The organism is Brevundimonas fontaquae (genome assembly GCF_017086445.1).
In the GTDB taxonomy this organism is placed as follows: Bacteria; Pseudomonadota; Alphaproteobacteria; order Caulobacterales; family Caulobacteraceae; genus Brevundimonas; species Brevundimonas fontaquae.
The window spans coordinates 1404064-1625944 of record NZ_CP070968.1; the positions used below are offsets into that span (position 1 = coordinate 1404064).

Here is a 221881-nt window from a genome sequence, read left to right on the forward strand (position 1 = left end):
GGCCGCCTATTACCACGCTGCCCGGGCGACATCGGACGACGCTAATGCGGCCGTGATCGCCGAGGCGACGCGTCGCGCGCTGAAGGTCTTGGGCCGTGGCTGATGCGCCGATCCTGATGAAGGACGGCATGGCGCGCCCGACGGGCCGCGACGTGATCGGCTGGCTGAACCGCGGCGAAGTGCTGATGGCGGTCGGCGTGATCGGCGTGATCATGCTGCTGATCCTGCCGGTGCCCAAGTTCCTTCTGGATCTGCTGCTGGCCTTCTCGCTGGTGTCCAGCGTGCTGATCCTGATGACCGCCGTGATGATGAAGCGGCCGCTGGATTTCGCCATCTTCCCGACGGTGTTGCTGGTCTCGACCCTGTTCCGGCTGGGCCTGAACCTGGCCTCCACGCGCCTGATCCTGACCCACGGCCAGGAAGGTCACGATGCGGCGGGTCAGGTCATCAACGCCTTCGGTCAGTTGATGATGGGCGGCAATTTCATCATCGGGGTGATCATCTTTGCGATCATTCTGGTGGTGAACTTCGTCGTCATCACCAAGGGCTCGACCCGGATCGCGGAAGTGTCCGCCCGCTTCACCCTGGACTCCATGCCGGGCAAGCAGATGGCCATCGACGCCGATCTGTCCTCGGGCCTGATCACCGAGGACCAGGCCAAGCTGCGCCGCAAGGAGCTGGAGCAGGAATCGACCTTCTTCGGCGCCATGGACGGCGCCTCCAAGTTCGTGCGGGGCGACGCCGTCGCGGGTCTGATCATCACCTTCATCAACGCCATCGGCGGCATACTGATCGGTACGCTGCAACACGGCATGCCAGCGATGGAGGCCGCCAACACCTATGTCCAGCTGACCATCGGCGACGGTCTGGTGACGCAGGTGCCAGCCATCATCATCTCGATCGCCGCCGGCTTCCTGGTGTCCAAGGCGGGCGTCGAAGGCACGGCGGACAAGGCGATGGTCACCCAGCTGGCGACCAATCCGGTGTCGCTGGGCGTGGTCTCGGGCGCCGCCGGTCTGATCGGCCTGATCCCCGGCATGCCGCTGATCCCGTTCGCGGCCCTGGCCATCGGCTCGGGCTTTATGGCCTGGCGGCTGGGCCGCAATCGCCTGAAGCCTCAGCCGACAGAGGCGGAGATCGCGGCGGCGGCCGCGGCCGCAAAACCCAAGGAAGACGTCGAAGAGCCCATCTCGAACATCTTGACCATCGACGAGGTGAAGATCGAGCTGGGCTATTCGCTGCTCAGCCTGATCAACGATCTGGAAGGCCGCCGGCTGACCGATCAGATCCGCGCGCTGCGGCGGTCGCTGGCCCAGGAATACGGCTTCGTCATTCCCCAGGTGCGCATCCTCGACAATATGCGCCTGCCGACCCAGGGCTATGCCATCCGCATCAAGGAGATGGAGACGGGCGCGGGCGAGGTGCGGCTGGGCCATCTGATGGCGATGGATCCGGCGGGCCGCCAGGTCGAGCTTCCGGGTGAGCATATGCGCGAGCCCGCCTTTGGCCTCCCGGCGACCTGGATCGAGGAAGGCCTGCGCGAAGAGGCGACGTTCCGGGGCTATACGCTTGTCGACCCGTCAACGGTCCTGACGACCCATCTGACCGAGATCCTGAAGGACAATATGGCCGATCTGCTGTCCTATGCGGAGGTGCAGAAGCTGTTGAAGGAACTGGGTCCCGAGGAGAAGAAGCTGGTCGAGGAACTGGTGCCCAGCGTGGTCACCGTTACGACGCTGCAGCGGGTGTTGCAGTCGCTTTTGCGCGAGAAGGTGTCCATTCGCGATCTGCCGGCGATCCTGGAAGGCCTGGCCGAGGCCGCGCCGCACAGTTCCAGCGTCACGACCCTGGTCGAACACGTCCGCGCGCGCCTGGGCCGCCAACTGTGCTGGCAGAACAAGGACGGCGATGGGGCCCTGCCGATCGTCACCCTGTCGCCGGAATGGGAAAACGCCTTCGCCGAAAGCCTGATCGGCAATGGCGAGGACAAACAGCTGGCGATGGCGCCGTCGCGCCTTCAGGACTTCATCCGCGCCGTGCGCGACACCTTCGAGCGGATCGCCATGACGGGCGAGAATCCGGTGCTGCTGACCGGCCCGATGACGCGGCCCTATGTGCGATCGATCATCGAACGCTTCCGCGGCCAAACCGTCGTGATGAGCCAGAACGAGATCCATCCCAAGGCCCGGTTGCGGACCCTGGGCCAGGTCTGATCCCGCCGACTTGGCAGTTTGACGTTTGACGCGGCGACGCACCCCGCTAAAGCTCCGCCGTCATGAGTCCGAACCCCCGATCCCAATGGTCGCGCCTGCGCGACTTTATGCGTACGCCGTCGTTGGCCCGGTCGATCTCGGCCATGCTGATCCTGGCGTTCGGGCTGCTGATCGTGGTCAATGCGACGACCTTCGTAATGATCCAGCGCACCTTCGCGTTGAACGAAACCATCGAGCATGCTCAGCAAATGCGGCGCGCCGCGCGTACGGTTCTGATTGCGAGCCTGAACGCCGAAACATCGCAACGCGGCTTTCTGCTGACGGGACGAAGCGATTTTCTCCAGCCCTACCGCGACGCCAGGGCCGACATGGAGCCCGCGCTGGCGTTTCTGGATGAGGGCGCGGCCCTCGATCCGACGCTGAAAGCCACCGTCGAACCCATCCACCGTCTAGGCGACAAGAAATGGGACGAGATGGAAAACACCGTCGCCTTGGCGCGCCAAGGTCGGATCGGACAGGCGATCCAGGCTGTACGGTCGGGCGAGGGCAAGCAATATATGGACGAGCTCCGAGCCGCCATCGAGAAGTTCGACAAGCTGAAGTCCGATCGGATCGACAGCCGACGCCGGGCGTCGGAAGTGTTCGGCCTCCTGACCGTCACGATGAACGCCATCGCGGGTCTGCTGGTCATCGTCCTTGCGCTGCTGTCAGCTTGGCTGGTTCGGCGTTACGTGTCCGAAATTCAATCCGCCCGTGCGACCCTCGACGCCGCCAACGCCAGCCTCGAAGACAAGGTCCGCGAGCGCACCGGCGACCTGATGCGCGCCAACGAGGAGATTCAACGCTTCGCCTATATCGTCAGTCACGACCTGCGTGCACCGCTGGTCAACGTGATGGGCTACACCTCCGAACTGGAGCAGGCGGGCAAGATCGTCGACAAGGCGATCTATGAGGCTGAAAAGACGCGCGTGGTCGATCCCGAGATCGTCACCGCCGTGCGAGAGGAGATGCCCGAAGCCATCGGCTTCATCCGCGCCTCGACCGAGAAGATGGACCGGCTGATCAACGCCATCCTGAAGCTGTCGCGCGAAGGTCGTCGCAACCTGCTTCCAGAGCCGCTGGACATGACGGCGATGGCGCAGAACATCGCCAACAGCGTCCATCACCAGACCGAAGCCTCGGGGGCGCGCATCGAGGTGCAGTCGCTGCCCGAGATCGAGAGCGACCGCATTTCGATGGAGCAGATCGTCGGCAATCTGATCGACAACGCCGTCAAATATCTGGATCACGACCGGCCGGGCGAAATCGTCGTGTCGGGAGAAGACGTGCCGGGCGGCTGGGTCGTCTACCGGGTCGCCGACAATGGGCGAGGCATCGCCCCACGCGACCATGAGCGGATCTTCGAACTGTTCCGGCGCTCCGGAAGACAGGATCGTTCTGGCGAGGGGTTGGGCCTGGCATTTGTGCGCAACAGCGTGCGTCGACTAGGCGGCACGATCGACGTTGAGTCCGAGCTGGGCAAAGGCTCGACTTTTCTGCTGAAATTCCCCAAACGACTGATCCTGTCTGAACCCGGAGGCGCGCTGTGACGCAACCCGTCAAAATCATCATGGTCGAAGACGACCACGGCCACGCCAAGCTGATCGAAAAGAACATCCGTCGGGCCAACATCAACAACGAGATCAAGCATTTCGACGAAGGCGGCGCGGCGCTGGACTATCTGTTCAGTGACGAAATCCTCGCCAATGGTCCGCTGCTGATCCTGCTCGACCTCAACCTGCCCGATATGTCGGGCACGGACATTCTGGAAAAGGTGAAGGCCAACGAGCGCCTCCGCCGCGCGCCGGTCGTGGTGCTGACGACGACCGACGACAAGGTCGAGATCCAGCGCTGCTACGATCTGGGCTGCAACGTCTACATCACCAAGCCAGTGGATTATGAATCCTTCGCCGGCGCGATCCGCCAGCTGGGTCTGTTCCTCTCGGTGATCCAGGCGCCGGAGATCTGACGATCGACGCGCCAAAGCCTATTCGCCTGCTCTACATCGACGACGACCGGGGTCTGTCCCGGCTGGTCGAAAAAGAGCTGGGGCGTCACGGCTATGCCGTCACCTGCGCGCCGGATGGCGATGCGGGGTTGGAGCTGTTGCAGCAGGGTGAGTACGACATCTGCGCGCTGGACCACTATATGCCGACGCGAGACGGGCTGGACGTCTTGCCGGACATTCTGGCCCTGACGGCGCCGCCGCCCGTCGTTTATGTGACGGGCGCGCAGGATGGGCGGATCGCCGTTGCGGCCCTTCGGGCGGGCGCGGCGGACTATGTCATCAAGGACGTCTCTGAGGATTTCACCTCCCTGTTGCGCTCGGCCTTGGAGGACGCCTTGTCGCGTCGTCGGCTGGAGCGCGAGAACGAACTGGCGCAGGAAGAAATCCGCCGGGCGCGCGATCGGGCCGAGGCCATGCTGCGTGAGGTGAACCACCGCGTCGGCAACTCGCTGCAGCTGGTGTCCAGCTTCATGTCCTTGCAGATGCGCCACGTCACCGATCAGGGCGCCAAGGACGCGCTGCGGGAATCGCAGGCGCGGATCGAGGCGGTCGCCCATGTTCACCGCCGCCTCTATACCTCGGGCGACATGAGTCACGTGGCCATGGATGAATATCTGGTCGGGCTGATGGACGAACTGTCCAAGTCCATCGGGCCGGATGACGGATCGCCCAAGCTGACGCTGGACGCTGAACCGCTTTCCGTGACGACAGATCAGGCCGTGTCGATTGGCGTCATCGTCACCGAACTGGTCACCAACGCCGTCAAATACGCCTATGCGCCGGGGCAGGGGGGCGAGATCCGCATCCATATGCGCCGCGAAAACGAGAATCGCGTGATGCTGACGGTCGAGGACGACGGTCCCGGCATGGGCGACGGAACGCCCAAGGGCACGGGTCTGGGCGGCAAGATCATTTCCGCCATGGCGTCAGGCCTGCGGTCGGCCGTCGAGTTCGACGGCGCTCACAAGGGCGTGCGCGCCAGGTTGTCGTTCGACCTTTAGGTCGGTTTCGTCATGTTGCAGTTCGGCGTTCGCAAACCCGCTTCGGATTATCGTCACCGCGCCACCGCGTTCGGCATCGTCGAACGTAACGGCCTGATCGCCTGTGTGCGCGTGGAACGCGAGACCGGTCCCTATTTCGATCTGCCCGGCGGCGGCTTGGATATCGAGGAGACAGAGGTTCAGGCCCTGATCCGCGAGTTCGTCGAGGAAACCGGCCTGACGGTCTCGCCGCTGAACCGCATCGCCGAGGCCAGCCAGTATTTCGTGCGTTCGACCCGCGAGCCGGTGAACAATGTCGGCGGGTTCTGGACCGCCACTGTGGCGGCCGAAAATCCCGATGCGAAATGCGAGGACGATCACACCCTGGTGTGGCTGGATCCGACCTTCGCCATCTCGCGGTTGCGTCACGATTCTCACGCCTGGGCTGTCGCCGTCTGGCTGCGCCGCCCAAGCTGAGCCTTACGGAACGGCCTTCCTACGAAGTCGTTTGTTTTTCGAACCGCAAGAACATGTCGCGGCGATGAAAACAGGAGATTTCGATGGCTGATCACGACCGTATCGAAGGCGCCGCCAAGAACATGGGCGGCAAGGTCAAGGAAGGCGTCGGCAAGATGACCGGCGACACCAAGCTGCAAGCCGAGGGCAAAGCCGATCAAGTCGAAGGCAAGGTCCAGAATACTGTCGGCGGCGTCAAGGATAGCCTCCGCGACAAGGCCTAAGCCTCACTGGAATGCGCGAAAACAAGAAACACCGTCCGCCAAGCGCGGGCGGCGTTTTTTGCATGACTTAGCGCGTCAATGCGCGCATCGCCTTGTCGAGGCCTTCCAGCGTCAGCGGGAACATCCTCTGCTCCATCACCTCGCGTAGCAGGCCGACGGAAGCGGTATAATCCCAGTACCGCTCCTGAACGGGATTGAGCCAGACCGACTTCTCCCACTGCTGGCGCGCCCGCTTCATCCATACGGTGCCGGCCTCTTCGTTCCAGTGCTCGACGGAGCCGCCGGGCATGGTGATCTCATAGGGGCTCATCGTCGCATCGCCGACGAAGATGGCGCGCCAGTCGCCAGGGTATTTGTGCAGCAGATCCCACGTCGGGATACGCTCGGTGTGGCGCCGGCGATTGTCCTTCCAGACCCCTTCGTAGAGGCAGTTGTGGAAGTAGAAGAACTCCAGGTTCTTGAACTCGGTCTTGGCCGCCGAGAACAACTCCTCAACCAGTTTGATGTGACCGTCCATCGAACCGCCGATGTCGAGGAACAGCAGCACCTTGATCGTATTGCGTCGCTCCGGCCGCATCTGGATGTCCAGCCAGCCCTGACGCGCGGTGCCGTCGATGGTGCCGTCGATATCCAGCTCGTCCGGCGCGCCGTGTCGGGCGAAACGGCGCAGACGACGCAGCGCCACCTTGATGTTGCGGGTGCCCAATTCGATCGTGTCGTCCAGGTTCTTGAACTCGCGCTTTTCCCAGACCTTGACCGCCCGACCCTGCTTGCCCGGACCGCCGATGCGAACGCCTTCGGGGTTATAGCCGCCGTGTCCGAAGGGGCTGGTCCCGCCCGTGCCGATCCATTTCGAGCCGCCGGAATGACGCTCCTTCTGCTCTTCCAGACGCTGCTTCAGCGTCTCCATCAGCTTGTCGAATCCGCCCAGCGCCTCAATCTGGGCCTTCTCCTCGTCGGTCAGATATTTTTCGTTCAGCAGCCGTAGCCAGTCCTCGGGAATGTCGGTGGTCAGGTCTTCGCCCGTTCCGACGGACTCGACGCCCTTGAACACCGTCCCGAACACCTGATCGAACCGATCATAGTGTTTCTCGTCCTTGACCAGGACGGCGCGAGACAGGTGATAAAAGGCCTCGACCTCGCGCCCGGCCACGTCGCGATCCATGGCCTCCATCAGATGGAGCCATTCCTTCATCGACACCGGAACCTTGGCGTCGCGCAGCGCGGTGAAGAAGGGCAGGAGCATGAGAGGGATGTGAACCCGGATCAGCCGCGCCGCAAGATGAACTCGTGGTCGCGCCAGGCGCCGACGGGATAGTCGTATTCTCCCGCCTTCTCGAAACCGTAGGCGGCGTAGAGGCGCTGGGCCTTGTCGTTGCCGCTCCAGACGCCGATCCACAGCGGTCCGTCCGTATGGGTTTGCATCCAGTCCAGAGACAGCTTCAGCAGTCTGGTTCCAAGGCCCAGACCTTGCGCCGCCCTGGACACATAGAGCCGGCGCAGCTCCATGTGCGACGGTCTGGCCTCGGGGTGGGGCAGGCCATTGGGGCCGGCGTTGGCGAAGGCCAGCAATTCGCCGTCGCGGTCGGCCACCCACCAGGCGCAGTCAGGCTCCGCCAACTTCTTCAGCGTCGGCTCCAGATCGAAACTGGCGTCCAGAAACGCGTTCAGGTCGGCTTTCGGGTAGGGGATGCCGAATCCCTCGACGAAGGTGTCGATAAAGGTCTGGCGGCCCAGGGCGCCCAGGGCGGCGGCGTCTTCGGGGCGGGCAGGGCGGATCACGATCTCGGTCATGCGTCGGCTCTAGCGCGCGCCTTGGTGCGCGTCACGGGCGACAAGTCCGAAAGCCCGGCGTATCGTCGCTTCAATGTCCCTGCCGATCTTCACCCATCCCTCCATGCTGTCCCACGCGCCGGGCGCGGGGCATCCTGAAAGTCCCGAGCGGCTGAAGGCGGTGCTGGATGCTCTGGAGGATGCAGGCCTGGCCCGCGACCGCCGCGCCGCGACCCAGGCCGAGGTTGGGGATCTGGAGCGGGTGCATCCCGCCGCCTATGTCGCACGCCTGCTGGACGCCTCCCCGGCCGCAGGCATGGTCCAGCTGGATGCCGACACCGTCCTTTCGCCCGGCAGCGTGCCGGCCGCGCGGCTGGCGGCGGGGGCGGCGATCGATGCGGTGCGAGCCGTGGCGCGGGGAGAGATGGATCGCGCTTTCGCCGCCGTGCGCCCGCCGGGCCACCATGCCGAGCCGGACCGCGCGATGGGATTCTGCCTGTTCTCCTCCGTCGCCGTCACGGCGCGTCTGGCTCAATCGGAAGGGATGGCGCGGGTGGCGGTGGTCGATTTCGACGTTCACCACGGCAATGGCACCCAGGCGGCGTTCGAAGACGACGACAGCCTGTTCCTGGCCTCCATCCACCAGATGCCGCTCTATCCCGGCACGGGCGCGGCGTCAGAGACGGGCGTCGGCAATATCGTCAACGCCCCCGTCGCGCCCCATGCGGCGCGCGAGAACTGGCGCGCGACCTTCGCCGGCGGATTGATGCCCGCGCTGGAATCGTTCCGGCCGGACCTGATCCTGATCTCTGCCGGTTTCGACGCCCACCGGCGCGATCCCTTGGCGCATCAGTCGCTGGAGGCCGAGGATTTCGCCTGGGCGACGCGCGCGATTCTGGAAGTCGCGCGTCGGACCTGTTCGGGCAAGGTTGTGTCGGCGCTTGAGGGCGGTTACGACCTTGAAGGACTAGGCCGCTCTGCGGTCGCCCACGTCGCTGCGCTCGGGGAGGACTGAGGACGCTTAACGCCTTGAAACCAAAGGCCCGTCCGTTTGTCATGTCAGCCCCCGCCCTGTCCCTCGATTCGACCGAACCGTCCGTGTCCCCGCCTGACGCTGCACCATCCGTCGGCGCGCTTGTCGCTGTCCGTCCCGGCGCCATCATCCTGACGCGTCACGGCGAGCCGGCCCTGTCGCGCAAATGTTTGATCTCTGCCCGCCAGTACGGCGACTGGTGGGCGAAATATGAGATCGGCGGCCTGCTGGCCGGTCAGACTCCGCCGCCCGAACTGGTTGCGGCGGCGCAGGGCGCTGGGGCCATCTACGCCTCGACCCGTCAGCGCGCCCAGGAAACCGCCGCCGCGGTCGCGGCGGGGCGCGAGGTCATGGCTGATGTCATGTTCATCGAGGCGCCCTTGCCGCCGCCGCCGATTCCAGAATGGATCAAGCTGTCGCCCAAATGGTGGGGCGTGGTGTCGCGTTTCTGGTGGCATGCTTTCGATCATCACGGCGGCCAGGAGACCCGCGCCCAGGCCGAGGCGCGCGCCGATCAGGCGGCGCAAAAGCTGATTGCGCGAGCCGAGAGCGGTCAGGACGTGCTGGTCTTCGCCCACGGCTATTTCAACCATATGGTCGGGCGCGCGCTGAAGGCCGACGGCTGGAAGCTGGTCCAGAACCAGGGGTTCAAATACTGGTCGCAGCGTCGCTACGAGAAACGATAGCCGCTTCTGACGTTGATGCGCCCGGCGCTCGCCTCTAGGGTCCGCGCCATGACCGATACCGCCGCCGCCATCCCCGCCGATCTCAGCTTCGAAGACGCCCTGAAGCGCCTGGAGACCATCGTCTCTCGCCTGGAATCCGGCCAGGCGCCGCTGGAAGAATCGATCGCCCTCTATGAAGAGGGCGCCAAGCTGAAGGCGCATTGCGAGGCGCGGCTGAAAGCAGCTCAACTGCGTGTGGAAAAGATCGTGGTCGGCCCGGACGGTCAGGCCAAGGGCGTCGAGGCGGCGTCGTTCGAATGATCCCTATGTCGTCTCCGAGCCTGGTCTGGAGCCGGTTCTCGTGAACCGCGTCATCGCCGCGAACTCGCCGGAACAGGCGGTGATCGATCGCGTGGCCGAGGTCGCCGATCTGGTCACGGTCGCGCTGGATGAACTGCTGCCGCGCGCCGAGGGCCCGGAATCCCGCCTGACCGAGGCGATGCGCTATGCGGCGCTGGGTCCCGGCAAACGCTTGCGGCCGTTCTTCGCGCTGGAGGCGGCACGCCTTTTCGACATCGATGAGCGATCGGTATTGCGCGCCGCCTGCGCGCTGGAATGCGTGCACGCCTACAGCCTGGTTCACGACGACCTGCCGTGCATGGACGACGACGATGTGCGCCGGGGCCGGCCGACCGTTCACCGGGCCTATGATGAGGCGACGGCAGTGCTGGCCGGCGATGCGCTGCAGACGGCCGCCTTTGACATCATCCTGCACGACGACACCCATGAGGATGCGGCCGTGCGCTGTGAACTGGCGGCGCGGCTGTCGCTGGCGTCCGGCGCGCGGGGCATGGCGGGCGGTCAGATGATCGATCTGCTGGGCGTGCGCGATGACCTCGGCGGCGTGGCGCGAATGCAGCGACTGAAGACCGGCGCCCTGTTCGCCTACGCCTTCGAAATCCCGCTGATCATCGCCGACGCCTCGGCCCAACATCGCCACGCTCTGATTAGCTTCGCCCACGACGTCGGCTTGGCCTATCAGATCGTCGACGACCTGCTGGATGCCGAAGGCTCGGCCGAGGAAATGGGCAAGGCGGCCGGGGGCAAGGACGCAGCGCTGGGCAAGACCAATTTCGTCACCATGTTGGGTCTGGAGGCGGCGCGGCAAAGGGTCGCGCACCTCGCAAATCAGGCCCGGTCGCATCTGGAGCCGTTCGGCGACGAGGCCGAAATCCTCAGGGCCAGCGTGGACTTTGTGCTAAAGCGCCGGTCCTGATACGAAACGTTGAAACGACCTGCGGGTTGATCGACCAGACTTTCCAAGGTTTTACGGCTGATGCCCGACACCCCGCTACTCGACACCGTCAAGACGCCCGCCGACACGCGGGACTTCGATATCGCTCAGTTGAAACAGCTGGCGCAGGAGGTGCGGGCCGAAACGATCGACGCCGTGTCCGTCACCGGCGGCCATCTGGGAGCGGGCCTGGGCGTGGTCGAACTGACCACGGCGCTGCACCATGTGTTCGAGACGCCCAAGGACATCCTGATCTGGGACGTCGGGCACCAATGCTATCCGCACAAGATCCTGACCGGACGGCGCGACCGCATCCGCACCCTGCGCCAGGGCGGCGGCCTGTCGGGCTTCACCAAGCGTAGCGAGAGCGAATACGATCCGTTCGGCGCCGCCCACGCCTCGACCTCGATCAGCGCGGCCCTAGGCTTCGCCGCCGCGCGCGATCAGAAGGGCGAGAAGAACCGCGTCGTGGCCGTCATCGGCGACGGCTCCATGTCAGCCGGCATGGCCTATGAGGCGATGAACAACGCCGCCGAGGCGACCAGCGGCCAGCTGATGGTCATCCTGAACGACAACGACATGTCGATCGCGCCGCCGGTCGGCGGGATGAGCGCTTATTTGGCCGGCCTTGTGTCGGGCGGCGCCTATCAGAACGTCCGCCGCCTGGGCAAGACGGTGGCCCAGCACCTGCCGCGCCCTTTCCGCAAGGCGGCCAAGAAGGCTGAGGAATACGCCCGCGGCATGGTCACCGGCGGCACCTTCTTTGAGGAGTTAGGCTTCTATTACGTCGGTCCGATCGACGGCCACGACATGGACAATCTGGTGCCGATCCTGAAGAAGGCGGCCGCCATCGAGGACCGTCCGGTTCTGGTTCACGTCGTGACGCAGAAGGGCAAGGGCTATGCCCCCGCCGAAAGCAGCGCCGACAAACTGCATGCAGTCGTCAAGTTCGACGTGGTCTCGGGCAAGCAGGCCAAGGCCATCTCCAACGCCCCCAGCTATACCAAGGTGTTCGGAACCGAGCTGATCAAACACGCCAAGGTCGATCCGTCGATCGTGGCGATCACGGCGGCCATGCCGTCCGGCACGGGTCTGGACCTGTTCGGCCAGGCGTTTCCTGAGCGGACCTATGACGTCGGCATCGCCGAACAGCACGCGGTGACCTTTGCGGCCGGCCTGGCGGCGGACGGAATGAAGCCGGTCTGCGCGATCTATTCGACCTTCCTTCAGCGCGGTTACGATCAGGTGGTCCACGACGTGGCGATCCAGTCGCTGCCGGTGCGTTTCGCCATGGATCGGGCGGGCCTGGTTGGGTCGGATGGCGCCACGCACGCGGGATCGTTCGACATCGGCTTCATGGGCGCGCTGCCTGGCATGGTGCTGATGGCGGCGGCGGATGAGGCCGAACTGGCGGCGATGATTTCGACCTCGCTGGCCATCGACGACCGGCCCAGCGCCTTCCGCTATCCGCGCGGCGACGGGGTGGGCGTGGAAATCCCGGAACTGGCCGCCCCGCTGGAGATCGGCAAGGGCCGGATTGTGCGCGAGGGGACTTCGGTCGCCATCCTCAGCCTGGGCACGCGTCTGCAGGAATCGCTGAAGGCGGCGGATATGCTGGCCGCCAAGGGTGTGTCGGCCACCGTCGCCGACGCCCGCTTCGCCAAGCCGCTGGACGCCGATCTGATCCTGCGTCTGGCGCGCGAGCACGAGGCTCTGATCACGGTCGAAGAAGGCGCCATGGGCGGCTTCGGCGCCTTCGTGCTGCAACTGCTGGCCGAGAAAGGCGCGCTGGACAGCGGGCTCAAGATCCGCACCCTGAACCTGCCCGACGTCTTCCAGGACCAGGATGCGCCCATGGCCATGTACGCCCAGGCCGGCCTGAACGCCGAACACGTCACAGCCGCCGCGCTTCAGGCCTTGGGCGTGTCGGTGAGCCAGGCCGCTAGAGCGTAGATCAGGCCCGGTCGCGGATCCGCATCGCCCCGCGCTCGCCGGTCTCCACCTCAAACCGGCCGGTAGCGCGGATCAGGTCCGACAGCTTGGCGTAGCCATAGGTGCGCTGGTCGAAGTCGGGATGGGCGTTGCGCAGCCGATTGCCGATGCCGCCCACCGCGACCCATCCGTCGCCGTCCTCGTCCATATCGGCGATGATGGCCGCGATCAGACGCGCGGCCTCGGACGGTTTGCGCTTGGTCGCCGGCGCTTCAGCGACGGGCGACTTGGCGCCGGCGTCGACCGGAACTGGTGCAATCAGGTTCTCGGTGTAGATGAAGCGGGTGCAGGCCTGACGGAAGCTTTCGGGCGTCTTCTGCTCGCCGAACCCATAGACGTCGACGCCCTCTTCGCGGATGCGGGCGGCCAGTCGGGTGAAATCGGCGTCGGAAGACACCAGGCAGAAGCCGTCAAACCTCCCGGAATGCAGCAGGTCCATCGCATCGATGACCAGGGCGATGTCGCCTGAGTTCTTGCCCTTGGTGTTAGCGAAATTCTGCTGGGGCTGGATGGCGAAACGCGCCAGGACCCGCGTCCAGCCGGCGATCTGCGGGCTGGCGAAGTCGCCGTAGATTCGTCGCGCCGAGGCCTCGCCCAAGGTGGCGATTTCGCTGAACAGCGCCTCTGCGATGCGGGCGGAAGCATTCTCCGCATCGATCAGGACCGCGAGGCGAGGGGCCTTGTCGTCAGCCATGGCGGATGTCCTTTTCCTGCGCCGCCAATCTGCGGTGCAACGAACCCTACAACTGACCCATCGTATTGTCGTGATCCACGGCTTGCTTCTTTAGCCAGCCGACGAAGGCGGTCGCGCTGGGCGAGGGCGGCCGGTCGCGGGGCTGCACGACATAGTAGGCGAAGCCGACCGCCTCTGACCCGTCAGGGAAGGGCGCGACCAGACGGCCGGACGCCAGGTCCGCCTGGGCCAAGGTGCGTTTCGCCAGGGCTACGCCGCGCCCCGATATGGCGGCCTCGATCAACAGACCTGACTGGTTGAAGCGCGAGCCTCGACGCGGGTCGGGGTGACGAATGCCCCGCGCCTTGAGCCACATGGCCCAGTCCGGTCGGCTGGGGTCGCCGTCGTTGGACATGTCGTGCAGCAGAGTGTGTCCGATCAGGTCGCCCGGCTTTCGAATCGGCTTGTCCCCATCCATCAGCGACGGGGCGCAGACCGGCAGCACCGTCTCGGTCATCAGCCGATCAACCGTCAGGCCGGGATAGTCGCCGGGACCGTAGCGGACCGCCAGATCGACCTTGCCCTCGCTCAGGTCCGCCGGCTCCATGTCGGCCGAGATCCACAGTTCGATCTCGGGATGGGCGGTGTGAAAGTCGTCCATGCGCGGCATCAGCCATTTGGAGGCGAAGCCGGGCGCGACGCTGATCGACACCTGTTTGCGACGAGGCGGTTCGCGCAACAGGGCCGAAGCGTCCATCAGCCGCTCAAACCCCTCGCGCAGCAGCGGCACGGACGAGCGGCCCAGGTCGGTCAGTTGCAAGCCCCGCGCCTCGCGCACGAACAGCGGCCCGCCGACGATGTCTTCCAAGAGGCGGATCTGCTGGCTGACGGCGCCGGGCGTCACCGACAGTTCGTCGGCGGCGCGCGAGAAGTTCAGATGCCGCGCGGCGGCCTCGAAGGCGCGCAGGGCGTTTAGCGGGAGCAGGGGACGGGCCATCGCGGATAGAAATCCTATCAGCGAGACAAAGGCAATCTGGTTTGCGGCTCTGGGCGGGGAAGACGAAGGTTCGCGCCCTGCCGTCGTCCCTGTTTCCTCTCCCGACGGCCCTGAAAGCAAGACGATGCGTGTATTCCTCGCCTCCATTCCGCTTGAGGCCGCCAAGATCGTGATCATCGGCGGCGGCGAGCCGGCGCTGGCCAAGCTGCGACTGTTCCTGAACACGCCGGCCGAGGTGGTCTGGTTCGCGCCCGACGGCGCGCCTGCACGGATCGAGACGCCTCTGACGGCGCCCGAGCCGGTGTTGCGTTCGCCGGACGCAGCGGACCTTGAAGGCGCGCGTCTGGTCTTCATGGCGTTGCAAGACGCGGATGAGCTGGCGCGGCTGGGGGGCTTGGCGCGGGCTGCGGGCGCCCAGGTCAATGTTGTGGACCAGCCGGCGCTCAGCGATTTCCAGACCCCGGCCCTGATCGACCGCGACGAGGTCGTGATCGGCGTGGCGACCGGTGGTTCGGCGCCCATTCTGGCGCGGGACATCCGCAAAGCCATCGAGGGCGTGCTGCCCGCCGGACTGGCGAATGTGGCGCGGCTGGCGCGCGAGCTGCGCGATACGGTCAAGGCCAGCGTGCCGGACTTCATGGCGCGGCGGCGCTTCTGGGAAAAGGCGTTCCGGGGACCGGCTGCGACGCTGGCGGCGGAAGGTCGGACGGCCGAGGCTCGGCGCGAAATGCTGCGCCTGTTGAACTCGGCTGCACCCGAACAGGGCGTGGTTCATATCGTCGGCGCCGGGCCGGGCGATCCGGAACTGCTGACCCTGAAGGCGCTGCGCGTGCTGCAGGACGCCGACGTCATCATCCACGACCGTCTTGTGCCCGAGGCGGTGCTGGAACGGGCGCGGCGCGACGCCAAGCGGCTGTATGTGGGCAAGGCGCGCGGCGAGCATTCGGTGCCTCAGGATCAGATCGAGGCTCTGATGATCGAGGAGGCCCGCGCCGGTCATCGGGTCGTGCGACTGAAGGGCGGCGATCCCTTCGTCTTCGGTCGCGGCGGCGAGGAGCTGGGCGCCATGCGCGCGGCCGGGGTCCCGGTCTTCGTTGTGCCGGGCGTGACGGCGGCCCTGGCCTGCGCGGCCTCGGCGGGCATTCCCCTGACCCACCGCGATCACGCCCAGGCGGTGACCTTCGTGACGGCCCAGGCCAAGCCGGGCGGCGTCGAGGCGGACTGGACAAAGCTGGCTGGCCCCAACCACACCTTGGCCATCTACATGGGGTCAGACCGAGCCGAGGAGACGGCTGCGCGGCTGATTGCGGCGGGTCGTTCGCCCTCGACGCCGGTCGCCATTGTCGAGAACGGCAGCCGCCCGGACGAGCGGGTTCTGGCCGGGCGACTGGACGGGCTGGGCGCCCTGGTGCGCGGCGCCGATCTGACCGGCCCGGCCCTGCTGTTCGTCGGCGAAACGGCGGCCTTCTCGGCGGCCCAGTTGGATGTTCGAGCGGAGGTCGCGGCGTGAAGATCGTGACCGCAAACCGCCTGTCGGATGGCCGCGTCATCTATGCGGGCGCCGGCAATCAGCCGGTGGAGCAACTGGCCCAAGCCTCGGTGCTGGATGAGGCGACGGCGGAGATCGTGCTGGCTGACGTGGCTGGGCGGCCGGATGTCTTCGTGAATCCCTATCTGTTCGACGTTCAGGACCGCACGCCTTCGGGCCGTGATCGGCTGAAGGAGCGCATCCGCTCGGCCGGGCCGACCGTCGGTCACAGCGTCGTCGGAGGCGTGGGCTGATGTATCGCTATGACGAGTTCGACCACGCCCTGGTGCGTGAGCGGGTCGAGGAATTCTCAGACCAGGTGGCGCGGCGCGCATCCGGCGCCCTGACCGAAGACGAGTTCAAGCCGCTGCGGCTGATGAACGGCGTCTATCTGCAGCTTCACGCCTATATGCTGCGCGTCGCCATTCCCTATGGTGTGATGAGTAGTCGTCAGATGCGCCGGCTGGGCCATATCGCGCGGACCTACGACAAGGGCTACGGTCACTTCACCACCCGCTGCAACATTCAGTACAACTGGCCGGCCCTGACCGACCTGCCGGCGATCCTCAGCGACCTGGCCGATGTCGAGATGCACGCCATCCAGACCAGCGGCAACTGCATCCGCAACACCACCACAGACGTCTTCGCCGGCGCCGCCGACGACGAGATCGAGGATCCGCGCCCCTGGTGCGAGATCATCCGCCAGTGGTCGACCATCCACCCGGAGTTCAGCTTCCTGCCGCGCAAGTTCAAGATCGCGGTGATCGGGGCCGGGAAGGACCGGGCGGCGATCCGCACCCACGATGTCGGCCTGCAGATCGTGAAGGGCGAGGACGGCGAAACGGCCTTCCGCGTCTTCGTCGGCGGCGGGCAGGGACGTTTGCCCCATATCGGTCAGGAGATCGCCTCGGCCGTCCCGGCGGCGGACCTGCTGGCTTATCTGACCGCCATTCTGCGGGCCTGGAACCTGCTGGGGCGGCGCGACAACATCCACAAGGCGCGGATAAAGATCCTGGTCGCGTCGCTGAGCATCGAGGCCTTCCGCGAGGAGGTGGACAAACACTACGCCACCCTGCGCCACGAGGATCTGCGCGTCCCCGAGGACGAGGCCGAGCGGATCAAGGCCTATTTCGCTCCGCCGCCGTTCGAGGATCTGCCCAAGGTCAGCGGCCCGTTCGACCGCGCCATGCTGGCCGATCCCGACTTCGCCAGGTTTGCGCGCAACAACGTCCGCCGTCACCGTCAGCCGGGCTACGCCTCGTTGGTGGTGTCGCTGAAGCCGGTCGGCGGCGTGCCCGGCGACATCACGGCGGACCAGATGGATGTGGTGGCGGACCTGGCCGAGCGGTATTCGTTCGACGAGCTGCGCGCCGCCTATGAGCAGAACCTTGTCCTGCCCCATGTGAAGCTGGACGATGTGCCGACCGTCTGGCGGGCGTTGCGGGAGGCGGGGCTGGCCACGGCCAACGCCGATCTGGCGACGGACGTGATCGCCTGCCCGGGCCTGGACTATTGCAGCCTGGCCAACGCCCGGTCGATCCCGGTGGCCCAGGCGTTGTCCAGGCGGCTGGCCGATCTGGACTATCAGGAGAGGCTGGGGCCGGTCCGCATCAATATGAGCGGGTGCATCAACGCCTGCGGCCATCACCACGTCGGCCACATCGGCGTGCTGGGCGTCGATCGCAAGGGCGAGGAATACTACCAGATCACCGTCGGCGGTTCGCCGGACGAGCAGGCGGCGCTGGGCGACATCGTCGGCAAGAGCTTGCCGGCGGACGAGGTCGCGCCTGCGATCCAGCGCACCCTGGATCGCTACCTGAAAATCCGCGCCGAGGGCGAGCGGTTCATCGACACGGTGCGCCGTGTCGGACCCGATCCCTTCCGCGACGCCATCTATGAGACGCTCGATGCAACGGCTTGAGGGCATACAGAACGGGCTGCGCCTGTCGGTGACGACCCCACTGGAGGAGGTCGAGGCCGCCGCGGCGAGCGAAGACACGCTGGTGCTGGTGTTCGGCGCCTTCCGCGACGGGCGCGGCTTCTCGCTGGCGGCGGTGCTACGAGAGCGTGGTTACGCCGGGCGGCTGATCGCGGCGGGCAAGGTCCTGCCGGATCAGGCGCGACACCTGCGGCGTTCAGGCTTTGACGCGGTGGAGCTGGCCGAAGGCGCGGATGCGGAGGCCTGGGACCGGATGGACCGGGCGTTCAGCGCCGCCTACCAGCCCGCCGTCGACCCCGCGCCCACCATTTGGCAGCGGCGGCGTGCGGCGTCGAACGACCGCGATCTGGACGCCTTGGCCGATCGGCTGAACCGCAAGACCGAGGGCAAGGACGCGTCCGAAATCCTGAAGGCGGCGCTGGATCCGGCGCTGGGTTTGCGGGTCGGCGCCATCTCGTCGTTCGGCGCCGAGTCTGCCGCCCTGCTGGACATCATCGCCGGCGAGGACAAGACCGTGCCGGTCGTCTTTCTGGAGACGGGCCAGCATTTCCTCCAGACACTGTCCTATCGCACCCAACTGACCAAGGCGCTGGGCCTGACCGACGTGCGGCTGGTCACGCCGGATGCGGGCGAGAAGGCGACGCTGGATGCGCGCGACGACCTGTGGAAGACCGATGCCGACGCCTGCTGCGACCTGCGAAAAGTGCGACCGCTGGCGCGGGCGACCGCCGGGTTCAATGCGCTCATCACCGGGCGAAAACGCTATCAGGCCGCGACGCGGGCAAATCTGAAGCCGTTCGAGGTGCTGGACGGGGTGCTGCGGATCAATCCGCTGGCGAACTGGGATTCGGACGACGTCGAGGCCTGGCTGGACGACAACGACCTGCCGCGCCATCCGCTGGTCGAGCAAGGCTATCCGTCCATTGGCTGCTGGCCCTGCACCCGCGCGGTCCAGGACGGCGAAGACGCCCGCGCCGGACGTTGGTCGGGCATAGACAAGGTCGAGTGCGGCATCCACTTAGGGCAACGCCAAGCCGCCGCCTGATCCGCCCTGTTTCGACCTTCGCCTGAAAGCCTGACCTTGTCTGCTACGTCATCCGTCATCGACCTGATCGGCAATACGCCGCTGGTGCGCCTGAACCGCCTGTCCGATGCGACGGGCTGCGAAATCCTGGGCAAGGCCGAGTTTCTGAATCCCGGCGGTTCGATCAAGGATCGCGCGGCCCTGTCGATCGTGCAGGGCGCGCGGGCGTCGGGCGTGCTGAAACCCGGCGGGACGATCGTCGAGGGCACGGCCGGCAACACCGGCATCGGCCTGGCCCTGGTCGGGGCGGCCTTGGGTCATCCGGTCGTCATCGTCATTCCGCGCACCCAGTCGGAAGAGAAGAAATCCGCGATCCGTTCGCTGGGCGCGCGGCTGGTCGAGGTGGACGCTGCGCCCTTTTCCAGCCCGAACCACTTCGTCCACTATTCCGGGCGTCTGGCCGCGGAGCTGAACGACAGCGAAGAGGCCGGCGCCATCTGGGCCAATCAGTTCGACAACACCGCCAATCGCGGGGCCCACTACAACACGACCGGCCCCGAAATCTGGACGCAGACCAACGGTCAGGTCGACGCCTTCGTCTCGGCCGTCGGCTCGGGCGGGACCATCGCCGGCGTCGGCGCCTATCTGCGCGAACAGAAGCCGGATGTGACCATCGCCCTGGCCGATCCAGCGGGCGCGGCCATGTTCAACTGGTTCACCAAGGGCGAGATGACGGGAGAGGGATCGTCGATCACCGAGGGGATCGGCGTGGCCCGCATCACCGGCAATCTGGAAGGCTTCAGGCCCGATTACGCCTATCGGATCGAAGACGCGGAGTTCCTGCCGATCCTGTTCGACCTGGTGAAGCACGAAGGCCTGTCGCTGGGCGGATCGGCGGGGGTGAACATCGCCGGCGCGGTGCGGCTGGCGCGCGAGCTTGGCCCCGGCAAGACCATCGTCACCTGCCTGTGTGATCCCGGCTCGCGCTATGCGTCCAAGCTGTTCAACCCGGAATTCCTGCGGTCGAAGGGTTTGCCGGAGCCGGACTGGGCGTAAGCCCATCGTCTCCTCCCCACTTGTGGGGAGGGGGACCGCAAAGCGGTGGAGGGGCTCTTGAAGTCCCACAAGCGGCCTGTGATGCGGCTAAGAACCCCTCCGTCTCTCCGCTTCGCTCCGAGCCACCTCCCCACGAAGCGGGGAGGAGACGACGCTTCTGCTACTTCGCCTTCTGCTTCGCGATCCAGGCATCCATCCGCTGGTCCAGCAGCGCCAGCGGCAGCGGGCCTTCGACCAGTAGGGCGTCGTGGAAGGTGCGGATGTTGAACTTCGGCCCCAACTCCCGCTCGGCCCGCGCCCGGATCTCGCGCAGGCGGATTTCGCCGATCTTGTAGGCCGTGGCCTGACCGGGCCAGCCGATATAGCGCTGAAGCTCGGTCTCGATGTTGTGGGGCGCGAGGGCCGAGTTGTCGCGGAAGCAGGCGCGGGCCTGTTCCTCGGTCCAGCCCATCCAGTGCAGACCGGTGTCCGCGACCAGTCGGCAGGCGCGCCACATTTCATAGGACAGGCGGCCGAACCGTTCGTAAGGCGTGCGGTAGAAGCCCATCTCCTCGCCCAGATATTCGGCATACAGGCCCCAGCCCTCGGTATAGGCGCTGACATTGGCCTGACGACGGAAATAGGGTTGGCCGGGCGCCTCCTGCTGCAAGGCGATCTGGAGATGGTGGCCCGGAACGGCCTCATGCAGGGTCAGGGCGGGCAGTTCGTACAGCGGACGCTGATCCAGCTTGGACGTGTTGACGATGTAATGGGCTGAAACGCCGTTCTGCATCGAACCGCCGTTGTAGCGGCCGGTGGTGTAGTTTTCCTCGATCTGCGGCGGCACGGGCTGCACGTCGTAGGTCAGGCGGGGCAGGGTGGCGAACAGAGGGGGCAGGCCGCCATCCGCGCGCTTGGCCATCTCCGACGCCTGCTGCAACAGGGCCTCGCGGCTGGTCGCATAGAACTGGTGGTCGGTGCGCAGGAAGTTCAGGAAGCCGGCGAAGTCGCCGGTCCAGCCCGACGCCTTCATTTCCACATCCATGCGCGAGCGGATGCGCGCGACCTCGTCCAGACCGATCTGGTGGATCTGGTCCGGCGTCAGGTCGGTCGTGGTGTGGCCGCGCACCAGATAGGCGTACAGTTCCTTGCCGCCGGGCCGGTTACCGATGCCCGGCTGGACCGGCGCCTTGGGCAGATAGTCGCTTTCGAGGAAGGTCCGCCAGGCCTGGCGCGCCGGAAGGATCGTCTCTGAAACCGCCGCCGTCGCCTCGGCGCTAAGGCGATCCTTATCCGCTTGAGACACGGTCGAGGGAAGGGTTGACAGGGGCTTCAGCAGCGGCTCGGCGTCCGGCTTGATCGCCACATCGTTTCGCGCCAGCGTCAGGGCGCTTTCTGTCACCGATCGGGCCTGGACCAAGCCGGTGTCCAGGCCGCGCCGGGCGTTCGCGGTCGTCTGGGCGTAGATTTGGCCGAAGCCCCGGATACGCTTGATATAGGCCTCGGCCTCCGCGACGGAGTTCAGGCGCGTGCTGCCGCCGACGTAGAGCGCCCAGGTTCCCGGGCCGCCTTCGGAGTCGAACGCCAGACGGCTGGTGTCGTAGTCCAACCCTTCCAGGCTGCGGTTGAGCGTATAGAGCAGGAAGGCGTGGTTGATGCCGCCGGCGTGGGAAAGACTTGCCGGGTCGATGGCTGTCAGCCGCCGCACGAACCCTTCCAGCGGCGCGCGCTGGGCCAGTTCGAACTCCTGCGACAGGTCAGGCACGCGGCCCATCGCCTCGACATCGCCCTCACCGCCGGCCGAGATCGGATCGACCGACTTCAGATAGGTTTCGTAGTCGGCGATGACGGCGTTCAGCGCGGCGTCTGCCGGCGCGGTTGCGACGGCGGCGGGCGGCGTTTGCGCGACGGCCATGATCGGCGACCCGGCCGCAAGCATGGCCGCGATAGCCAGATAAGAAATCTTCATGACGCCCCTCCTGTCAGGAGGGCCACGCAAGCCGAGCAGAGCCGATGCGTCAACCGCAGACGGTGAAGAACCGCTCGATTTGCACCTTTGCGGCGGGATGGGCGGCGTAGACGTGACGTTCGTCGTCAGCCCAGGCGGCGATCCAGCCCAGACGGCGGAAGCGCTGGAAGACCGGATCCTTGGTCTTGGCCTGCGCCGTCAGCAGTTCGCCGTCATGCACGACGGCTGGTTCAGATGCGGCGCGATAGCGCTCGGTGTCTCCGCCGGATTCCAAGTAGATTTCGCGGCCCGGCTTGTCGCTGGAGGCTGTCAATTCCAGCGCGCTCGACCCCACCTGGCAGGCGAGCCGAAGTTTAACTTCGTCGCTATTGGCGACGCCGTAGGCCAGCATAGCCTCCTGCCCATCGGTGTTCAGGAACCAGTCGTAACCGGGCGTCGGAGCCGGCGCCGATGCAGTCGCCGCAGAGCCGGCTGCGGGCATCGGGGCCTGGGTCGCGCAAGCTGCGAGAGCCGAGATGGCGATCAAGGCTGATATCAAGCGAAGACGCATGCGTGAGTTCCTTAGCCGGCGCAGCGATCGGCGAAGCGACGCAGCTTGGCCATGTGCGGACGTTCGACGGTGATCGTGCTGGTGTCGTCGCCGACGGCGATCGTCATGCGGCCATTCGCGACGAAGGCGGAAAAGGCGGGGTGGTCGACGGGGATCGCCGTCTCAAGCTTGCCGCCACGCCCGATGCGCGCCTCGCTGGTCGCCGTCGACCCGCCTGAGGTGATGCGCGCAAATCCGGCGGACGCATCCTCGCCATAGACCGCGACCGAGACCGCGCCCGAACCCGGCAGGCATTGCAACGTGGCGCGCAGGCTGGCGGTGTCGGGGATGTCGTTGGCCAGCACCATCGGTCCCTCGCCCTCGTACAGGCTCCAGGTCCAGCCTGCGCCGGGCGCAGTCTGTATCGCGGCCGCCATAAGAGCGGAGAGTATCAGCATCATGTGTCAGCCCCCGCCGACGACGCGCAGCGCCGCGTCGCCTTCAATGTCGTCAGACGCGGCTGTGACCGCAAGATCAGACGACCGCATTCACTTTGAACGCGGTTATCCGTCTGCAGTTCAACCCGCAGGGTCGGCTCGCGTCAGAACGGGCTGAAGCGTTCCGCCAGCGCCTGACCCACGGGCGGGGCCTGGACGCGGCTGACGTCGCCGCGACCGCCGTAGGAGATGCGCGCCTCGGCGATTTGGGTGTGGTTGATGGCGTTGGCGGATGAGATGTCCTCGGGGCGGACGATGCCTGCGACCGTCAGTTCGCGGACCTCGCGGTTGGTGCGCACTTCCTGCCGACCCTGGATCACCAGATTGCCGTTGGCCAGGACGTCGGTGACGACGGCGGCGATGGTTAGCGACACCTTCTCGGCGCGGGTGACCGAACCATTGCCAGACGATTTAAGATCGCCTTCCATGCCGACCATCTTCGACGGATCGAAGCCGCCGGGGAAGGCGCGGCCCAGGCTGCTTTCCAGGCCGAACAGGTTGCTGACGCCGGCATTGATCTCGTTGGAGCGCGAGCGCTGGGTTGAGTTCTGCGTCTGGGCGCGATCGTCGATGTCGATCTTGACCGTCAGGATGTCCCCGATATGCCGCGCGCGCTGGTCGCCGAAGAAGGTGCGGGCGCCCGTGCGCCACAGGCTGTTGGCGCTGGCCGGCGCGGTCTCGCGCGCGGGCAGATAGGCCTGCTGCGCCGGGATCAGGGCGGCGGGATAGCCGATGGGGGCCAGTTCCGGACCGCGCACCGTTTCAGCGACGGTCGAGCAGGCGGCGAGCGGGGCGAAGGCGGCGAGGATCAGGACGGCTTTACGCATGACTTGGATTCCCTAGCGGGCGGCGAACTGTTGGGGATTGGCGCGGGCCATGTCGGCGCCGGGGCCGGCGATGGCTTGGCCGGGGCCGGAGGCGACCGCATCGATGACGCGGTTGGACGTGGTGTTCATAATGGCGACCGGCTCGCCCAGACCGGCGCTGCGCATGGCCTTGCCCATGACGGCCAGGTTCACGCCGCCGACCTGATAGGTGACGCGCACCATATCGTTGCGGGCGATGACCTGCGGCGCGGCGCCGGGACGATAGGCGGCGCGGGCGATGGGTTGGGCAGCCTGGACGGCGTCCGTCGGCGCGGCCTCGGCCAGGGTCTGAACGGGTCCGGCCGAACGGCGCACGGCGACGCGGCGCAGGCCGTTGGGATTGCTCCAGTCCAGGCCCGCCTGACGCGCCTGGGCTTGAAGCTGACCGGCGTCTAGCACGACCGAGGGACCGACGCGTTCGGCGACGGCGACATTGGCTGCGGCGCCCGCGCCCTCGAAGATGTCGCCCAGGGTGACGCGGCCGTCGTCGTCCACGGGGTTTGCGCGCAGCACGACCGGATTTGCGAGGGCGGCGCCGGCGAAGGCGCTGACGGCAGCGGCGAGCAGCAGGGAACGGATCATGGTCACGGCCCTAGCCCTTCACTTGCGAGGCGACGGACAGCATCTGGTCGGCGGTGCTGATGACCTTGGAGTTCATCTCATAGGCGCGTTGCGCGACGATCAGGGCGCTGATCTCTGCTACCGCGTCCACGTTCGACGCCTCGGTGTAGGCCTGCATGATCTGTCCGTAACCAGCATCGCCGGGCGTCCCGACGATCGCCGGTCCGGACGCGGCGGTTTCCAGCAGCAGGTTGTCGCCAATGGCTTCCAGACCGGCTTCGTTGAAGAAGCTGGCCAGTTCGATCTGCCCGACCGTGGTCGGTGCGGGCTGTCCGGCCTGGGTCACCTGAACCAGACCGGTCTTGGAGATCGACACCTTGGTCGCGTCCTGCGGGATGGTGATCGCCGGCTCCAGCAGATAGCCGTCGTCGGTCACCATCTGGCCCTCCGGATTGACCTGCAGATTGCCGGCGCGGGTGTAGGCCTTTTCGCCCGAGGGCAGGCTGATCTGGAAATAGCCCTTGCCGTCGATGGCCATGTCGTAAGGGTTGCCGGTCATCTGCGGCGTGCCCTGTTCGGTGACGCGATAGACGGCCCCGGCCTTGACGCCCGCGCCGATCTGGATGCCGGTCGGAACCACGGTGCCGGAGGCCGAGGACTGGGCCCCCATGCGTTCGACGTTCTGATACAGCAGGTCCTGGAACTCGGCGCGCTGCTTCTTGAAGCCCACCGTGTTCATGTTGGCGATGTTGTTGGAGATGACCTCCACGTTCAGCTGCTGGGCGGCCATGCCCGAGGCTGCGGTTCTCAGAGCGCGCATGTTCCGGCTCTCCCTTAAGCGGCCTTGCCGAGGCGCTCGACGGCGCGACGGCTCAGGTCTGTGGTGTTTTCAATCAGCTTGGAAATGCTCTCGTAGGCGCGGCTGATCTCGACGAGATTGGTGATTTCGATCAACGGATTGACGTTGGAAGACTCCAGCGAGCCCTGATGAACCTGGGCGTCGGCGGCCTCGATCGGCTGGGCATTGGACTTATTGCGGTAGAGGCTGTCGCCGCCCTTTTCGAGCACGCCCAGCGTATCGAAACGCACGACCGACAGCCGGCCAGTTACCTGTCCGTTCTGGGTGATGGTGCCGTCGGCGCCGACGCTGGGCGCACCGAGCGCGGGGTCCAGCACGATCTCCGCGCCGCCGCCAAGGACGGCCTGACCCTGTTTGGTGGTCAGACGTCCTTCCGGGTCCAGGGTGAAGGCGCCGTCGCGGGTATAGGCCTCGCCGTTGGCGCCGTCGCGCACGGTGAAGAATGCGCCTTCGCCGGAGATGGCGAAGTCCAGCGAGCGGCCCGTCTGCTGCATCGAACCCTGGCCGAAGTCGCGGCCGACCCCATTGTCCAGCACAAAGCTGGCCGACGGGCGGATCGAGTCGTTGCGCGCCCGCTGCCCGATCTCGGTTCCGAGCATCAGTTGCTCGACCTTGAAGCCGGTGGTGTTGGCGTTGGCGACGTTGTTGGCCACGATGTCCAGTTCGCGACGCAGCGTCATCTGGCGTGACAGTCCGATATAGGCGGCGTTTTCCACGAGAGGCTTGCTCCTTCACCTCGGCCTCTCGCAACGGCCGTGCCAACAGGGTTAATTCAGGCGGAATGCGGGTTTGAGCGGGTTTAGGTCGCTTCCGACCCGGCAAATCCTGCCCATTGTAAACGTCGCGTTAACCAAACCGGACGATCCTCGTCATGAGAGAGTCTCCGGGGCGCGCGCATGTTCAAGTTCGGCAAGAAGAAGGGTGCGCCTGCGGCCGACGCCGACGCCAACCTGCCGGCTGTGACCGAAGGCGAGGCCGCCGAGGGCGACGCCGCGCCCAAGAAAAAGAAAATCCCGCTGCTGTTCATCATCGCGCCGGTCGCCCTGCTGGTGCTGGGCGGCGGGGGCGCGGCCGCCTTTTTCATGCTGAAGCCCAAGCCCGCAGAGGCGCACGGCGCCGATGCCGAAGCCGACCATGGAGAAGAGAAGGCTGACAAGAAGGAAGAGAAGAAGGAAGGCGGCGGTCACGGCGGAGGCGGCAAGGAAGGCGAGGCCGATCCCGCGCTGGGCGTCATCGCCGCGGGGCCGGATGGCGTCACCTTCTACACCCTGCCCGACATGGTCATGAACATTCAGTCGCCCGACGGCCGTCCGACCTTCCTGAAGCTGAAGCTGACGCTGGAGATGCAGGACGCCGAGGTGGCGACCCATCTGCAGGAAGAGATGCCGCGTCTGCAGGACATGTTCACCGGCTTCGTGCGCGAACTGCGCCCTGAGGATCTGAGCGGCTCGGCCGGCACCTATCAGCTGCGCGCCGAGATTCTGCGCCGCGTCAATCTGATCGCCGCTCCGGGCAAGGTCGACGCCGTTCTGATCGAAGAAATGCTGGTGCAATAGGCATGACCGACGCGGCGCAACTCGATCCGTTCGGCGGTCTGGGCGATCCCGGCGACGCCCTGTCCGAACGGGTCCTGAACCAGGATGAGATCGATAGCCTGCTGGGCTTCGACCTGGGCGACGACGACGGTTCCGAACGCTCGGGCATACGCGCCATCATCAACTCCGCGCTCGTCAGCTACGAGCGTCTGCCGATGCTGGAGATCGTGTTCGACCGCCTGGTGCGGTTGATGACAACTAGCCTTCGCAACTTCACTTCCGACAACGTCGAAGTCAGCCTGGACAATATCTCGTCGATCCGGTTCGGCGACTATCTGAACTCCATCCCCCTGCCGGCCATCCTGGCGGTGTTTCGGGCCGAGGAGCTGGACAATTACGGTCTGCTGACGGTCGATTCCAACCTGATCTATTCGATCGTCGACGTGCTGTTGGGCGGTCGTCGCGGCACGGCGGCGCTGCGCATCGAAGGCCGGCCCTACACCACGATTGAGCGGGTGCTGGTGCAGCGGATGGTGGAAGTCGTGCTGAACGACGCCCGCCAGGCGTTCGAGCCGCTGACCCCGGTCCACTTCAACCTGGACCGGCTGGAGACCAACCCGCGCTTCGCCGCCATCGCGCGTCCCGCCAACGCCGCCATCCTGATCAAGCTGCGGATCGACATGGAGGATCGCGGCGGTCGTATCGAGCTGCTGCTGCCCTATGCGACGCTGGAGCCGATCCGCAAGATGTTGCTGCAGCAGTTCATGGGCGAGAAGTTCGGCCGCGACAACATCTGGGAAGGCCACTTGGCCACCGAGATCTGGACGACCGAGACCGAAGTCCGCGCGGTCCTGGACGAACAGCAGATGCCCCTGTCCAGCGTGCTGAACCTCAAGGTCGGCGACACGATGATGCTGAACGCCACGCCGGATTCCGAGGTTTCGATCCGCGCCGGCTCCATTCCGCTGACCACCGGCCGCATGGGTCGCAAGGGCCAGCACATCGCCATACGCGTCGAAGGACCGGTCAATCCGGAAGTCGCCGCCCGCCTGGGAGTGAACGTCTGATGGCCGGAATGATCATGGACGGCGTGCTGATGGTGCTGCTGATCGCGGCGGTCGGTTACGGCATCAAGCTGGAACGCAAGCTGGCCGCCCTGCGCGCCGGACAGCTGGCCTTCGCCCAGGCCGTCACCGAACTGAACGCCGCCGCTGGCCGCGCCGAAAACGCCCTGGCCACTCTTCGCGCCTCGGGCCAAGAAACGGACCTGCTTCACGACCGGATCATCAAGGCGCGTGAGGTCAAGGCGCAGCTGGAAACCCTTATCGCCCGCGCGCCGGCCATGGCGCCGGCGCGGATCGTCGAGGAAGAACCCGCCCGTCGCGCGGCCCCGGCCGCCCTGGCTCCGGCGCCGGCCGCGACCGAAGACGAGGAGCGGGCCGAGCGTATGGCGGCCCTTGCTCAACGCATCCAGGGACTGGCCGGTCCCTCTTCGAACCGTCGCAATGAAGCGGCTGCGCCCGCCGGGCGCGACAATGTCGCCGCGATCGTTCAGGCCCTGACCGCCGGACGCTCCGCTAACCATTCCGCCAAACAAAGCCTCAACGCCGCGCGTCGTAATCTCGACGACGACCTGTTCGCCGCCTGAGTTCGGAACTCCATTTCATGGCCCGCCTTCCCCGCATCCTGCCCCTGATCGCCATCGCCATCGGCGGGGTCGTCGCCGTGCGCGCCGTCGGCGTCGCGCCTGGCCTTTTCGACGGGGCCAAGGCCTGGGCCGAGGAGGCGGTTCCCGCTGCGGCCGGTGCGCCGCCCAAGCCGGCTCTGCCCGGCACCTGTTCCGCCCTGTCTCCCGAACAGCTGGCCCAACAGGCCGGGATTTCGCCGGCCGAGCTGAAGATCATCCAGTCGTTGTCGCAGCGCCGCGCGGCGCTGGACGCGCGGGATCAGGACTTCGCCACCACCCTGCCGCTGATGGTCGCCGCCGAGCAGAAGCTGGACGCCAAGGTGAAGGCGCTGGAAGCCCTGAAGGCCGAGATGAAGCAGATGCTCGGCCAGGTTGACGAGCGCGAGAAGGCCGAGATCGATCGTCTGGTCCAGGTCTATTCCGCCATGCGTCCCAAGGAGGCCGCCCCGGTAATGGCCGCGCTGGAGGACCGGGTGCGCCTGCCGGTCGCCGCCGCCATGCGTCCGCGCACCCTGGCCGCCATCATGGCCCAGATGAGCGCGCCGCAAGCCAAGGAGCTGACCGAGAAACTCGCCGCCCGGTTCCAGGCCCAGCAGATGGCCGCTCGCGCCGCCGCCGCCGAAGCCACGCCCCCTCCGGCCGCGACGCCCGCCGCTGCTGCGCCAGCCGCGACGACCCCGCCCGCGACACCGATGGCTCAGCCCGCCGCCGCCCCGACGACCCGTCCGACGCCGCGTCCGGCCGCCAACCGTCCCGCTGTGCGACCGGCGGCTCGCCCGGCCGCGACCCCGGCGCGCCGTCCCGTCGCCACGCCTGCGGCGGCTCCCGCTGCGACCGGCCCGCAGGCCTATCAGCCGTCAGCCGCCCCCAACGCCCAGCCCCGGCAAACTGTGCAGTAACCTTAAGTGTAATCTCGACGCTGACGTTTCGTCTCGACAGCGAGCCCTGTCCGACCAATGATCTTCGAACGCTCCGTCAGAGAGCGACTGCATCGAGGATCCGCGCCATGATCGGCGAACTGCTTTACGTCGCGCACCGCATGCGCCGGGCCATCATACTCGCCGTTCCGGCGGTCGGAACGGTGATGATGGCCGCCGTCGCCCAGCACTATCATCTTTTGCCGTAAGCGCCTGAGACCGGTTGCGGATTGGCAGGGCGCGCCTGCGCGTCTATCACCGCGCCTTTCCGAGATCTGAGCCCGACCAACGCCATGTCCGACACGCCTCCCGACCGCCTCTCGGTCGACCCGTCCAGCCCGCACCATGACGCGGAGGTTCTGCAACGCGGCGTCGGCATTCGCTTCAAGGGCGAAGAGAAGACCAATGTCGAGGAATATTGCGTGTCCGAAGGCTGGGTGCGTCTGGCGCTCGGCAACCGCGTGGATCGCAAGGGCAAGGCCCTGACCGTGAAACTGCAGGGTCCGGTCGAACCCTATTTCCAGAACGGCTGAACCTACCTAGGGTCCGGCTCTCATCTGAGTCTGGAGCCTGCCCATGTCCATTCGTCTGCTGACCGCCAGCGCCGTCGCCCTGGGTCTGGTCGCCTTCGTCCCTGTGGCGAACGCCCAGGATGCGGCGACGGTGCAGCAGGCGATCGTCGTGCGCGACGCCGCGATGCGCTCCAACATCGCCATGGATTACGTCACCCAGCTGACGACGCGGTTCGGCGCGCGCCCCGCCGGCTCGCGTTCCGAGCAGCAGGCCGCCGCCTGGGCCGCCGACTATCTGCGCGCCAACGGCTTCCAGAACGTCCGCATCGAAGAGTTCCCGCTGGTCGGCTGGGAGCGGGGCGAAAGCTCGGCCGCCATCGTCGGCGACAACGCCCAGGCCTTGGTCGCTGCGGCGCTGGGCCACTCGCCGGCAACCCCGAGGGGCGGCGTCGAGGCGGAGGTCGTGCGCTTCTCCACCTTCGAAGACCTGCAGGCCGCGCCCGACGCCGCCGTGCGCGGCAAGATCGTCTATGTCGATCTGGGCCAGATGCACCCGATGCAGGACGGCTCCGGCTATGGTCCCCAGACCCGCGTGCGCGGCGCCGGCCCCGGCGTGGCGGCGGCCAAGGGCGCGGCGGCCTTCGTCATGCGCTCGGTGGGCTCTGACGAGGACCGGATGCCCCACACCGGCACGACCCGCTATGTCGACGGCAAGCCGACCATCCCCGCCTTCGCCCTGGCCGCGCCCGACGCGGACCAAGTCAGCCGCCTGGTCGCCCTGGGCCAGCCGGTGCGCATGCGTCTGACCTCGACCGCCCGCACCTATCGCACCACCAGCCAGAACGTGATCGGCGATCTGCCGGGCGCGACCCGACCGGAAGAGATCATCGTCCTGGGCTCGCACATGGACAGCTGGGACCTGGGCACCGGCGCCATCGACGACGGGGCAGGGGGGGCGATCACGGTCGCCGCCGCCAAGGCCATCGCCGACAGCGGCCGTCGTCCGGCCCGCACCCTGCGCGTCATCTTCTATGGGTCGGAAGAGGTGGCCCAGCCGACCGCCCAGACCGGCAACGGCGGCGGCGTCTATGCGCGTGGCCAGGGCGCGGCGCTGGACAAGCACATCATCGCCGGCGAGAGCGATTTCGGCGCCGACCGCGTTTATGCCCTGCGCCTGCCCGCCGGCGCGCAAGGCTCGGACTTCCAGAAGGCCGCGACCCGCGTCCTCTATCCGATCGGCGTTCTGGCCTCGGATCGCGTCGAGACTGAGGGCGGCGTCGATGTCGGACCGATGGGTCCGCTGGGCGTGCCCTTCTTCGGCCTGGCCCAGGACGGGACCCGCTATTTCGACCTGCACCACACCGCCAACGACACGCTCGACAAGATCGATCCGGCCCAACTGAGCCAGAACGTCGCCGCCTGGGCCGGCCTGCTGTGGCTGATCGCCGATTCCGACGTGGACTTCCGGGCGATGAAGCCCGCGACCACGCCGGCGACCCCGGCACGCTGACGACTTGGAGACCCGGACCGGTTCCGTCTATAGGAGCCGAACCGGGCCAGACCGGGCTGCGGGCGTGGCGAAACTGGTAGACGCAGCAGACTTAAAATCTGCCGGACGAAAGTCCTTGCCGGTTCAAGCCCGGCCGCCCGCACCATTCTAGATCCATCAGGTCCAATCGAAGCGCCGATCAGAACAGGCTGATCGGGAAGCCGATCAACCCCGACGATTGCAGGTGCTCGATGCCCTCCATGACGGGGATGGCGGCGAGGAAGACCAGGCCGTCGCGTAGGGTGCGGACGAAGAAGGCGGGACGGACGATCAGTTCGTCGGCGTCGCGCCAGCGGGCGGGATTGGGCAAGAAGCGCGGCGTACGGGCGCAATAGGCGGCATAGGGCGCGCCGAAATGTTCGGCCAGCCAGGCCTCTTCGCGACCGACCGTGCGCAGGAAGACCAGGAAGGTCGCCACGGCGAAGATCGCGCCGATGGTCACGCTGCCGGTCTGGGCGCCGACGCCGAAGGCGCCGATGAAGCTGAAGACATACAGCGGGTTGCGCGTGATGGAATAGGGGCCGCGATCGACGATCTCGGCCTTCTTGCGTCCGCCGATGTAGAGCGAGCACCAAGCGCGGCCGACGATGGCGGAGATGATGGCAGCCAGGCCCAGGGCCTCGACGCCCTCATGCCATTCGCCGTCGAGGGCGGCGACCGAGCGGACGCTTGCTGTCAGGACGACGAGGGCCAGCAGAACCAAGCCGGCGAACCATTTGCGACGGCGCTGAACGACGTCGAGCGACAGGGCGGGGGGAACAGGGCTCATGACGGGTCTGTTCAGTGATGCTGCTGGGCGCGGACAAGCAGGGCGCGGGCCTCGGCCTTGCGACCGCGGTCGGCGACGGCGCGACCGGGACGGGCGGGGGCGTCGATGGCCTTTTGCAGATAGCGGGCGGCGCCGTTCCAGTCGTGTTCACGCACCAGCAGATCGCCCATGAAGAAGTTGGCGTCAACGTCGTTGGGCGCCATGGCCAGACCGCGCTGGAGGTAGTCGCGGGCGCGCTGACGGTTGCCGAAACCGATCGGGGCGCCCGGCACCTGGGCGTAGAGCGAACCGAGGCTGACATAGACCGAGCCGTTCAGCGCGCGCGGGTTGATCCGCTCGGCCTGTTCCAGTTCGTTGCGCGCCTCACGCACGAGGCCCAGGGCGCCGATGCCGCCCTTCAATCCCGCTTCCGAAGCGGTGATGATGGCGTCCCAGACCAGAGGTTCGGCGCGGTTGGGGCATTGGGCCACGACGGCGTCGGCCTGGGTGTTCAGCCGCGCCATTTCCGCCATTCGAACACCTTGCGGAACGTCGAAGTTCACATGGTCCCACGACTGCTGGAGACCGCGCGCGCGGTCGTCACAGGCGTCGGCATGGGCGACGGAGGCGACCGTCAGGGGGGCGGCCATCAGGGCCAGGGCGAACAGGGCGGTCTTCATGGCGTGTCTCTCCTTTTTCTGTGATTCAGCCGGCGAACAGGGCGCGGGCCTTCAGGTCGTTCGATTTCAGGGCCCCGTCGATCAGGCTGGGCGCCAAGGCGTTGAGGCGGACGAACAGGCTTTCGGGGAAGCCGAGGTAGACGTCGCGCCGATCGCTGCGGATGGCGGCGACGATGCGGTCGGCGATCGGGTCCGGATCGTCCACGGCCATGCCCGTCAGGCGCGCATATTCATCGACCTTGGCGGAGTTGAACGGCGTAGCTACTGCGCGGGGCGCGACATAGGTTACGCCGACGCCCGTACCGGCCAATTCGCGGCGCAGCGATTGGCTGAGCGCCCGCATCCCGGCCTTAGCGCTGGAATAGCTGGCGAAGTGGGCGAAGTTGATCGAGCCGAAAATGGAGCCGACGTTGGCGATCTGGCCGTGTCTGCGCGCCTTCATGCCGGGCAGGACGGCCTGGGCCAGACGCGCCGGCGCGACCAGATTGACCATATAGGTCGCCAGCAGATGCTCGGGCGTCTGCTGTTCCAGCGGGCCGAAATGCTGGATGCCGGCGATATTGATCAGAATGTCCCAGGCGCGGCCGCCGGCCTGTTCAGCGACCCTGTCGAGGCCCTGCGGGGTCGATAGATCGCCCACCAAGGTGTGATGGCCCGTCACCGGCGCACGGGCGACGATCGTGACCCGACCGCCCTCGCGCTCGATCCGCTCGACTACACGACGCCCCAAGGCGCCGGAGCCGCCGGTGACCAGGATGTTGCGATCCTCAAACTGCATCGACCGTCTCCCGCGCTGCGATGTGGGGGATGGAGGCGAAGACCCCGCCGAACAGGCCGAACATCACCTTGGCCATGTGGACGATGGCGGCGCGGTCGTCGGCGTCCGACACTCCGTCCAGCAGTTGCTTGAGGAACAGGATGTGGTCCTGATCCAGAGCCCCGTGAGAGATCAGATAGGTGAAGGCGGCGGGCGGCAGGCCGAGGCTCTGTTGCACGGCCTCGGCGCCGACGCTGGCCAGCTGGATGCTGGTGCCTTCCAGCACATAGACCATGCCGAAGAAGGCCATCGGATTGACGCGCTGAATGGTGTCATAGGCATAGGCCACCATCATTTCGGTCGCGACGTTCGGGCCGTTATGCACGGTCTGATCGGGGTCGCCGCCGGCGGCGCGGATGTCGTTCAGGATCCACTGCTCGTGGCCGGTTTCCTCGGCGATATAGTCGTCGAGCGCGGCCTTGAAGACGGCGTGGTCATCGTCCAGCCGCGCCCGGGCGGCCTGCATCAACGGCACGGTGTGACGGACGTGGTGATAGGCTTGGGCCAGATAGGCGACGTAGGCGTCGCGACTGATGCGGCCGGCCAGACCGTCCCTGATCTGGGGGATGGCGGCGAAGGCGGCCCGCTCGGTTGCGGTCGCGGCGACCAGGGTTTCAAAAAACGACATGCGAACTCTCAGGCGGCTTGCGAGGGGGAGGGGGCGTAGGTGCGCAGCAGGGTCTCGCGACGCGGACGACCGTTGGCGGTGACCTGACCAGCGGCGGGATCGAAGGGCGGCACTAGACGCCAGTCGCCGATGCGGGCGTAGTCGGGCAGGCGGGCGTTGGCGCGCGCGACGGCGGCCTGGATCTGGGCCGGTTCGGCGCCGGGCATCGCCACGATCAGGGCCGACAACGCCGCCTGCGCCTCGCCCATCGCCATGGCCTGAAGGATATGGGGCTCGGCCAGAAGCTCGCTCTCGACCCATTCAGGTGCGACGTTGCGCCCGAAGGCGGTGATCAGGGTGTTGGCCTTGCGGCCTTCGATGCTGAGCCGTCCATCGGCGTCGAAGCGGCCGATGTCGCCTGTGTGCAGGCGCTCCGGCGCGGGCGCCTGGCCGACGTAGCCGAGGAAGGGGTGGGGCGAGACCAAGATTTCGCCGTCGTCGGCCAGATGGACATCAAGGTGAGGCAGAGGCCGGCCGACCGTACCGGGGCGGGCGTCGTCCGGGCTGTTGAGCGCCACGACCGAGGCGCATTCGCTGAGGCCATAGCCCTCGACCACGGGCAGGCCGGCGTTGGCGGCGGCCTCCAGCAGGGCCGGGGACACCCGGGCGCCGCCGACCGCGATCATCTCCAAGCGATGATCCAGCCGCATCGCGCTCTGGGCGGCGATTAGGCCGCGCAGCAGTTCCGGAACCAGGATCAAGGTCGTGGCGCCGGTCTGGACGACGGTGGTCAGCAGGCGCGCAAAGTCGGGGCGGAAAGCCTCGCCCATGCCGGCTTCGGTCAGGCTGGCGGCATGATAGCGGCCGCCGGCCAGAAGCGTCGCATAGAGGCCGGCGACATTCTCCAGCAGCACGGCCAAGGGCAGCACGGGCAGATGCAGCCCGGCGCGATCGCGGCCCAGGACCTGGACCAGAGAGGCGGCGACCGCCTCCATCTGATCCTGCGACAGGCAGACGCCTTTGGGCGCGCCGGTCGAGCCGGAGGTGTAGGTGATCTTGGCCGTGCCGGGATGCAGATCGCGCACCGCCAGCCCTGTCGGCGTCAACCGGATCGGCGCATCGCCTGCCGTCAGCTCGCCCGGAACGCCCGGCGTGATCAGCAGCCCCGCGCCAGCATCGGCCAGGGCGTGATCGCGTTGAGCGGCCGTGAAGAAGGGCGGGATCGGCACGCTCGGCCGCTGGGCGAGGATCAACGCCAGATCGACGACGACCCAGGCCGGCCCATTATCGAGCAGGACCCCGACCGGAGACCGGTCGTCGGCCAGGGCAGCCGCCAGTTGACCGACCTGCGCCAGAAGTTCGGCCGCGGTCAGCGAACCTTCGGCCCACTGGATCACCACATCATCAGGCGTGGTGCGGGCGCGACGCGACAGGGCGTCCAGAACGGCGCTCATGAGCGATCCTCGTAGTGCAGGCGGGTGCGGACAGCCCGTCCGACCGGCGCTGTTTCGGAGAAGTGATCCAGCGGCGCGGTCGCCGCGTCGATCGAGCCGGCCAGCACCACCGGATCGGTCTGATAGTAGGCGCCCCAGCTGCCGCCGCCGTCGTCGAGGCGGCGCGGATCGGCGCGCGCAAGTTGAAGCGCGCCCAGACCGGCCTTGTGGAAGATGCGGCGCAGTTCGTCGGTCGCGGTGGCGACGGCGAATCTGAGACCTTCGGACTGCAGATGATGGGCCATGGCGGCGAACAGGAAGACGGTGGCGCCCTGTCCGCTGGAGGCCAAGCTGCCGATCTCGACCACCTGCGTGCGGTCGATGACGGCGCCGATGGCCTGGCTCAGCACCGTTTCGACGGAGCCGTCCAGATATTGCTCCAGATACAGGGACGCCTCGGCAGCGTGTCGAAAGCCGACGGCGGCGTAGATGACGCCCGCCTCGTCCTGAACGCTCATCAGGGTCGGGAAATGGGCCTGGACCTGGCCGCCATAGGCCTCGGCATAGGCCGCCTCGATGAACTGCTCCACGCGGCGACGTTCGCCTCGGCACGGATCGTCGAACCGGATGATGCGCGACGACAGCGTGCGGCGCGCGCGCGCGCGAACCGGATCGGCGTCTTCGGGCAGGCGGACTGGAAACATGCGGGCCTCGGGCCAGGGGGACTTCGGGCCAGAGACGACGCGGTGCGGCGACCCCCACAAAAAATCTTTCGCGGTCGCAATCGCGGTTGCCGCAGAGGGCGCAGCAACCCACGATGGGATCGTGAACGCCTCTTTCGGTCCCCCTCAGCACGACCCGAGCCGACCGGCGCGGCAAGGCCTGGCGGAGGCGTGGCTGGAGAGCCGCCCGGCCCTGGTGCGCTTCCTGACGGCGCGTACGGGATCGTCGGCTGCGGCCGAAGATCTGACGCAGGACGTCTGGGTGCGGCTGCAATCCATGACCGAGGAGGCCGCCGCCGAGGTCCGCCACCCGCAAGCCTTCCTTTATCGGATCGCCGCCAATCTGGCCCTGGATGCTTCCAAGGCGCAGCGTCGCGCCGGCGCGCGCGATCTCGAATGGCGACGCGCTTCCGCTATCGACGATGCGGCCGAAGTCCAGGATGCGCCGTCGGCCGAGGACGCCGTCTGGGCCAAGCTGAAATTGGAAAAGGTGGTCGCCGCGATCGACCGGATGCCGCCCAAGGCCGCCGAGGCCTTCCGCCTGCACAAGATGGCCGGGCTCAACCAGGCCGAGGTCGCCGAACGGATGGGGGTCTCGCGCAGCGCGGTCGAAAAATACGTTTCCGCCTCGCTGAAGGAACTGCTGCTGCGGGTCGGTTGGCCATGACGACCGGATTTCGCCATTTTTCATTGAGGATGCGGCGCGACCGCGTCGTCTCTCCCCCAAAGCCCGCTCGGGCCCGGACCGGATCATGACCCAGGACGCCGCCATCAAGGACGAGGAGATCGCCGCCCAGGCCGCCGCCTGGGTCGTGCGTCTGCGCGCCGATGACGTAGCGATCGCGGACATCGACGCGGCGACGGCCTGGCTCGATCAAGACCCGGCCCATCGGCTCGCCTTTGACGAGGCCGAGGGGCTTTGGGCGGCGTCGAACGACCTGTCCGACGTTCAGCCGGCGTCGGTCATCGACCTGTCCGCGCACCGCGAGCGGCGCAAGGGCCTGGGGCGGCGATGGATGGTGGCGGCCCCGGCGATGGCTGCGGCCCTCGCCGCAGCGATCTTCCTGGGTCCGATGCTGCAAACCGCGCCGACCGTGATCTACAGCACCGCGCCCGGCGAAACGCGGACGGTGACGCTGGACGACGGATCGCGGCTTCAGATCAACGGCGGCTCGACCCTGTCGGTGAAGATGGAGCGGGGACGGCGTCTGGTGCATATGGGGCAGGCCGAGGCGACCTTCAACGTCGCGCATGACGCCGGCCGACCCTTCCTGATCGATGTCGGCGAAAGCCAGGTGCGCGTGGTCGGCACGGCCTTCAACATCCGCAGATCCGCCGATGACACCCAGGTGGCGGTGCTGCGGGGCGTCGTCGAGGTCAGCGACCTGAACCAGCCCGCGCGGCGGGTGCGTCTTACGGTCGGTCAGTCGGTCCAACGCGACGACGCCGACGACCGGATGACCGTGGCTCCCGTCGATGTCCGCACCGCCGCCGCCTGGACCCAGGGCCGACGGGCCTATGACGATCGACCGCTGCGCGAGATCGCCGCCGACCTCAGCCGCGCCTTCGCTACGCCGGTGACCGTGGCGCCGAATGCGGCGAACCTGCGCTTCTCCGGCACGCTGGTGCTTGATGACGAAGCGGCTGTGATCGGCCGGCTGGAACGGTTCCTGCCGATCAAGGCCACTCGCGGGCCGCAAGGGGTTCGTCTAGAACGGCGCTGAACCTGCTTCGGACGTCGCCTTTTGGTACGAGCCTTCCTCTGCGCCCTGGTCGTCGTTTGCGGTGTGACCACGCCGTCGATCAGCATGGCCCAAGGCCGTTCCGCGCTTCAGGTGTCGGTCTCGCCTCAGCCGTTGCGGAGCGCCGTTCTCGACTTCGGCCTGCAGGCGGGCGTCAGCATCGACGCCGCCGGAACCGAGCGATGCGGCCCCACGCGCGGGGTGAGGGGGAGGCTTTCTGTCGATGTGGCCCTGTCGAGGCTGATGCTGGGCACACACTGCGTTGCGACCCGCGTCGGCGACGGCGCCTACAGGATCGTGCGGGTCGCCGCCTCGCCGCCTGTCGTCGCGCGAACGATCGCAGCGCCGCCCACGCCCGTCACCCCGACGACCCTGGATGAAGTCGTGGTGACCGCGTCACGCACGGACAATCTGCTGCTGTCGCGCGCGCCCTATGGCCTGTCGTCGCTGGACGGGGTGACGCTGGAACGGGCCGGGGTCAGCGACCTAGACGGCGTCGCTGCCCGCGTCTCCGGCCTGACGGTCACAAACCTGGGGCCGGGACGCGACAAGCTCTTCATTCGCGGCCTGGCGGACGGACCCGTTGCGGGACAGGCGCAAAGCCTGATCGGGCTCTATCTCGACGACGTGCGCCTGACCTATGACGCCCCCGACCCGGCGTTGCGTCTGGCGGATATCGAACGGGTCGAGGTTCTGCGCGGGCCGCAGGGGGCGCTCTACGGCGCCGGCTCGATGGGTGGCGTCGTTCAGATGGTCAGCCGCGCGCCGGACCTGGACGGCTTCTATGGGCGCGTGACGGCGGAGGGGGCGTTGACGGCCGGCGGCGCGCCGGGCGACGCCGTTGAGTTGATGATCAACGCCGCGATCCTTCGCGATCGCCTGGCGGTCCGGGTCGTCGGCTATGACGAGACGGTCGGGGGCTACATCGATGACGAGGCCCTCGGACTGAGCAATACCGGCGGCATGCATCGGCAGGGGCTGAGGGCGGCGGCGCTTCTGCGTCTGACCCCCGGGTGGACCTTGAAGACGGGCTTCCTGGCCCAGACCATCGACGTCGACGACAGTCAGTACGCCAATCTGGGCGCCGACGAACCCTATGCGCGTCGTCGTAGCTTGACGGAGCCCAGCCGCAACGATTTCGACGGCGTCTGGGCCTCGGTGGACGGGGATCTGGGGTGGGCACGGCTGCGGGCCTCGTCCAGCGTTCAGTCGCACGGTCTCGACGCGCGCTACGATGCGACGCCTGCGGCCGGACTGTTCGGGCTTACGGGAACAGCGGCGCTGGACCAGGCCGACGACCTGTCGGCTGCGGTGCATGAGGTGCGGTTGAACGGCGACTTCGGCGCGCGGCTGAAGTGGAGCGCCGGGCTGTTCTTCTCGGAATACACCCACACTCGGACCGTCGCGATCTCGGACGGGCAGGGCGGGCCGGGGGTCTATCGACAGCACAGGCGCGACCATGTGGACGAGGCGGCTCTGTTCGGCGACGCCGCCTATGCGCTGACCGACCACCTGAAGATCACGGCCGGTGCGCGCCTGTTCCGCATCGGGGTCGAGCATCGCAGCGAAACCGACGGCGATCCGACGCAGGTGTCTGGAGAAGACGCGCTGGTCGATATCACCCCACGTCTGGTGATCGAATACGATCGCGGCCCCTTCGTCTTCTACGCCTTGGCGACCGAAGGTTATCGCGGGCCGGGCTTCAACGCCGGCGCCGTGCCGGGCGGCGACCAGCAGCCCGGGCGACGTGTGAAGCCGGACGAGATCGTCGCCGGCGAGCTGGGCGCGCGCTTCACCCTGTTTGAAGGGCGACTGCGTGGGCGAAGCGCGGTCTTCGTCGCCGATTGGCGCAACATCCAGTCGGACCGGTTCGACGCCCGGGGCCTGCCCTTCACCGCCAATTTGGGCGACGGCCGCAATCGCGGCATCGAGGGCGAGGTCGAATGGCGCGACGGGCCATGGACGCTGGATGCGCACGCCGTCGTCAATGATCCCGAGTTGACCCGACCGGACCCCGGTTTCGCGCTGGGGACCGATACGCGCCTGCCGGCGGTCGCCGATTTCAGCGTGCAGGGCGGCGTCGTGCATGAGGTGCATCTGGCGCATGCGACGGTGCGTTCGGAGCTTCGCCTGGGCTATGTCGGCCCGACCGATATCGCCCTGTCGCCGACCTCCGCCGGCGCCTCGGCCGGCTATCTGACCAGTTCGCTGGGCGTCGGCGTGGAGATCGATTGCTGGGCGATCAGGGCGTTGGTGGACAATCTGTTCAACCGCAGCGACGACACCTTCACCTTCGGCAATCCCTTCTACGCCTCGGGCGACATCAGCACGCCGCAACGACCGCTCACCGCCCGCCTGGCCCTGACGGCGCGGTTCTGAACATTCGGTTCAGGCGATCTGCCGGCCCGTGGCGATTGTGGTGAGCTTGCGATGGGTCTAGTCATGGCTGGATCATGGAGGCTGAATGCTTGAACTGCGCGCCCTGACCGCCGCCTGCGACAACAGACTGGAGAACTCCGTCTGCTCAAGCTGCGGCGCGCGCGCCTTCAGCGTCTGCGCCAGCCTTCCCGGCGATGACCTCGTGCGGCTGGACGCCATCGCCGAGCGGATCGTCTTGGCGGCGGGCGATGTCATGGCCAGCGAAGATGAACCCGCCGCCAGTGTCTTCAACATCACCTCGGGCGCTGTGCGGATCTACAAGCTTCTGCCCGACGGTCGCCGCCAGATCACCGGCTTCCTGTTCGCAGGCGATTTCGTCGGACTGACGGCGGGGGAAACCTACGCCTTCTCTGCGGAGGCGATCGAGGACACGACCGTATGTCGCTTCCGGGCCTCGGAATATCGCGCCCTGGCGCGGGAGCGGCCCAGTCTGGAAGCGGCCTTGCTTAGCCGGGCGATGCATGAGCTGACGGCGGCGCAGGATCAGATGCTTCTGCTCGGTCGCAAGACTGCGCGTGAACGCCTGGCCAGCTTCCTGGTGACGATGCTGTCGCGCGATCCCTTGCGTCCCTCCGGCGACAATGCCGTGCGACTGCCGATGACCCGATCCGAGATCGCGGACTATCTCGGACTGACGATCGAGACCGTCAGTCGAGAGCTGACCAAGTTGAAGACCAGCGGCGTCATCCATGCCGTTTCTCTGCACGACTTGCGGATCGAGCGCCCTGACCGCCTGAAAGACATGGCGAACGGCGCATCCTAGGCGGCCAAGTCGGCTGGAGAGCAGGTCAGACGAATATGTCCGTCGCTGGCCAGGCCTTCGACCCGAATCGATCGTTCGCAGAGCGCCATCGGCGGCGCCCGGTGGCTGACCAAGATCAGGCCTTGCCCCCGCGCGGCCAGGCGGTTCTGAAGGCGGTCCAGGACCTGCGCCTCCGTCGCGGCGTCCAGACCCTCAGTGGGTTCGTCCAGCACCAGCCAGGGCGCATCGCGCAGATAGGCGCGCGCCAGGCCAAGACGCCGTCTTTCCCCGCCGGATAGCCGCTCGCCGTTCGGTCCGACGGGGGTATCCAGGCCCAGCGGTTCGGCGCGGAGCCGGTCACCCAGCGCGGCGTCGTCCAGCGCCGCCCACAGGGCCGCATCGTCGGCGGGCCCAGCAAGCAGAAGGTTCTCGCGCACCGATCCGTTCAGTAGACGGACGTCCTGCGCCGCATAGGCGAACAGCCGACGCCGATCCTCCGGCGCGATGTCGACGGCGTCCATTCCACCCAGCCGCATCTCGCCGGCCTGGGGCGTCCTCAGCCCGATCAGGCGTTCGATCAGGGTCGTCTTGCCTGCGCCGGAGGGACCGAAGACGCCGAGGCGGAAGGGCGGCGACAGGTCGGCGCCAAGGTTTGCGAGACCGAGCGCCGCGCCGCTGATCGGTCGGCCATGGAGGGGGGAGGCCGTGGGCATGGCGGCGTCGAGGCGAGACAGGGCCTGGGCGGCAGACCCGTTCTGCTGCAGGGCGACGACCAGCCCTGCGGCGGATTCGACACCCATGACCGCCGCCAGGGCTGCCAGCGCGATCAGCGGCAGGTCGGCGGAGGACGCGGCGGGGATGACGACGCCGACCGCGAGGGCGCTGGCCGCCGCCTGCCACACGGCCATCCAGCCGCCCGATCGGGTCAGGGCGATCTGCGCCGCGTCGTGATCGGCGGCGACCCGCGCGACCTGCGCGCACGCCCAGTCGTCAAGCCCGTAGGCCTTCAGTTCGGGCGCGGCGGCCTCCAAGGCGGCGAGGCGATCCTTCAGCGCGCCGGCGCCGGTCTGCACCGCTCGCCCAGCGGGATCGGCGAGGCGGCGAGCGATCAGAACGCCGCCCAAAACCGCTGCGAGCATGGCGCCGAGCAGGGCCGCGCCGGCCAAGGGGGAGGCGAGGCTGGCCAACAGCACGGCGGAAACGGCGCCGGCGCCCAGGCTCCAGGGCGCCGAGCGGCGCACGAAGAGGGTCTGCACCGCGTCCACGTCCTGAACCAGCCGGGCCGAGACCTCGCCGGACGACAGGTTCAGTGCGCGCTCGGCCGGGCCTGTGGCGATGGCGTCGAACAACTGCGGGCGCAGGCGGGCGAGCGCCTTCAAGGCAGCCTCATGGCCCGCGACGCGCTCGACATAGCGGCCGCCGGTGCGGACGATGGCCAGCAGGCGGATGATGGCGCTGGGCATCATATAGTTGAAGCTCTGGGCGGCCGCCGCGCCCGCCAGGCCCGCAAACGCCGCGCCCGTGATGAACCAGCCCGACAGCCCCAACAGGCCGACGGCCGCCACCGAGACGACAGCGCCGCCGGCCGCAGCGAGCCGAAGCCGGGCGCGCTGGGCCTGAGTTTGGGCGGCGATCAGGCCGGCGATGCGTGACGGGACGCTCATAGCGTCACCACGCGGTCGGCCAGGGCGGCGACGGCTGGGGAGTGGGTGGCGATCAGGGTGGTGCGCCCGCGCGCGGCCTGACGGATGACGTCCAGCATGGCGCGTTCCGAGGCAGGATCCAGATTGGCGGTCGGCTCGTCCAGCACCAGAAGCGGCGCCCGCTTCAGGATGGCGCGCGCCAGGCCCAGGCGACGGCGCTCGCCGCCCGACAGACCGCCGCCACGCTCGTCGATGGGGCGATCCAGATCGCCGAACAGGCCCGCCGTGCGCGCGGCCAGGGCGATGCGGCCGGGGCAGGCGGTGCGATCCGCCAGGGCGATGTTCTCGGCCAGGGTTCCAGGCGTCACCATCGGGTGCTGGCTGGCCCAGGCGACCCGCCCGGCGATGTCGCCGCACTGGCTGAGCCGCGCGCCGCCCACCTCGACCTCGCCGCGCGTCAAGGGTGCAAGGCCCAGCAGCAGATGCAGAAGGCTGGACTTGCCCGCGCCGCTGGTGCCCACCAGCGCCACGATCTGACCCGGCGCGACGTCGAGATCGAACCCGTCGATGACCGGCGCTGAGCCTTCATAAGCGATGGCGACATCGCGGAAATGGATGGCGGGCGCCAGATCGCCGATGGACGCGCGCTGGGTCAGGTGCGGGTCTGGCGTGATCAGGGATGGGGCTGCGGCCTCGGCGGCCTGGCGATCATGATAGGCGGCGGCCAGGCGGCGTAGCGGCGCATAGACTTCGGGCGCCAGGGCCAGAACGAAGAAGGCGCGCGACAGGTCCAGGGTCTCGGGAACCGGGAAGGGCAGCAGCCGCAACAGGTTGAAGCCGCAATAGACGGCGATCAGCGCGACCGACAAGGCTGAGAAGAACTCCAGCACGCCCGACGACAGGAAGGCGATGCGCATGACGCGGGCGGTGCGGCGCTCCAGCTCGTCCGAAGCCTGGGCGATCTGCACCGTCGTGCGGCCCACAGCGTCGAAGGCGAGAATGGCGGGCAGGGTGCGGATACGGTCGATGAACAGGCCGGACAGCCGTTCAAGCGCCTGAAATTGACGACGGCTTTCGCCCGCCGCAGCCGTGCCCGCCAGGGCCATGCCGACGATGAACGGGAAAAGCGTGAATAGCAGGATGCCCGCCGACACCGGGCTGGCGATCGCGGCGGCAGCGATGATCAGCAGCGGCGAAACGCCTGCGGCGAGGCGCAAGGGTGCAAACCGCGAATAGTAGCCGTCCAGGGCGCCGACCCCCTCGACCAGGGCCGTCATCTGCGCGCTGGATCGTCGTCCTCGCCCGAACAGGTCCGACAACAGGCGGCCTCGGACGTCGGTCTTTATCGCCCGACCCAGCTTCGCGCCGACGATCACGGCGGCCTGGCCGATTAGGCCGCGCGCGATCAGACTGAACACGGCTAAAGCCAGCCACGGCGCGGCGGCGGCCGGCGATACGGTCAGGCTGGAAATCGTCAAAGCCAGCCCTAGCGCGAACCCGATCGCGGGCGCGACGTCCGCAATGGTCAGCACGCCAGCCAGCAGGGTCAGCCGCTTCCACGGACGACCGGTCTGCTTCAGCCAGGCGGCCGCAGAGACAGGGGCGATTGGCACGGCGCTCATCAACGGACTCCAGCGCTCGGCGCAGGCCGCGCGCCATTGGGCGAAACGTCGTTGGACGAAATGTCCAAGGACCAAGCGTCCAATAGGGGCCGGCGTTTGTCGGCGCTTTGATCGAGATCAAGGCGGGCGTCCTGCCCACCTTCTACGGCCATCGAAACGTCGGTCGAGCAGACCGATTCCTCGGAGCAACGCCATGATCGACCTCGCGGTCGTCGACCTGTCCCGGCTGCAGTTTGCGCTGACGGCCCTTTACCACTTCCTCTTCGTGCCCCTGACGCTGGGGCTGTCGTTCATGCTGGTCATCATGGAGTCGATCTATGTGATGACCCGCCGGCCAATCTGGCGGACGATCACCCGGTTCTGGGGCGTCTGCTTCGGCATCAACTTCGTGCTGGGCGTCGCGACCGGCATCACCATGGAGTTCCAGTTCGGCATGAACTGGAGCTACTACAGCCACTATGTCGGCGACATCTTCGGCGCGCCACTGGCGATCGAAGGGCTGATGGCCTTCTTCCTGGAGGCGACCTTCGTCGGCCTGATGTTCTTCGGCTGGGACAAGCTGAAGCCGCACGCCCACCTGTTCGTCACCTTCATGGTCGCGCTGGGCACTAATCTGTCGGCGCTGTGGATTCTGATCGCCAACGGCTGGATGCAGAACCCGGTCGGCGCCGCCTTCAATCCCGACACGATGCGGATGGAGGTCACGGACTTCATGGCCGTGTTGTTCAACCCGGTGGCCCAGGCCAAGTTCGTTCACACCGTCAGCGCCGGTTACGTCTGCGCCTCGGTCTTCGTGCTGGGCGTGTCGGCCTTCTATCTGCTGCGTGGCAAGCACGTCGGCTTCGCCAAGCGATCGATGACGGTCGCCTCGGCGTTCGGTCTGGCGGCGTCGCTGTCGGCCGTCGTGCTGGGCGACCAGTCCGGCTACAATCTTACCGATAACCAGAAGATGAAGCTCGCCTCCCTGGAGGCCATGTGGCACACCGAGCCGGCGCCCGCCGGTCTGACGCTGATCGGCGTTCCCTCGATGAAGGACCGCGAGACCCATTTCGGCGTTCACGTGCCGTGGATCATGGGGCTGATCGCCACCCGCACTATCGACAAGCCCGTCGAAGGCATCTTCGAGCTGGTCGTCACGGCTGAGGACCGCATCGAATCCGGCGTCATCGCCTACGATGCGCTGGAGAAGGTCAAGGCGAACCCGGCCGATCCCGTCGCGCGCGGCGTGTTCGAGACCCACCGCCGCGACCTGGGCTATGGCCTGCTGCTGAAGCGCCACGTCGCCGATCCCCGCCAGGCCACGCCTGCGCTAATCCAGCAGACCGCGTGGGAGACCGTGCCCAACGTCCCGGCCCTGTTCTGGAGCTTCCGCATCATGGCGGGCATCGGGATGTTCATGATCGCCCTGTTCGGTACGGCCTTCGTGCTCTGCACCCTGCGCAAGCATCAGACGAAGTGGTTCCTGCGGCTAGCCGTCCTGGCCATCCCGCTGCCATGGATCGCCATCGAGTTCGGTTGGATCTTGGCCGAGTTCGGCCGCCAGCCCTGGGCGGTGGAGGGCGTGCTGCCCACATTCCTGGGCGCCTCGTCCCTGACCGTGCCGCAGCTTTGGGCCACGATCGTCGGCTTCACCCTGCTGTATGGCGCGCTGGCGGTGGTCGAGGTGCGGCTGATGCTCTTCGCCATCAAGAAGGGGCCGTTCCACGAACAGGAGACGTTCGGCGAACCCAGCCCCGAAGCGCCCGCCGAGCGCGTTCCCGCGCCCGCCGTGGCCTGACCCAAGACCTTAGGACATCCGACAATGGATCTTCCCCTCGACTTCGCCACGCTTCGCCTGATCTGGTGGGGGCTGCTGGGCGTGCTTCTGATCGCCTTCGCCCTGACCGACGGTTTCGACCTGGGCGTCGGCGCCCTTCTACCCTTCGTCGCCAAGACGGATGAGGAGCGCCGCATGGTGATCAACACCGTCGGCGCCACCTGGGAAGGCAACCAGGTGTGGTTCATCCTGGGCGGCGGCGCGATCTTCGCCGCCTGGCCCTTCGTCTACGCGGTCAGCTTCTCGGGCTTCTACCTGGCCATGTTCCTGGTGCTGTCCGCGCTGATCCTGCGGCCGGTGTCGTTCAAATATCGCTCCAAGCGGGCGTCGCCGAAGTGGCGGTCGTTCTGGGACTGGTGCCTGTTCATCGGCGGCTTCGTTCCGGCGCTGGTGTTCGGGGTGGCTGTGGGCAACGTCCTGCTGGGCGCGCCCTTCCATCTGGATGGCGACCTGCGGTCCTTCTACGACGGTACGCTGCTCGGCCTGTTCACCCCCTTCAGCCTGATCGCCGGCCTGTTGTCGGTGGCCATGCTGGTCCTGCACGGCGCGGCCTGGTTGTCGGTCAAGGCCGAGGCCGGCCCGGTGATGGAGCGGGCGCGTCTGTTCGGCACGGTCGCCGCTGTTCTGGCCCTGATCCTGTTCGCGGTCGGCGGACTGTATGTCGCTTACGGCGGCCTGGGCTACCGGATCACCGGCGCGCTGGACGTCAACGGCTTCTCCAATCCGCTTCGCACGACGGTCCAGGCCGCGCCCGGCGCCTGGCTGGACAACTACGGCCGCTATCCGTGGATGCTGATCGCACCGGCCCTGGGCTTCCTGGGCGCGCTGGTCGGCCTGGTCGGCATGTGGCGGCGGTCCGCGCCGCTGGCGTTCGGCGGATCGTCACTGTCGGCCGTCGGCATCATCTCCACCGTCGGCCTGTCGATGTTCCCGTTCATCCTGCCCAGCTCGGTCAATCCTCAGTCCAGCCTGACGGTGTGGAACGCTTCATCCAGCCATCTGACCCTGTTCATCATGCTGATTGTCACGGCGATCTTCCTGCCTCTGGTGCTGCTCTACACCGCCTGGGTCTATCGCGTGCTGTGGGGCCGGACGTCGACCGCCGCCCTCAAGACCAACCCCGACCTGTACTGACCCTTAGGAGCGCAGAACCATGTGGTATTTTTCCTGGATCCTGGGGCTTGGCCTGGCCGTCGGTTTCGGCGTGCTGAACGGCCTGTGGCACGAGTTCCATCTGTTCGACGAAGGGGACGCCGGCCTGTCCACGCCCGACGCATCGAAAGAGGGCGATGTCCCTCTCTAGCCCCGCGCGCCTGTCCGTTCGCGACCTGATCGCGCGCTATGACGCCCATGCGCCGCGCTATACCTCCTATCCGACGGCGGCCCAGTTCACGCCTGCCGTCGGACCTGGCGAATGGGCCGACTGGCTGGGGCGCGCGCCCTCCGATCAGCCGGTCTCGCTGTATCTGCACCTGCCGTTCTGCAAGCGGCTGTGTTGGTACTGCGGCTGCAACACCCGGGCGGTGAACCGGGCGGGCGTCATCTCCAGCTATGTCGATCTACTGCTGCGCGAGGCGGATCTGGTTCTGACGCGGATCGGCCGCCCGGTCCGCGTCGGTTCGATCCATCTCGGCGGCGGCACCCCGAACATGCTGTCGCCGGACGATCTTGAGCGACTGTTCGCCGGTCTGTCCGCGCGGTTCGACCTGGGCGACTGTTTCGAGGTCGCCGCCGAGTTGGATCCCGAAGTCCTGACGCAGGAATGGGTCGAGGCGGCGGGCCGCATCGGCCTGAGCCGCGCCAGTCTGGGGGTGCAGGACCTGTCGCCGCGTGTCCAGGCGGCGGTGAACCGGCCCGAACGTTTCGAGACCATCCGCTGGGCGGCCGAAGCCTTGCGTGGGCAGGGCGTGACCTCCCTCAACCTGGATCTGATGTACGGCCTGCCGCTTCAGGCCGTCGAGAACGTCATCACCACCCTGGGCCAGGTCACGACGCTGAGGCCGGAACGGATCGCCCTGTTCGGCTATGCCCATGTGCCGTGGATGAAGCCGCATCAGCGGCTGATCAACGACGCCGACCTGCCGGACGCCGAAGCGCGCTTCGCCCAGAGCCAGGCGGCGGCCCGCTATCTGGTCGGCAAGGGGTGGCAGGCGATCGGGCTGGATCATTTCGCCCTGCCGCACGATGGGTTGGCGGCGGCGGACCGGGCCGGACGGCTGCATCGCAACTTCCAGGGCTACACCACCGACGCCGCAGAGGTGCTGATCGGCCTGGGCGCCTCGTCGATCAGCCGCACGGCCAAGGGTTTCGTGCAAAACCACGCGCAGGAACTAGATTGGCGCCGCGCTGTCGAGGCGGGCGATCTACCGGTCGCCCGAGGCGTCGCCCTGACCGAACGCGACATGTTCGTCAGCGAGATCATCGAGCGGCTGATGTGCGATTTCGTCGTCGATCTCGCGCCCATCGTCCGGCGTCGCGGTCGGGACCTGTCGGACGTCGCCGGCGCCTGGTCCCTGTTGGAGCGCTTCGTCGACGATGGTCTGGTGCGGATCGACGGGACGGTGGTGGCGGTGACCGACTTGGGCCGTCCGTTCGTCAGGGCGGTTTGCGCCGCCTTCGATCCCGGTGCGGCGGCTCTCCAGCAGAGGCATGCGCGGGTGGTGTGAATGGACAGATTGTCCACCCCTTGAACGATTTGCGCTGGATCAAGGCCGAGGCGTCCACCGGGGCGCACATCCCCGCTCAGACGCCTGACGAAGGCCGCACGAGGCGGCCAGGGCGTCGGGGATCAGAAGATGAATACCAAGACCCTGCTGCTTGCCGCCGTCGCCTTCACCGCCTGCGCGGCGCCGGCCTTCGCTCAGACATCCGTCGCCTGGGAGGCCCCGAAGAAGGGCGACTTCCTTGTGAGCGGGCGCGTCACAGACGTCTTCTCCCAGGCCGATGACGCCATCACCATGGCCGCGGGCGCGGACACGGGCCTGAAGGTGGATGTGGGCGACAGCGTCATGCCGACCCTGGGCTTTACCTACTTCCTGACCGATCACTTCGCGGTTGAGGCGATCCTGGGCACGACCCAGCACGATATTCGCGCCCAGGGCGGCGCGACGGACGTGGCCGTGCATGAGACCTGGGTCCTGCCGCCAGTGGTCACCCTGCAGTACCGCCCCCTGAGCCAGGGGAGCTTCAGCCCCTATGTCGGCGCTGGCGTGAACTACATGCTGTTCTACAGCGGCAAGGACAAGAACGGCTTTACCGTCGATCTGGACGACGGTTTCGGCTACGCGCTTCAAGCGGGCGCGGACGTTGGCATTCAGGGGCCCTGGAGCCTGAACGTCGACGTCAAGAAGGTCTGGTTCGAGACCGACGCCAAGATCAACGACGGCGCCCTGAAGTCCAGCGTGAACCTCGATCCGTGGGTCGTGTCTCTGGGCGTAAGCCGCAAGTTCTAAGGCTGCGGGGGCTGTCGACGCGGCCCCTCTCGCGCTTCGCTGCAACCCGCTATGCTGCCGCGATGAGTCGGGCCGTGTCATGATCAAATATATCGGCTCCAAGCGCGCCCTGCTGGGGCATGTGACGGGTGCGGTGGCGGGGGTGCTGCCGCAGGGCGGGCGGGTTTGCGATCTGTTTTCGGGCACGGCGCGGGTCGGGCACGCCCTGAAGAAGAAGGGGTTTCAGGTCTGGTCGAACGACCTGAACGCCTATGCCCACGCCTTGGCGACGACCTATGTCCAGGCGGATCGGGAACGGTGGGTCGAGCGGGCCGAGGGCGTGCTGGCCGAGCTGCGGAGGGTGAAGCCAGAGGCGGGCTGGTTCACCCAGGCCTTTTGTCAGGATGCGCGGTATTTCCACCCGGACAACGGTGCGCGGATCGACGCCATGCGCGACCGGATCGAGGTCATGGGACTGGAGCCGGAACTCAAGGCCATCGCCCTGGTCAGCCTGATGGAGGCGGCGGACCGGGTGGATTCCACCGCCGGGGTTCAGATGGCCTATATGAAGCAGTGGGCGCCGAGGGCGCTGAAGACGCTGGAGCTGCGCACGCCGGATCTGGTTCCGGCGGTGGACGGGCCGTGCCGCGCGACCCAGGGCGATGCGGTCGAGATCGCCGAACAGGTCGAGGCGGACCTGGTTTACCTGGACCCGCCCTACAACCAGCATTCCTATCTGGGCAACTACCATTGCTGGGAGAGCCTGGTGCTGTGGGACCGGCCCGAGACCTATGGGGTCGCCAACAAGCGGGTGGACGTGAGGACGCGCAAGAGCGCCTTCAACAGTCGGCCCGGCATCGGCCCGGCGCTGCGGACGGTGATCGAGCGGGTCAAGGCGCCGAACCTGATCGTCAGCTTCAACGACGAGGGGTATCTGAGCCGCGCCGACCTGGTCGAGATGCTGTCGGCGCGAGGCCATGTGCAGGTCCTGGAGATGGCGCATCCGCGCTATGTCGGCGCCCGGATCGGGATCCATAATCCCAAGGGCGAGAAGGTCGGGCAGGTCGGGCGGCTCAAGAATGTCGAGCACCTGTTCGTGGTGACGGAGCGGCCGGTCTCCTTGCCCGTGGCCGCATAGACACCAATAAAAACAACGGAGGGTAGGGCGGAACGCGAATCGCTGCGTGCCGTTGTGGGACTATGCAACCGCACCCGTACACCGCCCCCAAGACCGATCGCCCCGACGACTATCGTTTGCGTCCGGCGGCCGAGCCGCGCTCGTGGGCGCCGCGGACGGCGGATGCGACCTTCACCCACAACGCCGCGCGTTACGCCCGCCCGGTCGAGGCGGTTCAGCCCGTCGAACACATCGACGTGGAGCCGGAGGTGGCGCCGCCGCCGCGCTGGATGATGGCGATCGCCGGGGCGGCTGTGGCGGCTCTGATGGGCGCGCTGCTGGGCGGCTTCCTGCACATCTGAAAGCGGCGTCAGGCCTCCTGCAACAGCGCCTTGATCGGCGACCAGCTGCGCCGATGAGCGGGGCAGGGGCCCAAGGTTTTCAAAGCGTTCTGGTGGATCGGGGCGTTGTAGCCCTTGTGGCTGGCGAAGCCGTACCCGGGATACTGGGCGTCCAGATCGATCATCAAACGATCCCGCGCGGTCTTGGCCAGGATGGAGGCCGCTGCGATGGATAGCGACAACCCGTCGCCGCCGACGACCGTCTGGATTTCGCAGGGAAGGTTGAAGCGATAGTTGCCGTCGACCAGGGCGGCGACCGGCTGGACCTGCAAGGCCTCAATGGCGCGGCACATGGCCAGACCCGTGGCGTGCAGGATGTTCAGTTCCTCGATCTCGTCCACCGAGGCGAAGCCGACGCCCCAGGCGACGGCGCGGGCCTTGATCTCGGGCTCCAGGGCGGCGCGGCGCTTTTCGGTCAGGGCCTTGGAATCGTCGATGCCCGGCGGCAGGTCGTCAGGGTTCAGGATCACAGCCGCCGCGGAGACCGGACCGGCCCACGGACCGCGCCCGGCCTCGTCCACGCCGCAGACGTGACCGTTGACCCGCTGCATCAGCACCGTTTCTAGCGCGAGGGTCGGGAAGGCTTTCGGATTCGCGGGGGCTTTAGCCATGGCCCGCCATCGCACGAACCTGGGCGTGACGGAAGCAGGTCGTCTGGTGATCGTTGACCATGCCGACGGCCTGCATGAAGGCGTAGACGATGACCGGGCCGCAGAAGTTGAAGCCGCGTTTCTTCAGGGCCTTGGCCATGGCGACGGATTGTTCGGTCTGGGTCGGGGCCTGGCGATAGTCGGCGTAGGGGGTCTGGATCGGCTCGCCGCCGACGAAGGACCAGAGCCAGGCGGAGAAGTCCTCGCCGTCATCGCGCATCTGAAGCCAGATCTGGGCGCCCCGGATGGCGGCGTTGATCTTGGCGCGCGAGCGGATGATGCGGGGATCGCCCAGCAGGCGCTCGATGTCTGCCTCATCATAGCAGGCGACGATCTCGGGATCGAAACCGTCGAAGGCGTCGCGGATGCCCTCGCGTTTTCTGAGGATGGTGATCCAGGCAAGGCCGGCCTGGAAGCCGTCGAGGACCAGCTTTTCCCACAGGGCGCGGGGATCGCGCTCAGGCACGCCCCATTCGGTGTCGTGATAGGCGACATAGAGCGGGTCGGTCCCGCACCAGCCGCATCGGCCGCCGAGAGCCTCTGGGGCGTGTGAGTCGGTCATGGCGTTAAGTTGCCAGTCTGTTCCGATCGAGGAAAGGGCGTTCGGCGTCGGGGCGACGGAGGAAAAACACCGTCTAAAGTGTCTAATTCGTCTAGTCTCGGAGGCTGGGCTCGGGTGGATGTCAGGTTTTGCGGTCTCCGGCTTAAAACCACGCATTGTATGGGCGTCGGCGGCGGGGGCTGGTCGATTGACGCTGTCGGGCGGCAAGTGGCGGAAATGTTGGTGGAAGTTGCGCGGCGATGCGATGGATGGCGCCGTTTGATCCCTCTCCCATTGGGAGAGGGCTTGAGCGCACGGCGGCGATAGCCGTCGTTCTGGCGCAAAAGGGTGAGGGCCGGGTCCAAGCGAACTGGTCTACCGCCCGACCCTCATCCGGCCCTGCGGGCCACCGTTCTCCCAACGGGAGAAGGAAGGTCGCGGGCTTCAGTCCCGGACCAACCCGCCGTCCACGACCAAGTTCTGGCCGGTGACCGCGCGGCTCCACGGCGAGGCGAAGAACAGGACGGCGTCGGCGAACTCTTGCGGGGTCGTGACGCTGCGCAGCGGGGTCATGCCGGCGATCAGGTCGAACACAGCCTCTGGCGTGGCGGCGCTGGCGTCGGTGGTGCGCAGGAGACCGCCCGAGACCATGTTGACGGTGATGCCGTCAGGGCCGAGGTCCCCGGCGGCGGTGCGGGTCAGGCTGAGCAGGGCGGCCTTGGCGGCGGTGTAGTCGTGGTAGGGCACGACCGGATTTTGAAACAGGTTGGTGCCGATGTTGACGATGCGGCCGAACCGGGCCGCGGCCATGTTGGGCGCGGTCGCCTGGATCAGGTTCAGGGCGCCGCGCACGACGGTCGAGAACTGGCGATCCATCTCGTCCCAGCCGATGGCGGTCATCTGGGACCGGGCGTCGCCGTTGAAGCTGTAGTCCAGGGCATTGTTGACGACAGTGGTGACGGGGGCGCCGAAACGGCCTTGCGCCGCCGCGACCATGGCGTCCACAGCGGCCCGGTCGGTCACGTCGGCCTGGAGGGCGAGGGCGCGCTCGCCGATCTCGGCGGCCAAGGCGTTCGCGGCCTCGCCGCTGTTCCTCCAGTTGATGACGACGCGAGCGCCTTCATGGGCGAAGGCGCGGACGCAGGCGGCGCCGACGCCGCGCGCCCCGCCGGTGACGAGGACGATCTGATCGGCGATCTTCATGGTGGACTCACGCGTTGGAGGAGGGGAGGACGTCCTCGCCCATCCAGGCGGGTTTGCGCAAGCGCACCGGGCGGCCGTCCACGGTCAGGTCGCCGTCGAGGCGGTCGACGCGCAGCAGGGCCATGACCGAACCGTCCTGCCCCGAGAGGACTTCGCCCGCGCGCAGTTCGCCCTTCAGCACCTCGGCGCCGAAGGCGGGGGGCGGGCCGTCGAAGTCCAGTGGCAGCATCCGGTTCTTGATCGTGCCCCGGCGCTTCATGCGCGAGGTCGTTTCCTGGCCGACGAAACAGCCCTTCTGGAAATCAATGCCGTTCAGCAGGTCGAAGTCGGCCTCGATCGGATAGGTCTTGTCCTGGGGCGCGTCGGCGGTCGGATCGGGCAGGCCGATCGACAGGCGGTGTGCGTCGTAGTCGGCCTCGGCGGCGCCTGCAGTCGCCTCGCCATAGAGGCGGCCGCCCATCAGGGACGTGCGGGGGTCGGGGATGAAGCCGGCGGGGGCCTCGGACCAAGCGGCGAAGACCGGGCGGTCGTCAGCGGCGACCTTAACCTTGGCGCGCAGCTTGTACATCGACAGGCGCTGGAGCAGGGCGTCGCGGCGCTCAGTCGCGACATCCAGCAAAACGCCGCCATTCTCGCCCAGGATGAACAGGTCGAACAGCAGCCGGCCGGGGGGCGAGAGCAGGGCGCCAAACCGCAGTTCCCCGTCGACCAGCGTCTCCACATCCTGGGTCAGCAGATTGTGCAGGAAGAGTTTCGCCTCCTCGCCCGTGACGGAGATCAGGGCGCGACTGTCGAGATGGGCGATGGGCATGGGGCGAAGATAGGGCTGACGGCGTGGGTTCAGAAGACGCCGCGCCGAATTTAAGCCGCCAACCGCGTCACACCGCCAGCAGCTGTTTGATCAGCGCCTTTTCGAACCCCTTGGTCTCCGACCCCGGCAAGGCCTTGCCGATTTCGCCGCTTTCGAACAGGGCGAAGACCTTGGGGTGGACGTAGGAAGCGCGGCAGACGGTGGGGGTGTTGCCCAAGAGGCCGGCGACGGCCTTCACGCAGACGGTGATCTTTCGCCTGGCGTCGGTGGGCGAGGTCGGGGCCTCGGTGTCGCGCAGCGCCCGCGCCGCCGAGACGGTGCCGGCCCAGGTGCGGAAGTCCTTGGCCGAGAACTGCTCGCCCATCGCCTCGCGGATGTAGGCGTTCACATCATCGGAATCGACCGGGCACAGCGTGCCGTCGGCCGCGCGGTATTTGAACAGCTGCTGGCCGGGCAGGCCTTCCAGCTGTCGCACGACCTTGGCCAGGCGGCGGTCCTTGACGCTGACGCTGTGATCCTTGCCGCTCTTGCCTCGAAACTCGAACGTCAGGGCCGCACCATCCACATCGATGTGGCGCTTGTGCAGGGTCGTCAGGCCGTAGCTGCGGTTCTGTTTGGCGTAGATGGAGTTGCCGACCCGGATCAGGGTGATCTCGAGCAGGCGCACGGCTGTCGCCAGCACCTTGTCGCGACAGACGCCGCGAAGGGCCAGGTCGTGTTCGACCTTCTCGCGCAGTTTCGGCAGGTTGCGCGAGAAGGCGGGCAGCTTGTCAAACTTGTTCTCGGAGCGGGCCGTGCTCCAGTCGTTGTGATAGCGGTATTGTTTGCGGCCCTTCACATCCCGGCCGGTCGCCTGGATATGGCCGTTGGCCTTGGGACAGATCCAGACGTCAGTCCAGGCAGGCGGAATGGCCAGGGCGCGGATGCGGGCCAGGGTCTTGGCGTCCGTGACGGTCTTGCCCTTGGCGTCGCGATAGGACCAACCCTTGCCGGCGCGGCGGCGCGTCAGGCCTGCGAACTCGTCGCTGCAATAGCTGAGGCCTTGGGGGACTTCGGCGGCGATGTCGAAGGCGTGCGATCCGTCGGCCATCAGCCGTTCGCCTTTTCGAGACGGTCATGCAGCCGTTTGATCCAGCGTTCGGCCGGGTCGCCGCCCCACAGCAGCCAGGCGATATAGCCGGCGGAAGGATCGGTGCGGCTGCCCCAGCCCTTGCCGTCCTTGTCCACGGTGTGGCGGGCGAAATAGCTGTAGATGTCCTTGATGTCCTTGTCCGAGACGGGCTTCTGATCCGCCAACTGATGGGCGCGGCGTACGCCGACCTCAGTGCCGCCCCGGTCGTGCTTGTCGCGCAGGTCGAGACCCCGTTTGGCCTGGGTCGCGACGCCCTTGGGCGGCTTGCGTTGCGCGTCGGTGAGGGTGGTTTTGGCGGCCATCGCATCTTTCCGTACAAGGACTTAGGCCGAACGCCGTGTCTGGCGCGCGAGTTCCGCTTGACCGCGCGGGCCGGGCGCGAGACGAGGCGGCATGAACTATCGCCACAGCTTTCACGCCGGAAACTTCGCCGACCTGGTCAAGCACGCCCTGGTGCTGTGGTTGGTGAAGGCGCGGCAGGCGGCCGGGCCGCTGACGGTGTTCGATACCCATGCTGGGGCGGGGCTGTACGATCTTTCGGGCGACGGCGCGCGGTCCAGGGAGGCCGAGGCCGGCGTGGCGCGGCTGATGTCCGCCGACGGGCGGACGCCGCTGATGGATGCGCTGGCGGCCGAGGTGGCGGCGCTGAATCCTGAGGGCGGGGCGCGGTTCTATCCGGGGTCGCCGTTGCTGATCGCGGACGCGCTGACGCCCGGCGGTCGCTACGTTGGGCTCGAGTTGAACCCGCCGGTGCGGGCCATGCTGGCCGAGGCGCTGACGGGGCGTGCGTACGCCGAGGCGCGCGAGGGCGACGGCTATGCGGTGGTGGTCGCGGAGGCGGCGAAGGTGCGCGGGCCGCTGGTCCTGATCGACCCGCCGTTCGAAAAGCCCGACGACTATATTCGCTCGGCCGAGACCGCGATTTCGGTGGTGAGGCGAGATTCGACGGCGACGGCGGCGATCTGGACGCCGCTGAAGGATCTGGAGACCTTCGACGGCTTTATCCGGCGGCTGCAAGGCAAGGCGGGGCCGACCCTGGTCGCCGAGGCGCGGCTGAGGCCGCTGACCAATCCGATGAAGATGAACGGCTGCGCCATGGTGGTGGTCAATCCGCCGGCGGGCGCGGAAGCAGCCGCGGCCGAGATCTGCGGCTGGGTCGCGGGGGCGCTAGGTGAAGCGGGCGGACGGGCCGAGGTCTGGACCTTCTGACCGCAGTCACTAGGTTGATCGCATGACGCGCATCGCCATTCTGGAAACCGGACACCCGCCGGAGCATCTGAAGGACGATTTCGACGACTATCCCGCGCGGTTTCGGGCCTTGCTGGGCGAGGGCGTGCCGACGACGCGGTTCGACGTGCAGTCGGGGCATCTGCCCGAGGATCCTTCCGTCTTCCAAGGGGCCATCGTCACGGGGTCGGCGGCGGGAGTCTATGACGACCTGCCGTGGATCCCGCAGCTGATCGACTGGCTGAGGGCGGCGCGGGGGCGGACGCGGCTGGTCGGCATCTGTTTCGGGCATCAGGCGCTGGCCCATGCGTTCGGCGGGGTGGTGGAGAAATCGCATAAGGGCTGGGGCGTGGGCCTGCACCGCTATAACGTGCGCGAGGATGCGCCGTGGATGCATCCTCGGGCGCGCACGATCGCCATTCCCGTATCGCACCAGGATCAGGTGGTCGCGGTTTCGGACGACGCACGGGTGATCGCGTCCAGCGGGTTCACGCCGTACGCCGGCCTTGCCTGGGGCGACGATGCGATCTCGTTCCAGTGCCACCCGGAGTTTCAGCCGGACTATGCGGCGGCCCTGATCGAGGGACGGCGCGGGGCGCGCATCCCGCACGATGTGGCGGATCAGGCGATCGATAGTCTGAAGCGGCCCAACGACAGGGCCGTGCTGACGGCCTGGATCCGCGCCTTCCTGCTGCTGACCCCGCCGCCGGTCGAGGACTACGGCAGCGGGATCTAGAGGCCCAGCAGCCGGATCAACGCCAGCGCTAGCACCACCAGGGCGCCCAGCGACAGGATGACGGCGGCGACGACGCGGCCGCCGGCGCGGGCGACGGCGCGGATGTCGGTCTGGAGACCCAGAGCGGCCATGGCGACGACGGTCAGCAGGCCCGAGGCGGCGGCCATGGGCGCGAGCGCGGCCTGCGGAATCAGGTCAAACGAGCGCAGGCCGATCATGATAAGGAAGCCGATGATGAACCAAGGCAGCAGGCGCGACAGGCCGGGCTTTGCGGCGCCGGGCGCGCGGTCGCGGAAGATCAGCGACAGGGCGACGATGACAGGACCGAGCATCAGCACCCGCACCAGCTTGACCACCGTGCCGGTTTGAGTGGCCACCGCGCCAAAGGGCGCGGCGGCGGCCAGAACCTGAGGCACCGCATAGACGGTCAGACCGGCCAGGGCGCCGTATTGCAGGCCGTTCAGATGGATCAGGCCGCCAAACAGGGGCAGGGCCAGAACCACGATCACGCCGAGCACGGCGGTGAAGGCGATGGAGGCGGCGACTTCTTTTCCATCGGCGTCGATGACGGGGGCGACGGCGGCGATGGCGGAGTTGCCGCAGATGGCGTTGCCGCAGGCGACCAGCAGGGCCATGCGTGGGTTCAGGCCCAAGGCGCGACCGAGGCCGAAACCGACGACGATGGCGAGCGCGACCAGGGCGAAGATGCACAGGACGAAGCCGACGCCCAGCGATGACAGGGTGGCGGCGCTGACCGAGGCGCCGAGCAGCACCACCGCGACCTCCAGCAAGGTCTTGGCCGAGAAGTCGATCCCGGCCTTGAACCGCGCATCGGGCGTCCAGGCAGTGCGCACGGCGGCGCCCAGCAGGATGGCCAGCACCAGCGGCTCCAGCCAGACATGGCCGATCACGTCGCGCTCGATACTGGTCAGGCCGATGGCGGCCAGAGTGACCAACAGGCACAGCATGACGCCGGGCCGGATCGTGCGCCCGAACGCTGTCGCCGACGCCAGCGTGGGCGCGTGGACGGGGGCGGGCAGGGCGGCGGACTTCATCGTCAAGCCTGATGCGCCTGCCCTCGACGGCGGTCTAACGGATAGTTATGGTCGTTTTAATCCGATTTGGAGATCAATCATGACCTTGGACCGCCTGCGTATCTTCGTCGCCGTCGCCGAGCGTGACCATGTGACGGCGGCGGCGAGGGCGCTGAACCTGACACAGTCGGCGGTGTCGAACGCCCTGGCGGCGTTGGAAACCGAGCATGATGTGCGGCTGTTCGATCGGGTCGGGCGGGGCGTCGTTCTGAACGAGACCGGCCGCGCCTTCCTGCCCGAGGCCAAGGCAGTGCTGGCGCGAGCGGCGGCGGCCGGGGCGGCGCTGGCGGACATGAGCGCCCTGCGGCGCGGGCGTCTGGCGGTGTTCGCGAGCCAGACCATCGCCAGCTACTGGCTGCCGCGCCGGCTGGTGGATTTCCACACCGCCTATCCCGGCGTCGAACTGGCCGTCGAGATCGGAAACACGCGCGAGGCGGCGCAGGCCGTGTTGAGCGGCGCTGCCGAGATCGGCCTGGTCGAGGGGGCCGTGGACGAACCGGCCCTGTCGCAGGTTCAGGTGGGGTCGGATCGGCTGGCTGTGCTGGTGACGCCGGACCATCCGTGGGCGACGCGACGTCGGCTGGAGGCGAATGATCTGGCGGACCAGCCTTGGGTGTTGCGCGAAGTCGGCTCGGGCACGCGATCGACGCTGGAGGCAGCGGTGCGGGACATTGGGGTCGATCCCACGACCTTGTCGGTGTCGATGACCCTGCCGTCGAACGAGGCCGTGCTGGCGGCGGCCGAGGCCGGGGCCGGGGCCACGGCCCTGTCGGAAAGCGTGGCCTATGCGTCGGTGGCGGCCGGGCGGCTGGTGACGGCGCCCTTCACCCTGCCCGAGCGGCCCTTCCGCCTGTTACGACACCGCGAACGGTATCGCAGCCGGGCCGGCGACGTGTTTGTCGAGGCGATGGGCTAGGGCCACTTCACCACCGGCGGCATGGACGACAGAATCGAGTCGACGTTGCCGCCCGTCTTCAGCCCGAACATGGTGCCGCGGTCGTAGAGCAGGTTGAACTCGACGTAGCGGCCCCGGCGGATCAGTTGTTCCTCGCGCTCCTCGGCCGTCCAAGGCTCTGCCATGCGATTGGCGACGATGCGGGGATAGACGTCCAGGAAGGCCAGGCCGATGTCGCGAGTAAAGGCGAAGTCTCGGTCGTAGTCGCCGCTGTCGTGATGATCGTAGAAGACGCCGCCGGTGCCGCGCGGCTCCTTGCGGTGGGGCAGGTAGAAATACTCGTCGCACCAGGCCTTGTATTTGGCGTGCCAGGTGGGGTCGTGGGCGTCGCAGGCGGCCTGCATGGCGGCGTGGAAGGCGACGGTGTCGGGGTGATCCTGACGACGATCCGCCATCAGCACGGGCGTCAGGTCGCCGCCGCCGCCGAACCAGCTCTTGGTCGTGGCGATGAAGCGCGTGTTCATATGAACGGCCGGAATGCGCGGGCTGACGGGGTGGCAGATCAGGCTGATCCCCGTCGCGAAGAAGCGCGGATCGACGTCGGCGCCGGGCACATTCCTGGCGTAGTCCGCGGGAAAGGCGCCATGCACCGTCGAGACGTGGACGCCGACCTTCTCGAACAGGCGGCCGTGCATCATGCCCATGACGCCGCCGCCGCCCTCGGGCCGCTCCCATGCGGTGCGGACGAAGCGACCGGGTTCGCCGGGGAACAGGTCGGCGGGGGCTGCATCCTCCAGCGCCTCGAAGGCGGCATGGATGCGGTCGCGCAGATGTTCGAACCAGGCGCGGGTCTCGACCTTCTTCAGGTCGAGCGGATCGGAGAAGACGGCGTCGCTCATGGCGCGCTTGAACCACGTCGCGGCGGCGGCGTCATCCGGCGAGGTTGTCATAAGCAGAGTCGCGGGCGCTAATGGCCGTCTGCCGTTTTCAGGAAGCCCGCCCATGATCCGCCGTCTCGTCTCCGTCGCCGTCGCCTCGCTCGCGCTGGGAGGGGCGGTTCAGGCCCAGGACGCCGATGAGGCGCGGGTGATGGAGATTTTGAAGACCACGCCGCTGATCGACGGGCACAACGACCTGCCGTGGGCGCTGCGACAGCAGTATGGAAACGACGTTTACGCCGTTGATCTAACGACGAATCTGGCGGCGTCGACCAAACTGCATACCGATATCGCGCGCCTGCGGGCCGGGGGCGTCGGAGGGCAGTTCTGGTCCGTCTATGTGCCCGCCAGCCTGACGCCGCTGGAGGCGGTCGAGGAAACCTTTGAGCAGATCGACACGGCCAAGCGCATCATCGCCGCCCATCCCGACACCTTCGGACTGGCGACCACGGCGGACGAGGTGGATGCGGTGTTCAAATCGGGCCGGATCGCCAGCCTGATCGGGATGGAGGGCGGCTATTCGATCGACGATTCCCTGGCCCTGCTGCGGGAGTTCTACCGGGCCGGCGCGCGCTACATGACCCTGACCCACTCCAAGACCACGACCTGGGCCGACAGCGCGACGGACGCGCCGAAATGGGGCGGGCTCAGCCCGTTCGGTGAGGCGGTGGTCAAGGAGATGAACCGGTTGGGCATGATGGTCGACCTCAGCCACGTCTCCGAGGAGACGATGCTGGACGCCATGCGCGTGTCCGATGCGCCGGTGATCTTCTCCCATTCGTCGGCGCGGGCGGTCACGGATCATCCGCGCAATGTGCCGGATCGGGTGCTGCGAATGATGCCGCAGGACGGCGGCATCGTGATGATCAACCTGGCTCCCGGTTTCGTGTCCGAGGCGGTGCGGGCCTGGAACGGGGCCAAGGCGGGTGAGGAGGCGCGGCTGAAGACCCTGAACCCCGGCGATCCCGGCGTGGTCGAGGCCGGGCTGACCGCCTGGACCACCGCCAATCCGACGCCTCTGGCGACCCTGGCCGACGTGGTGGCGCATATTCAGCACGTGCGCGACGCAGCGGGCATCGATCACGTCGGCCTGGGCGCCGACTTCGACGGTATCGGCAGCCTGCCGGAAGGCATGGGCGGGGTGGACGCCTATCCGCGAATCCTGGCGGCCCTGATGGCGGCGGGCTGGACCGAGGCCGACATCCGCAAGATCGCCGGCGAGAACCTGCTGCGGGTCATGCGGTCGGTCGAGGCCGTCGCGGCGTCAAAGGCGGGCGAGCGGCCGTCGATGGCGCGGCTGGAGTCTTAAGCGGGCGCCATATGCCCCTGGAGGACGCGGGCGAGATCGCGCTCAATATCTTCGGCGCTGTGTTGGGGCGTCACTTCAAGATAGGCGATCCCGGCGCGTTGGAGCGCCGCTTTCTTGACGGCGTCACGCGCGTAGGCCGTGCCCTGGTAGTGGGCTTCGCCCTGGTATTCGACGGCGGCGAGGGGCCATCCGGTTTGGGAGATGACCAGAATATCGACGCGTTTGCTGTTAATGGCGCGAAAGGCCTCGTCGTCTGGCGACCGCAGAATCTCGCCAAGCGAAACCTGCGCCATCACTCGCCCCTTGATGTCGAGGCGCTTTATCGCGCGTTCGGCAGTATAGAACACCGAGGCTTCGGCGCGGGACATCAGAGGCCTAGCCTGAAAGGCGGCGCGCATCACTGTGTCGAGTTGGGCCGTCGCGACTTGCGGGCGAGCCGCGATCTTGGCGCCGGGCCTGAAGCTGCCGAGATTGGAACGATGTGTGTGGCGGCGCTTGGGACGCTTGCGACTGAGTTCCCAGACCCCGACGATCACCAGGAAGACGATGATCGCCACCACGGTGGGAGTTGTGTCCATCGTGCTTCGCGCCCCGCAGCTGAACTTGGAGACGCTTGCTTATCAATGCGTGATTGTAGAGGGCGTTACCAGACGAGGTAAATTCCGTTCATCCGACTCCGCCGGTCTGGCGCAGGCTCTCCCACAGGGCGATGCCGGCGGTGACCGACAGGTTCAGCGAACGGGCCTCCGGACGCAGCGGCACGACGACGCGCGCGTCGGCGGCGGCGTGGACATAGTCGGGGGCGCCGGCGCTTTCCTTGCCAAACAGCAGGGTGTCGTCAGGCTGGAAAACGAAGTCGGGCAGGGGTGTTGCGCCCTTGGTCGTAAGCAGCACCAGCCGCCCGGCCGGACGATCCGCCTGGAAGGCCTCCCAGTCGGCGTGGCGGGTCATGTGGGACAAGGGGCCGTAGTCAAGGGCCGCGCGCTTCATGGCGCGGTCGTCGAAACGGAAGCCCGTCGGCTCGATCACATGCAGATCGACGCCGAAACAAGCCGACAATCGGATGCAGGCTCCGACGTTCTGAGGAATGTCCGGTTGAAAAAGGGCGAGACGCATTCTAAGGCCTGACATACGCGCGGCGAGGGGGTTTGTCGCGGTCTGTTTGCGAGCGTTTCGCAAGAAACGTCAGCAGCTTGCGTCCAACGCGGCGCAAGTCACGGGCCGTCGGGGATTCCCGGCGTCTTTTGTTGGTTCGTGCCGTGGCTGGGGACGCCCTTGGGGGTCTTCTGCGGCGTTCGAGAGGTGGAAACGTGGCCGAATCGGTCGTGCATACGGAAGACGGTCACAGCCCTGAGGGCGGTGATCCCAATCGTCGGGACTTTATCTACATTGCGGCGGGCGCCGCAGCGGTCGGCGCGGGCGCCATGATCGCTTGGCCGCTGATCAACCAGATGAACCCGGCGGCCGATACGCTGGCGCTGGCGTCGATCGAGTTCGACCTGACCAAGGTTCAGGAAGGCCAGCAGGTCGTCATCAAATGGCAGGGCAAGCCGGTGTTCGTGCGTTACCGCACCCCGGCCGAGCTGCAGAAGGTCATCGCGGACGACCACGCCCCGGACCTGAAACAGCCCCAGACCGACGCCGAGCGCACCAAGCCGGGTCACGAGAAATATCTGGTCGTCATCGGTTCGTGCACGCACCTGGGCTGCGTGCCGACCTTCGGCGCGGGCGATTACGGCGGCTGGTTCTGCCCCTGCCACGGCTCGCACTACGACGCCTCCGGCCGCATTCGTAAGGGGCCGGCACCTCTGAACCTGGTGGTGCCGGAATACGATTATCTGTCCAACACCCGCGTCAAGATCGGCTGAGGACCAAGGGGGAATCATGAGCGATCACGAGAGCACCTACGTCCCGAAGACGGGCGTCGAGAAGTGGCTGGACACCCGGCTGCCGATCATCCGTTTCGGCGCGGACTACATGTCCCTGCCGACGCCGCGGAACCTGAACTACTGGTGGACCTTCGGCGGGATCCTGGCCCTGTGCCTGATGACGCAGATCGTCACCGGCATCGTTCTGGCCATGCACTATACGCCGAACGTCGACCTGGCCTTCGCCTCGGTCGAGCGCATCATGCGCGACGTGAACGGCGGTTGGCTGATCCGTTATGTCCACGCCAACGGCGCGTCGATGTTCTTCATCGCCGTCTATCTGCACATGCTGCGCGGCCTCTACTACGGCTCGTACAAGGCGCCGCGCGAGATGATCTGGATCATCGGCTGCGTGATCTTCTTCCTGATGATCGCCACCGCCTTCCTGGGCTACGTCCTGCCTTGGGGCCAGATGTCGTTCTGGGGCGCGGAAGTCATCACCAACCTGATCGGCGCCATCCCCGTGCTGGGCGAGCCGATCCTGATCTGGCTGCGCGGCGGCCCGGCGATCGACAATGCGACGCTGAACCGCTTCTTCTCGCTGCACTATCTGCTGCCGTTCGCGATCCTGGGCTGCGTCGTGCTTCACCTTTGGGCGCTGCACTCGGCCGGTCAGAACAACCCGGTCGGCATCCTGATCCCGAAGGATCGGGAGAAGAAGGATACGCTGCCCTTCCACCCGTATTTCACGGTCAAGGACGGCTTTGCGATCATCCTGTTCCTGATCCTGTTCGCCATCTTCGTCTTCTATCAGCCGAACGCGCTGGGCCACGCCGACAACTATATCCCGGCCAACCCGCTGCAGACGCCGGCGCACATCGTGCCCGAGTGGTACATGCTGCCCTTCTACGCGATCCTGCGCGCCATCCCGGACAAGTTCGGCGGCGTGGTGGCGATGTTCAGCGCCATCGGCGTGCTGTTTGTCCTGCCCTGGCTGGATACGTCCAAGGTGCGCTCGATGCGCTATCGCCCGACGATGCGGACCTTCTTCATCATCTTCCTGGTGGTGGGCGTGGGCCTGGGCTGGTGCGGTGGTCAGCTGCCTGACGCGCCGGTGATCGGGTCGTTCAAGACCTTCACCCTGATCGACGGCGACCTGAACTCCTACCTGTGGCTGACGCGGGTCTTCACCCTCTACTACTTCGTCTTCTTCCTGATCATCATGCCTTTGGTCGGGTTGAAGGAGCAGCCGCTGCCGATCCCGGCGACGATCTCCGAGCCGGTCCTGACCGGCGCCGGCGCCGTCGAGCACAAGGTCTGAAAATCATGACGATTGGAATGAAGACCGTGTCGTTCAAGACGATCATCGCCTCGGCCGCCATTGCGCTGGGTCTGTTGAGCGCAGCCGCTCCCGCCATGGCGTCGGGCGCCGCCGCCCATCCGCGTTCGGGCGGGTTCAGCTTCGAGGGGCCGTTCGGCACCTATGACCAGGGCCAGCTGCAACGCGGCTACAAGGTCTATCACGAGGTCTGCTCGGCCTGTCACAGCATGAACCTGATGCACTATCGGAACCTGGGCGACCGTCATGGGCCGTTCTGGAACCCGAAGTATCCGAACCCGAACGACAACCCTGTCGTGAAGGCTCTGGCCAAGGAAGTGCAGGTCGGCGACATCGACAGCGAGACCGGCGAGCCGATCCAGCGCGACGCCACGCCGGCCGACAAGTTCCGCGCCCCCTATCCGAACGCCACGGCGGCGGCGGCGGGCAACGGCGGCGCCGCGCCGCCCGACCTTTCGGTCATGGCCAAGGCCCGTCACGACGGCGCCAACTACATCTACTCGCTGCTGTCGGGCTACAAGGCGGCTCCGGCCGGCCTGCAGATCCGCGACGGCCAGCATTACAACCCCTATATGGCCGGCGACCTGACGCCGTTCTGGACCGGCGATCACAAGCACGTTCCGCCCGGCGGCTTTATCGCCATGCCGCCGCCGCTCAAGGATGGCCTGGTCACCTATGACGACGGTTCGCCGCAAACGGTCGATCAATACGCCAAGGATGTCGCGGCCTTCATCGCCTGGACGTCCGAGCCGAAGATGGTCGAGCGCAAGCAGGCCGGTCTGGGCGTGATGATCTATCTGCTGCTGTTCGCCGGCATCACCTATGTCGCCTACCGTCGCATCTGGAAGGGCGTCGCCCACTAAGGGCAACGCTGCCGGATCAAATCGTAAGTCCGCCAAGGTTCGCCTTGGCGGGCTTTTCGTTTGCGACGAAAGGTCCGGGACGCAGCATCGACAGGGCGAAGTTCGCCCCCTAGGGTCGCGTATCGTTTCCGGCTGTGGGGCCTTCAGTTCATGCGTCTTTTCTCTTCTTTCGCCGCCGTTCTTTTGGCGAGCGCCGCCTTGTCCGCCTGCGCCACGGCGCCCAATCCTGCTGCGGTTCACACCGTCCCGACTTTCGATGCGGCGCGCATCTCGCAGGACATCAAGACGCTTTCGGACGACAGTTTCGAGGGCAGGGGCATCGCCACCCCGGCCGAGGAAAAGGTCATCCGGTATCTGAGCGAAGGCTACGCCGCCGCCGGGTTCGAGCCGGGCGGGCCGAACGGCCAATGGACGCAGGACGTGATCCTGAACCGCTTCACCCAGTCCAATGTTCGGGCCTCGCTGAAGCTGGGCGACTGGACCCTGCCGATGACCCAAGGGCGCGAGGTCGCCATCTCGACCCGCCGCCCGGCCGAACACGTCAGCCTGAAGGACGCACCGCTGGTCTTCGTCGGCTACGGCATCAATGCGCCCGAGCGGCAATGGAACGACTTCAAGGGTCAGGACCTGCGCGGCAAGATCCTGGTCGTGCTGGTCAATGACGCCGACTTCGAGGAGCCAGCGCTGAACACCTTCGGCGGCAAGGCCATGACCTATTACGGCCGCTGGACCTACAAATACGAGGAGGCAGCCAAACAGGGCGCGGCGGGCGTGCTGATCGTGCACGAGACGGCGCCGGCGTCTTACGGCTGGCAGACGGTCGCCAACTCCTGGGGCGTGCCGCAGTTCGACATCCTGCGCCAAAATGCGGCGGCCGAGCGCGTGCCGATGGAGGGCTGGATCCAGCGTGACGTTGCGGTCGACCTGTTCCGTCGCGCGGGTCTGGATTTTGAGGCGCTGAAGGCTCAGGCGCGCAGCCGCGACTTCCAGCCCGTCGCCTTGCCCGGCGCATCCTTCTCGACCGAGTTCGACGTGGCCACCAATCAGGTCACCAGCCACAACGTCATCGCCCGCCTGCCGGGCACGACCCATCCGGACGAGACGATCCTCTATACCGCCCACTGGGATCACATCGGCATGGGCGAGCCGGATGCGACCGGCGACCGCATCTTTAACGGGGCGGTGGACAACGCCTCGGGCACGGCGGGTCTGCTGGAGCTGGCGCGCATGTTCGGTCGTGCGCCGCGCACCGAGCGCTCGATCGTGATGATCAGCTTCACCGGCGAGGAAAGCGGCCTGCTGGGCTCGGAATACTATGCGGTGAACCCGGTCTATCCGCTGGCCAAGACGGTGGGCGGGTTCAACATGGATTCGATGAACGTCTATGGCCGCGTCACGGGCCTAGGCGTCACCGGATATGGCCAGTCGGACTTCGACGAGCGTCTGGCGGCGGCGATTCAGCCGCAAGGGCGGTCGCTGGTGCCGGACTACGAGAATGCGGCCGGCACGTATTATCGTTCGGACCACTTCCCGCTGGCCAAGCGCGGCGTGCCGATGGCCTACGCCGGCAGCCGGGGCGAATTCCGCGACGAACCGATCGCCGCGCGCGAGGCGGCGCGGTCGGAATACGGCGCCAAACGCTATCACCAGGCGGCGGATGAATGGTCGCCCGACTGGGACTACAGCGGCATGATCGAGGACCTGACCGTCTTCTACGATGTCGGTCGCGCCCTGGCGAACGGTCGCGACTGGCCGCAGTGGAAGTCGGGTTCGGAGTTCGCGCCGGTGCGCGCCACGACCACGTCCGAACGCCGCTAGTCTTTGCACACATCAAGATGGGGCGGGGAGGGATCTCCGCCCCTTTGCCATTCCGCCTGTCGAGTCCGTTCAATGATCCATCGCCGTTCACCCCTGATCGCCCTTGCGGCGCTCGCACTCGCCGCCTGTGCGACGACGCCGGTCGCACCTCTGGCGCCGAAGCTCGACGCCTTCGCCGTCGCCTCGGCCGCGACGCCTCAGTTCAGCGCCCAGCGCCTGTCGGACCACATCAAATATCTGGCGTCGGACGAGTTGGAGGGGCGGTTTCCCGGCCTGGTCGGCGAACGGCTGACCCTGGCCTATCTGCAGGCGCAGTATGAGGCGATGGGGCTGGAGCCGGGCGGGCGCGACGGATCATGGCTGCAGCCTGTCGATCTGGTGCGGTTTACGCCAGAGCGGGCGCCGACGGCGTCCTGGACCGGGGCGGACGGCATGGCGCATACGCTGGTCTCGGGGACGGATATCACCCTTCGCGCCGGGCCGGCTGAGCCGGTTGTAAAGATCGAGGGTGCGCCGCTGGTCTTCGCCGGTTACGGCATATCGGCTCCGCAATGGGACGACTATGGCAGCGCCGACCTGACCGGCAAGGTGGTGATCGTGCTGCGTGGGCAGCCGGACAGCATGGGCGCCGACCCCAACTTCTACGGTTCAGGGACGCACAAGACGCAAGAAGCCGTGAGGCGTGGGGCCGTCGGCGTCATCAGCCTTCAGGATGTCGATGGCCGTTGGCGGCGTGCGGTCGCCGGGGCGACGCGGCCGCAGATGACGGTGAAAGGCGCCAAGGACGCCCGGTTCACCGGTTCGATCAATATGGAGACGGGAGCGGCCATCGGCGGGGAACCGCTGAGCGCCGCGCTGGCGCGCGCCAAGACGACGGGTCTGGGCGGGGTGGTCGATCTGAACGCACGGCTCAGCGTCGATATCGCCGAGACGACCGAAGTCATCCACTCCAACAACGTGCTGGCCAAGATTCCTGGCACGGAACGGCCTGACGAATACGTCGTCTATTCCGCCCATTGGGATCACGTCGGCAAGGCCCGGACGCCGGACGCCGAGGGCGACGACATCTTCAACGGCGCCTGGGACAATGCGTCGGGGACGGCTGGTCTGATCGAGATGGCGCGGGTGTTCAAGGGCGGGCCGGCGCCGCAGCGCACGGTGGTCTTCCTGCACGTCACGGCCGAGGAGCAGGGTCTGCTGGGGTCAGAGGCCTATGCCGCCGATCCGGTTTACCCGCTGGCCAAGACGGCGGCGGACATCAACATCGACATGCTGCCCTTCACGCCGGCGACGCGCGACGTGGCGGTGTTCGGCGTCGGCAAGTCCGAGCTTGAGGACATCCTGGGCCGGTTTGCGGCCGTGCAGGGGCGGGTCGTGACGGGCGACGGCTATCCGGAGGAAGGCTTCTACTACCGCTCCGACCACTTCAACTTCGCGGCCGGCGGGGTGCCGGCCCTGATGCCGTGGACGGGCCGCGATTTCGTCGAGGGCGGGATCGAGGCGGGCAAGCCCTATTACGAGGGCGCGATGGCCAAATACTATCACAAGTTGACCGATGAATGGCGGGCCGACTATGACTTCACGGCCGCCTTGCAGAACCTGGACCTGCTGTATCGGCTGGGGCTGACGGTGGCCGACAGCGAGAGCTGGCCCGCGTGGAAGCCGATGGCTGAGTTCAACGCCATTCGCGACCGCACGGCCGATCAGAGGCGCTAGGCCTCAGGCCGCGCCGAACGGATAGGGGCTGACGGACTTGGACCAGTCATCGACCGCCAGCGGGCGGTCGATGGGGGCGGCGGCGCGTTCGGCGCACGGGTGGCGGTGGCACAGGCGGCAGGCCGGGCCGATGGGCGTGACCTCGGGGTTCTGCAGGTCGATGCCGTGGGCGTACGCCAAGCGATGCGCATGACGCAGTTCGCAGCCCAGGCCGACGGCGAGGTCGTGCCGCTCGCCATAGCCGTCGTGGCCTTGCCGCTCGACCGTCCGGGCGAAGGTGAACCAGCGGCCGCCATCTGGAGGCTCGATGATCTGGGTGACGATGCGGCCCGGCGTGCGGAAGGCGGAGTGCAGCCGCCAGCGCGGGCAGGCGCCGCCGAAACGTGAGAAGGGGAAGGCGCCCGCCGCATAGCGTTTGGAGATGTTGCCCGCCTGATCGACCCGCATCAGGAAGAAGGGCACGCCGCGCGCGGTGGGGCGCGACAGGGTGGTCAGGCGGTGCGCGGCCTGTTCGTAGCTGACGCCGAACCGGGCCTGGAGCCGAGCCAGGTCATAGCGCGTCTCTTCCGCCGCCCGCTGGAAGGCGGCGTAGGGCATCAGGGTTGCGGCGGCGAGGGTGTTGGTCAGGGCAACGTTCAGCAGCGATCGAGTGGACGCGTCCGGGGCGTTCGCGGCCTCCGCCAGCGCGTTGAGCGCCGGCCCTTGTTCGGCCAGGGCCAGTTGATAGGCGATGGCGAAGGCGCGCGAGGACGGCCCCAGAGTTTCCGACAGCAACAGCCGGCGGCGGTGCAGGTCGTAGCGGCGGGTCCATTCCACCATGACCTCGGCCGGTAGGGTTCGGACGCCAAGGTCGTGCCTGGCCGCCAGCCGATGACGGGCGGCGGGTTCGAAGCCGTCGGCGTGGGCGGGCGCCTCGGCGGATAGGGCGTCGGACAGGGCTTCGCCCATCTGGTCCAGTTCGGGAAAATGGTTGCCGCGCGACTGGATGTATTCGCGCACCCATTCGGCGGGACTGGTCTCGATCGGGCTTTCGCCTGTCTCGGCGGCGGCGCGGGCGCGCGTGCGGCCGTCGTCGAAGGCCTGATAGAGGCGCAGCAGGGCGTCGGCCACACCGGGCGCCTCTTCCAACAGTTGCACCAGTTCATGGCGGGGCGCGGACAGACCCTTGAATAGAGGATCGGTCAGGATTTCCGTGAGACGCGCCTCGTCCGCTGCGCCACCCTGATTCAGCGCGCGTAAATCGACATCATAGGTGTCCGCCAGTCGCAGCAGGAGCTGCGCGGAGACCGGGCGCTGGTTGCGCTCTATGTGATTGAGATAGCTTGGAGAAACGTCCAGATCGTCGGCCATGGCGGTCTGGGTCAGCCCCAAATCGCGCCGCAGCCGCTTGAGCCGGGCGCCTAGAAAAAGTTTGCGATCAGCGGCGGTGTGCATCATCGGAGGATGTCACAATGTGACTGTCCAGGCAAAGTCATAGTGTGACAACATGACCCTGATGATGGGCTTCGATCTGTATCAGTTTTGACCGGCGCGTGTTCTTGTCTCCGAGACGGCGGCTGCGGCCGCGCCCTTCAGAGACCGAGTTCGACCATGACCAACTTCGCCGATCTGGTGCCTTCGCCCGCCGGCCGTTTCGACGGCATCGAGCGCCCCTACACCCCTGAAGACGTCCTGCGCCTGCGGGGCTCGGTGCCGATCACCCATACGCTGGCCGAGCGTGGCGCCAACCGCCTGTGGCAGTTGCTGCACGACGAGCCCTTCATCAATGCGCTGGGCGCCGTCACTGGCAACCAGGCCATGCAGATGGTCCGCGCGGGTCTGAAGGCCATCTATCTGTCGGGCTGGCAGGTCGCGGCCGACGCCAATACGGCCGGCGCCATGTACCCGGACCAGTCGCTGTACCCGGCCAACGCCGCGCCGGAACTGTGCCGCCGCATCAACCGCACCCTGCAACGCGCCGATCAGATCGAGCATGCCGAGGGCGGCGCCAAGCGTGACTGGTTCGTTCCCATCGTCGCCGACGCGGAAGCCGGTTTCGGCGGGCCGCTGAACAGCTTCGAGATCATGAAGGCCTTCATCGAGGCAGGCGCGGCCGGCGTTCACTTCGAGGACCAGCTGGCGTCGGAAAAGAAATGCGGCCACCTGGGTGGCAAGGTTCTGATCCCGACCCAGGCGCATGAGCGCAATCTGGTCGCCGCGCGTTTAGCCGCCGACGTCATGGGCACGCCGACCATCACGGTCGCGCGCACGGACGCCGAAAGCGCCCAGCTGATCACCTCCGACATCGACGAGCGGGACCAGCCCTTCATCGACCGTGACAACCGCACGCCCGAGGGCTTCTTCCGCCTGAAGGAGGGCACGGGTCTGGACCACTGCATCGCGCGCGGTCTGTCCTACGCCAATATCGCCGACCTGTTGTGGTGGGAGACGTCGCATCCGGATCTGGACGACGCCAAGAAGTTCGCCGAGGCGATCCAGAAGGCCCATCCGGGCAAGCTGATGGCCTACAACTGCTCGCCGTCCTTCAACTGGAAGGCCAAGCTGGACGACGCCACCATCGCCAAGTTCCAGCGCGAGCTGGGGGCCATGGGCTACAAGTTCCAGTTCGTGACCCTGGCCGGCTTCCACAGCCTGAACAACTCCATGTTTGAGCTGGCGGACGGTTATCGCGATCGCGGCATGGCGGCCTATTCCGAGCTGCAACAGCGCGAGTTCGCCAACGAGGCCATCGGCTACACCGCCACGCGTCACCAACGCGAAGTCGGCACCGGCTATTTCGACCAGGTCGCCACGGTCATTTCCAACGGCACGTCCTCGACGACGGCGCTGAAGGACTCGACCGAGACCGCCCAGTTCACCCACGCGGCTTAACCCGGAAAGGAACCCGCAAATGGAACCGCTGACCCGAACCGAAGCCATCATCGACTTCTGCCTGGCGCCCCTGGCGCTCGACACCGGCACGGAGGCCGAACGTGAGGTGCGTCGTCGTCTGACGCACGTGCTGAGGACCTATCAGTCCAAGACCGCGACGCCCGTCGCCGTGGACTTCTCGTCCATGCCGTCACAGGTCATCAACGAAGCGGCGCACGGTTACGAATAGGCCGATCGCCCAAGAAAAAGGCCCGCTCCGATCGCTCGGAGCGGGCCTTGCTCTGTTAGAAGTGTCGCTTAGGGCGACGGCGTCGTGTTCAGCGATTGGGTGGTCGCAACCGCCGGGGTCGGGACGGGCGTCGCTTGCGGGACGGTGACGGAGATGGGCGTGCGCGCCGGCGCGGCGCCGGTTTCCTGAGGATCGCCGACGACGATCGTGGTGATCTGCGTCGCCTCGGTGGTGCAGGTCGCAAGGTCGCGGGTGATGTGACGACCCAGGCAGAAGATGTCCTCGTAGCTGGGGCGTGAGGCGGCCAAGCACTGGAACAGCATTAGCTTGGACATATCCATGCAGAACTCGCTGTTCGGCTCGTGCGTCAGAGCCTCGGTGTTGACCCGCGCCTCGTCGCCGCCGGAGCCCAAGGCGCCCAGCGCTGCGATGGCCAGCGAGCGTACGACGGCGGGGGTGTAGGGCGGACCCTTGCGCGACGGCTCCAATTCCAAACCCGTGCCGCTGTTGGCGGCGGCGAACAGGCGGCTCGATTCCTCCGGCGACGGCAACATCTTCACGGCCGACAGGGTCTTTGCACTTTCCAGCCGCACTTCACGGTTCGGAATGGGCGTGATGGCCCATTGGCGGCGCGGATCGCTGCGGCCCTGGATGGTGTAGGCGTCCTGCTCGATCGCCTCGGCGATGGCGCGCATGGCGATGGCGTCCTTGCCAACCGTCGCCGAGATCAAACCGGCGGCCGCATCGGCGCCGGGCAGGGTGGCGGCATAGGCCGGGTCGGCCACGATCTGGGCCACCATGCGCTGACGCTGGGCCGGATCGATCGCATACTGCTGCACGCCGGCGACGAACTCGGGCGACTGGAGGGCGATGATGGCGCCGTAAGCGATCAGGCCGCGCGACAGCTGGTCGGCGTCATAGGCCGAACCCTTGCGAAGAGCCGCCTGGATCGATTCTGCATCGGGGAAGCCGCCCGGCTGGATCGTCTGGGCTTCGCGCAGGAAGGCGACGTAGATCGCGGCGGCGTCCGCCACGCCCTGATTCAGCGACACGGGGGGCGGCTTGCGGGCGGCCAGTTCCGCCGCCAGACGCTGGGCTTCCAGCTCGGCCTTTGAGGGTCCGCTCTCGCAACTGGCGAGCAGGACAGCGGCGGCGAGGGCGGCGGCCGAGAGGCCGCGGCTCAGTAGGGCCGTTTTCATGGAGACTTCCTCAGGCGATTACGCGCGCAAAAAGCGCCAATACTGTTGGCGCTTATAAGGCGGGCCTTATGGTTATCCGAAGGTTAATCGAACAGTTTCGACACCGATTCTTCGTTCGCGATCCGTCGGATAGCTTCTCCGACGAGCGGAGCCACGGAAACCGCTCGGATTTTCGGGCAGTTCAAAACTTCGTGGGGTTGCTCGATGGAGTTGGTGATCACCAACTCCTTCAGCGGGCCGTCGGTAATGCGCTGGACGGCGGGGCCGGACAGGACGCCGTGGCTGATGTAGGCCGAAACCTCGGTCGCGCCCTGATCGATCAGGGCCTTGGCGGCGTTGACCAGGGTGCCGCCCGAATCGACGATGTCGTCGAACAGGATGCATCGGCGGCCCTGCACGTCGCCGATGATGTTCATGACCTCGCTCTCGCCCGCCTTGGGCCGGCGCTTGTCGACGATGGCGAGATCGGCGTCCAGGCGGCTGGCCAGCGAACGCGCGCGCACAACGCCGCCGACGTCGGGCGAGACGATCATCAGATCGTCGCCGCGGGCATAGTTTTCCTTGATGTCCTGCGCCAGCACGGGGGTCGCGACCAGATTGTCGGTCGGAATGTCGAAGAAGCCCTGGATCTGGCCAGCGTGCAGATCCATCGTCAGGACGCGGTCGGCGCCGGCGCGGGTGATCAGATTGGCGACCAGTTTGGCCGAGATCGGCGTACGGCCGCCGGTCTTACGGTCCTGACGCGCATAGCCGAAGTAGGGAATGACGGCCGTGATCCGTTTCGCCGAGGCCCGCACCAGGGCGTCGGTGATGATCAGCAGCTCCATCAGGTTGTCGTTGGCCGGATAGGAGGTCGACTGCAGGATGAAGACGTCCTCGCCGCGGACGTTTTCCTCGATGATGGCGAAGACCTCGTTGTCGGCGAAGCGCTTGACCTGGGCCTTGGTCAGGGGCGCATCCAGGTGGTCGGCGATCGCCTGGGACAGTGCGCGGTTGGAGTTGCCTGAGAGCAGCTTCATCGGCCGGTCATCCTTTCGCCGTCATCCGCCCCCCATGAACGGCGGTCGGTTGGCGCGCTCTTTACCAGTGGAGCCGGGCAGGGCAAGTCGTATGCTGAGTTTTCCTCGGCATGGCGCGGCTCGGTTGCGGGTGCTAGAGGTCGCCGCGTTGGTTTCCGGGGAACGGCTTCAGGGCCGTCCTTCACACGTCATGGGGTCGTCCTTGTCCGCTTCTAAGTTCCGTTCCGGCATGGTGCTGATGGCCGCGGCGCTCGCCGCAGTGACGATTTCAGGCTGCGCGGGCAAGAACCGCCCCAAGCTGGCCTATGAGGAACGTCCGGTCGAGGCGCTCTACAACACCGGCTATGATCGGCTGCAGCAGCGCCGCTGGTCCGACGCCGTGGACTATTTCCAGGAAGTCGAACGCCAGCATCCCTATTCGGACTGGGCGCGTCGTTCGATCCTGATGCAGATCTACGCCTACTATCAGAACAACGCCTATGCCGACGCCATCGCGGCGGCCGACCGGTTCATCCAGCTGTTCCCCGGCAATCCGTCGGCGTCCTACGCCTTCTACATGAAGGCGGTCTGCAACTTCGAGCAGATCACCGATGTGGGGCGCGATCAGGGTTACGCCACCGCCGCCCTGGCCGGTCTGAAGGATGTCTCGCGCCGCTATCCGGGCACCCCCTATGCCTCGGACGCCGCCGTCAAGATCGACATGGTCAACGACCAGCTGGCCGGCAAGGAAATGAACATCGGCCGCTACTATCAGCGCGCCAACCAGCCGCTGGCGGCCCTGAACCGCTACAAGGCCGTGATCGCCAACCCGGACTTCCAGCGCACCTCGCATACGCCCGAAGCCCTGTATCGCCTGGTCGAGGTCAACCTTCAGCTGGGTCTGAAGGAAGAGGCGACGCGCAACGGCGCAGTGCTGGGCTACAACTATCCGGGCAGCCCCTGGTACGCCGAGGCCTATGCGCTGCTGACCGAAAATGGTCAGACGCCGGACAAGGCGCCCGAGGGCAAGCGCGAGAGCTGGCTGCAGCGGATCATTCCGGGCTGATCACGCGACGGCTTGTGCAATCCGGCGCGGATCGGGATTCTGTCGGTCATGATTCGTTCCGCCGGCGCCTGACGCGATGCTGACCGCCCTTTCCATTCGTGACGTCGTCCTGGTGGACGTGCTCGATCTTGAGGTCGAGAGCGGCCTGACCGTGCTGACCGGCGAAACCGGGGCCGGCAAGTCGATCATTCTGGACGCGCTCGGGCTGGCGCTCGGCGGGCGCGGCGATGCAGGCCTGGTGCGCAATGGCGCCAAACAGGCTGTGGCCACCGCCGTCTTCTCCGCCCCCGACGATCCCGATCTGCTGGCCCTGATCGCCGACAAGGGGTTCGACGTGCAGCCGGGGGAAGATTTGATCCTTCGCCGCGTCTTGGGCGCCGACGGTCGCAGCCGGGCCTATGTCAATGATCAGCCGGCGGGTGTGACGGCCGTGCGCGACATCGGCGCGGCCCTGGTCGAGGTGCACGGACAGCATGAGACGGTGGGCCTGCTGGATTGGCGCACGCACCGCGCGTCGTTGGACGCCTATGGCGGACTACAGCCGCAGTTGTCGGCGGTCGCGGCGGCCTCCGCCAAGCTCAAGGCCGCCGAGGCCAAGCTGGCCGAGCTGAGGGCGCAGGCGGCGGACGCCGATGCGCGGCGCGAAGAGATCAGCCTAAACCTCTCCGAACTGGATGCGCTGGATCCGCGCGCCGACGAAGAGACGGAACTGGCAGGCGAACGCGCCCTGCTGGGCGCGGCCGAAAAGGCCATCGCGGATCTGGGCGACGCGCGCACCCAGCTGGGCGGCGACAAGCTGAGCCAGAAGTTGGGCGCGGCGTTGAGGGCTGTCGAACATGCGCGCCAGCGGGCCGGGCAGGCGGGCGCCGAGGGCGATCATCCGGTCATTGTCAAACTGTCGGCCGCCGTGGAGGCGATCGACCGCACCATGGTCGAGGCGGCGGAAGCCCTGGCCGCCGTGGACGCCGCCGCCGACGCCTTCGACTATGAGCCGGGCCGTCTGGACAAGGCCGAGGAGCGTCTGTTCGCATTGCGCGCCGCCGCCCGCAAGCTGCACACCACGGTCGACGCCCTGCCGACCCTGCGCATTCGCCTGTGCGAGCAGCTTCGGCTGATCGAGGATGGGGAGGAGGCGCTGACCAATGCCGGGCGCGAGGCGGCCGAGGCGGCGGAAGCCTATGATCTGGCGGCCACTTTCCTGACCTCGGCGCGGGAAGCCGCCGCCGAACGGCTGACCGCCGCCGTCATGGGCGAGTTGGGCCCGCTGAAGCTGGAGCGCGCGCGGTTCCGCGTGGCTCTGGAGCCGATCGAGGGCCGACGCGGGCCGGACGGCGTCGAGACGGTGCGCTTCCAGATTGCCACCAACGCCGGAACCGACTTCGGCCCGCTGGACGCCATCGCTTCAGGGGGCGAACTGGCGCGTTTCGCCCTGGCGATGAAGGCCGCCCTGGCAAGCCGCGAGGATATGCGTCAGCCCGTGATGATCTTCGACGAAGTCGATCAGGGCGTCGGCGGCGCAGTGGCCGAGGCCGTGGGTTCGCGCCTGAAACGCCTGTCGAACGGCGCTCAGGTCCTGGTCGTGACCCACAGTCCGCAAGTCGCCGCGCGCGGCCATGCCCACTGGAAGGTGATGAAGGCCCACCGCGACGGCCTGACCACCACCACCGTCGTCGCCCTGGACGATCAGCGCCGTCAGGAAGAGATCGCGCGCATGTTGTCCGGGGCTGAGATCACCGACGAAGCCCGCGCGGCGGCGCGGGCTTTGATCGGATAAAACAAAACCCCCGGAGCGCATGCTCCGGGGGCCGTCAAAATCAACTCAGGATCAGTTGGGCTTGGCGACGGCGTGGGCCGAGCCGTTTGCGCTGGCGCCGGCCGACAGCGCAACGCCGCTGCGTGAGGCTGAAGCCGAACCGTTGGCAGAGCCCGAGGTCGCCGCATCGCCGCGCGAGGTCGAGGCGGAGCTGGATGCGTCGCCCGAAGCCGAGCCGGAAACCGAGGCGGAGTTCACGGTCGACACGGCGCCTTGAGCCAGACCGGACGCGCGATCCCGTGCCGCGCCGGCGGTGGTTTGCGCCGTGCCGACCGTCGTCCTTGCCGTCGAGGCTGCGGCGTCGCGGGTGCGGGCCGCCGTGGCCTCAGCGCGGGCGCGGGCCTGTTGAGCGCGGCGTTCGGCGCGGGTCAGGGTGGATGTCGCGCGGTCGGTGACCCGCGAGCTGTCCAGCGAACCGCCCAGGTTTCCGGTCAGCGAGCCGGCGCCCGTCGCGCCGCCGGTCAGGCCGCCGACCTGGCCGCCCAGGCTGCCGCCGAGATTGGCGCCCAGACCGCCCGAGCCGCCTAGGATCTGAGCCTGCGAGGCGCCGGCCAGCATCAGGCCGAAGGCGACGGTCGCGGTCATCAGGGTCTTTTTCATCGTCGTATCTCCTGTTGTTCCGGGCTTTGATCGCCCTCACAGGGTCCAACGACGGCGTCGGTCGGTTTCATCCCGGCAGACGAATCTTTTTTACGACGCCAGTCGACCGCGCGCACCGACAGCGGCGGGCGGGGTGCGCAGGGAGAGGCCCACAACCCCTTGGCCATAGACGGCGTCGCGGCCGGATGCGCCGGCGTCGACTGCCGTCAAACCCTGGCGGCCGGACTTACCGATCAGGCCGGCGACCAGCGGCGCGGCGAAGGAAGTGCCACGCACCGAAACGAAACTGCCGGCGCGTCCGGCGGCGGCCATGTCGGCGCCCGGTGCGGCGTAATCGACCTGATCCCCGCGCCCGGCTTCGGGAAGGACGCGGCCCTGGGCGTTGACGGCGGTGACGCCGACGACCTGCGGATAGGCGGCGGGGTAGAGGGGCGGGGCGGCAGGGCCGTCGTTTCCGACTGCCGCGACCAGGATGACGCCGCGCCGCTGCGCCGCCGACACCGCGCGTTCGATCAGAGCGTTGCGCGGCCCGACCAGACTGATGTTCACGACGGCGACGCGACGTTCGACCATCCAGGCCAGGGCCGAGGCCAAGGCTGTCGCCGACCCGCCCGCCGCGCGACCGCCGTAGATGTCTGCCACCAAAAGCGCCGCGCCGGGATCGCCGCCCTTGAAGACCCCCACATCCCCGACCATCAACGACGCGACCGCTGTGCCGTGCGCGCCCATCTGCGGCGGGCCAGAAAAGCCGCGTTGTTCGATGGCCGATCCGGCCAGGGCCGGGTGGGTCGCTTCGACGCCTGTGTCGATCAATCCGAGGCGTGCGCCCGGCGCAGCGCCGTTCGTTTGCGGGGAGGCGGTCGGCGCGAGAGGGGCGGCCGCCATTCCGGCAGGAGAGGCGATGTGGTTGAAGGTGATCTCCGCGCCGGGCGCCATTTCGCGAAGCCGTCGCACCGCTCGATCCAGGGTCAGGCGACGCGGGGGCGCCAAGACCACGATCGACAGGTCGAGCGCGTCAAGACGCTGTTCACGCAGAACGGTGAAGCCCGCAGCCAGAGCCTGGTCCCGCGCGTCCTGCGGCAGGTCAACCGCCACGAGCTCTCCCTTCACCACGGGCCAGCCGTCGGGATCCGTCTGCAGCGCGCCGCGCGAGCCTCGAACCAGATCGGTCAGGCGGGCAGGCGCCCTGAGCGCATCCTCGACGGTATCGCGCGCCAGACCTTCAAGCGTTCCCCTTTGCGGAATGCGATCGGTCAGGCCTGAAGGCAGCGACGGAAGGGAGGACGGCAGGCCGATCTGCGCGACGGCAGGCGGAGCGACCGCGCAAGCCACAAGCGTCGCCGCCATCCATCCGATCGTCAGCCGGTTCAAAATCACCCGATCCGCTCCTTGCGCCGTCTTGCATCGTCAGGCGATCCATTCGCCTATGCCCATTCGCTTGTGACAAGGGATGAAACGCGCCACGCCGCGCGTTTCATCCCTCATGGCAGAGGAACACGCGTGGACGAATTTCAGACGGAGTTGGTGGCGATGCTTCCGCGCCTTCGCCGGTTCGCGCGCGTTCTGCGGCCCCAGGACACCGACGCTCAGGATTTGGTGCAACACACGGTCGAGCGCGCCTTGGCCTCTCGAAAGGGGTTCAAGGCGGGCACGCGGTTGGACAGTTGGGCGTTCACGATCATGAGACGGATCGCCATAGACGACGGTCGAAAGGCCCAGCGGTGGGCCCGCGTCGTCTCGCCCGAGGACGACGCCACGCCGCAGGCGCCCGATCCGGCCCAGGCCGGCGAGGGGTTGCGCACCGACGCCCTGGCTGCGCGCGACGCGATCCACGCCCTGCCGGACGATCAGCGTCAAGCTGTGGCCCTGGTCCTGATCGAGGGCCTGTCCTACGCCGAGGCGGCGCAGGTTCTGGGCGTGCCCGCCGGCACATTGACCAGCCGACTGGTGCGGGGCCGCCAGACCCTGGTCGAAGTTCTCGCCGCTCAAGGAATCACCGGATGACCCGCTACGACGACGAAACCTTGATGCGGCGGATCGACGACGAAATGCCCGTCGCCGAGCGTGACCGGATCGATGCGGCGGCTGCAAGCGACGCCGATCTGGCGGCTCGGCTGGCGGCGCTGCGGACAACCAGCGCGGCTGCGCGCGCCGCCTTCCCGATCCAGAGCGATGCGCGCGATGCGGATCTGGCCCGGCTCATCATGGCGTCGGGCGCCGCGCCGACGAAAAGCGCAGGCTGGAAGCTCTGGCTCGCCCAAGCGTTTGCGCCCCGGTCGGCCGTCATCTGGGGCGGTCTGGCGACGACGGCCTTCGTCGCCGGCCTGCTGATCGCGCCGTCACTGAACGGGTCGACCGGGTTCGCCCTGACAAGCGACGGCGCCGTGGCGGACGCCGAGCTGGTGCGAGTGCTCGACACGGGCCTGGCGGCCGACGGGGCCGACGCCCAGGGACGAGCGGTCGGACTGACGTTCCGCAACGGGGAAGGAAACTGGTGTCGGACCTTCACCGCCAAGCAGGAGGGGGTCGCGGGACTGGTCTGTCGCCAAGGCGACGACTGGCGGCTGCAGGCCCTGGCGCCGGCTGGGGCTCCGGGGGGTGAAATCCGCACGGCCTCCAGCGACACGCCTGCCGTCGTGCTTGCGGCTGTCGATGCGACCATCGCCGGAGACGCTGTAGACACCGCCGCCGAACGGCGCGCGCGCGACGACGGTTGGCGTTAGGCGCCCAGGATCCAGCCTTCTTCCTGTTCGACCTGGGCGATCAGTTCCGGCATGGCCTCCTTGGGCGGGGCGAACGCCTTGGCGAGGTCGCCGGCCTCGTCCATCCGGGCGAGGGCCTCGGCCGTGGAGCGAACCTGGGCCTGGTCCTTGAACTCACCGGGTTGAGGCTTGGTCTCGTGCATCGACGGCCAGACCTCGACAACCAGGGTCGACAAGGGTTCCACGTCCTCGGGCGTCAGCGCGCGCCAGCCGGTGCCGAACGGCCAGACGGCGCCTGACGGGCCGAGGCTTTCCAGAAGCCGCCGCACAGCCGGGATGCCGACCAGGGTCTGGCCGCCCACGGCGCCGGCGCCGTGCATCTGCCACACGCTCTTGGGCTGAAGCCGGCCCTTGCGAGCCGCGTTTTCGGTGGCGCGGAACTCAGGAATGTCGGCGCCGGAGCCTGCGGGCGGTTTGGTCGTGGTCAACCAGCGCTGGGCCTGTTTGGCGGGCGCGCCCCACAGAGGCCAGGCCTCGTCGGTCATCAGCCGGTTCATCTTGGCCGCGACCTGATAGCGGTTGTTGGTGTTGTCGGCCTTGTCCACGATGTTGGAGGCGATGAACTTCCACATCAACTGCCACGGGGCCTGCCCCGCCGTTCCTTCCAACTTCAGGCGCGCGGCCGTGCCGGCGGGATAGCCGAAGTTGAAGTCCAGCCCGACCAGCACCCGATCGCCGCGCTTTCTGTGATCGGCCAGGATCGAGGCCAGCAGGGCTTCGCCTTCGGCCCGGGTCGCGACATTGTGCGTCTCGGTATAGAGGCGGAAACGCACGTCGCGCTTGGCCACGCCGATCCACAGCGAGGTGTCGCCGAGCTTCTTGGTTTCGGCGGCGGTCCAGTCGGCGACGATATAGGCGTCGAAAAGGCGGGCCAAGGCGGCCTCCCTGATAAAGGCGTGTCGGATAGGAGTGAGCCGGGCTTCTAACGCCGCATCGCGGCGACTGAAAGGCCCATGCGGCGTCTCAGCCCTTCAGCAGGGCTTCCAGATGCGACAACCAGCGGCGGCCGAGACGAAGCGCCTCGCCGGGCGACCCCGTCTGAACGGGCAGGGCGGCGTCCCACAGGGCCAGCTCGAACTCCGGGTGGCGGGCGTCGGCGAACATCAGGCGCAGCACGACCTGTTCGGCGTCGGGGGCCAGCACGTCCAGCGACTTGCGCGCCTCGCCCCGGCGGATGCGGGCGACGACGTGGCCGTCCACGATGATCTCTCCCCCCTCGACCTCATCAAAGGCGTAGACCAGGCCATGGGCGCCGTTGGCCCAAAGCACGACGACCTGTTCGACGTCGAAGTTCAGGGCGCAGGCGCGACCTTCGCCCGGCGACAAGGCCTCGACCTCTGGCGCGGCGCCCAGGGTCTTGAGCATGGCGCGGTGCAGGCGGCGCGGCGGCTCCATCCACCACGACAGCGCCAGGGCCAGGGTCGTCAGCAGGGCCGCCGCGAGGGCGATCAGCAGCACCACCCGCAAGACGTCGGCCATGGTCGTCAGGCCTCTAGATCAATGTCGACCACCACGGGAACGTGGTCGCTGGGTTTTTCCATGTCCCGGGCGTCGCGGTGGGTCTCGATCCCCCGGAACCGGTCGGCGGCCTGGGGCGACAGCAGGGCGAAGTCGATACGGATGCCATGGTCCCGCTGCCAGGCGCCGGCCTGATAGTCCCAGAAGGTGTAGGCGCCAGCGGGTTCGCCGCCGATCTCGTGCGCGTCGGCCAGACCCAGGTTCTTCAGGGCGCGGAAAGCCTGGCGGCTTTGGGGCTGGAACAGGGCGTCGTCGGTCCAGGCCGCCGGGTTCTTGGCGTCCTCGGCTTCGGAGATGACGTTGTAGTCGCCGCACAGGGCCAGCGGTTCCTCGAACGCCAGCAGATCCTGGGCATGCCGGTTCAACCGATCGAACCAGGCCAGCTTGTAATCGAACTTCTCGGTTCCGATCGGATTGCCGTTCGGCAGATAGAGGGCGCCGACGCGAATGGGCCGGGCTGCCTCGACCAGGGCCTCGATATAGCGCGCCTGTTCGTCGGTCTCGTCGCCAGGCAGACCGCGTCTGATGTCGGACAGCGGATACTTCGACAGCAGGGCGACGCCGTTGTAGCTCTTCTGCCCGTGGGTCTCGACATTGTAGCCCAGGCTCTCGAAGGCCTCGCGCGGGAACTTCTCGTCCACGCATTTGATCTCCTGGAAACAGGCGACGTCGGGGGCGGCCTGCTCCAGCCACGCCAGCACGGTGGGCAGGCGGGCGTTGACGGAGTTCACGTTCCAGGTGGCGATGCGCATGACGGCGACGCTAGGCTGCGTCTCGGTTTTGGAAAAGAGGGCGCAAAAGAAAAGGGCCGCCGGATCGCTCCGACGGCCCTTCGATCAGTCTTTTGACTGGCTTAGAGGCGACCGCCGGCGGGCGCCGCAGCAGCGGCCGGAGCCGTCATCAACTTGCAGCCGCCGCCGATCTGCTGGGCGGTGGCGCAAGGGTAGATTTGCTGAACGACGTTTTCGGCGTTCAAGCGAGCGATGACGCCATCGGCGCCGTCGCACTTGGCCTCATAGAAGACGCCGTTGGCGTTCTGACCCATCAGGCGGGCTTCGGTGACGTTGCAGGACGCCGCTTCCGAACCGGCCAGAAGCGTCTTCACGAAGGCGGCGTTCTCAGCGGTCGTTGTGAACTCGCAGGTGCCGTTTTCGGCTACGATCTGAATGCAGGGTATTTTCGTCCAAGTCGCGGCCTGCTGCTTGATCCAGTAGCCAGGCCCGTCCGAGCAGCCCACCTCATAAACGACTGCGCCGTCGTTGGACTGGCCGCGCAGCTTCGCTTGATCAACCGTGCAGGCGACGCCGGCGTCCTTCGCATACTGGCGCAGGAACTTCTGGATGTCGGTGTTGGCCGCCAGCGTGCATTGGGCAGGCGATGCGGTCGGGTCGGCGGCGCGCGCCACCTCGGCGGAATGCGCCAGAATGATGCAGCTGCTCGCTTCGGGCGGGGTCTTGGTTTCGACGATGTAGCCCGGTGCGGTTCCGCAGGCGACTTCATAAACCGTCGTATCGGCCGCAGTCTTGCCGAGGAGCTTGGCTTCGCTGACCTGACAGCCGGTGGTCGTCAGAGCCATCTGCGCCTGGGCGGCGGCCAGGATTTGCTCGGGCGTCGGCGGGGCAGGTGCGCGTTCGCGGCGTTGGCGGCCGGCGGCTGCGCGTGACGTGCCCTGCGTTACGGCGGCTTCGTTGCCGCTGTTGCGAGGTTGCTGGCGCTCTTGGGCCATGGCCGGCGCGACGGCGAAGGCGCTGAACACAAGCGCCGCAAAGGCGGCGGCGAGGCGGGACTTCATGGAAACACCTTGGGTTTCTGAATGCATGGCCGCTTCGTGGCGGTGTATTTGGGCGGGGTCAAGGCGGGTGTGGACGGCGGCGAGGAACACGGGCTACGTATCTGCGCGTTTCGATTGGAGACTGACTTGGCTGATGGAACGGCGCCGACGACGGCCGCGAAGGATGGGCGGGGCCTGACCTATCCGTTCGACGCCGTGCCTGGCGCGGGCGAGGCGATCGAGGTCGCGCCCGGCGTGCTGTGGCTGAGGTTCGCCCTGCCGTTTCAGCTGGACCATGTGAATGTCTATGCGATCCGGGACGGCGACGGCTGGGTCGTCGTCGATACGGGTTTGAAGACATCGGCGACCGTCGCTGCGTGGGAGACGGCGCTGGATGGCGCGCTGGGCGGCAGGCCCGTGACGCGATTGATCTGCACCCATATGCATCCCGACCATATCGGTTTGGCAGGCTGGCTATGCGAGCGGTCGGGCGCGCCGCTGCTGATGTCGCGACTGGAGTATGTGACCGCCAGGATGCTGATGGCCGAGGAGGCGGGCGATGCGCCGGCGGACGGCGAGCGACACTATCGTGCGGCGGGGTGGAACGATGAGCAGGTCGCGCGCTGGCGGGCGGACTACGGCGGGTTCGGCAAGGGCGTGGCGACAATGCCGCGCAGCTATTTGCGATTGTCGGACGGCGACATCGTTCAGATCGACGGAGACGATTGGACGGTGGTAGTCGGGTCAGGCCACAGCCCGGAACATGTCTGCCTGTGGCGGCGGTCGGACGACGTCTTCATCGCCGGGGATCAGATCCTGCCGCGCATTTCCTCCAATGTCTCGGTCTGGTCGACGGAGCCGGAAGCCGACCCTCTGGGTGACTGGATGGACTCGCTGGACAAGCTGAGGGCGCTGTTGCCGGAGGGCGCGTTCGTCCTGCCGGCGCATGGCGAGCCCTTCTATGGCGTGCATGCGCGGCTCGACGCTCTGAAGCGGGGGCATGAGGTCGCGCTGAAACGGCTTGAGCGGACGTTGCGTCAACCGTCTAGGGTGGTCGACGGCTTCTCCGCCGTCTTCGGTCGAGTGGTCGGGGATGGGGTGCTGGGTATGGCCACGGGCGAGGCCCAGGCGCATCTGAACTATCTGGAACGACGCGGCCGCGCTCGACGGACGCGCGACGAGAGCGGCGTCGATTGGTGGAGCGCCGTCGCACAGGACGAGGAAACGACGTGAGCGAACATATCCGCAGCGAACTGGCCGACGGCGTCCTGACCGTCACCCTGGACCGGGCCGACAAGAAGAACGCCATCACCCAGGCCATGTATTCGACCTTGGCCGAGGCGACGGAGCGGGCGCGGACCGACGATGCGGTGCGGGTGCTGCTGCTGCGCGCGGAGGGCGACAGCTTCTCGGCCGGCAACGACATTCAGGACTTCATCGCCCTGGGCTCGCAAGGGGCGGGGCCGGGCGACATGCCTGTGTTTCGTTTCCTGAAGGCGCTGGCGGATCTGGACAAGCCGGCTGTGGCGGCCGTGAAGGGGCGGGCGGTCGGGATCGGTCTGACCATGCTGCTGCATTGCGATCTGGTGGTGGTGGCCGAGGACGCGCTGCTCTCCGTGCCCTTCGTCAATCTGGCCTTGGCGCCCGAGGCGGCGTCCAGCCTGCTGTTGCCGGCCGTGATCGGTCATCAGCGGGCCTTCGAACTGTTTGCGCTGGGCGAGCCGCTCGATGGCCGGACGGCCCTGGCCTGGGGCATCGCCAATCGCGCGGTGCCGGCCGATCAGGTCGAGGCGACGGCGGCGGAGCTGGCGGCCAAGGTGGCGGCCCGTGCGCCCAACTCGATCCGCAAGACCAAGCGGCTGATGCGTGACGCAGAAGGTCTGTGGGCGCTGATGCAGCGCGAGGGCGAAGCCTTCGGTTCGCAGATGAAGAGCCCCGAGGCGATGGAGGCCTTCATGGCCTTCACGCAAAAGCGGGCGCCGGATTTTTCGAAGGCGGGTTGAGCGGTCGTCGCAAGGCCTTGCCTTGATTTGGCGCAGCTTTGCTTCTAGGTGCGCGCGCCGATGTCGCACGCCCTTTCCATACCTCCGACCGTAAGCCGTATCGAAGCCGAGAGCCCCGCCGACGCCGAAGGCGTGGATGCGTTGGTCATGGCCGCCTTCGGGCCAGGACGGTTCGCCAAGACGGCCGAGCGCCTGCGTGAAGGTTCGCAGCCAAGCGCGGGCTTTGTCGTGAAGCGCGAGGGGGAAGTGGTGGGCTCGGTGCGACTGTGGCCTGTCGTGGTTGGAGACACCTCGGCTCTGTTTTTGGGACCGATCGCGGTGGACGCCGGTCGCCGGAGCGGCGGACTGGGCGCCGAACTGGTTCAGGCATGCGTGGATCAGGCACGGACGCTGGACGTCGGCGGCGTGCTGCTGGTCGGGGACGCGGCCTATTTCGAGCGGTTCGGATTTGTCCCTGCGCCCGAGGCGGCGCTGCCCGGACCTGTGGATCGCCGCCGCGTCCTGTGGCTGGGGACCGGCGTGGATCAGGTTTCGGGCTCGGTTTGCATCGGCTGACCCTTTCCCGCACGGTTCGCGGGGCCTAAGTCAGGGGGATGGATAATCCCAAGTCAGGACTGAACGCCGTGGCCGAGGCGGCCAAACAGGCGCCCGGCAAGGGGCTGCCGCCGGTCCACCTGTGGCATCCCGAGCATTGCGGCGAAATCGATATCGTCATCCGGGAGGACGGCGTCTGGATGCATGAAGGCTCGCCCATTGGCCGCAAGGAACTGGTGCGGCTGTTCTCGACGGTGCTGAGGAAGGACCCGGACGGCTATCACCTGGTCACGCCGGTCGAAAAGCTGAAGATCAGCGTCGAGGATTTGCCGTTTCGGGCTGTCGCGATGCGTCGGGAGCGCGACGCCCTGATTTTTACCACCGATGTCGGTGATGAGGTGAGGGCGAGCGAAGCCGATCCCATCGTCGTCGAAACCGATCCCGCGACGGGTGAGCCGGCGCCGCGCATTCATGTGCGCGGTGATCTGTGGGCTCGGATCGCACGGTCGGTCTTCTATGAGATGGTCGAAATGGCCCAAGAGGTCGACGGACGACTGGTCGTTCAGTCGGGCGGCCAGGTCTTCTCATTGGGCGCGGTGACGTGAGCCTGGAGACCTTGAAGGCCCGGCTGGTCGATCGGCTGGCGCCGGTCGAGACGTGGCGGCCTGAACTGGTCGCGGCGCGGTCAGACTTCGACCTGAACCCTCAAGCGACACGGACAGCCAAGGAGCTTCGGCCGGCGGCGGTGCTGATCCCCATCGTGGCGCGGCCCGAGGGGGCGACCGTGCTGCTGACGCGGCGCGCGGACACCCTGGCGCGGCATACGGGGCAAATCGCATTCCCGGGCGGTCGGCTGGATCCCGGCGAGACCGCAGTTCAGGCGGCGCTGCGTGAGGCTGACGAGGAGGTGGCGCTGGACCCAGCGGCGGTCGAGGTGCTGGGCCTGTCGGACGCCTATGAGACGGGAACGGGGTTTCTGGTGACGCCGGTGATCGGCTGGCTGCGCGAGGCGCCGGTCACGACACCGTCGCCGGACGAGGTCGCCGAGGTGTTCGAGACGCCGTGGGACTTTCTGATGGACGCCGCCAACCATCGTCGCGACTTCTACGATCTGGACGAGGGCTTGCGGCGCTGGTTCTGGGCCATGCCCTGGGGCGAGCGCTACATCTGGGGCGTGACGGCGGGGATTCTGAAGGCTCTGCACGTGCGGCTTTATGGCGACGAGGCTGCGCCAGAAGCGGCGGCCGACGAGGACGCGGCATGAGCGTCTCTGTGAAGGGACAGCCCTGGCTGGAGAGCCAGGCGACGCGGGCGGTGATGCGTGCGCTGGAAGCGGCGGGCGGTGCGGGCTGCGCGCGGTTCGTGGGCGGCTGCGTGAGGAACAGTCTGCTGGGGCAGCCCGTCGACGACATCGACATCGCCACGCGCTTGCGGCCCGAACAGACTATGGCGGCGCTGAAGGCGGCGGGGTTGAAGGCCGTGCCGACCGGCGTCGAGCACGGCACGGTGACGGGCGTGTCGGAGCGGCGTCCCTATGAGATCACGACACTGCGTCGTGATGTGGAGACGGACGGACGCCGCGCGGTGGTCGCCTTCACCGAGGACTGGGCCGAGGATGCGGCGCGGCGAGATTTTCGTCTGAACGCGCTTTACGCCGATGCGGCAGGGACGGTGTTCGATCCGACCGGCGGCGGGCTGGAGGATGCGGCGGCGGGGCGCATCGTTTTCGTCCGCTGGGCGGAGACGCGCATCCGCGAGGACTACTTACGCATCCTGCGCTTCTTCCGGTTCTACGCCTGGTACGGGCGGGGTGAGCCGGACGCCGTCGGGCTGGCGGCGTGCGCGAAGCTGAAGGGCGGCATGGCGCAGTTGTCGGCCGAGCGGGTGTCCAAGGAGATGTTGAAACTGCTGACGGCGCCCGACCCGCGTGCGGCGGTGCGGGCGATGGCCGAGACCGGCGTGCTGGCTCAAGTGCTGCCGCAGGCGCAGCCGCTAGCGCTGTTCGAGGCGATGTGTGACCTGACCGACGATCCTGTGATGCGGCTGGCGGCCTTGCTGCCCGCAGATGCGGGGGCTGTGACGGAGATCGCGGGTAGTCTGAGATTGTCGAACGCGGTGCGAGATCGGTTGGCGGCGGCGGTCGCGGACGGGCCTGCCGTTTCGCCGACGATGAGCTACGCCGAGGCGCGAGCGGCGATCTATCGTTTGGGACGCAGGGCGTTCGAGGATCGGCTGATGCGCGCCGAAGCGGCCGGCGAGGGCGGTGGCGCGGGGCTGCGGGCGCTGGCCGCCGATTGGACTCCGCCCAAGATGCCGGTGGGGGGGCGCGATCTGGCGCGTCTGGGCTTGACGCCAGGGCCGGAGACAGGACGGGTGTTGAAGGCGTTCGAGGACGCCTGGGTTGCTGACGACTTCCCTGCCGAGGGGCATGAGAGGCGGCTGAAGATCCTTATCGCGGCGGCTGAGCGCGGGTGAACTCGGTGACGACGGGGCGGTGGTCGGATCCTGTCGGCTCGCCCAGGCGGCGCGTGATCAGGGCCAGATCCGGCGAACGATAGACCTGGTCGATGGTGATGCCGGCGAAGGCGGGAATCTGGCTGGGCCAGGTGCCGGGCCAGCCGGGCGCGGGGATCAGGCCCAGGTCGGACTGGATTTGTTTGCCGATTCGAGCGCTGGAGACGCTGTTGAAGTCACCGGCGGCGATGACGGGATGGTCTGGCGCGGCCTTCATCCGCTCGGCCAGGGCCATGACCTGGGTGATCTGACCCCACTGATATTGATAGGGCCAGGGCCGCGTCAGGTGGACGCCGAAGACGTTGATGGGGCCGATGGGGGTCTGAACCGTCGCGCCCACGGCGCTGAGGCCGTCAGGACGCTCGGGCAGGCGTTGCAGGATCGGATAGCGCGAGGCGATGATCGAGCGCGCGTGGTCGCCGGCGCGCGCCTGGCCGATCAGAACGCGATGGGGATAGTCCGGCAGCAACTCGTCCAGCCGCGACGCCGGCGCCTGCCCCAACTCGACCAGCACCAGGATGTCGGCGTCGGCGGCCGCGATGGACTGGCGCATGGCTGCGACATCGGTGTTGAACACATACAGATTGGCCGAATAGACCCGCACGATCGGCTGGCCGGGAACCGGCACGCCCTTCGTCGGCGTCCATTGCGGCCAGACCGACAGGGCCAGCATTACGCACGCCAGTCCACCGACGATCGAGGCCGGCCATAGCCGAAAGAGCAGACAGACCACGGTCACGCCGACGGCCGCCAGCAATACCGGCGATGTGAACTGCGCCAGGATATCCACCCAGCGATGGCCGATGCCGCTGAGCGCCGCCACGCCGAAAGCCGCAAAGCCCAGCAGCAGGGCGCTCGCCGTCACATTCGCCGCCAGCTTGATGAGGGTCATCGAAGACGTATCTCTCGGATTGAACAGGAAGCCTCGCCCAGCGTTAAGGCGACGCTCTGGAGGGCGACATGGCCAGACGGTCGATCCGGGATATCGAGAACATCTGGTCCAATGTCGAGGGCGTCAAGAAACTGTCGGACCGTGTGATCGGCATCGGCCCTTTCGGCATGGGGCTGGACGCCATGCTGACCTGGGTGCCGGTTGTCGGCACGGCATACACGGTCGGGACGGGCGGCTGGCTGATGCTTCAGGCCGTGCGGGCCAAGGCGACGCCGGCGACCCTGGCGCGCATGGGGGCCTATATGGCCATCGACACCGCCACGGGCACGGTGCCCATCGCGGGCGACATCGTCGACACCTTCTTTCCCGGACAGCTGATGGCGGCGCGGGCGCTGCAAAAGCACATCGAAAGCACCCATTGGGTCGAGGACACCGAGGCCAATGCGCGCGCCACCGGCGACCACGAGATGCACGAGGCTCGGGTGCAGAACGACAAGACGCTGAAGCGGATCATCTATCTGCACGATTGAGATGCGCTGGCTGAGGCGGCCTAGCCATCGTTTTCTCCGCAACGAATCTGCCTGAAATCAAGGACCTGATCCAAATGACCACCCGTCTTCCGGCCTGAGGAAGGGCTGCGCCCAGACTGATCTCCACGACAACGGAGAGAAGAATGAGCGACGATTTCAGCGCGCGTCTTAACCTGCCCTATCTGGCGGCGGGGCAGATGCAGAAGCATGTGACCCTGAATACGGCCCTGACCCGGCTGGACGCCCTGTTGCAGACGGCGGTGGTCAGTCGCACGACGGTCATCCAGCCGGCCGATGCGTCGGATGGCGATCTCTATATCCTGCCGCAAGAGGCCGAAGGCGCAGCCTGGGCCGGGCGGCCGGCCGGAACCCTGATGCGGTTCGAAGGCGGCGGCTGGACCGCCGTGACCACGCCGGACGGCATGATCGCCGGCGTTCTGGACGAAGGCGTCGTGGTGGTGCGGGCCGATGGGGGTTGGATCGCGCTGGGGCAGCGACTGGGCGAGGTGCAGGGCCTAACGCGGCTGGGTCTCGGGACGACCGCCGACGATGCCAATCCCCTGGCGGCCAAGATCAACGCCGCCCTGTTCACGGCGCGAGGCGAGGCGGAAGGCGGCGACGGCGACCTGCGCCTGACGCTGAACAAGACGACGGCGGGCGATGTCCTGTCGTTGCTGTTTGAGAGCGGCTACGCCGCCCGCGCAGAGCTGGGTCTGATCGGCGACGACGACCTGAGCCTCAAGGCCTGCGACGACGCCGGGATATGGCGGTCGGTGTGGCGCGTGGATCGCGCGACGGGACGTATCGCCTTCGATCAGGGCGCGATCCGGCGCGACACAACGCTGTTCACCAGCGATGACGACTATGCCCTGCCGGCCTGGGCGCGCTGGGTCGAGGCGACCTGCGTGGGCGGTGGTGGCGGTGGGGGCGAAGGGCTGGCAGGCCCGCCTGGCGCGTCGCGCCTGGGCGGCGGCGGAGGCGGCGCCGGTGGACTGAGCTTCGGGCGATGGTCGGCTGAAGATCTGGACGGCGTCCTGACGATCACGGTCGGCGCCGGCGGGATCGGCGGCGTTTCTGGCGGCGATAGTGAGGTCGCGACGGGTGACGCGGTCCTGTTGCGCGCGACGGGCGGGGCCGCAGGCGGCTCGGGCGTCGGTGGAGCAGGCGGTATCGGCCAACGGCTCGCCAATCCCGGGGGGAACTCTTCGACAACCGCAACGGCGGCGGGCGCGGAAACCGTCTGCGCGGACGGGCCGGGCGGAGGTGGCGCAGGCGGTGGTCTGAGCGCGGCAGATGCCGCCTATGCCGGAGGCGTGGGCGGCGTGGGCGGCTGGTCGGGCCTTCAGGCGCCAGGCGGCGTCACGGGTGGTGCGGGACAGGCCTCGCCCAAGCCGCTGTTGTCGATCGTCGGCGGCGGCGGCGGGGGCGGCGACGCATCAGCGAGCGGAGCGGGCGGTCCCGGCGGCTCAGGCGCGCTGTTCGGAGCCGGGGGCGGGGGAGGCGGCGCTGGCCTGACCTTCGGTGGCCAGGGCGGATCGGGCGCTTCGGGCGCGGTTCTTATCACGGTCGTCGGATGAGCCGGCGCGGACATCCGGCTGAGCCGGTCGAGGTGCTGGAGGCTGAGGCGTGGGAAGCGCCCGACAGCCTCAGCGACGGGGAATGGCGCGCCCAGTTCGGCTGGGACGGCCGCTGCGCCGTCGAAACCTATGACGAGGAGGACGAACGATGACCCGACACAGGCAGGGGTCGATCCCCTTGGCGGAGGGGCGGTGGCTGTTTCGTCGCCTCTACGCCTTTGCTGTCAGCGCGGGGCTATGGGTGCTGTTGATGCGCACGGTCGGGCGGACGCCGCCTGAGATGCTGCCCAGGATCACGGACGGGCTGATGGGTCTGCTGGCCCTGATCCTGGTGCTCTATCTGGTGGCGCCGACCGCGCAACAGTTGATCACCCTGATCGCCACAACGCGGCTGCGGATCAGCGGAGGCCGACCATGAGCTTTCGTCTGTCCAGCCGGTCGCGGGCAAGGCTCGTCGGCGTGCATCCGGCCCTGATCGCGGTGGTTGAGGCGGCCATCGCCCGCACGGCCGTGGACTTCATGATCACCGAGGGACTGCGCACGGCCGAACGTCAGGCCGCCCTGGTCAAGGCCGGCGCCAGCCGCACGACGCGCTCGCGCCATCTGACGGGCCATGCCGTCGATGTCGCCGCCCTGGTCGAAGGGCAGATGCGCTGGGACTGGCCGCTGTATGGCCGGATCGCCGAGGCGTTCAAGGCGGCGGCGCGGGATCTCAAGACGCCGCTGATCTGGGGCGGGGACTGGAAGACGCTGCGGGACGGTCCGCATTTCGAGCTGGATCGAAAGGCCTTTCCATGAGCGCCGGATCAATACTGCGGGCGCTGACGCCGCTCGGCTGGCTGGTGGCCGCTGCGACAGCGGTGGCGCTGGGGGTCGTGCTGCTGGGCGGGCTCGGCTTTCGCTGGGACCCGCTGAACCTGCAGCACAAGCGTCTGGGGGCCGCGCGCAATCAGGCGCGGGATGCGACCGCCGTGGCGGTGGCGCAGGCTGACGCCCGACGCATCGAAACCGAAGGCGCCGCGGCTCAGGCCCAGCGCGTCGATCATTATCACCACATGACGGGGGCGGCGGACCGGGCGACCACGGCCGCTGTCGCCCAGGCCAGGAGCGCCGAAAATGCCGATCAACCCTTGGAGAACCGCCGCGCTGATCGCCTGCGCGACCATGACCGCGAACTGTGCCGCGTCGCCCCCGATCTCGACGGTTGCGCCGGCGCGACTGGTCTTGCCGGAGGCGGCGACACGTCCGTGCACGCTGGCGACCCTGCCGGCTGAAGCGACGGCCGGCGATCTGGACGCGGCCTATCTGCTGCGCGGCGCCCAGATCGTGGCCTGCGACGGGGCGCGGCGACTGGCGGTCGATACCCTGTTGGCCGAACGCGCGATGCAGGACGCGCAGTTGCGACGCCGCGACTGACGCCCTGCAAAAACGACTCGGCAACTTCTGCCGCCTGGTGTGCAGGCTTGCCGGGTTGTTTCGCAAACCGCCGAGATAAGTTCAATGAAATCAATGTCGGCGTCTGGCTGGCGTCGCATTTTGGACTGGCCCCGCCCTTGCTCTCCTGAAGACCGAGCAAAACGCTCCTGACGCTAAAATGGCGTCGGACATCACACGAAGTGAACAGGACAGCCAAAATGGCTACGAGCATCAATACGAACTACGGCGCAGCTGTCGCCCTGCAAAACCTCAATGCGACCAACGCCATGTTGGAGCGCACGCAAAACCGTGTCTCGACCGGCCTGAAAGTCGGCAGCGCCAAGGATAGCGGCGCCATCTACGCCATCGCCACAGGACAACGCGCCAACATGGGCGCCATGGATTCCGTGCGCGCCTCGCTGCAACGCGGCCAGTCGATCGTCGATGTGTCACTCGCGGCCGGCGATACGGTGACGGCGGCTCTGGAAGAAATGAAAGGGCTGGCCGTCAGCATCGCCGGTTCGACCGGCGCGACCCAGACCTCCTACCTGACCGAATTTCGCGCCCTGGGCGCCGAAATCACCTCCGCCCTGGCCGGCGCATCGTTCGATGGTGTGAACCTCTGGACCAACGCCGCTGCGACCAATGTGATCAAGGATGTCAGCGGCGGCACCACGTCCGTCGGCTTCACGGTCGCCGGCGGCATGGCCGGCGACACCGCCATCACCACCATCACCGACCAGTCCATCGCCGCCGGCGCGGCGACGACCGCTGCGGTGGACGCCGCCATCGCCAAGGTGACGGACGCTCTGTCGACGCTCGGCACCCAATCCAAGTCGGTCAGCCGCCAGGTGACCTTCCTGAACAAGCTTCAGGATGCGACCGAAGCGGGCATCGGCAATCTGGTGGATGCCGACCTGGCCAAGGAAAGCGCCAAGCTGACCGCCCTGCAAACCAAGCAACAGCTGGGCGTGCAGGCGCTGTCGATCGCCAACCAGAGCAGCCAGACGCTGCTGAGCCTGTTCCGGAACTAAGCGACCGCGAGCGCACGCCCGGGTGATCCGCCGATCACGCGTTCGATCTCGTTTTCACGCCGCCCGGCAAAATATGCCTAGCCACGCCAGCGGGTGGGTAGACTTTGCCGAGCATTGAAGAGGGTAAATCAATAGTAAATCATATAAATCAATAACTTATCACGTTATCCGCTTGGCCGTTTTGGCCCGGCAATTGCTTCACACCAACCGAGCAAAAAGCTCCCGTCGCCAAAAGGGCGCCGGAACTCACGAAGTGAAAAGGAGGGCCAGAAATGCCCAGCATCAACACGAACTACGGCGCCGCAGTCGCTCTGCAGAGCCTGAACAAGACCAACAGCGAGTTGGAGCGGACCCAGAACCGCATCAACACCGGCATGAAGGTGTCGTCGGCCAAGGACAGCGGCGCGATCTTTTCCATCGCCACGGCCCAACGGGCGAACGCCTCTTCGCAAGACGCCGTCCGCGCCGGCTTGCAGCGCACCCAGTCGATCACCGACGTGGCCCTGGCCGCCGGCGACACGATCACGAGCGCTCTGGAAGAAATGAAGGGCCTGGCTGTCAGCATCGCCGGAACGACGGCGGGTTCGGCGGCTGAAACCTCCTACCTGGCCGAATACAATGCGCTGGGCCTGGAAATCACGTCGGCGATCGCCGGCGCGTCCTTCGACGGCGTCAACAGCCTGACCACGCCTCTGGGCGTGGCCGGCGTTACGGATGTCAGCGGCGGCGGCAAGGCGCGAGCCGACGCCACCACCGCCAAGGTCGACACCGCCATCGCCACCGTGACCGGCGCCCTGTCGACCCTGGGCACCCAGTCCAAGTCGTTGGGCCGTCAGATCACCTTCGTCAACAAGCTTCAGGACGCTCTTGAAGCCGGCGTGGGCAATCTGGTGGACGCCGACCTGGCCAAGGAAAGCGCCAAGCTGACCGCCCTGCAGACCAAGCAACAGCTGGGCGTGCAAGCGCTGTCGATCGCCAACCAGGGCAGCTCAATCCTGCTGAGCCTCTTCCGCTAAGGCCCGGAGACCTCGTCGCCTCGGCGGCGGGGTCATGGTCTTGAAACCCTGAGCAAAACGCTCCCGTCGCCAAAACGGCGTCGGCTGTCACGAAGTGAAAAGGAACGCCAAAATGGCGAGTGTGAACACAAACTACGGGGCTGCAGTCGCGCTGCAGAGCCTGAACAAGACCAACAGCGAGTTGGAGCGGACCCAAAACCGCATCAACACCGGAATGAAGGTGTCGTCGGCGAAGGACAGCGGGGCGATCTTCGCCATCGCCACGTCCCAGCGGGCGAGCGCCAGCGCTCAGGACTCGGTTCGCAGCTCGATCCAGCGCGGTCAATCCATCGTCGACGTGGCCCTGGCCGCCGGCGATACGATCACGTCCGCTCTGGAAGAGATGAAGGGCCTGGCCGTCAGCATCGCCGGTTCCACCGGCGCGGCGAAGACGTCCTATGAGAACGAGTTCGCGGCCCTGGGTCAGGAAATCAAGAGCGCGCTGGACGGCGCCAGCTTCGACGGGGTCAACCTGCTGAAGACGGCGTCCACGGGCGGTACGGCGGTCAACGTCCGTATCGGCACCGGCGCGACCGACACCAAGACGATCGGCATCGCCACCGATCTCAGCGCCAACACCGACCTGGCCAAGTTCACGGCGGCAACGCCAGCGGTCGCCGACTTCACCTCGGCGAACGTCGATCTGGTCATGACGGCTGTCACCACGGCGCTGTCGACCTTGGGCACCCAGTCCAAGTCGCTGGGCCGCACCGTCAGCTTCGTCAACAAGCTTCAGGACTCTCTTGAAGCCGGCGTTGGCAATCTGGTGGACGCAGACCTGGCCAAGGAAAGCGCCCGACTGACCGCTCTGCAAACCAAGCAACAGCTGGGCGTGCAGGCGCTGTCGATCGCCAACCAAGGCAGCTCGATCCTGCTGAGCCTCTTCCGCTAAGGCCCGGAGACCTCGCCGTTTCGGCGGCGGGGTCGTGGCCTTGAACCCCGAGCAAAACGCTCACCCCGGCAAAACGCCGGGGCTCTCACGAAGTGAAAAGGAGGGCTAGAAATGCCCAGCATCAATACGAACTACGGCGCCGCAGTCGCTCTGCAGAGCCTCAACAAGACCAACAGCGAGTTGGAGCGGACCCAGAACCGCATCAACACCGGCATGAAGGTGTCGTCGGCCAAGGACAGCGGGGCGATTTTCTCCATCGCCACGTCCCAGCGCGCCGCCGCCTCTTCGCAAGACGCCGTCCGCGCCGGGTTGCAGCGCACTCAATCGATCACCGATGTGGCCCTGGCCGCCGGCGACACGATCACGAGCGCCCTGGAAGAGATGAAGGGTTTGGCCGTCAGCATCGCCGGTTCCACCGGCGCGGCCCAGACGTCCTACCTGGCTGAGTACAACGCCCTGGGTACGGAAATCGCCTCGGCGATCTCCGGCGCGTCGTTCGACGGCGTCAACAGCCTGACCGCGCTGGGAGCCAACGCGGCGATCACCGCTGTGAACACCGGCAGCGTTGCAGCCGGCGACGCCACGACCGCCAACGTCGATGCGGCCATCACCGCCACGACCAGCGCCCTGTCGACCCTGGGCACCCAGTCCAAGTCGCTGGGCCGTCAGATCACCTTCGTCAACAAGCTTCAGGACGCTCTTGAAGCCGGCGTGGGCAATCTGGTGGACGCCGATCTGGCCAAGGAAAGCGCCAAGCTGACCGCCCTGCAAACCAAGCAACAGCTGGGTGTGCAGGCGCTGTCGATCGCCAACCAGGGCAGCTCGATCCTGCTGGGCCTGTTCCGCTAAGACGCGCGGCCGGAACGGTTTCACGACCGTTCCGGCCGATCGTTTGACACTCTTGAGGGGCGCGAGCGATCGTCGCGCATGGAGCAATGACGCAGAATGTCGAAAGAACAGTAAGCTTACCTCCGCCAATTCCCGAAGTCCCCGTCTCCGTTCGTCACGAGCCTGTGGCGAGGAACGACAATGAGGACGCCAGCCGCTACCGCCTCACCATCGAAGCCGTTGGCGACCACCATTTCGTCTACAAGGTCCTGGACCGCGTGACGGGCGAGGTGATCCGGCAGCTTCCACGCGAAGAGGTGGAGAAGCTGAGCCGTGACCCGACCTATCGCGGGGGAAAATTGATCGATACAGCCGTCTGAACAGTCGGACGCTGAAATAGAAATGCCCGACGCCGCCGGCTTGCCGGACGGCGAAATCATGGTTTCTGCGGCATTAACCATGTGATTACGACTCATGGTTAATCGTGTAGGTCACAGAACGTCCGGGGGCTTGAAGCCATGACCACCAGCATCCACACCAACACCTCGGCGATGATCGCCCTGCAGAATCTGAATCGCACCAACGACCAGTTGGCGTCGACCCAGAGCCGCGTGAATACTGGCCTGAAGGTTCAGGGCGCCAAGGACAACGCGGCCGTCTGGGCGGTGGCCCAGGGCCAGCGTGCGGATCAAGGGTCGTTGGAGGCGGTGACCACCAGCCTCAAACGCGCGACCTCGATCGCCGACGTATCGCTGGCTGCCGGCGAGCAGATTTCGGATATCCTGCTGGAGCTGAAGCAAAAGGCGACGTCTGCCGCGGATCCCAGCCAAAGCGCAGCCTCGCGGGCGTCCTATAACCAGGAATTCCAAGCGCTTCTTGGCTCGATCCAGTCTTTCGCGGACAACGCAATCTTCGACGGCGCCAACATCCTGGACGGGGCCGCGACAACCGACCTGACCTTCCTGGCGAGCGCGGATGGCAAGGAGACCATCGCGGTCAAGCGCCAGAATATGTCTCTGGCGGGCCTGGGCCTTGCCGCCAACTCATACGACTCGGACAAGTCGACCGCAGCGATCGACGCATGGACGAACAATGCAGGCACGCCGGAGGACGAGACGCTGCTGAACGCTGCGCCGGATCTGCTGACGCAGGAAAAGGCGCAGTTCGCTCTGCGACGCGTCAACGACGCCATCGCGGTCGCCAGCTCCCGCTTGTCGGAGCTGGGCGCCCAGGCCAAGCAGATCGAACGACATACGACCTATGTCGGAAAGCTGTCCGACTCGCTGGAGGCCGGCATCGGCAATCTGGTGGATGCGGATTTGGCCAAGGAGAGCGCGCGCCTTCAGGCCTTGCAGGTTCAGCAGCAACTCGGCGTTCAGGCCTTGTCGATCGCCAACCAGGCGCCGCAGATCATCCTGTCGCTGTTCAAGGGCTGATCCCACAGCTTAACGGTTCCTTATCGACGCCATCGCAGGATAGGGTCGGAGCCGTCTGAATGATCAACAACAGCTATCTGCTGGGTCTTTACGGGGTGACGACGGACACGTCGTCGTCGGGCTTCGGCACGGGTGCGACGGTCAAGGCCAAGAAGACCCAGCCGACAGCCCCCTGGTCCTCGACCACGACGCCGGCGAAGGCCAGCGACCTCGTGCGGGCCGCTCTGGGCGGGCGCCGGTTGATCGACGAGGGCAATGTCAGCCTGGATCTCGCAGGCGCCTCGACCGACTATCGCAAGATGTTCGCCCTGTATCAGGGGCTGACGACGCTCGGCGCCCTGGCCGATCGGGCTGGCGTGAAAGGGATTGCTTCGTCCGAAGCGACCCTTTTGGCGAAGCGCTTCGGCGACGGCCTGGCGGAGATGTCAGCCTATCTCAAGACCGCCAGCTTCGAAGACGTCCGGCTGGTGCAGGGGGTGGCGAAAACTTCGGTCAAGAGCACCTATGCGCTCGAGCGGGCGCCGACCAGTTTCGTCACCGCGCCCGTGCACGACGGCGATCCGACCGCCTCGGTCAAGGCGTTCGAGGGGGAAGTGAAGTTCTCCATGACGGTCAAGACCGCAACGGGCACGCAAACGGTCGACCTGGACCTGGCCGAAATGGGGACGTCCGATCGGTCGATGGTCAATGTCGTCGATTACATGAACGGCAAGCTGGAAGCCGCAGGCGTCGCCACGCGCATCGCGTCCCAACGCATTCCGGCCGAACCCAAGACATTCAAGAGCGGGACCAAGACGATCACCCTGCCGGCCGGGCCGGACAAATGGGCGCTACAGGTCAACGGCGGAACAGGCGAGGCCCTCAGCTTCCAGGCCGCGGACACCTCGGACGCCGTCTATGTGACCCAAGGGGTCGGCAAGACCGGCGCGGGCCAACTGCTGAAATTCCAGGCCGACGGCGGCGCAGCGCCGGCGGCCCAGCAAGGGGTGGACGATCCGTTCTGGGTCGAGGGCAGGGTGGGGCACGCCGATCTGCCGGACGGCGTCGCCGCGGTGAAAGCCAGCGCCGTGGCGCCGGATGGCTCGGTCTGGCTCGTCGCCGAACTGACGGCGGGCGACGCCAATCAGCCGATCAAGGGCGCGCGTGATGTCGCCCTGATGAAATACGATTCCGCCGGCAATCTGATGCAGACCAAGCTGCTGGGCGCCGCGTCCAGCGCCAACGGCTTTTCCATCGCCATCGACGGCGACGGGCGGGTCGCCCTGGCCGGATCGGTGACCGGGGCGCTGGAGCCGGGCAAGAGTGGCGATGACGCGGCTGTCGCCGACAGTTTCGTTTCGGTATTCGACAGCTCGGGCCAGGAACTCTGGACCCAACGTCGCGGGGCTAAGGCGGCGGACGAGGCGACCGAGGTGCGCTTCGGCGCCGACGGCGTTGTCTATGTCGCCGGTCGGTCCAAGTCGGGAATGCCGGGCAGTGCGGCTTTGGGCGGCTGGGATTCCTATCTCCAGGCCTTCCGCGAGCAGCCGATCAAGATCAACGGCCCGGATGTGGGCGTGAACATCTCCACGGCGCAGTTCGGCACGGGCGGCGACGATTCCGTTCAGGCCATGACGGTGTCCGGCGCCGATCTTTATACGGCGGGCGTCGAGAACGGGAAGGCGGTCGTGCGCCGCTTCACCCTGGACGCCGAAGGCGTGCCGAGCCTGGCCTCGACGCGCGACCTCGGCTACGCCAACGGCGCCATTGCCGGCATATCGGTCGAGAACGGCAAGGTCGTCGTGACAGGCCACACCGAAAACGCAGCGCTCGATATCGGCACGGTGACCAACGCCCACGCCGGCGGCAGCGACGTCTTCATCGCCACCTTGTCCGCCGATCTGCAGGCCGCAGGTAGCGACCAACTGACCTATTTCGGCGGGGCGGGCGCGGACACCGCCGCCGATGTCGCCATCAAGGACGGCAAGGTGTGGATCACCGGCACGAACCGGGCGGAGGGCGCAGGCAAGGACGATCCGACGTCCGGCTATCTGGCCCAGATCGACCTTGCGAGCGGAGCCGTCCAATCCAATCGGACCTGGCGCGCGGATGGCGACCAGGCCAAGCCGACCAGTTTGAGCATCGCGGCAAACGGCGCCAGCGTGCTCGATCGCCTCGGTCTGCCCCAAGGCCAGATCATGCAGGCCGACTCCAAGCTGCTGACCGTCGCCACCTCAGCGCGGGTGGGGGATCAGTTCTCGATATCCCCCGCGAGCGGCGGCCGCGCCGTGACGGTGACGATTGACGCCAAGGACACGTTGGAAAGCCTGGCCAAAAAGATCAACGCCGCCTCCGGCCGTCAGCTGGAAGCCAAGGTCATCACCGACCTGAAGACCAAACCTGTCGTCCAGAGGCTGGAGATCAAGACAGCGGCCAACAGGGAGGGGGCCATCATCTCCGCCGGCGCGATCGGCAAGGACGCCCTGGGCGCGCTGGGTCTGACGCCCGGCTTCGTCGGTCCGGTCAAGCCGGACAAGGATGCGATGAAGACCTTTGGACTGAACCTTCCGAACACTCTCAGCCTGAACGATCCGGCCTCGATCAAGGCGGCGATCGATTCGCTGGCCCAGGCCATGACGGCGGTACGCTCTTCCTATCGCGCCCTGGCGCCGTCCACAGGCGCCATCACCAACACCCAGACCGGCTCCGGCTCGTCGACCGCCTATCAGCAGACCCAGCTGGCCAACTATCAGGCCGCGCTCAGCCGCCTTATGGCCTGATCGCGATCGGGACCGGTCAAGGCGGTTGACGCCTGAGGTCGGGTCGGGGTTATTGGCCTCCTCATCCGCGAAAGCCCGTTCATGGCCCTTCCGAAAGACAACCGCGTCATCCTGTTGGTCGGCGCCGGCGCGGCGATCGTCGTCGCCGTCGTGCTGGCCCTGATCTTCACGGGCGGCGGCGACAAGACGCCGGAGGCGCCGCCGGCGTCCAAGGGCGGTCTGGTCGTCAATCTGGCCGAGGCGCCGACGCTGGAGCCGACGCGGGAACTGCGCTGCTTCGTCGATGGTCAGTTCGTCGGCATGGCGACCCTGGCGGTCTGCGCCCAGCGCAATGGCCTGGCGACGGATGCCCTGGACGTGGGTCTGGACGCGACCGGCGCGCTGGCCGCCGCACCGACTGCGGCCTTCGCGCCTCCGCCCCAGCTGCCCTCGGTTGAAATGGCCGAGACCCCGCCGCCGACGGCCGTTGAACAGACGCCCGCACCCCGTCCGACCCCCGCGGTCAGCGGCAGCCCCTGCCTGCGGCACACCGGCTCCGACTGGCGCACCCTGTCGCCGAACATGAGCCTGAACGCCTGCGTCCAGGCGCTTTACGCCGGAACCTGCGTGGGTCCGGGCGACGCCCAATATGGCCGCTGGGGGGACATGACCCTGCGCCTGGTGCCGAGGCGGGTGGAACAGTCGGGCGATAACGCCCGTTTCAGAACCCTGGCCGAGCAGGATCGCAACTGCCAGTTTCCCGGGATGAATTGATGCGTCTTGTCGTTCTCGCCGCCGCCGTCGCTGGAACCGCCCTGCTGAGCGGCTGCTCCAACGAACCCAAATATGAGTTCGCCCAGGGCGCCTGCTACTTCGTGGCGACGCCGGACAATGCGCCGCCGCGTTTGCAGAAGATCGCCGACAACCAGCCCCAGCTCGAACAATGCGCCGCGCGGCTGGAGGAGATGCGCCTTCGCTTCCTGCGCATGGGCGGATCGAACCAGGAAATCGCCGGTGCCTACCAAGGGCGGTTCATCTTCGTGGACCGCGAGGGGGTCAAGATCGGCAAGAGCCTGAACGGCAGCCGCTTCTTCGCCATGGCCCGCACGGGCGACGGCCGTCTGGCCATCCCCGGCGCCATCCAGCGCGACGAGACGGGCCGTCCTATCGCCATCGCTGCGGACCCCGCCGCCAAGTAGGACTTGAAGAGCGTGAACAAAGGTGGAACATTTCGTTAATCCACCGGTTTGGCGGGTGCGATGTCAAAAGCGGCTGGCGATAAGGCGTCGCCCCGGTCAGACATCGGACTGAATTGACGGGGCGGGCGAAGTCGTCGCCGCCTCACACGAGAAGGAAGTTTCCATGGCGGGCAGCGTCAACAAGGTCATTCTGGTCGGCAATCTGGGGCGCGACCCCGAAATCCGCTCCATGCCCAACGGCGACCGCATCGCCAACCTGTCCATCGCCACTTCGGAAACCTGGCGCGACAAGTCCTCGGGCGAGCGCAAGGAAAAGACCGAATGGCACCGGGTCGTCATCTTCAACGACAACATCGTCAAGGTGGTCGAAAACTATGTGAAGAAGGGCTCGACCGTCTACATCGAGGGCGCGCTGCAGACCCGCAAATGGACCGACCAGCAGGGCGTCGAAAAGTATTCGACCGAGATCGTCGTCAGCCGCTTCAAGGGTGAACTGACCATGCTGGGCGGCCGTTCGGAAGGCGGCTCGTCGGGCGGTGGTTACGGCGGCGGCGGTGGTCGCGGCGATGACGACTACTCCTCGGGCTTTTCCACCGGCGGCGCGAACAAGCCGAGCGGCCCCAAGGAAAGCTACGACCTGAACGACGACATCCCGTTCTGAGGGCAGACCGTTGGGGCGGGGGCCTTACAGTTATCGTGAGGATCCCGCCGTTCCGGCCTTTCCGGACGACCGGCCCCTGGTTCTGTTCGATGGCGACTGCGCGCTCTGCTCCGGCTCGGCGCGCAAGATTCTGAAGCATGACAGGGCAGGGAGGGTCCGGCTCGCGCCGACGCAGTCGCCTCTGGGGCGGGAGCTTCTCGTGCACTACGGCGTCGATCCCGACGATCCCTATACGATGCTGTTGATCCAGGACGGCGTGGCGCGCGAGCGGTCCGACGGCGTTCTGGGCATCGCCGCCCTGCTGCCGCCGCCCTATCGGCTGGCTGTCGTCGGGCGGATCGTGCCGCGGATCCTCCGCGACACCCTCTATGACTTTATCGCGCGTCGCCGCCGCCGGTTTCCCGGCGCGGCCTGGTGCGCCATGCCGCCAGAAGGCGCCGATCTGACGGACCGGGTGCTGGGATGAGTGGACGCGTGCTGGTGCTGGGGGCCAACGGCTTCATCGGCTCGCATGTGGCGGCGGCCCTGTCGTCGGCCGGCTGGTCCGTTCGCGCCGGGGCGCGCCGCATCGCCGAACCCGCCCGTCGCGCGCCGACGTTCGACTGGGTCGTCGCCGACTTCGCCAAGCTGACGACACCCCAGGCCTGGGCGCCTCTGCTGGTAGGCGTGGAGGCGGTGGTGAACTGCGTCGGCGTGCTTCAGAATGGGGCCGGCGACAGCACGCGCGCCGCCCATGTCGACGGCCCACGCGCCTTGATCGCGGCGTGCGAGGCGGCGGGCGTGCGGCGGCTGGTGCATATCTCCGCCGTCGGCGCGGACGACGAGGCCGGCACCGACTACGCCCGCACAAAGGCCGAGACCGAGCGGATGATCGATGCCAGCGGGCTGGATTGGCTGATCCTGCGGCCGTCGCTGGTGGTGGACCGCGCGGCGTTCGGCGGCACCGGACTCATCCGGGCGCTGGCGGCGTTTCCACTGTTCAGCCCGGTCGTGGGCGGCGACCAGATTTTCAGCCCGATCCCGCTGGGCGACCTGTCCGCCGCCGTCGTCGCGGCGTTGAAACCCGCCGCGCCGTCGCATCGGACGCTTGATATGCCGGGGCCGGAGCCGGTGACAATGGTCGAGACAGTGCGCCTGTATCGCGGCTGGATGGGGTTGAGCCCGGCGCCGGTGATCCGCGTTCCGCGTGTCCTGGCCGCGCCCGCCCTGGCGATCGGAGATCTGCTGGGTCGGCTGGGCTGGTCCTCGCCGATCCGCACGACGGCGATCAAACAGATGGATCATGACGTGTCCGGCCGCGACAGCGGCTGGGCGCAGGCGCTTGGCGTTTCGTCGCGCGGGTTCACCCGCTTTCTGGCCGAGACCCCAGCCTCGGTTCAGGACGTCTGGCACGCGCGGCTCTGGTTCGTACGGCCGATCTCCATCGTGACCCTGGGCCTGTTCTGGCTGATCACCGGCCTGATCAGCTTCGGCCCGGGTTGGGATCGCGCCGTCGCCATCCTGCATGAGGGCGGTTACGACCTCATGGCCGGCCCCATCGCCTGGTGGGGCGCGCTGCTGGACGTGGTGCTGGGACTGATGCTGTTCGTGCGGCCGTGGACGGCGCGGGTGGCGATCTTCATGTGGCTGGCCACCGTCGGCTATCTGACGGCCGCGACGCTCAGCCTGCCGCACTTCTGGATCGATCCGCTGGGACCATGGCTCAAGGTCCTGCCGATGATGGCCCTTTGCCTGTTCGTGGCGGCGACGGACGCGCGCCGATGACCGCCTATGTGCTGCTCAAGATCGTTCACATCCTGTCGGGCGCGGTGCTGTTCGGAACAGGCGCCGGCATCGCCTTCTTCATGCTGCGCGCTCACGCGACAAAGGACGCCAGGACCGCCGCCGAGGTCGGCCGCATCGTCGTTCTGGCTGATTTCGTCTTCACCGCGACCGCCGTGGTGATCCAGCCGATCAGCGGCCTGGGCCTGATCCATCTGCAGGGCTGGTCCCTGACCAGTCCGTGGCTGCTGGCCGCCTATGGGCTTTATGTCCTGATCGGCGTCTGCTGGTTGCCAGTCGTGTGGATCCAGTACCGGATGATGAAGCTGGCCGAACGTGCGGCAGGGGAGGGCGCCGCCCTACCATCCGCCTATCATCGGCTGTTCCGTTGGTGGTTCGCCCTGGGCTGGCCCGCCTTCGCCGGCGTCCTGGCCATCTACTGGCTGATGGTCGCCAAGCCGGATTTCTGAGCGGAAACCTGAGGTCATCCAAAGTGAGCCGACGCGGCGGGCGGGCCGTGTCATAGGGCGGTCATGACCGACGTCCGTTCCGAATTTGCGCCTGCGCCCGCGCCGCTGCCCAAGAGGCCTCACGCTCTCACCGGGCTGGAGATCGCCGCCATCGTGGCGATCATCGTGGTGTGGGGCGTCAACAACGCCGGGGCCAAGCTGGCGACGCAGGAGTTGTCGCCGCTGTTGGTCGGCGCCATCCGGTTCGGCATCGCCACGGCCTGTCTGATCGCCTTCGTGCGGCCGCCCTTCCCGGACTGGAAGAGCCTGATGCTGATCGTCATCATCGGCGGGCCGATCCAGTACGGCCTGGCCTACACGGCCTACTGGCTGGCGACGGACGTCAGCCCCGTGACCGTGGCCAACCAGCTTTGGATCCCCTTCACCACCCTGTTCGCCTTCCTGATCCTGGGCGAGCGGCTGTCAAAGGCGGCCTTGGTCGGCATGGGCGTGGCCTTCGTCGGCGTGGCGTGGATGACGCTGGACGCCCATGCGCTGCAGGACTGGAAGGCCATTCTGGTCGCCATCGCGGCCGGCGCCGCCTGGGGCGTGACCACGGTGGTGGCGCGCCGCACCACCTCCATCCCGCCGCTGAAGATGCAGGGTCTGCTGGCGCTGGGCGCCTTTCCCGTCATGGCCTTTGGTTCGGCGGTGTTCGAGCATGGCCAGTGGGAGGCGGTGAAGAGCGCTACGCCCATGGTCTGGGCCTCGTTGCTGTGGGCGGGCGTCGTGTCGTCCGTGCTGGCGACCACCCTGCTGTTCTGGCTGGTGCAGCGGCGCGAGGCGGGGCGGGTGACGCCCTATCTGCTGGTCACGCCGGTGGTGTCGATGTTCATCGGCTGGAGCTTCATGGGCGACATCCTGACGCCGCAGATTCTGACGGGGTCGGCCATCACCATGGGCGGGGTCGCCCTTGTGGCCCTGGCCGAACGGGGCTTGCGCGCCGGCGCCGCCAAGGCTTGATCTGTTCCTGATCGTATCAGGAGCCCGCCATGCACCACGCCCCCCTCGACGCCGACCACGTCTCCCGCCGCTGGCTGGGCAAGGCGAAGCACGATCTTCCGGCGAACGAAGCCGTCGTCGTTCAGAGCACCGCCGATCGTCGCCCCGTTTCCGAAGACATCAACGAGACCTTCGACGACCGCCAAACCTTTGGAGAGCGGCTGGCCGATCGGGTTGCGGCCTTCGGCGGTTCGTGGCCGTTCATCATCGCGTTCGGCGTCTTCCTAGCGATCTGGACCGGGCTGAACCTGCTGCTGCGCAAGGAAGCCTTCGACCCCTATCCCTTCATCTTCCTGAACCTGGTCCTGTCGATGCTGGCGGCGATCCAGGCGCCGGTCATCATGATGAGTCAGAACCGCCAGGCGGCGAAGGATCGACTGGATGCGGGCAATGACTATCAGGTCAATCTGAAGGCCGAGATCGAGATCATGGCCCTGCTGGAAAAGGTCGAGCACATGACCGCCCTGCAGGAGGAGCAGACCGAACTGATCCGCCGTCTGCTCGCACAAAAAGAGACCCGCTGAACGCTGTCCAGCGGGCCATCTTCTGTCTCGTAGAAAGACTTAGCTTGCGCTGAGCGCGGCGCAGGCCACCCGGTCGCCGGCGCCACCGATGGGCTGGGTCGAATGGTCGTCGGGGTTGGCGTGGATGATGATGGCCGAGCCGTCGGCGTCCCACAGCCATTGGCCGGGGCCTTCGGACGAGATCCGGGCGCGGGTCGTGAACAGCTCGGCGTTCACCTTGCCGTCCGCACCGGCCCAGACGTTGGGCAGGTCGCCGTCGTCCGGCCCGGCGGCGTTCAACAGGCCGTGCGGGGCCTTGGGCTCGCCGTGGTTGATGTGGGCGCCGGAAGAGGTGAAGGGCGCGGCGCATTCGCCGGTCGCATGGATGTGGATGCCGTGCCAACCGGGCGTCAGGCCTGAAGCCTCGATCTTCATCAGTAGGCCGGTCGGCCCCTGACGCAGGTCGACGCGGCCGATATTGGCGCCGGAGGCGTTGATCAGAACGGCCTGTCCCGTCGCGCCGACGGGCGCGCGTTCGACGGCCGCTTGGGGCGCGTTTCCGGTCGCGGCGCAGGCGGTTGTCAGGGCCAAGGGGGAGGTGAGGAGAAGGGCGGCGGCGAGGCGGGTGGCGCGCATGTCGAAAGTCCTTTCAGAGACGGGCTTTCACGGCGACGTCGCTTTGCCACCGAGGCCCTGGAATGCTAGAAATCGTCACAGCGGATCACGTTCCGATTCCGGCCGCATAAAGCCACGCTTCATTGACCGACGACAGCTACGAAAACGCCGCATCTCCGATCGTTCCGGGAGGCGGCGGCTCCGACATTTCCACGATCACGATCGAGGACGAACTGAAGCGTTCGTACCTCGACTACGCCATGAGCGTGATCGTCTCGCGCGCGCTTCCCGACGCCCGTGACGGGCTGAAGCCGGTTCACCGTCGCATCCTGTATTCGATGCACGACCTGAACATGACGCCGGAGCGCAGCTATTCGAAATGCGCCCGCGTCGTCGGTGACGTGCTGGGCCGGTTCCACCCCCACGGCGACGCTTCGGTCTATATGGCCTTGGTGCGGATGGCGCAGCCGTTCTCGATGGGGCTGATGCTGGTCGACGGTCAGGGCAACTTCGGTTCGGTCGACGGCGATATGCCCGCCTCGATGCGTTACACCGAGGCCCGGATGGCCCCGGCCGCCGTCGCCCTGATGGCCGACATCGACAAGGACACGGTCGATTTCCAGCCGAACTACGACGAGAAGGAGCTGGAGCCGGTCGTTCTGCCGAGCCGGATCCCCAATCTGCTGGTCAACGGCGCGGGCGGCATCGCCGTCGGCATGGCGACCAACATCCCGCCGCACAATCTGGGCGAGGTCGTGGATGCGGCCCTGGCCCTGCTGGATGATCCGAACGTCACCGACGACGCCCTGCTGGACATCGTGCCCGGTCCTGACTTCCCGACCGGCGGCGAGATCATGGGCCGCACTGCCCCGCGCAACGCCCTGCGCGACGGTCGCGGCTCGGTCGTCGTGCGCGGCCGCGCCTCGGTGGAGGAGATCCGCAAGGACCGCGAGGCCATCGTCGTCACCGAACTGCCCTATCAGGTCAACAAGCAGACCCTGATCGAACGCATCGCCGAAATGGTGCGCGAGAAGCGGCTGGAAGGCATTTCCGACGTTCGTGACGAATCCGATCGTCAGGGCATGCGGATCGTGATCGAGCTGAAGCGCGACGCGTCCGGCGACGTGATCCTGAACCAGCTGTGGCGCTATACCGCCATGCAGAGCTCGTTCGGCGTCAATATGCTGGCGCTGAACCACGGCCGGCCCGAGCAGATGGGCCTGCGCCAACTGCTGCAAATCTTCCTCGACTTCCGCGAGGAAGTCGTCGTCCGTCGCGTCAAGTTCGAGCTGAACAAAGCCCGTGATCGCGGCCACGTCCTGGTCGGTCTGGCCGTCGCCGTCGCCAATATCGACGAGGTGATCCATATCATCCGCTCGTCGGCCGATCCGACCGAGGCGCGCGAGCGGCTGCAGGCCAAGGCCTGGCCCGTCGGCGACATGATGGCCCTGGTCGAACTGATCGCCGATCCGCGCAGCGTTGTGATCAATGGCGACAGCCTGAAACTGACCGACGAACAGGCCCGCGCCATCCTGGCCCTGACCCTGTCGCGTCTGACCGGCCTGGGCCGCGACGACATCTTTGGCGAGGCGCACGGCCTGGCCGACACCATCCAGGGTCACCTGACCATCCTGTCGGACCGCAAGAACGTCCTGGCCATCATCCGCGACGACCTGATCGACGTGAAGGATCGGTTCGCCGTTCCGCGCCGCACCCTGATCGGGGAAGGCGACGGGGAGATGGAGGATGAGGACCTAATCCCGCGCGAGGACATGGTCGTCACCGTGACCCACGGCGGCTACGTCAAGCGCGTTGCCTTGAACGCCTATCGGACCCAGCATCGCGGCGGCAAGGGCCGCAGCGGCATGTCGATGAAGGACGAGGACGCCATCACCGGCGTGTTCAGCGCCTCGACCCACACCCCGGTCCTGTTCTTCGCCACCAACGGCAAGGCCTACAAGCTGAAGACCTGGCGTCTGCCGCTGGGCAATCCGCAGTCGCGGGGCAAGGCCTTCGTCAATCTGCTGCCAATCGAGCCGGGCGACAGCATCATGAACGTCCTGCCTCTGCCAGAGGACGAGACGACCTGGGGCGACTACGACATCATGTTCGCCACCTCCAGCGGCGACGTGCGGCGCAATAAGCTGTCGGACTTCGCCACCGTGAACCGCGCCGGCAAGATCGCTATGAAGCTGGAAGGCTCTGACCGTATGGTCGGCGTCGGCCTGTGCACGGCCGACGACGATGTGCTGCTAACGACGGCGCTGGGCCGCGCGATCCGGTTCAAGGCCGACGACGTGCGCGTGTTCAAGGGCCGGGACTCCACCGGCGTCCGGGGCGTGCGGCTGCAGGATGGCGACGAGGTCATCTCCATGGCCATCCTGGGCCGTGTGGATGCGACGCCGGAAGAACGCGCCGCCTACGTCAAACACGCCAACGCGATGCGCAAGGCCCTGGCCGGCGCGGAAGCGGAAGAGGATGCCGCAGCCCCGGTCGAAGCCGAAGACGAGGTCGCGGATGCGGCTCTGACGGTCGAGCGGATCGCCGAACTGGGCGCCGCCGAACAGTTCATCCTGACGGTCACTGAAACCGGCTTCGGCAAGCGATCCTCGGCCTATGAGTATCGTCGTACGGGTCGCGGCGGCCAGGGCCTGACGGCTCACGGCCTGGGCGGTCGCGCGGGCACGCGTCTGGCGGCGGCCTTCCCGGTCGAGGAGACGGACGACCTTCTGCTGGTCACCTCGGGCGGTCAGATGATCCGCACGCGCATCGACCAGGTCCGCATCGTCGGCCGCTCCAGCCAGGGCGTCACCATCTTCCGCACCGGCAAGGATGAAAAGGTCGTCTCGGTTGAACGTCTGCCGGAAAGCGGCGGCGCGGATGATGCCGATGTCGGCGGAGAAGACGGCGGCGAGGCCTGATCCGCCTCCGCGCAGCAGAGCAGGGAAGGGTCGTTTGAGCGCGACGATTCTGATCGACGGCCTTCCCGCCACGCCTGACGACCTGGCGCACCAGGCCTTGGTCAACTACGGCGCCTATACCTCCTTCCGCGTCGAGGATGGCGCCGCGCGCGGCCTCGACCTCCACCTCGCGCGTCTGGAGCAGGCCGCCGTCGAACTTTTCGGCGAAAGCCCCGGCGAGGCGGAGTTCCGGCGTCTGATGGCGCTGGCCGTCGCCGGCCGAGACGCCTGCTGGCTGCGTGTCAGCCTGTTCTCGCCGGAGGTCGGTCATCGCAACCCGACCTATGTCGGCCGACCGAAGGTGATGACCAGTGTCTCTCCTGCGCCGCCGCCGCTGGCGAACCGGGTGCGGATCACCGCCATGCCCTATGAGCGCGATGCGGCGCATCTGAAGCATCTCGCCACCTTCGGCCTGATTTGGGCCCGCCGCGCCGCGCGCGCCGCCGGGTTTGATGACGCCCTGTTTTTGGAGCGTGAAGGGCGAGTGTCAGAGGGCACGCTGTGGAACATCGGCTTCGTCCAAGGCGACCGGATCGTCTGGCCCCAGGCCCCGATGCTGGCGGGCGTAACCCAGGCCTTGATCACGCGCGGGCTGCGCGAGGTCGGGCTGACCCGTGAAACGCGGCCGATCCGTCTCGACGAGATCGGCGCCTTCGACGGCGCTTTCCTGTGCAACAGCGCCACGCCCGTCTGTCCGATCACCGCCATCGACGACGCCACCTTCGCCAATGATCCGGTCCTGCTCGCCAAGGTCGCAGCGGCGTGGAGCGCCCAGGCGCCCCAGCCCATCGCGGATCGCGACGATGACGATGGCGTCAGCCGGCTAGGCCGCTGATTTCGCACCTGCTAAACGACGCTGACGCCACGCGACAGGCCGGGGAGACACGCATGCGCATCGGACTTTATCCGGGCACCTTCGACCCGGTGACGAACGGGCATACCGACATAATCAAGCGCGCGCTGAAGCTGGTGGACCGACTGGTCATCGGCGTGGCCCAGAACGACGACAAGGGGCCGCTGTTCTCCACCGCCGAACGGGTCGAGATGCTGAAGGCCGAGATGGCGCCCCTCGGCGGCGACATCGTGGTCCAGCCGTTTTCGACCCTGCTGATGCATTTCGCCGAAGAGCTGGACGCCAGCGTCATCATCCGGGGTCTGCGCGCCGTCGCGGACTTTGAATACGAGTTCCAGATGACGGCCATGAACCAGCGCCTCAATCAGGACATCGAGACCGTATTCCTGATGGCCGATCCGCGCCATCAGGCGATCGCCTCGCGGCTCGTCAAGGAGATCGCCCGACTGGACGGCGCGATCGACAGTTTCGTCAGCCCCGCCATCGCCGAGCGCGTGCGGGCCAAGGTCAAGAACGGTTAGGGTAGACAAGACCATGCGCAAGGCCATCATCGCAGCGACCGTCGCCGCTCTTCTCGCGGCTGGAGCGGCCCAGGCCCCCGCTGTGGCGCAAACGGCGCCGGCGGCGTCCGACTGGCGCACCATTGCGCCGGAAAACCTGCTCGTTATCGATACGTCGAAGGGCCGGGTGCTGGTCGAACTGATCCCCGTCGCCGCGCCCAACCATGCGGAACGCATCCGGACCCTGGCCAACCAAGGCTTCTACGATGGTCTGAAGTTCCATCGCGTCATCCCTGATTTCATGGCGCAAACCGGCGATCCGAAGGGCACGGGCGAGGGCGGCAGCGAACTGCCGGACCTGAAGGCCGAGTTCAGCTTCCGTCGTGGGCGCGACGCCGGCTTCGTCGCTGTGCCCAGCGTCGGCGCGGGCGTGCGCGGTCTGGTCGGCGATCTGCCGGTCCAGACCCAGCCCGACGCGCAGATGATGGTCACCGCCGACTTCAAGGTCGACGCCCACGGCCTGTTCTGTCCCGGCGTGCTGGGCATGGCCCGCTCGGGTTCGCCTGACAGCGCCAACAGCCAGTTCTTCCTGATGATGGGCGCGCGCGAACAGCTGGACGGTATCTACACCGCCTTCGGTCGCGTGGTGTCCGGCCTGGATGTGGTCGGCAAGCTGAAGAAGGGTTCGGACGCCGAGGACGGCAAGGTGACCGATCCCGACACCATGACCCGCGTCCGCATGGCCTCGGCCCTGCCCGAAGCCGAGCGTCCGACGGTGCGCGTGCTGAACGCCGGCAGCGCCGCCTTCGCAGAACGGATCGCCACGGCGCGCGCCGGGCGCGGCGGCGCCTTCAGCGTCTGCGATGTTCAGCCGGTCGCCGAAGTGACGGGCGGCTGACGCATTCGCAAACGGGGGAGGGGACGATGACGATACGAACGATGGCGATGGCGGCGGCCGTGCTGGCTGCGACGGCGGGCGCCGCCCTGGCGCAAGACGCGACCGCCGTTCCCGCGCCTCCGCCGCCGCCTGGTGAATGGAGGACCATCGCGCCCGAGAACCTGCTGGTCATCGACACCAACAAGGGGCGGGTTCTGGTCGAACTGGCGCCCGAGATTGCGCCCGCCCATGTCGAGCGCATCAAGCTGCTGGCGTCGCGCGGCTTTTTCGACAACCTGGTCTGGCACCGGGTAATCGACTGGTTCATGGCCCAGACCGGTGATCCGTTGGGCACGGGCGAGGGGCAGAGCTGGTATCCCGACCTGAAGGCCGAGTTCACCTTCCGCCGTGGCGCGGACATGGCCTTCACCCCGGTCGCGGCCCCGATGGGGGCCCTAGTCGGCTTCGTCGATTCCATCCCGGTCCAGACCCAGCCTGACGCCCTGATGTCCGGCACCAGCGACAAGAAGGTCCACGGTTGGGCGCTATACTGCCCGGGCGTCGCGGGCATGGCGCGTGACGAGGGCAATGACACCGCTAACAGCCAGTTCTTCCTGATGCGTCAGGCCTATCCGGCGCTGGACAAGCGCTACACCGTTTGGGGTCGGGTCGTGTCCGGTCTGGACGTCGTGCGATCGCTGAAGGCCAGCGACACGCCGGATGGCCTGGTGCAGGGGCCGGATCAGATGACCCGCGTCCGCGTGGCGTCGGATTTGCCCGCAGCCGAACGTCCGACGGCGGCCGTCCTGAACACCAACTCCGCCACCTTCCAGACCCTGGCGCAGCAGGCGCGTCAGGCGCGTGGCGCGGATTTCTCGGTCTGCGACATCGAACTGCCGGTGCGCGTCACGCCCGCCGCCTGATCAGGCGGCGGGGCCCGACCGGCCCCGTCCGCGCCGACGACGCCGTCCCCTCGGCGGCTTCTTGTCTTCGCGCATCCTTTGCAGCAGCAGGCCTTCGCGCAGGCCCCGATCCGCGACCCGCACCCGTTCCGACGGCCAGGCGCGCTGCACCGCCTCCAGGATGGCGGCGCCTGCCAAAACGAGGTCCGCCCGATCGGGACCGATGCAGGCCTCGCGCGCACGGCCGTCCGGCCCCAGCGCCTTCAGCCGATCCGCCGCCGCCTCGCAGTCGGCGCGCGTCATCCACAAGCCATCGACCCGGTCGCGATTGTAGCGCGGCAGGTTCAGGTGGATGCCCGCCAGGCTGGTGATTGCGCCCGAAGTGCCGACCAGATGCGCCCGGTTCTGCCGGAACAGGTCCAGCATCGGTTCGTCGACGATCCCACCCGCTGCAATGGCCGCGCCCATGTCGGCGACCATCGCCTCGTACCAGGCCTCGCCGGAGTTCGGGGGCTCGGGATGCCGCTCGGCCAGGGTCACGACCCCCACCGGCGCCGACATCCAGGCGGTGGTCGTCCAGTCGGTTCCGCTGCGCTTCAGCCACGACATCTCGGTCGAGCCGCCGCCGACATCGATTACCAGCACCGCCTCGGCCTTGGGGTCGATCAGGTTCAGGCATCCCTCGACCGCCAGCCGCGCCTCCTCGGCGGGATCGATGATCCGCAAGCGCAGGCCCGTGCCCTTGCGTACACGGTCTATGAAGTCGGCGCCGTTCTCGGCCGCGCGGCAGGCCTGTGTGGCGACGGCGCTCAGTCGCGCCGAATCGACGCCCTTGCGCACGATCCGCTCGGCGCACAGAGCCAGGGCGTCATAGGCCCGGTCCATGGCGCGCGGGTCCAGAAGGCCCGTCCGCGACAGCCCTTCGCCCAGCCGCACGATGCGGCTGAAGCTGTCGACCACGCGAAAGCCTTCGCGTGACGGCCGCGCGATCAGCAGCCGGCAATTGTTGGTCCCCAGATCGAGCGCGCCATACAGCGGCGCATCTCGACCCGACGCATCCCGCGAACGGGAAGGCTGGGACCGCTCGTCGCGCCGTCGGGGCGCGCCGTGGGTCTCCGGCATGGGCCGTCATCCGTTGTGGGCGGTCCAAAGCGGCGCCCGTCCTGGTCAGCCTAACCCGCCAGGATCGTCCGCGCCAAGCCATTCTGTCAGGAAGATGAACAGACCGGCAGGCATTGGGGTCATGCGCTGAATCGTATGAAGTGCGATGACCCGCATTCAGACCGCACGTTTCGCCATCGGCCAAATTGTCCGCCACCGCGACGACGCCTTTCGTGGCGTCGTGATGGATGTCGATCATGCCTATGAGGGGCCGGCCGGTGAAAGCGGCCTGGTCAGGCCAGACCAGCCCTTCTACCGCGTCTTCGCCTTGGGCGAGGATGGCGGCTTTGTCGCCTATGCGGCTGAGGGCGCTCTCGAAGATGGCGATTCCGTGCTGCTGCCCGACGACGCCGAGCGGTGGTTCACCACCGACGGCATGGGCCACCGCGCACCGCTGGACGAACGTATTCACTGACGGTTGGAAGCCGTGGCGGCTCCGGGCTAGGATGGCGGAAAAAGAGGAATACGCCATGTCCGACTTCGAACACGTCTTCGAAAGGCCGCCCGAGGGCGCGGCCGCCGACTGGACCATTCCCCAGAACTGGGCCGCCTATACCGAGGTCGAGCACCAGACCTGGGACACGCTTTACGCCCGGCAGATGAAGATCCTGCCCGGTCGCGCCTGCGACGCCTTCATGCGGGGACTGGATGCGTTGGATCTGAACGCCGGCGGGATTCCCGACTTCGACGTGATCAATCCCAAGCTCCAGGCCCTGACCGGCTGGACGGTCGTCTGCGTGCCGGGCTTGGTCCCGGACGAGGTCTTTTTCGACCATCTGGCCAATCGCCGCTTCGTCTCGGGCCAATTTATCCGCAAGCCGGACCAGCTGGACTACCTCCAGGAGCCCGACATCTTCCACGACGTCTTCGGCCACGTGCCGATGCTGACCGACCCCGATTTCGCCGCCTATATGGAGGCCTATGGCAAGGGCGGTCAGCGGGCGGCCGGCCTGGGCATGCTGCCGAACCTGGCGCGCCTGTACTGGTATACGGTCGAGTTCGGCCTGATGAAGGAGGCGGAAGGCCTTCGCATCTACGGCGCCGGCATCGTCTCCTCGGCGACCGAGAGCGTCTTTGCTCTGGACGATCCGTCGCCCAACCGCCTGGGGTTCGACCTGGAGCGGGTGATGCGGACGCTCTACCGGATCGACGACTTCCAGCAGGTCTATTTCGTCATCGACAGCCTGGAAGCCTTGAAGGACGAGACGCTCAAGGACTTCGGGCCTGTCTATGCGGCGCTGAAAGGCAAGGACGACCTCGCCATCGAAACCGTCCTGCCGACCGACCAGGTCTTCACTCGCGGCACCCAGGCCTATGCCCAACGCGGCGGGCGGTTCGCGGCCTGATCGGCGTCAGGTATGGGTGATCAGACTGTTGTGCTTGGTGTCGCGCATGCGGATGAAGGTCAGCAGCGACAGCCCGATCATCCCGGTCACGTACCAGAAGAACACGCTCTCGACGCCCGCGCCCTTCAGCCACAGCGCCACATATTCTGCCGTGCCCCCGAACACCGCATTGGCGATGGCGTAAGGCAGAGCGACGCCGAGGGCGCGGATGTGGGCGGGGAACAGCTCGGCCTTCACCACCGCATTGATCGCGGTATAGCCCGACACGATCACCAGCCCTGCCAGCGCCAAGAGGAAGGCGATGAAAGGGCTCTCGACCGTCGACAGGGTTGTCATGATCGGCACGGTGCACAACACCCCCAGCACGCCGAAAGCGATCATCACGGGACGCCGCCCGACCCGGTCCGAAAGCGCCCCGACCGCCGGCTGAAGCAGCATGAAGACGAACAAGGCCGCCGCGCTGATCTCGGTCGCCGTGTTCTTGGAGAACCCGCTCGTATTGACCAGGAACTTCTGGAGGTAGGTCGTGTAGGTGTAGAAGGCCAAGGTGCCGCCGGCCGTCAGGCCCAGCACCATCAAGGCCTCTTTCGGGTGTTTCAGGATCAACTGCACGGCGCTGGATTTCGGGGCGTCCTTGGCCTCAGTCGCCTTATGCGTCTCGTCCAGACGGCGACGCAGCCAGAAGACGACGACCGCCAGGCCCGCGCCGACGAAGAAGGGAATGCGCCAGCCCCACGAGGCCAGCGCCGTCTCGCTCAGCGTGTTCTGCAGCACGATCAACAGCAGCAGGGCGATCAATTGACCCGAGATCAGGGTGACGTACTGGAAGCTGGACCAGAAGCCTCGGCGATGCGGCTCGGCCATTTCGGACAGATAGGTGGCGCTGGATCCGTATTCTCCGCCGACGCTCAGCCCCTGCAACAGCCGTGCGAACAGCAGCAGCGCCGGCGCCGCCAGGCCGATGGTGGCATAGCCGGGCGTCACGCCGATGATCAGCGAGCCCGTGCACATCAGGGTCACCGAGAGGGTCAACCCCGCCTTGCGACCTTTGCGGTCGGCATAGACCCCCATGATCCATGCGCCGATAGGCCGCATCAGGAAGCCCACCGCAAAGACGGCCGCGGCGCTCAGCAGTTGCGCCGTCGGGTCTTCGCTGGGGAAGAAGACGGGCGCGAAATACAGCGTGAAGGCCGCATAGGCGTACCAGTCAAACCACTCCACCAGATTGCCGGCCGATCCGCCGACGATATTTCTCAATCGGCGGGCGGGGCTCATGGGCGCTGTGGTCGTCATGGCCGGATCAGCCTCTCTGGAAGGGGTAGAAGTCGGTTCCGAGGTTCAGGATCGTCGTCAGTTCGTCCAGCGCGCCCCGGCTCTCGGTGAGCAGGTCGGGGTCGGCCAGATCGGCGGGGCGCAGTTCGTCGCGGTACCAGCGCCCGGCCCAGTCCGACAGACGCGCATGCAGTTCGTCGGTCAGGCGCATGGCCGGGTTCGTCGCCGCAAGCTCGGTCTCAGTCAACACGACACGCAGGCGCAGGCAGGCCGGTCCGCCGCCGTTGCGCATCGACTGGCGCACGTCGACATATTGCACCCGACCGATCGGACCGTTGGAGGCGGCCAGCGCCTGCGCCACCGCATGGCTGCGCGGGTTGTCGCGGGTCTCGGTCGGACAGATCAGGGTCAGGCGATCCTCGCCCGGAACCTGGATCAGCATGGAGTTGAACAGATAGCTCGAAATCGCATCGGCCAACGGCAGGTCGGCGGCCGAGACCTCGACGAAGATCGGCTCGAACAGACCATCGGCCGCGCGGCGGATGGCGGCCTGGGTCGCGGCCGTGTCCTCGAACGCCAACTCGTGGAAGAACAGGGTGTCCAGCGCCCCGACGCAGACCACGTCGTTGTGGAAGGTGCCGCCCGCGATGGCGGCGCGGGATTGCTGGGCCAGGATCGGCCGTCCGGCTTCGTGGCGGCGCACGATGGCTTCCGACGCTTCGCGCGTCTGGCGGGCGGGGAAGGGGCCGTCCCACGGCTCGAACGCCTCGCGACCCCAGACCAGCAGATTGACGCCGCGACCACCATGTTGGGCGCACAGGCGAACGTGGTTTGCGGCGCCCTCGTCGGCCAGATGCGCGACCGCGGGCAGGGCGTCATGGACGGCGAACCGGCTGGCGTCGGGAAACAGGGCGTCCAAGGCGCGCTTCGTTTGCCGGTGCTCCAAGCTGCGGTGCAGATTGGTGTGCAGATTGGCCGGCGTGAAATGCACCCGGCCGTCCGCGGCGTCGGCGCTGGGCGTTACGGTCGCGGCGTTGGCGGCCCACATGGGCGAGGCCGAACAGGCGGCGGCGGCGAACGAGGGCGCGCTCCGCCAGGCCCGCTCCAGGACCTGCGCGTCCGAGCCGGTGAAACCCAGGGTCCGCAGGAAGGGGATATTCGGTCGCTCATGCGGCGGCAGGACGAACTGGGGCAGGCCCAGGTCCGCCAGGGTCTTCATCTTGTCGAGGCCCTGAAGCACGGCCGCGCGGGGATTGGACGCCTCACCCTTGTTCAGGCTGGACGCCAGATTGCCGGGCGACAGACCGGCGTAGGAATGTGTCGGCCCAATCAGACCGTCGGCGTTGGCCTCGACAGCGCTGATCATCGCAATCCCTTGATCTCGCCTTCGATGTTGGCGACGGCGTCGGCCTCGAAACTGGCGACCGGATAGGCGCAATAGTCGGCGGCGTAATAGGCGCTGGGCCGGTGGTTGCCGCTGGCCCCCAGGCCGCCAAACGGCATGTCGCCGGCGGCGCCGGTGGTCGGGCGGTTGAAGTTGACCACGCCGGCGCGAATGCGGCGGATGAAGTGGTCCCAGTTCTTCGGATCATCGCTGACCAGACCGGCGGACAGGCCGTAGCGGGTCGCATTCGCCGCCTGGATCGCCGCGTCGAATGAGGCGACGCGCGTTACCGACAAGAAGGGCGCGAACATCTCTTCGTCCGGCACGTCGACCCCCGTCACGTCGATGATGGCCGGTTTGACGAAGGCGCCGGGCAGATTGGCGACCGGCCCCGACGCGCGGATGACCTTGGCCCCCATGTCGATCCGTTTCTGCAACGCCTTCAGCGCCGCCTCGGCCGCGCGCGCCGAGATCAGCGGGCCGGCATAGGGTTCGGGATCGCTGTCCCACGGGCCGAAGATCAGCCGGTCGGACAGGGCGGCGATGGCTTCGATGATCGCATCGCCTTGCGGTCCTTCCGGCACGATCAGGCGACGCGCGCACGAGCAACGCTGGCCGGTGGTGATGAAGGCGGATTGAACGGCGATGCCCGCGACGGCCTCGGCATCCGCTGCGTCCCACACGACCAGTGGGTTATTGCCGCCCAATTCCAGCGCCAGGATGACGTGGGGATCATCCGCGAACTTGCGCCGAAAATGCGCGCCCGCCGCGCCCGAGCCTGTGAACATCAGGGCGTCGATACCGGCGTCCAGCAGGGCCGCCCCGGTCTCGCGACCGCCCTGGACCACATTGACCACACCGGTCGGCAGATCGGCGGCGGCGAAGGCCTCAGCCATCACCTGACCGACTAGGGGCGTTTCTTCCGACGGCTTGAAGACGACCGTGTCGCCCGCAAGCAGGGCGGGGACGATATGGCCGTTCGGCAGATGGCCGGGGAAGTTGAACGGGCCAAGCACCGCCGCCACGCCGTGTGGACGGTGCCGCAGGGTCGCGCGGCCGAACGCCGTATCGCTGGTCCGTTCGCCGGTGCGCTCGTCATAGGCGCGGATCGAGATGTCCACCTTGCCGATCATGGCGGCGGCCTCGGTCTTGGTTTCCCACAGCGGCTTGCCGGTCTCGCGCGCGATGGCCTCGGCGATCTGGGGCGCGCGATCTTTCAGGACGGCCTGATAGCGTTTGACGGCGTCGATCCGGTCGGCGCGCGGTGCATCGGCCCAGGCGGGGAAGGCGGTGCGGGCGGCGTCGACGGCGGCCTGGACCTGGGCAGGGCTGGCGGCCTCGCCCTCCCAGTTGGTCGCTTCGGTGGCGGGATCGGTGGAGGTGAAACGGGTCATGATTTTACTCGCACAGTGTCTCCGCCGCGCACCTTGAGCGCGGCGGCGGTTTCGGCGGTCAGGCGAACGGCGTCGCCATCGATGTCGGCCTTGGCGCGAACGGCGCGGAAGGCGGCGACGCTGTCGGTTGAGATCAGGGCCGGCAACTCGGCCTCAACCCCCTCGACGATCTGAACCGTCAGGCGCCGGGCGTCACGCACGGTCCGGATATTGTCGCGGCCGCAAGCGACGGTCGGACCGGCGTCGAAGATGTCGACCAGACCATTGGGCCGGAAGCCCTCGCTTTCCAGCAGGGCCATGGCCGGCACGCCTTGCGGATGGACCTTGCCGATCACCGCACGGGCCGGTTCCGGCAGCAGCTCGGTATAGATCGGGTGTCGCGGAGCCAGGTCCAAGATGAATTGCTTGTCCGTCGAGCCGGTCATCCGGTCGGCGTGGTCGAACTCCATCGGGAAGAATTTGTGCGCCACATGGTCCCAGAACGGGCAGGCGCCGTCGGGCGTGAAGACGCCGCGCAATTCGGCCAACACGTTGTCGGCGAACAGCTCGGGCTGGGCGCCGATCAGCATGTATCGCGACTGGCTGAGCAGACGGCCCGCGCCGCCCTTTCTCCGATCCGCCTTCAGGAACAGCGAACCGACCTCGGTCCAACCCGTGCATTCATTGACCAGAACCAGGGTCTGGTGATCCAGCTTCACCCCCAGCGAGGGCGACTGGACGGTGTTGTTGACGACGCGGAACGAGAAGAAGGGTCGCTTCAGTCCAACCGTCGCCTTGACCGAGCCGACGCCGTCGATGTCGCCCGTGTCGCCGTCTTCCAACATCAGGGTGTACCAGGCCTCTTGCCATGGCACGCGACCTTCGAAGCTGGCTTGGCTCAGCTCCAGCCGATCGGCCAGGGCATCGGGGTCTTCAGGCAGGCTGGTGAAGCCGGGGCCGGACAGGATGGCCAGTTCCAGCAGATGATCGAGATCGGCGGGGCTGGCGGGACGGACGACAAGCATTCTACAGGGTTTCCATCCGCAGGGATTTCAGTTTGGCCGCATCTATTTCACCCGACGCGATCTTGCACAGGATCAGGGCGCTCAGCTGGGCGCGTTCGACGAAGCTGTCGGGCCAGGCGAACTCCTGATCCGAATGGATGTCGCCCCCGCGAACGCCAAGGGTGTCGATATTGGGCAGGCCGGCGGCGTGCAGATTGTTGCCCTCGCACACCCCGCCCGACGGTTTCCAGGCGATGGGCTGGCCCAACAGGGCGCCCGCTTCCTTAACCGCCTCGAACAGGGCGGTCTGGGCGTCGTCCATCGGCTTGGGCGCACGGGTGAAGCCACCGTGCAGATCCAGCGTCAGACCCTCGAACGGCGGCGTGGCGGCGATGGCCCGCACCGATGCGTCGATCCAGTCGGCCGCCGCCTTGTCCGGCACCCGGACGTTGAACCGCACCACGGCGTTGTCGGCGACGACGTTCAACGCGCCCCCGCCCGAAATCTTGGCGACGTTGACGGTGACGCCTTCGTGCTGACCGTTCAAGCCGTGCAGGGCCGCGGCGATGATGGCGGCGCCGGCGACCGCATTGCGGCCTTCGTCGAAGGCGCGGCCGGCGTGGGCGGCGCGACCCGTCACGATCAGATGGTAGTTGCCGCTGCCCTTGCGCGCGCCCGCCAACGTGCCGTCCGCCAGAGCCGGTTCATAGGTCAGGCCGACATGGCCGCGCGCGCCCAGTTCGGCCAGCAGCGGAGCGGACGCCGGCGAGCCGATTTCTTCGTCGGGGCTCAGCAGCACGGTCCAGCCGACGCCATGTTTGTCTGGATGGGTCTCGAACGCCTCCAGCGCGGCCAGCAGCACGCTGATCCCACCCTTCATGTCGGCGACGCCCGGCCCGTTCAGGGCGCCGTCGGCGCGCGTGGTGACGGTCTGGAATCGGCTGTCGGCGGGGAAGACGGTGTCATAGTGGCCGGTCAGCACGACCTGGATCGGGGCCTCCGGCCGGGCGGTGATCTTCAGCGCGTCGGCATGGGCCTCGGTCCGCACCGATCCGTCGTCGGTGACGGTTGTCGAGCCCTGTGTCGGGAGGCGTTCGACGGTGGCGGACAGGGCGCCCGCCGCCGCTTCCAGAACATCCAGAACAGCATTCAGACCGGCGGCGTTGCGGCTGCCGGAGTTGATGTTCGCCCAGTCGATGGTACGGCCGATGATCGTCTCGCGTCGCGCGGCGACGTGGTCGAGGACGGCCTGGTCCGAGGTCAGAATCCGCATCGGCCGGACCCTAGACGCCTCGACCCCAAAGGTGAAGGTCGGGGCCTGTAAGTCATCGCCGATCACCGCTAGGTTCCGCTCGAAACGAGGGCCACATGACACGCAACAAGATCGACCTCTGGCTCCGCGCCATGAACCCGCTGAAGCTGCCGCGCGGCATGGCCGAGGCGCAGCGTTCCGCGCGCTCCATGGTGATCGGGCTGGTCATCGCCCTAATCGTCGGCCTGATCCCGACCTGGTGGATGTTCACCTCGGGCTGGTTCGAGACGGCGATGAGCGCGGAGTACGCCAAGATGGGTCTGTCGGCGGATCAGTTGGCCATGCAGCAGGAGATGATGAAGGTCATGTGGCCCTTCGCCATCGCCTCGGGCGCGATCTTCTCCGTCCTGTTCTATGGCGTCGTGGCGGTGGTTCAGTGGCGCATGATGACGCGCGCCATCCCGATCATCATGCTGGCGCTGATCGCCTATAGCGTGGTGGCCAATCTGGGGATGCGGCTGCTGGGGACCTTGCCATCGCCGGACCTTCCGCTGTGGATCAACCTGACGACCTGGCCCGCCATGCTCGTGTCGGGCGTGATCTATGTCGCATCGCTGCAGGGCGCCATGCTGCTGCATCGCCTGAAGCAGGAGGCGTGATGTCGGTCGTCCTCTACCACAATCCGAAATGCAGCACGTCGCGCAACGCCCTGGCTGTGCTGCGCGAGCAGGGCGTCGAACCAACGGTGGTCGAATATCTGAAGACAGGCTGGGATCAAGAGACGCTGGAGCGTCTAGCGTCCAGAACCGGCGTCGGTCTGTCCGGCCTGCTGCGTAAGAAGGAGGCCGACGCCAAGGCTCTGCTGGACGCCGGCGCGGATGACGAAGCCGTATTGGCTGCAGCGATCGCTCAGCCGATCCTGATCGAACGTCCGATGGTCGAGACCGACAAGGGCGCCGTCATCGGCCGGCCCGTGGAGCGGGTGCTGGAGGTTCTCTAGCGACTGATCCGACGGGGCGGCCTAGCGGTTCCGGCCGCCCCGGTTCGGACGACGGTCGCCCGCCTCGCGGCTTTCGTGACGCCAGCGGATCGACAGGCTGGTCTGGCCCTGGCCGCCGAACTGCGAGGCGATGGCGACGTTGCGCCGAGGCTGCCATTCGACCTTGACCGCCGCACCATTCTGACCGCCGCCGATGACCTCCAGATAGACGTCGTCGGTGATGTAGCGACCGCCCGCAACCGTGACCGCAGACGCGTCGCCGCCGAACGACAGCCGGTCCAGCCCCGCCAGCTCGCGCAGGTTGCCGATCACGTCGAACCCGCCGCCGCCCGCCAGGGCCGCGACCCCGGCCGCCAGCTGGGCCGCCTCGAAAGCCGACAGCTGCGACGCTGACCGTCCGAACAGTACCTGCGACAGGATTTCGTCCTGGGGCAGGGACGGGGTGGAGGTCAGGGCGATCTTGGGTTCGGCGGCCGTTCCGGTGACGTTGATCGAGGCGGTCAGGGCCGCGTCCTCGCGCGTCGCCGCCAGGTTCAGACGGATCTGCTTGGGATCGGTAGACAGGGTGACGCGACCGGTGTCGTCGAACACAAACCGCTTGCCTGCGAACTCATAATCGCCGCGCACCACATTGGTCGTGCCGGTCAGTTGCGGCTGGGCGATCGTGCCGCGCACCCGGGCGTTCACGTCCAGGATCACGTTCAGGCCGCGACCGTTGACCCGCACCTTGCCGCCGCTGGAACGCAGGACGATGTCCATGCCGATCTGAGGGCCGCGCGCCTTCTGCTCGGTCTCCTCCGGATCGCCGCCGGGACGATTGATCTCGACCACATCCATCGAGACGATGCCGGTGGCGCCGGGCAGTTCCGGTTCGATCTTGGCCTCGTCGATGTCGATGCGGCCGCCTAGCTGGATATTGCCGTCGGCGCCGCGAACGATGGTGATCGGGCCCGAGGCGCGGGCCTCAGCGATATCGTTGTCGATGACCCGGAAGCGGTTCAGCATCAGTTGTGCGTTCGATCCGGAGCCTTGGCGCAGACCGATGCGGCCCTGGCCGGACACCGTGCCACCCTTGCCATCGTTGGCCGTGAAGGTTTCGATCTGGGCGGCTGTGTCGTCGAACCGGGTCCGAAGCGTCAAGTCGCTGAGCACCAGACCGACCGCATTCTCGCGATAGGAGCCTTGGCTCAGATCGAACCGGCCGTTCAGACGCGGTGCGTTCAGCGTCCCGCCGATCGTCGCCTGACCCGCCACCTGACCCGCCAGGCTGCGGTCGCCGCCCAGGAACAGGTCCCAGATCGGCTGGATCTGCCCGTTGATCGACACCCGGCCCGACATCTCGCGCGTCCGCGCGATGGCGAGGCGCAACGGCGCGGCCGAGGCCTCGACCGGCAGGATGACATCGGCGGACGCCTGAACCGCGCCCTCGTCGACCGCCGTCGCCTTGATGCTCAGCCGGTCGCCCGCCAGGGTCGCGTCGACACGCCCATCGACGGCCAGGCCGCGAGGCGCATCGATGCTGCGCACGTTCTGCAGCGCGATATTGGCCGTGCCCGACAGGTCGCTGCCGGCGCCGCGCAGGGCGACCTGACCGGTCACGCTGCCGCGCAGTTCGGGCGAGATGGAGCCCAGATCGACCCGCGTCAGGTCGGCCTGGATCGCGGCGCCGCGCGCATCCTGGCGCAGGTCGGCCAGCAGCACGCCGCCGCCCACGCCCAGATCCAGATGCGCCGTGCGCGTAGCCCCATTCAGGGTGATCGAGGCCGGGCTGCGGGTCGTGAACGCCACCTCGCGCACCCGGCCGCCGCCGCGCAGCGTCAGACCGTGCGTCGTGTTCTGACGCGAATAGACGCCCGTGCCGTTGAACTGGGCCGGGTTGGGGCCGCCCACGTCCAGCGCCAGGGTGAAGGGCAGGTTGTTCAGGGTGCCGCGCCCGTCCAGATCCAATTTGCGAATGATCCAGCTCTGACCCGCCAGCCGGACGTTGCGACCGCTGACGTCCAGAATGGCGCTGTCAGATCCGCCGCCGTCGGTCAGCCGCACCCGTCCGTTGGCTTCGCCCGAAGCCAGGAAGGCCCCCGCGCGCGCCGAGAAGGTCAGGTCCGCGCTGGAGGGAATGCTGTCGGACAGGGCGATGGCGCCCCGGGCCGTCACGCCGCCGGCGTCCACGTCCAGATCGCTGAGCCGAATGCGCTTGCCGCCCAGGAAGAAGTTGCCCGAAGCGCGCGCCGGTCCATAGTTCGAGCCGCTGACCACCGAAATCCGGCCGTCCGACGCATCCGCGCCCTTGCGGAAGCTCAGCGTCAGGTCGGCGTTGTTCAGCGTCAGAGCGCCGGCCGTGACCTGCTGGAAGCCGGCGGTCAGATCGACGCGCGGCTGGGCCAGCGTGCCGGTCAGGGCGCCGCGTCCGTTCATGTCGCCGCCGATCTCGACAGGCCCGGCCGCGAACGGGCCGCGCGCGTTCCAGTCCAGCGCCAGCCTCAGCTTGCCGGCGGTTTCGATAATGCCCTTGGCCCCCGCGCGCCCGGCCGCGCCGGTCAGTTCGCCGCGCTCGACCTCGATGCGTCCGCCGTTCAGCTTGCCGGCCAGATGCAGACGCGGCGTCTTGCCGAGCAGGCGATCAAGTTCGTCCAGACCCACTGTCAGATTGCGGCCCCGTCCGTCGAAGTTCAGCACCCACGGCGCGCCGGCCCGCGCCGACGAAGCCCGGATCGGGCCGCCGAAGGCGCCGCGCGCGTCCGGCAGCACGCGCCTGGCGTCGGTCAGCTGCGCCTCGCCGCGGAAGTTCATCCCGCCCAGCAGATTGCGCGAGCCCGAGCCGTTCAGCGTCAGGCCCTGACCCTGCAGATCGACCTTGGTTAGCAGGATGGCGCCGTCTTTCATCCGAGCCGCCTTCATCTGCACCCGCGGGGCGGGACCCAAGAGGCCGCCGATGATGCCTTCGCCTGATCCGCCGTTGGCGCGAATGTCGCCGTCGAGATCGATGCGGCCGTTCTTGACCGCGACGTTCAGCGGTCCGGCGATGCGTGTGGCGCGATAGCTGGCGACATTGGCGTTCAACAGGGTGACCTGGCCATCGAGCGTCCAGGTCTGGGCGTCACCCTTGAACAGGCCGGAATAGGCCGCTGGTCCCGCAACATCGGACCCGACCAGCCGACTCAGCGAGGCCGTCTGGATATTGAGGCTGATTCCGTCGGGCGAGCTGCGGTCGGAGTTGCGGATCAGGCCGCGCGCCTCGGACTGGACGTTGTCGGAAATCAGCTTCCACGCCACGCCCTGACTGGCCCTGTCCGGCGTCGGCACCATGGCGAAGCCGAACCGCGCAGTACGACCGATCTTTGTGACGAAGGGCGCCAGCAGGTCCGAGTTGCTGAAGTCGGCGAAGCCCGCGACGCGAGAGCCCTTGTCGCCGAAATGGCCCTGGACGATCAGGGGGACAAACTGTCCCGTCTGGACCCGCGCATTGACGACATCGGCGTTCAGAACCGCAACCGCCGAGAAGGGCTGATCCGGCGAATAGCCCAAGGCGCCGGCCAGCGGTCCGCCCTGAGCCTCGTTGGCGCGCAGGTTCAGGCGCGTGTCTTCCAGCTTGCCGCCGAAGGTCGCCGCCAGACGCAGGAAGTCGCCGGGCCGGTTCAGGCTGTCGGCGTTGACCGTCGCGCTCTTGGCGCCGTTGCGCGGCAGGCTGGCGTCGCCCGACAGGCTCCAACGGCCGTATTCCTTGGAGAAGCCTTCCATCAGTTCGATGTTGGCCGCGAACTTGTCGATGCGGACCGAGATGGGCTGCGGGCTGGGCGGCTCGCCAGTCGGCGGGTCGATCACGGGGCGGCGCAGGACGCGAATGGTCTCGGCCTTGATGTCGTTCGCATGGAAGCTGCGGCTCAGAAGGGCCACATAGGACCAGTCCATGCTGAGGTTGTTCGCCTCCAGCCAGATCCCCTGACTATCGGCCAATGTGATGCGGTCGATAGTGAAGTCGCTGAGCAGATCGCCTTTCAGCCCATAGACCTTCAACCGGCCGTAACGGCTGATCTTCAGGTCCTGAAGCCGTTGCAGCACCATGTCGCGACCGCCGTCCGAGGCGATGTAGTAGCGCCCCCCGATCAGGGCGGCGGCGATCAGCACCAGCAGTCCGGCCAGCACCGCGCCAACGCCCAGAGCGATGCGTCTGACCAGCCCGCGACGCGGCTTTGCGGGCCGCGCGGCCTTGGCCGGCGCCGTCGTTTCTTCAGGCGTGGCTTCGGGCGGTGTATCGGTCAAAACGCCTGCCCGATGCTGATGTAGATTTGGAAGGCGGAGTCGCCCTCACGCTTGTTCAGCGGCATGGCGACGTCCGCCCGGATAGGTCCGAACGGCAGCATGTAGCGCACGCCCACGCCTGCGCCGTAGCGCATGTTGGTCAGGTTCGGCGTCTCCTGGAAGCCCACGGAGCCCGCGTCGACGAAGGCCACGGCCTGGAAGCTCTGACCGATCGACTGGCGCACCTCGAAGGAGGTTTCGAACAGCGACAGACCGCCCCGCGGCGTGCCGTCCGGCAGTTGCGGATTGACGTTCTGGTACGAATAGCCCCGCACCGAACCCCCGCCGCCGGAGTAGAACAGACGGTCGGCCGGCACGTTCAGCTCGCTGCCGCCGACGATGGAGCCGATCTTTATGCGCCCGGCAAGGATGGTGCGATCACCCGCGACGGGGAAGTAGGCTGTGCCTTGCGTTTCGGTGCGCAGGAACAGGATATTGCTCTCGCCGGTCACCGCCGTCGGCTGAACCGCCAGATTGACCCGCCAGCCCTTGGTCGGGTTCAGCGGATCATTAGAGCGGTCGATGTAGGCGCTAGTCCGCGCGGTGATGATGGCCAGATCGCGGTCGAAGGTCACGCGCTGCGGGGGCAAGGTGGTGAAATCGTAGCGAGTCTCGCTGTAGCGCCCGGCGTCCAGCCCGATCCCGTAGTTGAAATAGGAGGTCTTGCCGATCCGTTGTTGCAGGTCGGCGTACAGAACCACGGCGGTCCGTAGGTAAGCGTCGGTGTCCTCGTTGACGACCGCAGCGCCCAGCTTCAGCGTCCGGCCGGGCCGACGCCAGTGGGGCAGGGACAGGTCGGCGCCGATCCGGCTGTCGATGTCGGCCAGTCGCGCCTCCAGCCTCAGCGTGTCGGCGCGGCCGAAGCGATTGTAGCGGGTCTGGATCACGTCCACGCCCGCGCCCTCCGCCGTCGACCAGGTGGCGCCGGCCTCCAGCACGCGACGGGGCCGGTCCTGCAGACTGACCACCACGGGGCGATGACCGTCGGCGGTAATCTGATCCAGCGGCGACAGGGCGACGCTGACGCCGTCATAGACGCCGGTGTCCAGCAGCCGGCGTTCCAGCTCCGCGACCATCTCGGGATCGTAGCGATCGCCCTCGTTCCACGGCGCCAGGCCCGCGACCCAGGCGGGATTGGTGCGGCCCTGGCTGGTCAAGCGCACGCCGTCCAGACGCACAAGCGCGCCGGAGGCAATGCGATACTCCGGCGCGACGGTGAAGGCCGCGTGATCCACCACGACACGGCGCGGATTGGCCTTGGCGTCGGCATAGCCGTCACGCACCAGCGCCGCCACGGCCCGACCTTCGCCGGATATGACGTCTGCCGCTCTACCTGGATCGCCCGCCTTCAGCGCGATCGCAGTCTTGGCCTTGTCCGCCGCCTGGACCTCCGGCGCGGGGTCGGCCCACTGGATCGTCGGATCGGTCAGCAGGAAGCGGCGCCCCGGTTCGACCGAAACCACCGCGATCGGCGTCTCCTCGCCCTCGACGATGTCTTCGACGACCGGTTGATAGTAGCCTTCGGACCGCAGCAGGGCCGTCGCAGAGGTCACCGCGCTCTCGGCGCGACGACGCGCCTCGAAGCGGCTGGCCGGCGCGCCGTCAACCTCGCCCACGGCCCGCTCCAGCGCCCGCCGCAGATCGCCGTCCATGTCGCCCCGGATTTGCGCGCGGGGTTCCGCCGCCGCTGCATGGGCGCAGGCCGAAAACGCCGCGAGGGCGACCAGCAGGGCAGGCCTGAACGTCAAACTCGATCTTTCGTCAAAAGGACGCCCCCCGGCATACCTGTTCGTCAGTAGAACAGCGTCTCGCTCTCGGGCTGGACCGACTGTTCCGACGTGCGTTCCTCAGGCGGAAGCGTCGTCGACGGCGGGGGCGTGGGCGTCGGGTCCTGAACCTGGGGCGCGGGCGGAGGGGCTTCTTCCTTGACCGGCGGGGGCGCCGGCTCGACCGACATCTCGCGATAGTCGTCGTCCGAGCGCGAAGGACGGTCGTCGCAGGCCGACAGCGCGAGCACGCTTGCGGCGGCGGCCAAGACAAAAATCGAGCGTGTCATGAAAGTCCCCGGTCTCCGCCGACCAAACGCCTGTCGCGCTAAGCTGTTCCCTTAGCGCCGAAATCTGCGTCGGTCATCCTGCGTGATCGGACCATTTTGTGACCATTTGATCCAACGTCAGTTCGGACTTGGGGGAGGGCGCAGCAACTACGCCGTCGAAACGGGGCGCGGGTTGCGGCAGGCCGCTGTGGAATGTTCCTCGCGCCTGATTGTGCGGATGATCCGGCGCCTCGGCCAAGCTAAGCACGGGCGTGACGCAGGCTTCCGTCCCGGCGAAATGGGCGCTCCAGTCGTCGCGGTCTCTGCTCGCGAACAAGGCCGCAAACCGCGCTTGCAGGGCCGGCCAGGCGGCGATGTCGTATTGAACCGCGTCGGCCGGATCGATCTCCAAGCCGGCCAGCAGCGCGGCGTAGAAACGCGGCTCCAGCGCCGCCACCGCCACGAACCCGCCGTCGCGACAGGCGTAGCAGCGATAGAAGGGCGCGCCCCCGTCCAGCAGGTTGGATCCGCGCCGGTCGCTCCACAGTCCCCGACCCCGCAAGGCCTGGAACAGGCCGCCCAGCAGAGCCGCCCCGTCCGTCATGGCGGCGTCCACCACGCGCCCCTTGCCCGTCGTCCTGGCCTCCACCAGCGCGGCTAGCAACCCGACCACCAGCAGCATGGCCCCGCCGCCATAATCTCCGACCAGGTTCAACGGCGGGGCGGGCGGACGATCCGCCTCGCCCATGGCGTGCAGCATGCCTGAAAGGCCGATGTAATTCAGATCATGCCCGACCGCATTCGCCAGCGGGCCCGCCTGGCCCCATCCGGTCACGCGTCCGAACACCAGCGCGGGCTTTCGCGCCTGCAACACCTCCGGCCCATAGCCCAGCCGCTCCATGACTCCGGGCCGAAAGCCTTCGATCACCGCGTCGGCTCCATCGATCAGCTGCAGGATACGCTCGCGATCGGTCGGTGATTTCAGATCGACCGGAACGGCCGCTCGTCCCCGGTGCAGCACCTCGCCTCCGACCTCGTCGAAGACCGCCGGTCCGGCCGAGGCGTCGCGCGTCAGCCGCACGACCTCCGCCCCCAGGTCCGCCAGCATCATTCCGGCGAAGGTGACCGGCCCCAAGCCGTCGAATTCGATGATGCGGACGCCATTTAATGGTTTCATGGCCAATGAGTAGCAGACCGGGTCTTGACCGGAAGGCCGGATTACAACAGAAGGCGCCCTTCGACGGTTCGGGCCAGCCCGGACGTCGCGCGGTGCGTCCTTAGCTCAGTTGGTTAGAGCATCTGACTTTTAATCAGAGGGTCCTCGGTTCGAGCCCGAGAGGACGTACCATTTCTCCCTTGCGGACTTCGCAAGGGCGCCTTTGATCCGCCGTTCGGGCGTGGTCTAACGTCAGAATGAAGCATCACAATCTGTACGGTCCGACGACCGCGATCCTGCTGATCGCGACGCTGAGCGGCTGCAACGCCGGTCGGTCGGCGATGGGCGGCGCTGAACAGGTCAGGACAGGATTCGCGGCGGCGGCGACGGCTCCGCTGGAAGACTTCAACCTGCGTCGTCAGATGATCCCGACGGTGCTGCTTCAGGCCGAAGCCAATCCCTACGACCTGCGCAATCTGAATCAGTGCACGACCATCGGCGCAGAGGTCGCACGGCTGGACGAGGCGCTGGGACCCGACACGGACGAACCGCCGCGTCAGGACGGGTCCTATCTCAGCGAGCGGGCGGCGGATGCGGCGGCCAAGGCGGCGCTGAACGCCATTCGCGACACGACGACCGACTTTATTCCCGGCCGAAACTGGATCCGTCGACTGAGCGGCGCCGAACAGCATTCAAGGCACGTTCAATCGGCCATACAGTCCGGCCGGATGCGCCGCGCCTTCCTGAAGGGCATGGGAATGCAGCGGAACTGTGCGCCGCCGGCGGCGCCCAGCTGGTTCAGACCGCACCCCTAGGCGTCAGCCGTTCGACGTGTGGCGGGCATGGAAGTCGCGCCTGAACTGTTCGAACCGACCCTCGGAAATCGCCGCGCGCATGGCCGCCGTCAGCGCCTGATAAAAGGCGATGTTGTGCCAGCTCAGCAGCACCTTACCCAGGATTTCGTCGGCGCGGATCAGGTGGTGCAGATAGGCCTTCGAATACTGCGATGACGGTCCTTCGATGGTCGGGTCCAGCGGGTCCTGATCCTCGGCGAACCGGGCGTTCTTCAGGTTCAGCGGGCCATCCCAGGTCCAGGCCTGACCGTGACGGCCGGCGCGGGTCGGCAGGACGCAGTCGAACATGTCCACGCCGCGATAAACCGCCTCGACCAGGTCGACCGGCTTGCCCACGCCCATCAGATAGCGCGGACGGTCGGCCGGCAGCATTTCGGGCGCATAGTCCAGCACCTCGCACATGGCCTGGTGGCCCTCGCCGACCGCCAGACCGCCGATGGCGTAGCCGTCGAAACCGATTTCTTGCAGTTGCTCCGACGACTGGCGGCGCAAGTCCTCGAAGGTCGACCCCTGCTGGATGCCGAACAGGGCCTGGTTTTCACGCTCGCCGAAACGGGTCTTGGACCGCGCGCCCCAGCGGATCGACAGCTCCATGGCCTTTCTGGCCGCATCCTTCTCGGCCGGATAGGCGACGCACTGGTCCAGCTGCATCGAGATGTCGGCGCCGATCCGGTCGGCCTGAATTTCGATCGACCGCTCGGGCGTCAGGACGTGTTTGGAGCCGTCGATGTGGCTGGAGAAGGTTACGGCCTCCTCCTTGACCTTGGAGATGCCGGCCAGGGACATGACTTGGAATCCGCCGCTGTCGGTCAGGATCGGCTTGTCCCAGCCCATGAACTTGTGAAGCCCGCCCAGACGCTCCATCCGCTCGGGGCCGGGGCGCAACATCAGGTGATAGGTGTTGCCCAGCAGGATGTCGGCGCCGGTCGCCTTGACCTGATCCACCGTCATCGCCTTGACCGTGGCGGCGGTGCCGACCGGCATGAAGGCCGGGGTGCGGATGTCGCCCCGCGCGGTCTTCAGCACCCCGGTGCGGGCGCGGCCCTCGGTGGCGGAAATCTGGAAGGGGAAAGGCATTCAGGCGATCAGTCGTTCAAGCTGTTCGACGCGCGCCAGATCCTTGGGGCGGCCGAACAGGCGGTACAGGGCGATGTGGTCCCGGATATCCGGAACGAACAGGGGCGTGTCCTCGACGAAGACGCGGCGGCGCGAGCCGAAGGCGACCGGGGTCCAGTCGCCGCCGTCGCGTGTCTCCAGATCAGCCATGACCTCAACCAGGATCGGCTGATCCGGCGCGCGCCCGAAGACGGCGGAGCGGAACAGGCCTTCGCCCGGATCGGGTATCACCACGCCGCCCAGCGCGCCCAGCAGGTTGCGCGCATCGCGCGGCGCGCACAGCACGTCGATGTCGGGCACATGGATGTCGGTCAGGCCGTAGAGCGCCATGGCCGCTCCGCCGAAGATCCACCACGGCTCGCGCAAGTCGCGCGCGGCCTCGCCGACGGCGATCAGGCCGTCTTGAAGATCATGCGGAAGGTCGTCGGGTGACACGGGGCGGGCTCGATTTCGTCAGGAGGCGGCATTTAGGCGTTCCGGTCGCGATTGACCACCCGATCACCATCCCAGCGACGCCTCGCCGCGCAGGATCGCCTCGGCCTTGGGGGTGTGTTTGCCGCCCTCGCGGTCGTGCAGGATCAGCGCCGGCAGCAGTCGCAGCGGCGCGCGCCCGGTCTTGATGGCGTGCACCAGAACCCGCTTGGCCGGCTCGTCCGCGAAGGGATGGATGGGCCGCACGGCGAAGGACCCCGCCTTTTCGCCCAGCAGAGCCAGTAGATCGGCCAGTCGGTCGGCGCGATGAACGACCACGATGCGCCCGCCTTCCTTCACCGCCTTCAACAGGAAATCGGTCCACGCCTTCAGCCCGTCGTCGGCCATCCAGGCGCCCCGCTTGCCTTCGGCCGGGGCGCGCAACGCCGCGGCGTCATCGAAGAAGGGGGGATTGGATATGGCCCAGTCGGCTGGCTCCACGCCGAGGGCCCGAAACCCCGCCGCCACGTCGCCCTGACGAATCACGGCGGATACGGCTGCGCCGTTCAGCGCCGCATTCTCGGTCGCCAGCGCCGCCATCGCCGGATCGCGCTCCACGCCCGTCAGGGTCACGCCCGGTCGTCGCGACGCGATCTGCATCAGGACCGCGCCCGCCCCGCAGCCCGCCTCGATCAGGCTCTGGCCCGCCTCGGCCGGTACCGCCGCCGCCAGCAAAGCCGCATCCATCCCGGCGCGATAGCCGCGCGCGGGTTGACGCAAGCGCACCCGGCCGTTCAACAGGCCGTTCTCGACGATCGTCGTCGGCAGGGTTTCGACCGGCTCCAAGCCTCAATCTCCTTGACCCTCAAGGGGTCGAACATCATTGTGCGCCGCAACTCGCGGGGGCAAGCCGGCCCGGCCGCAAAAAGCCATTCCCGCGGCCCGCCGCGCCAGTGAAAGAGTATTCGTTTGGACGTCGCCATCGCCGCCGCTCACCGCCCGAAGGGGGACGTCAACGCCCTTGTCCGGCTGGCTGAGGTCGATATGGCGGCCGTGGACGCCCTGATCCTGGATCGGATGCAGTCGGACGTGCCGATCATTCCGAAACTGGCCGAACATCTAGTGTCGGCGGGTGGAAAGCGTCTGCGCCCCCTGATGACCGTCGCCGCGGCGCGCGCCGTGGGCGCGACGGACGACATCGTGGCGCCGCGCAAGCTGGCCGCCGCGGTCGAGTTCATCCACACCGCCACGCTCCTGCATGACGACATCGTCGATGCGTCCGAACTGCGTCGCGGCAAGGTCGCGGCGCACCTGATCTGGGGCGCGCCCACCAGTGTTCTGGTCGGCGACTTTCTGTTCGCACGCGCCTTCGAACTGATGGTCGAAACCGATTCGATGCGGGCCCTGGGCATTCTGGCCGAGGCCTCGCGCGTGATCTCGGAAGGGGAGGTGCTGCAGCTGACCCGCGCCCACGATCTGAATCTGGACCAGGCCACCTATCTGCAGATCATCTCGGCCAAGACCGCCGAACTGTTCGCCGCCGCCGCCGAGGCGGGCGCGGTGGGCGCCGGCGCCGATCCGGCCGCGATCAAAGCCCTGCGCGACTACGGCATGGCGTTGGGCATCGCCTTCCAGCTGGCCGACGACGCCCTGGACTACGGCGCGACGGCCGAGGCGCTGGGCAAGAACGCCGGCGACGATTTCAACGAGGGCAAGGCGACCCTGCCGCTGCTTCTGGCGGTCGCTCGCACGCGGGGCCGCGAGGAAGCCTTCTGGGAGCGCACCGTGACCAAGGGCGAGCGGACGCCCGAAGACTTCACCCGCGCGCGCGAACTCATCATCGGCTCGGGCGCCATCGGCGCGACCCTGGACCTGGCCGGCGACTATGCCGATCAGGCCAAGGCCGCCCTGTCGATCCTGCCGCCCAGCGACTGGCGCGCCGCGCTGGAAGACTTGGCCGATTTCGCGGTGTCGCGCGCCGCTTGACCGAGACTGCGGATACGCTCGACCAACAGGTCCGCACCGCCGACCTCGACCGCTGGCTGTCCAGTCGCCTGGTCGCGGACGACCGCGCGCGCGCCGACCTGATCACGCTCTACGCCCTCGAAGCCGAGCTGATGACCATCCCCACGCGCGTGACCCAGCCGCTGTTGGCCGAGATGCGCTACACTTGGTGGGCGGAACAGATGGACGGCGTCTTCGCCGGCGTGCCGCGCAAGGGCCATCCGGTGCTGGAGGCGCTTACCGATCTTGTCGCGCGTCACGGCCTTGACCGCGCGCCGTTCGACGCCTTGATCGACGCCCACATCGGCCGCGTGCGCGAACAGCCGCACGATCTGGACGCCTTCTACGTCGGCCCGATGCAGGTCGGTGTGCGGATACTGGCGGGCGAAGGCCATGATGCAGCCGTGGCGCCCGTCGGCCTGGTCTGGGGACTGGCGCAGACCGGTCGGGCGAAGGAGGCGTCGTCCCTGAAGCGAGCAGCCAATGGGGCGCTGAAACGCCTGCCGCCCGAGGGATTCCCTGCCGTGGCCCACGCCGCCCTGACCGATCCCGACCGGGCCGAACCGCTGAAGCGGCTCAGGCTGATCGCGGCGTCCCTCGTCGGACGCATCTGAAGTCGCGCCCGACTTCAGATCGCGCTTGCGCCGGCCCTCGATAGGGGCTGCTGTGGCGACGAACAGCGTGGAGATCCGCCGTGTCGCGAACCCATTTGGAACGTCATCTGATCGCCCGTATCGGATGGCTGAGAGCCGCCGTCCTGGGCGCCAACGACGGCCTTCTGTCCACCTCCAGCCTGATCGTCGGCGTGGCCGCGTCCGGAGCCCCGAAAGCGGCGGTTCTGGTGTCGGGCGTGGCGGGCCTGGTCGCGGGCGCCATGTCCATGGCGGCCGGTGAATATGTGTCCGTCAGCTCTCAGTCGGACACCGAAAAAGCCGACCTGGCCCGGGAAGCCGCCGAACTGGCCGCCGCGCCCGAGGCGGAACGGGATGAACTTGCGGCGATCTATGTCGAACGGGGTGTTCAGCCGGAAACGGCGCGGGCTGTCGCTGAACAGCTGATGGCGCACGATTCGCTCGGTGCGCATGCGCGCGACGAATTGGGCATCTCCAGCTTCACGATGGCGCGGCCGGTCCAGGCGGCGTTGACGTCCGCCGCCACCTTCGCCGCGGGCGCGGCCTTGCCCCTGGCGACGGTCGCCCTTGCCCCGACCGGCGGGCTGTTGATCTGGGTCGCGGCCAGCGCCGTCGCTGGTTTGATCGCGCTGGGGGCCTTGGGCGCTCGGGCGGGCGGGGCCGACATCGGCCGGTCGGTGGTTCGCGTCGTCTTCTGGGGCGTGCTGGCCATGGCGGTCACGGCCGTGATCGGACGGGTGTTCGGGACGGTGGTCTAGGCCGCCGCGTCGCGCCAGGCCTTCAGGCTTTCCATCGCCCGGAGGCTCATCAGGCGCTTTTTGGCCCGGCCGCGTTCCTTCAGCGGGATCTTGACGCCGGCCTCGTCGACCTTGGGCGCCTCCAGCGGCGGCAGCAGGCCGTAGTTGATGTTCATCGGCTGGAACTTCGATCCCGCCAGGTGCCCGCCGGTGATGTGCTCGACCAGGGCGCCCATGGCGGTCTCGGGCGGCGGCGGGGCCAGGTCGCGACCGAGCGCTTGCGCGGCGGCGAGGCGGCCGGTCAGCAGGCCCATGGCCGCGCTCTCGACATAACCCTCGACGCCCGTCACCTGGCCCGCGAAACGCAGGCGCGGCATGGCCTTCAGCCGCAGCTGCTTGTCCAGCAGTTGTGGGCTGTTCAGATAGGTGTTGCGGTGCAGGCCGCCCAGACGCGCGAACTGGGCGTTCTGCAGTCCGGGGATCATGCGGAAGACCTCGGCCTGCGCGCCGTGCTTCAGCTTGGTCTGGAAGCCGACCATGTTGAAGAGAGTGCCCAGCGCATTGTCCTGGCGCAGCTGGACGATGGCGTAGGCCTTGACCAGCGGGTCGCGCGGATTGGTCAGGCCGACCGGCTTCATCGGGCCGTGCCGCAGGGTCTCGCGACCACGCTCGGCCATGACCTCGATGGGCAGGCAGCCGTCGAAGTAGGGGACGTGTTCCCAGTCCTTGAACTCGGCCTTGGGACCACTCAGCAGAGCGTCGATGAAGGCCTCGTACTGGGCTTTGTCCATCGGGCAGTTGACGTAGGCGGCGGCGTCGCCGCCCGGACCTTCCTTGTCATAGCGCGACTGACGCCAAGCGATGTCGAAGTCGATCGAGTCGGCGTGAACGATGGGGGCGATGGCGTCGAAGAAGCTCAAGGACTCTTCGCCCGTCGCCTTCAGGATCGCGTCGGCCAGGGCAGGGGAGGTCAGGGGGCCGGTGGCGACGATGACATTGTCCCATTCCTGCGGCGGCAGGCCGGCGATCTCTTCGCGCACGATGGTGACCAAGGGGTGGGCGGTCAGTCTGGCGGTCACCGCCTGGGAGAAGGCGTCGCGATCCACGGCCAGGGCGCCGCCGGCCGGCACCTGGTTGATGTCGCCGCAGGCCATGATGACCGAACCCAGCGCCCGCATCTCGGCGTGCAGCAGGCCGACCGCATTGAACTGCCAGTCGTCCGAGCGGAAGGAGTTGGAGCAGACCAACTCGGCCAGGCCATCGGTGTGGTGGGCGTCGGTCTTGACGCCAGGCACGCCGCGCATCTCGTGCAGGATGACGGGCACGCCAGCCTGGGCGATCTGCCAGGCGGCCTCGGAGCCGGCCAGGCCGCCGCCAATGACGTGGATGGGGGAAGGAGAGGGGGAAGCGCTCATCGCGGCCTTCTAGCGGGCGGGTGGCGCGGTGTCATGGCCCCCTGCTATATCCGCCGCCGGTCATCGGGGGCGTGGATTGAGCGAGCATCGGATTTTGCGACTGGGCGAGACGCTGTCGGCGGCGGCCCGCGCCCTGCCTCGCCTGTGGCGCGGGGCTTGCGGCGCAATCGTGCTGGCGGCCGTGGTCTGGAGCCTCAAGCCACTGGCGACGGGCCCGGCGGGCCTGACCTGGGCGGCGTGCGCCCTGGCCTCGACCCTGGTGCTGGCGGGCGCTCTGGCGCGGATTGCGATCACGGACGATCTGGTCGAGGCGCGACGCCTGGGCCTGGGGCCGGTTGGGTTGCAGTTCGGACGGCCAGAGGTCCGGCTGCTGGGCGCGGGTCTGCTGTGCGCCATCTTTCTCGCCATGATCCTGTCGGTCGTGGCCCTGGTCCTGTTGGCGGTGTTCGGCATGGCCGAGTTGAACGCACAGGCCATCGAGATGCGCCAGTGGAGCGCGGTGGGGCCGGCGTGGAAGCTGATCCTGCTGGCGGTCGTCACGGCCTTCGCCCTGTTCGCCGTCATCGCCTTCGCGGTGCGCCTGTCCCTGTTTGCGCCGGCGACGATCGGGCGCGGGCAGATGGTGTCGTTGCAGAGCATGAGCATCGCGCGCGGCGGCTTCTGGCCCCTGTTGGCCGGGCTTGTCGTTACGGCTGCGCCGAAGATCGCTCTGGTGTTGCTGTGGGGCGCGGGGCTGATGTCTGGCACGGCCGGCTGGATCGTCTTCGCCTTCGTGCTGACAGGCTTACAGGCTCCGCTGACGATGGCTTTTGTGGGCGCCGCCTATCGCCGATTAGACGCTTAGGCTCATTGGCGCTGCCCAATCGACCTTCGGCCATTGGCGCGATCTTCTCAATCATTGCCCCTTGACGGGTCTGAGGCGATGCGGGCTAGCTGGCTTGCAACTGGAGATCATCATGCTACTGGCCGCCTTGATGGCAGGGTTCCTCATACAGGACGCCCAGCCGGCATATCCCGCCACACCTCAACAGTTCGAAGGTCGGCGGTCCGGCTTTGTGCAAGGCACGCTCAATGTCGCCATAGGTGAGCGGGCGACGCTGCGTCGCAACGCAAATGGAACCTACGACCTGATCAAGGTCGACCGCATCGATATTGGCGATGTCCTGCCGCCCGCCGAGGATTCACGTGGGCCGCTGAATGAGGCGGCGCCCGGAACGATCAGGTTTGGACTGCACGCGCGACGTGATGTGGGTTCGTTGCTGAAGGTCGAGAACAGTCAGGGCGAGGGCCTGAAGTATTCCGGCTTCATCGTCAGATATGTGGGCGGGCAGGCACGGGGGCCTGCCGAAACCTCAGTCTGCACTGTGCCCGCGGGGATGGTCAGCTACGAACGGTGGAATGAGCCCGTCATCCAGATCGTGGTCGGCGGATTGCAGACTTCGGCAGACGCCGTGCCGACGTGCCCTCCTCACGTCGAGCAATCATCGGGCACGTCGTCATCGCCGCCATCGGTCAGGCCTTCGTGAGTTCCTTAGAAACCGAATAGGTCGCCTCGGTCTTGGCGGCGACCTCGTCCAGGGTCACGCCGTCGGCCAGTTCGATCAGCTCGAGGCCCGCGCCGTCCGGCTTGACGTCGAAGGTGGCCAGGTCGGTGATGATGCGGCTGACGACGCCCGTGCCGGTCAGGGGCAGACTACATTCCTTCAAGACCTTGGACTGGCCGTGCTTGTTGGCGTGTTCCATGACGACGACCACGCGTTTGACGCCCGCGACCAAGTCCATGGCGCCGCCCATGCCCTTCACCAGCTTGCCGGGGATCATCCAGTTGGCGATGTCGCCGTTCTGGGCCACTTCCATCGCACCCAGGATCGACAGGTTGATATGGCCGCCGCGGATCATGGCGAAACTGTCGGCGCTGGAGAAGTATGACGACTCCGGGATCTCGGTGATCGTCTGCTTGCCGGCGTTGATCAGGTCGGGGTCCTCGTCGCCCTCATAGGGGAAGGGCCCCATGCCCAGCATGCCGTTTTCGGACTGAAGGGTCACGGTCATGCCGGCGGGGATGTAGTTGGCGACCAGGGTCGGGATGCCGATGCCCAGGTTCACATAGAAGCCGTCCTGCAGTTCCTGAGCGGCGCGTTCGGCGAGTTGTTCGCGGGTGCGGGGCATGATCAGACCTCCGATCCGGCGGCGGCGCCGGCGGCACGTTGACGGACGGTGCGCTGTTCGATGCGCTTTTCGGACACGGTCTGGACCAGGCGGTCGACGTAGACGCCCGGCGTGTGGATGTGGTCGGGGTCCAGCGCGCCGACGGGGACGATCTCTTCGACCTCGACGACCGTGACCTTGCCGGCCGTGGCCATCATCGGGTTGAAGTTGCGGGCGGTCTTGCGGAACACCAGGTTGCCGCGCTCGTCGGCCTTCCAGGCCTTGACGATGGACAGGTCGGCGACCAGGCCGGTCTCCATGACGTAGTCGCGGCCGTTGAAGTTGCGGACCTCCTTGCCCTCGGCGACCAGGGTGCCGACGCCGGTGGCGGTGAAGAAGGCGGGGATGCCCGCGCCGCCGGCGCGGATGCGCTCGGCGAGTGTGCCCTGCGGGTTGAACTCAAGCTCCAGCTCGCCGGCCAGATACTGGCGCTCGAACTCCTTGTTCTCACCGACGTAAGAACTGATCATCTTGGCGATCTGGCGGGTGCCCAGGAGCTGGCCCAGGCCGAAGCCGTCGACGCCGGCGTTGTTGGAGATGACCGTCAGGCCCTTGACGCCGCTGTCGCGCAGGGCAGCGATCAGGTTCTCTGGGATGCCGCACAGGCCGAAGCCGCCGGACATGACGGTCATGCCGTCGAAGGTCAGGCCCTCCAGCGCGGACGTGACGTCAGCGTAGATCTTTCCCATCGCTCTCCCTTTTTTCACTGCCTGATGAATATCGGCTTTTGACCACGCCTAACGCGGGGGCGGGCGGGGGGCAAGACGCGGCGTCGATCCGACGCGGCGATTTCAGACGGTGAAGGCGAAAAACAGAGTCTAATTCGTCTAATTCGTCTGAACCGACGGCGAGCCGGGTTCGAAAAAGAGAGTGCAATTGGTGCACTTTCTACGGAATCGGTCGTCGCGGAAGGCGGATGTCGGCATCGCTTCGGTTGTGTTCAAGGGGGTCAGATATCCATCAGGCATCCATCGGGGCCGAGGTGTCGTATTACCGTCAAGCCTGCAGCAAGATCCGACGATCGAGGACGCCGATGAACCTGACCAATGTCGCCATTCGCCAGCTTCAGGACGCGCCGTTCCCGGACTTCGTGACGCGCCCGGCGATCGACAGCCTGGTGACAGAGGCCAGAAAGCGTCTGGATCGCGACGGGCCGCATGACGAGGCGGCCTTTGCGCGCGAAATGGCCCAGCGCGCCATCGCCGAACATACGGATGCGGCGAACCAGCAGCATTACGAACTGCCGCCCGAGTTTTTCCAGCTGTGCCTGGGCAAGCGGCTGAAATACTCCTGCTGCCTCTATCCCACGGGCCGCGAGACTCTCGATCAGGCGGAAGAGGCGGCGCTGGCAGAGACCTGCGCCCATGCCGATCTGAAGGACGGTCAGACGATCCTGGAAATGGGCTGCGGCTGGGGCTCTTTGTCGCTGTGGATGGCCGAGACCTATCCGAATGCGAAGATCACGGCGGTGTCGAACAGCCACGGCCAACGCGGCCATATCGAAGCCCAGGCGGCGGCGCGCGGCCTGACGAACCTGACGGTGATCACGCGCGACATGAACGAGTTCCAGACCGAGCAACGGTTCGACCGCATCGTCTCGGTTGAGATGTTCGAGCATATGGCCAACTGGCGCGCCCTGCTGACCAAGGCGCGGGGCTGGTTGAAGGACGACGGACGGATGTTCATCCACGTCTTCACGCACCGCGACGCGCCCTATCGGTTCGATCACACCGACAGCGGCGACTTCATCGCCCAGCATTTCTTCACCGGCGGCGTCATGCCGAGCCACGGCCTGATCCGACAGTTTCAGGACCTGTTCGCGGTCGAGCAGGAATGGACCTGGAACGGCGGTCACTATGCGAAGACCGCCAATGATTGGCTGGCGAACATGGACCGGAACGCCGCGCGTATCGCGGTGTTGATGCGTGAGACCTATGGAGACGACGCCAAACTTTGGACCCGTCGCTGGCGACGCTTCTATCTGGCGACGGCCGGTCTGTTCGGAAACGACGAGGGCCGCACCTGGGCGGTCAGCCACTATCGACTGAAGCCGGCTTAAGGGAGACGAGGATGATCAAATATGTCGCGGCCTATCTCGGGGCCGGCCTGACCTTTGCAGCCATCGATTTCGTCTGGCTGACCACCATGACGAACCGGCTGTATAAGCCCGTCATCGGGCCGATCATGGCCGACAAGCCGGACATGAAGGCGGCGGTGGCCTTCTATCTGATCTCCATCGCCGGGACCGTGTTCCTGGCGATCGCGCCGGCCCTGAAAGAGGGGAACTGGACGCGGGCGGCGATCAACGGGGCGGTGCTGGGCTTCGTCGCCTACGCCACCTACGACCTGACCAATCAGGCGACCCTGGCGGTGTGGCAGACCAAGCTGACGATCATCGACCTGATCTGGGGCACGACCCTGACGATGCTGTCGGCGACCGGCGGCTATTTCGCCGCGCGCTGGGCCGAGGGCCGTTTCGGCTAAGCCGCCCGGCTGAGCCCGCGCTTGCGATTGCAGCCGCGCGTGTCTAAAGCTCGCGCCAGGGTTGATCGCGGGGGCGACAGTTGGGGGATGGCAGGCACCGATTGATGTCGGCGCGCGGCGCGGCCGATGCGGGCTGGGTCTATGGCGCGCATGTCGCCCGCTATGTCTCGCCGCTGCTGCTCTATCCGGTTCTGACGCGACGCCTGGGGCTGGAAGGGTTCGGCGCATTCGCCTCTGCCATCGCCCTGGCCTTGGTGGTGTCGGTGGTGGTCGATTACGGGCAGTCGCTCTCGGGGCCGCGCGACATCGCCGGAGCCGTCGAAGGGCGCGGCGTCCTGGTCGGTCAGGCCCTGGCGATGCGCGGCGTGCTGATCCTGCCCGCCGCTGCGGTCGGCGTAGGTCTGGCGGCCTTGAATCCGGTTCTGGAAGGGGCGAGCGTCGTCGTGGCGATGGCGGTCGTTCTGGGGATCGGGCAGGGGGCCAGCCTGCTGTGGTTTTTTCAGGGCATTCGCGATCCCGGTTTGGCAGCGATGCTGGAGGTTGGCTTCGCCCTGGCCGCGACGGGGGTCGTTCTGGCGATGCCCGGCCTGAGCGTCGGCGGCGTGATGGCCGTCCAGGCGGGCGGCGTCTGGGCCGGCTTGGTCGCGACCGGCGTCCTGCTGCTGCGACGGCAGAGGGTTCAAGCGCCGAAGCGGGGCTTTGTGCGACGTGTCCTGAGCCAGGGCGGGCCGCTGTTCGCCAGTCGGGCGGTCATCGTCGCCTATACAGGGGCGGGCGTTCTGGTCGTCGCGGCGCTGGCCGGGCCGGCGCAGGCGGCGCTGTACGGGGCGGCGGACCGGTTGGTCGCGGCGTTCGGATCGCTGATGCGGCCGCTGGCGGGCCTGATTGCGCCCCGGATCGCCGGACTGCTGGGACAGGATCAGGCAGCGGCGTTTCGCACGGCGCGGTGGACGCTGGCCGCGTCGACGGGGGCGTTCGTGCTGCTGGCGGCGGGACTGACGCTGGCGGCGCCGCTGCTGATCAGACTGTTGTTCGGGCCGGGGTTTGCGGGCGCGGTCGATGTGCTGCGTTTTCTGGCCTGGGTGCTGCCGCTGGTGGCCGTCAGCCAGGTGTTAGGGCTGCATCTGATGAACCCGCTGCGGATGGATGGACGGTTCGCGCTGATCGTGGCGCTGGGCTGTGTTGCGACGCTGGGGCCGGCGATGGTGCTGGCGCCCGGCCTTGGCGCGGTCGGCATGGCGGGCGCGCGGACCATCGGCGAGGCGGCGGTGGTCGCGGCCTGCCTGATCGGCCTGAGGGCGCATTGGGGCGTACTGTTCCAGACCGGCGGGAGGGGCGATGTCCCGGCGATATGACTGGCTGATCGTCGGCGCCGGTTTCACCGGGGCGGTGGTCGCCGAACGACTGGCGCGCGGGCTGGATCAGAGCGTGCTGGTGATCGATCAGCGCGACCATGTCGGCGGCAATGCGCACGACCGGCGCGATGCGGGCGGGCGGCTGATCCATCCCTATGGCCCGCACGTGTTCCACACCAACAGCGCGCGCATCTTCGACTATCTGAGCCGGTTCACGGCATGGCGACCCTATGCCCATCGGGTCCAGGGGCAGGTGGACGGGCGACAGGTGCCGCTGCCGTTCAATCTGGATTCGATCGAGACGCTGTTTCCCGCCGCGATGGCCGAGCGGATGACGCAGGCCCTGGTCCAGCGGTTCGGTTTCGGGGCGCGGCCCAGCATCCATGACCTGCGACGGGCGGGAGACGATCCGGATCTGAGGCTGCTGGGCGACTATGTCTTCGACAAGGTGTTCGCCGGATACACCGCCAAGCACTGGGGTTTGCCGGTCGAGGCGCTGGACGCCTCGGTCACCGCTCGGGTGCCGATCGCGGTCAGCCGTGACGACCGCTATTTCGTCGACCGCCATCAGGCCATGCCGCGCGACGGCTATGGGCCGCTGTTTGAGCGGATGCTGGATCATCCGAACATCACGGTGTCGCTGAACACGCCGATGGATCAGGTGGGGGCGGGGTCGTGGGACCGGATGGTCTATTGCGGCGCGCTGGACGACTATTTCGGCCAGTCGGTCGGGGGCTTGCCCTATCGTAGCGTGCGGTTCGACCATCAGGTCGTGGACGTCGAGGACGGCCTGCCGGTCGGGACAGTCAACTATCCCAACGACTTCGACTTCACGCGCATCACTGATTTCCGTCACCTGACCGGCGAGGGCGAGCCGACGACGGCGACGGTGACCGAATATCCGATGGCTTATGAGGCGGGCGTGAACGACCCCTATTATCCGATCCTGACGGAGGCGTCGCGCGCGTTGGCGGGGCAATATCGCGAGATGGCGGCCACGCTGGCGGGCAAGGTCTGGTTCGCCGGGCGGCTGGCCGATTTTCAGTACTACAACATGGACCAGGCGGTCGGGCGGGCGCTGAGCCTGGTCGAGAAGTCGCTGGCGCCGGCCATCGCCCGGATGGCGGCATGAGGGCGTCTGTTTGGGCGGTGGTGGTGACGTGGAACCGGCGCGCCCTGCTGGAGCAATGTCTGGCGCATCTGATCGCCCAGACGCGGCATTGCGACGGGGTGGTGGTGGTCGACAACGCCAGCGACGACGGCACCGCCGAGATGCTGGCCGACGCCTGGGCGGGGCAGGCGATGGTGGTGCGGATGCCGGTGAACACGGGCGGGGCGGGCGGCTTCAACGCCGGCATCCGCGCGGCGATCGAGGCGGGGGCCGACCGGGTCTGGCTGATGGACGACGACGTGCTGGCGGCGCCGGATGCCTTGGAGGCCTTGCTGGCGGCGGAAGCGGGGCTGGCGGACGAGGGCGTCGTTCCGGCCTTCCTGTGTTCCAGCGTGCGGTCGCCTGAGGGGCATCTGACCAATACGTCCGAGATCGACCAACGCGAGAATGTGCTGGGCTATCCGGCCTGGGGCGAGCGGCTGGAGCAGGGGATTGTTCCGGTGCGGCAGGCAACGTTCGTGTCGGTCCTGGTCAGCCGGGCGGCGGTGATGCGGCACGGCCTGCCGCTGGCGCCCATGTTCATTTGGGGCGACGATACGGAATATACGCTGCGGCTGTCGCGCGACGAGCCGGGCTATCTGGTCGCGGCCAGCCGGGTCGAGCATGTGCGCGCGGCGCCGGGACGGCTGACCATCGAGACCGAGCCGGATGCGCGGCGCGAACGGCTGCATCGCTATCTGACGCGCAACGTCATCCTGGCCAAGCGGCGGCACGAGGGACGGCGCTCGGCGCTGCGCTATGCCGCGTCGCGGCTCAGGCTGGCGGGGCGGCTGGCGCTGGGCGGACGCTGGCGCAAGGCTGGGGTGCTGGTCGCGGGCGTGGTGGACGGGGCGCGGTTCGATCCCGAGGTCGAGCATTGCAGGCCGTCCTGAGCGTATCACGGCGTGGGGCGCTGCGGTGGTCGCAGGTGCGCGCGGCCTATGAGCGGCTGGCGTTGGGCTTGCTGGGCCTGGGCGTGACCTTGCCGCTCTTTCTGACGCCGGGGCAGGTCAGCGGGCCGCGGCTAGGGGATCTGGCGCTGATCATTGCCTTGCCGCTGGTGGGTGTGACGTGGCGAGACATGGCGCCGGTTCTGAGGGCGGCTTGCGTGGTTGCGCCGGGATTCTTGGCGATGACGCTGCTGGTGCAGGTCGCGCAGGGCGGCGATCGGCTGAACGTCGGGGATGCGGCCTTCTGGTTTCGGTGGATCGCCTCGGCCTTGGCGGCGCCGGCTGTGGCGAGCCTGATCCTGAGGGACGAGCGACGGCGGCGGCTGTTCCTCTGGGCCGTGCTGGCAGGCGCGGCGTGTCACCTGGCGACCTATGGGCTGGCGATACTGATGGGGCTGGAGCCTTTGCAGGCCGTGGGGCTGGCGTCCCCGCGCGCGATGGTGACCACGACGGCCGCGCAGGTGCGACTGACGACCCTGGCCGAGCATCCAAATGCGGCGATGGTGATGATCGGACTGGCGGTCCCGACAGGCGTGATGCTGGCGGGGCGGCATTGGGCGCGGCGCGCGACGACCTGGGGCGGCGTCGGCGTGACGGTTCTGGGGTTCGTCAGCACCCTGTCGCGGGGCGGCATGATGGCGGCGATACTGGCGGGGCTGGCGAGGATGGTCGTCGATTGGCGTTGGCGCGAGCGGGTTCGGCCGCTGGGCGTGGCGCTGACGGTCTGTGTGCTGGCGGTGGGCGTGGTGGCTTTGCAAGCGGGGCGGTTCGACCTCGACGGCGGCCGGTTTGCGGGACGGTTCGACAGGGCGGCGCTGCAGGACAATCTGGCCGGACGGATGCTGACCTGGCGGCGGACAGTCGATCTGGTCGTGGAGCGGCCGATGGGGGCGGGGTGGTCGTCGGCGGACGAGATGGGGGCGTTTCGGGCGCTGTCGGTCAGCCACAACGGCTATCTGTTCACGGCGCGGACGGCGGGCGTGGTGAGCGCGCTGGTGCTGCTGGGGCTGCATCTGGCGTCGGCGGCGCGGCTGGACGCGCTGACGCCGCTGTCGGCCTATGTGCTGGCGGCGATGTTCGGAGAGGACCTGACGCAGGGGGCGGGGATAGTCTTCCTGTGCTGTCTGGTCGGCGCCTTGGCTTGGCGAAGGCCGCTGGCGCCGTGAGGGTGCTGATCGTCAACACCCTGTATCCGCCGGCGCAGGTCGGCGGGGCGGAACGCAGCGTGGCGCAGTTGGCCCAGGGGTTGAGGCGGGCGGGCGTGGAGGCGTCGGTGCTGACGCTGACTTCGAGGCGCGAGACGGTGAACGAACGGATCGACAGCGTGCCCGTGCAGCGGCTGTCGTTGCGAAACCTGTACTGGCCCTATGACGGCGTACGGCGGTCGGCGATCCAGCGGGCGGTCTGGCATGGGCTGGAGGCGGCCAATCCGCTGATGGATCAGGCGGTGGATCGGGCGGTCGCGCGGGTGCGGCCGGACCTGATCCATCTGCACCTGACGACGGGGTTTTCGCTGTCAGTCTATCGCGCGGTGACGCGGCGGGATCTGCCGCTGGTGCAGACGCTGAGGGACTGGTCGATGCTGTGCGCGCGGGCGTCGCTGTTTCGACGCGGACGGCGATGCGATCGGCGGTGTGGGTCGTGCGTGTTGCTGACGGCGGGCAAGCGGGTGGGGTCGCAAGCGGTGGATCATGTCATCGGCCTGAGCGGGGCTGTGCTGGAGACACATCGGGCGGCCGGCTATTTTCGACGGACGCAGGCGTCGGTGATCGGCAATGCAGCGGGCGCGGCGACGATCGCGCCAAGACCATCGTTGGCCGAGGCGCCGACGATGCGGTTCGGGTTTCTGGGGCGGGTCGAGCCGGAAAAGGGGATCGAGGTTCTGCTGGCGGCGACCAGAGGGTTGGGCGGCGACTGGACGCTGAATATCGCCGGGCGGGGCGAGGCGGATTACGTGCAGGCGTTGAGGCGGGCTTATGATGATCCGCGCATCGTCTGGCTGGGGAAGGTGGAGGCGGAGGCGTTCTGGCCCAAGGTGGATGTGCTGGTTGCGCCGGCGGTGTGGGCCGAGCCGTTCGGACGCAGCGTCGTGGAGGCGGTTCAGCAGGGACGGGGCGTGATCGCATCGCGCATCGGCGGCTTGCCGGAGGCGGCGCAGGGGGCGGGCATGTCAGCCTTAGTGGAACCGGGGGATGCAGGCGCGCTGACGGCGGCGATGCAGGCGGCTGTGGACCAGCCGGAACGCTGGCGTTTCGCGGCGGTCGGTGCGCCGGCCTGGACCGAGGAGTCGATCGTCGAGGCGCACAAGGCCGTCTATCGTCAGGTGCTGAGCAGCAGGTCTTCGATGATTTCGGCCGAGCGGGACCAGGCGTAACCGTCAGCGCGGCGAAGGCCGGCGTCGCGGCGAGCGACATCCGGTCGGCTGAGCATCTCAGCCATATAGGCGGCCAGGGCTGCGTCGTCGGCAGGGTCAAAATAGAGGGCGGCGTCGGCGCAGACCTCGCGCGTGGCGGGGATGTCGGAGGCGATGACCGGACAGCCGAGGGTCATCGCCTCAAGCGGCGGAATGCCGAAGCCTTCGTAGAGACTGGGAAAGACCAGGGCGCGCGCGCCGCCGAGCAGGGCGGTGATCTCGGCATCCGAGCGACGGCCGGCGAAGATCAGGCGCGGGTCGGCCGGGAAGGCGAAACGGTCGAAGACAGCGGGTCGGTCGCCGATGAAGACCAGCCGAACGGCAGGCTCGGCAAGGCGGGAAAGGGCGCGGATGGCGACGATAAGGTTCTTGTTCGGCGTCAGATTACCCAGGGCCACGAAGTAGGGGCGGGTCGTCAGATCGAGGCGTGCAACGACGGCAGGGTCTTGCGTGACGATGCGAAGATGGTCGGCGCTATTCGGGGCGACAGCGATGCTGTCGGGCGACAGGTTCAGGACCGAGGCCAACTCGCACCGGGAAAACTCGGAGACGGTCGCCAGCCGCGCCCGGCGCGCCAGGATTCTGTTCAGGGCGCGGTGGATGGCGGCGTAGCCTGTTCGGAAATGCTCGGGATGACGAAAAACGGCGGCGTCGTGGATGACGACGATCTGCCGCCGGTGCAGCACCGGACCCGAACCCCCTAACGAAAGCAGCCGGCCATGGCGCGCGGTCCAGGCCAGGGCGGTCTGTTCCCAAAGATGGCCGCCCGCGCGCCAGATCTTGCGGGTCGGGATGTTGCGCAGGTTCAGGCCATCGGCGCCGGGGTGCGTCAACAGGACGTAGCGGTCGGCGGCACCGGGGCGCTGGTCCAGGGCGCGGACGATCTGACGCGCATAGCGCTGAACCCCGCTCATCGGCTGGGTCAGGAAGCGGCCGTTGATGAAGACGGGCTCAGCCACCTAGGCGTCTGCGGGCGAAGGCGTCGCGGTAAATCCGGACCGTCTGTTCGGCCATGCATGAGGCGGACAGCAGGCCCGGCGCAATCGGCAGGGGAACGACGCGGCTGGCCAGCGCGGCGCGCATCGCCTCGGCCAGATGATCGGGCGAGGCGTCGACAGGCAGGCGGTCGATGTGCGCGCCGGCCTGGATCAGACGCCCGATACCGCCGACGTCGGTGCAGACGATCGGCAGGCCCAAGGCGGCCGCCTCGATCATGGCGTAGGAATCGGCCTCATAACGGCTGGTCATGGCGAAAAGATCAAAGCCCGCCATCAGCGGCGCAGCGTCGCGTGCGCCCAGCAGACGTAGGGCGTCGCCGGCGGCGGTCCTGACCGACGGGGCCAGGTCGCCATCGCCGATCATGACGCCGGTGATGCGCGGATCGATGGCGTTCGCCCGGCGGACGGCGTTGGCGAACCGGACGGGGTCTTTCTGAGCGCAAAGCCGGCCGACGAAGCCGACGACCAGAGCGTCGTCGGGAACGCCGAGGGCCTGGCGGGCCGCGAGACGATCGTTGGCGGGCGGCGCGGCCAGGCCGTTGGGGACGATGTGCAAGCGGTGTCCTCCTAGTCCCCAGCGCCGGGCGACGGCGGCCTCTTCCTCAGAGACGGCGATGACGGCGTCGCCGGACCGGGCCAACAGCGCCTCGGCCGCGCCGGCGCTGATCGTCGTCAGGCTGGCCGGGGCCATCATCGGCAGGGCGTGAGGGGTGTAGATCTTGGCGGCGCGGGGCGCATGGGCCAGGCGGACCAAGGCGCCGGCCTTGGCGCTGTGGCCGTGAACAATCTCGAACGGGCCGAGGCGGGCGATCAGGCGATTCAGGGCGTGAAGGGCGGCGACGTCCCACGGTCCGACGCTGCGTCGCATCGGCAGACGTTCACTGGCGTGGAGGGCAAGGGCGGCGACCGAGGCCTCGAACCAAGGCTCTGCGCGGCTTGGCGACCATATCAGGGACACCTGATGGCCGCTTCCGATCAAGGCGCGGGCCAGATCGACCACGTGACGCCCCGAGCCGCCGCCGGACGGCTCGATGACCAGAAGAATGCGCAATGTCGTCCCCCGACGATGGCTCAGTCGCGCAACTGAAAGCCATCATCGAGAAACGTCAAGATTGCGCACATTCTCGTTTCGCGAAATCTAATCCGAGTTGGACGAAGTCCAACTCTGCCGCTTTCGCTTTAGTTGACCGTCGCCTTGACGATCTTGCCGGGGCTGCGCGGCGGCTCGCCCTTGGGAAGGGCGTCGACGTGTTCCATGCCCGACTCGACCTGGCCCCAGACGGTGTACTGGCGGTCCAGGAAGGTGGCGTCGTCGAAGACGATGAAGAACTGCGAGTTGGCGCTGTTGGGGTCCGAGGTGCGGGCCATCGAGCAGACGCCGCGCACGTGCGGCTCGGCCGAGAATTCGGCCTTCAGGTTCGGCTTCTTGGAGCCGGAGGTGCCGGTGCCGGTCGGATCGCCGCCCTGAGCCATGAAGCCCGGGATCACGCGGTGGAAGACCACGCCGTCGTAGAAGCCTTCCTTGGCCAGTTCGGTGATGCGTTCGACGTGGCCGGGGGCCAGGTCGGGGCGCAGCTTGATGACCACGTCGCGGGCTTCGCCGTCGCCGGTGTCCAGGGTGAAGGTCAGGGTGTCGGCCATGTCGGTCGTCCTCTTTGGGTTGATTTGAGGCGGGACATAGCCCGCAACGCCGGTCGGGGCTATGTGGGAACGATGAGCGAAGACGAAAAGCCCCAAGAGCGCCGCCGGATGGTGAAACCGCCCACCGGCGGAACCGCCGCCGGACGCGGCATGGGCACCAAGATGAAGACGGCCGACACCAAGTCGATGTCGAGCCAGCAATGGATCAAACGCCAGCTGTCGGACAAATGGTCTGAAAAGGCGCGGGCCGAAGGCTGGCGCTCGCGCGCGGCCTTCAAGCTGATCGAGATCGACGACAAGTTCCGGCTGATCAAGCGCGGGTCAAAGGTCATCGACCTGGGCGCGGCGCCGGGCGGCTGGGTGCAGGTGGCGTTGAACCGGGGGGCGGGCGCGGTGGCGGGCGTCGATTTGCTGATGATCGCGCCGATCCCCGGCGCGACCCTGCTTCAGGCCGATTTCACCCATCCGGGCGTGGACCAGCAGTTGATCGACGCCATCGGCGGGGCGCCGGACCTGGTGCTGTCGGACATGGCGCACAATACGGTCGGACATCGCCAGACGGACCATTTGAAGATCATCGCCTTGATCGAGATCGCCGCTGACTTCGCCATCCGCACGCTGCGGCCCGGCGGCAACTTCGTCTCCAAAAACTTCCAGGGCGGAGACGCCGGCGGCGTTCTGGCGCGGCTGCGCGAGGAGTTCGAGACGGTGAAATACGTCAAGCCGGCGTCGAGCCGTAAGGACAGCGCCGAGGTGTTTCTGGTCGCGCTGAACAAGCGCTGACGCGTCAGGCGGCGGCTGTACTCGCGCGGGCTCTGCGATCTTCCAGGCGGGACCAGATGCGGTCGTGCAGGGCGAAAAAGAGCGTCTGCACCAGAGGCTCGACCATGCCAATGGTCAGCGCCGTGCGGATGTCGTTGGTCAGGGCGTAGGCCACGGCGACCGCCACGGCGAAATGCATGACGCCATAGGTGACGGTCTTCAGCGCGATCTGTTTGAAGGACCGGGGCAGGGCATGGCTGTGGCCGTGATGGGCGTCGTGCGAGCGGCGCTGTTCCTCGGGCGACATGATGTCGAGGCGGGCGGTGAAGGCCTCGGTCGCCTCCTCGATATTGGAGGCCATGCGACGCCGCTCGACCTTGTGCCAGACGCGGTCGTGGACGGTGTAGGCGATGGTCTGAAAGATCGGCTCGACCATGCCGACGGCCAGGGCGATGCGCCAGTCGCGGGTGATGGCGAAGGCGACCAGAATGGCGACGATCAGGTGCATGACGCCATAGCTGGCGATCTTCAGAGCCAGTTTGCGCGCGGTGCTGAGGATGACGCCGACCATGCGGAGAGAATGGTGAGCGGCCCTGCGGGTTGCAAAGCAATAAAATCTATCGGTCCTATAACCGCAATCGGCCTTGCCCCCGACCCCCGCATCCCGTTATACGCGGCCCGCAAAACGGAGACTCCCTATGGAGATACGCGAAGGACTGACCTTCGACGATGTTTTGCTGGAACCCGGCGCATCCGAGTTCATGCCGGCGATGGTCGATGTCTCGACCCAGCTGACGCGCGACATCAAACTGAACATCCCGCTGCTGTCGTCCGCCATGGACACGGTGACGGAAAGCCGTCTGGCCATCGCCATGGCTCAGTCCGGCGGTCTGGGCGTTCTGCACCGCAACATGACCATCGAGGAGCAGGCCGACGAGGTCCGCGCCGTCAAACGCTATGAGAGCGGGATGGTGGTGAATCCGGTGACGGTCGGCCCGCAGACGACGCTGGGCGAAGTGCGCGAGATCGTGGCGCGCAAGAAGATCACCGGCTTCCCCGTCGTGGATCCGGCGACGGGCAAGCTGGTCGGAATGCTGACCCACCGCGACATGCGGTTCGAGAGCGACCTGAACGTCACCGCCGCCTCGCTGATGACCACCGGCGACCTGATCACGGTGCGCGAAGGCGCCAGCCGCGACGAAGCGCGCGAGTTACTGAAGACCCGCAAGATCGAGCGCGTCATCGTGGTGGACGAGGATTATCGGGCCGTCGGCCTGATCACCATGAAGGACATAGAGAAGGCCCAGGCCTTCCCCAACGCCGCCAAGGACGAGCAGGGCCGCCTGCTGGTCGGCGCAGCCTCCACCGTCGGCGACGCCGGATACGAACGCGCGATGGCGCTGGCCGAAGCGGGTTGCGACGTGGTGGTGATCGACACCGCCCACGGTCACTCGGCCTCGGTCGCCCAGGTGGTCGAGCGGATCAAGCGCGAGAACAACCGGCTGCAGATCATCGCCGGCAATGTCGCGACCTATGATGCGACGCGCGCCCTGATCGACGCAGGCGCGGATGCGGTGAAGGTGGGCATCGGTCCCGGCTCCATCTGCACCACCCGCATCGTCGCCGGCGTGGGCGTGCCGCAGCTGACGGCGGTGATGGACTCCGCGCGGGCGGCCAAGGGCACGGGCGCCTCGGTCATCGCCGACGGCGGCATCAAATATTCGGGCGATCTGGCCAAGGCCATCGCGGCCGGGGCGAACGTGGCCATGATGGGCTCGATGTTCGCGGGCACCGACGAAAGCCCCGGCGAGGTCTTCTTGTATCAGGGCCGCAGCTACAAGTCGTATCGCGGCATGGGCTCGGTCGGGGCCATGGCGCGCGGCTCGGCGGACCGGTATTTCCAGAAGGAGGTCTCCTCCGAGAAGCTGGTGCCCGAGGGCATCGAGGGTCAGACGCCCTACAAGGGGCCGATCAGCCCGGTCCTGCACCAGATGGTCGGCGGTCTTCGCGCCTCCATGGGCTATGTCGGCGCCGGCACGATCCCGGAGTTCCAAGAACGCGCCCGCTTCGTGCGCATCACCGGCGCGGGTCTGCGCGAAAGCCACGTCCACGACGTGATGATCACGCGTGAAGCGCCCAACTATCGGCAGGGGTAGGCGACCATGACGACCGAACTCATCTATCTGGCCCTGACGCTGATCCTCGCCCTGGTTCAGATCTTCCTGCCCGCCGGGGCGCGGACGGCCGAGTTCGGCTCGAAATGGAATGCGGGTCCGCGCGACGAGACGCCGGAGGCGAAGAAGCCGCTGACCGGCCGTCTCGAACGCGCCCAGGCCAATCTGTACGAGACCCTGCCGCTGTTTATCGGCGCGGTGCTGATCGCTCACGTCATCGGCGCGTCCAACGCCCTGACGGTGTGGGGCGCAGCGCTCTATTTCTGGGGGCGGGTGGTCTATGTGCCGCTCTACGCCTTCGGCGTTCCCTATATCCGGTCGCTGGTCTGGGTGGTCTCGCTTGCGGGACTGGTCATGGTCCTGGCGTCCCTGTTCTTCGTTTGAAAGCCTGAATTGACCCCAGCCGCTCGCCTCGCCGCCGCCGCCTCCGTCCTGGACTCCATCGCCCAGGGCCGCCAACCGGCCGAGGCCGTCATGAAGGCCTGGGGCACGGCCAACCGCTACGCCGGGTCCAAGGACCGGCGCGCCATCGCCGACCGGGTCTATAAGGTGCTGCGCGCGCGCGGCCGCCTGTCGTGGATCATGGGCGGGCGTGAAGACGGTCGGGCTCTGGTCATCGGTTCGCTGCACGCCATCGACGGCCTTTCGCTGGAAGAGATCGAGGCCCTGCATTCCGGCGACGGCTATGGCCCGCGCCCGCTGTCGAAACAGGAGCGCAGCCGCATCACGGCGGGGCAGGGCGAACTGCCGGGCTGGGTCGCCGCCGGCCTGCCTGAGTTCGTCGTCGAGGATTTCAAGGCCACCTTCGGCGATCGCTGGGCCGATGAAGCCCACGCCCTGATGGCGCCGCGCGCGCCGATCGACCTGCGCGTCAATGATGCAGCCGCCACGGTCGATGAGGTCGAGGCCGAGCTGAAAGCCGCTGGTCTCGACGTTTCGCGCACGCCATGGTCGCGCGTCGGCCTGCGCGTGCCGTCGGAACCGCCGCCCAACATCCAGGCGCTGGAAGGCTTTAAGGCCGGCCGCTTCGAAATCCAGGACGAAGGCAGCCAGGTCGTCTGCTGGCTAGCGGGGGCGCAGCCCGGCATGACGGTGGTGGATTACTGCGCCGGCGGCGGCGGCAAGACGCTGGGTCTGGCCCAGGCGATGAAGGCGCAAGGCAAGCTGGTCGCCTCGGATGTCGTCAACAAGCGGCTGGAGAACATCCGTCCTCGCCTGCAGCGCGCGGGCGTCGAGGCGGAGCTGGTCCTGATCGGCCAGAACGGCGGCGGTCTGGAAGCCGTCAACGGCCAAGCGGATCTGGTCTTCGTCGATGCGCCCTGTTCGGGCTCTGGCACATGGCGTCGTCGTCCTGAGGACGCCTGGCGCCTGACGGCCGAGGAGATCGAAAAGCTGCACGGCCTGCAGGTGCGTATTTTGAGCCAGGCGACCAGGCTTGTGAAGCCGGGCGGCCGACTGGTCTATGTCACCTGTTCGATGCTGGCGCGCGAGAACGAGGCCAGCGTCGACGCCTTCGAGGCCGCCAATCCCGACTTCCGCCCGGTCGCGGTCACCGACGTCTTCTCGGCGCCGCAATTGACCGAGGCGGCGCAGGCGAAGTTCGCCGAGCTGGCGTCCGGGGCGCGGCTGCGCCTGTCGCCGGCCTCGGCCGACACCGACGGCTTCTTCGCCGCCATCTACGAGCGCGCGGCATGAAGCTGGCGCGGCATGGCGGGGTTTCGCTGCTCTACGTCATGGCCGCGCCTGCTGAATACGGGCCGCACCTTCAGGCCCGGATCGCGCCGCTGATGACCGGCGTCGGTCCTGTTGAGGCCGCCGTGAGCCTGGGCGCCGCCCTGGCGCGGCTGGAGGCGGCGGGCGATCTGCCGGATCTGATCGTATCGCTGGGCTCGTGCGGATCGCGGGTGCTGGATCATGCGGCGGTCTATCAGGCCTCGTCCGTCGCCTATCGGGATATGGACGCCAGCCCGCTGGGTTTTCCGAAGGGCGTGACCCCCTTGCTGGACCAGCCCGCCGTCCTGCCTTTGCCGTGCCCGATCCCCGGCGTGCCGACGGCGACCCTGTCGACCGGAGCGAACGTCGTGTCCGGCGCCGCCTATGACGCCATCGACGCCGAGATGGTGGACATGGAGACCTGGGCCCTGGTCCGCGCCGCCCAGATCTTCGGTGTGCCCCTGATCGCCTTACGCGGCGTGTCGGACGGTCGCGCCGAGTTGAAGGCTTTGGAGGATTGGACCTCGACCCTGCATCATGTCGACGAGAACCTGGCCGTTGCCCTGGATCGGCTGATCGCGTGGCTGGAGGCCGACGGCCCCGCCGCTCTTGAGTTTCCCGCCCTTGAAATGTCGGCCCCGCCCGGCCAAGACCCCGCCCATCTTCCTGCCCCGGATTCGATCACGCCATGACCACGCCGCAAGACCACCAAAAGGTCCTCATCGTCGACTTCGGCAGCCAGGTGACGCAGCTGATCGCGCGGCGCCTGCGCGAGGCCAGCGTCTATTGCGAGATCCATCCGTTCCAGAAGGCGGAAGCGGCTCTGACGGCCATGAACCCGGCGGCCATCATCCTGTCGGGCGGTCCCGAGAGCGTGCATGAAGAGGGCAGCCCCCGCGCGCCGCAGGGCGTGTTCGAGGCCGGCGTGCCGGTTCTGGGCATCTGCTACGGCGAGATGACGATGTGCGAGCAGCTGGGCGGCAAGGTCGAGGGCGGCCACACGCGCGAGTTCGGCCGCGCAGAGATCACGGTTCAGAAGACCTCGCCCCTGCTGGCCGACCTGGCCCCCGTCGGCGAGAACGAAGAGGTCTGGATGAGCCATGGCGACAAGATCGTCGCCATTCCGCAAGGCTTCGACGTGGTCGCCTCGTCCGAGGGGTCACCCTATGCGGTGATCGCCGACGAGGCCCGTCGCTTCTACGGTGTGCAGTTCCACCCCGAGGTGATGCACACCCCGCGCGGCCATCAGATGCTGAAGAACTTCACCCACGGCATCGCGGGCTTGAAGGGCGACTGGACCATGGCCGCCTATCGCGACGAGAAGATCGCCCAGATCCGCGAACAGGTCGGCGACGCCAAGGTGATCTGCGGCCTGTCGGGCGGCGTTGACTCCTCGGTCGCCGCCGTTCTGATCCATGAGGCCATCGGGGATCAATTGACTTGCGTCTTCGTCGACACCGGCTTGTTGAGGAAGGACGAGGCCACCCAGGTCACGACCCTGTTTCGCGAGCACTACAACATCCCGCTGGTGCATGTTGATGCGTCGAAGGAATTCCTGAGCGAACTGGCCGGGATTTCCGACCCCGAAACCAAGCGCAAGACCATCGGCCGGCTGTTCATCGAGGTGTTCGATCGCGAATCCGCCAAGATCGAGGGCGCCGAATTCCTGGCGCAAGGCACCCTCTATCCAGACGTGATCGAGAGCGTCTCCTCGTCCAGCGGCAAGGCCCACGTCATCAAGAGCCACCACAACGTCGGCGGCCTGCCGGACTATATGAAACTCAAACTGGTCGAGCCTCTGCGCGAACTATTCAAGGACGAGGTTCGCGCCTTGGGCCGCGAACTGGGGCTCAGCGACGCCTTCGTCGGCCGCCATCCATTCCCCGGACCGGGCCTGGCCATCCGCATCCCGGGCGAGATTACGCCGGACGCCGTCGAGACCCTGCAACAGGCGGACGCCATCTATCTGGATGAAATCCGCAAGGCGGGTCTCTACGACAAGATCTGGCAGGCCTTCGCCGTCCTGCTGCCGGTCAAGACCGTCGGCGTCATGGGCGACGCCCGCACCTATGAAAAGGTCCTGGCCCTGCGCGCCGTCTCCTCCACGGACGGCATGACCGCCGACTTCTACCAGTTCCCCTGGGACGTTCTGTCCAAGACCGCCACCCGCATCATCAACGAGGTCCGCGGCGTGAACCGCGTCGTCTACGACGTGACCTCCAAGCCGCCCGGGACGATCGAGTGGGAATAATTCGGGCCTTTCGGAAGCTTTCGAGAACGCTTCCGATTTGATCCGTAAGGCCCTGACGTAAAAGTGAATTCTGTCGAGACCCTTCGGAGCCTTTCGGAGGGTCTTTTTTTCGTGATGCCGACCTGTCTGACGGTATCGCGTCCCGTTGCTCCCGTGGAATCCGGCTCATACCGTCACGACCAAGGCGAGCCGATGACGGTATTCTTTTCGCGCAAGACGCTGAAAAGGCGAGAAAATATCGACCTCGAACCGCCGATTTCCAGACCTGTCCGGTGCGAGGAGGTTTTACCGTGCTTACCGATGCCGCTCTGAAGAATTTGAAGCCCAAATCAAAGCCTTACAAGAGTACCGACAGGGACGGCTTGTACGCCTACATCTCGCCTGGGGGAGCGATCTCGTTCCGCTACGACTACCGCTTCAACGGTCGGCGAGAGACGCTCACCCTGGGGCGCTACGGGCGGGGCGGTCTGAGCCTGTCGCAGGCGCGGGAACGTCTGTTCGAGATCAAGCGGACCATCGCGGAGGGCGTGTCGCCCGCCTTGGAGAAGCAGCGCGCCAAGCGTCGTCTGAAAGAGGCGCGCAGCTTCGAGTATGTCGCCCAGCGTTGGATGGACACCGCACCGATGGCGGACAGCACGCGGAACATGCGCCGGTCGATCTTCAATCGCGAGGTGCTGCCGCAGTGGCGCAACCGTTTGCTCAGCGAGATCACTCCCGACGACATCCGGGCGCACTGCAAGACCATCGTGGACCGTGGCGCGCCGGCGACGGCGATCCATGTGCGCGACATCGTCAAACAGATCTACGCCTGGGCCATCCTGCACGGGGAGAAGATCGACAATCCGGCGGACGGCGTGGGGCCGGCGTCGATCGCGACCTTCCGGCCGCGCGACCGCAGCCTGTCGCCGAGCGAGATCCGGATCATGCTGGGGGTTCTCGGAGAGGTGGCGACCCTGCCGACCATCCGGCTCGGGCTGAAGTTCATCCTCCTCAGCATGGTGCGAAAGAGCGAACTGCAGGATGGCGTCTGGCCAGAAGTGGATTTCGAGAACGCCGTCTGGTCGATCCCCGCGGCGCGGATGAAACGGTCCCGGCCCCACAATGTCTATCTGTCGACCCAGATGCTCGACATCCTGATCGCCCTGAAGACCTGCGCGGGGAACTCCAAATACATCCTTCCGTCGCGCTACGACGCGGACGCGCCGATGTCGCGGGCGACCTTCAATCGCGTGACCTCCGCTATCGCCGAGCTGGCGAAGAAGCGAGGACTGCCGTTGGAGCCTTTCACGGTTCATGACCTGCGCCGCACGGCTTCGACCCTGTTGCATGAGATGGGGTTCAACTCGGACTGGATCGAGAAGGGCCTGGCTCACGAGGAGCGGTCGTCACGCGGCGTCTACAACAAGGCGGAGTTCGAGATGCAGCGACGGCATATGGCGCAGCAGTGGTCGGACGCGGTCGAGGCCTGGGAGGCCGGGCGGACGTTCACGCCGGTGCTCAGTGTGCCGGAGGGAGAGGGACCTCGCTTCGATCCGAAGTTCTGACGGGTCGGCTGACGCGTCGGCGGACGTCGGGCGGCGGGGCGCGGCGGATCGGCTGGTTGCGGCGCCGCTCGAGCCAGGCCTCGACCTCGGCTAGGTCCCAGACCACGCAGCGGGGCGTCAGGAGGAACCGCTTCGGAAACTCGCCCCGGCGCTCCATCTCCCAGATGGTGCTGTCGGCGAGCGGCACCATCTGATGCAGTTCAGGCTTCTTGATCGTGCGCCGCAGGGGCGGGGTGGTCTGGCCCATGTCGAACTCCGTCTCTGTCCTCAGGAGAATCGACGCGAAAGCAGGCGATAGATGAAGCCGCAGGCTTACGCCCGGTCGCTTACGGTCGGGATCGACTCTCTCGCGATCACGCCGCCTTCGATCCGCAGCACGAGCTGGCGCGGGTCTGTGTGAGGTCCTCAAGGATGACGCAGTCAGGGCCAGGCCCGCCGGCGCAGGCCGCGTCGCAGTCGGTCACGAGCTTGGCCAGATCGGCTTCCAGCGCCTTCAGTTCGGAAAGCTTGGTCTGGACGTCCTCCAGGTTCCGACGCGCCAGATCGCGGGCGTCGAGGCAGGAGCGGTCGCCGTTCTCCAGCAGATCGACCAGACTGCGGACCTGGTCGATCGGAAACCCGAGCTCGCGGCAGCGGCGGATGAAAGTCAGTCGCTTGAGGTCGGCGTCGCCATAGGTGCGGTGGCCGCCGTCGCGTCGGGCGGCCCGGCGCACCAGGCCGATCTCCTCATAGTAGCGGATCGTCGGAGGGGTGGTCCCACTGCGCCTGGCGAGGGCTCCGATGGAAAGCGCGTGGTCCATGTCGTCATCCGGAAAAAGGGCTTGAAGCTAAAGTTACTTGAAGTCCTACAACGCGTCCACGGAACGGCGGATCGCGCCGTTCAGGAGAGTGAGACATGTTGCCGAAGGACGTCCCAATCGCCTGCACTCTGGGGGCCGGCGACTATCAGGCCCGGATGCGGTGGATCGCGGATCTCAACCAGCGCAGCCTTCAGGGTCATCATCGGGACGACCTGACGCTGCGTATCGACTATGAGGCCGGCGCCCTCGCGGATGTGGAAGAACTGGTCCGTCAGGAAACCGCCTGCTGCGCTTTCCTCGACTTCGAGATCGAGGAGCGCCCAAGCTCGGTCCGTCTCGTCGTCACGGCGCCGGAAGACGCCCGTCTCGCCGCCGACACCCTGTTCGAAGACTTTATCGCCTCGGGTCCGTCGACCCGGGCCCAAACCTGTGGATGCTGTTGATCATGACGTCTCTTACTCCCGGCGCGCCGTTGAACGTCGAGCCCGCCAAGGGCGATGCGAACCAGAAGGCGGTCGGCGTCGGCTCCGTCGTCGCGACCACGGGTGCCGTGCTTGGCTGCGCCGCCTGCTGCGTCGTGCCACTGGCCTTCCCGGTGTTGGCCCTGGGCGCGTCCGGCGCCGTCCTGGCCTGGTTCGCGGGAGCCCATATGTGGATCACCGGTCTTGCCCTGGTGATCGTCCTCGCCGCCTGGGCTTGGCTCGGATGGCGGACGTTCCGCCGCGGTCGTCCGCTGGCGCGCTCGACCGTCATCATGATGATCGGCTCGACGTTGATGCTCGCCCTAGCCCTGATCTGGCCGCGGATCGAACCCGCTCTTATGGCGATGATCCGATGACCTCTGAACAGACGCCGCGGAAGAAGGGCAGGCCGCTTTGGGTGGTGCTCGGCCTGGCCGGCGCCTGTGCGGTCTGCTGCGCCGTGCCGATCGTGATGCTCCTGGCGGGCGGCGCTACGCTCGTTGCCGCAGGCGCGGCCCTGAGTCAGAGCTGGGACGCGATCGCCTGCGGCGCGCTGATACTGATCGTCCTCGGCGCCGCTCTTGTGATGATGCGGCCGAAGCGCCCGGCGCCGTCCTGCAGCGTGGACGGCGCTTGCGGCTGCAAGGAAAAGGCCTGACAGCTCTGGCCGGGTGGCGGCAGTGGTTGGAGCGCCGCAAGGTCTGGACCTCGGATGAACACCTCTGAACTTCGCGACGCCCTGGAAACGCGGCAGGTCTGGATCTACTTCGCCGCCGTGATCGTCGCGGTGGCCGTCGGGCTTCTGGTCCCAAGTACAGAGATCCTTGAGGGGGCGATCAATCCGGCGCTGGCCTTGATGCTGTTCGTCACCTTCCTGCAGGTGCCGGTCGCCGCGCTTGGCCGGGCGCTTCGCGAACTGCGATTCATGGGCGCCTTGCTGGCTGTCAACTTCGTCGCCGTGCCCTTGCTGGTCCTCGGCTTGGTCCAGTTCCTGCCGGCCGATCCTCTGATCCGGTTGGGCGTGCTGATGGTGCTGCTCTGTCCGTGCATCGACTATGTCGTGACATTCGCTCACCTGGGCCGGGCGGACGCCCGATTGTTGCTGGCGTCGACGCCTGTGCTGCTGATCGCACAAATGGCGCTCTTGCCGATCTATCTGCGCCTGTTCCTCGGCGCCGAGGCGGCGGCCTATGTCCAGCCGGGTCCATTCATCCACGCCTTCGTCTGGTTAGTTGCCATCCCCTTCGTTCTGGCGGCGCTTGTCCAGGCATGGGCCGTGCGCAGCGCGACCGGGGATCGGGTCTCGTCAGCGCTTGGCTTGGCGCCCGTGCCCGCGACGGCGCTGGTGTTGTTCATCGTGGTCGCCGCGGTCGTGCCGCAACTCGGGCAAACACTCGACAGAACCCTGAGCGTCGTGCCGGTCTATATCGCCTTCGCCGTCTTGGCGCCGCTTGTCGGATGGGCCGTCTCAGGGTTCGCGCGTCTGACGCCCGAGGCGGGTCGCGCCGTCGCCTTCAGCGCCGGAACCCGCAACTCGCTCGTGGTTTTGCCGCTGGCCCTGGTCGTGCCCGGCGCAATCCCCTTGGTCCCGGCCATTATCGTCACCCAGACGCTGATCGAGTTGGTGGCCGAGCTCCTCTACATCCGGCTCATGCCGAGGCTTGGAAGTCGAACGGCCTGAACACTGTAGGGCGAGGGTCTTGAATATTTCCATAGTTCGACTAATTCGGAATTATGGAAACCGAAGCCTCGATTCTCGCTCTCGCCGCCTTGGCGCAATCAACGCGTCTGGAGGCGTTTCGCCTGCTGGTTCGCCATGAACCCGATGGTCTGCCGGCCGGTGACATCTCCAACCATCTGGCCATTCCGGCGAACACCCTGTCGTCCCATCTCGGCGTCCTGACCCGGGCGGGGTTGATCAAGTCGGAGCGTCGCAGCCGGTCGATCATCTACCGCGCCGATCTGGACCGCCTTCGCGATTTGGTCCTGTTCCTGCTCAAGGACTGCTGCGGGGGCAGGGCGGACCTGTGCGAGCCGCTTCTGGCAGAACTCGCGCCTTGCTGTCCCTGAGGACGCCATGGACGTCGTCATCTATCACAACCCCGCCTGCGGGACGTCTCGCAACGCCTTAGAGCTGATCCGCCACGTCGGGATCGAGCCTCATGTGGTCGAGTATCTCAAGACCCCGCCGTCGCGCGCCATGGTCGCCTGGCTGGCGGAGCAGACCGGCGCCCCGCTGCGCGACCTGCTGCGGGAGAAGGGCACGCCCTTCGCCGAACTGGGTCTCGAGAATCCCGCCCTGACGGATGACCAGTTGCTCGATGCGATCGAGGCCCATCCGATCCTGCTCAACCGTCCGATCGTGGTCAGCCCCCTTGGGGTCCGCCTGTGCCGCCCGTCGGAGGCCGTGCTGGACCTGCTGCCGGCCGAGAACCTGAAGCCCTTCACCAAGGAAGACGGGGAGGTCGTAATCGACGCGGACGGCCAGCGGGTGGCGAGATGACCGACGCGCCCGCCGCTCCGCCGCGCTGCCTGTCGTTCCTCGACCGCTGGCTGACGGTATGGATCTTCGCCGCCATGGCGCTGGGCGTCCTGCTCGGAACCGTGGTGCCGGGCCTGCCCGCCTGGGTCGACAGCCTGTCGGTCGGGACCACCAACATCCCGATCGCCATCGGCCTGATCCTGATGATGTACCCGCCGCTGGCCAAGGTCCGCTACGAGGCCCTGCCGCGCGTGTTCGCCGACAAGCGGGTGCTGGCCCTGTCGCTGATTCAGAACTGGGTTCTCGGCCCGGTGTTGATGTTCGCCCTGGCGGTGATCTTCCTGCGCGATCAGCCGGAGTACATGACCGGCGTGATCCTGATCGGCCTGGCGCGCTGCATCGCCATGGTGCTGGTCTGGAACCAGCTGGCGCGCGGCGACAACCAGTATGTGGCCGGTCTCGTAGCCTTCAACTCGATCTTCCAGATCCTGTTCTTCAGCCTCTACGCCTGGCTCTTCCTCACCGTTCTGCCGCCGTTGTTCGGCCTGCAGGGCAGCGTGGTGGACGTCAGCGTCTGGACCATCGCCGGAGCCGTGCTCGTCTACCTCGGCGTTCCGTTCCTGGCCGGATTCCTGACCCGTCGCAGCCTGATCGCCCGCAAGGGGGCCGACTGGTACGAGCGCCGCTTCCTGCCGCGCATCGGGCCGATCACCCTGATCGCGCTGCTCTTCACCATCGTGGCCATGTTCAGCCTCAAGGGCGGAGAGGTCGTGGCCCTGCCGCTGGACGCCCTGCGCATCGCCATTCCGCTGACGATCTACTTCCTCGTCATGTTCGTCGTCAGCTTCCTGATGGGCAAGCTGATCGAGGCGGACTACCCGCGCACCACGGCCTTGGCCTTCACCGCGGCCTCCAACAATTTCGAGCTGGCCATCGCGGTCGCCATCGCGGCGTTCGGCCTGGCCTCGCCGGTCGCCTTCGCGGCCGTCATCGGTCCGCTGGTGGAGGTGCCGGTGCTGATCCTGCTGGTGTCGGTCGCCCTCTGGATGGGCCGGCGCTGGTTCCCCGACACGGTCCCGCCGGCGGACGCCCCGTGATGGTGGTCCTGTATCTGATCGAAGCGACCGACGCCGGCCTCATCGCCGCGCTGCGGGCCGAAGGCCTGCCTGCGCCGGACGCCGGCCGCTACTTCAGCGCCGATCACTCCGGCGCGGTCGTCGGCTACGTCGGGCTGGAAGGGGAGGGGCGCGACCTGCTGCTCCGCTCGCTGGTCGTGCTCGCCGACCGGAAGGCCTGCGGCCTGGGAAGTCGGGTGCTGGCCGCCGCCGAGATCGTCGCCGGTAACATGGGCGCTGCACGGCTGCACCTGCTCACCACCACGGCCGAACCCTTCTTCGCCCGGAACGGCTACCGGACGGCGAACCGCCAGACGGCGCCGGAGGCGATGCGGCGGACCCGCGAGTTCGCGGGGCTGTGCCCGGCCTCGGCGGCCTATCTGACCAAGGACCTGTGATGACCTTCGCCCGTCTCCGACCGCTGCCCGATCCGGATCATCTGCCGGCCCTGGACAAGGCCTGTCTCTCGGCCGATCCGGCCCGCGGTCTGGGGCCGCACGACCATCCGCCCCGGATTCTGCTCCTATACGGATCGCTGCGCGAGCGGTCCTATTCGCGCTTCTGTGTCGAGGAGGCGGCCCGCCTGCTGCAATGGATGGGATGCGAAACCCGCATTTTCGATCCGTCGGACCTGCCGCTTCCCGGGTCGCCCGGCGACGACGACCACCCGGCGGTGCGCGAGCTGCGCGAGCACGCCCTGTGGTCCGAAGGCATGGTCTGGTGCAGCCCCGAACGGCACGGCCAGGTCTCGGGCCTGATGAAGCTCCAGATCGACCATCTTCCTCTGAGCCTGGGCGGGATGCGGCCGACGCAGGGGCGAACCCTGGCCGTCATGCAGGTCTCGGGCGGGTCGCAGAGCTTCAACGCCGTCAACACCCTGCGGCTTCTGGGCCGCTGGATGCGGATGATCACCATCCCCAACCAGTCGAGCGTGGCCAAGGCCTTCCAGGAGTTCGACGACGCCGGGCGGATGAAGCCGTCCGCCTACTATGAGCGCATCGTCGACGTGATGGAGGAGCTGGTGCGCTTCACCATCCTGACCCGGCCGCACGCCGCCCAGCTGGTGGACCGGTACTCCGAACGCAAGGCGGCCGGGGTTCGGGTCGACACCGCGACCGACCTCTCCTCCGTCGCCATCGCCGCACAGTGAGCGACGACGCTAGAGCGTGGTCCTGAGAGATGGGTCGATTGATTTTCGCCAGTCCTCTCCGACGCTGGCGGCGTCGGCGAACTCCGGCCATCGGGCGACCGCGTCGCGGACCTCCTGGACGATCGCCCGGGCCCGGCGCGCGTTGATCGAGGCGGTGCGGGCGCTGGCGTCGAAGTCGTCGAGGGTGAAGCCGTCGCGCTTGCCGTTCATCGCCATCTGGTGGCGCGCCGTCCACAGGCCGGTCGGGTTGTAGCTCCAGGTGATGTCATAGGCCGGCGACAGCGACCAGGCGCCGGACCGGTCCATCAGGAAGGCGATGTTCTTGACGTGGTCGTCCTGGTTGCGGGCGATGATGTTGAAGACCATGCGCCGGTACTGTTCCTCGATCGCCGCCATCGGCAGGCCGAGTTGGCGGATGACCAGGAAGGCCTGCTCATAAGCGTAGGCGTTCGGATCGCAGAAGTCGTAGTGGGCCAGGGCCGCCAACGATTGCATATGAAGCTTGCCGCCGCCCGGCAGGCGATCGAACCGCTTGGTCATGAAGTGGCGCCGGCCGCCTTCCTCGAGCAGGCGGCATTCGGCCACCTGGACGCCCGCCGCCGCGGCCATCCGGGCGTAGGCGTATTCGACCGCGCCATAGCCTTCGGGATCGGCCAGCTCCCGGTCCTTGTTGTTCTTCACCCCGTCGAACTTCAGCAGCCAGTAGTCGAAGCCGTCGCCGGCCTCGACCTGACCCGAGCGGACTTCGTTGGTGGCCGCGTTCCAGGCGATCACCGCCTTGGCCCGGGCGCCGCCGGCCGAGGTGCCGACGCGCAGGATCTCCCGCAGGGCGTCGGCCTTCTTGCTGTCGGCGAATGACGCCTGCAGATCGTTGCGGTGGCTGAGGACCTCGGACGCCAGTTCGACGAGGGCGTCGATCTGGATCCTGGCGGCCTTGCGGGGGCGGGGCCCGACCGCGGGCGCGAACTCCAGCGCGCCCATACCGCGCGCGCCCGTGTAGCAGAGGCGCTCCACGGCGTTGAAACTCTCCGGCGTCCGTCCCTGGGTCGCCAGCCAGGCGTCGATCAGGGTGTTGCCGTATTTGTCGGGGAGGGCGTCCGCCAACAGGCCGGGCAGGCCGTGGAAACTCTCCCGGTTGAGCCCGGGAAAACTGAACACCTGCGCCCCCAGGGGCATGGTCAGCGGCGCTACCTGGATGCCGCTGCCCGCGAAGGCCGGGTCATAGGCGAAGGCGGCGACCTCGGCGCCGTCCTCCAGCGAGACGGCTCCGATCCGGCGGCCCCACAGGCGGACTTCGGCGACGGTGGTCATTGTTCGTCGCCCCAGGTCCAGGGCGCGGCGGCGCCGGCGTCGCGGCCCTCGTCGGCGTCCGGCCGGGCGCGCTGCCGGGTCTTGCCGTGGCGCTCCAGCAGGTCGATCGGATTGGGCGGCGTCTCGGGCAGAAGGCGTTCGAGCCCCTCCAGCCTGTCCAGGGCGCGCAGGCAGCGGACCAGATTGGCCACCTGGACAGAGCCGCCGTCCTCGAGCCGTTCGATGGTCCGCTTGGAGACGCCGGCGGCCTGGGCGAATTGCGCCTGGGTCATCCCGCGCGTCAGGCGCGCATCGGCCATGCGACGGCCGAACTCGGCCAGGGCTACGTCATCGGTCGTGAGATTGGTGATCTTCATAATTCGCCACTTTCGGCGACTTATATAGGCTTTAAAGGGTTAAGTCGTCAATAATGGCGACTTGTGATTACGGCGTGTAACTCGTCATTTGTGGCGAATTATCCAGCAATAGCCCTCATAAGTCGTCACAAGTGGCGACTTGCGGCAGGCTACAATTAAGCGCCCGCTCTCGCGACCCCCAAGCCTACGACCGTAGGCCGGCGTCAGCCGGCGGCCGCCGCCTTCGCGCCCGACCTGGACGCCCGGAGGAACCCGACCACGAGAACGAGCACGGTGAGCAGCTGAACGAGGACGCCCTCCAGGGTCGGATACAGGCCGAGGATTTCGATGCGGGGACTCCAGGCGACCGGATGGACGTCGATCCAGCCTGCTTCCTGCAGGGCGGCGACGCCCTTGCCGACCAGGACGACCGACAGGACCGCCATCAGGATCGAGCTGAGAGAGAAGAACCGACCGATCGGCAGGCGCTTGCTGTAGGTCAGCAGGGCCCAGGCCACGACCGCGAGCACGGCGACGGCCGACAGGGCGCCGGCCAGCATGCCGAGGTGACCGCCCTGGCTCCAGATGGCGGCGTAGAACAGGATGGTCTCGAACACCTCGCGGTAGACCACCACGAAGGCGAGCAGGAACAGCAGCCAGGCGGATCGGCCCGACAGGGCCCTGGAGAGCTTGTCGCGGATATAGGTCTGCCAGGCGTCGGCGTGCGATTTGCCGTGCATCCAGATGCCGACGGAGACGAGCACCGCGCCGGCCAGCAGCGAGCCGAAGCCCTCGGTCAGCTCGCGGCTCGCGCCGCTGATCGCGATCAGGAAGGTGGCCGCCGCCCAGGTCGCGCCGCCCGCCGCCAGGGCTGCGATCCAGCCGCCATGCACGTAGCGCAGCGCCTCGGGGCGCTCCGCCTTGCGCAGGAAGGCGATCATGGCGACCACGATCAGCAGGGCCTCCAGCCCTTCGCGCAGGAGGATGGTGAAGGCGCCGGCGAAGCTGGCGACATTGTCCGCCTTCTGGGGGGCGAGGGCCCGTTCGGCGGTGTCGAGCAAGGCGTTGAGGCGTTCGACCTGGGCCTCGACCTCGCTGGTCGGGGCGCCCCGTCCAATGGCGGCCCGCAACCCGGTCATGGCGGTTTCGACCCGGCGCAGCAGGGCGCCGTCGCGGGCGCCGAGCGCCGGCTCCACGGGCTCGAAGCCGTCGAGATAGGCCGATAGCGCCAGGTCGGCGGCCTGTTTGCGGTCGCCCGCGCGATAGGCCGTCAGGCTCTCGGTCAGGCGTGTGCGGGCGAGCGTGAGCGCGCCGCCCGAGGCCGGCGACGCCGCCTCCGGATGCCGGCGCAGATAGGCGGTGACGGCGCGGGCCTTGGTCTCGCCGATGCGCGACGCCAGGTCGGCGGGCGTGGTCTGGGTGACCGCCGCCAGGGTGGGGAAGGCGGCCCGGATCGCCGGATCGCTCTCCCACAGGCGCTGGCCTTCGGCGGCTTCGGCCTCGGTGAAGGCGAAGCGTCCGACATAAAAGGCCAGGGCCCAGCGATCCTCGGCCGGCAGATGCGCGAAACTGGCCATCGCCGTGCCGTCCAGGCCCTGGTCGATCACCTGATAGAGGCCGAAGACGCTGCGCTGGCGGGCCCGCTCGACGCCGGCGAAGGCGATGGGCGCGGGGTCCAGCCCCTGAGCGCCTTCGCCGTCGGCGCGGCCCGTGACGCCGTGGCAGACGGCGCACTGCTCCTGATAGAGGGCCTGCCCCCGGGCGAGATCGGGCGGGAAGGACGGCGCCAGCGGGCTCGGATAGGCGGCGAGCAAGGCCGCGGCCAGGGTCTTGGCCTGGGCGGCGACCGCCTTTGGCGCGGCCTTGTCGCGGATGCGGGCCTCCAGGGCGGCGGCGTCGCGCACGAGCGCAGCCTTGCCGGCGGTCGCGGGCAGGGCGTCGATGCGGGTGCGGATCTGGCCCGCGAACTCGGTCATCTCGCCGTATTCGGCCGGGTTGACGATCTGGCCATTGGCCACCGCGCCGGCGTAGTCGACCGACACATAGTCCAGCAACCGCCAAGCGACCTGGGCCTCCGAGGCGGCGGGCGCCTGGGCCTGGACGGGAGCCGGAGCCCCAAGGACCAGGGTCAAGAACAGCAACTGAAGAAGACGACGCATGACGAGCCTAACTGTGAACGGCTCGCATTATCACTGGTGCGTCAGGGTGTCGCGCTCGAAAGTGAAGCGCGCCGGCCCGCGTCATGCCCGTCACCGCAGAACGCGTGGTCATGCAGCACCTCGATGACCTTGCAGGCGGAAACCCGGCCGCCGGCGCATTCGGCCGTCATGCGCGACAGCTCCGTCTTGAGCGCCTCAAGTTGAGCGATCTTCTCTGTGACGTCGCTCAGATGGCGTTCGGCGATCGCATTGGCCTCGCCGCAAGCCCGGTCGGGATGATCCGACAGGTCGAGCAGGGACCGGATCGAGTCGATGTCGAACCCGAGCTGGCGCGCATGACGGATGAAGGAGAGCCGGCGCACGGCGGCGTCGTCGTATAGGCGGCGATCGCTGGCGGTGCGCGGCGGCGCCGGCGAGAGACCGATCTGCTCATAGAAGCGGATGGTCGGGACCTTCACGCCGGTGGCGGCGGCCAGCTTGCCGATGGGGCGAAGGGAAGGGGCGGCGGGGAACGAGGACATGGGCTGGAAATAGACGCTTGATCCTCTAGCGGCTAGAGGATGCACAAGGGTGTACGAGACCACGGAGCCCTCATGACCGAACCCCTGACCCAGGATGTCCCCGCCGCCTCGGGCTGCGGCTGCGGCGCGCCCGTGAAGTTCGACGGCGCCTCGCCGGCCTATCGCCGCATCCTGCTGGCTGTGATCGCCATCAACGCCGTCGCCTTCGTCGCCGTCGCCGGCGGAGCGCTGGTGCAGGGCTCGGCCTCCCTCGGGGCCAATGCGCTGGACTTCCTCGCCGACAGCGCGACATATGCCATCAGCCTGTGGGCCATCGGCAAGTCGGTGCGGGTGCGCTCGGGCGCGGCGCTCGTGAAGGGCGCCAGTCTGGCGCTGCTGGCGGTGTTCATCCTCGGCTTCGCCGTCTGGCGCGCGGTGTCCGGCGCGCCGCCCGAGGGGACGGTCATCACCGGGCTCGGCCTGTTCGGCTTCGTCGCCAATGCGGTGGCGGCCCTGCTGCTGGTGCGCCATCGCGACGGCGACGCCAATGTCCGCTCCGTCTGGCTCTGCACCCGCAACGACCTGATCGAGAGCCTGGTGGTCGCTGCGGCGGGCGGATTGGTCTGGCTCACGGCCTCGCGCTGGCCCGACCTGATCGCCGGCGTCGTCCTGGCGCTCGTCTTCCTGCAGTCGGCCTGGTCAATCATCCGCCAGTCGCAGGCCGAGCTGAGGGCGGCGGGATGACGGCGACCTTCACCCCGGCGCTCGGTCACAGCTGGTTGAGCGACGTCTACGACCCCGCGATCGCCCTGCTGACGCGGGAGCGGGTCTGGCGTTGCGCCCTGGTCGAGGCGCTGGATCCGCGCGCCGGCGAACGCATCGTCGACGTCGGCTGCGGCACCGGCACCCTGGCCGCCCTGATCAAGGAGCGAGCGCCGGCGAGCCAGGTGCTCGGGATCGATCCCGACGAAGACATCCTCGACCGGGCGCGCGCCAAGACCCGGTCGCGCGGCGTCGACGTCGACTTCGCTCAGGGCTACGCCCGGGACGTGGGCCGGATCGTGGGCGACGCCGGCGCCGACAAGATCGTCTCGAGCCTCGTGTTCCACCAACTGCCGCTGCCGGAAAAACGCGCCGGCCTGGCCGCCTGTCTGCGCGCGCTCAAGCCGGGCGGTCGTCTGCACATCGCCGACTACGGCCTGCAACGGACAGCCGCGATGCGCACGGCGTTCCGCATCATCCAGGCGCTGGACGGCCACGCGGACACCCAGCCCAACGCCGACGGCGTGATCCCTGTCCTGCTCGCCGAGGTCGGGTTCACAGAAATCGAGGAGACGACAGTTTTTCCAACCCCGACCGGATCCATCTCCCTCTACCGGGCGGTGCGGCCCTGACCGGTCGTCGCAGACAGACTTGGCCCGGCCCGGTCAGGTGAACAGGGCCGGACCAGATGGTTCCCTGTACTGTGTAACGCATTGCTCCCCGAAACGAACAAAAGTATGCAGCTGGCGATGACCTGGTCGATGACGACATGGGCGAGACTGGTGTTGGCGGCGACCTTGGTGGTCGCAGCCTTCTTCGTCGTGCCGGTCGCCGACGCCGCGACCTGCATACCGGAACTCCCGGCGGCGCACGCTTCCGTGGATCATGATCCAAGTCAGGGCGATCATACCGGCTCCGCCGAACACGGCATCTGCGCGCACGGCCATTGCCATCACACCGCCTCCGCGCGGGCCGAGGCGGGGGACGATCTTCCCCTGCAGGTCTATTCGCGACCCGTGCATGCCTTCCCCGTCAGCGAGGTGCGGGCCTCCATCGCCCCCGATGGCCTGATCCGACCGCCCAGAGCCTGACACGGCGACCGCGCGTCCGCGCGGGCTCTCTCGTGTCACTCCCTCTGGAAGATGAATCATGCCTCCCTCATATCGTCGGCCGCCGCGCTTTGCGCTCGGCTGCGCGCTCGCCGCCTTCGCGGCTGTGCTGGCCAGCCCCGCCTGGGCTGACCCCGCCCCTTCGTTCGCCGAGCTCCTCGCCCGACTGGATCAGACCCCTGCGACACTGGAAGCCGGGGCGCTCGTGGACGCCGCGGAAGCGCGGGCTCGGCAGGCGCGTGTCCGCCCCAACCCGACCCTCGCCCTGGACGCCGAGAATGCGTTCGGAAGCGGTCCCTTCTCGGGTTATGACAACGCCGAGACCACGCTTTCCATCACCCAGGATCTTGAGCTCTGGGGCCGGCGTACGGCTCGGATCAATGCAGCTCGCGCGGATGCGGGAACCGCGTCGCTGCGGCGGGACCTCGCCGTAGTCGACGCCGCCGGACGGTTGGCGCTGGTCTACGCCGACGCCGAAGCGGCCGAACGTCGCGCGATGCTGGCGGAAGAGACTCTGAGCCTTACCTTGGCCGACGCCCGCGCCGCCCTCGTGCTGGTGGAGGAGGGGCGCGAGCCGCTTCTGCGCGGCATCCAGGGCGAGAGCGAAGCGGCCGCCGCGCGCGCTGGTCTCGATGAAGCCATCGCCGAACGGGACGCCGCCTTCGCGCGACTAACGGCCGTGGCCATGCTCATCGAGCCGGTGACGACCATCGAGGCCAGCCTGTTGGACCTGGCACCGGCGGCCGCGCTTGCGCCGACGGACCAGACGCCGACGGTGCGCGTTGCCGAGGCTGAGCGCTCGGCCGCCGAAAGCCGCATCGCGGTCGAACGCACCAGGTCGCGACCGGACGTCAGCGCCAGCGTCGGCCTTCGCCGCTACGAGGCAGAAGACGCGACGGCGCTGACGTTCGGCCTCAGCCTGCCCCTGCCGTTGTTCGATCGGAACCGCGGCAACATCGAAGCCGCCCAGGCGGACTTCAGGGCGGCCGACGCCCGGCTGATGACCGCCCGCCAGGAAGCCCAGGCGGACCGGGCCGCAGCACAAGCCCGCCTCCGCGCCTCAGTCAGCCGCGTCAACGCCGCCGACGCCGGGGTGACCTCCGCCGAAGAAGCCTACCGCCTCTCGCGGATCGGCTTTGAGGCGGGCCGGATCTCGCAACTCGAGCTTCGCGCAACCCGCACCGCCCTAGTCAACGCCAGAACCGCCGCCGTGGACGCCCGCCTCGCCCGGGTCCGCGCGGAAATCGATCTCGCGCGCCAGGACGGCCGCGCCCCCTTCCTAGGAGCCCAATGATGCGCAAGCCCACTTCCAACAAGACCTTGCTGATCGGCGGGGTCGCCGCCCTCGTCATCCTCGGGGCCGGGGGTCTTTACCTCGCCGTGGGACGGTCGGATCCGCCCGCCGCCGAAGGCGCGGCGGCTGAAGGCGAAGCCGGTCACGCCGAAGAGGAGGGTGGTCACGCCGAAGGCGAGGCCGAAGCTCCGGAGGGTTTCGTCGCTCTCAGCGCGGCCCAGGCCCAGGCCGCCAGTCTGGTCGTTGTCGGCGTCGGTCGGGGCGGGGGCGCCGAGACCCGGCTCTCCGGTCGCGTCGAACCCATGACCGATGCCCGCGCCGCTGTCGCCGCTTCCGTCGGCGGACGGGTGGAACGGGTGCTGGTGGCGCCCGGCCAGTCCGTTCGGATCGGCCAGCCCCTGGCCAGCCTCGTGAGCGGCGACGCGGCCACCTTCCGCGCCGACGCGGACGCGGCCGCTGCTCAGTCCGAGGCCGCGCGCCAGGCCTATCAGCGCAACAGCAATCTCGCCGACCAAGGCGTCGTCGCCCGGCAAGAGGTCGAGGCGTCCCGGGCGCAACTGCTGAGCGCCGAGGCGGCGGCCCGCGCGGCGCGCGCGCGGTCGAGCGCGGCCGGGTCGCCCAACGCCGCCGGACGGCTGAGCGTGAACAGTCCGATCGCCGGCGTGGTCACCAGCGTCCAGGTTGGCCCAGGCGGCTTCGTCCCGCAGGGCGGCGTGATCGCCGAGGTGACAAACCCAGGCCGCGTCGAACTCGTGTTCAACGCGCCGCCGCACCTGGCCGCCCTTGTCCGGGCCGGCTCCACCTTGCGCGTCAGCAGCCCCGCTGGCGACTTCGATGCGGTCGTCACCGGCGTCGCGGCCGGGGCCGGCGCCGAAAGCGGCGCCACCGTGATCCGAGCCCGACCGATGGGGGCGAGCCTGCCGCCCGCCGGTTCCGCGGTCACCGGCGCGATCGTGACCGGCGAGGCCGCCGGCGGGCTGACTGTCCCGACGGAGGCGATCCAGACCGTGGACGGCGCCAGCGTCGTCTTCGTTCAGGTCCCGAACGGCTTCCAGGCGCGCCCCGTGCTCGTCGGCCGTCAGGCCGGGGGACGCACGGAAATCCTGCGCGGCTTGGACGGGTCCGAACGGGTCGCCGGCGCCAACGCCTTCCTCCTTAAAGCCGAACTCGCCAAGGGCGAGGCCGAGCACGGCCACTAAGGGGACGCGCGCATGTTCAAATTCATCATCGAGCTGTCGGTCAAATTCCGATGGTTCATCGTCCTGGCCACGGCGCTCGTCGCGGCGTACGGGCTTCTCGAACTGACACGGCTGCCGATCGACGCCGTGCCGGACATCACCAATCGCCAGGTTCAGGTGACCACCGTCGCCCCGGCCCTGGCCCCCGAGCAGATCGAACGGCAGGTCACCTATCCGATCGAGACCGCCATGGCCGGCATTCCGGGTCTGACCTCCACACGATCGCTGAGCCGCAACGGCTTCAGCCAGGTGACCGTCATCTTCACCGACCAGACGGACATCTACTTCGCCCGTCAGCAGGTGGCCGAGCGACTGGCGCAGGCGCGCGAGACGATGCCCGAAGGCGTCGAACCGGCGCTGGCGCCCATCACCACCGGCCTTGGCGAGGTGCTGATGTGGACGGTCGATTACAAGCCGTTCAACAGCGCCAATCTGGCCAAGCCGGGTCAGACCGGCTGGCAGGCCGGTGGCGTCTATCTGACGCCGGAAGGCGATCTCCTCGCCACCCCGCAACAGCGCGCCACCTATCTGCGCACCATACAGGACTGGATCATCGCTCCGCAGATGCGGACGGCGCCCGGCCTGGCCGGCGTCGACACCGTCGGCGGCTATGTGAAGGAATACGCGGTTCGTCCGGACACGGCGCGTCTGTCGGCCTACGGTCTCGGGATGGGCGACCTCATCCAGGCGCTCGACCGGGCCAACACCCAGGCCGGGGCCGGCTATGTGCAACGTGCGGGCGAGGCCCTGACCGTTCGCACGGACGCCCTGGCGTCAACCGTCGAGGACCTCGCCCAGGCGCCTGTTGTCAATCGAAACGGCCTCGTGGTCCGCGTCGCCGACGTCGCCACCGTCGAGGTCGGCCAGGCGCCGCGTCTGGGCGGCGCCAGCCGCGACGGACACGAAGCGGTCTTGGGGACCGCCCTGATGATCGCGGGCGGCAACAGCCGCACCGTGGCCCAGGCCGCCGGAGACCGGCTCGAGGAGGTGCAGAAGACCCTGCCCCCCGGCATCGAGGCGGTGACGGTGCTGGACCGGAGCGCCCTGGTGAACTCCACCATCGCCACGGTGGCGCGCAATCTGACCGAAGGCGCGCTGCTGGTCATCGTCGTGCTCTTCCTGCTGCTCGGCAACATCCGGGCGGCGAGCATCACGGCGTTGATGATCCCGATCAGCTTCCTGTTCGCCGTCATCGGGATGAACCGGTTCGGCATCAGCGGCAATCTGATGAGCCTCGGCGCGCTGGACTTCGGTCTGCTCGTCGACGGCGCCGTGGTTGTGGTCGAGAACACCCTGCTGATGCTCAGCCAGAAGCGGGCGGAGGCCGGGCGCATGCTGACCCGGCACGAGCGTCTGGGCGTCGCCGCAGCGGCGGCGCGCCAGATGGTCAAGCCGGCCGCCTTCGGTCAGCTGATCATCCTGCTGGTCTTCACCCCCCTGCTGATGCTGGAAGGCGTCGAGGGCAAGACCTTCATCCCGATGGGCGCGACGGTCATGCTCGCCCTGGTCGGCGCCTTCATCTTCTCCTTCACCTTCGTGCCGGCGATGACGGCGCTCCTGGTGCGGGATCCCAAGACGGTCGAGGTCGACGACCACGGCCGCGCCCACGAGCACGAGACCTTCCTGCTGCGCCACGCGCGCCGCTGGATCGCTCCGGCCATCCGCACGGCCGTCGATCGTCCGAAGATCGTCCTGCTCTCCGCGCTCGGCGCCCTCGTCGTCGGCGGCGTCACCTTCACCACCCTCGGCCGGGAGTTCATCCCGACCCTGGACGAGGGCGACATCGCCATGCAGGCGCTGCGGGTTCCGTCGGCGTCGCTCGAGCAGTCGCTCGCCATGCAGATGGCGATCGAGCGGGCGATCAAGGCCCAGCCGGAAGTGGAGACCATGTTCTCGCGGACCGGCACCGCCGAAGCGGCGGTGGATCCCATGCCGCCCAACATCTCCGACAGCGTCATCGTCCTGAAGGACCGCAAGGACTGGCCCAACCCGGGTCTGGAGAAGGAAGAGCTGATCGCTCGCTTCGAGGACGTCGCGTCGCGGCAGATCGGCAACAACTTCGAATTCAGCCAGCCGATCGAATTGCGGTTCAACGAGCTGATCTCCGGGGTGCGGACCGATCTGGCGGTCATGGTATATGGCGACGACTTCGCCACCATGCAGCGGGTCGCCGACCAGGTGGCCAACGCCCTGCGCCAGACGAACGGGGCGGCCGACGTGCGGGTGGAACAGGCGTCCGGCCTGCCGACCCTGACGATCAGCGTGGATCGCTTCGCCGCGGCCAGTTACGGCCTGTCGGCGGCCGACGTCTCCGAAGCCGTGTCCGCCGCCATCGGCGGCGCCGAGGCGGGCCGCATCTTCGAGGGCGACCGGCGCTTCGACGTCGTGGTCCGTCTGCCGGACGCCGCGCGCAATGATCCGGCGGCGCTCGCGGCCTTGCCGATCGTGTCCTCGACCGGCGTGACCGTGCCCCTGTCCTCGGTCGCGCGCATCCAGAGCGCCGAGGGACCGAACCAGATCAGCCGCAACGACGGCAGCCGACGCATGGTGGTCCAGGCCAATGTGCGAGGTCGTGATCTGGGCGGCTTCGTCACCGACGCCCAGAGGTCGGTCGATCAGGTTCAGCTCCCCCCGGGCGTCCGCCTGGACTGGGGCGGCCAGTTCGAAAACCTCAAGCGCGCCGAACAGCGGCTGGGCCTGGTCATCCCGATCGTCTTCGTCCTGATCGGCGTGTTGCTGTTCATGGCGCTGGGCTCCTTCGCCGAGGCCGGTCTGGTGTTCGCCTGCGTGCCGCTCGCCCTGGTGGGCGGGGCGCTGGCGCTGCTCCTGCGCGGCATGCCGTTCTCCGTCTCGGCGGCGGTCGGCTTCATCGCCGTCTCCGGCGTGGCGACGCTCAACGGCCTGGTTCTGATGCAGGCTATCCGCGAGCGGCTCCAGGCGGGCCTGCCCCCCCGCGACGCCGCCATCGAGGGCGCGTCCAGCCGCCTGCGCGCGGTGCTCACCACCGCGATGGTGGCGATCGTCGGATTCATTCCGATGGCCATCGCCCACGGCGCCGGGGCCGAGGTCCAGAAGCCGCTGGCGACCGTGGTCATCGGCGGCCTGATCACCGCCACCGCCCTGACCCTGCTGGTCCTGCCGACCTTCGCGGCGAGGGCGGTGCGTCACCGCAAGGACGAAGGGATCGAGGACTGATGGCCCGGACCCAGGATGACCGTCGGCAGCGCCGGACGCTGCTGACGGTTCTCGGCCTCAACGCCGGCCTGGCGGCGGCGCTCGGAATCGGCGGCGTGTCGGCCGATTCCAGCGCCTTGCTGGCCAATGCGCTGGATAACGCCTCGGACGCGGCGGTCTATCTGATCAGCTTTCTGGCCATCGGGCGGACAGGAGGCTGGAAGCGGGGCGCCGCGAGGGTGTCGGGGGTCATGCTGCTGGTCTTCGCCGCCGGCGTCCTCGTCGATGCCGTGCGCCGCGTGATCACCGGGACCGAGCCGATCGGTCCGACCATGATGGCGCTCGCCCTGGTCGCCGCCGTGGTCAATCTGATCTGCCTGCAGCTCATCCGCCGCCAGCACAGCGGCGACGCCAACATGAAGGCGGCCGAGACCTTCAGCTTCAACGATTTCGCGTCCAACGGCGGCATCCTCGTCGCCGGCGGTCTGGTCCTCTGGCTCGACCAGGCCTGGCCCGACCTCGTCGTCGGCGTTCTCGTCGCGGCGATCGCGATCAAGGGCGGCGTCGAGATTCTCCGCGACGCCAACGCCGCCTCCGACCACCCACAGGAACGCGCTTCATGACCAACCACGACCATTCCAACGGGCACGCTCACGACCACACCGCCGGGGCCAACGCCCGGCAGCTCACCATCGCCCTGGCGCTGACCGGGACCTTCCTGATCGTTGAGGTCATCGGCGGCCTGGTGTTCAACAGCCTCGCCCTGCTGTCGGACGCCGCGCATATGTTCACCGACGCGGCGGCCCTCGCCATCGCGCTGTTGGCGATCAAGATCGGCCAGCGGCCGGCGGATGAGAAACGCACCTTCGGCTACAGGCGGTTCGAGATCCTGGCGGCGGCGTTCAACGCCGTGCTGCTCTTCGTCGTCGCCGGTTACGTCCTCTACGAGGGGATCAAGCGCATTCTGGATCCCGAGCCCGTCGGCTCGATCGGCATGCTGATCGTCGCCGCCGCCGGCCTGGTGATCAATCTGATCTCCATGCGCATCCTGTCGAGCGGCAAGGATCGCAGCCTCAACGTCAAGGGCGCCTATCTCGAGGTCTGGGCGGACATGCTCGGCTCGCTCGGCGTCCTCGTCGCCGCCGTCGTCATCACCGTGACGGACTGGCGCTGGGTCGATCCGATCGTCGCGATCGCCATCGGCCTGTGGGTCCTGCCCCGCACCTGGATCCTGCTGCGCGACACCACCCACATTCTGCTGGAGGGCGCCCCGCGCGGCGTGGCCCTGTCGGACGTGCGGGTCGCCATCCTCAGCCCCGCGAACTTGTGGCGCTCCTCGCTGTTGCTGAAGAAGGTGTTGAGCATCTCGACCAGGTTGCTCTGCTTGGTCGCCACAGGCTGCCGCAGCTCCAGCGACAGGATCAGGCTGACGAGCACCGGGATCTGCAGGGTGTCGAGGTCGCGGGGCTCCATCCATCAGCGCATTCCGTTCCTGAAGGCCTACACCGTCTTCAATGTCGACCAGATCGAAGCCTTGCCAGAGCGCTACGGCGAACCCGAAGTGATCGACATCAATCCGGATGAGAGGATCGCCCGCATCGACGCCTTCTTCAGACACTGCGGCGCCGAGATCCGGCACGGCGGCGGCAGCGCCTACTACGCCCCGGGTCCGGACCATGTGCAGATGCCGCAGTTCGAATGTTTTGAGACGGCGGACGCCTACTACAGCACCCTCGGCCACGAGATGACGCACTGGACGCGCCATCCCAGCCGTCTCGACCGGGACTTCGGCCGCCAGCGCTTCGGCGACTCCGGTTACGCGCGTGAGGAGCTCGTCGCCGAACTGGGGGCCGCCTTCCTCTGCGCGGACCTCGGGCTCGCCCTGGAACCGCGCGAGGACCATTCGGCCTATATCGCCAACTGGCTGCACGTCCTGAAGGACGATGTACGGTTTGTCGTCTCGGCCGCCTCTCATGCGCAGAAGGCCGTCGATCACCTGAAGGCGCTTCAGCCTCCGCCCTGAGGCTGATTACCCGCCCGATTGCGGCGACCCAGAACTTGCCAGAACCGCAATGGACTACGCTGCGGACTCACCGAGTTGGGCCGCAATGGCCTCAGTCAGCGCCGACACCGCGATCACGACGGTTTCCAGAAGAGTACGCCCCTGGATCACTGCCGGGGCTTTCGGATCGGCGGAACACCTCCTCTCGATTTGAACAAGGTCGCAGATGTGCTGCAGCTCGAGTGCGACCACTGCTATGTCGCGTTCGAGGCCTTCCAAGCGCTGATCGGAGAGCAGGTCGAAGCCATCACCAAGTTCGAGACAAAGAACGCTTCCAAAACGAAGGCCGTCTGAATGTTGAACCAAAGATGCCCGACCAGAGTTGGTTCGAAGAAAAGCCAGTCGATCCCTCTCTGCAAAGCATCGGCGGTGACACGCTCGCCGCGAGGTCCTGACGCAAATGCGATCGGGTTGGGATCGCGATCGCCACGGACGCGCGGACTGAAATCGCCTGGCTCGAACCACTCCGTTCGCCATAAGGCTCCGGCGATCCGGAACCCGTCGCCGCCCAAGCCCAACTTCCGTCTGGGGGCGATCCGGCCCTCATGCGTGTCGCGATTGTTCTCGAGGCTGTACCCCTCTTCGGGCCAAGAGAAGCTCGGCGCCTCATCCGCCTCGACAACTCGCTCGTGGTAGCTGGATAGATAGAGTTTCATCGAACGAGCAGCGAGATAGTCGGCGAGAAACTCTGCGCGGATCTCCAGTCGAACCGGGCGATCTTCATCGCGGATGAGGCGTACGACCTCCGCCCAGCCTTCGTCAGGCCGGAACCAGGTGTCGCCATCCCGGCTCAGACGGAGGGCAAGGACCAGATCAGGGTGAAGGTGCCAGACGCCGTCCGCCGCGCCTTCGAGGTCTTGATCTATGACGAGGTTGATCCCCAGCGGCCCGTCGAAGCGATTGTCCAAGTAGACGTCGGCGGGATGGTACTCTCCGTTCCAGACGAAGGCGCGATGAGGCTGGAGGCTCAGGTCGCCCCAGTTCAGACGTGCCGCGCTTTCCTCTTTCCCGGCGTAAACCGCCAAGGTGGCGACACCCGCAAAGCGCTTCGCCGATCTCAGGTCCTCCGGTGCGTCCAGATCAACATCGTGGTTGGCTCTAAGGGGGATCCAAGATTGGCCCGCGACGGCTGGAACGTCGCCCATTTCGAAGTAGGCTTTGCGACACCGCGGCAGCCGGCTGCAGTGGGCCAGCGCAGAAACCGGCGCCGTCGGGGCAGCTGAGGCGCCGCTGCATTTCGGTTTGAATGAGCGAGGCCTCATCAATGTTTTCGCCAAGGATGTCGGTCGCCTTCAGGCGTGGGAACAGCGCATCTGGGCTGCTCACAGCGTGGCTGAAGACGGCGGCGTTTCCGCCGAGCTCTTCCAGGTTCAGATGATGGTGAACCCGGCGGATACAACTGCCCCGGAGCATGCATTGCCAGAAATGCTGGGTGCGTTCGAGGCGACCTTCCGAGATGTGTTCGGAAGCGAAATTCTGCGCCCACATCAGTCAGTCGATGATCTGCTAAGACGATCGCACCGGTTCGCGCGCGCCCTTCGCGACCGGTCGATCGAGGCCGAGGCGACGCCGCGCCGGACGCGGGGCGTGACCCGCAAGGCCGAGCGCATACCGGTGCGCAAGATGCGAGAGCGGTTCGCGGCGGGGCAGGGGCCGTTGCCCGAGGTGCTCGCCGTCGCCTATCGGGCCGCGCTCACGGCGGGCGGCGGCGAAGCGCCCTGGCTGGACGCGCTCCGGACGCGTGAGCTGGCCATCCGGCGGACCCTGGTGGCCGAGGCCCTTCGTTTGTCGCGATCGGAGCAGCCCCGGGACCGCGCCCTCGCCGCTCTGGTGGAACGGTTCGTGCGGGAACGGCCGGCGCCGATGACCCGGGATCAGGCGCTGCGACAGGGACGGGAGGCCCGGCGCGATGCCGGCCGGACGCATGACCGATAGATCGGACATTGCAGCTGGGGTATTGCGTTTGCGAAGTGTCAGAAGTTGACCTATATTTCTGACATAGAGGTTGTGATGCAAACACTCGCCGATCAGATCATGGAACGCGCCTCGACGCTGCCGGAAGGCACGCCGATCGCCGCCAAGGCGTTGCTGCATCTGGGCAGCCGCGCAGCGGTGGACCAGGCCCTGTCGCGGCTGGTGCGCCGGGGCCGGCTGCTGCGCGCCGGCCGCGGCGTCTACATGCGTCCGCTGGAAAGCCGGTTCGGCGCCCGCACGCCCTCGATCGAGAAGGTGGTGCGCGCCGTCAGCGAGCAACGTGGCGAGGTCGTCGCCTCCAACGGGGCGGCGGCGGCCAACGCCCTGGGCCTGACCACCCAGGTGCCGATCCGCATGGTCTATCTGACCAATGGGAAGAGCCGCACCTTCAGCGTCGGCAAACAGACGGTGGAGTTCCAGCACGCGCCCGCATGGCAGTTGCTCCTGGCCGATCGTCCCGCCGGCGAGGCGGTTCGCGCCCTGGCCTGGCTCGGGCCGGAGAAGGCCGGATCGGCGCTCGAAACCCTGAAGCGCAAGCTTGGGCCTTCGGCGTTCGGGGAGCTGGTGTCCGTCGGGCCGCGTCTGCCGACGTGGCTGGCGCGTTCGGTGAGCCAGGCGGCGCATGTCTGACGTCTTCCTGCAGTTGTCCGCCGAGGACCGGATCGAGGCGCTCGCGACGGCGGCGGCCGAGTCGGGCCGTCCCGCGCACCTGCTGGAGAAGGACGTCTGGGTCGTGTGGGCGCTTCGGGCCCTGTTCGAGGCGCCGCTGGGCGAGGCGCTGGTCTTCAAGGGCGGCACCTCCCTGTCCAAGGCCTATGACGTCATCCAGCGCTTCTCCGAAGACATCGACCTGACCTACGACATCCGTCGCCTCCTTCCGGACCTGGCCGACGCGTCCGAAGACCCCGTGCCGGCGACCCGCGCCGAGGAGCGGCGGTGGTCGCGCGACGTTCAGCGGCTGTTGCCGCTCTGGGTCGAGGGCGAGGTCCGGCCGATGCTCGAGGCGCGCCTGACCGCCGACGGCGTCGCCGCCAAGGTGCGGATCGAGCGGGCCAAGGCCTTCGTGGACTACGCCCCGACCAGCACCGGCACGGGCTATGTCTCGCCCAGCGTGATGCTCGAGTTCGGCGCCCGCGCGACCGGCGAGCCGAGCGCGCCGCGTCCGGTGGTCTGCGATGCGGCCGCTCATCTGCCGGGCGTGGCGTTCCCGATCGCCACGCCGCGGGTGATGGCCGCCGAACGAACCTTCTGGGAGAAGGCCACGGCGGCCCATGTCTATTGCGTCCAGGGTCGCCTGCGCGGGGATCGCTTCTCGCGTCACTGGCATGATCTGGCCCGTCTGGACGCCACCGGTTTCGCGGAGACGGCGATCGCCGATCACGCGGTGGCCGAGGCGGTCGCGCGGCACAAGGCAATGTTCTTCCGCGAGACCGCTGACGGGGCGGAGATCGACTACGGTCGGGCGGTCGCCGGCGGTCTTCGGTTGAAGCCGGAAGGCTCGTCCCTGGAGGCCTTGGGCGAGGATTATCGCCGGATGGTCGAGGACGGTCTGCTCGAGGCGGACGCCGAACCGTTCGAGGCCTTGATGGAGACCTGTGCGGATCTCGCCCGGCGCGCCAACTCCGCGGCGGCCTGACCATGACCTATGCCGCCATCGAGCAGGAGGCGATCCTGCTGAAGGCCGTCTGGGACATGATCGACGACATGGTCAATTTCGAGATCTTCCAGTATCCGGTGACCTCCAGGCCGACCAATCTGGTGTTCGAGTCCGGCTCGCACAAACGGGTCTTCGCGATCCTACTGGCGGACTTCCTGGCCCAGCCGAAACCGTCCGCCTTGCCGTTCGCCTTCGCGCCGTCCGGTCAGCCTCCGCGTGAGACCGATCGCACCTATCTCTTCTATCTCGAGGCCATCGGCCGCCAGCCGCAGCTCGGTCCCGACGCCTCGGGACTGGCGGCGTCGGCCTCGGCCTTCGCCGACTGGCTGAACGCCGAGTGCTACTGTCCGTCAGTCTGGCTTTCCGAACTGGATCTGTCCCTGGACCTGCGCGTCTCCCGGATCTGGCTTCTGAAGGTGGTCGGGGACGCCAACAAGCACAACTTCTCGCGGCTGGACGCGCGGGTGAAACAGATCCGCAAGATGCTCGCCCGGCACGGCCATGACGTCGATGAGGGCAGGGTCTATCGCATTCTTCCCGACTTCCAGCACTGGTTCTACAGAGACGTCTTCTCCTATCACGCCAGCACCATCGCGGAGTTCCTGGACCAGATCCGGCGGGCCCTGTTCGACTATCTCTCGCCGGAATACGCCCGGGCCTGGCGGCGCGGCGACCGGTTCGACGGCGACTACAGCTTCGACGTTCCGACGGAGATCCGCGATCCGCTGGCGCTCGGCATGTACTGGGACCTGATGAACCTGAAGCGGGGCGGCCTGGCGTTTCCGGCCTTCACGGTCTCGCCCTACTTGAAGAACCAGTTCTAGACAGAGCCGCTAACGCTGCCGGTCGGGTCCACGCGCCGGTTCCCGCTCGGTCGGGCGGGGTCGGCCCGCGCGCGCCCAGGCGGCCTCGAGCAGGCGCGTCTGGATTGCGGCGTCAGGGACCAAGCGCGCCACGACGATGGCGGCCTTCGCCAAACGCTCGCCGAGCGTGTCGTGCGCCTTCGCGGTTTCGGCGTCTCGCCGGGGCGACGGACGGTCGAGGCCGGCGGCCTGCCGATCCCGCTCGCGCGGTCGATGACCCTGCACCTCGATCCCTAAAGTCTGGGCCTGGATCCAGACCTCGCGGCGGAAGGCCGGATCGCCGGATACCCGAACCTGGTCCCAGCCGCGGTGACGGGCGATCTTGAGCATGTCGATGACCGCGTCCGGATAGGCCTGGCTGGAGACAAGCGACTTGCCACGGTCGCGGAACATGGGCTCGGGCGCGCGATGATCGCGGAAGAAGCGCTCCGGCCGGCCGCGGAGGTCGCGCTCGACCAGATAGCGATCGAGCACCGCCTCCGGCACATCGCCCTTGGCGGTCGAACGCCGCGAGCCGGTCGGGCCCGGCGCGGGACCGAGGCGGTTGGACGGGGCGGCGTCGGACGTCTTCATGGCTCGCGCTCCAGCACGGCCGTGTCGACGACCCGATCCAGCCAGGCGCCGACGGCGCTCTCATCCGCGCCGGGCGGAGGGGGCGGCAGGCCTTCGGCGGCGAAGGCCCGGGCGATGACGTCGAAATCCATCGGATCCTCCTCCAGAACCGGAGGCGAGGTCGGCGCGGCGACCGGCGCCAGGTCGGGGGCGGGCCGCAGCCGGCGCTGGAAGGCGCGCTCCCGGAAGTAGGCGATCTTCCGGCCCCGGACCGGCGGCAGGCCGGCCTTCAACACGATCAGGGCCGCCTGCGGCAACTGCATCAGCTCCTGGGGCAGCATCAGCGCCCGGCGCTGGTCGGAGACGGTCGTGCTGCGGCGGCCCCGGCTCAGTCCCGTCGGTCGGCTGCGGCTGCGGCCGTCCGTCGTATAGGCGCCCAGCCGATCGCTGAGCTCCTGGGCGATCTTGAGCTCTTTCGGCGCAAAGACGATCTCGACCCCGCAGTTGGTCATCACCTCCTCGGCCACGTCCGGGCCGTAGATCGCCCTCAGCTGGGACGGGCTCTGAAGCACCGCGAGCAGCCGCAGACCGTAGCCGGCGACCCAGGCGAAGGCGTGGGCCAGGACCGGCGCGGGCCCGAGACGGGCGAACTCGTCGAGCACGATCAGGGCGGGGCGGTCGGCGGGGCCGGGCAGGGCGCGGCTGTTCAGGTCGACCAGCTGCTGGAAGAGCAGCGCATAGAGCGGCTGGATCCGCAGCATGTTGTCCGGGGTGGCGCCCAGATATGCGGAGAGCCGGTTCAACCCGATCGCGATCGGCGTCAACCGGGGTCCGCGTCCGGCCCGATCGCCTCGGGACGCCGCGGACGCGGCGCGCATCGCCCGCGGCCTGCTGGCGCGGGGCGCGAACCTCGATCTCGGCGTGGCCCAGATCAACAGCGACAATCTGGACTGGCTCGGCCTGTCCGTGGAGGCGGCCTTCGACCCGTGCCGCAACCTCGCCGCCGCCGGCGTCGTCCTGCGCGCGGGCTATCGCCCGGCCGAAGGTGTCGATCGCCAGACGACCCTGAGGGTCGCGCTGTCCCGATACAACACCGGCCATCCGGAGCGCGGCTTCCGCAACGGCTACGTCGCTCGCGTCGAGGCGGCCGCCGCGACCCTCGGCGTCCTGCCGCTCGCCCCTGTTCGAACCCCTGCAGACGACCGGCCCGCACCACCCGCTCCGCCGCTGCCGCCGCCCGCCTGGGACGTTTTCGGGCGGGCCCAGGCCAGCGCCGTCCTCACCTTCACCGCCGCCCCAGACACGGAGTTCTGAGATGACCGCATCCGCGACCGTCCGCAGGGCCGGCGCCGCCGGCGCCATCGCCCTCGCCGCCAGCCTCGTCCTGGTCCAGCCCGCCTTCGCCTCGGCCAATGTCGAAGGCCTTCTGCAGAACGTCGTCGACATGCTCACCGGCAACACGGCCCGGCTTCTGGCCGTGCTGGCGGTCGTGGTCGTCGGCATCCTGTGGATGTTCGGCCTGTTCGACCTGCGGCGGGCGGCGATCGTCGTGCTCGGCATCGTCGTGGTCTTCGGCGCGGCCGAGATCGTCAACCTGATCACTGGCGGTGCGTGATGGAGGCGACCGTGCCCTGGCTGGCGGTCGCTTCGGCCGCGATCGTCCTGGCCCTGTGCCTGATGCTCGGCCTGAAGCTGATCTCGCCCACGCGGTTCGCCCAGATCCTCGCCGGCCTCGCCTCGGGGCTCGCCCTCGCCCTGACCCTGTCGCGCCTGTCCGCCGGAGGTCATCATGGCTGACGAACGTCTGACCGAGGACCCGCTGTTCCTGGCCTGCACGCGGCCGGCCATGATCCTGGGCGTGCCCATGGAGGCCATGGGCGTCAACGTCATCGTCTCGGGCGTCGTCTTCCTCGTCGGCGGCAGCCTGCTCTATCTGCTCGTCGCCCCGGCCCTGCATTTGGTCTTCCGGGCGATCTGCCGGGCGGACCACAACGCCTTCCGGCTCCTCTTCGTCTATGTCGACACCAAGGGCCGGTCGCGCAATGCGGGCCTCTGGGGCGGGAGTTCGGCGACGCCCCTCCCCCTCGTCCGCCGCTATCGCCTGGCGGAGCTGACCCGTGGCTGAGGGCGGGGTTCCTCCGGCGCGCCTGCGGCGGGAGGCCGACGCCCGGCCGCACCTGCCCTATGCGCGTCATGTCTCCGACCATGTGGTCACGCTCGACAGCGGCGCCCTGATGATGGTGTTCCAGATCGACGGAGCCAGCTTCGAGACCGCCGACGCCCGGGACCTCAACGACTGGCACGTCAAGCTCAACCAGGCCTGGCGCAATCTCGCCGACGACCGGCTGGCGGTCTGGCATCATGTGGTCCGGCGTCCGGTGGAGCTGGAACGCTCCTCCGGGTTTCGATCGACCTTCGCCGGCGAACTCGGCGCCCTCTACGACCATCGGGTCGCGCGCCGGCAGCTCTGGATCAACGAGCTGTTCGTCACCCTCGTCCTTCATCCGGGTCGCGACGCGGGCGACCGGGCCGCGGCGCTCGCGAAACGCCTGAAGGCGGCGCGCCGCAGCGACGGCGAGGTCGAGGTCGCCCATATCCGGCGCCTCGAGGAGGCCGGGCGCGACCTGGCCCAGTACCTTGGGCGGTACGCGCCGCGCCGGCTCGGTCTCTACGAACGCGACGGCCTGTGGTTCTCCGAGCCGATGGAGGTCATGCGGCTCGTCTTGACCGGACGCCGGTCGCCGGTCCCGCTCGTGTTCGGCCACCTCGGCTCGGCGGTCTACACCGTGCGCGCCATCTTCGGTCGCGAGACCCTCGAGCTGCGCGACGCGGCCGATGCGCGCTACGCCGGCGTCCTGGCCATCAAGGAGTATCCGGCGACGACCCGGCCCGGACTGTGGGACGACCTGCTGAGCGTCCGCTTCGGCTTGAGCACATTGAGGGTGAGCGAAAGGCCTTCGCCCCATCCGCTCCCGAAGTCGTAGCGGACCTGGCCGTCCAGGGTGATCCAGTCATCGATCCCGCGTCCGTTGACCCGATCGCGTCCTCCGCTGACGTGGTTGAGGGCGCTGCCGAGGGTGAGCGGGCCCCGCTGCCACTGGGCGCCGAAGCGGCCCCGCCACCGGGCGGGAAAGTTCGGGGCGCCGAGCAGGTCCTCGGTGGGCGACGCAGCCGTGACCGTCCGGTCGTTGGTCAGCAGATGGGTCACGCTCGCGTCGAGCGAGATGTCATCCGACCCCAGGGTGAAGCGATAGCGGGTCGAAAGGTCGAGCCCCTCGACCTCCACGGCCGAAGCATTGACGTAGCGGTTATCGATGACGGCGCCGTAGGCGGTCGCCGGGAAGACGTTCGGATTGAAGTTGCCCGGGTGGCCGAGCAGGGACTGGACATAGGCCCGGTCGTCCGCGTTTGAGCCGGGGCTCACATAGCGGATGAAAGGGGCCAGGGTCGGATCATTGAGCGCATTGATCAGGTTCTCCGCGACCGGGGTCGCGATCCGGTCCTCGAAGGTCGTCCGGAACCAGCCGCCCTCGATCCGGAGACCTTCGGCGGCGGCGGGCGTCCAGACGAAGCCCGCCGTCCAGGACTCCGCGGTCTCCGGGATGAGATTCGGGTTGCCCCCGTACTGGACGATGCTGATCACATTGGCGCCGGCGCGGTCCAGGAACACCGGGCCGAGCCGGTAGGCGCTGTTCAACTCCCTCAGCGAAGGGGCGCGGAACGAGGTGCCGTAGCTGGCGCGCAGGAGCAGGTCGGGGGTCGGGTTGTAGAGGACGCCGACCTTGGGATTGCTGGTCTGGCCGATCCCCTCATGGTCCTCGACACGACCGGCAAGGGACAGCTCCAACCGTTCGAGGCCGGGCCGGGCGTTGTCGGGCCCCACGAGCGGCGCGCGCAGTTCGACGAAGGCGGCCGAGACGTCGCGCTCGAACGCCGTCGGGGCGGCGATGCGCGGCGCTGCGCCGGAGATGAAATTCTCGCCGGAGGTTTCGAAGCGCTCCTGGCGATAGTCGACACCGACGGCCATGCGCAGGTCCCCGCCTGGCAGGGCGAAGAGGACGCCGTCGGCTTTGAGGTTGAAGGAGCCGACCGTGCTGATGTTCTCGGACCGAAGGTAGCCGGACCCGATGAAGGCCAACAGGGCCGGGCTATGGGCGGCGGGATCGCCATAGGGATTGAAGTAGCCGTCGACGGCCGGGTTGAAGGTGGTTCCCGGATTGTTCGGCGTAGAGCCGAGGGCTTCGTCGAGCCGGGTCGTCTGGACCCGGTTCGAGGCCATAAGCCCGGTAGTCTCCCGACCTCCGCTCAGATAGGCCGCGAGGTTCCATCCGGCGAGTTCACCCGTGACCCCGACGGCGCCGCCGACGCTGCGGGAGAAGCCTTCGTCACGGCCCGGCCCCAGGTCGTTGATGAAGGAATAGGCGATCTCCTGATAGGGCTCGCCCGCCACCGGCACGAAGAAGGGATTGTCCGGCGTCACGAACAGGATGCCGATGTCGGCCACCGACTCCTGGATGTAGGTCCGGTCGGTGTAGCGAAGGTCGCCGTCCAGACTGAAACCACCCGGAAGGTCCTGCCGGCCCGCCACGAAAAGGCTGTGCCGGCGCTGGTGCGGCAGGCTCCACAGGCCCTCCATCTGATTGGTCAGATTGACTTCGCCCGGGCGAAAGTCTCCAGGCGGGAGGCCCACGCCGTTCTGATTGCGTGGGATGGCGTAGACCGGTTCATAGGATCCGCTGACCGGATCGAACGCCATGAGGTTGCCCGGGGCCGCGTAGGTGAAGCGCCAGTCCGAGCCGCCCAGCGGGCGCAGGTCCGCATTCGCGGTTGCGCGACGGTCGGCGGCGCGCAACTCGCCGCGGTCGTGGAATTCGTAAGCGGCGAGGAGGCCGCCGTTGGACCAGTTGAAACCGCCGCTGTGAGACAGGAGAGTCTCCTCGGCCCCGCCGTCGCTGGTGCCGCCAACACGTAGCCGGGTTTCGGCGCCGTCGAACCGTGACTTCAGGATGATGTTGACCACACCGCCGACCGCGTCTGCGCCGTAGAGGGCCGACGCGCCGTCGAGCAGCACATCCGCTCGGGCGATGGCGCTGCTGGGAAGATTGGAGATGTCCGAGAAGTCGCCGGCGCTGCCCGTGCCCGCGATCCGCCGGCCGTTGACCAGGACGAGGGTTGCATCCGCGCCCAGACCCCGCAGGTTCACCCCGGTCGCATAAGCCGAGTTTCGGCTCGTGCGGTCTGCGCCTGTCCCGGCAGACCCCTCATAGGCCGCCCCGGTGAAGTTCTGCGGCAAGGCGGCGAGGGTCTCGGCGACCGTCGCGCGGCCTTGCCGGGCGATGTCGTCCTGGGTGATGACGGTGACCGGCGACGGACTGTCCGCGCCCCGCAGATAGGTCCCCGTGACCACGATTTCTTCAAGCTGGGTGGCCTGCGGTTCGGCCTCGGCGCGGGCTGAGGGATCAACGAGCACGAAGACCGTCGGGCGGCTCTGGCGATAGGCCAGGCCCGTCCCGCGCAGGAGCTCCGCGAGCGCGGCCTCAGGAGTGTATTCGCCGGTGAGGGCGCGAGCCTGTCGGCCGGTTACCAGCGCGCTGGGATAGAGGATCTGCAGGCCGCTCTGCTGGGCGAACACCGGCAGGCTACGCTCAAGCGGCCCGGCGCCGATGCTGAACGTCCGGACGGCCTCGGTCGATTGCGCGATGACCGGCGTCGCGACACCCAGCATGAGCGCAGCGAGCGCGGTTGAAGTGAACCTGTGACCCATGATCTCCCCCTCTTTTCTACCCGCGGCTTTGCGGGGCGGGGAGGAGACGTTGGGTCGCGGGGCGTCCCCTAAGTCCGGACGCAGATTATTTTCATGCCGGCCCCGAAAGGATCAGATGGCCGTCGGCCGCCGTGGCGGCTTCAAGGTGATAGAGGTCGCGCAGGGCGGCGACGAAGCCGTCGATGTCCCCGGCGTTGAAAACGCCGCTGACCCGGATCGACGAGATGCGTTCGTCGCGAAGCTCGATCGGTTTGGAGGTGTAGCGGTTCACCTCCGTCACGGCCGCAGCGATCGGCGTGTTCTCAAAGGTCAGCCGGCCGACTGTCCAACTGGTTTCGGCCGGGACATTGACCGCGACGACCCGGGGCGTTGGACCCGAGGTGGTGACCTGCTGGCCGGGCTCCAGGGTCCATTGGGCCGTCCTCGAGGACGGCTTGTGAACGTCGACGCGCCCTTCGACCAGGACGACACGCGCCCCGGAGCCGGATCGCCGAACGTCAAAGCGCGTGCCGACGGCGGTGACCTCCGTGTCGCCCGCCTGGACGAAGAAAGGCCGCGCGGCGTCGCCCTCGACCTCAAACATGGCGCGTCCTGCTGCGAGCGTGACCACGCGACGGGCGTCGGTGAAGCGAACGGTGACCCGCGAGTCCGTGTCGAGGACGATGCGGGAACCGTCTTCCAGCCGCACGGTGCGTTGCTCGCCGATGGCCGTGGCGTAGGCGTCCGGCCGCTGCAGGGACCACCAGGTCAGGCTCGCGGCTCCGATCACAAGCGCCATGGCGCCCGCGACGCCGAGCGGGATCAGACGGCCGGCGTCCCGCATCCGACGGCGCGGGCGCGCCTTTTCGACTCGACTCAAGGCCTCGTCGGCGAGCCCCGCCATCCCGGGGCTTTGCGCCAGCGTCCCTGCCGCGTCCCACATGGCTTCGAGACGGCTGAAAGCGCGCGCGTTCTCCGGGTCTCGCCGCCACGCGCTGAACGCCTTCACGTCGGCGGTCGTGACCTTGCGCTGGTTCAACTTGCTGAACCAGTCGGCGGCTTCCTTGCGCCTGATGTCGGCTTCAGCCTCGATCATCATCCGTTGCCTACAGGTCCAGCCGAGACGCGCAGTACTGAAGCGCCCTGGACATTCGCCATTCCACCGTTTTCACGCTGATCTCGAGCGACACGGAGATCTCGGGATAAGTCATACCGCCAAAGCGGTTCAAGACGAAGACGTCGCGGTAGAGTTGCGGCATGGACCGGATAACCTGTTCGAGAAGGACTTGGTCGAACTGCGGCGCGGCCTCGGCCTCGGCAGGTCTTTGAAGCGCCTGGCTCTGGCGGCGTCGGCCCTCTCTTCGGCTTTCATCGCGGACCAGATTGAGGGCGATCTGCAGCAGGAACGCTTTTGGATGGCGGATGTCCGACACGGCGTAAGGCGCCGCCCTGAGGTAGGTCTCCTGGACGACATCCGCCGCAGCGTCGGCGCCGATGTGAGGGCGCAACCGGCGATCCAGCCAGACGGCGTATCGCCGGTAGAGACGGTTGATCCCGTCCTGCGCCTCCACCCCCAGCTGCTTCGTATCGGTCACCACGGATCTCCGACCTCTCGACGAGAGGGGCGGGAATCCCGGCGTGGCCGCGCGATTCCGGGCAGGCGCGCCGACGCGCGCGCTCAGATGGCGGCAACCGGCCGACGCACAGAGCGGCAGCCGTCGATGATTTGATATCGCACAGGGGATTCCAGGCCCCTATCGGCGCGAACGCCGACATCGAAGCATGAATCAAACGGAATCCCGACGCAAGCGGGAGGGGTCGGGCGTTGGAATCCTCTGCGATCGAGGCCCGTTACTTCAGCGCGCAGCGCCGCCTCCGTCAGCGACGAACCCCGGCTCCGGCTGTGCGCCTATCTCGCGGCGCCCGACGGCTCCGCTGTAGGCGCGACCCTTCTACGGTTCAACCGGCGCCGTCGGACCGCAAGAAACCTGCGGGCGGCCCGCAATTGATCGACGTTGCCCGGGTCCGAACCCGCCGTGTACGGAGAAAGTCGGACAACCCGTGGTGTAATATGGAAGCTGTCTCCGAAGATCCGGACCGTGGATCGCCCGCGGTCAGCCTGAGCCCGCGCGAACAGGAATGCCTGCAATGGGTCTGTCGCGGGAAGAGCTCCTCCGACATCGGAACCATATTGTCGCTGTCGCCCCGCACCGTGGACAGCTATCTTGAGAAGGTCTGTTCCAAACTCCGGGTCCGGACCCGGATCGAAGCGGTCGCCTCGGCGGTCCGGCGCGGTCTGATCGACCCGGGATGAGGGAAGGGGGCGGGCCAGGAACTTCTGTGATGAAGCCCGGCGTTTCGCCGCCGATCGCCGCCGACGTTTGCACGTCCCCTGGCTCTCGATCGGCGCCTATCGTTCCCGGAACCCGCCGCCGGTAAGTCTAGATCGGGCAGCGCAAGCGCGCCAGCCGGGCTTGACCCCCGGCAGCAGCGGAGCAAGACACCCAGATGGCTAAATACACGCCGCTCGCAGCCTTTCTCAGACGTCAGAAGGGCGCCGAGGTGGACCTGTCGTTTCGGGACATCGAGCGGATCGTCGGCGGCATCTTGCCCAAGGCGGCCTCGCTGGAGGACTGGTGGCGCGCGAATCCGGCGAGGGAGCAAATGCCCCAGCACCTCGCCTTCGCCGACGCGGGCTTCGTCGCCGAACCGCGGACGCGGGCCGAAACCGTCCGTTTCATCCGGGTTGCGGGAGTGGGCGTCACAGGGAGCGCGGCGCGGCTCAGCGCGGCGAAGACCGAGAGTTGACGCCTGTCTGCTCCGGACAGACCTCCGATCCGTCGGAGCGCCTGCCGGAGTGGTTCAGATCGGGCGGTCAGTTATGGTCGGCGTGACCCTGGGGAGCCGGAGCATCTGAGGGCGCCGGCGCGGGCGGCGCGGGTTCGGCGGGCGGCGGAGCGTCGGACTTCATCTTGTCGCAGCAGCTCATGGCGGCGTCAGCGGCCATATCCTTGCAGCATTCGCAGCCTTCGGCGGCCAGGGCCGCTCCAGCGCTCAGGGCCAGAATCGCGCCGGCGGCGGCCAGCAGGTTGGAAACTCGCATCGTCGTTCTCCTAGTGAACCATGAAGCTGACAGAGCCGGACATCTTGTGGCCGTCCGGACCTTCAGCGGTCCAGGCGGCGGTGTAGGTTCCCGGGGCAAGCCGGGGAAGGGCCACGCTGACGGTCGCGGCGGCCGGTGCGGCGGGGGCATTCACGACCACCGGGGCCTGCCCCTCGGCGCTCAGGGTCACCGTCTTCAGGACCATCGCATGGGGGAAGGTGACGCTGAAGCGTTCTGGCGATCCGTGGGTCATGGCCCCGTTCGCCGGAACCGTGGTGACGGCCGATTGAGGCTCGGCGGCCTGCGTCTGCATATTGTGCCCGGCGTGCGGATCCTGGGCGGCGGCGGCGCCGGCGAAGGCCAGGGCGGCCGTGAGGGTGAGAATGCGGATCATGGGGTGGTCTCCTTAGGTCAGAACCAGGCCTTGAGGCCGACGACGAAGCGGGTGTCATCAGCCTCACCGCCTCGGGCTTCGATGTAGTCGGCGGTGTTTCCGAGCGCCCGGCTCCACTCAACGCCGACATAGGGGGCGAACTCCTTGCGGAACTCGTAGCGCAGGCGCAGGCCCGCCTCTATGGACGACAAGCCCGAGCCGATCTCCAACTCCGGAATGTCGCTGGCTGAGGCGTCGATTTCGAGGCGGGGCTGGAGGATCAGGCGCTGGGTGATGCGCTGGTCGTATTCGGCCTCGACGCGGGCGGTCAGGTCGCCCTCGGTGGAGAGGAAGGCGGCCGCGTCGATCTCCCACCAATAGGGCGCCAGGCCCTGGAGGCCGAGGACCAGGTGCGTCGTATCCTCGCCGTCGGGCCGGAAATCCTGACGCACGCCGGCCTGCACATCCCAGAACGGCGCTATCGCGCGGCTGTAAAGCGCTTGGAGTTCGGCCTCTTCCAACTTGCCGCCAAAGTCGCCTTCGCCCTCGGACTTCCACCAGAAGCGATTGATGTCGCCGCCGCTCCAGCCCTGGACGTCCCAGAGATACGACTCCTCAGCACCGCCGAAGCCGGCTTCGAGACGATCGATGATGACGGCGGTGGTGCGGACCTCGCCGTTCTCGCGAACCAGAATCTGACGGGCGGCCGCCATCGCTTCGGCGCCAAAGACCAGATCGGCGGCGTGCGTGGGGCCGCTCAGGGCGGCGACTGGGAGCGGGTCCTCCGGAGGACGGCCGGGATTGTCGGCGCTGGTCGGCACGTCCGGCGGTCCCATACTCATGGTCGACATATCATGCCCGGCACGAGGGTCGACCTGGGTGGAGGGCATGGCGGACATGTCGTGGCCGGCGTGCGGATCGGGCTGCGCCGTCGGCGGCATTGTCGACATGTCGTGACCCGCATGCGGATCAACGACCGGGGGCTCAGCCGGCATCTGATGGCCGGCGTGAGGGTCGGCAGCTGGCGGCGTTTGCGCGGGCGGCATGACATGACCGGCGTGCGGGTCTTGCGCCGGCGGCGGGGTGGACGTCTGAGGCCGAACGGCCGGAGCGGGCGTGGCTCGCGGCGCCGCGGTCGCCGGCATGACATGGCCCGCGTGCGGGTCCTGCGCTTGGGCGGTGACGGCGCTGGCGGCGAGGATCAGCGGAGCGAGGGCGACGGCGAAGCGGTTCATGACGCGGCTCCGTCCATGGGCCGGACCGTCACGACATTGAACATGCCGGCGTGCATGTGCATCAGCATGTGGCAGTGGAAGGCCCAGTCGCCGGGCGCGTCGGCGGTCAGGTCGAAGGTCACCTTGCCCCCGGGCGCGACGTTTACCGTGTGCTTCAGCGGCTGATGCCCCGGGGGACCGCCGGTCACCAGTTCGAAGAAGTGGCCGTGCAGGTGGATGGGGTGGGCCATCATGGTGTCGTTCACCAAGGTCACGCGCACCCGCTCATTCCGCTCGAAACGGATGGGTTCGACCAGTTCACTGAACTTCCGCCCGTCGAAGCCCCACATGAACCGCTCCATATTGCCGGTCAGGTGTATTTCCATGGTCCGCGACGGCGGGCGTTGGTCCTTGTTCGGCTGCAGCGACACCAGGTCGGTGTAGACGAGAACGCGGTGATCGACGTTGGTCAGGCCGATCGGCCGCTCGCCGAGGCGGTTGGCGGGGGCCATGGCTATCGCGTCGACGCCCACGCCGACCGCCATGTCCGGCGGGGCGTTCTCGGGATCTCGCATGTTCATGCCTGACATGGACATTCCGCCCATCTCGCCCGCCGGCGCCGCGCCTTGGGCTGGGGCGCCGTGGTCCATGCCGGCCATCGTGCCGTGGTCCATTCCGGACATGCCGCCCATTGAGCCGTGATCCATTCCGCCCATGCCCATGTCTCGCATGGTCAGGTTCGGGACCTCGCGCAGCGGCGGAACCTCGGCGGTCATGCCCAGGCGCGGCGCAAGGGTGGCGCGGCCCATCCCCGAGCGATCGATCGCCTCCGAGACGATGGTGTAGGCCCGGTCTTCAGTCGGCCGGACGATGACGTCGTAGGTTTCGGCGACCGAGATCTGGAACTCGTCGGTCTCGACCGGGCGGACGTTCTCGCCGTCGGCCTGCACCACGGTCATCGGCAAGCCGGGGATGCGGACGTTGAAGATCGACATGGCCGAGGCGTTGATGATGCGCAGCCGCACGCGCTCGCCGGGGCTGAAAAGGCCGGTCCAGTTCTCCTGCGGCCCGTGGCCGTTGATCAAATAGGTATAGGTCGAGCCGCTGACGTCGAGGATGTCGCGCGGGTCCATCCGCATCTCACCCCACATGCGCCGCTCCTCCAGGCTCATGCGGTCGCTGCCGTTGATCAGACCGGCGAGCGTGGTGCGCTGCCGGTTGAAGTAGCCCGGGCTCTTCTTCAGCTTCTCCAGGATTTCGTGTGGGTGCATAAAGCTCCAGTCCGACAGGACCAGCACATGCTCGCGGTCGTAGGCGACGGGATCGGCGCCTGCCGGGTCGATGACGATCGGACCGTAGTGGCCCATCGCCTCCTGAAGATTCGAGTGGCTGTGGTACCAGAAGGTGCCTGACTGCTTGATCGGGAACTCATAGACGAAGGTTTCCCGCGGCTTGATGCCCGGGAAGCTGATGCCCGGGACGCCGTCCATTTGGAACGGCAGCAATAGGCCGTGCCAATGGATCGAAGTGTCCTCATCCAGCCCGTTGGTCACGGAGAGTCGCACGTTCTGTCCCTCGCGCAGGCGCAGCAAGGGCGCCGGGAGCACTCCGTTGATCGTCACGGCATGGCCGGTCCGCCCCCCGACCGTGAAGGGCGAGTGGCCGACCGTCAGGTCGATGTTGGGCCCGCTCAACGTCGGCAGGGCCGTTCTCAAGCCCGCCGTACCGGTCTGCGCCCAGGCCGGCAGAAGTCCCTGCAGGCCAAGCAGCCCGCCGCCAACGGCGGCGCCCCTGAGAAGCATTCGGCGATCGAAACTTGGCATGGGCATAAGCGTGGGGTTCCTCGGACGCGTGTCGGCTTCTGGTTGACATACGCACGTCGGCGACAACGCCCTTGCGTCAGGTCGCCACACCGCGAAAAGAAACGCCCTTCGCCATCGGGCGGGCCGATGAGATCAAGCACCTCCCGGAACGGCCATGTCCTCGGCAAGTCGCTTGCGGGCGCGGGCGATCCGCGTCTCCACGGCCTTGGTCGTGACGCCCAGGATCGCCGCGATTTCGCCGTGCGAGCGACCTTCGAGCGTAGCGAGCAGGAGAGGGGCCTTGAGGCCGTCAGGCAGGCGGGTCAGCGCGCTGCGCAGCGCCTCGGCGCGACGGCGATCGTCCAGTCGGGCTTCGGGAGATGGCGTTTCCATCCGGACCGCTGACGCTTCGGGGGCGTCGAGGCCCATGACGCCGCGCACCACCCGACGCACCGCACGCCGACGGCTCCAGTCCCTGCATTTGTTCAGGGCGATCGAGCGGAGCCAGACCTCGAAGGGGCGAGCCGGATCGTACCTTCGCAGGGCGAGCCATGCGGCGGTGTAAGTTTCCTGGAGCAGGTCGTGCGCTTCCGCTTCGTCGCCGACATAGCGGCGCACGAACCTGTAGAGATCGCCCTTGGTCGCCGCCATCAAGGCGCCGAACGCGCCGGCGTCGCCGCCAGCCGCGCGGGCTTCAATGCTGTCGCCGTCCTTCACGCGCCGCGCCTAGCCGGCGTCGGCACGCAGGGCGTCCACCACGGCGGCGTCGAAGACCTCGGCCTGCGCGGGGGTGAGCACCGACCGCATCTCGAAGACGTGGGCGATGGTCGCCTTCTGCAGATCGCCCATGGCCACGTGGAAGTGATCCACCGCCGCCTGCACCTGGGGCGTGTTCCCATCGCTTGCAGCGATGGCGGCGGCGAGCTCGCGGTTGGCGGCTCGCACTTCTGCCTCCAGCCCGGGGCGGCGCGCGGCGAAGCGCGCTTCGATCGCGTCCAGACGACCATCCTGTTCAGCGCTCAGGTTCAACTGCTCATGGACGACGCTATGCAGGCTCGGCGGCTGACGCTCGCGCATGACCCAGGTTGCGCTCGCCCAGGTCGCCGCGCCGCTGGCGAGCGCCGCCAGCACGGCTGTCAGGACGATCGATTTCCAGCGCGCTCTCATCCCCGGGCATCCAGTGGACCGAGCGGCGACAGGCCCGCCGAGACGGTGAAGATGCGCAACTCAGAGGGCTCAGGCCGCGGCGACGCCACGAGGAGCAATCCACCGTTGGCCACGCCGAGCACGAGCGCCAGCCCTACGGCGGCGACCCGAACCTGGCCCATTGACGCCGCCTCCCGGCGCACGGCGATCCGTGTCCAGACAGCGTCTTCCAGGCCGTCCAGCCGCCCCGCATCGTCTGGCCCTTCCGCCGCAATCAGTCGTTCGATCTCATCAGTCATTGCGCACCTGCATCACGCCCCCTTTGCCATACGCGCCAAACCGTCCGGCCCCTTACGAGGGGACGAGATGTCCGCCGCGTAGATACCAGAGAACGACCGGGAGGACCCGCTCGTGTCGGGGGAGGCGATGTGAGCGAGAGGACAGATCCGGCCGCGGGTCCGTTTCCGGATCGGCTCGATCCGCTGACGGGGGTGAGGTTCTTCCTCGCGCTCGGCGTGGTGCTGTTTCACTACCAGCTGCAATGGACGCTGCCCGAAGGTGCGGCCGGACTGTTAAACCGGGCCCGTCTCGGGGTCGATATCTTCTTCATCCTGTCTGGGTTCATCCTCACCCACGTTTACCTGCAGGGTGATCAGCCAGTGAACTACAGGCGGTTCATCGCGGCGCGGTTCGCGCGCATATACCCGGCGCATTTGTTCATCCTGTTGGCGATGCTGTTGCTGGTGCTCGCCGCGCCGGTGTTGGGCATCGGCCTGGAGCCCGGGCGGTTCAATCCTGCGGATTTTCTGGCCACCCTCTTTTTGGTTCAGGCCTGGTTGCCGCGAGACGGGATGGTCCTGTGGAACGGGCCCGCCTGGTCGCTGTCAGCCGAATGGTTCGTCTATCTCGCTTTTCCAGCCTATGCTGCGGTCGCCCTGCGGTTTCGACACAGGCCATGGATGCTCGTAGCCGCGGCGACGAGCCTGTTCATCCTGCTGGATGCGATCTACCGGCATTGGTTCGGCTCGGTTCTGCCCCGGGCGGAAGACAATATGGGCGTCTTGCGCATCATTCCGGAGTTCCTGCTCGGGATTGGCCTCTACTATCTCGGAGCGCGCTGGGCGCCGTCCCCGCGCGTCGCGATCGTCGGCGCCGTCGGAGCCACCGCGCTCCTCTTGCTCGCTATGCAGATCGGGGCCGATGATCGCCTTATCGTCGCCGCGTCGGGACCCTTCGTTCTCGCCTTGGCGCTGCTCGCCAAGGCGGGTGTCAGAACCTTCCTGTCGCACCCGGTCGCAATCTTCGCCGGTGAGGCCTCGTTCGCCCTCTACCTCGTCCATATTCCGATCCTGATGGTCTGGCGCAATGCCGCCCAGGCCATCGGGGGCTGGCCGGGCGACTATCGAATGGGGCTTCTGGAACTGGCGGCGATGCTGGCGGTGACCCTCGCCGCGGCGGCCGCCATCTATGGTCTGGTCGAGCGACCGAGCCGCCAGTGGCTGAGGCGGCGCACCTTCGGTCGGATGCCGGATGCCGACGCCAGACGCACCGTTCACAGCGATCAGGGAGAGCCCTTTTGACGACCGCCTACCTCCACCGAAGGCTTTTCTTAGGCGCCGCCGTCAGCGTCGCCCTGACCGGAACAGCCTGCGCCCAGACCCAGGCGTCGAGAACCCTCACGGTCTTCAAGACGCCAACCTGTGCGTGCTGCGACGCCTGGATCTCGCACATGCGGGAGGCTGGCTTCAACACGACCATCACCGTTCTGCCGAGCCTCCAATCCGTCCGCAGCAGCCGGGGGCTTCCGGACAGCCTGGCCTCCTGCCACACCGGGTTGATTGATGGCTATGTCGTAGAGGGCCATGTTCCGGCACGGGACGTCATACGGTTGCTTGCCGAGCGGCCGGCAGCGCTCGGTCTCGCGGTTCCGGCCATGCCCCTCGGTTCGCCCGGCATGGAGACGCCGCAGGGACACAAGGACCCTTACGACACGCTGCTGGTGCTTCGCTCCGGCGCGACGCAGGTGTTCGCCCGTCACAACCCGCCCACCTGACCTGACCTTGTCTCACCTGATTCATAAGCCGGAGCCCATCATGTCCCCCAAACCTCTCGTTCTCGCCCTCTCTCTCGCCGTCCTGTCGGTGACGCCCGCTGTCGCGCAGGACCATTCTCACGGCCATGCCCAGACCGCGGGGTCGATCAGCGCGGAAGCGACGGAGGCGGCCACGACCGTCGATGCCTTCCATGCCGCGCTCAAGGCCGGTGACACATCTGCCGCCCTGTTGCTTCTGGCCCCCGACGTCATGATCTTTGAAGAGGGCGGAGCGGAGCGCTCGCGCGACGAATACGCCTCTCACCATCTTGCGTCGGACGCCGCCTTCGCGGCCGCGTCGGACAATGTCGTAAGCCGCAGATCGGGCTGGGCGGACGGCGATGTGGCGTGGATCACGAGCGAAGGCCGCACCACCGGTCAGTTCAACGGACGCGCCGTGGACCGTCTGACAACGGAAACCATGGTGCTAAAGCGCCACGCCGACGGCTGGCGCATCCATCACATTCACTGGTCGTCGCGCGCTCCGCGGTAATCCGCCTCTCCGGTTTGAACGCCTCAGTGCGAAAGCGCGCGGCGTTCAGACCGTATTTGTCCGCTTAAGCCGGGATCCGGGAAGCCCGATGGGAGGACGTGACAACATCTCGACCTCGGAGAATGGCGCCACGACCGCAGCGGTGCTCCACGCCGCGGGCCACTAGATCGTCGGATCACGTCGCGACCGGCGGAGGGAGGGTGCCCATAAGCGCGACGACGGCGAGGACGACGAGCCCGAGGGCCGTCTCCGTGACGATACTGCGCCGCAGCCGTCGAACCGCCGAGATTGACTGTCCTGTGTGCTCCAGTTCCAGACGCAGGGCGGGTGTCAGGCGGAAACGGTTGTCCGCCGCCAGGCCCAGCATCAGCACGAAGAGCGCCAGCTTGGCGATCAGAAGCTGTCCATAGAGGCTTTCGCCAAGGTTCACGAAACGCTCCGATCCGACGAGGAACCAGCTGTTCGCGAGACCCGTGGCCACAAGAAGGACTACGGCGAGCGTGCCCAGGCCCGAGAACCCATGCAAGGCACGGTAGAGGGCCCCATCGTCGACCCCGGGGCGGCGAAGCAGCAGGATCGTCAGCGCTACAAGCGCACCAAGCCAAAGGGCCGCCCCGACGGAATGGACCATGTCGGAGGCGAGGTGGACCAGGCCCTCGGGGCCTTCTGTCGCCGCGCCGTGTCCAGTCCAAGCGAAGCTCGCGACCACGAAGAGCCCAAGGCCTAGCGAGATGCTCCAGGCCGTCTTGCCCGGTCTCAAGGCCAGGACCGCGACGACGGCTGCGAGGGCGAGGGCGGCCCGCGCGACCATGGCTTTCCCCAAGGCCGTGCCGGTGATCATGAAAGACAGAGACACAGGCTTGATGGCTTCCGCCAGCGAGCCCGCCATGACCACTGTCTGTGCGAGTAGCGCCAGGAGCGCGCTCGCGACGACGACCAAACCTGACCCTATCAGGATCGCGCGCGACCAGGTGAGATCCACGCCGTCGCCGCGCCTGAAGGTGTACAACAGGAACAACGGCGTCCCGAGAAGGACGACGGCTCCGGCGTACTGGAGCCACCGGAGCGCGACGACCGCGATCTCGAGCACGGCGTCAGCGCACCGTGAAGGTGTACGAGCCGGTCATGCGGTGACCGTCGCTCGAGGCGATGCGCCAGTCGACGCGATAGTCGCCAGCAGTCAGCGGTCGCGTCAGAGTCCCGGTCAGGGTCTTGCCGTCTTCAGCGACCGAAGTGCGGACCGCGAGCTTCTCGCCGGCCGAGTTGACCACGTCGAAGCCGGAGAACGCAGGCACAGAGCGCTCGCTGAAGGTCAAGGTCAGTGTGCGGGTCGCACCGACCGTGGCGTTCGGTGCGGGCGTGGCGCTGACAAGACGGGCGTGAGCCGCAGCTGGTCCAGCGGCGAGGACGACCGCAGCCGCCAAGGCGACATAGGGAACGGGGTTGAATGCACGCATACTGTGTCTCCTGACGATTGGCCGCTCCGGCCTTCGACTAGTCTACGCGTCGCGTCGACATTCCCCTCGCCAACGGCCGCCGACGTTGGATGGCCTCACTCCGTGGAAACGACGACAAACCTCGCGGCGGCGAGCGAAGCCGCCTGCCGTCGCCTCGAACGGGAATGGCCGCTTGGCGGGACCAGCGGAAATGTCCCGCCGGAAAGCCCTCAGAGCCGATCCTGAATGGCCTGCATCTGGCGGATCTCGCGCTCCTGCGCCTCGACGATCTCTCCGCACAGCGCGACCAGTTCTGGGTCGCTCAGCTTGGCCTTGCCGCACATCAGGATCGCGCCGGAGTGGTGGGGGATCATCCCGCGAATGAGTTCCTTGTCGCCGATCGCCGCCTGGGTGCGCATGGCGTAGAAGCTGCCCGCGAAGATGATCATCGCGGTCAGCCCGATGGCGAGGTTGAGACGATTGTTCGGATACATCTCGCGCATCAGAACCAGCATAAGGATGGCCATTGGTGCGACCATCATCAGCGTCATGTAGACGTTGTTCAGATTGAAGTTGAAGTGATCGAGCGTCGCGATCATCGTGAACATCACCAAATACATGATGATGAAGTGGACGATGAGTTCAATCGCCAGGTTGCGATAGCTCTTGTCGTGCATGAGGGACCTCCCGCCGGCGAACCGACGCCGACGATCGACGCCGTCCAAAAGCACATACGCGCGGGCAGACCATTTCCCGCGCGTAATCGTCCCGCATCAGGCTCCGGGCTGCACCGAACCCGCGGCGGGGGCTGTTGCGCTGGATCGATGTTGCGCGACCCACTGCTCCAGCTCCGTGATCTCCTGGCGCTGCATGGTAATCGTCTTTTCGGCCATCTGGCGGAGCGCGGCATCGGGGTTTTCCCGCATCAGGACCTCCGACATAGCGATGGCGCCCCGGTGGTGCTCGATCATCTTCAGGGCATAGGTCTCCTGCGGGTCTGCGCCGTGCGCCTGCATCATGGCCTGATGCATCTGCTGTTCGGACGCGGAATAGGGCGTCTCAGGCCCCGCCATCGGCTGGGCCGCCGGAGCGCTTTGTTCAGTCGCCGAGCCCGCATCGGCCGTCTCGGTTCTATCGGCCTGACCCGCAGGACTGCACGCGGTCAGGAGCACGGACAGGGCGGCGGTCGCCAGACCGGCGTTCAGCTTGATCGACATCTTCGTTCTCCGAAAGTGATGATCAACGAACAGTTCTGGCTATGGGACGTTCCGGTCCTCACGCTTGCGCGGCTACGCAGTCGGATTGCGTTTTTCCAGGCGGGACGGATGCCGGCCATCCCACCCGTTCGCCAAGACAGGGCACGATTTCAAACCTTTTCACCCTGAAAGGCTGAAATGATCGGACACGGTCCGCTGTCGTTCGCCGCGCAGGCGCTCGCCAGTCGGCGCAACGCCGCTCTCGCCGTCTCAAGATCGGAGATGGTTCGATCGAGCGCTTCCAGCCTCTCCGCCGCCAGCACACGGGCGCGCGTGCGGTCTTCGCCAGCGTCGAGCGACAACAGCTCTTTGATCTGCTCCAGGGTAAAGCCCGCCGTCTGTGCGGAGCGGATGAACCTCAGCCGGCGCACGTCCTCCTCGCCATAACGTCGAACCCCCGCGCCGGCGCCATCGCGAGACCACCTATCGGGCGTCGGAAGCAATCCGCGACGCTGATAAAAGCGAACAGTCTCCACCCCGACGCCGCCGTCTCTCGCCAACCCTGCGATAGTCCGAACGTTCATGCTTGACTCCGTATCACGGTACGGAACTTAAGACCTGCAGCTCAGATTTGAAGATCAAGGAGCCTGGAATGACCAAGACCGCTGTCATCTATCGGATGGTAATGCCCGACCACACCTGTCCGTGGGGGCTCAAGGCCCGGCATCTGCTCAAGAGTCGGGGCTACAAGGTCGAGGACCACTGGCTCACCACCCGCGACCAGACCGACGCCTTCAAGGCCGAGCACGGCGTCAAGACGACCCCTCAGGTCTTCATCGACGGTCAGCGTGTCGGCGGCCACGACGATTTGCGCCGCTATCTCGGTCTCAAGGTCCGCGATCCCAAGGCGACCACCTACACGCCGGTCCTCGTCGTCTTCCTGACTACCGCCGTGATGGCGACGATGCTCAGCCTGACGATTTTCGGCACGCCGTTCACCCTGCGGGCAGGGGAGTGGTTCATCGCCCTGTCGATGATGGCCCTGGCCATGCTGAAGCTCCAGAACCTCGAGAGCTTCTCATCCATGTTCCTGAACTACGACCTGCTGGCCAAGCGGTGGGTGCCATACGGCAAGGTCTATCCGTTCGCCGAGTTCGGGGCGGGTGCGTTGATGGTCTCGGGCGTCCTGACCTGGTTGTCGGTTCCGGTGGCCCTCTTCATCGGCGGCATTGGTGCGGTCTCGGTCTTCAAGGCCGTCTACATCGACAAGCGCGAACTGAAATGCGCCTGCGTCGGGGGAGACAGCAATGTGCCGCTTGGCTTCCTGTCCCTCACCGAGAACCTGATGATGATCGCCATGGCGATCTGGATGCTGGTCATGGATTACGCTCTGCCGGCGTCAGCGATGGCGATGTAGGTTCTGCTCATGCTAGTCTAGCGTAGGCAAGTGAACGGGCGGGAATCGATCGTTGAACCTAGATCGGGATTGTCAATACGTCCCGAAAGACTGCGCGATCACGCGGTTTTTACATCGGTTTATTTAGCTAATGTTTTCAAGAGCTGAGCAATCGATCGGCTGCCGAGCCGGTGTCCGACAGAGTGGAGTGTAACAACTCCATTTAATTCATGGCGTTATCGACATCTGAGCAATCGAGTGGGAGTGAGGGGCGGCGGGCATGCGGGTGCGGCCTCTGGCGATTTGGTTGACGCCAGGGCGACATTAGCGGTCGGGTTGGGATAGCGCGAACCCGTAGATCTACGGTGGTGAAGGGTGCCGGAGATGCTCGATCTCTCGTGGGTATTTGGGGTCCGCTTCTGACTCATTGCTGACCTTCCGAAGGTCCGCTTCCGGCGGAATGGAAGTTTGTGTCTAGTGGGACCACACTTTTCGTGTCCCGACCAACACTGAGAAAGAGGGGGATGGGCGGGACGTGGCGATGGCCTTCGCCTCGCAGCTAGATGGTCGCCTTGCACCAGATCGTTTCGATCGAAACTGTACCTACGAGCATCCGATGAATTGGGCACTTGTCGGCGATCTCCAGCAACCGGATCCTCTGTTCCTCCGGTAGCCCAGTCGGCAGAGTGATTGTTCGGGTGAACTGATCCGACGGTGTCGCCCCCAAGTCCCGGGTCAACAAGACCTCGACGGACATGGCGCCCAAGGTCCAGCCTTTCCGGTTGGCGTACAGGCGCAGGGTCTGGGCCGTACAGGAGGCGAGCGCCGCCTGCACCAGCTCGTGAGGGGTCGGACCGAGATCCAGCCCGCCCAGGGCGACGGGTTCGTCGACCACGAAGCGGGCGGGGCCCGCGGTGATCGTCAGTTGTAGGCCGCCGAGACCGGCGTCGGTCGCGATCGAGGGCCGGGAAGCTGCGTCGGTCATGGGAATCCTTCGGCGAAGTTTGGAAAACAGGGACGCCGTCGCCTGCCTTGGCGACGGCGACTACATGAGCATGTTCGACGGCGTCGGATGATCAGGCGTCCGCCAGGACCGCGAGCGCGGCGTCGCGCTCCTCGATCAACTCCTGCACCGAAGCGGCCAGACCGGCGCGCGTGAAGGCGTCGAGCTCCAGACCCGTGACGGGCGCATAGACGCCGTCGCGGCAGGTCGTCGGCACACCGCAGACCAGCCCTTCGGGAATGTCGTACTGGCCGATCGAGGCGACGCCCATCGAAACCCAACGGCCGTTCGAGCCCTGCACCCAGTCGCGCATATGGTTGATGGCGGCGTTGGCGGCCGAGGCCGCCGAGGAGGCGCCGCGGGCTTCCAGCACGGCCGTGCCGCGACGGGCCACCTCAGGGATGAGGGTGTCGCGATACCAGGTCTCGTCGTTGATGAGCCCGGCCAGAGACTGGCCCTCCACGGTCGCATGGCTCCAGTCGGCGAACATGGTCGGGGAGTGATTGCCCCAGACCGCGAGCTTCTCCACGGCATCGACGGGGACGCCCGCGCGGCGCGCGAACTGGGCGGCGGCGCGGTTGTGGTCGAGGCGGATCATCGAGGTGATGGCGCCGGGCGGCAGATCCGGCGCGGACTGGATCGCCACCCAGGCATTGGTGTTCGCCGGATTGCCAACCACCAGAACCTTGACGGAGCGTTTGGCGACCGCGTTCAGGGCCGCGCCCTGGGTCTTGAAGATGGCGGCGTTGGCCGCCAGCAGGTCGCGGCGCTCCATGCCCTTGGCGCGGGGGCGCGACCCGACCAGAAAGGCGGCGTCGATGTCGTCGAAGGCGATAATGGGGTCGTCGGTGGTCTGGATGGAGGTTAGTAGCGGAAAGGCGCAATCGTCCAGCTCCATGACCACGCCCTGGAGCGCCGCCTGAGCCTGAGGCAGGTCGAGGAGGCGAAGATCGATCGGGGTGTCGGGCCCGAACACATCGCCCTGGGCCAGGCGGAACAGCAGGGCGTAGGCGATCTGGCCGGCGGCGCCGGAGACGGCGACCTTGACGGGGGCGTTGGGCATCGGAACCTCAGGATTGCGGGGTTTGAGAAAGGGCTTGGTCGATCGAGGCGGAGACGGCTTCGAGGGTCAGGGCGGTGTCCAGACGTCGGTGCTGGACGAAGAGCGTCGGCGTTCCATTCACCCCGGCGTCGCGGGCACGGGCGACACGGCGCTCCAGGGCCGCGATGGCCTCGGGATCGGTGATGCAGGATTGAAGCCGCGCCTCGCTGATGCCGAACCGCGCCGCGATCCTCAGGAGGGCGTCGCGCGGGCCGCCGCCGTTCGCCCATTCGGACTGGCCGTGCATCAGGGCGTCGATGACCTCGAAATAGCGATCTTCGCCTGCGCACCGCGCCAGCAGAACGCCGGCGGCGGAGAGGTTGGCGGGGCCGGTGATGAATTCGCGATAGATCAGCCGGACCCGCCCGGCGTCGATGTAGCGCCGCCGGAGTTCGGGCAGCACCTCGATGGCGAAGCGGGCGCAGGGGCCGCAGGTGGTCGAGGCGTATTCGATCAGGGTCACGGGCGCGTCAGCCTGGCCCAGCACCATGTCGTCGGCTTCGGCCGCGCGCGGCGCACAGGCGGTGATCAAGGCGCCGACGCCGCCCGCCATGAGGACGCGGCGTGACGGCGTGAAAAGGTCATGAGGCATTGGTGATTCCAGAAAGGACGGAGTGGAGGCGGATCAGCGTGCGCAAGGGATGTCGCGCTTGGCCGCCTCGGCGAGGCAGGGGGCGACGAACAGGTCTCCGCGCCAGGCGCCGCGCACCGTACGGGCGCCGACGATCAGCCACAGCACCAGCAGTGCGGCGACCAGGGCCATGCCGAACAGGTTGAAGGCCGGGATGGGGAGCAGGGTTCCCAGCTTCAGCGTCGCGACAGAGAAGACGCCGAGTGGGAAGGTGTAGCCCCACCAGCCCAGATTGAACGGCAGGCCCTGACGCAAGTAGCGCAGGGTGATCAGCACGGCCATCGCGGCCCACCACAGGCCGTAGGCCCACAGCAGCAGGCCGCCGATCAGGCCGATCCCGCGCGCGGCGTCGCCGTACTGGCCCAGACCGGCGGCGGTGAAGATGGCGGGCGCGGCCTGGCCGAGCACCAGCATGCCGAGCGCGCCCGTGCCGATCGGGCCCAGCGACAGCCAGCTGGAGGCCGCCATACCGGCGTGCGGCAGTTTGTGGATCGCCATGCGGAGCACGAGGATGACCAGGATGCTCATCGCCAGCGGCACGGACAGGGCCCACAGGCCATAGCTGACTACCAGCACCGACAGGGCGGCGTTCGGGTCCGCGAGGTGCGGCGCGATCAGGCCGCCGGTGACGGCCGCGACCTCGGCCGCCACGACCGGCAGCAGCCAGACGGCCGTCATCTGGTCGATGGCGTGCTCCTGGCGGGTGAACATCATGAAGGGGATGCCGATGCCGCAGGCGACGGCAAGGGCCACGTCGATCCACCACAGGGCTTCGGCGACCGGCACGACGCCTTCGCCCCAGCGCGCCAGGCCGAAGGCCATCAGGCCGTTGATGATGGTCGCCAGCCCCATCGGGATGCAGCCGAAGAACATCGACACGACCGAATGGCCGAAGATTCGTCGCGCGCCGTCGAAGAAGAAGATCCAGCGCGCCGCGTAGAGAACGGTGAACAGGGCGAACAGGCCGATGTTGAAAACCCACAGGGCTTCGGCGACGATTTTTACGCCGGGTATGGGGACCGGAAGCTGGTTCAGCGCCAGGGCGAGGATGCCGGTTCCCATGGTGGCGGCGAACCAGTTCGGCGTGAACTGCCGCACGATCTCCCTGGGCGATTGCAGACTCGCCAACGGGCGAAGGCCGAAGGCGACGTCGCGAACGTGAATGTCATGAGCCATGAGAGGTTATCCAGACGAGCGGTCAGCCCGCGGTGAAGCGATAGACGGCGCCGAGCACGACGGCGGTGACCAGAAGGCAGGCGGGCAGGGTCAGCATCTGCAACGCGGCTTCGCGGCCGCTGATCCAGCCCGTGTCGATGATCACGCGACCGGCGAGGCAATCGTTCAAGGAGCGGATGCGCTCGCCCGGCGCAGGCGTATCGGCCAGCAGGCTCATCCCGGTGAGAAGGCCGAAGAACATCAGGCCGAGAACGGTGATGAAGCCCAGGGCGAGCATCGCCTCGCCGTGACCGAACACCAGCCAGAACACGGCCACCATGGCGGCGTAGAGACCCGCGACCGCCTTGACCATTGCGGGGTGAACGCCGGTAAGGCCGACGCCAGGCTGGACCCGGTGCAAGGTCTCGCCGGATTGGGTCGCGGCGATGGGAGAAGGCGGAATGAAAGGCGTCTGCGGTTTTACATTCTCAGGACCGATGGCCTGGCGCCTGGCGACGGACCTGCGGCCTTGGCGCATGGCCGGAGCGGCGAGAAGGGTGGTCATGGCGGCTCTCCTTTCGGAGTGGAGGCCAGTCTTCGGCGCGCTCCTCGACATCCGGGATGCGCCTCTTGGATCATCAGCTCCAACGGATGTTTTAGATAGGTTTGTTCGCTTTGATCGAATGAACGCCCTAGGGGGTGATCAGCGCGGCTGCCCACGCAAAGGCGGCCTGCAGGCCAAGACGATGCTCGGGGGCGGTGTTGATGAACGTCGGGCTCGGGTGTGGCGCGAGACACAGCTCCACTTCAGGCCGCAGGCGGGTCAGCGTCGGAGCCGCCATCGCGGCGACGCGGCCGCACAATACCGCGGCCCTGAGGCGATGAAGCGGGGTGACCAGTCCCTCTAGCGTGGTCAGGCCGGAGGCGATCTCCTGTCTTGTCAGCGGTCGCGCGGACCCCGAGCGAAGCCAGGGGACCGTGTTCCAAAGGACGATGCGGCGGCGGTCGAGCCCCGCTGCTTCCATCGCGCGCTTCAGGTTGCGCGCGGTGCCCGTGGGATTGTCGATGGAGACGAGGCGATCCGCTTGCGGTCCCGGGGCCGGTGTCTCCAGAAGCACAAGGATTTCCGCCTCGTCTCCACCGTCGAGGGGGTCGAACTTCGGCGTACCTTGTTGAGCGCCCACGCCCCTATCCAGAGCTCTCAGGAATCCGTTCAGTCCCTCGAGATGCGTGTGAGGCGGCGCGCGGTCATTCACCAGTGAAGGCCAGACACCGCCTTGACGAGCCGACGCGCTCAATGGCGTGACGCCGTCAGGGACGCCAGGAACACCTCGCCCGCCTTTGAGCGATAGCGCTGCTTGTGCCGCAGGAGCCAGAACGGGCGGTCGGGCAAGGTCAGGGGCAGGGCGGCGAGGATGCCGGCGCGCAGGCGCGCGGCGACGACATTGCGCGACACGACCGTCGCTCCCGCACCGGCCTCGACGGCGGCGGCGACCGCCTCATTCCCGGGCAAGGTCATGGCCACGTCCAGAGCGTCGATGGCCAGCCCGCGCTGATTGAGGGCCGTCTCAAAAGCCGACCGGGTGCCGGAGCCGGGCTCGCGCAACACCCAGGTCATTTGCTTCAGGTCCGGCGGCCCGGCGCCGTCCTGGGCGGCGGGGTGGTCGGCCGCCACGACCAGCACCAGTTCGTCGTGATCCAGAACCGAACGGCTCAACGCCGGCTCGTTCAGTTCGCCCTCGACCAGACCCAGTTCAGCGCAGCCCTCCAGGACAGCGTCGGCCACCTCGCGCGTATTGCCGATCGAGACCTCGATGCGGATGCCGGGATGAGCCTGATGAAACCGGGTCAGTCGGGCGGGAAGCCACCAGCCGGCGATGGTCTGGCTGGCGTGGATCGACAGTCGTCCGCGTTTCAGGCCGCCCAGGTCGTCGAGCGCGTCCTGCGCCGCCTCGACACGGGCGAGGATCGCCTTGGCCTCGACGAGGAAGGTTGCGCCCGCCTCGTTCAGGACGATGTTGCGGCCAACGCGGTCGAACAGGGCGACGCCGTGGCGGCCCTCCAGCGTCGTCACCGCCGAGCTGACCGCCGACTGGGTCAGGTTCAGGGCCTCGGCGGCGCGGGTTACGTGCTGGCGCTCGGCGACGGCGACGAAGATGCGGAGCTGGTCCAGGGTCATGGGACAATCCTAACCCACGAAGCGGCGACTTCGACAGGGAACGTTCGGCGACGGCGAACGTTCCGAGCGGAACATCGCGTTGGTCGTCCGGGACGATCGCCTGCAGGATCGGATCATGACCCACGCCCCACCCTCCCGATGGATCAGAACCGGCGTCCTGGCGCTTGGCTCGGCGATTGCCGGTGCCGCAGTTATGGCCTTCGCACAGATGCCCGGCTCGGACTTCGATGCGGCGATGGCCGAGGCGATGGAGCGGATGCACCGCGACATGGCGGTAGAATCCACCGGCGACCCAGACGTGGACTTCGCCGCCATGATGATCCCGCATCATCAGGGCGCCATCGACATGGCGCGCGTCGAGCTTCTGTACGGGCAGGACGAGACCATGAAGCGTCTGGCCCAGGGGATCATCATTGAACAGACCCAGGAAATCGCCCTGATGCGCGACTACCTGACCCGCCATTCTGATGCGCCGACGCCGACCGGCGGCGCGACCTCGACCCATCACGGACACGGATCATGACCCTGACAGCCCGCGCCATCGCCGCCCTTGTTCTCAGCCTGTCCGCCGGACACGCCTTGGCCGATCAGGTTCCGGGCGCGGCGGCGGCGCCCGCCATCCCGATCAGCAGCCAGGATCGGTTCTATTCGGCCGACCAGTTCTCCAACACCGTCTCGGTGGTCGATCCCTCGACCAACGGCCTGCTGGGGGTGATTTCCCTCGGCGAACCGACTCCGGCCAACCTCAGCCCGCTCTACAAGGGCCAGTTGCTGGTCCACGGCATCGGCGCGGCGCCGGACGGCAAGACGATCGCCGTGGTCTCGATCGGGTCCAACTCGGTCAGCTTCATCGACACGGCCAGCAACACCGTCAAACATACCACCTATGTCGGGCGCTCTCCGCACGAGGCCTTCTTCACGCCGGACGGCCGCGAGGTCTGGGTCACGGTGCGGGGCGAGGCCTATGTTTCGGTGCTGGACGCCGCGACCTATCAGGAGACCGCCCGGGTCGAGACGCCCAACGGGCCGGGCATGACCATCTTCTCGCCGGACGGCCGCTACGCCTACATCTGCTCCAGCTTCAGTCCCGAGACGGTGGTAGTCGAGACCGCGACCCGTCAGATCGTCGGTCGGGTGGCCCAGGCCAGTCCGTTCTGCCCCGACATCGCCGCCACGCCCGATGGAAGCCAGGTCTGGATGACGCTGAAGGACGTGGGCAAGACCATGGTTTTCAACGCCCGTCCGCCGTTCGCTGTCCTACAGACGCTCGACACCGGCCCCTTGACCAACCACGTCAACATCGTGCGCAACGCGGCGGGCCAGTTCGCCTATGTGACCGTCGGGACCGAGAACCGGGTCAAGGTCTATCGCACCGACACCTTCACGCTCGTGACGGAGATCGAGGTGGGGTCGCTGCCGCACGGTCTGTGGCCCTCCGGCGACGGCTCGCGGATTTACGTCGGGCTGGAGAATGGCGACGGCGTGGCGGTCATCGACACCCTGGCCAACCGCGTGATCGCCACCGTGCCGATCGGTCAGGGACCGCAAGGGGTCACCTATGTGCCGCGTGCGGTCACTCAGGGTGACGGCAGGGCCAACCTCACGCCCCTGGGCGCAGCTCGCGCCTCGCATCAACTCGTTCTGACGGGCGAGGGCGACACCCGGTCCCAGGCGACCTTGTTCGAGCAGGGGCAGGTCCAGATGCTGCAGATCGCCGCCGCAGGCCTCCAACCCGGCAAGCCCTATGTCCTCGCCTTCGCCAATGCGGCGGACGGATCGGGGACGCTCGAGCCTCTGACGAAGTTCATGACCAATCCGGCTGGGTCTGCGGTCGTCAACGCCGTGGGCCCGATCCGTCAGGTGGTCGCCGCCGACGCCGGCGCACCCCGCCGTTGGCTGGTCATCGCCTCGGGCACGCCCGAGGCGATCGGCGCGGTCGTCCAGAGACAGTCGGAATAGGACCGGCCGCCATGCGGATCGACAAGTTCGTCCATAGCTGCCTGCGCCTGACGATCGGTGCAGATCGACTGCTCTTCGATCCGGGCAAGTTTTCGTTCGTCGACGGACGGGTCGATCCTGCTGTCTTTTCGGATGTCTCGACGATCGTCCTGACGCACGGCCATCCCGACCACATCGACCCTGACGCTCTGGCCAGGATCGTGCAGGCGAGTGGCGCGACACTCGTCGGCAACGGCGAGGTCGCCGACAAGCTCGGCGAGAAGGGGCTGTCGGTCACGGTGTTCGAGGAGGGCGAACGGACCTTCGGCGCGTTCCGGCTGCAGGCTCAGCCGGTCGCGCATGAGCCCATCCTGTCGGACGAGAGCCCGCAACTGACAGCCTTCCTCGTCAACGACGTTTTCCTCAACCCGGGCGACAGTTTCGACAGCCGTCTGGATCGGTTCGCGGGCGTGGAGGTGCTGGCCCTTCCGGTGATGGCGCCTTACCTGACCGAGCTCACTGTCCATGCGTTCGCCAAACGGATGAAGCCAAAATCGGTCGTCCCGGTCCATGACGGCTACGCTCGCGACTATTTCCTCAGGCAGCGTTACGACGTCTACGAGCCCTATCTGGACAAGGCCGGGATCAAACTGCACCGGCCGATGGCGCCCGGAGACGGGTTCGACGTCTCTGACCATGACTGACGCAGTCTGCACCTCCACCGGTTTCGCGCGATTGCGATCGCGATAAAATGGCGGCGGCTCGGCGTGGTAACTCAGGTGAATGTCGCCTTTGCGCGGTGACTGTCATGTCCGCTCATGGCGCGAAGCTGGCTTTGCGCTTCGCTGTGGTGGCAGGAGTGGTCACCGAGGCCCCGACGTGCCACTCGTCCCGGTGGGAAGGCAGGCGGCCATGGGGATCGCAACTTTGGGAGCGGACGGCAGCATCGATGTTCTCGAAGCCAGCACGCCGGAGAAGCGGAGCGCGCCGGGGAATAGTTGTTCAACGCCGACCGAGCGCTCACGCGCTCGGTCGGCGTGCGGCGGCGCGCGACTTTGAAGCCAGGCGGAATGAAAGGGCAGGAGATCTGCCGATAGATGACGATGAGCTCCAGGCCTCGCCTGTTCTTCAAAACGTCAGGCTATGGTATCCGCCTATGCCTAGGTATACCGGTACGATTCCCTCGCGCACCACGCCTGCGGCATTGTCAATACACCCCGAAAGATCTCGTGATCACGCGCTTTTTACATCCGATTATTTCTTCATTGTTTTCAACAGTCCACGATCTATTCGGACTACGATACGGCGCTTTAGGTGACCTCTGGTGCAAAGTCCTTGCCGATCAACGCGCTACCGGCCTTCGTGTAATCGAGTGGGAATAACTGGAGGCGGACGGCGCTTTCGACTTGGTTCCGAAGAGGCCTTTAAGCATTTGCTAGGATTGTAAAATTCGTCTATTCTGCAGAAGCCCCTAGAAGGTATTCTTCTGTTGTATTGGACTGGCCTGCGGTAAGCCACTTCCATGATCTAGCAGACTCGGACCTGTCGCTCTGGCTCAGGTACGCCAGATGTCAGTCAGCATTTCCAAGAAATGCTCTGCACTGGGAGACAGGGTCGCGCCGCGCCGCCGCACGATCCCGATCGGCCTGGAAATGATCGGATCGACGATTGCACGGGTGACCAGTATCGGGTGTTCCGCCTGGGGGGTTGCAAGCCGTGGCAGCACCGAGATCCCTAGCCCGGCCTCAACCAGTCCCAACGAGGTAGACAGGTGGGTCACCTCATAGAACCAGTTGAGCTTGATATTGGCCTTGGCCAAAGCGGAGTCGAGCAGCACGCGGTTCCCGCTTGAGCGGTACACAGTGATGAGTCTGTGATTGACCAGCTGCGGCCAGTGAATGTTGTCGTAGGCTGCGAGCGCGTGATCTCTGCGACAGGCGAGAACGAAGGGGTCGTCGAGCAGGGTGTCGAAGCTCAGGTCCGGATCAGAGGCCCCCATCAGATTGATGCCGAACTCGACCTCTCCCCGCGCGACGGCCTGCACGCCTTCATTCGCGGGCAGGTCGAGAATGCGGATTCGAATGTGAGGGAACTCGTCGTTGAACCGCTTGATGACCGTCGGCAGGAAATAGAAGGCGGCGGTGGGCAGGCAGGCGATCGTCACCTGACCCGTTCGCTGAGGCCCCAGCTCCCGAACGGCGAACAGAGACGAGTCAAACTCTTCGATCATTCGCCTCATCAACGGCAGCAGTTCGGTGCCGACCGCCGTGAGAGCCACATTTCGTGTGGTTCGTTCCAGGATCGGGGCGCCGATCGAGGCTTCAAGCTTTTGTATCCGGCGGCTCAACGCCGGTTGAGACAGGTTCAGCGACCGCGCCGCCTTATGGAAGCTGCGCATATCGACCACCGCCAAGAAGGCGCGGATGTCCAACAGTTCACAATTGATAGCCATAACGCATGAGTAGCTGCGAATAACGCATTTTACAAATCAATACTACTGATGCGAATTGCGTCTCAACGAAACAAACCATTCCGGTTTGTGCATCAGTTGATTTGTGTCTTGTCCAACGATCTTGACAGCATCCCGTGCGTGCTCATGCGAGGCGGTACCTCCAAAGGTCCCTTTTTCCTCGCAAGCGACCTGCCGTCCGACGCCAAAGATCGCGACGCCGCCTTGATGGCGGTCATGGGTTCGGGACATCCGCTGCAGATCGACGGGATCGGCGGTGGAAACCCGCTGACCAGCAAGGTCGCCATCGTGTCTCGCTCGAACCACGAGCGGGCTGATGTCGACTACCTGTTCGCGCAGGTCCGTGTGGACGAGCAGATCGTCGATCTGACACCGAACTGCGGAAACATGCTGGCCGCTGTCGGTCCCTTCGCCATTGAGGCCGGTCTCGTCTCGCCGACCGAGGGTGAAACGCGGGTCGTGATCTACAATGTGAATACCGACAAGCTGATTGAGGCCCACGTCCCGACAGAAGCTGGCCGGGTCACCTATCTCGGCGACGCCGAGATCGCGGGAGCGCCCGGGACGGCCGCGCCGATCTCCCTGTCTTTCGCCGATGCCGCCGGCACACTGACGGGCAAGCTGCTGCCCACGGGACTGACCAGCGAAACCGTAGACGGTGTGCGGATCAGCTGCTTCGACTGTGCGATTCCCATGGTGTTGATCAACGCAAGCGACCTTGGCGTCACCGGCGGAGAAACCCCTGCGCAACTCGACGCCGACCCGGATTTCATGGCGCGGCTTGAGACGATCAGGCTCGTCGCGGCGGATCGGATGGGTATCGCCAATGCCAGCGGACGCGTGGTTCCGAAGCCTGTCCTGGTGTCTGCACCTTCAGACGGCGGCACGATCCGGGCGCGCTATTTCATGCCGCACTCGTGTCACACCGCCCTGGCCACCACCGGCGCCGTGGGCATTGCTACGGCGTGCGCTACTCCGGGCACCGTCGCCGCAGATCTGGTCGGGCGGATCGAGACACCCTCGGTCGTCACCATCGAACACCCGAGCGGCACGCTGGAAGTCAGCCTTACGCGCGATGAGCGCGGTGAGATCGTCGCCGGTCTGGTCCGCACAGCCCGCCGCCTGTTTGAGGGCCGCGTATTCCTGAAGCCTCTGTCGCATGGACAGGAGAACTGGACCGCCGCCGCTTAAGGCGACATCCCAAGACCAAGAGCGCCGCAAAGGCGACATCAATCACAGGGACTGAAACGAGGAAGAGATGCGTAAACTGATCCTGGCGGCCGTCTGCGCCGTAGCCTTTGCATCCGCAGGCTGTTCTAAAACCGATGGCCCGGCGGGCGAGGTCGCCACCGTGCGCATGAGCGTGGGCTCCTACAACCTCAACAATCTTCCGTTCTTCGTGGCGGCCGCCAACGGCTATTTCAAGGACGAAGGGTTGGACGTCCGCACAGAGAATTTCGCCCAGGGCGGTTCCAAAGTGCTGCAAGCCCTGGTCGCGGGTTCGACCGACGTGGCGGTCGGCTTCTACGATCACACCATTCAGATGCAGCCCAAGAACAAGGATGTGGTGGGCTTCGTCGTCCTGTCGCGCAACTCCGGCCTGGTGCTGGCGGGCGGCAAGAAGTCGACCTTCGATCCGGCTAGGCCCGAGACCATTCGCGGCGCCAAGATCGGCATCACCGCGCCAGGCTCGTCGTCGGACTTTTTCGTCCGCTACTACCTCCAGCGCCACAACATCCCTCAGGATTCCGTGTCTCTGATCGGCGTCGGATCCGGCGCCGCCGCCGTGGCTGCGCTCGAGCAGGGCAATATCGATCTGTTGGTAAACTACGATCCGGCCGCGACGCTGATCGAGGAAAAGGGCATCGGGCGCATCCTGATCGACGCCCGCAGCGATGAAGGCGCGCGCGAAGTGTACGGCGGCATCTACCCCACGTCGGTGCTCTACGCTGAGCAGCGCTTCATCGACGCCAATCCCAAGACGGTCGAGAAGATCACTCGCGCCGAACTCCGGGCCCTGCAGTTCATCCGCGATCACTCCGCGGAAGAGATCGTCGCCAGCCTGCCCTCGGACTTCATTTCCGGCGACAAGGCGACCTACACGCTGGCTGTCGAGAAGGCCAAGGCGATCTTCTCCGCCGATGGCCGGTTCAATGCGACGGACGTTCAGACGCCCCTGCGTGTGCTGTCAGCATTCAATCCCGACGTTAAGGGCGCGAATGTCGATCTGGCCAAGACCTACACCAACGCCTTTGTCGATCGCGCCGCCGCCTCTCCGGCCGCGGCGGTCCGACCTTGAGTTCAACCCCAGTTAAACAGAAAGGGCCGGGAATGGCTTCCGCTGTACTGAAGATGCCGACGCCGATCCGACCGGCTAAGCATCCCAAACCGATGGTCTGCATCGACGACGTCACCATGGCGTTCGGTGATTTCGTCGCCACGGAAAACGTCAACATCACGGTAGCCGACGGCGAGTTCGTCTCGGTCGTCGGTCCGACGGGGTGCGGCAAAAGCACCATCCTGAATGCGGTCGCGGGCCTTCTTAAGCCGGCGAAGGGCTCTGTGACCATCGATGGTCAGCCGGTTTCAGGAATCCAGGGCGACATCGGCTATCTGTTCCAGCAGGAGGCGTTGCTGCCCTGGAAGACGGCCTTCGAGAACGTCGAGCTGGGGCTCAAATTCCGGTCTGACATCTCCAAAGCCGAACGTGCCGAGAAAGTCGACGCGTGGTTGGCCAAGGTGGGTCTGGCCGGATTTGGAAAACGCTATCCGCACCAGTTGTCCGGCGGCCAGCGCAAGCGCGTTCAGATGGCCCAGGCCCTGATCACCGAACCCAAGGTGATCCTGATGGACGAACCCTTTTCGGCTTTGGACATCCACACCCGCCACCTGATGCAGAACGAGCTTTTGCGGCTTTGGCAGGAAGATCGGCGCGCAGTGATCATGATCACTCACGATCTGGACGAGGCCATCGCCTTGGGCGACCGCGTCGTCGTCCTGGCCTCCGGTCCACGCAGCAGTGTGGTCGAGAGCTTCCCGGTCGATCTGGAGCGGCCGCGTGATGTGGCCGAAATCAAGCTCGATCAACGATTCACAGATCTGTACCGCGACATCTGGGCCTGCCTGCGCGGCGAAGTGGAGAAAAGCTATGCACGTCCTGAAAAATGAACGCGCGATGCAGATCGCCCTGGCGATCTTCATCTTCGGCGGATGGCAGCTTGGGGTGATGACGGGCGTCATCGACAAGTTCTTCTTCCCCGCTCCCAGCGATATCGGCCTCCAAATCTGGAACTGGGTGTCCGATCCCAGCTTCTTCCACCACGTCGTCATCACACTGACCGAGACGGTGTTGGGCTACATCATCGGCACGATGCTTGGTGTCGCCGCAGGCGTCTGGTTGGGGCTCAGCCCGATGGCCGCCCGGATTCTTGATCCCTTCATCAAGGGTTTCAACGCCATCCCGCGCGTGGTCTTGGCGCCGATCTTCGTGCTGTGGCTGGGCTTGGGTCTGTGGTCCAAGGTCGCCTTGGCGGTGACGCTCGTCTTCTTCATCACCTTCTTCAACGCCATGCAGGGCGTGCGTGAGGTTAACCCGGCCGTTCTGGCCAACGCCCGCATCCTGGGCGCCAAACGTTCGGATCTGCTGGTTCACGTCTACTTCCCGGCGGCGGCGAGCTGGATCCTGTCGTCCCTGCGGACCTCCGTCGGCTTTGCGGTCGTCGGCGCCATCATCGGCGAATATCTCGGCGCGTCGGCCGGACTTGGGTATCTGATTGCTCAGGCCGAGGGCAACTTCAACTCAGTGGGCGTCTTCGCCGGCATCATCATCCTGGCCGTTTTCGTCCTCTTCATTGACCGACTGCTGGACGTTGCTGAAAACCGCCTGATCACGTGGCGGCCGCGCGCAGACGCCAAGCCCGCCACTCTCTGACGACGACCCCGCCCGGGCGCCACCCCGGGCGGGATCCATGACGGACATGCCCGCAGCGAATGCGACGGGCCTGTTCGCGGAATTTCCAAGAATAACGACGGCCCCCTCGACCGCCTCTTCGGTCGATCGAGAGCCTGCGCCCTGGGAGGAGCAACCATGTTCAAGAGCACTCTAATCGTGTCCGTCGCCGCCTCTGCTCTGGCGACAGCGTCGGGCGCCCATGCCCAGTCGGTCAACGAGGCGGATCTCGCAGCGATCGTCCAGGCCCAGGCGCGAACCATCGCCGCGCTGGAGGCGCGGCTGGACGCCCTGGAATCCAAGCCGCAGCCGGCACCGCCGGCCGCAGCCGTTGCGACGCCTCCCGCCCCGCAAGTCGCCGCCGCCGCGCCGCCGCGTCCGGACCTTCGGATCGATTGGAGCAAGGGCGCGCCAGAGTTTGCACAAGGCGGCGCATCGTTTCGCCTACGTGGACGGGTGCAGGTCGATGCATCAAGCACGTCGGGATCGGACTTCGCCGACCGCAATATTTCCGGCACCGAACTTCGCGCGATCCGGCTGGGCGCCGAGGGCGCCATTTCACCCAATGTCCGCTATGCCGTGGAAGCTGAGCTGACGGACAACGTCGTCAGTGTGCGTTCCGCCAATATCGAGCTGCTCAAGAAATTCGGCGACGTTGAGGGGTCGCTCACCATCGGTCAGAGGCTGAACGACCGGAGTCTGGATGGGGCGTCGGGCGTCATCTCGGTTCCGTTCGTCGAACGAAACGCAGTCGGAACGGCCATCGGCGCCCAGAAGGGATCCTTCGGCGTAGGGCTTACAGGCCGCCTGACAGGCTCCAACTGGCACATGACAGCGGCGATCACCGGCGAGGATCTGTCCAATGCCGGGGACAACAACGACACCTTCACCGTCACCACTCGCGCCCACTGGAATCCGGTCAAGACATCTGACGTCATCCTGCATCTTGGCGGTTGGGCCTTCTACGAGAACTATCCCCGAACGCTCAACTCAATCTCGCGCAACGCCTATATCGCCGGTCATTTCAATGATCTGGTCCGCAGCTCGAGCGGCGCGCTCGTGGCGCCCGAGCATGGATCGGCCTACGGGGTGGAAGCCGGGGCTTTCGGGCGCGCCTGGATCTATGCCGAAGCTGGCCGCCGCACGGTTGAAGGCGGGCCTGTAACCGGTCGCTACGCTGTCGACCAAAACGCCTGGTCCTTGGCGGGCGGCTGGTTCCTCACGCCGGATAAGGCGGGATATTCAGCCAAGACCGGCGCCTGGTCGCGCACGACGGTGCACTCGCCCGTGACGGAGGGCGGAACCGGCGCGTGGGAAGTTCTGGCGCGCTATGATGCCTACGATTTCACCGACGCACCGACTGGCGGGGACGCCACGGCTGTGACGCTCGGCGTGAACTGGTATTGGACGAGCCAACTCCGCTTCATGCTGAACGCCACCCGGTGGGAAACAGACAACCGGACCGGCGCCTTCCAGGGCGCAGACACGGGGACCACAGTCGTGGTGAGGTCCGCGCTGAGTTTCTAATCACCTTGCATAGCGACGCGCTGTCCAGCAAAGCTCTCGCTGGACAGCGCAAATGGTTCTGCTTGATGGTGCAGCCAATGCTCGCACGGCGCGAGCGAACCGTTGGTGCTGGACCAAAGCGGCATTGTCATTCTCGGCCTGGGAGCCCCCTGCGCTCAGCAGAGCTTGGTGACCTCCAATAGCTGACAGATCCAACGCCTTCCGTTTGTCGATTCAGCCCATGCCGGCGCTTTTCGTCGGCCGTTGAAAATGGCTTTCGAGTGGCCGTGAACGCCCACAAGAGTGTATTTTAGATCTGAACGATCGAATGATTTTTGCTTAATATTGGTAACGTCATAGATGTTCGATATCGTTCCCAACCTCAGCAGAAAGACGTTGTAGTCGATGGAATAGCCGGGAACCCCATTCCAGCTCTCATTGATAATCATTTTGACCCACCGCACCCCACCCTTTGCGGGGTGGCCTGCAGTCGACCTCCAAGCGCCGCTATCTGGGCTGAGTGCTGTTGATCCGCGGATGCTCGACCCAGCCGTACCGCCCCACAAGCACTGCCCTGACCTCAAGAGTGGTAACCGGACGTCAGCATGTCGCGCTGGATGCCCGACACCTGCCGGTGCAGCAACGTCCGCTGTCGGCGCGATGCCGAGCCTAGGGCTTCCCCGGTGTGACGTTCGGGCGATCTGCGCCAGACGCTCGACGCATCACGCCA

At 67.2% G+C, this 221881-nt stretch carries 237 protein-coding genes, 2 tRNA genes and 1 pseudogene (1 of these 240 cut by a window edge); 148 read left to right on the forward strand and 92 right to left on the reverse strand.

The window, feature by feature from the left end; genetic code table 11:
• The 7 genes from bla to JX001_RS06820 all read left to right on the forward strand — a co-directional run.
• On the forward strand, positions 1–103 hold the 3' portion of the coding sequence (gene bla, locus JX001_RS06790; protein ID WP_205682839.1) for a class A beta-lactamase. Its footprint begins 803 nt before the window's first position; only the last 103 of its 906 coding nucleotides appear in the window; its start codon lies beyond the left edge, outside the window; it ends in the stop codon at positions 101–103.
• Positions 104–116: 13 nt separating this feature from the next.
• The gene (flhA, locus tag JX001_RS06795) at positions 117–2213 is read left to right on the forward strand and encodes a flagellar biosynthesis protein FlhA (protein WP_205683107.1); all 2097 of its coding nucleotides are present in this window, start codon (positions 117–119) and stop codon (positions 2211–2213) included.
• Between the two features lie 62 nt (positions 2214–2275).
• Positions 2276–3802 carry a sensor histidine kinase gene (locus tag JX001_RS06800; protein ID WP_205682840.1) on the forward strand — a complete coding sequence of 509 codons (1527 nt, stop codon included), beginning with the start codon at positions 2276–2278 and terminating at the stop codon, positions 3800–3802.
• Positions 3799–4221: a response regulator gene (locus JX001_RS06805; RefSeq protein ID WP_017504482.1), complete on the forward strand. Its 423-nt coding sequence runs from the start codon at positions 3799–3801 to the stop codon at positions 4219–4221. Before JX001_RS06800 ends, JX001_RS06805 begins: the two co-directional genes overlap by 4 nt.
• A gap of 77 nt (positions 4222–4298) precedes the next feature.
• Positions 4299–5261 (forward strand): histidine kinase dimerization/phosphoacceptor domain -containing protein, encoded by a 963-nt coding sequence (locus tag JX001_RS06810; protein ID WP_241004823.1) that lies wholly within the window; start codon positions 4299–4301, stop codon positions 5259–5261.
• Between the two features lie 12 nt (positions 5262–5273).
• Positions 5274–5717 carry an NUDIX domain-containing protein gene (locus JX001_RS06815; RefSeq protein ID WP_205682841.1) on the forward strand — a complete coding sequence of 148 codons (444 nt, stop codon included), beginning with the start codon at positions 5274–5276 and terminating at the stop codon, positions 5715–5717.
• An 83-nt stretch (positions 5718–5800) separates the two neighbouring features.
• The gene (locus JX001_RS06820) at positions 5801–5980 is read left to right on the forward strand and encodes a CsbD family protein (RefSeq protein ID WP_017504479.1); all 180 of its coding nucleotides are present in this window, start codon (positions 5801–5803) and stop codon (positions 5978–5980) included.
• Between the two features lie 67 nt (positions 5981–6047).
• Here the strand turns inward: JX001_RS06820 and JX001_RS06825 are convergent, their stop codons facing one another.
• Positions 6048–7226 carry a vWA domain-containing protein gene (locus tag JX001_RS06825; RefSeq protein WP_205682842.1) on the reverse strand — a complete coding sequence of 393 codons (1179 nt, stop codon included), beginning with the start codon at positions 7224–7226 and terminating at the stop codon, positions 6048–6050.
• 20 nt (positions 7227–7246) lie between these two features.
• On the reverse strand, positions 7247–7774 hold the full coding sequence (locus JX001_RS06830) for a GNAT family N-acetyltransferase (protein ID WP_205682843.1): 528 nt from the start codon (positions 7772–7774) through the stop codon (positions 7247–7249).
• A gap of 73 nt (positions 7775–7847) precedes the next feature.
• Between JX001_RS06830 and JX001_RS06835 the strand changes: the two genes are divergently transcribed.
• The 5 genes from JX001_RS06835 to dxs all read left to right on the forward strand — a co-directional run bounded on the left by JX001_RS06835 (position 7848) and on the right by dxs (position 12698).
• Complete coding sequence (locus tag JX001_RS06835; RefSeq protein ID WP_205682844.1) at positions 7848–8768, forward strand: histone deacetylase family protein; 921 nt, start codon at positions 7848–7850, stop codon at positions 8766–8768.
• A 41-nt stretch (positions 8769–8809) separates the two neighbouring features.
• Positions 8810–9472 carry a histidine phosphatase family protein gene (locus JX001_RS06840; RefSeq protein ID WP_052247765.1) on the forward strand — a complete coding sequence of 221 codons (663 nt, stop codon included), beginning with the start codon at positions 8810–8812 and terminating at the stop codon, positions 9470–9472.
• Positions 9473–9520: 48 nt separating this feature from the next.
• Entirely contained in the window at positions 9521–9772 is a 252-nt protein-coding gene (locus JX001_RS06845) for an exodeoxyribonuclease VII small subunit (protein WP_017504472.1), read from the forward strand.
• 79 nt (positions 9773–9851) lie between these two features.
• Positions 9852–10727, forward strand: coding sequence for a polyprenyl synthetase family protein (locus JX001_RS06850; protein ID WP_205683109.1), 876 nt, complete (start codon positions 9852–9854; stop codon positions 10725–10727).
• A gap of 57 nt (positions 10728–10784) precedes the next feature.
• A complete protein-coding gene (dxs, locus tag JX001_RS06855) occupies positions 10785–12698 on the forward strand; it encodes a 1-deoxy-D-xylulose-5-phosphate synthase (protein WP_205683110.1) in 1914 nt (637 codons plus the stop codon).
• A gap of 1 nt (position 12699) precedes the next feature.
• On the opposite strand, the gene JX001_RS06860 is transcribed toward dxs, so the two are convergent.
• Positions 12700–13431, reverse strand: coding sequence for an NYN domain-containing protein (locus tag JX001_RS06860; RefSeq protein ID WP_055754124.1), 732 nt, complete (start codon positions 13429–13431; stop codon positions 12700–12702).
• Positions 13432–13477: 46 nt separating this feature from the next.
• Positions 13478–14407 (reverse strand): transcriptional regulator GcvA, encoded by a 930-nt coding sequence (gene gcvA, locus JX001_RS06865; protein ID WP_205682845.1) that lies wholly within the window; start codon positions 14405–14407, stop codon positions 13478–13480.
• Positions 14408–14531: 124 nt separating this feature from the next.
• Between gcvA and cysG the strand changes: the two genes are divergently transcribed.
• The 5 genes from cysG to JX001_RS06890 are packed head-to-tail and all read left to right on the forward strand — an operon-like array spanning position 14532 to position 19954.
• Positions 14532–15917: a siroheme synthase CysG gene (gene cysG / locus JX001_RS06870; RefSeq protein ID WP_205682846.1), complete on the forward strand. Its 1386-nt coding sequence runs from the start codon at positions 14532–14534 to the stop codon at positions 15915–15917.
• On the forward strand, positions 15914–16189 hold the full coding sequence (locus tag JX001_RS06875) for a DUF2849 domain-containing protein (protein ID WP_205682847.1): 276 nt from the start codon (positions 15914–15916) through the stop codon (positions 16187–16189). Before cysG ends, JX001_RS06875 begins: the two co-directional genes overlap by 4 nt.
• Positions 16189–17856, forward strand: a complete 1668-nt coding sequence (locus JX001_RS06880; protein WP_205682848.1) for a nitrite/sulfite reductase — start codon at positions 16189–16191, stop codon at positions 17854–17856. The genes JX001_RS06875 and JX001_RS06880 overlap by 1 nt, the downstream gene beginning before the upstream one ends.
• Entirely contained in the window at positions 17843–18919 is a 1077-nt protein-coding gene (locus JX001_RS06885; RefSeq protein ID WP_205682849.1) for a phosphoadenylyl-sulfate reductase, read from the forward strand. The genes JX001_RS06880 and JX001_RS06885 overlap by 14 nt, the downstream gene beginning before the upstream one ends.
• A 36-nt stretch (positions 18920–18955) precedes the next feature.
• Complete coding sequence (locus JX001_RS06890) at positions 18956–19954, forward strand: cysteine synthase A (protein WP_205682850.1); 999 nt, start codon at positions 18956–18958, stop codon at positions 19952–19954.
• A gap of 160 nt (positions 19955–20114) precedes the next feature.
• Here JX001_RS06890 and JX001_RS06895 read toward each other — a convergent pair whose 3' ends face one another.
• From JX001_RS06895 to flgF, 7 genes are all read right to left on the reverse strand, one after another.
• Positions 20115–21902, reverse strand: coding sequence for a DUF885 domain-containing protein (locus JX001_RS06895; protein ID WP_205682851.1), 1788 nt, complete (start codon positions 21900–21902; stop codon positions 20115–20117).
• A gap of 49 nt (positions 21903–21951) precedes the next feature.
• Positions 21952–22452 carry a hypothetical protein gene (locus tag JX001_RS06900; protein WP_205682852.1) on the reverse strand — a complete coding sequence of 167 codons (501 nt, stop codon included), beginning with the start codon at positions 22450–22452 and terminating at the stop codon, positions 21952–21954.
• An 11-nt stretch (positions 22453–22463) separates the two neighbouring features.
• Complete coding sequence (locus JX001_RS06905; RefSeq protein ID WP_205682853.1) at positions 22464–22892, reverse strand: hypothetical protein; 429 nt, start codon at positions 22890–22892, stop codon at positions 22464–22466.
• A 140-nt stretch (positions 22893–23032) separates the two neighbouring features.
• Entirely contained in the window at positions 23033–23755 is a 723-nt protein-coding gene (flgH, locus tag JX001_RS06910) for a flagellar basal body L-ring protein FlgH (protein WP_153922591.1), read from the reverse strand.
• 12 nt (positions 23756–23767) lie between these two features.
• Positions 23768–24376, reverse strand: coding sequence for a flagella basal body P-ring formation protein FlgA (locus JX001_RS06915; RefSeq protein WP_205682854.1), 609 nt, complete (start codon positions 24374–24376; stop codon positions 23768–23770).
• Between the two features lie 10 nt (positions 24377–24386).
• Positions 24387–25175, reverse strand: coding sequence for a flagellar basal-body rod protein FlgG (flgG, locus tag JX001_RS06920; RefSeq protein ID WP_026108315.1), 789 nt, complete (start codon positions 25173–25175; stop codon positions 24387–24389).
• A gap of 14 nt (positions 25176–25189) precedes the next feature.
• On the reverse strand, positions 25190–25930 hold the full coding sequence (gene flgF / locus JX001_RS06925) for a flagellar basal-body rod protein FlgF (protein WP_055754136.1): 741 nt from the start codon (positions 25928–25930) through the stop codon (positions 25190–25192).
• A 180-nt stretch (positions 25931–26110) separates the two neighbouring features.
• Here flgF and JX001_RS06930 point away from each other — a divergent pair, with 180 nt between their 5' ends.
• The 7 genes from JX001_RS06930 to JX001_RS06960 all read left to right on the forward strand — a co-directional run bounded on the left by JX001_RS06930 (position 26111) and on the right by JX001_RS06960 (position 31520).
• The gene (locus JX001_RS06930; RefSeq protein ID WP_205682855.1) at positions 26111–26770 is read left to right on the forward strand and encodes a flagellar basal body-associated FliL family protein; all 660 of its coding nucleotides are present in this window, start codon (positions 26111–26113) and stop codon (positions 26768–26770) included.
• Between the two features lie 2 nt (positions 26771–26772).
• Positions 26773–27816, forward strand: coding sequence for a flagellar motor switch protein FliM (fliM, locus tag JX001_RS06935; protein WP_017504455.1), 1044 nt, complete (start codon positions 26773–26775; stop codon positions 27814–27816).
• Positions 27816–28397 (forward strand): DUF6468 domain-containing protein, encoded by a 582-nt coding sequence (locus tag JX001_RS06940; RefSeq protein ID WP_205682856.1) that lies wholly within the window; start codon positions 27816–27818, stop codon positions 28395–28397. Before fliM ends, JX001_RS06940 begins: the two co-directional genes overlap by 1 nt.
• Positions 28398–28414: 17 nt before the next feature.
• On the forward strand, positions 28415–29335 hold the full coding sequence (locus JX001_RS06945) for a MotE family protein (RefSeq protein ID WP_205682857.1): 921 nt from the start codon (positions 28415–28417) through the stop codon (positions 29333–29335).
• A 311-nt stretch (positions 29336–29646) separates the two neighbouring features.
• Positions 29647–29886: a DUF3297 family protein gene (locus tag JX001_RS06950; protein ID WP_066626310.1), complete on the forward strand. Its 240-nt coding sequence runs from the start codon at positions 29647–29649 to the stop codon at positions 29884–29886.
• A gap of 43 nt (positions 29887–29929) precedes the next feature.
• On the forward strand, positions 29930–31375 hold the full coding sequence (locus tag JX001_RS06955) for a M20/M25/M40 family metallo-hydrolase (RefSeq protein ID WP_205682858.1): 1446 nt from the start codon (positions 29930–29932) through the stop codon (positions 31373–31375).
• 58 nt (positions 31376–31433) lie between these two features.
• A tRNA-Leu gene (locus JX001_RS06960) sits at positions 31434–31520 on the forward strand.
• A 33-nt stretch (positions 31521–31553) separates the two neighbouring features.
• Here JX001_RS06960 and JX001_RS06965 read toward each other — a convergent pair.
• Genes JX001_RS06965 through JX001_RS06990 form a run of 6 tightly spaced genes read right to left on the reverse strand, consistent with a single transcriptional unit; the run spans position 31554 to position 36403 of the window.
• Positions 31554–32183, reverse strand: a complete 630-nt coding sequence (locus JX001_RS06965; RefSeq protein WP_205682859.1) for a methyltransferase family protein — start codon at positions 32181–32183, stop codon at positions 31554–31556.
• Positions 32184–32194: 11 nt separating this feature from the next.
• Complete coding sequence (locus tag JX001_RS06970; RefSeq protein ID WP_205682860.1) at positions 32195–32842, reverse strand: tetratricopeptide repeat protein; 648 nt, start codon at positions 32840–32842, stop codon at positions 32195–32197.
• A gap of 25 nt (positions 32843–32867) precedes the next feature.
• Entirely contained in the window at positions 32868–33620 is a 753-nt protein-coding gene (locus tag JX001_RS06975) for an SDR family NAD(P)-dependent oxidoreductase (protein WP_205682861.1), read from the reverse strand.
• Complete coding sequence (locus tag JX001_RS06980) at positions 33610–34287, reverse strand: iron-containing redox enzyme family protein (RefSeq protein ID WP_205682862.1); 678 nt, start codon at positions 34285–34287, stop codon at positions 33610–33612. The genes JX001_RS06975 and JX001_RS06980 overlap by 11 nt, the downstream gene beginning before the upstream one ends.
• A gap of 8 nt (positions 34288–34295) precedes the next feature.
• Positions 34296–35720: an AMP-binding protein gene (locus tag JX001_RS06985; RefSeq protein ID WP_205682863.1), complete on the reverse strand. Its 1425-nt coding sequence runs from the start codon at positions 35718–35720 to the stop codon at positions 34296–34298.
• Positions 35717–36403 (reverse strand): thermostable hemolysin, encoded by a 687-nt coding sequence (locus tag JX001_RS06990; protein WP_205682864.1) that lies wholly within the window; start codon positions 36401–36403, stop codon positions 35717–35719. Before JX001_RS06990 ends, JX001_RS06985 begins: the two co-directional genes overlap by 4 nt.
• A gap of 121 nt (positions 36404–36524) precedes the next feature.
• Here JX001_RS06990 and JX001_RS06995 point away from each other — a divergent pair, with 121 nt between their 5' ends.
• The 4 genes from JX001_RS06995 to JX001_RS07010 all read left to right on the forward strand — a co-directional run bounded on the left by JX001_RS06995 (position 36525) and on the right by JX001_RS07010 (position 41365).
• Positions 36525–37088, forward strand: coding sequence for an RNA polymerase sigma factor (locus JX001_RS06995; RefSeq protein WP_241004793.1), 564 nt, complete (start codon positions 36525–36527; stop codon positions 37086–37088).
• An 85-nt stretch (positions 37089–37173) separates the two neighbouring features.
• Positions 37174–38145, forward strand: a complete 972-nt coding sequence (locus JX001_RS07000; RefSeq protein WP_205682866.1) for a FecR family protein — start codon at positions 37174–37176, stop codon at positions 38143–38145.
• A gap of 21 nt (positions 38146–38166) precedes the next feature.
• Entirely contained in the window at positions 38167–40542 is a 2376-nt protein-coding gene (locus JX001_RS07005) for a TonB-dependent receptor (RefSeq protein WP_205682867.1), read from the forward strand.
• An 85-nt stretch (positions 40543–40627) separates the two neighbouring features.
• Entirely contained in the window at positions 40628–41365 is a 738-nt protein-coding gene (locus JX001_RS07010) for a helix-turn-helix domain-containing protein (RefSeq protein WP_112862464.1), read from the forward strand.
• On the opposite strand, the gene JX001_RS07015 is transcribed toward JX001_RS07010, so the two are convergent.
• Both JX001_RS07015 and cydD read right to left on the reverse strand, forming a co-directional pair.
• The gene (locus JX001_RS07015; RefSeq protein WP_205682868.1) at positions 41362–43008 is read right to left on the reverse strand and encodes an amino acid ABC transporter ATP-binding/permease protein; all 1647 of its coding nucleotides are present in this window, start codon (positions 43006–43008) and stop codon (positions 41362–41364) included. The two genes, JX001_RS07010 and JX001_RS07015, sit on opposite strands and share 4 nt — an antisense overlap.
• The gene (gene cydD, locus JX001_RS07020; protein ID WP_205682869.1) at positions 43005–44609 is read right to left on the reverse strand and encodes a thiol reductant ABC exporter subunit CydD; all 1605 of its coding nucleotides are present in this window, start codon (positions 44607–44609) and stop codon (positions 43005–43007) included. The genes JX001_RS07015 and cydD overlap by 4 nt, the downstream gene beginning before the upstream one ends.
• A 196-nt stretch (positions 44610–44805) precedes the next feature.
• Here cydD and JX001_RS07025 point away from each other — a divergent pair, with 196 nt between their 5' ends.
• The 7 genes from JX001_RS07025 (at position 44806) to JX001_RS07055 (ending at position 51335) form a co-directional block, all read left to right on the forward strand.
• Entirely contained in the window at positions 44806–46386 is a 1581-nt protein-coding gene (locus tag JX001_RS07025) for a cytochrome ubiquinol oxidase subunit I (RefSeq protein ID WP_205683111.1), read from the forward strand.
• Between the two features lie 24 nt (positions 46387–46410).
• On the forward strand, positions 46411–47559 hold the full coding sequence (gene cydB, locus JX001_RS07030; protein ID WP_205682870.1) for a cytochrome d ubiquinol oxidase subunit II: 1149 nt from the start codon (positions 46411–46413) through the stop codon (positions 47557–47559).
• A 19-nt stretch (positions 47560–47578) separates the two neighbouring features.
• Positions 47579–47728, forward strand: a complete 150-nt coding sequence (cydX, locus tag JX001_RS07035; RefSeq protein WP_017504187.1) for a cytochrome bd-I oxidase subunit CydX — start codon at positions 47579–47581, stop codon at positions 47726–47728.
• Positions 47715–49091 (forward strand): oxygen-independent coproporphyrinogen III oxidase, encoded by a 1377-nt coding sequence (gene hemN, locus JX001_RS07040; protein WP_205682871.1) that lies wholly within the window; start codon positions 47715–47717, stop codon positions 49089–49091. The genes cydX and hemN overlap by 14 nt, the downstream gene beginning before the upstream one ends.
• 129 nt (positions 49092–49220) lie before the next feature.
• Positions 49221–49877, forward strand: coding sequence for an OmpW/AlkL family protein (locus JX001_RS07045; RefSeq protein WP_205682872.1), 657 nt, complete (start codon positions 49221–49223; stop codon positions 49875–49877).
• A 79-nt stretch (positions 49878–49956) separates the two neighbouring features.
• Positions 49957–50994, forward strand: coding sequence for a DNA adenine methylase (locus JX001_RS07050; RefSeq protein ID WP_205682873.1), 1038 nt, complete (start codon positions 49957–49959; stop codon positions 50992–50994).
• Positions 50995–51056: 62 nt separating this feature from the next.
• Complete coding sequence (locus tag JX001_RS07055; RefSeq protein ID WP_205682874.1) at positions 51057–51335, forward strand: hypothetical protein; 279 nt, start codon at positions 51057–51059, stop codon at positions 51333–51335.
• Between the two features lie 8 nt (positions 51336–51343).
• Here JX001_RS07055 and rnhB read toward each other — a convergent pair whose 3' ends face one another.
• The 6 genes from rnhB to JX001_RS07085 all read right to left on the reverse strand — a co-directional run bounded on the left by rnhB (position 51344) and on the right by JX001_RS07085 (position 56013).
• Entirely contained in the window at positions 51344–51985 is a 642-nt protein-coding gene (gene rnhB / locus JX001_RS07060; RefSeq protein WP_434082632.1) for a ribonuclease HII, read from the reverse strand.
• Positions 51978–52586, reverse strand: a complete 609-nt coding sequence (locus JX001_RS07065; RefSeq protein ID WP_205682875.1) for a DNA-3-methyladenine glycosylase I — start codon at positions 52584–52586, stop codon at positions 51978–51980. Before JX001_RS07065 ends, rnhB begins: the two co-directional genes overlap by 8 nt.
• Positions 52587–53009: 423 nt before the next feature.
• Positions 53010–53768, reverse strand: a complete 759-nt coding sequence (locus JX001_RS07070; RefSeq protein WP_205682876.1) for a 3-oxoacyl-ACP reductase — start codon at positions 53766–53768, stop codon at positions 53010–53012.
• A 7-nt stretch (positions 53769–53775) separates the two neighbouring features.
• The gene (gene ygfZ / locus JX001_RS07075) at positions 53776–54579 is read right to left on the reverse strand and encodes a CAF17-like 4Fe-4S cluster assembly/insertion protein YgfZ (protein WP_205682877.1); all 804 of its coding nucleotides are present in this window, start codon (positions 54577–54579) and stop codon (positions 53776–53778) included.
• Positions 54580–54646: 67 nt separating this feature from the next.
• The gene (locus JX001_RS07080; RefSeq protein ID WP_205682878.1) at positions 54647–55669 is read right to left on the reverse strand and encodes a DNA topoisomerase IB; all 1023 of its coding nucleotides are present in this window, start codon (positions 55667–55669) and stop codon (positions 54647–54649) included.
• Positions 55669–56013, reverse strand: coding sequence for a hypothetical protein (locus tag JX001_RS07085; protein WP_066550731.1), 345 nt, complete (start codon positions 56011–56013; stop codon positions 55669–55671). Before JX001_RS07085 ends, JX001_RS07080 begins: the two co-directional genes overlap by 1 nt.
• A gap of 91 nt (positions 56014–56104) precedes the next feature.
• Between JX001_RS07085 and rlmJ the strand changes: the two genes are divergently transcribed.
• Positions 56105–56920, forward strand: a complete 816-nt coding sequence (gene rlmJ, locus JX001_RS07090; protein WP_205682879.1) for a 23S rRNA (adenine(2030)-N(6))-methyltransferase RlmJ — start codon at positions 56105–56107, stop codon at positions 56918–56920.
• A gap of 22 nt (positions 56921–56942) precedes the next feature.
• Complete coding sequence (locus JX001_RS07095) at positions 56943–57674, forward strand: glutamine amidotransferase-related protein (RefSeq protein ID WP_205682880.1); 732 nt, start codon at positions 56943–56945, stop codon at positions 57672–57674.
• Here JX001_RS07095 and JX001_RS07100 read toward each other — a convergent pair.
• Positions 57671–58729, reverse strand: a complete 1059-nt coding sequence (locus JX001_RS07100) for a YeiH family protein (protein WP_241004825.1) — start codon at positions 58727–58729, stop codon at positions 57671–57673. The genes JX001_RS07095 and JX001_RS07100 overlap by 4 nt on opposite strands.
• Before the next feature lie 79 nt (positions 58730–58808).
• Between JX001_RS07100 and JX001_RS07105 the strand changes: the two genes are divergently transcribed.
• Positions 58809–59684: a LysR family transcriptional regulator gene (locus JX001_RS07105; protein ID WP_205682881.1), complete on the forward strand. Its 876-nt coding sequence runs from the start codon at positions 58809–58811 to the stop codon at positions 59682–59684.
• On the opposite strand, the gene hemF is transcribed toward JX001_RS07105, so the two are convergent.
• On the reverse strand, positions 59681–60562 hold the full coding sequence (hemF, locus tag JX001_RS07110) for an oxygen-dependent coproporphyrinogen oxidase (RefSeq protein ID WP_205683114.1): 882 nt from the start codon (positions 60560–60562) through the stop codon (positions 59681–59683). The two genes, JX001_RS07105 and hemF, sit on opposite strands and share 4 nt — an antisense overlap.
• Before the next feature lie 103 nt (positions 60563–60665).
• Between hemF and JX001_RS07115 the strand changes: the two genes are divergently transcribed.
• Positions 60666–61910, forward strand: a complete 1245-nt coding sequence (locus JX001_RS07115; protein WP_205682883.1) for a dipeptidase — start codon at positions 60666–60668, stop codon at positions 61908–61910.
• Here the strand turns inward: JX001_RS07115 and JX001_RS07120 are convergent.
• Both JX001_RS07120 and JX001_RS07125 read right to left on the reverse strand, forming a co-directional pair.
• Positions 61907–62470 (reverse strand): DUF2726 domain-containing protein, encoded by a 564-nt coding sequence (locus JX001_RS07120; RefSeq protein ID WP_205682884.1) that lies wholly within the window; start codon positions 62468–62470, stop codon positions 61907–61909. The genes JX001_RS07115 and JX001_RS07120 overlap by 4 nt on opposite strands.
• 106 nt (positions 62471–62576) lie before the next feature.
• Positions 62577–63026: a tRNA (cytidine(34)-2'-O)-methyltransferase gene (locus JX001_RS07125; RefSeq protein ID WP_205682885.1), complete on the reverse strand. Its 450-nt coding sequence runs from the start codon at positions 63024–63026 to the stop codon at positions 62577–62579.
• Between the two features lie 194 nt (positions 63027–63220).
• On the opposite strand from JX001_RS07125, the gene petA reads away from it, so the two are divergent.
• The 5 genes from petA to JX001_RS07150 all read left to right on the forward strand — a co-directional run bounded on the left by petA (position 63221) and on the right by JX001_RS07150 (position 69514).
• Positions 63221–63778: a ubiquinol-cytochrome c reductase iron-sulfur subunit gene (petA, locus tag JX001_RS07130; RefSeq protein ID WP_205682886.1), complete on the forward strand. Its 558-nt coding sequence runs from the start codon at positions 63221–63223 to the stop codon at positions 63776–63778.
• Between the two features lie 16 nt (positions 63779–63794).
• Positions 63795–65099, forward strand: coding sequence for a cytochrome b (locus JX001_RS07135; protein ID WP_039245598.1), 1305 nt, complete (start codon positions 63795–63797; stop codon positions 65097–65099).
• 17 nt (positions 65100–65116) lie between these two features.
• Positions 65117–65980 carry a cytochrome c1 gene (locus tag JX001_RS07140; protein WP_205682887.1) on the forward strand — a complete coding sequence of 288 codons (864 nt, stop codon included), beginning with the start codon at positions 65117–65119 and terminating at the stop codon, positions 65978–65980.
• A gap of 150 nt (positions 65981–66130) precedes the next feature.
• Positions 66131–67798 carry a M28 family metallopeptidase gene (locus JX001_RS07145; protein WP_205682889.1) on the forward strand — a complete coding sequence of 556 codons (1668 nt, stop codon included), beginning with the start codon at positions 66131–66133 and terminating at the stop codon, positions 67796–67798.
• Between the two features lie 72 nt (positions 67799–67870).
• Positions 67871–69514, forward strand: a complete 1644-nt coding sequence (locus JX001_RS07150) for a M28 family peptidase (protein WP_205682891.1) — start codon at positions 67871–67873, stop codon at positions 69512–69514.
• Positions 69515–69517: 3 nt separating this feature from the next.
• Here JX001_RS07150 and JX001_RS07155 read toward each other — a convergent pair whose 3' ends face one another.
• Entirely contained in the window at positions 69518–70948 is a 1431-nt protein-coding gene (locus JX001_RS07155) for a helix-turn-helix domain-containing protein (RefSeq protein ID WP_205683115.1), read from the reverse strand.
• Between the two features lie 156 nt (positions 70949–71104).
• Here JX001_RS07155 and aceA point away from each other — a divergent pair, with 156 nt between their 5' ends.
• Positions 71105–72385, forward strand: coding sequence for an isocitrate lyase (gene aceA, locus JX001_RS07160; protein ID WP_205682892.1), 1281 nt, complete (start codon positions 71105–71107; stop codon positions 72383–72385).
• Positions 72386–72404: 19 nt separating this feature from the next.
• Positions 72405–72614, forward strand: coding sequence for a hypothetical protein (locus JX001_RS07165; RefSeq protein ID WP_045810109.1), 210 nt, complete (start codon positions 72405–72407; stop codon positions 72612–72614).
• 68 nt (positions 72615–72682) lie between these two features.
• On the opposite strand, the gene JX001_RS07170 is transcribed toward JX001_RS07165, so the two are convergent.
• Complete coding sequence (locus JX001_RS07170) at positions 72683–73813, reverse strand: hypothetical protein (protein ID WP_205682893.1); 1131 nt, start codon at positions 73811–73813, stop codon at positions 72683–72685.
• An 83-nt stretch (positions 73814–73896) separates the two neighbouring features.
• Entirely contained in the window at positions 73897–74832 is a 936-nt protein-coding gene (locus JX001_RS07175; protein WP_039245590.1) for a ribose-phosphate pyrophosphokinase, read from the reverse strand.
• Positions 74833–75022: 190 nt separating this feature from the next.
• Here JX001_RS07175 and JX001_RS07180 point away from each other — a divergent pair, with 190 nt between their 5' ends.
• The gene (locus JX001_RS07180) at positions 75023–75877 is read left to right on the forward strand and encodes an outer membrane protein assembly factor BamD (RefSeq protein ID WP_038293489.1); all 855 of its coding nucleotides are present in this window, start codon (positions 75023–75025) and stop codon (positions 75875–75877) included.
• A 76-nt stretch (positions 75878–75953) separates the two neighbouring features.
• A complete protein-coding gene (recN, locus tag JX001_RS07185; protein ID WP_205682894.1) occupies positions 75954–77651 on the forward strand; it encodes a DNA repair protein RecN in 1698 nt (565 codons plus the stop codon).
• A 51-nt stretch (positions 77652–77702) separates the two neighbouring features.
• Here recN and JX001_RS07190 read toward each other — a convergent pair whose 3' ends face one another.
• Positions 77703–78290, reverse strand: a complete 588-nt coding sequence (locus JX001_RS07190; protein ID WP_205682895.1) for a hypothetical protein — start codon at positions 78288–78290, stop codon at positions 77703–77705.
• A 90-nt stretch (positions 78291–78380) separates the two neighbouring features.
• Complete coding sequence (locus tag JX001_RS07195) at positions 78381–79661, reverse strand: S8 family serine peptidase (RefSeq protein WP_241004794.1); 1281 nt, start codon at positions 79659–79661, stop codon at positions 78381–78383.
• Between the two features lie 159 nt (positions 79662–79820).
• On the opposite strand from JX001_RS07195, the gene JX001_RS07200 reads away from it, so the two are divergent.
• Both JX001_RS07200 and JX001_RS07205 read left to right on the forward strand, forming a co-directional pair.
• The gene (locus tag JX001_RS07200) at positions 79821–80294 is read left to right on the forward strand and encodes an RNA polymerase sigma factor (protein ID WP_205682897.1); all 474 of its coding nucleotides are present in this window, start codon (positions 79821–79823) and stop codon (positions 80292–80294) included.
• A complete protein-coding gene (locus tag JX001_RS07205; protein ID WP_205682898.1) occupies positions 80291–81013 on the forward strand; it encodes a hypothetical protein in 723 nt (240 codons plus the stop codon). Before JX001_RS07200 ends, JX001_RS07205 begins: the two co-directional genes overlap by 4 nt.
• Here JX001_RS07205 and JX001_RS07210 read toward each other — a convergent pair.
• The 4 genes from JX001_RS07210 to JX001_RS07225 all read right to left on the reverse strand — a co-directional run bounded on the left by JX001_RS07210 (position 81010) and on the right by JX001_RS07225 (position 84362).
• Positions 81010–81927, reverse strand: a complete 918-nt coding sequence (locus tag JX001_RS07210; RefSeq protein ID WP_205682900.1) for a cobalamin biosynthesis protein CbiG — start codon at positions 81925–81927, stop codon at positions 81010–81012. The two genes, JX001_RS07205 and JX001_RS07210, sit on opposite strands and share 4 nt — an antisense overlap.
• An 88-nt stretch (positions 81928–82015) precedes the next feature.
• The gene (locus tag JX001_RS07215) at positions 82016–82531 is read right to left on the reverse strand and encodes a hypothetical protein (RefSeq protein WP_055753176.1); all 516 of its coding nucleotides are present in this window, start codon (positions 82529–82531) and stop codon (positions 82016–82018) included.
• 5 nt (positions 82532–82536) lie between these two features.
• On the reverse strand, positions 82537–83322 hold the full coding sequence (gene xth / locus JX001_RS07220) for an exodeoxyribonuclease III (RefSeq protein ID WP_205682901.1): 786 nt from the start codon (positions 83320–83322) through the stop codon (positions 82537–82539).
• 101 nt (positions 83323–83423) lie between these two features.
• Positions 83424–84362: a hypothetical protein gene (locus JX001_RS07225; RefSeq protein WP_205682902.1), complete on the reverse strand. Its 939-nt coding sequence runs from the start codon at positions 84360–84362 to the stop codon at positions 83424–83426.
• A gap of 126 nt (positions 84363–84488) precedes the next feature.
• On the opposite strand from JX001_RS07225, the gene JX001_RS07230 reads away from it, so the two are divergent.
• From JX001_RS07230 to JX001_RS07255, 6 genes are read left to right on the forward strand one after another with little or no spacing between them, the layout of a single operon-like run.
• Complete coding sequence (locus JX001_RS07230; RefSeq protein WP_241004795.1) at positions 84489–85574, forward strand: MBL fold metallo-hydrolase; 1086 nt, start codon at positions 84489–84491, stop codon at positions 85572–85574.
• On the forward strand, positions 85571–86344 hold the full coding sequence (locus JX001_RS07235) for an enoyl-CoA hydratase (protein WP_205682905.1): 774 nt from the start codon (positions 85571–85573) through the stop codon (positions 86342–86344). Before JX001_RS07230 ends, JX001_RS07235 begins: the two co-directional genes overlap by 4 nt.
• 60 nt (positions 86345–86404) lie before the next feature.
• On the forward strand, positions 86405–86899 hold the full coding sequence (locus JX001_RS07240) for a GNAT family N-acetyltransferase (protein WP_205682906.1): 495 nt from the start codon (positions 86405–86407) through the stop codon (positions 86897–86899).
• Between the two features lie 38 nt (positions 86900–86937).
• Positions 86938–87483 (forward strand): DUF1285 domain-containing protein, encoded by a 546-nt coding sequence (locus JX001_RS07245; protein ID WP_205682907.1) that lies wholly within the window; start codon positions 86938–86940, stop codon positions 87481–87483.
• Positions 87480–88142, forward strand: a complete 663-nt coding sequence (locus JX001_RS07250; RefSeq protein ID WP_205682908.1) for a CoA pyrophosphatase — start codon at positions 87480–87482, stop codon at positions 88140–88142. The genes JX001_RS07245 and JX001_RS07250 overlap by 4 nt, the downstream gene beginning before the upstream one ends.
• Positions 88139–89353: a CCA tRNA nucleotidyltransferase gene (locus tag JX001_RS07255; RefSeq protein ID WP_205682909.1), complete on the forward strand. Its 1215-nt coding sequence runs from the start codon at positions 88139–88141 to the stop codon at positions 89351–89353. Before JX001_RS07250 ends, JX001_RS07255 begins: the two co-directional genes overlap by 4 nt.
• Here JX001_RS07255 and JX001_RS07260 read toward each other — a convergent pair.
• The gene (locus JX001_RS07260) at positions 89328–90284 is read right to left on the reverse strand and encodes an endonuclease/exonuclease/phosphatase family protein (RefSeq protein WP_205682910.1); all 957 of its coding nucleotides are present in this window, start codon (positions 90282–90284) and stop codon (positions 89328–89330) included. The two genes, JX001_RS07255 and JX001_RS07260, sit on opposite strands and share 26 nt — an antisense overlap.
• Before the next feature lie 68 nt (positions 90285–90352).
• Here JX001_RS07260 and JX001_RS07265 point away from each other — a divergent pair, with 68 nt between their 5' ends.
• From JX001_RS07265 to JX001_RS07370, 22 genes are all read left to right on the forward strand, one after another.
• On the forward strand, positions 90353–90814 hold the full coding sequence (locus JX001_RS07265; protein ID WP_017504140.1) for a DUF4112 domain-containing protein: 462 nt from the start codon (positions 90353–90355) through the stop codon (positions 90812–90814).
• Positions 90815–90957: 143 nt separating this feature from the next.
• Complete coding sequence (locus JX001_RS16410; RefSeq protein WP_205682911.1) at positions 90958–92391, forward strand: DUF2793 domain-containing protein; 1434 nt, start codon at positions 90958–90960, stop codon at positions 92389–92391.
• On the forward strand, positions 92388–92543 hold the full coding sequence (locus JX001_RS07275) for a hypothetical protein (RefSeq protein ID WP_156355834.1): 156 nt from the start codon (positions 92388–92390) through the stop codon (positions 92541–92543). The genes JX001_RS16410 and JX001_RS07275 overlap by 4 nt, the downstream gene beginning before the upstream one ends.
• Complete coding sequence (locus JX001_RS07280) at positions 92540–92809, forward strand: hypothetical protein (protein WP_205682912.1); 270 nt, start codon at positions 92540–92542, stop codon at positions 92807–92809. The genes JX001_RS07275 and JX001_RS07280 overlap by 4 nt, the downstream gene beginning before the upstream one ends.
• On the forward strand, positions 92806–93189 hold the full coding sequence (locus tag JX001_RS07285) for a M15 family metallopeptidase (RefSeq protein ID WP_205682913.1): 384 nt from the start codon (positions 92806–92808) through the stop codon (positions 93187–93189). Before JX001_RS07280 ends, JX001_RS07285 begins: the two co-directional genes overlap by 4 nt.
• Positions 93186–93665: a hypothetical protein gene (locus JX001_RS07290; protein ID WP_205682914.1), complete on the forward strand. Its 480-nt coding sequence runs from the start codon at positions 93186–93188 to the stop codon at positions 93663–93665. The genes JX001_RS07285 and JX001_RS07290 overlap by 4 nt, the downstream gene beginning before the upstream one ends.
• The gene (locus JX001_RS07295; RefSeq protein WP_205683230.1) at positions 93616–93807 is read left to right on the forward strand and encodes a hypothetical protein; all 192 of its coding nucleotides are present in this window, start codon (positions 93616–93618) and stop codon (positions 93805–93807) included. The genes JX001_RS07290 and JX001_RS07295 overlap by 50 nt, the downstream gene beginning before the upstream one ends.
• 218 nt (positions 93808–94025) lie before the next feature.
• On the forward strand, positions 94026–94841 hold the full coding sequence (locus JX001_RS07300; protein ID WP_205682915.1) for a flagellin: 816 nt from the start codon (positions 94026–94028) through the stop codon (positions 94839–94841).
• A gap of 272 nt (positions 94842–95113) precedes the next feature.
• Positions 95114–95857 carry a flagellin gene (locus JX001_RS07305; protein ID WP_112862421.1) on the forward strand — a complete coding sequence of 248 codons (744 nt, stop codon included), beginning with the start codon at positions 95114–95116 and terminating at the stop codon, positions 95855–95857.
• 112 nt (positions 95858–95969) lie between these two features.
• Positions 95970–96788, forward strand: a complete 819-nt coding sequence (locus JX001_RS07310; protein ID WP_205682916.1) for a flagellin — start codon at positions 95970–95972, stop codon at positions 96786–96788.
• Between the two features lie 111 nt (positions 96789–96899).
• Entirely contained in the window at positions 96900–97637 is a 738-nt protein-coding gene (locus JX001_RS07315; RefSeq protein WP_205682917.1) for a flagellin, read from the forward strand.
• A gap of 86 nt (positions 97638–97723) precedes the next feature.
• On the forward strand, positions 97724–97996 hold the full coding sequence (locus JX001_RS07320; protein WP_205682918.1) for a FlaG family protein: 273 nt from the start codon (positions 97724–97726) through the stop codon (positions 97994–97996).
• A gap of 138 nt (positions 97997–98134) precedes the next feature.
• On the forward strand, positions 98135–99052 hold the full coding sequence (locus tag JX001_RS07325) for a flagellin (protein ID WP_112862609.1): 918 nt from the start codon (positions 98135–98137) through the stop codon (positions 99050–99052).
• A 59-nt stretch (positions 99053–99111) separates the two neighbouring features.
• On the forward strand, positions 99112–101811 hold the full coding sequence (locus JX001_RS07330) for a transcriptional regulator (RefSeq protein WP_205682919.1): 2700 nt from the start codon (positions 99112–99114) through the stop codon (positions 101809–101811).
• A gap of 81 nt (positions 101812–101892) precedes the next feature.
• Positions 101893–102564, forward strand: coding sequence for a hypothetical protein (locus JX001_RS07335; RefSeq protein WP_205682920.1), 672 nt, complete (start codon positions 101893–101895; stop codon positions 102562–102564).
• The gene (locus tag JX001_RS07340; RefSeq protein WP_205682921.1) at positions 102564–102989 is read left to right on the forward strand and encodes a hypothetical protein; all 426 of its coding nucleotides are present in this window, start codon (positions 102564–102566) and stop codon (positions 102987–102989) included. The genes JX001_RS07335 and JX001_RS07340 overlap by 1 nt, the downstream gene beginning before the upstream one ends.
• Before the next feature lie 163 nt (positions 102990–103152).
• Positions 103153–103650 (forward strand): single-stranded DNA-binding protein, encoded by a 498-nt coding sequence (gene ssb, locus JX001_RS07345; protein WP_017504124.1) that lies wholly within the window; start codon positions 103153–103155, stop codon positions 103648–103650.
• A gap of 10 nt (positions 103651–103660) precedes the next feature.
• Positions 103661–104116, forward strand: coding sequence for a thiol-disulfide oxidoreductase DCC family protein (locus JX001_RS07350; RefSeq protein WP_205682922.1), 456 nt, complete (start codon positions 103661–103663; stop codon positions 104114–104116).
• Positions 104113–105414 carry an SDR family oxidoreductase gene (locus JX001_RS07355; protein WP_205682923.1) on the forward strand — a complete coding sequence of 434 codons (1302 nt, stop codon included), beginning with the start codon at positions 104113–104115 and terminating at the stop codon, positions 105412–105414. The genes JX001_RS07350 and JX001_RS07355 overlap by 4 nt, the downstream gene beginning before the upstream one ends.
• Complete coding sequence (locus JX001_RS07360; protein WP_205682924.1) at positions 105411–105881, forward strand: DUF2269 family protein; 471 nt, start codon at positions 105411–105413, stop codon at positions 105879–105881. Before JX001_RS07355 ends, JX001_RS07360 begins: the two co-directional genes overlap by 4 nt.
• A 63-nt stretch (positions 105882–105944) precedes the next feature.
• On the forward strand, positions 105945–106883 hold the full coding sequence (locus JX001_RS07365; protein ID WP_205682925.1) for a DMT family transporter: 939 nt from the start codon (positions 105945–105947) through the stop codon (positions 106881–106883).
• 29 nt (positions 106884–106912) lie between these two features.
• Complete coding sequence (locus JX001_RS07370; protein ID WP_205682926.1) at positions 106913–107446, forward strand: DUF1003 domain-containing protein; 534 nt, start codon at positions 106913–106915, stop codon at positions 107444–107446.
• Between the two features lie 39 nt (positions 107447–107485).
• On the opposite strand, the gene JX001_RS07375 is transcribed toward JX001_RS07370, so the two are convergent.
• On the reverse strand, positions 107486–108061 hold the full coding sequence (locus tag JX001_RS07375) for a superoxide dismutase family protein (protein WP_205682927.1): 576 nt from the start codon (positions 108059–108061) through the stop codon (positions 107486–107488).
• Positions 108062–108183: 122 nt separating this feature from the next.
• Between JX001_RS07375 and gyrA the strand changes: the two genes are divergently transcribed.
• The 5 genes from gyrA to JX001_RS07400 are packed head-to-tail and all read left to right on the forward strand — an operon-like array spanning position 108184 to position 114153.
• A complete protein-coding gene (gene gyrA / locus JX001_RS07380; RefSeq protein ID WP_205682928.1) occupies positions 108184–110961 on the forward strand; it encodes a DNA gyrase subunit A in 2778 nt (925 codons plus the stop codon).
• Between the two features lie 34 nt (positions 110962–110995).
• Complete coding sequence (locus JX001_RS07385) at positions 110996–111835, forward strand: aminotransferase class IV (protein WP_205682929.1); 840 nt, start codon at positions 110996–110998, stop codon at positions 111833–111835.
• A 53-nt stretch (positions 111836–111888) separates the two neighbouring features.
• Positions 111889–112374: a pantetheine-phosphate adenylyltransferase gene (coaD, locus tag JX001_RS07390; RefSeq protein WP_017504115.1), complete on the forward strand. Its 486-nt coding sequence runs from the start codon at positions 111889–111891 to the stop codon at positions 112372–112374.
• 13 nt (positions 112375–112387) lie between these two features.
• Positions 112388–113251, forward strand: a complete 864-nt coding sequence (locus JX001_RS07395; RefSeq protein WP_205682930.1) for a peptidylprolyl isomerase — start codon at positions 112388–112390, stop codon at positions 113249–113251.
• Between the two features lie 26 nt (positions 113252–113277).
• The gene (locus tag JX001_RS07400; RefSeq protein WP_205682931.1) at positions 113278–114153 is read left to right on the forward strand and encodes a peptidylprolyl isomerase; all 876 of its coding nucleotides are present in this window, start codon (positions 113278–113280) and stop codon (positions 114151–114153) included.
• Here JX001_RS07400 and JX001_RS07405 read toward each other — a convergent pair whose 3' ends face one another.
• On the reverse strand, positions 114154–115254 hold the full coding sequence (locus JX001_RS07405; RefSeq protein WP_205682932.1) for a Ppx/GppA phosphatase family protein: 1101 nt from the start codon (positions 115252–115254) through the stop codon (positions 114154–114156).
• Positions 115255–115399: 145 nt separating this feature from the next.
• Between JX001_RS07405 and hspQ the strand changes: the two genes are divergently transcribed.
• Together hspQ and phhA are read left to right on the forward strand one after the other, a co-directional pair.
• Positions 115400–115708 carry a heat shock protein HspQ gene (hspQ, locus tag JX001_RS07410; protein WP_205682933.1) on the forward strand — a complete coding sequence of 103 codons (309 nt, stop codon included), beginning with the start codon at positions 115400–115402 and terminating at the stop codon, positions 115706–115708.
• Positions 115709–115763: 55 nt separating this feature from the next.
• Positions 115764–116639: a phenylalanine 4-monooxygenase gene (phhA, locus tag JX001_RS07415; protein ID WP_205682934.1), complete on the forward strand. Its 876-nt coding sequence runs from the start codon at positions 115764–115766 to the stop codon at positions 116637–116639.
• 6 nt (positions 116640–116645) lie between these two features.
• Here the strand turns inward: phhA and JX001_RS07420 are convergent, their stop codons facing one another.
• From JX001_RS07420 to JX001_RS07440, 5 genes are read right to left on the reverse strand one after another with little or no spacing between them, the layout of a single operon-like run.
• The gene (locus tag JX001_RS07420; protein ID WP_241004796.1) at positions 116646–117932 is read right to left on the reverse strand and encodes an MFS transporter; all 1287 of its coding nucleotides are present in this window, start codon (positions 117930–117932) and stop codon (positions 116646–116648) included.
• 7 nt (positions 117933–117939) lie between these two features.
• Positions 117940–119277, reverse strand: coding sequence for an N-succinylarginine dihydrolase (gene astB / locus JX001_RS07425; protein ID WP_205682935.1), 1338 nt, complete (start codon positions 119275–119277; stop codon positions 117940–117942).
• The gene (gene astD, locus JX001_RS07430; protein ID WP_205682936.1) at positions 119274–120689 is read right to left on the reverse strand and encodes a succinylglutamate-semialdehyde dehydrogenase; all 1416 of its coding nucleotides are present in this window, start codon (positions 120687–120689) and stop codon (positions 119274–119276) included. The genes astB and astD overlap by 4 nt, the downstream gene beginning before the upstream one ends.
• Positions 120686–121693 carry an arginine N-succinyltransferase gene (locus tag JX001_RS07435; protein ID WP_205682937.1) on the reverse strand — a complete coding sequence of 336 codons (1008 nt, stop codon included), beginning with the start codon at positions 121691–121693 and terminating at the stop codon, positions 120686–120688. Before JX001_RS07435 ends, astD begins: the two co-directional genes overlap by 4 nt.
• Position 121694: 1 nt before the next feature.
• A complete protein-coding gene (locus JX001_RS07440) occupies positions 121695–122945 on the reverse strand; it encodes a hydrolase (protein WP_205682938.1) in 1251 nt (416 codons plus the stop codon).
• Between the two features lie 95 nt (positions 122946–123040).
• Between JX001_RS07440 and JX001_RS07445 the strand changes: the two genes are divergently transcribed.
• Together JX001_RS07445 and arsC (JX001_RS07450) are read left to right on the forward strand one after the other, a co-directional pair.
• Positions 123041–123583, forward strand: a complete 543-nt coding sequence (locus JX001_RS07445; protein WP_205682939.1) for a hypothetical protein — start codon at positions 123041–123043, stop codon at positions 123581–123583.
• Entirely contained in the window at positions 123583–123924 is a 342-nt protein-coding gene (gene arsC, locus JX001_RS07450; RefSeq protein ID WP_205682940.1) for an arsenate reductase (glutaredoxin), read from the forward strand. The genes JX001_RS07445 and arsC (JX001_RS07450) overlap by 1 nt, the downstream gene beginning before the upstream one ends.
• Positions 123925–123945: 21 nt before the next feature.
• Here arsC (JX001_RS07450) and JX001_RS07455 read toward each other — a convergent pair whose 3' ends face one another.
• The 4 genes from JX001_RS07455 to JX001_RS07470 all read right to left on the reverse strand — a co-directional run bounded on the left by JX001_RS07455 (position 123946) and on the right by JX001_RS07470 (position 131441).
• Positions 123946–128184, reverse strand: a complete 4239-nt coding sequence (locus JX001_RS07455; protein WP_205682941.1) for a translocation/assembly module TamB domain-containing protein — start codon at positions 128182–128184, stop codon at positions 123946–123948.
• Positions 128181–129971: an autotransporter assembly complex protein TamA gene (locus tag JX001_RS07460; RefSeq protein WP_205682942.1), complete on the reverse strand. Its 1791-nt coding sequence runs from the start codon at positions 129969–129971 to the stop codon at positions 128181–128183. Before JX001_RS07460 ends, JX001_RS07455 begins: the two co-directional genes overlap by 4 nt.
• Before the next feature lie 44 nt (positions 129972–130015).
• Positions 130016–130279 (reverse strand): hypothetical protein, encoded by a 264-nt coding sequence (locus JX001_RS07465; protein ID WP_205682943.1) that lies wholly within the window; start codon positions 130277–130279, stop codon positions 130016–130018.
• A gap of 73 nt (positions 130280–130352) precedes the next feature.
• Positions 130353–131441, reverse strand: a complete 1089-nt coding sequence (locus tag JX001_RS07470) for a CaiB/BaiF CoA transferase family protein (protein ID WP_205682944.1) — start codon at positions 131439–131441, stop codon at positions 130353–130355.
• Positions 131442–131529: 88 nt separating this feature from the next.
• On the opposite strand from JX001_RS07470, the gene JX001_RS07475 reads away from it, so the two are divergent.
• Both JX001_RS07475 and JX001_RS07480 read left to right on the forward strand, forming a co-directional pair.
• A tRNA-Lys gene (locus tag JX001_RS07475) sits at positions 131530–131606 on the forward strand.
• Between the two features lie 65 nt (positions 131607–131671).
• Positions 131672–132229 carry a hypothetical protein gene (locus JX001_RS07480; RefSeq protein WP_205682945.1) on the forward strand — a complete coding sequence of 186 codons (558 nt, stop codon included), beginning with the start codon at positions 131672–131674 and terminating at the stop codon, positions 132227–132229.
• Between the two features lie 3 nt (positions 132230–132232).
• Here JX001_RS07480 and tgt read toward each other — a convergent pair whose 3' ends face one another.
• From tgt to JX001_RS07495, 3 genes are all read right to left on the reverse strand, one after another.
• Positions 132233–133345, reverse strand: a complete 1113-nt coding sequence (gene tgt, locus JX001_RS07485) for a tRNA guanosine(34) transglycosylase Tgt (protein WP_205682946.1) — start codon at positions 133343–133345, stop codon at positions 132233–132235.
• Complete coding sequence (locus tag JX001_RS07490; RefSeq protein ID WP_055808117.1) at positions 133346–133819, reverse strand: hypothetical protein; 474 nt, start codon at positions 133817–133819, stop codon at positions 133346–133348.
• A 63-nt stretch (positions 133820–133882) separates the two neighbouring features.
• Positions 133883–134641, reverse strand: coding sequence for a tRNA1(Val) (adenine(37)-N6)-methyltransferase (locus JX001_RS07495; RefSeq protein WP_241004798.1), 759 nt, complete (start codon positions 134639–134641; stop codon positions 133883–133885).
• Positions 134642–134839: 198 nt separating this feature from the next.
• On the opposite strand from JX001_RS07495, the gene JX001_RS07500 reads away from it, so the two are divergent.
• The 3 genes from JX001_RS07500 to JX001_RS07510 all read left to right on the forward strand — a co-directional run bounded on the left by JX001_RS07500 (position 134840) and on the right by JX001_RS07510 (position 137189).
• On the forward strand, positions 134840–135781 hold the full coding sequence (locus JX001_RS07500) for a polyprenyl synthetase family protein (RefSeq protein WP_241004827.1): 942 nt from the start codon (positions 134840–134842) through the stop codon (positions 135779–135781).
• Entirely contained in the window at positions 135778–136413 is a 636-nt protein-coding gene (locus JX001_RS07505) for a squalene/phytoene synthase family protein (protein ID WP_205682948.1), read from the forward strand. Before JX001_RS07500 ends, JX001_RS07505 begins: the two co-directional genes overlap by 4 nt.
• Before the next feature lie 80 nt (positions 136414–136493).
• Positions 136494–137189, forward strand: coding sequence for a VIT1/CCC1 transporter family protein (locus JX001_RS07510; protein ID WP_205682949.1), 696 nt, complete (start codon positions 136494–136496; stop codon positions 137187–137189).
• On the opposite strand, the gene trmFO is transcribed toward JX001_RS07510, so the two are convergent.
• Positions 137186–138583 carry a methylenetetrahydrofolate--tRNA-(uracil(54)-C(5))-methyltransferase (FADH(2)-oxidizing) TrmFO gene (gene trmFO, locus JX001_RS07515; protein ID WP_205682950.1) on the reverse strand — a complete coding sequence of 466 codons (1398 nt, stop codon included), beginning with the start codon at positions 138581–138583 and terminating at the stop codon, positions 137186–137188. The genes JX001_RS07510 and trmFO overlap by 4 nt on opposite strands.
• A 76-nt stretch (positions 138584–138659) precedes the next feature.
• Here trmFO and JX001_RS07520 point away from each other — a divergent pair, with 76 nt between their 5' ends.
• Positions 138660–139427: a hypothetical protein gene (locus tag JX001_RS07520; protein WP_205682951.1), complete on the forward strand. Its 768-nt coding sequence runs from the start codon at positions 138660–138662 to the stop codon at positions 139425–139427.
• Positions 139428–139521: 94 nt separating this feature from the next.
• The gene (locus tag JX001_RS07525) at positions 139522–140109 is read left to right on the forward strand and encodes a hypothetical protein (protein ID WP_205682952.1); all 588 of its coding nucleotides are present in this window, start codon (positions 139522–139524) and stop codon (positions 140107–140109) included.
• On the opposite strand, the gene JX001_RS07530 is transcribed toward JX001_RS07525, so the two are convergent.
• Together JX001_RS07530 and JX001_RS07535 are read right to left on the reverse strand one after the other, a co-directional pair.
• Complete coding sequence (locus tag JX001_RS07530) at positions 140096–140752, reverse strand: 3-oxoacid CoA-transferase subunit B (protein ID WP_205682953.1); 657 nt, start codon at positions 140750–140752, stop codon at positions 140096–140098. The genes JX001_RS07525 and JX001_RS07530 overlap by 14 nt on opposite strands.
• Positions 140753–140754: 2 nt before the next feature.
• Positions 140755–141480, reverse strand: a complete 726-nt coding sequence (locus JX001_RS07535; RefSeq protein WP_137722023.1) for a CoA transferase subunit A — start codon at positions 141478–141480, stop codon at positions 140755–140757.
• A gap of 344 nt (positions 141481–141824) precedes the next feature.
• Here JX001_RS07535 and JX001_RS07540 point away from each other — a divergent pair, with 344 nt between their 5' ends.
• The 7 genes from JX001_RS07540 (at position 141825) to JX001_RS07570 (ending at position 149104) form a co-directional block, all read left to right on the forward strand.
• On the forward strand, positions 141825–142850 hold the full coding sequence (locus JX001_RS07540) for an SAM-dependent methyltransferase (RefSeq protein ID WP_205682954.1): 1026 nt from the start codon (positions 141825–141827) through the stop codon (positions 142848–142850).
• Between the two features lie 11 nt (positions 142851–142861).
• Positions 142862–143275, forward strand: coding sequence for a DUF2177 family protein (locus JX001_RS07545; protein WP_039245498.1), 414 nt, complete (start codon positions 142862–142864; stop codon positions 143273–143275).
• Between the two features lie 104 nt (positions 143276–143379).
• Positions 143380–144630, forward strand: a complete 1251-nt coding sequence (locus JX001_RS07550) for an oligosaccharide flippase family protein (protein WP_205682955.1) — start codon at positions 143380–143382, stop codon at positions 144628–144630.
• Positions 144614–145762 (forward strand): UDP-galactopyranose mutase, encoded by a 1149-nt coding sequence (glf, locus tag JX001_RS07555; RefSeq protein ID WP_205682956.1) that lies wholly within the window; start codon positions 144614–144616, stop codon positions 145760–145762. Before JX001_RS07550 ends, glf begins: the two co-directional genes overlap by 17 nt.
• Positions 145759–146673: a glycosyltransferase gene (locus JX001_RS07560; protein ID WP_205682957.1), complete on the forward strand. Its 915-nt coding sequence runs from the start codon at positions 145759–145761 to the stop codon at positions 146671–146673. The genes glf and JX001_RS07560 overlap by 4 nt, the downstream gene beginning before the upstream one ends.
• A 35-nt stretch (positions 146674–146708) precedes the next feature.
• The gene (locus JX001_RS16415) at positions 146709–147896 is read left to right on the forward strand and encodes an O-antigen ligase family protein (RefSeq protein WP_205682958.1); all 1188 of its coding nucleotides are present in this window, start codon (positions 146709–146711) and stop codon (positions 147894–147896) included.
• Positions 147872–149104, forward strand: a complete 1233-nt coding sequence (locus JX001_RS07570) for a glycosyltransferase family 4 protein (protein WP_205682959.1) — start codon at positions 147872–147874, stop codon at positions 149102–149104. The genes JX001_RS16415 and JX001_RS07570 overlap by 25 nt, the downstream gene beginning before the upstream one ends.
• Here the strand turns inward: JX001_RS07570 and JX001_RS07575 are convergent.
• From JX001_RS07575 to JX001_RS07585, 3 genes are all read right to left on the reverse strand, one after another.
• The gene (locus tag JX001_RS07575; protein WP_205682960.1) at positions 149050–150102 is read right to left on the reverse strand and encodes a glycosyltransferase family 4 protein; all 1053 of its coding nucleotides are present in this window, start codon (positions 150100–150102) and stop codon (positions 149050–149052) included. The two genes, JX001_RS07570 and JX001_RS07575, sit on opposite strands and share 55 nt — an antisense overlap.
• Positions 150095–151192, reverse strand: a complete 1098-nt coding sequence (locus tag JX001_RS07580) for a glycosyltransferase family 4 protein (protein ID WP_205682961.1) — start codon at positions 151190–151192, stop codon at positions 150095–150097. Before JX001_RS07580 ends, JX001_RS07575 begins: the two co-directional genes overlap by 8 nt.
• Before the next feature lie 128 nt (positions 151193–151320).
• On the reverse strand, positions 151321–151782 hold the full coding sequence (locus tag JX001_RS07585; RefSeq protein ID WP_017504078.1) for a peptidylprolyl isomerase: 462 nt from the start codon (positions 151780–151782) through the stop codon (positions 151321–151323).
• Positions 151783–151854: 72 nt separating this feature from the next.
• On the opposite strand from JX001_RS07585, the gene JX001_RS07590 reads away from it, so the two are divergent.
• Positions 151855–152565 carry an RlmE family RNA methyltransferase gene (locus tag JX001_RS07590; RefSeq protein WP_055753232.1) on the forward strand — a complete coding sequence of 237 codons (711 nt, stop codon included), beginning with the start codon at positions 151855–151857 and terminating at the stop codon, positions 152563–152565.
• A gap of 4 nt (positions 152566–152569) precedes the next feature.
• On the opposite strand, the gene JX001_RS07595 is transcribed toward JX001_RS07590, so the two are convergent.
• Positions 152570–153115, reverse strand: a complete 546-nt coding sequence (locus JX001_RS07595) for a DUF2061 domain-containing protein (protein WP_205682962.1) — start codon at positions 153113–153115, stop codon at positions 152570–152572.
• 127 nt (positions 153116–153242) lie between these two features.
• Between JX001_RS07595 and guaB the strand changes: the two genes are divergently transcribed.
• The 6 genes from guaB (at position 153243) to JX001_RS07625 (ending at position 160226) form a co-directional block, all read left to right on the forward strand.
• Complete coding sequence (gene guaB, locus JX001_RS07600) at positions 153243–154700, forward strand: IMP dehydrogenase (RefSeq protein ID WP_066550937.1); 1458 nt, start codon at positions 153243–153245, stop codon at positions 154698–154700.
• 6 nt (positions 154701–154706) lie between these two features.
• Entirely contained in the window at positions 154707–155102 is a 396-nt protein-coding gene (locus JX001_RS07605) for an MAPEG family protein (RefSeq protein ID WP_205682963.1), read from the forward strand.
• Positions 155103–155111: 9 nt separating this feature from the next.
• A complete protein-coding gene (locus tag JX001_RS07610) occupies positions 155112–156413 on the forward strand; it encodes an RsmB/NOP family class I SAM-dependent RNA methyltransferase (protein ID WP_205682964.1) in 1302 nt (433 codons plus the stop codon).
• Positions 156410–157123 carry a 5'-methylthioadenosine/S-adenosylhomocysteine nucleosidase gene (locus JX001_RS07615; RefSeq protein WP_205682965.1) on the forward strand — a complete coding sequence of 238 codons (714 nt, stop codon included), beginning with the start codon at positions 156410–156412 and terminating at the stop codon, positions 157121–157123. The genes JX001_RS07610 and JX001_RS07615 overlap by 4 nt, the downstream gene beginning before the upstream one ends.
• Positions 157120–158682 (forward strand): glutamine-hydrolyzing GMP synthase, encoded by a 1563-nt coding sequence (guaA, locus tag JX001_RS07620; protein WP_205682966.1) that lies wholly within the window; start codon positions 157120–157122, stop codon positions 158680–158682. Before JX001_RS07615 ends, guaA begins: the two co-directional genes overlap by 4 nt.
• Before the next feature lie 290 nt (positions 158683–158972).
• The gene (locus tag JX001_RS07625) at positions 158973–160226 is read left to right on the forward strand and encodes a tyrosine-type recombinase/integrase (protein ID WP_161638688.1); all 1254 of its coding nucleotides are present in this window, start codon (positions 158973–158975) and stop codon (positions 160224–160226) included.
• On the opposite strand, the gene JX001_RS07630 is transcribed toward JX001_RS07625, so the two are convergent.
• Together JX001_RS07630 and JX001_RS07635 are read right to left on the reverse strand one after the other, a co-directional pair.
• The gene (locus JX001_RS07630) at positions 160180–160473 is read right to left on the reverse strand and encodes a helix-turn-helix transcriptional regulator (RefSeq protein WP_161638689.1); all 294 of its coding nucleotides are present in this window, start codon (positions 160471–160473) and stop codon (positions 160180–160182) included. The genes JX001_RS07625 and JX001_RS07630 overlap by 47 nt on opposite strands.
• 106 nt (positions 160474–160579) lie before the next feature.
• On the reverse strand, positions 160580–161026 hold the full coding sequence (locus JX001_RS07635) for a MerR family transcriptional regulator (RefSeq protein WP_205682967.1): 447 nt from the start codon (positions 161024–161026) through the stop codon (positions 160580–160582).
• 95 nt (positions 161027–161121) lie between these two features.
• Between JX001_RS07635 and JX001_RS07640 the strand changes: the two genes are divergently transcribed.
• Genes JX001_RS07640 through arsH form a run of 9 tightly spaced genes read left to right on the forward strand, consistent with a single transcriptional unit; the run spans position 161122 to position 166234 of the window.
• Complete coding sequence (locus JX001_RS07640) at positions 161122–161469, forward strand: hypothetical protein (RefSeq protein ID WP_161638691.1); 348 nt, start codon at positions 161122–161124, stop codon at positions 161467–161469.
• A 2-nt stretch (positions 161470–161471) separates the two neighbouring features.
• Complete coding sequence (locus JX001_RS07645) at positions 161472–161864, forward strand: hypothetical protein (RefSeq protein ID WP_205682968.1); 393 nt, start codon at positions 161472–161474, stop codon at positions 161862–161864.
• Entirely contained in the window at positions 161861–162145 is a 285-nt protein-coding gene (gene merT, locus JX001_RS07650; RefSeq protein ID WP_161638692.1) for a mercuric ion transporter MerT, read from the forward strand. Before JX001_RS07645 ends, merT begins: the two co-directional genes overlap by 4 nt.
• Positions 162146–162199: 54 nt before the next feature.
• On the forward strand, positions 162200–163168 hold the full coding sequence (locus JX001_RS07655; protein WP_205682969.1) for an arsenic resistance protein: 969 nt from the start codon (positions 162200–162202) through the stop codon (positions 163166–163168).
• A gap of 53 nt (positions 163169–163221) precedes the next feature.
• Positions 163222–163557 carry an ArsR/SmtB family transcription factor gene (locus tag JX001_RS07660; protein ID WP_183204371.1) on the forward strand — a complete coding sequence of 112 codons (336 nt, stop codon included), beginning with the start codon at positions 163222–163224 and terminating at the stop codon, positions 163555–163557.
• A gap of 7 nt (positions 163558–163564) precedes the next feature.
• The gene (gene arsC, locus JX001_RS07665; protein ID WP_205682970.1) at positions 163565–163990 is read left to right on the forward strand and encodes an arsenate reductase (glutaredoxin); all 426 of its coding nucleotides are present in this window, start codon (positions 163565–163567) and stop codon (positions 163988–163990) included.
• Entirely contained in the window at positions 163987–165066 is a 1080-nt protein-coding gene (gene arsB / locus JX001_RS07670; RefSeq protein ID WP_205682971.1) for an ACR3 family arsenite efflux transporter, read from the forward strand. Before arsC (JX001_RS07665) ends, arsB begins: the two co-directional genes overlap by 4 nt.
• Positions 165066–165482, forward strand: coding sequence for a GNAT family N-acetyltransferase (locus tag JX001_RS07675; protein ID WP_205682972.1), 417 nt, complete (start codon positions 165066–165068; stop codon positions 165480–165482). The genes arsB and JX001_RS07675 overlap by 1 nt, the downstream gene beginning before the upstream one ends.
• Positions 165482–166234 carry an arsenical resistance protein ArsH gene (arsH, locus tag JX001_RS07680; RefSeq protein WP_161638698.1) on the forward strand — a complete coding sequence of 251 codons (753 nt, stop codon included), beginning with the start codon at positions 165482–165484 and terminating at the stop codon, positions 166232–166234. The genes JX001_RS07675 and arsH overlap by 1 nt, the downstream gene beginning before the upstream one ends.
• A gap of 9 nt (positions 166235–166243) precedes the next feature.
• Here the strand turns inward: arsH and JX001_RS07685 are convergent, their stop codons facing one another.
• From JX001_RS07685 to JX001_RS07700, 4 genes are all read right to left on the reverse strand, one after another.
• Positions 166244–167545 carry a type II toxin-antitoxin system HipA family toxin gene (locus JX001_RS07685; RefSeq protein ID WP_161638699.1) on the reverse strand — a complete coding sequence of 434 codons (1302 nt, stop codon included), beginning with the start codon at positions 167543–167545 and terminating at the stop codon, positions 166244–166246.
• On the reverse strand, positions 167542–167901 hold the full coding sequence (locus tag JX001_RS07690; RefSeq protein ID WP_161638700.1) for a helix-turn-helix domain-containing protein: 360 nt from the start codon (positions 167899–167901) through the stop codon (positions 167542–167544). The genes JX001_RS07685 and JX001_RS07690 overlap by 4 nt, the downstream gene beginning before the upstream one ends.
• 203 nt (positions 167902–168104) lie before the next feature.
• A complete protein-coding gene (locus tag JX001_RS07695; protein ID WP_205682973.1) occupies positions 168105–170039 on the reverse strand; it encodes an FTR1 family protein in 1935 nt (644 codons plus the stop codon).
• Between the two features lie 41 nt (positions 170040–170080).
• Positions 170081–170560 (reverse strand): MerR family transcriptional regulator, encoded by a 480-nt coding sequence (locus tag JX001_RS07700; RefSeq protein WP_205682974.1) that lies wholly within the window; start codon positions 170558–170560, stop codon positions 170081–170083.
• Positions 170561–170632: 72 nt separating this feature from the next.
• Between JX001_RS07700 and JX001_RS07705 the strand changes: the two genes are divergently transcribed.
• From JX001_RS07705 to JX001_RS16420, 8 genes are all read left to right on the forward strand, one after another.
• Complete coding sequence (locus JX001_RS07705; RefSeq protein ID WP_205682975.1) at positions 170633–171283, forward strand: cation efflux transmembrane domain-containing protein; 651 nt, start codon at positions 170633–170635, stop codon at positions 171281–171283.
• A complete protein-coding gene (locus JX001_RS07710) occupies positions 171280–171933 on the forward strand; it encodes a class I SAM-dependent methyltransferase (RefSeq protein ID WP_205682976.1) in 654 nt (217 codons plus the stop codon). The genes JX001_RS07705 and JX001_RS07710 overlap by 4 nt, the downstream gene beginning before the upstream one ends.
• 105 nt (positions 171934–172038) lie before the next feature.
• A complete protein-coding gene (locus tag JX001_RS07715) occupies positions 172039–172392 on the forward strand; it encodes a hypothetical protein (RefSeq protein ID WP_205682977.1) in 354 nt (117 codons plus the stop codon).
• 58 nt (positions 172393–172450) lie between these two features.
• Positions 172451–173704: a TolC family protein gene (locus JX001_RS07720; protein ID WP_205682978.1), complete on the forward strand. Its 1254-nt coding sequence runs from the start codon at positions 172451–172453 to the stop codon at positions 173702–173704.
• On the forward strand, positions 173704–174903 hold the full coding sequence (locus tag JX001_RS07725) for an efflux RND transporter periplasmic adaptor subunit (RefSeq protein WP_205683119.1): 1200 nt from the start codon (positions 173704–173706) through the stop codon (positions 174901–174903). Before JX001_RS07720 ends, JX001_RS07725 begins: the two co-directional genes overlap by 1 nt.
• Positions 174904–174915: 12 nt before the next feature.
• Entirely contained in the window at positions 174916–178137 is a 3222-nt protein-coding gene (locus JX001_RS07730) for an efflux RND transporter permease subunit (RefSeq protein WP_205682979.1), read from the forward strand.
• Positions 178137–178739 (forward strand): cation efflux transmembrane domain-containing protein, encoded by a 603-nt coding sequence (locus JX001_RS07735; protein ID WP_205682980.1) that lies wholly within the window; start codon positions 178137–178139, stop codon positions 178737–178739. The genes JX001_RS07730 and JX001_RS07735 overlap by 1 nt, the downstream gene beginning before the upstream one ends.
• Positions 178736–180139 (forward strand): cation diffusion facilitator family transporter, encoded by a 1404-nt coding sequence (locus JX001_RS16420; protein WP_286670244.1) that lies wholly within the window; start codon positions 178736–178738, stop codon positions 180137–180139. Before JX001_RS07735 ends, JX001_RS16420 begins: the two co-directional genes overlap by 4 nt.
• A gap of 233 nt (positions 180140–180372) precedes the next feature.
• Here the strand turns inward: JX001_RS16420 and JX001_RS07750 are convergent, their stop codons facing one another.
• Positions 180373–181323: a hypothetical protein gene (locus JX001_RS07750; protein WP_205682981.1), complete on the reverse strand. Its 951-nt coding sequence runs from the start codon at positions 181321–181323 to the stop codon at positions 180373–180375.
• A gap of 13 nt (positions 181324–181336) precedes the next feature.
• Here JX001_RS07750 and JX001_RS07755 point away from each other — a divergent pair, with 13 nt between their 5' ends.
• From JX001_RS07755 to JX001_RS07770, 4 genes are all read left to right on the forward strand, one after another.
• Entirely contained in the window at positions 181337–182113 is a 777-nt protein-coding gene (locus JX001_RS07755) for a hypothetical protein (RefSeq protein WP_205682982.1), read from the forward strand.
• A gap of 75 nt (positions 182114–182188) precedes the next feature.
• Positions 182189–182782, forward strand: coding sequence for a DUF6088 family protein (locus JX001_RS07760; protein WP_205682983.1), 594 nt, complete (start codon positions 182189–182191; stop codon positions 182780–182782).
• Positions 182775–183788, forward strand: coding sequence for a nucleotidyl transferase AbiEii/AbiGii toxin family protein (locus JX001_RS07765; protein WP_205682984.1), 1014 nt, complete (start codon positions 182775–182777; stop codon positions 183786–183788). Before JX001_RS07760 ends, JX001_RS07765 begins: the two co-directional genes overlap by 8 nt.
• Before the next feature lie 2 nt (positions 183789–183790).
• The gene (locus JX001_RS07770; protein WP_205682985.1) at positions 183791–184633 is read left to right on the forward strand and encodes a hypothetical protein; all 843 of its coding nucleotides are present in this window, start codon (positions 183791–183793) and stop codon (positions 184631–184633) included.
• A gap of 9 nt (positions 184634–184642) precedes the next feature.
• Here the strand turns inward: JX001_RS07770 and JX001_RS07775 are convergent, their stop codons facing one another.
• Positions 184643–185245, reverse strand: a complete 603-nt coding sequence (locus tag JX001_RS07775) for an LPD7 domain-containing protein (protein WP_205682986.1) — start codon at positions 185243–185245, stop codon at positions 184643–184645.
• Positions 185242–185985: a type IV secretory system conjugative DNA transfer family protein gene (locus JX001_RS07780; RefSeq protein WP_241004799.1), complete on the reverse strand. Its 744-nt coding sequence runs from the start codon at positions 185983–185985 to the stop codon at positions 185242–185244. The genes JX001_RS07775 and JX001_RS07780 overlap by 4 nt, the downstream gene beginning before the upstream one ends.
• Between JX001_RS07780 and JX001_RS07785 the strand changes: the two genes are divergently transcribed.
• The 5 genes from JX001_RS07785 to JX001_RS16260 are packed head-to-tail and all read left to right on the forward strand — an operon-like array spanning position 185984 to position 188208.
• The gene (locus tag JX001_RS07785) at positions 185984–186538 is read left to right on the forward strand and encodes a lytic transglycosylase domain-containing protein (RefSeq protein ID WP_205682988.1); all 555 of its coding nucleotides are present in this window, start codon (positions 185984–185986) and stop codon (positions 186536–186538) included. The two genes, JX001_RS07780 and JX001_RS07785, sit on opposite strands and share 2 nt — an antisense overlap.
• Position 186539: 1 nt before the next feature.
• Positions 186540–186839 carry a TrbC/VirB2 family protein gene (locus JX001_RS07790; protein WP_066624959.1) on the forward strand — a complete coding sequence of 100 codons (300 nt, stop codon included), beginning with the start codon at positions 186540–186542 and terminating at the stop codon, positions 186837–186839.
• A gap of 11 nt (positions 186840–186850) precedes the next feature.
• Positions 186851–187021 carry a hypothetical protein gene (locus JX001_RS07795; protein ID WP_205682989.1) on the forward strand — a complete coding sequence of 57 codons (171 nt, stop codon included), beginning with the start codon at positions 186851–186853 and terminating at the stop codon, positions 187019–187021.
• Entirely contained in the window at positions 187014–187349 is a 336-nt protein-coding gene (locus JX001_RS07800) for a VirB3 family type IV secretion system protein (protein WP_066624953.1), read from the forward strand. Before JX001_RS07795 ends, JX001_RS07800 begins: the two co-directional genes overlap by 8 nt.
• Positions 187342–188208 (forward strand): VirB4 family type IV secretion/conjugal transfer ATPase, encoded by an 867-nt coding sequence (locus JX001_RS16260; protein WP_241004800.1) that lies wholly within the window; start codon positions 187342–187344, stop codon positions 188206–188208. The genes JX001_RS07800 and JX001_RS16260 overlap by 8 nt, the downstream gene beginning before the upstream one ends.
• Positions 188209–188216: 8 nt before the next feature.
• Here the strand turns inward: JX001_RS16260 and JX001_RS07805 are convergent.
• The 3 genes and pseudogenes from JX001_RS07805 to JX001_RS07815 all read right to left on the reverse strand — a co-directional run.
• A pseudogene (locus JX001_RS07805) lies at positions 188217–190988 on the reverse strand (TonB-dependent receptor domain-containing protein); the annotation flags it as partial.
• Positions 190989–191079: 91 nt separating this feature from the next.
• The gene (locus tag JX001_RS07810) at positions 191080–192066 is read right to left on the reverse strand and encodes a FecR family protein (RefSeq protein WP_205682991.1); all 987 of its coding nucleotides are present in this window, start codon (positions 192064–192066) and stop codon (positions 191080–191082) included.
• Positions 192067–192073: 7 nt separating this feature from the next.
• On the reverse strand, positions 192074–192562 hold the full coding sequence (locus JX001_RS07815; protein ID WP_066625047.1) for an RNA polymerase sigma factor: 489 nt from the start codon (positions 192560–192562) through the stop codon (positions 192074–192076).
• A gap of 476 nt (positions 192563–193038) precedes the next feature.
• Between JX001_RS07815 and JX001_RS07820 the strand changes: the two genes are divergently transcribed.
• Together JX001_RS07820 and JX001_RS07825 are read left to right on the forward strand one after the other, a co-directional pair.
• Positions 193039–193281 carry a helix-turn-helix domain-containing protein gene (locus JX001_RS07820; RefSeq protein ID WP_084375300.1) on the forward strand — a complete coding sequence of 81 codons (243 nt, stop codon included), beginning with the start codon at positions 193039–193041 and terminating at the stop codon, positions 193279–193281.
• Positions 193282–193475: 194 nt separating this feature from the next.
• The gene (locus JX001_RS07825; protein WP_017505555.1) at positions 193476–193775 is read left to right on the forward strand and encodes a DUF7662 domain-containing protein; all 300 of its coding nucleotides are present in this window, start codon (positions 193476–193478) and stop codon (positions 193773–193775) included.
• Positions 193776–193842: 67 nt separating this feature from the next.
• Here the strand turns inward: JX001_RS07825 and JX001_RS07830 are convergent, their stop codons facing one another.
• The 7 genes from JX001_RS07830 to JX001_RS07860 all read right to left on the reverse strand — a co-directional run bounded on the left by JX001_RS07830 (position 193843) and on the right by JX001_RS07860 (position 198904).
• The gene (locus JX001_RS07830; protein WP_017505554.1) at positions 193843–194070 is read right to left on the reverse strand and encodes a hypothetical protein; all 228 of its coding nucleotides are present in this window, start codon (positions 194068–194070) and stop codon (positions 193843–193845) included.
• Between the two features lie 10 nt (positions 194071–194080).
• A complete protein-coding gene (locus tag JX001_RS07835; protein WP_017505553.1) occupies positions 194081–194464 on the reverse strand; it encodes a copper resistance CopC family protein in 384 nt (127 codons plus the stop codon).
• A 17-nt stretch (positions 194465–194481) separates the two neighbouring features.
• Complete coding sequence (locus tag JX001_RS07840) at positions 194482–195678, reverse strand: copper resistance protein B (RefSeq protein WP_241004801.1); 1197 nt, start codon at positions 195676–195678, stop codon at positions 194482–194484.
• A complete protein-coding gene (locus tag JX001_RS07845; RefSeq protein WP_409514909.1) occupies positions 195675–197486 on the reverse strand; it encodes a copper resistance system multicopper oxidase in 1812 nt (603 codons plus the stop codon). The genes JX001_RS07840 and JX001_RS07845 overlap by 4 nt, the downstream gene beginning before the upstream one ends.
• A gap of 126 nt (positions 197487–197612) precedes the next feature.
• Positions 197613–198176 carry an RNA polymerase sigma factor gene (locus JX001_RS07850; protein ID WP_017505550.1) on the reverse strand — a complete coding sequence of 188 codons (564 nt, stop codon included), beginning with the start codon at positions 198174–198176 and terminating at the stop codon, positions 197613–197615.
• 9 nt (positions 198177–198185) lie between these two features.
• Positions 198186–198626 carry a Spy/CpxP family protein refolding chaperone gene (locus tag JX001_RS07855; RefSeq protein WP_017505549.1) on the reverse strand — a complete coding sequence of 147 codons (441 nt, stop codon included), beginning with the start codon at positions 198624–198626 and terminating at the stop codon, positions 198186–198188.
• Positions 198623–198904, reverse strand: coding sequence for a hypothetical protein (locus JX001_RS07860; RefSeq protein WP_017505548.1), 282 nt, complete (start codon positions 198902–198904; stop codon positions 198623–198625). The genes JX001_RS07855 and JX001_RS07860 overlap by 4 nt, the downstream gene beginning before the upstream one ends.
• A 129-nt stretch (positions 198905–199033) precedes the next feature.
• Between JX001_RS07860 and JX001_RS07865 the strand changes: the two genes are divergently transcribed.
• From JX001_RS07865 to JX001_RS07875, 3 genes are read left to right on the forward strand one after another with little or no spacing between them, the layout of a single operon-like run.
• The gene (locus JX001_RS07865) at positions 199034–200185 is read left to right on the forward strand and encodes an acyltransferase family protein (protein ID WP_155966146.1); all 1152 of its coding nucleotides are present in this window, start codon (positions 199034–199036) and stop codon (positions 200183–200185) included.
• A complete protein-coding gene (locus JX001_RS07870; protein WP_066629153.1) occupies positions 200182–200658 on the forward strand; it encodes a DUF411 domain-containing protein in 477 nt (158 codons plus the stop codon). Before JX001_RS07865 ends, JX001_RS07870 begins: the two co-directional genes overlap by 4 nt.
• Positions 200659–200698: 40 nt before the next feature.
• Positions 200699–201190, forward strand: a complete 492-nt coding sequence (locus JX001_RS07875) for a YybH family protein (protein ID WP_017505545.1) — start codon at positions 200699–200701, stop codon at positions 201188–201190.
• A 175-nt stretch (positions 201191–201365) separates the two neighbouring features.
• Here the strand turns inward: JX001_RS07875 and copD are convergent, their stop codons facing one another.
• From copD to JX001_RS07900, 5 genes are all read right to left on the reverse strand, one after another.
• Complete coding sequence (copD, locus tag JX001_RS07880; protein WP_205682992.1) at positions 201366–202280, reverse strand: copper homeostasis membrane protein CopD; 915 nt, start codon at positions 202278–202280, stop codon at positions 201366–201368.
• Between the two features lie 4 nt (positions 202281–202284).
• Positions 202285–202647 carry a copper homeostasis periplasmic binding protein CopC gene (copC, locus tag JX001_RS07885; protein WP_205682993.1) on the reverse strand — a complete coding sequence of 121 codons (363 nt, stop codon included), beginning with the start codon at positions 202645–202647 and terminating at the stop codon, positions 202285–202287.
• Between the two features lie 209 nt (positions 202648–202856).
• Complete coding sequence (locus JX001_RS07890) at positions 202857–203303, reverse strand: DUF305 domain-containing protein (RefSeq protein ID WP_205682994.1); 447 nt, start codon at positions 203301–203303, stop codon at positions 202857–202859.
• 96 nt (positions 203304–203399) lie between these two features.
• Positions 203400–203843 carry a DUF305 domain-containing protein gene (locus JX001_RS07895; protein ID WP_082503530.1) on the reverse strand — a complete coding sequence of 148 codons (444 nt, stop codon included), beginning with the start codon at positions 203841–203843 and terminating at the stop codon, positions 203400–203402.
• Between the two features lie 149 nt (positions 203844–203992).
• Entirely contained in the window at positions 203993–204406 is a 414-nt protein-coding gene (locus JX001_RS07900; protein ID WP_055808281.1) for a MerR family transcriptional regulator, read from the reverse strand.
• A gap of 68 nt (positions 204407–204474) precedes the next feature.
• Between JX001_RS07900 and JX001_RS07905 the strand changes: the two genes are divergently transcribed.
• On the forward strand, positions 204475–205239 hold the full coding sequence (locus JX001_RS07905; RefSeq protein ID WP_205682995.1) for a MauE/DoxX family redox-associated membrane protein: 765 nt from the start codon (positions 204475–204477) through the stop codon (positions 205237–205239).
• Positions 205240–205777: 538 nt separating this feature from the next.
• Here the strand turns inward: JX001_RS07905 and JX001_RS07910 are convergent.
• The 7 genes from JX001_RS07910 to JX001_RS07940 all read right to left on the reverse strand — a co-directional run bounded on the left by JX001_RS07910 (position 205778) and on the right by JX001_RS07940 (position 211288).
• Positions 205778–206203, reverse strand: coding sequence for an OsmC family protein (locus JX001_RS07910; protein WP_055808285.1), 426 nt, complete (start codon positions 206201–206203; stop codon positions 205778–205780).
• 91 nt (positions 206204–206294) lie between these two features.
• Entirely contained in the window at positions 206295–207284 is a 990-nt protein-coding gene (locus JX001_RS07915) for a malate dehydrogenase (RefSeq protein ID WP_066550122.1), read from the reverse strand.
• Positions 207285–207291: 7 nt separating this feature from the next.
• Positions 207292–207915, reverse strand: a complete 624-nt coding sequence (locus tag JX001_RS07920) for a DsbA family protein (protein WP_082503531.1) — start codon at positions 207913–207915, stop codon at positions 207292–207294.
• Positions 207916–207948: 33 nt separating this feature from the next.
• Positions 207949–209130, reverse strand: a complete 1182-nt coding sequence (locus JX001_RS07925) for a TDT family transporter (protein WP_055808292.1) — start codon at positions 209128–209130, stop codon at positions 207949–207951.
• A gap of 22 nt (positions 209131–209152) precedes the next feature.
• Positions 209153–209674: a hypothetical protein gene (locus tag JX001_RS07930; protein ID WP_156363211.1), complete on the reverse strand. Its 522-nt coding sequence runs from the start codon at positions 209672–209674 to the stop codon at positions 209153–209155.
• 127 nt (positions 209675–209801) lie between these two features.
• On the reverse strand, positions 209802–210293 hold the full coding sequence (locus tag JX001_RS07935) for a uracil-DNA glycosylase (protein WP_165116552.1): 492 nt from the start codon (positions 210291–210293) through the stop codon (positions 209802–209804).
• Positions 210294–210403: 110 nt separating this feature from the next.
• Positions 210404–211288, reverse strand: a complete 885-nt coding sequence (locus JX001_RS07940; RefSeq protein ID WP_055808299.1) for a LysR substrate-binding domain-containing protein — start codon at positions 211286–211288, stop codon at positions 210404–210406.
• Between the two features lie 115 nt (positions 211289–211403).
• Here JX001_RS07940 and copM point away from each other — a divergent pair, with 115 nt between their 5' ends.
• The 3 genes from copM to JX001_RS07955 are packed head-to-tail and all read left to right on the forward strand — an operon-like array spanning position 211404 to position 213930.
• The gene (gene copM, locus JX001_RS07945) at positions 211404–211811 is read left to right on the forward strand and encodes a CopM family metallochaperone (RefSeq protein WP_066554618.1); all 408 of its coding nucleotides are present in this window, start codon (positions 211404–211406) and stop codon (positions 211809–211811) included.
• Positions 211808–213247, forward strand: coding sequence for a YncE family protein (locus JX001_RS07950; RefSeq protein WP_055808301.1), 1440 nt, complete (start codon positions 211808–211810; stop codon positions 213245–213247). The genes copM and JX001_RS07950 overlap by 4 nt, the downstream gene beginning before the upstream one ends.
• Positions 213248–213258: 11 nt before the next feature.
• A complete protein-coding gene (locus tag JX001_RS07955) occupies positions 213259–213930 on the forward strand; it encodes an MBL fold metallo-hydrolase (RefSeq protein WP_055808303.1) in 672 nt (223 codons plus the stop codon).
• Positions 213931–214781: 851 nt separating this feature from the next.
• On the opposite strand, the gene JX001_RS07960 is transcribed toward JX001_RS07955, so the two are convergent.
• A complete protein-coding gene (locus tag JX001_RS07960; protein ID WP_241004803.1) occupies positions 214782–215657 on the reverse strand; it encodes a LysR family transcriptional regulator in 876 nt (291 codons plus the stop codon).
• Positions 215658–215786: 129 nt separating this feature from the next.
• Between JX001_RS07960 and JX001_RS07965 the strand changes: the two genes are divergently transcribed.
• From JX001_RS07965 to JX001_RS07985, 5 genes are all read left to right on the forward strand, one after another.
• The gene (locus JX001_RS07965) at positions 215787–216887 is read left to right on the forward strand and encodes a 4-oxalomesaconate tautomerase (RefSeq protein ID WP_205682996.1); all 1101 of its coding nucleotides are present in this window, start codon (positions 215787–215789) and stop codon (positions 216885–216887) included.
• A gap of 67 nt (positions 216888–216954) precedes the next feature.
• Positions 216955–217995 (forward strand): ABC transporter substrate-binding protein, encoded by a 1041-nt coding sequence (locus JX001_RS07970; protein ID WP_205682997.1) that lies wholly within the window; start codon positions 216955–216957, stop codon positions 217993–217995.
• Between the two features lie 32 nt (positions 217996–218027).
• Positions 218028–218864 (forward strand): ABC transporter ATP-binding protein, encoded by an 837-nt coding sequence (locus JX001_RS07975; protein ID WP_112862291.1) that lies wholly within the window; start codon positions 218028–218030, stop codon positions 218862–218864.
• Complete coding sequence (locus tag JX001_RS07980; RefSeq protein WP_112862290.1) at positions 218845–219627, forward strand: ABC transporter permease; 783 nt, start codon at positions 218845–218847, stop codon at positions 219625–219627. Before JX001_RS07975 ends, JX001_RS07980 begins: the two co-directional genes overlap by 20 nt.
• A gap of 156 nt (positions 219628–219783) precedes the next feature.
• The gene (locus JX001_RS07985) at positions 219784–221172 is read left to right on the forward strand and encodes an OprO/OprP family phosphate-selective porin (RefSeq protein WP_205682998.1); all 1389 of its coding nucleotides are present in this window, start codon (positions 219784–219786) and stop codon (positions 221170–221172) included.
• Positions 221173–221881 lie beyond the last annotated feature (709 nt).

Excerpts from the sequence above, each read along its gene's own strand:
- flhA (WP_205683107.1), top strand. The coding sequence starts at position 117 with ATGAAGGACGGCATGGCGCGCCCGACGGGCCGCGACGTGATCGGCTGG.
- JX001_RS06800 (WP_205682840.1), top strand. The coding sequence starts at position 2,276 with ATGAGTCCGAACCCCCGATCCCAATGGTCGCGCCTGCGCGACTTTATG.
- JX001_RS06815 (WP_205682841.1), top strand. The coding sequence starts at position 5,274 with ATGTTGCAGTTCGGCGTTCGCAAACCCGCTTCGGATTATCGTCACCGC.
- JX001_RS06820 (WP_017504479.1), top strand. The coding sequence starts at position 5,801 with ATGGCTGATCACGACCGTATCGAAGGCGCCGCCAAGAACATGGGCGGC.
- JX001_RS06825 (WP_205682842.1), bottom strand. The coding sequence starts at position 7,226 with ATGCTCCTGCCCTTCTTCACCGCGCTGCGCGACGCCAAGGTTCCGGTG.
- JX001_RS06830 (WP_205682843.1), bottom strand. The coding sequence starts at position 7,774 with ATGACCGAGATCGTGATCCGCCCTGCCCGCCCCGAAGACGCCGCCGCC.
- JX001_RS06835 (WP_205682844.1), top strand. The coding sequence starts at position 7,848 with ATGTCCCTGCCGATCTTCACCCATCCCTCCATGCTGTCCCACGCGCCG.
- JX001_RS06840 (WP_052247765.1), top strand. The coding sequence starts at position 8,810 with ATGTCAGCCCCCGCCCTGTCCCTCGATTCGACCGAACCGTCCGTGTCC.
- JX001_RS06845 (WP_017504472.1), top strand. The coding sequence starts at position 9,521 with ATGACCGATACCGCCGCCGCCATCCCCGCCGATCTCAGCTTCGAAGAC.
- JX001_RS06860 (WP_055754124.1), bottom strand. The coding sequence starts at position 13,431 with ATGGCTGACGACAAGGCCCCTCGCCTCGCGGTCCTGATCGATGCGGAG.
- gcvA (WP_205682845.1), bottom strand. The coding sequence starts at position 14,407 with ATGGCCCGTCCCCTGCTCCCGCTAAACGCCCTGCGCGCCTTCGAGGCC.
- cysG (WP_205682846.1), top strand. The coding sequence starts at position 14,532 with ATGCGTGTATTCCTCGCCTCCATTCCGCTTGAGGCCGCCAAGATCGTG.
- JX001_RS06880 (WP_205682848.1), top strand. The coding sequence starts at position 16,189 with ATGTATCGCTATGACGAGTTCGACCACGCCCTGGTGCGTGAGCGGGTC.
- JX001_RS06885 (WP_205682849.1), top strand. The coding sequence starts at position 17,843 with ATGCAACGGCTTGAGGGCATACAGAACGGGCTGCGCCTGTCGGTGACG.
- JX001_RS06895 (WP_205682851.1), bottom strand. The coding sequence starts at position 21,902 with ATGAAGATTTCTTATCTGGCTATCGCGGCCATGCTTGCGGCCGGGTCG.
- JX001_RS06900 (WP_205682852.1), bottom strand. The coding sequence starts at position 22,452 with ATGCGTCTTCGCTTGATATCAGCCTTGATCGCCATCTCGGCTCTCGCA.
- JX001_RS06905 (WP_205682853.1), bottom strand. The coding sequence starts at position 22,892 with ATGATGCTGATACTCTCCGCTCTTATGGCGGCCGCGATACAGACTGCG.
- flgH (WP_153922591.1), bottom strand. The coding sequence starts at position 23,755 with ATGCGTAAAGCCGTCCTGATCCTCGCCGCCTTCGCCCCGCTCGCCGCC.
- JX001_RS06915 (WP_205682854.1), bottom strand. The coding sequence starts at position 24,376 with ATGATCCGTTCCCTGCTGCTCGCCGCTGCCGTCAGCGCCTTCGCCGGC.
- flgG (WP_026108315.1), bottom strand. The coding sequence starts at position 25,175 with ATGCGCGCTCTGAGAACCGCAGCCTCGGGCATGGCCGCCCAGCAGCTG.
- JX001_RS06930 (WP_205682855.1), top strand. The coding sequence starts at position 26,111 with ATGTTCAAGTTCGGCAAGAAGAAGGGTGCGCCTGCGGCCGACGCCGAC.
- fliM (WP_017504455.1), top strand. The coding sequence starts at position 26,773 with ATGACCGACGCGGCGCAACTCGATCCGTTCGGCGGTCTGGGCGATCCC.
- JX001_RS06940 (WP_205682856.1), top strand. The coding sequence starts at position 27,816 with ATGGCCGGAATGATCATGGACGGCGTGCTGATGGTGCTGCTGATCGCG.
- JX001_RS06945 (WP_205682857.1), top strand. The coding sequence starts at position 28,415 with ATGGCCCGCCTTCCCCGCATCCTGCCCCTGATCGCCATCGCCATCGGC.
- JX001_RS06950 (WP_066626310.1), top strand. The coding sequence starts at position 29,647 with ATGTCCGACACGCCTCCCGACCGCCTCTCGGTCGACCCGTCCAGCCCG.
- JX001_RS06955 (WP_205682858.1), top strand. The coding sequence starts at position 29,930 with ATGTCCATTCGTCTGCTGACCGCCAGCGCCGTCGCCCTGGGTCTGGTC.
- JX001_RS06965 (WP_205682859.1), bottom strand. The coding sequence starts at position 32,183 with ATGAGCCCTGTTCCCCCCGCCCTGTCGCTCGACGTCGTTCAGCGCCGT.
- JX001_RS06970 (WP_205682860.1), bottom strand. The coding sequence starts at position 32,842 with ATGAAGACCGCCCTGTTCGCCCTGGCCCTGATGGCCGCCCCCCTGACG.
- JX001_RS06975 (WP_205682861.1), bottom strand. The coding sequence starts at position 33,620 with ATGCAGTTTGAGGATCGCAACATCCTGGTCACCGGCGGCTCCGGCGCC.
- JX001_RS06980 (WP_205682862.1), bottom strand. The coding sequence starts at position 34,287 with ATGTCGTTTTTTGAAACCCTGGTCGCCGCGACCGCAACCGAGCGGGCC.
- JX001_RS06985 (WP_205682863.1), bottom strand. The coding sequence starts at position 35,720 with ATGAGCGCCGTTCTGGACGCCCTGTCGCGTCGCGCCCGCACCACGCCT.
- JX001_RS06990 (WP_205682864.1), bottom strand. The coding sequence starts at position 36,403 with ATGTTTCCAGTCCGCCTGCCCGAAGACGCCGATCCGGTTCGCGCGCGC.
- JX001_RS07000 (WP_205682866.1), top strand. The coding sequence starts at position 37,174 with ATGACCCAGGACGCCGCCATCAAGGACGAGGAGATCGCCGCCCAGGCC.
- JX001_RS07010 (WP_112862464.1), top strand. The coding sequence starts at position 40,628 with ATGCTTGAACTGCGCGCCCTGACCGCCGCCTGCGACAACAGACTGGAG.
- JX001_RS07015 (WP_205682868.1), bottom strand. The coding sequence starts at position 43,008 with ATGAGCGTCCCGTCACGCATCGCCGGCCTGATCGCCGCCCAAACTCAG.
- cydD (WP_205682869.1), bottom strand. The coding sequence starts at position 44,609 with ATGAGCGCCGTGCCAATCGCCCCTGTCTCTGCGGCCGCCTGGCTGAAG.
- cydB (WP_205682870.1), top strand. The coding sequence starts at position 46,411 with ATGGATCTTCCCCTCGACTTCGCCACGCTTCGCCTGATCTGGTGGGGG.
- cydX (WP_017504187.1), top strand. The coding sequence starts at position 47,579 with ATGTGGTATTTTTCCTGGATCCTGGGGCTTGGCCTGGCCGTCGGTTTC.
- hemN (WP_205682871.1), top strand. The coding sequence starts at position 47,715 with ATGTCCCTCTCTAGCCCCGCGCGCCTGTCCGTTCGCGACCTGATCGCG.
- JX001_RS07045 (WP_205682872.1), top strand. The coding sequence starts at position 49,221 with ATGAATACCAAGACCCTGCTGCTTGCCGCCGTCGCCTTCACCGCCTGC.
- JX001_RS07050 (WP_205682873.1), top strand. The coding sequence starts at position 49,957 with ATGATCAAATATATCGGCTCCAAGCGCGCCCTGCTGGGGCATGTGACG.
- JX001_RS07055 (WP_205682874.1), top strand. The coding sequence starts at position 51,057 with ATGCAACCGCACCCGTACACCGCCCCCAAGACCGATCGCCCCGACGAC.
- rnhB (WP_434082632.1), bottom strand. The coding sequence starts at position 51,985 with ATGGCTAAAGCCCCCGCGAATCCGAAAGCCTTCCCGACCCTCGCGCTA.
- JX001_RS07065 (WP_205682875.1), bottom strand. The coding sequence starts at position 52,586 with ATGACCGACTCACACGCCCCAGAGGCTCTCGGCGGCCGATGCGGCTGG.
- JX001_RS07070 (WP_205682876.1), bottom strand. The coding sequence starts at position 53,768 with ATGAAGATCGCCGATCAGATCGTCCTCGTCACCGGCGGGGCGCGCGGC.
- ygfZ (WP_205682877.1), bottom strand. The coding sequence starts at position 54,579 with ATGCCCATCGCCCATCTCGACAGTCGCGCCCTGATCTCCGTCACGGGC.
- JX001_RS07080 (WP_205682878.1), bottom strand. The coding sequence starts at position 55,669 with ATGGCCGACGGATCGCACGCCTTCGACATCGCCGCCGAAGTCCCCCAA.
- JX001_RS07085 (WP_066550731.1), bottom strand. The coding sequence starts at position 56,013 with ATGGCCGCCAAAACCACCCTCACCGACGCGCAACGCAAGCCGCCCAAG.
- rlmJ (WP_205682879.1), top strand. The coding sequence starts at position 56,105 with ATGAACTATCGCCACAGCTTTCACGCCGGAAACTTCGCCGACCTGGTC.
- JX001_RS07095 (WP_205682880.1), top strand. The coding sequence starts at position 56,943 with ATGACGCGCATCGCCATTCTGGAAACCGGACACCCGCCGGAGCATCTG.
- JX001_RS07100 (WP_241004825.1), bottom strand. The coding sequence starts at position 58,729 with ATGAAGTCCGCCGCCCTGCCCGCCCCCGTCCACGCGCCCACGCTGGCG.
- JX001_RS07105 (WP_205682881.1), top strand. The coding sequence starts at position 58,809 with ATGACCTTGGACCGCCTGCGTATCTTCGTCGCCGTCGCCGAGCGTGAC.
- hemF (WP_205683114.1), bottom strand. The coding sequence starts at position 60,562 with ATGAGCGACGCCGTCTTCTCCGATCCGCTCGACCTGAAGAAGGTCGAG.
- JX001_RS07115 (WP_205682883.1), top strand. The coding sequence starts at position 60,666 with ATGATCCGCCGTCTCGTCTCCGTCGCCGTCGCCTCGCTCGCGCTGGGA.
- JX001_RS07125 (WP_205682885.1), bottom strand. The coding sequence starts at position 63,026 with ATGCGTCTCGCCCTTTTTCAACCGGACATTCCTCAGAACGTCGGAGCC.
- JX001_RS07135 (WP_039245598.1), top strand. The coding sequence starts at position 63,795 with ATGAGCGATCACGAGAGCACCTACGTCCCGAAGACGGGCGTCGAGAAG.
- JX001_RS07140 (WP_205682887.1), top strand. The coding sequence starts at position 65,117 with ATGAAGACCGTGTCGTTCAAGACGATCATCGCCTCGGCCGCCATTGCG.
- JX001_RS07145 (WP_205682889.1), top strand. The coding sequence starts at position 66,131 with ATGCGTCTTTTCTCTTCTTTCGCCGCCGTTCTTTTGGCGAGCGCCGCC.
- JX001_RS07150 (WP_205682891.1), top strand. The coding sequence starts at position 67,871 with ATGATCCATCGCCGTTCACCCCTGATCGCCCTTGCGGCGCTCGCACTC.
- JX001_RS07155 (WP_205683115.1), bottom strand. The coding sequence starts at position 70,948 with ATGCACACCGCCGCTGATCGCAAACTTTTTCTAGGCGCCCGGCTCAAG.
- aceA (WP_205682892.1), top strand. The coding sequence starts at position 71,105 with ATGACCAACTTCGCCGATCTGGTGCCTTCGCCCGCCGGCCGTTTCGAC.
- JX001_RS07165 (WP_045810109.1), top strand. The coding sequence starts at position 72,405 with ATGGAACCGCTGACCCGAACCGAAGCCATCATCGACTTCTGCCTGGCG.
- JX001_RS07170 (WP_205682893.1), bottom strand. The coding sequence starts at position 73,813 with ATGAAAACGGCCCTACTGAGCCGCGGCCTCTCGGCCGCCGCCCTCGCC.
- JX001_RS07175 (WP_039245590.1), bottom strand. The coding sequence starts at position 74,832 with ATGAAGCTGCTCTCAGGCAACTCCAACCGCGCACTGTCCCAGGCGATC.
- JX001_RS07180 (WP_038293489.1), top strand. The coding sequence starts at position 75,023 with ATGGGGTCGTCCTTGTCCGCTTCTAAGTTCCGTTCCGGCATGGTGCTG.
- recN (WP_205682894.1), top strand. The coding sequence starts at position 75,954 with ATGCTGACCGCCCTTTCCATTCGTGACGTCGTCCTGGTGGACGTGCTC.
- JX001_RS07190 (WP_205682895.1), bottom strand. The coding sequence starts at position 78,290 with ATGAAAAAGACCCTGATGACCGCGACCGTCGCCTTCGGCCTGATGCTG.
- JX001_RS07200 (WP_205682897.1), top strand. The coding sequence starts at position 79,821 with ATGCTTCCGCGCCTTCGCCGGTTCGCGCGCGTTCTGCGGCCCCAGGAC.
- JX001_RS07205 (WP_205682898.1), top strand. The coding sequence starts at position 80,291 with ATGACCCGCTACGACGACGAAACCTTGATGCGGCGGATCGACGACGAA.
- JX001_RS07215 (WP_055753176.1), bottom strand. The coding sequence starts at position 82,531 with ATGGCCGACGTCTTGCGGGTGGTGCTGCTGATCGCCCTCGCGGCGGCC.
- xth (WP_205682901.1), bottom strand. The coding sequence starts at position 83,322 with ATGCGCATCGCCACCTGGAACGTGAACTCCGTCAACGCCCGCCTGCCC.
- JX001_RS07225 (WP_205682902.1), bottom strand. The coding sequence starts at position 84,362 with ATGAAGTCCCGCCTCGCCGCCGCCTTTGCGGCGCTTGTGTTCAGCGCC.
- JX001_RS07240 (WP_205682906.1), top strand. The coding sequence starts at position 86,405 with ATGTCGCACGCCCTTTCCATACCTCCGACCGTAAGCCGTATCGAAGCC.
- JX001_RS07245 (WP_205682907.1), top strand. The coding sequence starts at position 86,938 with ATGGATAATCCCAAGTCAGGACTGAACGCCGTGGCCGAGGCGGCCAAA.
- JX001_RS07255 (WP_205682909.1), top strand. The coding sequence starts at position 88,139 with ATGAGCGTCTCTGTGAAGGGACAGCCCTGGCTGGAGAGCCAGGCGACG.
- JX001_RS07260 (WP_205682910.1), bottom strand. The coding sequence starts at position 90,284 with ATGACCCTCATCAAGCTGGCGGCGAATGTGACGGCGAGCGCCCTGCTG.
- JX001_RS07265 (WP_017504140.1), top strand. The coding sequence starts at position 90,353 with ATGGCCAGACGGTCGATCCGGGATATCGAGAACATCTGGTCCAATGTC.
- JX001_RS16410 (WP_205682911.1), top strand. The coding sequence starts at position 90,958 with ATGAGCGACGATTTCAGCGCGCGTCTTAACCTGCCCTATCTGGCGGCG.
- JX001_RS07275 (WP_156355834.1), top strand. The coding sequence starts at position 92,388 with ATGAGCCGGCGCGGACATCCGGCTGAGCCGGTCGAGGTGCTGGAGGCT.
- JX001_RS07280 (WP_205682912.1), top strand. The coding sequence starts at position 92,540 with ATGACCCGACACAGGCAGGGGTCGATCCCCTTGGCGGAGGGGCGGTGG.
- JX001_RS07285 (WP_205682913.1), top strand. The coding sequence starts at position 92,806 with ATGAGCTTTCGTCTGTCCAGCCGGTCGCGGGCAAGGCTCGTCGGCGTG.
- JX001_RS07290 (WP_205682914.1), top strand. The coding sequence starts at position 93,186 with ATGAGCGCCGGATCAATACTGCGGGCGCTGACGCCGCTCGGCTGGCTG.
- JX001_RS07300 (WP_205682915.1), top strand. The coding sequence starts at position 94,026 with ATGGCTACGAGCATCAATACGAACTACGGCGCAGCTGTCGCCCTGCAA.
- JX001_RS07305 (WP_112862421.1), top strand. The coding sequence starts at position 95,114 with ATGCCCAGCATCAACACGAACTACGGCGCCGCAGTCGCTCTGCAGAGC.
- JX001_RS07310 (WP_205682916.1), top strand. The coding sequence starts at position 95,970 with ATGGCGAGTGTGAACACAAACTACGGGGCTGCAGTCGCGCTGCAGAGC.
- JX001_RS07315 (WP_205682917.1), top strand. The coding sequence starts at position 96,900 with ATGCCCAGCATCAATACGAACTACGGCGCCGCAGTCGCTCTGCAGAGC.
- JX001_RS07320 (WP_205682918.1), top strand. The coding sequence starts at position 97,724 with ATGACGCAGAATGTCGAAAGAACAGTAAGCTTACCTCCGCCAATTCCC.
- JX001_RS07325 (WP_112862609.1), top strand. The coding sequence starts at position 98,135 with ATGACCACCAGCATCCACACCAACACCTCGGCGATGATCGCCCTGCAG.
- JX001_RS07330 (WP_205682919.1), top strand. The coding sequence starts at position 99,112 with ATGATCAACAACAGCTATCTGCTGGGTCTTTACGGGGTGACGACGGAC.
- JX001_RS07335 (WP_205682920.1), top strand. The coding sequence starts at position 101,893 with ATGGCCCTTCCGAAAGACAACCGCGTCATCCTGTTGGTCGGCGCCGGC.
- JX001_RS07340 (WP_205682921.1), top strand. The coding sequence starts at position 102,564 with ATGCGTCTTGTCGTTCTCGCCGCCGCCGTCGCTGGAACCGCCCTGCTG.
- ssb (WP_017504124.1), top strand. The coding sequence starts at position 103,153 with ATGGCGGGCAGCGTCAACAAGGTCATTCTGGTCGGCAATCTGGGGCGC.
- JX001_RS07355 (WP_205682923.1), top strand. The coding sequence starts at position 104,113 with ATGAGTGGACGCGTGCTGGTGCTGGGGGCCAACGGCTTCATCGGCTCG.
- JX001_RS07360 (WP_205682924.1), top strand. The coding sequence starts at position 105,411 with ATGACCGCCTATGTGCTGCTCAAGATCGTTCACATCCTGTCGGGCGCG.
- JX001_RS07365 (WP_205682925.1), top strand. The coding sequence starts at position 105,945 with ATGACCGACGTCCGTTCCGAATTTGCGCCTGCGCCCGCGCCGCTGCCC.
- JX001_RS07370 (WP_205682926.1), top strand. The coding sequence starts at position 106,913 with ATGCACCACGCCCCCCTCGACGCCGACCACGTCTCCCGCCGCTGGCTG.
- JX001_RS07375 (WP_205682927.1), bottom strand. The coding sequence starts at position 108,061 with ATGCGCGCCACCCGCCTCGCCGCCGCCCTTCTCCTCACCTCCCCCTTG.
- coaD (WP_017504115.1), top strand. The coding sequence starts at position 111,889 with ATGCGCATCGGACTTTATCCGGGCACCTTCGACCCGGTGACGAACGGG.
- JX001_RS07395 (WP_205682930.1), top strand. The coding sequence starts at position 112,388 with ATGCGCAAGGCCATCATCGCAGCGACCGTCGCCGCTCTTCTCGCGGCT.
- JX001_RS07400 (WP_205682931.1), top strand. The coding sequence starts at position 113,278 with ATGACGATACGAACGATGGCGATGGCGGCGGCCGTGCTGGCTGCGACG.
- JX001_RS07405 (WP_205682932.1), bottom strand. The coding sequence starts at position 115,254 with ATGCCGGAGACCCACGGCGCGCCCCGACGGCGCGACGAGCGGTCCCAG.
- hspQ (WP_205682933.1), top strand. The coding sequence starts at position 115,400 with ATGACCCGCATTCAGACCGCACGTTTCGCCATCGGCCAAATTGTCCGC.
- phhA (WP_205682934.1), top strand. The coding sequence starts at position 115,764 with ATGTCCGACTTCGAACACGTCTTCGAAAGGCCGCCCGAGGGCGCGGCC.
- JX001_RS07420 (WP_241004796.1), bottom strand. The coding sequence starts at position 117,932 with ATGACGACCACAGCGCCCATGAGCCCCGCCCGCCGATTGAGAAATATC.
- astB (WP_205682935.1), bottom strand. The coding sequence starts at position 119,277 with ATGATCAGCGCTGTCGAGGCCAACGCCGACGGTCTGATTGGGCCGACA.
- astD (WP_205682936.1), bottom strand. The coding sequence starts at position 120,689 with ATGACCCGTTTCACCTCCACCGATCCCGCCACCGAAGCGACCAACTGG.
- JX001_RS07435 (WP_205682937.1), bottom strand. The coding sequence starts at position 121,693 with ATGCTTGTCGTCCGTCCCGCCAGCCCCGCCGATCTCGATCATCTGCTG.
- JX001_RS07440 (WP_205682938.1), bottom strand. The coding sequence starts at position 122,945 with ATGCGGATTCTGACCTCGGACCAGGCCGTCCTCGACCACGTCGCCGCG.
- JX001_RS07445 (WP_205682939.1), top strand. The coding sequence starts at position 123,041 with ATGACACGCAACAAGATCGACCTCTGGCTCCGCGCCATGAACCCGCTG.
- arsC (WP_205682940.1), top strand. The coding sequence starts at position 123,583 with ATGTCGGTCGTCCTCTACCACAATCCGAAATGCAGCACGTCGCGCAAC.
- JX001_RS07465 (WP_205682943.1), bottom strand. The coding sequence starts at position 130,279 with ATGACACGCTCGATTTTTGTCTTGGCCGCCGCCGCAAGCGTGCTCGCG.
- JX001_RS07480 (WP_205682945.1), top strand. The coding sequence starts at position 131,672 with ATGAAGCATCACAATCTGTACGGTCCGACGACCGCGATCCTGCTGATC.
- tgt (WP_205682946.1), bottom strand. The coding sequence starts at position 133,345 with ATGCCTTTCCCCTTCCAGATTTCCGCCACCGAGGGCCGCGCCCGCACC.
- JX001_RS07500 (WP_241004827.1), top strand. The coding sequence starts at position 134,840 with ATGGCGGCCGTGGACGCCCTGATCCTGGATCGGATGCAGTCGGACGTG.
- trmFO (WP_205682950.1), bottom strand. The coding sequence starts at position 138,583 with ATGAGCGCTTCCCCCTCTCCTTCCCCCATCCACGTCATTGGCGGCGGC.
- JX001_RS07530 (WP_205682953.1), bottom strand. The coding sequence starts at position 140,752 with ATGCCCCGCACCCGCGAACAACTCGCCGAACGCGCCGCTCAGGAACTG.
- JX001_RS07535 (WP_137722023.1), bottom strand. The coding sequence starts at position 141,480 with ATGGGAAAGATCTACGCTGACGTCACGTCCGCGCTGGAGGGCCTGACC.
- JX001_RS07540 (WP_205682954.1), top strand. The coding sequence starts at position 141,825 with ATGAACCTGACCAATGTCGCCATTCGCCAGCTTCAGGACGCGCCGTTC.
- JX001_RS07545 (WP_039245498.1), top strand. The coding sequence starts at position 142,862 with ATGATCAAATATGTCGCGGCCTATCTCGGGGCCGGCCTGACCTTTGCA.
- JX001_RS07550 (WP_205682955.1), top strand. The coding sequence starts at position 143,380 with ATGTCGGCGCGCGGCGCGGCCGATGCGGGCTGGGTCTATGGCGCGCAT.
- glf (WP_205682956.1), top strand. The coding sequence starts at position 144,614 with ATGTCCCGGCGATATGACTGGCTGATCGTCGGCGCCGGTTTCACCGGG.
- JX001_RS07560 (WP_205682957.1), top strand. The coding sequence starts at position 145,759 with ATGAGGGCGTCTGTTTGGGCGGTGGTGGTGACGTGGAACCGGCGCGCC.
- JX001_RS07585 (WP_017504078.1), bottom strand. The coding sequence starts at position 151,782 with ATGGCCGACACCCTGACCTTCACCCTGGACACCGGCGACGGCGAAGCC.
- JX001_RS07590 (WP_055753232.1), top strand. The coding sequence starts at position 151,855 with ATGAGCGAAGACGAAAAGCCCCAAGAGCGCCGCCGGATGGTGAAACCG.
- JX001_RS07595 (WP_205682962.1), bottom strand. The coding sequence starts at position 153,115 with ATGGTCGGCGTCATCCTCAGCACCGCGCGCAAACTGGCTCTGAAGATC.
- guaB (WP_066550937.1), top strand. The coding sequence starts at position 153,243 with ATGGAGATACGCGAAGGACTGACCTTCGACGATGTTTTGCTGGAACCC.
- JX001_RS07605 (WP_205682963.1), top strand. The coding sequence starts at position 154,707 with ATGACGACCGAACTCATCTATCTGGCCCTGACGCTGATCCTCGCCCTG.
- JX001_RS07615 (WP_205682965.1), top strand. The coding sequence starts at position 156,410 with ATGAAGCTGGCGCGGCATGGCGGGGTTTCGCTGCTCTACGTCATGGCC.
- guaA (WP_205682966.1), top strand. The coding sequence starts at position 157,120 with ATGACCACGCCGCAAGACCACCAAAAGGTCCTCATCGTCGACTTCGGC.
- JX001_RS07630 (WP_161638689.1), bottom strand. The coding sequence starts at position 160,473 with ATGGGCCAGACCACCCCGCCCCTGCGGCGCACGATCAAGAAGCCTGAA.
- JX001_RS07635 (WP_205682967.1), bottom strand. The coding sequence starts at position 161,026 with ATGGACCACGCGCTTTCCATCGGAGCCCTCGCCAGGCGCAGTGGGACC.
- JX001_RS07640 (WP_161638691.1), top strand. The coding sequence starts at position 161,122 with ATGTTGCCGAAGGACGTCCCAATCGCCTGCACTCTGGGGGCCGGCGAC.
- JX001_RS07645 (WP_205682968.1), top strand. The coding sequence starts at position 161,472 with ATGACGTCTCTTACTCCCGGCGCGCCGTTGAACGTCGAGCCCGCCAAG.
- merT (WP_161638692.1), top strand. The coding sequence starts at position 161,861 with ATGACCTCTGAACAGACGCCGCGGAAGAAGGGCAGGCCGCTTTGGGTG.
- JX001_RS07655 (WP_205682969.1), top strand. The coding sequence starts at position 162,200 with ATGAACACCTCTGAACTTCGCGACGCCCTGGAAACGCGGCAGGTCTGG.
- JX001_RS07660 (WP_183204371.1), top strand. The coding sequence starts at position 163,222 with ATGGAAACCGAAGCCTCGATTCTCGCTCTCGCCGCCTTGGCGCAATCA.
- arsC (WP_205682970.1), top strand. The coding sequence starts at position 163,565 with ATGGACGTCGTCATCTATCACAACCCCGCCTGCGGGACGTCTCGCAAC.
- arsB (WP_205682971.1), top strand. The coding sequence starts at position 163,987 with ATGACCGACGCGCCCGCCGCTCCGCCGCGCTGCCTGTCGTTCCTCGAC.
- JX001_RS07675 (WP_205682972.1), top strand. The coding sequence starts at position 165,066 with ATGGTGGTCCTGTATCTGATCGAAGCGACCGACGCCGGCCTCATCGCC.
- arsH (WP_161638698.1), top strand. The coding sequence starts at position 165,482 with ATGACCTTCGCCCGTCTCCGACCGCTGCCCGATCCGGATCATCTGCCG.
- JX001_RS07685 (WP_161638699.1), bottom strand. The coding sequence starts at position 167,545 with ATGACCACCGTCGCCGAAGTCCGCCTGTGGGGCCGCCGGATCGGAGCC.
- JX001_RS07690 (WP_161638700.1), bottom strand. The coding sequence starts at position 167,901 with ATGAAGATCACCAATCTCACGACCGATGACGTAGCCCTGGCCGAGTTC.
- JX001_RS07695 (WP_205682973.1), bottom strand. The coding sequence starts at position 170,039 with ATGCGTCGTCTTCTTCAGTTGCTGTTCTTGACCCTGGTCCTTGGGGCT.
- JX001_RS07700 (WP_205682974.1), bottom strand. The coding sequence starts at position 170,560 with ATGTCCTCGTTCCCCGCCGCCCCTTCCCTTCGCCCCATCGGCAAGCTG.
- JX001_RS07705 (WP_205682975.1), top strand. The coding sequence starts at position 170,633 with ATGACCGAACCCCTGACCCAGGATGTCCCCGCCGCCTCGGGCTGCGGC.
- JX001_RS07710 (WP_205682976.1), top strand. The coding sequence starts at position 171,280 with ATGACGGCGACCTTCACCCCGGCGCTCGGTCACAGCTGGTTGAGCGAC.
- JX001_RS07715 (WP_205682977.1), top strand. The coding sequence starts at position 172,039 with ATGCAGCTGGCGATGACCTGGTCGATGACGACATGGGCGAGACTGGTG.
- JX001_RS07720 (WP_205682978.1), top strand. The coding sequence starts at position 172,451 with ATGCCTCCCTCATATCGTCGGCCGCCGCGCTTTGCGCTCGGCTGCGCG.
- JX001_RS07725 (WP_205683119.1), top strand. The coding sequence starts at position 173,704 with ATGCGCAAGCCCACTTCCAACAAGACCTTGCTGATCGGCGGGGTCGCC.
- JX001_RS07730 (WP_205682979.1), top strand. The coding sequence starts at position 174,916 with ATGTTCAAATTCATCATCGAGCTGTCGGTCAAATTCCGATGGTTCATC.
- JX001_RS07735 (WP_205682980.1), top strand. The coding sequence starts at position 178,137 with ATGGCCCGGACCCAGGATGACCGTCGGCAGCGCCGGACGCTGCTGACG.
- JX001_RS16420 (WP_286670244.1), top strand. The coding sequence starts at position 178,736 with ATGACCAACCACGACCATTCCAACGGGCACGCTCACGACCACACCGCC.
- JX001_RS07750 (WP_205682981.1), bottom strand. The coding sequence starts at position 181,323 with ATGGGCGACGTTCCAGCCGTCGCGGGCCAATCTTGGATCCCCCTTAGA.
- JX001_RS07760 (WP_205682983.1), top strand. The coding sequence starts at position 182,189 with ATGCAAACACTCGCCGATCAGATCATGGAACGCGCCTCGACGCTGCCG.
- JX001_RS07765 (WP_205682984.1), top strand. The coding sequence starts at position 182,775 with ATGTCTGACGTCTTCCTGCAGTTGTCCGCCGAGGACCGGATCGAGGCG.
- JX001_RS07770 (WP_205682985.1), top strand. The coding sequence starts at position 183,791 with ATGACCTATGCCGCCATCGAGCAGGAGGCGATCCTGCTGAAGGCCGTC.
- JX001_RS07775 (WP_205682986.1), bottom strand. The coding sequence starts at position 185,245 with ATGAAGACGTCCGACGCCGCCCCGTCCAACCGCCTCGGTCCCGCGCCG.
- JX001_RS07785 (WP_205682988.1), top strand. The coding sequence starts at position 185,984 with ATGTTGTCCGGGGTGGCGCCCAGATATGCGGAGAGCCGGTTCAACCCG.
- JX001_RS07780 (WP_241004799.1), bottom strand. The coding sequence starts at position 185,985 with ATGCTGCGGATCCAGCCGCTCTATGCGCTGCTCTTCCAGCAGCTGGTC.
- JX001_RS07790 (WP_066624959.1), top strand. The coding sequence starts at position 186,540 with ATGACCGCATCCGCGACCGTCCGCAGGGCCGGCGCCGCCGGCGCCATC.
- JX001_RS07800 (WP_066624953.1), top strand. The coding sequence starts at position 187,014 with ATGGCTGACGAACGTCTGACCGAGGACCCGCTGTTCCTGGCCTGCACG.
- JX001_RS07810 (WP_205682991.1), bottom strand. The coding sequence starts at position 192,066 with ATGATGATCGAGGCTGAAGCCGACATCAGGCGCAAGGAAGCCGCCGAC.
- JX001_RS07820 (WP_084375300.1), top strand. The coding sequence starts at position 193,039 with ATGGAAGCTGTCTCCGAAGATCCGGACCGTGGATCGCCCGCGGTCAGC.
- JX001_RS07825 (WP_017505555.1), top strand. The coding sequence starts at position 193,476 with ATGGCTAAATACACGCCGCTCGCAGCCTTTCTCAGACGTCAGAAGGGC.
- JX001_RS07830 (WP_017505554.1), bottom strand. The coding sequence starts at position 194,070 with ATGCGAGTTTCCAACCTGCTGGCCGCCGCCGGCGCGATTCTGGCCCTG.
- JX001_RS07835 (WP_017505553.1), bottom strand. The coding sequence starts at position 194,464 with ATGATCCGCATTCTCACCCTCACGGCCGCCCTGGCCTTCGCCGGCGCC.
- JX001_RS07840 (WP_241004801.1), bottom strand. The coding sequence starts at position 195,678 with ATGAACCGCTTCGCCGTCGCCCTCGCTCCGCTGATCCTCGCCGCCAGC.
- JX001_RS07845 (WP_409514909.1), bottom strand. The coding sequence starts at position 197,486 with ATGCCCATGCCAAGTTTCGATCGCCGAATGCTTCTCAGGGGCGCCGCC.
- JX001_RS07855 (WP_017505549.1), bottom strand. The coding sequence starts at position 198,626 with ATGAGAGCGCGCTGGAAATCGATCGTCCTGACAGCCGTGCTGGCGGCG.
- JX001_RS07860 (WP_017505548.1), bottom strand. The coding sequence starts at position 198,904 with ATGACTGATGAGATCGAACGACTGATTGCGGCGGAAGGGCCAGACGAT.
- JX001_RS07875 (WP_017505545.1), top strand. The coding sequence starts at position 200,699 with ATGTCCCCCAAACCTCTCGTTCTCGCCCTCTCTCTCGCCGTCCTGTCG.
- copC (WP_205682993.1), bottom strand. The coding sequence starts at position 202,647 with ATGCGTGCATTCAACCCCGTTCCCTATGTCGCCTTGGCGGCTGCGGTC.
- JX001_RS07890 (WP_205682994.1), bottom strand. The coding sequence starts at position 203,303 with ATGCACGACAAGAGCTATCGCAACCTGGCGATTGAACTCATCGTCCAC.
- JX001_RS07895 (WP_082503530.1), bottom strand. The coding sequence starts at position 203,843 with ATGTCGATCAAGCTGAACGCCGGTCTGGCGACCGCCGCCCTGTCCGTG.
- JX001_RS07900 (WP_055808281.1), bottom strand. The coding sequence starts at position 204,406 with ATGAACGTTCGGACTATCGCAGGGTTGGCGAGAGACGGCGGCGTCGGG.
- JX001_RS07905 (WP_205682995.1), top strand. The coding sequence starts at position 204,475 with ATGACCAAGACCGCTGTCATCTATCGGATGGTAATGCCCGACCACACC.
- JX001_RS07910 (WP_055808285.1), bottom strand. The coding sequence starts at position 206,203 with ATGACCGACGCAGCTTCCCGGCCCTCGATCGCGACCGACGCCGGTCTC.
- JX001_RS07915 (WP_066550122.1), bottom strand. The coding sequence starts at position 207,284 with ATGCCCAACGCCCCCGTCAAGGTCGCCGTCTCCGGCGCCGCCGGCCAG.
- JX001_RS07920 (WP_082503531.1), bottom strand. The coding sequence starts at position 207,915 with ATGCCTCATGACCTTTTCACGCCGTCACGCCGCGTCCTCATGGCGGGC.
- JX001_RS07925 (WP_055808292.1), bottom strand. The coding sequence starts at position 209,130 with ATGGCTCATGACATTCACGTTCGCGACGTCGCCTTCGGCCTTCGCCCG.
- JX001_RS07930 (WP_156363211.1), bottom strand. The coding sequence starts at position 209,674 with ATGACCACCCTTCTCGCCGCTCCGGCCATGCGCCAAGGCCGCAGGTCC.
- JX001_RS07940 (WP_055808299.1), bottom strand. The coding sequence starts at position 211,288 with ATGACCCTGGACCAGCTCCGCATCTTCGTCGCCGTCGCCGAGCGCCAG.
- copM (WP_066554618.1), top strand. The coding sequence starts at position 211,404 with ATGACCCACGCCCCACCCTCCCGATGGATCAGAACCGGCGTCCTGGCG.
- JX001_RS07950 (WP_055808301.1), top strand. The coding sequence starts at position 211,808 with ATGACCCTGACAGCCCGCGCCATCGCCGCCCTTGTTCTCAGCCTGTCC.
- JX001_RS07955 (WP_055808303.1), top strand. The coding sequence starts at position 213,259 with ATGCGGATCGACAAGTTCGTCCATAGCTGCCTGCGCCTGACGATCGGT.
- JX001_RS07970 (WP_205682997.1), top strand. The coding sequence starts at position 216,955 with ATGCGTAAACTGATCCTGGCGGCCGTCTGCGCCGTAGCCTTTGCATCC.
- JX001_RS07975 (WP_112862291.1), top strand. The coding sequence starts at position 218,028 with ATGGCTTCCGCTGTACTGAAGATGCCGACGCCGATCCGACCGGCTAAG.
- JX001_RS07980 (WP_112862290.1), top strand. The coding sequence starts at position 218,845 with ATGCACGTCCTGAAAAATGAACGCGCGATGCAGATCGCCCTGGCGATC.
- JX001_RS07985 (WP_205682998.1), top strand. The coding sequence starts at position 219,784 with ATGTTCAAGAGCACTCTAATCGTGTCCGTCGCCGCCTCTGCTCTGGCG.